Here is a 230,686-nt window from a genome sequence, read left to right as displayed (position 1 = left end):
TGAACAATCCCAGTTAAAATAATGGTGTAGGTTATAACTTTAAATATACTTATCAATTCACCAATGCTGGCATATTCCCAAGCTTTTTTATAAAGCTTATAAATTAATGAAAATAGATGATGACCAAGTAATAACGTAATAGAAATAATAAACATTGGCATTGTTAAGGTTTGAAGATTTGGATTAATTAACTTTTGGCTAAAATAAATCGTTGATAAAACAATACCTGAATCTAATAGAATTAATAACCAGATCCGACTATGATAGGACACTCGTTTTCACTCCTTTCTAGTTTTGTGACGTTTTCTTTAGCATAACCATTCGTTTTTCAATAGCGTAATCTAATACTTTTTTAAATTGCTCAAGCTGATCAATAGAGGCATCTTGTTTTATGTAACGCACGAGCTTTTTCATGACCTTTGGAAATTGGTCAAACTCCTTCATGGTTTCAGCTCCTTCTATTAAAATGATTACTTATAAATCTCACAATCGAGATATATAAGTAATTATTTTAATAATGTGGGCATTTAACCCGCCCTCACACCATACTCTTGACGACAAAGCGTCTAAGGTATCTTTCAACCCACAGCACGGCCGAGTACCTCCATTGATAAAGGCTAGGAGATATCACCTATAATGCACAAGTAATTCTTAATAAAGAACAAAATATTAAAAAATTATTCTCGTTCGTTCAAGATAACTCCCAACACTTTTGCCCTAACTAAGTGTAACAATCGATTTGCTTCAGCTGCTTTCTCTCGATCTGATTTACCACTATTCAGGACTAAAACAACTCCATCACATTGGCCAGCTAATAATTTCGTATCTGTTGTTTCAAGGACTGGCGGACAATCAAAAATAATAACATCAAATTCTTCTTTTATATCCTTTATGAAAAAGCTCATTGCCTTTGATCCAATCAACTCTGTTGGATTAGGTGGAATTATGCCACTTGTTAATACCTCTAATCTTCCAATTTGAGTTTGGAATGTTGCTTCTTCTAATGGAACGCGCCCCATTAACACATCTGTTAAACCATAGGAATCCTTTAAGTTAAACGAAGTGTGAAGGGTGGGTCTACGTAAATTTGCATCAATAAGCAATACCCTTTCACCTTGTTGAGAAATTGATATCGCCAAATTAATAGCTGATGTTGTTTTTCCTTCTCCAGATGATGGTGAAGTAATAATGAGTGTTTTATGCTTTTGATCGATTGATGAAAATTGAATATTGGTTCTTATAGTCCGAAATTGTTCAGCTATTTGCGAACTAGGATTTGTGTAAGAGACAAAATGGCGTTTTGTCATTTCCTTAACAGACTTCTTTTTATTCAGATTAAGAACCAAGTGTCTCACTCCTATATTCGAATTTAGTTTGCTTTTTTTTCTTTTTTTGCATGTTTTTCTTTTTCATTTTAGATACTGAGCCTAACACTGGGATTCCTAGCAATTCCTCAACTTCATATTCTTTTCTCACACTATTATTTAATGAATCTAGTAAAAATGCTAAACCTATACCGACGACGATTCCACCTATAAATGAGATGATAATTGTTTTGTTCTGATCTTGATTAATTGGGATTGGTTCTTCTTTTGCTTTGGAAAGGAGCTTTACTTCTTTAAAATCCATAATAATCGGAATTTCCTCTTTATACGTTTCCGCTACTGAATTGGCAAGAATCGCTGCTTGCTTTGGATTTGAATCAAAGACAGTGATTGTTACAACCTGGGAATTTTCAATACTTCCTACACTTATCTTGCTACTTAATGCTTCAGGTGGGTAGGGCAAGTCTAATTTTTTTACTACCTTATCTAAAACTGTTGTATCTTGGATAATAACCTTTAACGTTGTAATTAAACTGCTATCTGCTCCAATAATGATTCTGGATGTGGATTGATACATAGGTGTGTAGGTAGCCATTGAGTAATACGTTCCTGCAGAAGTTGTAAGGATTGTAAGAAGAACGATGATCCACACATATCGTTTTAATACTTGAAGAACCTCTTTGAGATTGATTTCCTTTGCTTGCTTGTGTTCACTTAAATGTTTATCCTCAAGCTCATGAAAGCTAGACATTTCTATTCACCTACTCATTAAGATTTTATTCTTAATTAAGAACACAATAATTAACTAATATATATGTATTAATATTCTCAATTTGTTTTTTGTTCTATAAACTAGGATAGTTCACTATAAAGAACAAGTCAATATATTTCAAGAAAGATTTACAATTTTTATATAAATCTAATAAATGCTTAATAGTACTTCTTCCATGTATCAACCTTTATTTTTTATATGCTACTTTTACTAGTTAATTAATGCTCAATTATCATATTTATTTACTATCAAGATTATTACAGTATTATCAAATAACCTGTTCTTTAAAAAGATTCTTTATTGATTGTATCCTAAATAACTACTATAAATATATGCCAATTATACTATTTTTTAAAACACTGAAATTTACCGTATTTTCGTTAAAAAGAACACTTTCCCCTGATAATCTCCTTTTTTCTCTTATTCTCATATGATCTTGACATTTTATTAAGAACAAATTGTTTCATATAATGAATGGTGCAAGACTATATTCTGGTAATTGAGGATAAGGAGAACGTCTACATGGTTGGAGAACGTTTAAAGGAGTTGAGGCAGGAAAAGGGATATTCGATTAGTGAATTAGCTGAGTTAGCAGGAGTTTCGAAATCTTACTTAAGCTACATTGAACGAGATGTGCAAAAAAATCCCTCGCTTCAATTTTTAAGAAAGATTGCTTCAACTCTTGAGATAGATGTTGAAGTATTATTAGGTCCTTCTTCTTCTGAAATTAAATCAAGGGAGTTTGTTTTTGATGACGAATGGAGTCGTTTGTTAAACAAGGCGATTGAAGAAGGCATGAGCAAGAATGATTTCAGGGAATTCCGAGATTACTTGAAGTTTAGAAAGTGGAAGGAAACCAAAAGGCAAACAACAAACCTTATCCAGGAGGACAAGCTACATGAGTAAAGTGAAGGAAACAATTCAATTTAACCAGTTAGATCAAGAATGGATTGAATTAATGATGGAAGCAAAGAAGCTTGGATTGTCCTTTGATGAAATTAAACAGTTTCTTCACCGTGGTAATGATTGGAAGTAGCAAGAAGGCCGTCATCTGACGTCCTTCTTGCAATTCTATTCCTTTGAAACAGACACTTTGTAAACAAACACATCTTGATACAAATCAATTATTTCTTGGAATCTAGGATCATCCTCTTTTAATGTTCCGTTCATCAGTTTATTTCCATTATCTTCAATTGCCAAACCAATGATAATTTCCTCATTCAGTGTAAATGTAACTTCTTCTTCAAGCTTTTTGAAAAGTGAAGAGGCATTTACTTCTTCATATACACCATTTGAAACCATTGAATTAAACCCATTTTCATAAAGTACTATGGTCTTAAAGGTAAAACTTTTGTCTGTTTTTTCTTTTGTTATAACAATTGACTCCAATTTATTTTCTTCTAGGAAAGTATCTGCCATTTCTACAACATTTTCTTGTTTTACACCATCGTGATAATGTTCGACGATGATATTTAATAAATGCTCATTTGGAATTGACTTTACATCATAACCTAATACTTCTTGACCCATTATGCCCTCAAGCAATATCGTTTCTCTCTTTGAAAAATCTGTTGGGGAAATTTTCATTTCATCTAATGAAGTAATTTCCTCAGATGAACACGCTGTTAGAAATAGAATAGATACAATGATAAGAAGCTTCCTCAATCTCCCCCACCACCGCCTCCACCATCTCCACCTGAGTCGCCACCAAAACCACCAAATGAATCATTCGAATCATGATGATCCTGATCATGCCTATGATCTGAATCACCGATCATATAAGGTGGAACGAAAGTTGAATCCTGTTTTCTTGATTTTACGTTTTTCTTTCCCTTCATACTTACTACTATGCCAATTACAATAAAAAATAGTGTAATAAAAAAGATCGTAGAAATAAATGTAGCCATACTAATTCCCCCCTTAAAAATCTCTATTGATATAATATTATGATACCATCCAAACCTTTTACATGGTTGTACTTATTGTTGAGTTTATCTTATTTCTTATCTGCATAACACCTTGCAAACATGTATAGTTTTCATGATTATGGAAATAAATACATAACGAGGATGGTGTTTTTAGGTGAAAAAATGGATATTTCTTCTTACAATACTATACGGTTTAACAGCTACGCAGGTTTCATTTTCACCTGAAGTTCATGCTGTTTCCCAAAAAACATGGGAGGATGTCGCTGTCAATGAGACGAAAAAACGATATCCATTATCACAAGTATTGTTTTCACAGAAGATTTGGGACAAAGCAAAGAAGGATATAACAGTAAAACAATATCGCTTAACATTAAGAGAAGGTATGGAGGATTTTGCGGTTTACACAACAATAACCTTTGATTCTTCTTCTGGTGAAATAAAAAAGATCCAGGTTATACCTGAGGCATAAGTGAAACGAAGGGTTGACTTTTTAGATGATACACATTACGTGTAAAATTAAAAAGTCAGCCTTTTTCTATAGCTTCTTATAAGAATTAAAATACTAAATCACTTGATTAACGGGAATAAATGAAAGAATAATTTTGGGGTAATGTAACGTAAAAAACAGTACAATTTTCATTTAAGAAATTGTACTGTTCCGAAAAACTTATTTTTTCCGCTTATTCATAATTAGCTTAAGCGAAAAGGGAAGCACTCCAAGCCATCTATTGCTATAAAATGTTGAAGACGTTTCAACATGCTTTCGTTCTTCTCGTTGCTGTTTACGTGCTTCCTTTGGTGTGTCCATATACTTTACGATTTGTTGGGTTACATATTTAACATAATCATTTGTTGACAAGGTAAAAACACCTCTAACCTTTTGTTCTCACCTCTATTTATTACCATAAGTTAGTTATTTTAATCGTGAAATAATTTCATTCACAATTTCTTCAATCTCTTTATTCGAAGTGTCCACTGTGAATGAACAATCGTGGTAAAAAGCTACACGTGAATGGTATAAAGCATGAAGTTCGTCTTTTGTTTTCTTACTTGCTAAAGGACGATTTGTATCTGAGTGTACACGGTCATATATAATGTCAATGTCTGCATGCAATAAGATGATTTGTCCATTCTCTTTCATCAAAGCACGATTCTCATCTTTTATTACGATACCACCACCTGTTGTGATGATTACATCCTCAGTTGGAAGTTCTTTGAGCATCTCTGTTTCCGCATCACGAAAAAAGGTCTCTCCGTGCTGGTCAAAAATCTCCTTTATGGTCATATTTAACTTTTTTACAATTTGTTGGTCTGAATCTAGTACAGGTAGATTTAGTTTCTCTGCTAGTAGTTCACCTACTGTTGTTTTCCCCGCTCCCATAAATCCGGTTAAATAGATAGCCTTCAAAATAAATATCCTCCACGTTTTTCTTTATACAATAACACAATTGCTAATATTCAGACCATACAATCATTTCATTTTTTTTAAGATCATATTGAAAGCTCGCCGTATATTGTTTGTTTTTAGGTGATTCACAAGATATTTGTACTTCATAAACACTAGAGGTGATTTCGCTGATAACATATGTGAAGCTACCATTTATTGTGTTTGTAACAGTAGCTTCATTTATTTTTGCTGTTCTATTTTTAATTTCAAATAATGATTGATCTACAGCCAGCTGCATTAAGTTATCGAGTAGATAATATTGTTCTGTTTCGGAATAGAATTGCTTTTCACTAATAAGTGAAGTCGAGATGTGCGCAACAATTAACAAGCAAAATAGGACAATAACCATAGTTGTTGGAAAAATAAATCCTTTTTCGTTTCTCATTAAGTTGACCTTTCCTTAAAGGTTCGGAAAGTATGACGATAGTTCTTCCCTGCTATACTTTCTACAAATAGTTGAACGCCTAGGAGATCCTGTTGGAATTCAACATTTTTCACTTTTAATAAAAAGATTTCATGTCCTGTGCCATCAACTTGTCTGCGAATTAAGTTCTTATATTGACTAATTCTGACGGATTCTCCTAGCTTATTTTTAAAGGTTATTTCTGATTTATTAGCGGTAATGTTACTTGCTTCTTTCAAATCTTTATGTAATTGAATGACAAATAGTTCCCATTCATATGGCCTTAAATCTTCTGGATGTTGGGAATGCGAAAGTAAAAAGTGGAGAATGATTGTCAAAGTAGAGATGATGATCGAGTAGATAAAGAAGGAAAGAAGCAGATTCAAAAAGGTATAACCCCGTTCGTTATGAAACAAGAAAGCAAACTGATTTCGTTTTTTTGAACGAATTCGTCCAATACAAGCAAGCTCTTTTATACTTTTCTTCCTCCTCCCATGATAGATTGTATTGTACATCTTCCTGAACAAACTCTTCATTCACCATAGGAGCATTGTTATGTGCCACCTCTTGCGTTTTTTGATGAAGAATTTTATATGCCTTTAGGGATTCTTGAGTATTTATCCTCTCTTGTGTTAAGAGGACTAGCTGTGGAATGAGGATCGTGACAATTAAACTCCACATACTAAATGCAGCAATGGTTTCTGCAAAGGAAAATCCTTTACAATTTTTCAATTTTCATCCTCCCTTTTCCTAGATAAAAAATGACTTTATAGCTACTACCATTATATGTGATGAGCATTGTTCCACTTTTTTGTATAGATCCATTGCTATTAAAGGTTACTCGATTCTTTAAAGTTACACCTTCTATTTGAATTTTATGCTGATAATTACTACTTAACAAGGTTTTAGCTGATTCACCTGTTACGATCTTATATTGGTTTCTTTCAACTGCAAATAAGATATAAACAGGTTCGTCATTAACTAAAGCATATTGCTGTGCATACATCATATCTTTTTCAAATTGCTCCAAAAAGGTTTCGATCACTTTTTCATGATAAATTGGCACAATATTTACGATAAGCACAAAGCTCATAATGGTAACGATCGAAAGTACTAGAAGTGATTCTACAAGTGTAAATCCATTTTTATGGGGCTTCTGGTGCTGTTCCACCCTCAGTTACCTCACCAGTTGCAGATATTACAACACTATTCCCATTAGGACATACTGGTGTATCCCGTAAGTAACCTTCAGCTACAAGTTCAGCAACACTTGGTGTATTTGTGTTGTCGATCTCATAAGCTGTTGCTTGTGCCTGGACCATATTAATTAAACCATCACAGCCCTTTTCTTGAATGCTTGAATTATGCTTTGTCACATTAGGGATCGTGATTAATAAGAGTACAGAAATAACCAATAAAACAATTAGCATTTCGATTAGGGTAAAACCTTTTTGATTTTTCATTTTTCCTCCTAAATATTTTCCATCATTTTGTACATTGGTAGTAGCATGGATAAATAAACAAATAAAACGACAATCCCGACAAAGGCATAAATAGTCGGTTGAATGATTGTCATAGCTTTGACGATTTTTTGTTCAAGTTTTTCTATAACAAATTGACTATACATATATAGCTCCCTTGCCAGCTGTCCATTAGCTTGTCCGTGTAAGATAACAAGGGCAAGCTCCTTCTCATAAAAGCCTCGATTTTCAATAATTTGATTAAGTTTTGCCCCTGATTTTAACCGTTCAATTAAATGGCTTGCTTCAACTCGATAAAATGGCAAAATATTTTGATTTTCGAATATTTTTAAGCTTTCAAATGTCGACATTCCTCCTCTCAAAAGATTGCTAAGCTGTAGAGCAAAGAAATAGCTATGAAACATAATAAAGGTATTTTTTACAATTGGAATTTTGATTAAAGTTTTCATTTGCTCATCAATTGGTTTCTTCTTATAGATGAGTAAATAATAGAGAAGAATTGCGATCGCCAAAGTTAATCCACCAAACCCGGTCCACTTTAATACTGAGAATACAAACAATAGAAATACCGAAAAGAAGGATGCTTCTATATTCATTGAATCGTAAAGCTGCTGAAATTGTGGCGTAATAACGGATTGAACGATTGATAGGATCATAATAACTGTTATGATAAGAAAGAGTGGATATCGAAGTATTTTAGACAGTTTTTCTAGGTGGGTCATTTTTTTATGGAGAATTTCGCTGCTTTCTCTTAAAGCAAATTCCATATCACCGTGCTGCTCGGCAAAATAAAGATAACTTATGACGTCACGATGAAAATGTAAATTGGTTAAGGCTTTTCGAAATGAATGTCCTGAAGAAAGCTGTTCTAAGCAAGTTGATAAGTCTCCTTGTTTGCTCCCTGTTTCATTTACGTACAGGAAATTCAATGCCTCATTCAAGGTATAACCCTTTTCAAGCATACTACTTAATCTTTTTAAAAGAATTGCTTGATCCTTTAAGCTCCATTTTTGGTTAATCTTCATATCGAAACACCCAGCGGTCATATGAATTAGGATATAGGTATCCAAGTGCAATGCCTTTTTTGATCACATCCTTTAACATTGGATATGAATATGCTGAAACTTCTCCCTTTGCTTCCTTTACAACGGCTGTAAGGTTTTTACCATAAAGCAATTCATATACACTTAAACGTCTTTTTTTCCTTAATTTCTTACAAAAAGGAGAACATTCACCTTCACAAAATGGGCACTTAAGTTGTACGAGGCGCTGAGCTGAAACTGCGATCAATGTTTGTTCAATTTCAGATAGACTTACATCAAATTCAAGTAGCCTGTATATCGCACCCTTTGCATCTCTTGTATGCATTGTAGAGAGAACTAAATGGCCTGTTAGACTAGCTCTAATCGCAATCTGGGCTGTTTCACGATCTCGAATTTCACCAACCATTATTATATCCGGGTCGTGTCTTAAAATTGCCTTTAAACCTGCAGCGTAGGTAATTCCAGCTTTTTCATTAACTTGAACTTGCAGTACTTCTGCACTTTTTGTTTCAACTGGGTCTTCTAGCGTAATAATATTTCGGTTAAAATGACGCTTTGCATAGTGGATAAGTGAATATAAAGTGGTTGTCTTACCTGAGCCGGTTGGACCGGTAAATACCATTAACCCGTGAGAATGGTTTAAAATTGAGAGCAATTTGTTTGTTGTAGCAGGAAATAAGGATAATTGTGTAATTGGTGGAATTTTCTCTTGAGGTAAAATTCGGATAACAAGGCTTTCCTCATGAATGGTAGGTAGTGTTGATAACCTGAGATGCACATTAATATTTGTTGTTGAGATAGATAGTGCTCCGTTTTGTGGTCGTCTCCTTTCGCCAATATCCATTGAAGCAAGAAATTTCAAATGAGAAATAATTCGCTCACATATCTCTTTTTTCATCGAGTGTTTTTCGATTAAGTCGTCATCTACCCTAAAATGAATTAACGTTTCTTGTTCTTTTGGAACAATGTGTATATCTGAAGCACGTAATGCACAGGCTTCTTCTATTAGTCGTTCACTCAGCTGTTCTATGGTTTGCATGTCTTCTACTCCCTTCCCTACTTCTTCTCATGTAAGAACATTGTATAAAATGTCCAGCAGAAAATCACATTAGGAAAATGGAATTTTGTATTTTAAGTTATTCTATTTTCATCAACACATTATTAAAAATTCACATGAAAATTAGATGAATTTTGTTTTGAAAAGGAAAAATTCGTACATAATACAAAATGTTGTTACATACCATTTGATTTGCCAGAAGCTCTTTATCTATTTTTAATTTTTTACTAAGTACGCTTATTATTAATGGGCTATAGCCAAGCGGTAAGGCAACGGACTTTGACTCCGTCATGCGTTGGTTCGAATCCAGCTAGCCCAGCTATTAAAGAGTCATCTGTCGCTTTCGCAGATGACTTTTTTCATTAGTTGTTATCCATCAAATATTGAATATTTCTTTACAAGAGGTTTTTCTTTATTACTTTGTAGAAGGTATACTGTAAACGCTATTTACAAGTATGTAAAAGGTACATTATAATAATTAGAGTGATGGACTTGTATACACGAGTATGATTTGTCAAAAGCTATCATTATGAAGATGTAATTTGTAAATCACATCATTTTGATTTTGAACCTGTATGACAGGGCATTAATACAGCTTGTGGCAAAGCCAACAAAGGAGGGATACATATGGATCGTATGTTTCGAGTATTAGGTTTCTGGACAGGAATCTTCGCTGTTATGTTTTATCTTGGTGACATGAAGACTACTTCCTTACTATTTTTCGGGCAAACTGGGTTTTTCGTCTTTTTATCTTACTTAAAATTATCCGAGCGCATGTACATTTATATCTTTGGTGCTTACTTAACGGTTTTCTTTGTCGGATTTACGTATTGGACAACATTTATGATGATTCCTGGTCAAAGCGTTGGACACTAATTACTAAAAAACAGGTAGCCCCTTCTTGGGACTACCTGTTTTTTCATGCAAAGGGTGATTGCAACTACATTTGTCAAAGAAGTATTATAAAAATACACGATTTCCTTTGTTAGATGTATTTTCTATTTAAAACCCATTCAAAAACGGATTTCTCTCCATTTCCAATTCAATAGTCGTTTCAGGACCATGACCTGATAATACGAGGGTGTCCTCAGGTAGAGTAAGTAGTTTATCATGAATGCTTTTAATTAATTGGTTTTGATTTCCTCCTGGTAAATCTGTTCTCCCTATGCTTCCTGCAAATAATGCGTCTCCAGAAAAGACTATTCCCGCTTCTGCAGCGTAAAACGAGATACTTCCTGGTGAATGACCAGGGGTTTCATATACCTGTAATGAAAAATTTCCAATTGTTAGTGTACCTTCACTTTTAATTAATTCATCAGCTGCAGATACTTTCACAGCTCCTGCCATAAAAAATTGCGAGCCATTTAATGATGGATCAGTTAGCCAATCCTTTTCATTTTTATGTACATATACAGGTACCTTCCACTTATTACGAATATCATCGACCGCTCCTATATGATCAAAGTGAGCGTGTGTTAGTAAAATAGCTACTGGCTTTAGGTGTTGCTGTTGCAAGATGTTTGTCAGCTTGTTCGCATCCCCGCCTGGGTCGATTATTAAGCACTCTTTCTCTTCATTCGAATAAATATAACAATTTGTTTGAAGAGGTCCTAATGGTAATTGTCTCCACTTCATCTATATACCTCCAAGTTTTATTCAATAACTATTATTTTACACTATTCTTTTGTAATAGGATATCTTGATATCCATGATTGAACTTTATTCAAAATGGTCATGCTAAAATCAAATTGATTAGTAAAGTACCGTGAATTTTCCATAATTAATTACATTTTGTCTTTCACTATATGGAAAATAAACTCGACAAACGTCTTGAAACCGATTAAAATATTAGAAGGACTTGTTTGTATCTTGTACATTTACTAAGCGATACAATGAAAATGATCTACATAGAGTAAGGGGGCTTTTTTAATGGGCTTAGTTATTATTTTCGGACTTGTTACCATTCTTGCAATTTTTGGCTTTATTCGTTCACTTAAAGAAAAGAACCTTCTTGGTGCTTTCTTTGCGTTTGGTACTTTAGCTGTATTCGGATGGTTTGCAGTCATGACTGTCTTACATCACGGTTTCCCAACTGCACACTAAAGTATAATGTAAACAACCCCTTAGCATAATTGCTAAGGGGTTTTAAATTATTCTTCTGTTATATGCTTCTGTACACTTTCAAGCTTACCCACCATAGTTGTTTTTTTATCGCGTCGATCGTCTATACGGATATTTGTAGCTACTCTTTGTATTCCTTTATTGAAAGGAGCTTCATGGATCGCAGTTATTACCTCAAATAGAGTAGGTAGCTCCCCTTCAATGATTGTGTTCATAGGTGTTAACTGAAATTTAATTTTACCTTCATTTTCAAATGATTTTAATATTTGCTGAATGTCTGCTACATACTCGCTAACGCTTGGATTATTTGTCCCTACTGGGATTACTGTTACATCTACTATTGCCACCTTAAATACTTCCCTTCTAATTCAATTTAACTAGTTCTTTAATTGCTTTATCTTCTATATGAATTATATGTTCATATCTAGCACCATATAATGCGTACTCCCCGTTCGGTGAAAGCTTAAACGGTAAATTTTCAATAGTTTCAATAATCGTTTGCTTTTCTTGTGTTTCAAGATTAAAAGAGATTAGAGAAAAAGATGTTTTTGCTTCATTTACTTCAAACATATAAAATATATTTTCCTTGCTATCCATATCATGATAAGGAATAGACCATTCTGAATACAACGCAACTAATCTTGTAGGCATTTCCGTTAGTTTACTTTTACTTTTCAAATCATAAAACCGTACGACAGCTGTACCATTATCATCTACTAACTCAAATGTAGACATTACCTGATTAAAATTTGAGTTTGACACTACACCATTCGCAAGCTGTGTTTCCTTTTGGTTTTCAATATTGTAAATATATAGGGGAGCAGTTATTGATGGAGTTTCTTGATCCCACTTCAAATAAGATATTTCCTTATCGTTAAGCCATTGGATAAATGGAAAATCAACCGGATTCTTTGTGATATCATTCTCATCAACATTTAGCATATATGTTTGAAATGTCCAATCTTCACTGAAACTAGAAATAAAAAGCTGATTATGGTTAATTTGGTTCCATGTGTACTGTAGCTCGTATGATTCTATCTTTGTACTGAATTTCAGCTTTCCATCAGTATCCAAAATAGTCAATTCTGCCTCATAGCTTGAGGGACTAGTATGTACAAAGAAAAGGGTATGATTAGCATTTGCTTCAAATTGTACAATCGGTGCTTGTGATTCAAAAAATAAGGAGGATTTCCCTGTAAATAAGTTATATGTATGTATTTCAGAACCATCTACATCATTAGTGATATAAAGTAGAGTTTCATTATCTTTCCAATCAGCAACAGAATGAAATAAGCTTTCGTTTATTTCTAGCGGAATTTTCGCTTCTTTTTCAAAAGATTGATTTACTGACTTTTCTTCAGGTTGAAGTTCCCGCATTGATGAAAGCTCTTTTTTTTGGTCTGGTTGATGAGATGGATTACAGCCTGCACCAAGAAGTAGGCTTAACATAAGTAATGATATAATTTTAATTAATCTCATCAACTCTCTTTTCACCCCGTCTCTTATGTAATATTTTATTTATATTAATTCTATTCGTATCATTTGAAAAAATACTCTCTATTAGTCATACGTTTTTAAAGAAGATTTTGTTTCACTTTTCAAGGGGATTTTTCATATAAAACTAATTTCAGAAAGGTATTGGTGAATGCCAACACCTTTATTTGAATTTCCCGTTACATATATAATGCTGATAAAAAAATACCTTTACTTTTCAGATAGATCTCATCAAATTGTGAAAATGGTAATGGATTTTGCCCAAATCCTAATTCAACTGTATAACCCGGCTTTCTCCAGTCATTTACATACCAATCACGGAAACCTGCATGGCTATCAATATCTCGAACAGCCTTATAACCACTTAACCTCTCGAATTCATTCACAATGCGTCCTGCCTCTTCAGGCTCCTTTCTAAGGTAGCCCCAATATATTTCCTCACCCTGTGTATGAAATGCAAGCACACGGTCAAAATCACGTCTTTTAACTAGGTCAGCAAGTGCAATGGCTTCAGGTTCTGTTAAAGGTGCATCTCCAGGATAATCACGTGGCGATGGAGATTTTGGAACTTTACGTTCTTTTTCAATTTCCCAATTAACAGGATACTGGTTATTAAGATCAATTCCCCTGATATTCGCTTTCCATTGAGAAAAATCAAGACTTTCGTCATTCATTTTATAAAGAGAAGCTTTATATTCCGAGTGATTTGGCACGCCATTTAGGACAAGATCCACACCATCAGGGTTTACCATTGGGACAAATGAAAGTGTCGTATCTTTATATAAAGATAAACAATCATGCCCTGCAAATTGTTCACCTTTGACTAACGCTCCCAAGTAGTCTGAAAGCCAGTGCATCATAATGCTAGTTGTGATCCATTCATTAGCATGAAAGGAACCATTCATATGGACTTTTTTATGTCCCTTGCCGATTGTTAATTCAATGAGTGGGCTACCTAGAACACTATGCCCAATAATCTCTTTTTTAACAAATGGATACATTTTAAGTAAGAGATCGATGTCTTTATATAAGCTCTCTGAATCATAGGGCTTCTTTGTATAAAGAATTGTATCACGTTGACTGTTTTCATGCACCCTTGGTAATGATTTGTTCATAAGTTCTACAAATTCACTGTTTTCAAGCACTAACTTACAATTATAAGGAATGTTTAACTGTGCATTCGCTTCAATAATATCTGTTTCGAACTTTTTATTTACATTGCTATCAATTATTAATTCCTTTTTAATCTCTAAATGTTTTGCAAGCAAATTCAACGAAATTTCTTTCTTTGTACGAATGATTGTCATCATATTATCCTCCTCAAGCCCATTTATTACTAGCTTATGTAGAAGGAATTAGATTGTTATTATGAAACGAAGATTCATTTAATTATCTAGAATCAAAAAAAGCTGACTCGGCAAGACATTCCCCTGAGGTGGGGAATGGTCCTTTTCTCGAGTCAGCTTTATTAGCTAATTTTTTTCAGTTGTTGTATTTTCTGATTCTGCATCAACAGCTTCGGTTTCTTTACCATAGAACCGTAGAAGGTCTCCATATATTATTTCATCTGAGTAGTTAAGCTCTTGCTTAGCTTTCTCCATATATGGTTCACATATAGCTTGATCTGCTTCTTCACCTGTAGCCTTGTCATAACAAACACCACGTGTGTAGACGTTATTTTCTGTTATAAAGCTTCCGTCCCTTAATACAGTAAATGAAAGCTTTTCATCAGAGAATACATCTGTTCCAAACTGAATTTGTTCACTAGTATCAATACCAAGTAGGCTCATAATTGTTGGTCTGATATCGATTTGGCCAGCAACTTTTGAGATAGTTTGTGGCTCTTTATCAGTGACACCAGGAATATGAACAATAAATGGTACTCGTTGTAATTGAATTGTTTCAAAAGGAGTAATTTCTTTACCCAAGAATTTTTCCATAGCTACATTATGGTTCTCGGAAATTCCATAGTGATCACCATATAAGATGATAATTGAGTTTTCGTATACGTCTGTTTCCTTTAACTTTTCAAAGAATTGTTTAATGGATTCGTCCATATAACGTACAGTTGGAATATATTGATTTAATGTTTTACTGTTTGAATCAAATTCATCAATCAATTTATCCTCTTCACCTAATTCAAATGGGAAGTGGTTTGTTAATGTAATTAGTCTTGTATAGAAAGGTTGTGGAAGATTATCAATATGCTGTACAGATTGCTCCATAAAGTCTTTATCTTTTAAACCCCAACCAATGGAGTTCTCTTCAGTTACTTCATAATCATTCACATCAAAGAAACGATCGTAACCAAGTGTATTATACATAATGTCACGGTTCCAGAAACTTTTATTATTGGCATGGAAAATTGTTGAATAGTATCCATAATCCTTTAAAAGCTCAGGAGTTGCAGTGTATTCATTGCCACTGTTTGTGAAATATACAGCTCCACGACCTAATGGATACAACGAGTTATCCACGATAAACTCTGAGTCAGATGTTTTCCCTTGACCAGTTTGATGATAAAAGTTTTCAAAATAATAACTTTCATTAATTAAGTCATTTAAAAACGGAGTGATTTCTTCCCCATTTATTTTTTCGTTAATAACAAAGCTCTGTAATGATTCTAACGATAGTAAAATGACGTTTCGTCCTTCAGCAACTCCATTTAAGTCCTTTGAAGGTTCTTTACGGTTTGCATTCACATAGTTTTCAATTTCAGTTAGGCTATTGCTGTCAGCTAAAGCACGTTGAGCAGATGTCTTCGATTGTAAAAATGCATCATAAATATGAAAGTTATATACACTAATATTTTTCACTAGCATTTCACGGTCAAATGAACGTGTTAATAATTGTGGGCGCTCTGTTTCTGCAAGCCCTAAGTTAAAGAAAAATACAGCTGCAACTAATAAGAAATATGCAGATCTTTCTTTGCGTGTTAATTGTGAAGAAGTCTTAAACGTTGGCTTTTTTAATAACCAGAATAATATTGCAATGTCAACAAACATTAATATATCTGTCGGTAAAAATAAACCACTAATACTACTTCCTAAATCTCCCATATTGCTTGTCTGAAATAAAACGGGAATTGTTAAGAAATCGTTAAAGAAACGATAGAACACCATATTCGCTAATAAAAGGACTGTTACAAATATACTTGCGCCAAATATATAGCGGTTTCTATTCTTTTCTTTCATAAATAACCCGATTCCAAAAATTAGCAGCAAGAAACTTAATGGGTTAATGAATAGGATAACTTCTTGTGTGAAGTTTTCAATTTTGATATCAAAGCTAGTTTTATAGACAATGTATGTTTTTATCCACATAAATAACGTTGCTAAAAGTAAAAATGAAATTTTAGAAAAAGATTTCTTACGCATACATTTACCTCCTCATCCCTTGGGACAATCGCGCTTTTTATATCTCTAATATTTTTCCATTTATTAGGTTGAAAATGAAACAGCTAAAACATATCTTAATACTTCTTTTACAAAAAATCAATCCTTTTTAATATTGTACTAACAATAGCCTGATAGAATTATAATGTTTAGCTTATTCTTTTTACCCTATTATTAGACGTATGAAACGTCAAAAAGTTTCGTTTATATTAAAGTTTAAATATTCCGAATAATCCTTCTCTAATTTAAGGAATGTACAAGCGTCCTGCTCAGCTCTAGGAAAAGGAAGTAGATGTTCTTTTGCAGTGAACTCATGTTTACATTCACACGTGTTCTCGGTATATCCAAAAAACTCATCCATTATCAATAAAAAAGAGCACTCCATTTTAGAGGCTCCTCCTTATTATCCCGGATTTTAAATTGTTTATTTAGACTCTTTTCTAAAAGTTTATTGTTTTTTAAACTCCTGAAGCCATTCTAGGCTAAATCTGGAAAAGACGTTATGTGAAAATTTTCTGCGAAATAGACTTTATTTATTAAGTAGCTTAGTTTTCGCTAACCATGCACCACCAATTACACCTGCATCATTCCCTAGTGTTGCCACAGTAATTGTAGCAGCAGCACCTACCCTTGGAAATGCAAAGCGTTTAAAATAGTGGTCTACTTTCTTCAATAATCGGTCTCCAGCCTTAGAAACGCCACCGCCAATTACAATCTTTTCTGGATTTAATCCATTTGATACGTTGGCAAGTGTTAAACCTAGGTGGAAAGTAATGTAATCAATGATTTCCTCAGCAATGACATCACCTTGGTCAGCTGCGTCAAAAACATCTTTTGATGTTAATTCTTTATCATTTTCTAAAAATTGATGTAGGATACTCTCCTGATTAGTTGAAGCAAGCTTTTCTTTAGCAACTCTTACAATCCCTGTAGCAGATGCGATCGTTTCAATACAGCCTGTTTTCCCACAATTACATGGAGCCCCGCCTTCTGGTACTACAGTAATATGACCAATTTCACCACCTGCTCCGTTAACACCATGAACAACCTCACCGTTTGAGATAAGTCCACCACCAACACCTGTTCCCAGCGTGACACAAATTAAGTCTTTCGCTCCATCTCCTGCGCCCTTCCACATCTCACCAATTGCAGCTATATTTGCATCATTATCAATAACAGCTGGCAAACCAGTTTCCATTTCTAGATGGTCTCTTAGTGGGTAATTTTTCCACCCTAAGTTTACAGTTTCATAAATGAGACCATTAGCTAAGTCTACTGGTCCTGGGGCACCCATTCCTATCCCTGCAAGTTTTGATTTAGGATATCCTAAATCATCAAGCTTTGCATCAATTGCTTTAGCGATATCAGTTGTAATTTGCTTTCCGGATTTGTCTGTTGGGATTTCCCATTTTTCAACAATTTCACCGTAGTAATTAATAAATGCCATTTTAATTGTAGTTCCACCTAAATCAATACCAACTAACCATTGCTCATTCATAAAAATCACCTTTTTCTACTATTATATATGTAATTAGTAATCGTTTTCATTCAGGCGTTTTTTACCTGTTTTCTCTGACCTTCGATTGAGGTAAACCCCAAACAACTTTGGCCAAATGATTACGAATTTACTGATTTTTGCCTTTTAGTCTCTGTACTTCTTGTCTTAACAGAAGAATTGCCATTTGGTAGTCTTTTGGTTCTATTAGAGTTGATTGATACAATTGTTTTATCTCTTCTTCCATTAATTCTAAATCTGCTATACGATCCCCGATATAAATGATCGTTCCATATCTTTTAAGAAGCTGTTGTACATCATAAATTGTTTTCAAATTGATCACCTACTTACGTTTGTCCATTACTTCATTCAGCTGTTATTAAGAAAATTTTTGCGAAACTACAGACCTATTTAAGATGGGTCTACTATAAAGTATAAAGGAAATGATCTTAGCGTCAAGAAAACGTTTTAACATTTTATTATTTTTATAAAGATACTTTTCTATTATTGTAAATTTCATATTTCAGAATACCAATAACGAAATGATTGGTATTCACAAACACCTCTTTTTTTCTATTATATCTAATATAAATTACAATTTAGGTAAATCACCTTTAATTTATCTGAATAATTTATTTTTTCTAAAAAATATATTGAATTTTATAATATAGAGGTTTAAAATGGTGATAATTTAATAGAGAGATTTGGAGGAGCAGGAAATGGCAACTTTTATTGTATCAGTCGTTTTATTAATTGTAGGTTATTTTGTATATTCAAGAGTAGTAGAAAGAATTTTCGGTATTAATGATCAACGTGTTACTCCTGCTTACACTAAAACTGATGGTTTGGACTTTATGCCGATGGGGTGGCTTAAGGCTACTCTCATTCAATTATTAAATATCGCTGGATTAGGTCCCATCTTCGGTGCGATTATGGGCGCACTTTATGGACCTGTAGCATTTATTTGGATTGTTATTGGATGCTTGTTCGCAGGTGCTGTTCATGATTATTTCTCTGGTATGCTTTCTCTGAAACACGGCGGAGAACAATTCCCAACACTTGTTGGGCGCTATTTAGGTAAATCAGTTAAAACGATTATAAATCTTGTTTCAATTGTTTTAATGATTCTTGTTGCTGCAGCTTTTACAGCTGGCCCAGCACAATTAGTTGAACAACTTACACCTTTAAGTTATTCAGCATCATTACTTCTAATTTTTGTTTATTTTGTTTTGGCTGCCGTTTTACCAATAAACAAACTAATAGGTAAAATCTATCCAGTATTTGGAGTTATTTTAATTATTATGGCTGTATCCATAGGATTTGCATTATTCTTTATGGATTACTCAGTACCAAATTTGACGTTTAAAAATTTACATCCAGGTGAAATTCCAGTTTGGCCATTATTAATGGTAACCATCTCATGTGGGGCCATTTCTGGGTTTCATAGTACTCAAAGCCCTATTTTATCTAGAACCTTGAAAAAAGAAAGTGATGGTCGCAGAGTATTTTTTGGCGCAATGGTTGCTGAAGGAATTATTGCATTAATATGGGCTGCTGCAGGTATGACATTCTTTGGAGGACCAGATGGTTTGCAAGGTGCATTAGCCGAAGGTGGAACTGCTGGTGTCGTGAACGAAATTAGTAAATCTACGCTAGGACAATTTGGCGGAATCTTAGCAATTCTTGGAGTGATCATCCTTCCAATAACTACTGGTGATACAGCGCTTAGATCTTCGAGGATGATGTTAGTCGAATTATTTAGCAAATTTGGAAATTTTGATTCTAAGATAAAAACCGTATTGATGACAATCCCTGTTGTAATCCCTACCTATTTATTAACGCAAATGGATTACACTTTCCTTTGGAGGTATGTTGGTTGGACTAATCAGGTTGTTGCAACAGTTATGCTTTGGACAGCAGCAATGTTTTTACTACAAAGTAAGAAATTCCATTGGATCGCAAGCATTCCTGCGTTATTTATGACAGCTGTAACTGGCTCATATATTTTCTATGCTCCAGAAGGATTTCAACTATCTTATCAAACATCAATGATTTGTGGCTCAGTTGTATTTGTATCAGTTTTCGTGTGGTTCCTAGTACAACTTAAAAAATATAAATATAAAGAAGTTGCTCTTAAGAAAGTTGCATGATGAGCAGAGGGCTGACATTGTCAGCCCTTTTTATTATAGAAGCCCCATGTACAAGAGTTTTTATCATTTTCTTCATCACTAAAAAACAGACTAATTCTAGTTCAAATTAGTCTGTTTAGAATATTAACGATCTGGATCTTGAGGATGCAGAAACGTTGGCCGTCTATTTTTCAATGGCATAGGTGCTCTAAATAATACATCTCGCATTCCTCGATAATTAAATGGAATGAATGGATATAAATATGGTACATTAAATGATTTCATACGAGCAAGCATGATAATCCAACAAGTTATTCCACCTACAAATCCGATTACACCCAGCCATGCTGTAAAGAGTAATAAGATAATACGGAAGATTCGATTCGCAAGGCCTAGCTCATAACTTGGGGTTGCAAAGGTTCCAATAGCTGCTATAGCTAAATAAAGAACCACTTCATATGTTAGAAGCCCAACCTCAACAGCTACTTGACCAATCATCAAAGCTGCAACTAATCCAAGTGCGGTAGCTAATGATGAAGGAGTATGTATCGCAGCCATCCTTAATACATCTATTCCTATCTCAATAAGCAAAAACTGAATGAGTAATGGAATATGACCTTGTTCATTAATTCCGATAAATTCTAGACCAGGAGGTAGTAGCCCCGGATTTTCAGCAAGTAAATACCAAAGAGGGAGAAGGAAAATTGATGTCCAAACCGCCATAAATCGAACAATGCGTAAATAAGCACCCACAACTGGTTTATTGCGATATTCCTCTGCATGCTGAAGGTGATGCCAAAACGTTGTTGGCGTAATAAGTGCACTCGGAGATCCATCAACGAAAACAATGACATGACCCTCATACAAATGTGCTGCAGCAGTATCTGGTCGCTCTGTGTATCTAACCATAGGATATGGGTTTAAATGTCTACCTGCAATAAACTCTTCAATAGTTTTTTCCCCCATCGGCAGACCATCTGTATCGATTGCCTCTAGTGATTTTTTTAGATCTTTTACGTGATCTAAATCGGCAATATCCTCTAAATAACAAACCACAACATCTGTTTTAGAGCGTCTTCCAACCTGTAAGTATTCCATCCGAAGCGAACGGTCTCTTATTCGCCTTCTCGTTAAAGCAGTGTTAAAGACAATTGTTTCAACATATCCATCTCTTGAGCCTCGAACAACTCGCTCCATATCTGGCTCTTGCGGACCTCTAACCGGGTATGTCCGAGCATCGATTAAGATCACTTCGTCAATGCCATCAACGACAAGCGCTGTTGGTCCTGCTAGCACAGTGTGGACTACTGAGTTTAAGTCATTTGATTTATCAATTTCAACATAAGGAATATATGTTTTTAATAGCCGCTGTAAAGTGTTTTCCTCAATCTGCTCTGGAGAAAGCTCTGATAAATATTTCATTAAATAATGAAGAATATCATCCTTAACAAATCCATCTACCATAAACAAAGCCATTTTTCGCCCAGCATATTCAAGATCTAACTGAATGACATCAAAGCTTTTTTTTACTCCTAGTCGTTCAGATAAAAAATCTATATTTTCTTGAAAATTTTTTGAAACAACTTTCTTTTCTACCTCATACGCCATAAGATTTCTCCATTTCGTATCTCAATTTGTTACTCATCTTAGACGAAATACTGGAAATACATACCTGTCATAATTTTTTTGTTATTAAATCCAATTGAATAAAAACTAACTTATTTTCTCATATTCATATTTTGTGCTATAGTGTCATACACTTAAGCAACCTGTCCTGCACGGAGTTGATGCTGATGAAAACAACTAAATGGGTAATTGTGATTTTACTGGCACTAATAACTTCCAGTTTTCTATTTTTTTATCATGGGAAAGTTGCAAGGGAAAGCATCATCTTTTTTCCAATTGACGACTCTGTAACCTTTGATAAAGCTTCTACTACTCTCCAGTTTGCTGGTAAAAAAGATGATGATGAGTATATCATTGAGTGGGATGTTACTTCACTTACAAACAAGGAAATATATCTAAGGCAAGATATATCATTGCTATTTTCAGATGGAAAATTAGTTGATACGCTTTCCGAATGGGAGGATCAAAGCCAAAAGCTTGCACAATATAAAAAAATTACTGGTGAAGATAGTAGCCATTATCAAACGATAAGTCTTCATTATGGAGAAATTCATTTGGAGAATGATCTTATCCGTAGTACACAGCGAATGTCTCGAGACCATTTATACGTAATTGACTCAGAATTTACAGATCTTTTTTCTTTTAAAAGGCCACTTACTGATGAAGAATTAGATTGGAAAGACATTTTAGATAAAGTGACAGAACAACATCTTGAATACAGCTGGAATCAATTGATTGACTATTATAAAATTGACGAAACCAAATATGAAAAAATTCCGTTCATAGAGTTAGAAAGGTACAATACCGATCCGCTTTTAGGATTATCAAAGGCTAAAACACAAGAAGTGATTGGTAGTCTATGGGAGGGTTTATATAAAAATTACTTTTTAGGTTTAAAAACAAAAGAAGGCAAGGTGATTGAACCAATTGGCAGCACCATGCCTTTGATTTTGGTTGCAAAAAATTACTCTCATATTGTGATTCTTATTCAAGCTGAGAATGGTTTACCATTTAAATTTATTCAGAACATATCGCTTAACGATTAAGTTGTTCCTTAAATGATTTATAATCCTCATTTGTAGGGTCAAATTCCAATGCATTATTTACCTCTTCCAATGCAAGAGAAATGTCACCCCTATTTGCATATAAGATCGAGAGGTTAAAATGAGCTTGATGATAGGAATTATCATCTGAAATAATTTGTTTTAAATGCCGGACTGCTTGATCATACTTTTCCAATTCAATTTCACTTACAGATAACAAAAAAAAGAGATCATTTGAGCTGTTATCCGTTTTTATTGCTTCATTTAAATAAGTGTAGGCTTCTTCATATTTTTCATCCTGTATTAACTCTTGACCTTGAAGGACTGTATACTGTGAATGCTGCTCTTCAGTTTGGCTAATTCCGTAACGATATAAAATAACTAATAAAGTAATTGTTGCAGCTAAACCTATTAGTCTCAGTAGAATATGCTTTCTTTTAGGAAGTTGAACAATTAATGCTGCAAGAAAACCACCAACTAATCCACCAATATGTCCCGCATTATCAATATTTGGAATTGCAAAGCCAAGCGCCAAGTTAATGGCTATTACTACTAATAGGTTAGAACCCATCGTTCGGAAAAAAACTTTTCTATTTTGCACCCCTATGTATAATAACGCACCGAAACAACCAAATATAGCACCAGAGGCACCCGCAGATAGAAACGGGCTAAATGCAAAGCTTACAATCGAACCAGAAACGCCAGCAACTAAATAGATAAACAAAAAGCGTAGTGAGCCATACGCTCGTTCAACTGCAGGCCCAATGTAATAGAGCGCAAAACTATTCATCAGTAAATGCAAAAAACCAATATGTAACACAATGGGAGTGAAAAATCTCCACCAATCCCCTTCATAAATGAGGGGATTATATTTTGCTCCGAAACGAACTAAAGTCTCCGAATTAGTACTGCCGCCGTATAATTCGAGAAGGAGAAACATAAAAATTTGTAATCCTAAAAAAAGATACGTTAAAAAAGGCTTACCATTTTGAAAGATTTTTCTTTCTTCTTCTTTCTGTTGGTTTTGAAAGTCGATAACTCTATTTCTTACTTTTTGAATGTCTGCAAGTTCTAGATTTTTCCTTTGTATTTCATGATCAAATTTCACTGGAACATTTAATGCTTCTTCTAATTTTTGAATCTTTTCATTTAGATTATCCTTTATTAACAAGGTAGAGGTTATATCTATTTTACCTTTCGATCTACTGTATCCTTTAACAAAGCTTTCAGGATAGTCATCTACTGGTGGTAATGAAGAAACATATATATTCATTACACGAATTGGACCTCTTACACCATTTCTTAAAAGTTGTTCAAATCTTGCACCTGCTTGTTCAATATCTAAAGCAAGTGTGTTTCCCCAATCAACATCCATTCTTCTTAACCGAACTAGCGTAAATTGTTTATTACGAAACGGCTCTAGCAGTACCTCACGACCATCCTGGGATAGAGCCAAAATTGAATATTTCTGCTCCACTACTAGTTGTTCTATTAATGACCAATATAAATAATCTTGCTCTATCACCATAATATCCGCTCCGACCTTTATTTTTCTTTATTATAACAAGTAATGAAAGTGAAAAGGAAGAATCCTGCCTTTAAGCTACCTTCTAAAAAAGCCAAGAAATTTTTAGAAGCATAAAGTAAAAAAAACTGACTTAACTACAAAGTCAGCTTTTTCAAGAATTAACTTTTTTAATGAAAAGCACGATTAACAAAACGATCTCTTAAAAAAGGAACTCTCATTGATAATTGAATAAAGTATCTACGTAGCTCAGGTTGACCTAATACAACATTCACTATTTGATATCGATAGCGATATAATGCGAATCCTCCAGCTACAAGCATAATGAGTCGTCTCATAAACATCCCTCCTACTCATATATTTAGTAGGAAAGGCTTTTTTTATCCTTTAAAAAAGGGAAACATTGTTTCTTTTAAGACATTTGCTGAATGGGCAAATTGTTTTTTCTCATGTTCATTTAGGCGAAGCTCTACCACCTTTTGTATTCCATTTCGATTCACAATCGCAGGAACTCCTATATATACATCATCCTCACCATATTCACCTGCTAAATGACAAGATACAGTTAAAATAGAGTGCTCATTATGAAGAATGGCTTTTGTTAACCTGACAAGTCCCATCGCTATCCCATAATATGTTGCGCCTTTTCGATTAATAATATGGTAGGCTGCATCCCTGACATTTACAAAAATTTCTTCAAGCTTCTCCTGCTCATCGGTCATAGTTTCAAGGATTGGGACGCCCCCAATATCAGCATGGCTCCACACTGGCAGCTCAGTGTCACCGTGTTCCCCGATAATATAAGCATGAACATTGCGTGTGTCTACTTTAAAATGTTCACCTAAAAGATAACGAAATCTTGCTGTATCAAGAATCGTTCCAGAGCCAATAACACGGCTTTGTGGCAAGCCAGAATACTTCCAAACCGCATATGTTAAAATATCCACTGGATTTGTAGCAACAATAAAGATACCATCAAACCCGCTATCCATCACATCAGTTACAATTGTTTTGAAAATTCTTACGTTTTTAGCTACTAAATCTAGTCTGGTTTCTCCAGGCTTTTGATTAGCTCCTGCGCAAATAACAACGATATCCGCATCATTGCAATCCTCATAGCCTCCATACCAGATTTTGGTAGGGCTTGGAGCAAAGGCTAAGCCATGATTAAGATCCATTGCGTCACCTTCTGATTTCTCCTTGTTCAGATCAATTAAAACTAATTCTTCCGTAACACCTTGATTTAACAAGGCAAATGCATAACTAGATCCTACAAAACCTGTACCTATAAGTGCGACACGATTTACATTACTAGCCATTTGCTTCCAACCCTTTCAAGTGTTTTATTCTTTATACTTTGTGAATTACTTCACAATTATATTTTACACTACTATTGTCTCTATGTAAGATTAATATTTGAACATTTCATGAAAGAATAAAACCTAATATAGTAGCAGACGCAATTGATAAAAGGTTCACTGCATCATTATTTAGAAAACTATACTTTGTCAGCTTCGTACCACTATTACTACAATGTATTTGTTTTTCAGTTATTTTTTCACAAACATTACACTTATATTTAACTTGAATTGTCTGCCCTAGTAATGTGTCAAGGATATTTCCGATAAAACCAAAAATTACGATACACAACATAAAGTAAAAGGAAATAGAAAACAAGATTCCTGCAATTATACTTATAAAAGTCGCTCCAGCTAATGCTGCACTCGTGCCTAGGATAGATACTGCACCAGACGTGCCTCTTTCTACTTTTTTTAAGGTTAAAAGTAATCTAGGCTTTCGCTTACTTAGCGTACCGACCTCAGATGCCCATGTATCAGCATTAGCAGCAGCGATCGATATACAAAAGCAAAGTAATACCGTAGGATCTACACTCGGTTCGATAAATTGAAATAGTCCAAGTATCGCAGGAACACTTCCATTGGCCATCACCTGAACAATGTCTCTGCGATCTCCTTTTTCTAGCATATCCTGAAGGTTTGACTTCTTTGAACTTTGATATTTACTTAATAAACTTGAACTACTGAAAAAGCAGCCTAATACGAATAGACCCTGCCAGGAAAACCCTAGATAAATGAGAAATCCTACACATACCGCTCCGATTGCACCACTGACAGTTAATGAGTTTACCTTCCAACCAGCATATGATATCAAACATATAAACAAAAAGGCCCAAACCAATTCGAGCTCTAACATATTAGTTAATTACCCCACATTCAGTAATAATTGTTGAAACAGGAAGATCATGTGGCTCAGTAGGCACTTTCTCAACAATTTGCATAGAAAAGGCTAAAGACAAGGTATCGTTTTTGTAATGTGTTAAATATCGGTCAAAATAACCGCCACCATAGCCAATACGATAGCCCCTCCTGTCATAACAGATACCTGGTATTATCATGAGATCAATTTGATTTGGACTGACTTTTTCCGTTTCCAAAACTTTCGGCTCTAAAAGACCAAAAAAGACGCGTTCAAGCTGGTCAAAGGAGGTTATTTGTCTAAACTCCATCGTATTTGTTTTAGGATCACATTTTGGGACAACGATACGTTTCTTGTCTTGCCATGCCCTTTCGATGATGTTTGTGGTATCAACTTCACGGCCATTTGATATTGTCACCGCAATTGTATGAGATTCTTTCCAAGACTGTAAAGAAAATAATTGTTGATGAATATCCTTCGAATAGTGTCTAAATGTTTCCTCAGACATTTCAGCTAATCTCTGCTTAATTAAGGTTCGTAAATGTTTCTTATCCATATGTCATTACCCTCCTTACCTTTATTATAGCTGGAAGAGAAGGTTGGAATCATTCTTTTTCATCTTATATATTGCCTTAAAAATAAAAAAAACAGTAGGAATAAACATCCCTACTGTTACTTTGTTTCGCGGTGTGTAGTCATTTTTTTATCTCTTGAACAATATTTCTTAAGCTCAAGACGATCTGGGTTATTACGTTTATTCTTTTTAGAAATATAGTTACGTTCGCCACAATCAGTGCAAGCTAATGTAATATTTACACGCATGTTTCTTTCCCTCCAAACATAAAAAACTAATAAAACAAATCAGACTTTAATATAATAGCATTTTTATTAGACAAATACCACATGAATTTCATTATATTTTAATTTTGACCTTAAATACTTCTTATTTATAGGCTGTTTTCGCAAACTTTGTTGCTATTTACCTAGTAATACGGTGTGGTTGATTACAGCGAGAGTTGCTCGCTTTCCGCGGGGCGGGCGGTGAGCCTCCTCGGCGTAAACGCCTGCATGAGTCTCACCTGTCCCGCTATTCCCGCAGGAGTCTAGCACTTCCGCTCCAACCAACCTTAAATAGTTTTCGTTCTAAAAGCAACATTCTCTTAGAAAAGAGCCTTTTTATATCATATTTTTATAAACATCAGCTGTTTCATCAATAAGTAAAGACCAATTATACTCAGAATTTACTGACTGGAAACCTTTATATGCAATCTCCCGATACTGATCAGGCTGTGATATATATTTACGAAGTATTTCTGCAAGGCTCTTACTGTTTGCTTCATTAATTAAAATTCCGCGCTTTTCTGCAAGGATTTCTCCTAAGCCACCTATATTGAAGGCAACAGTCGGTTTAGCAGCAGCCATACCCTCTAATGCAATAATGCCAAACGGCTCGTATAAACTCGGTATAACTAACATATCACAATGTTTTAATAAGGTATTCCGTTCTAAATCATGTAAAAAGCCTGTAAAAATTACTTTATTCTCTAAATTGAATTTTTTCGTTAATTGCTTTAATTCTGATTCAAATGGTCCTTTACCTGCAATTACAAGTATAAAATCTGGGAACTCTTGATGAATTTCCGAAAATGCATGGATAAATAGTTGAAAGCCCTTTTCTTTAACAAGTCTTCCCATTGCAAATAAAAATGGAGAATCTATAAAAGGAAACCTATTTCGGACATCTTCATTTAACATAATCGCTTGATAATTCTTCGGAATGACTCCATTTGGAATAACCTCAAGCTTTTCTATGGGACAGCCAAGCTCATTAATTAAGACGTTCTTCATATATAAACTACATACGATGATACGATCAGATGCCTGTACGAGCTTTGTTTCATAATCTGTTATCCTTTTGGTTATAGCAGTGACCTGATCTTGCTTTCTTCCGATTTCGGTCGCATGAAAGGTTGTGAGCAGCGGCATCTTCAAAATATCTTTTAACTGACTTCCCGCAATACCTGTTAGCCAATCATGAACATGTATTAAATCAAAGGATAGTTGTAATTCCTGTAAAACAAACTGTGAAAAACGAAAATTTATATTTCTAATGTAATCCAAGAATTCTGAGGGCTTTCTCTTCCAGGGGAGTAAGCGAAAAACGTGAACACCATCTTCAACTTTATATGATTCTTTATCTGTTTTAGAAATTGTAACAACGATATACGTAATCCCCCGCTTTATCCCTTCTGAAGTTAAATCAGTAACATGCCTGCCGAGTCCTCCAATGATATGATCTCGATATTCAGTTGTTAAGAGTAAAATAGTTAAATTTGCTTCATTATCCAAATACAGCACCTTCTTCTCATTCATAAACTGTATATCCTGAGTATGCCTGTAGCCACATTTGAGGATCATCAATAAGTTGCTCCCATTGTATTTCCTTGCATCTATGATTTTTACTTTGGAGAAAATGTATGGTATTTGATCGTTTCACAGTGATCGTTTCATTATGAGAGTTGCTTACAACTAGTTCACAATTATATATTCCTGTGGGGATTGTCGCTAAATGCAAAACACCACTTGGATCACTAATAAAAAAATCAGTCATTTGTTCCTGTTTACTTTTTTTAGAAAGAATAACTCGCATATGTAAATCATTAAACTGTTCACCAAGTATATTCTCTAGTAGAATTTTGGTGGTTGATAAAATATTCCAGGTAATAAGAAGACATGTTGGATAGGCAATTATTTTTAGAGAATCCTCATAAAATGTCGATTGTGCTCGAATGATATTAGTAGACTTACTATTGTCAATTGGTTTCATAGCTGTCCTCTTCTTTCTCATTACATACTTATGATTATCTTAACATGCATAGACTGTGAATACTTGTTTACATTCTAGAGAAAATTCGTCAAAAAACTACACTTTATGAAAAAAACCACTTCTTTACAAAGACAATTTATGATATAAAGGTAGAGGGAAATAATCAATAGAAGGTGAAAAAAATGACAATCATGATTATTATTTTGTTTATTATAAGCATTGTGCTTATCGGCATATCTTTTCTACAACGTGACAATGTAAAAGAACTAGAACAGGAGCTAGATCATTTACAATTGTCAGCGATGCAAGAGATATACAAACTAAAGAAGAAAATGAGAGTCGTCGAAGAAGAGCTCTTACAAAACGATACTCCTCTAAAGGAACAAACTAAAACGAATAGTGATGATAGCCAATCTAATCCTAATACTTCACGCATTTTAGCAAAGTATCGTCAAGGAATGTCCATTGAAGCTATCGCATTATCAGAAGGTACATCTGTTGAAGAGATCCGAGCAATTGTTGAACAGAATGAGAGGGTTTTAACATGAGTAAAACCGGATTTCAAACATTTGCAGCAGGCATGATTGTGGCTACATCATTACTTGGCGGAACATATCTTTTATCTGATAACAAATCAGCAGAAGCTAATGCAGAAAAGAAAGAAGTTACTAAAAGCGATGTTGAATCATATTTAACAAGTAACGGAAAAGTTTCGATAACAACTGACGAATATGAAGAATTATTAGCAGCAAAGGATAAAGCTGTTCAGCAACAGGATACAAAAACAGCAGAGGAAACACCTCAACAAGAAGAAAGTACAGCTGAAGAAAAGAAAGAAGAAGTAGTTAAATATAGTGTTACAATTAAATCAGGTATGACAACTAGTGAGATTTCTGATTTACTAGAGCAAAATGGAATTATTGAAGATTCCTTTGATTTTGATCAATTTTTAATCAAGGGTAACTATCATCAAAAGGTACAGCTTGGTACATTCACTGTTCAAAAAGGAATGACATATAACCAGCTTGCAGAAGTATTAACAAAATAAACATAGAAAAACAGCTATAGAGACTGATCTCAATGGCTGTTTTTTCTATGTTATTGGCTATTTGAACAACACTTGTTGTAAATAAGGGAAATCTACGACACTCCTGCGGGAGAACTGGCTGCCAATACACCACAGTGAAAACGGACGAGGAGGCTTGGCAGCCAGTCAGCGGAAAGGGAACAAGATTTCCCTAATCTAAGATAAAAAAAGCAATAAGATTTAACAGAGATATTTATTAAATTTGAAACCTATATGTACTAAACACTTTTAGCTATTCAAATCATATCGTTGGCCTTTGACAAGGTACATGATGCTTTCAGATATATTTGTTGTATGGTCTGCCGTTCTTTCAATATATCGGCATATAAACAATAGCTGGGTAAGTTGCTGAGAGTTTTCCTTTTTGGATTCCATAAGCTCTAGAATATCACGGATTGTTTCACCATATAACTCGTCTACTTGATCATCCATATCAGCGACTTTTTTTGCTAAAACGATATCCTCTTCATTAAAAGCTTTTATTGAGAGAGATAGCATTTCTAATGCAATATTATGCATTTTTTTAATACTATTGATCGGCTTAACTAGAGGTTCATCACCAATTCTAACAGTTGATTTTGCGATATTAACAGCAAAATCAGCCATCCTTTCGATGTCACTGGAAATTTTGATTGCGACAATAATTCTTCTAAGGTCAACGGCAACAGGTTGTTGCTTTGCAATTAAAATGATCGCTAAATCATTTATCTCTTCATCAAGATCATCTACTCTATTGTCGTCCTCGATTATTTCCAAAGCCTCTTCAATATTTTGGTTTTCTAATGCATGTATAGCTTTACTAAGTGCAACTTCTGTAAGGCTTCCAATTTCGATTAGTTTATCTCTTAAGTTTTTTAAGTCAAAATCAAATCTTTCTCTAACACTCATGCTTCATACCTCCTTATCCTTCTTATTCCCTAAAAAAGTAATTTCTAACATATAGTTTTCAATTAATAATAGGCTCTGTTAAACTTAGTTTTCAATTTCCACTTCAGGCATTCGCTTTCCACTGGCTGTCCGGGGCCTCCTCGGTGCTAAGTAACTGTGTGGTCTCCCTCAGACTCGCACTCCCGCAGGAGTCTAACATATCCATTTCGGTCTAAAAAATGTATCCTAATCAAATGTGAGCTTTAACAGTGCTTAAAAATAAAAAAGTCGTGCTAGATTATTATAAGCACGACTTTTCTATTTTTAATTGATTAACCAAATCGACCAGTAATGTAATCTTCTGTTCGTTTATCAGAAGGGTTAGAAAATAATCTATCAGTATCAGTAAATTCTACAACCTCTCCATTTAAGAAGAAAGCAGTACGATCTGAAATACGAGCAGCTTGTTGCATGTTATGAGTTACGATAATAATACTATAGTTCTGTTTTAATTCTTGAATTAATTCTTCAATTTTAAGTGTCGAGATCGGGTCGAGTGCTGATGTAGGTTCATCCATTAAAATAACATCTGGCTCAATTGCAAGACAACGGGCAATACATAAACGTTGCTGCTGACCACCAGATAGACCGTATGCATTTTCCTTTAAACGATCTTTTACTTCATCCCAAATAGCTGCACCACGTAAACTCTTCTCAACAACTTCATCGATAATCTTCTTATCTTTAATACCGTGAATTTTCGGACCATATGCGATGTTTTCATAGATAGATTTTGGGAATGGATTTGGTTTTTGAAACACCATCCCTACCTGTGTTCTAAGCTCTTCTACACCATAAGATTTATCAAAAATATTTTTCCCACGATATAGAATTTGCCCCGATGTGCGAACTATAGGAATTAATTCCACCATGCGATTAAGCGTTTTGATATACGTCGATTTACCACATCCAGAAGGTCCGATAATTGCTGTTACATCATTTTCATAAATATCAAGGTCAATATTTTTTAAAGCTTGGTCCTTACCATACCAAAGATTCAAATTATCTGTTTTATATACTACGTTCTTATTTATATTAACTTCATTATTTTGTGTATTTTCTCTTTTAATTTTTACACTTTCCATACGAAAACCCCTCCAATTAAAACTTATTAATAACGTTTCTGGAATTTATTACGGATTAACACAGCAATTGAGTTCATCACTATTAAGAAAATAAATAACACGATGATGCCTGCAGCTGCGACCTGTTGAAACTCTGGCTGTGGTCTTGCTGCCCAGTTGTAGATTTGAATTGGCATAACAGTAAATGTACTCAAAACGTCTTCTGGTAAGTAATTAACGAAAGCAAATGCACCGACCACTAGTAAAGGAGCTGTTTCTCCAATTGCACGTGAAAAGGCTAATATACTTCCCGTTACAATTCCAGGAATTGCTGCAGGTAAAACGACTCTTAAAATCGTTTGCCATTTAGTAGCTCCCATACCGTATGATGCTTCTCGTAGATCCTTCGGAACGGAGCGAATTGCTTCTTGTGACGCTACAACAATAACTGGTAGTACGAGAAGAGCCATCGTAAATCCACCAGCTAAAATACTTCGACCTAGATCGAAAAAACGAACAAATACAGTTAAACCTAAAAGTCCAAAAACAATAGAAGGTACACCAGCAAGGTTTGAAATATTTGTTTGAATAAAGGTGTTAATTTTACTTTTCTTCGCATATTCTTCTAAATAAATTGCCGTTCCGACAGCTAAAATCAGTGCTGTTGGAATAGTCACTCCCATTACCCATAGTGAGCCTACTATAGCAGCTTTAATACCAGATCGCTCTGGTCTTCTAGAAGCATAGTTTTGGAAAAATTCAAGTGAAAAATAACTAGATCCTTGAGTGAATATCCGATATAAAAGAATAGCCAAAACAACTAATGCCAAAAAGGTAGCAGCCATAAAAATCCATTTAAATGTTTGATTTAATGCTAATCGTCCACCCATTTTTTTTGTAACAACTTCTTGATCAATCATTTTCATATTAGTATTCCTCCCTAAAGCGTCGAGAAATATATTGTGCTAAAAGATTCAGAATAAGGGTAAACAAGAACAATGTCATACCAACTGCATAAATACTGTAATAAACAGTTGTTCCATATCCTGCATCTCCTCCACTAACCTGAACAATATATGCTGTCATCGTTTGGATCGATTCAGTTGGGTCAAATGTTAGCTTAGGAGTTGCTCCCCCAGCCAATGAAACAATCATAGTTTCACCAATAGCACGAGAAATACCTAATACGAATGATGCAACAATACCTGACATTGCAGCAGGAACAATTACCTTCATTGTTACTTCAAATCTTGTAGATCCTAATGCTAATGCTCCCTCTCTCATTGAATTTGGGACAGAGCTCATTGCATCTTCAGAAAGTGAAGCAATCATTGGGATAATCATGATTCCAACTACAATTCCAGGACTAAGTGCATTAAAAAGCGCCAAGTCAGGGACAACTTTTTGCAAAAGAGGTGTAACGAATGTTAATGCAAAGAAACCATAAACAATTGTTGGAATACCAGCTAATACCTCTAATATCGGTTTAATAATTCTTCTTGTACGATCTGATGCATATTCACTCAAGAAAATAGCTGCCGCTAATCCAATTGGAACTGCTACGATAATTGCAATAACTGTAATTAATAACGTACCAGATACCAATGCACCAATTCCGTAAGTAGCACTTTCTTCAAAGAATGGATACCATTCCTTTTCTGTCAAGAATTCTACAATTGAGACTCTACTAAAGAAAGTTACTGTTTCAAAGATTAATGTTAATACTATACCTACAGTTGTCAAAATAGATATTAGTGCTAATACAAATAATACTCCAGGAACCATTTTTTCTACTATTTGATTAGTGCTATTTTTAGACTTTTTCTCTTTTATTAAGTCTCTAACACTTACATTTTGTTTGTTTGTTAAAGCCATTTTGAAAAACCCCTTTCCAAAACATAGGAAGAAAGATGAGAAGCATATATCGAGATGCTTCTCATCCACTCAACTAATGAATTATTTTAAACCCTCAAGAGTTTCAAGTTGAGTTGTATATTCCTCTTCTGGAAGAGATACATAACCAACTTCTTCAGCTAGAGCACCAGCATTCTCAAGGTAGAATTTTACATATTCAGCAACATGTTCTTTATCTTTAATAGAAGCGTTGTTTACATAGATATATAATGGACGTGAAAGTGGGTTGTATTCACCAGATTCAACAGTTTCATTTGTAGGTTCAATTGCTTCCCCAGCTTCGTTTACAATAGGTACAACTTTTAAATTATCTTTATTTTCTAGGTAGTAAGCATATCCAAAGTAACCAATAGCATTTGTATCTCCAGTAACACCTTTAACTAAAGTGTTGTCATCTTCAGATAATGTTGCAGATTTCACAATTGCAGCATCTTCTAAGATAACTTCATTGAAGTAGTCATAAGTACCAGAATCTGCTCCAGGTGAAAAGAATTTAACTTCTTCTTCTGGCCAATCAGCATTAATATCAGACCATTTTTTCACAGAACCATCTTCAACCCAAAGCTTCTTTAAGTCTTCAACAGTTAATTTATCGATAAAATCATTTTCTTTGTTTACTACTACTGAAAGCCCATCATAAGCAACTTGGAATTCTGTGAACTCAATTCCATTATCAGCTGCTGCTGTCTTTTCTTCGTCTTTAATTGGACGAGAAGCTTCGGAAATATCAGTTTCACCTGCTGTGAACTTTTCAAATCCACCACCAGTACCAGATATACCAATTGGAGCTTGTACTTTTGGATGATCCATTGAGAACTCTTCAGATACTGCTTCACCAATTGGAGCTACAGTAGAAGAACCATCAATTCCGATTTCTCCTTCTAATTCAGCTGACTCTTCGCCAGATTCTTTAGTTTGTTCTGTATCTTCAGTACCATTTTCTCCAGTTGCTGCATCTTCTCCATTTCCACAAGCTGCTGCGAAAGCAAGTAATGAAGAAAGCATGATTGACATTGCTAGAAATTTAAAGCTTTTCATTCTTTAATTCCCCCTAGTATATTGGTTGTTTTGTCCTACGTGTATTAGAATAACGCTTGAGTATTAATCAAGTTTTAACTGAATGTAAAGGTTTTGTAAATTCGTGATGGAGTTTGTCATAATTTGTTATTTTTTAAATGATAGATCATTCTCAAATCTCAAATTAATTATCTTTTATTTATTGTTTTACTTCTGCTCCCCCCTTATTCAAAAGAAATAAAAAAGAATAGGAATTCTTTATTGAAACCCTATTCTTTTTCACTTATTATCCAATTTTTATACAATTCAAATTATCCGCCACTATCACCATCAACAAGATTAGTTTTACGGACAGGTTTCTGACCAGTTTTTTCTATTGGTATGTTACTTTCTTCAAGCTGTACATTTCTTACAAAGAAGTAAATAATTAAATGTCCTGCACCAACAATTGCTAGTAAGATTGGAATACTTTGTTTTTCATTAAATAAAGTTACGGCAACGATGAAACCTAGAATAGAGACAATACGACCCGAATTCAGAAAAATTTCCTTCACTACAATGTATTCGATTCTTGCCTTGGTTATATTCCAAGCCCTTCCGATTACATCATAGGTAATTGATGCATATGGTACAAAGAGCATCGGATAACCGAAAGCAATTAGTACAGCATATATAAGTAACCTTTGATACGATAAATCAAAAAGGATAACAAAGATCGATAAATATAGAAAGATACCTCCCATTAAAATGAACATTTTCCTTTTGGTTTTTTTTATGATCCTTGTTGCTAAAAAATAAGCAATGAATGCTGCGCTAGAGTTTACAAGCCCAAACTTCCCTAATGCTAATTCGCTTCCAGTCGCAATAAATACGAAAACACCAATAACAAATGCGAAGGTTCCTTCTCGAAGTCCTTGAAAGAAATGAGCGCTCGTAATCATTTTCCAATTTCGATCTCTTTTTCTTTCATTGAATATTCGTTTAAATAAATAATCTCCTTCTGCAGGTCTTCTTTTTAAAAAAAAGCTTAGTACCACTGCACCAGAAAATAATAATAGGGATATTGAAAATATCGTGGTATACCCTGTAAAATTTTTTAGTCTTGAAATAATAAACCCGGCAATAATTGGTCCGACCATTCCAGCTGTTGAATTCATAATCCCTAAAAAACCATTAAAAAAGTCTCTAGTCTCAGGTTCGGTTATTTCAAAAGTAAGAACATTAAAGGCTAACCAATAAAATCCATAGCCTATCCCTAAAGTTCCTCCTAGTAGGATAATGAATTTTGCTGCTGATCCTCCAATTATTAATACCGACATGAAAAAGATTGCCAAAAAAATGACTCCAAGTCGTAATACAACTACGCGGTCTATTTTTTTGGCTAGCCTTCCCGCGAAGATAAATGTAATTGGTTGCATGATTACAATTGATAAATTGTAGATTCCTAAATCAATAAATTCTCCGGATTGCTTCCATAAATAAACGTTAACAAACGTATTAGATAAAGAAATACTCAGCGAGTACAATCCACCAATCACTAACAATAAAATTAAATCCTTACTAACATGTACATCTCCAATAATTTTTTGCAGTTTTGACATAAAAATGACTCCCCTTCAACTTCTATTACATAGTCTGTCTTATCAAAGTGGAGATATGTATTTTTATTGCATTTGATGTAATTAAAAGGTGGAGGTAAATAAATAAGCAAAGATTCCACTTTTAAGGGGTTTCTTGAGGTTTTACTTGAGATAAATGGGGTTAATGCTAAAAGAGTATCTGTTAAGACCCGTACATAAAAAGAAGAGCCAACCTTAGTTAGCTCTTCAATCGTACTATTATTTCGCAGAGTTAAAACGTTGTGTTACTTCATCCCAGTTTACTACATTCCAGAATGATGCAATGTAATCTGGACGACGATTTTGATAATTTAAGTAGTATGCATGCTCCCATACATCTAATCCAAGAATTGGAGTTTTACCTTCCATTAATGGAGAATCTTGGTTTGGTGTGCTAGTTACTTCTAATTCACCATTGTTCACTACTAACCAAGCCCATCCAGAGCCAAAACGAGTTGTTGCAGCTTTTGCAAACTCTTCTTTTAAGTTTTCATAGCTACCAAATTTAGCGTTGATCGCTTCACCTAATTCACCAGTTGGCTCACCGCCACCATTTGGAGAAAGGATTGTCCAGAAAAGACTATGGTTAGCATGTCCACCACCGTTGTTGCGAACTGCTGTACGAATAGCTTCAGGAACTGCATCAATATTAGATACTAATTCTTCAACACTTTTGCCAGCCAGATCAGCATGACCTTCTAATGCTGCATTTACATTTGTAATGTAAGTGTTGTGGTGTTTTGTGTGATGAATATTCATCGTTTCTTTGTCAATATGTGGTTCTAGTGCATCGTATGCATAAGGTAATTGCGGTAATTCATATGCCATTTTTTAATTTCCTCCCTTAATATGTACAAACTAAAAGCTTTGGATTAGCTTTCCAACCTAAGGTTACCAAAATTGTCCGGTTCTTTCAATTGAAAAGCATGCAAAGTCATCTTTCATTTTATACTTTTTTTAAATAATTATGTAACAAAGGATCTTTTTTGTTATATATTTGGGTATTACAGAAATCAGTGAATAAAAAAAGCAAGGGAATCCCTTGCTTTCATCCAATATAACTAATAATGATCATTTTACTAAAATATTAGTTTCTGTAACCTAATACAGCCTCTGCGATATTTACACAATGATCTCCGATACGTTCTAAATTGCTAATAATATCTACAAATACGATACCTGCAGAACCTGAGCACTGACCTTCATTAATCCTTAATATGTGTTTTTTACGTAATGTGCGCTCCATTTTATCAATTTGTTCTTCAGATTTTAATACCGTTGTAGCTAAAGCTGTGTCTTTATCGTCTAATGATGTAATTGCATCCTTTAATGTTTGGATTGTAAGATTAAACATGTCTTCCAGATCTTGTTTTGCTGAATCTGTTAATTTCACTTTATTTGTGAGTTGGAATCCTACCAATTCAACCACATTTTCAAAATGATCACCAATTCGTTCAATATCTCGTACTGTATCCAATAACATACTATGCTCTTCCGATTCAGCAGTAGACATTTCGCTTCTTGAAATTAAGATTAAATAATCTGTAATTTTACGATCTAGATTATTAATTGCATCTTCTAATTGCATAGATGTATCTGCATGCTTTTGCGAGTATGTTCTTTGATATAAGTTTGCTTCTTCTAAACCAAGAGTCGCAAACTTACCCATGCGCAGCACTTCTTCTTTTGCTTGTCCTAAAGCAATGGAAGAAGATTGTTCGATAAAAATTGGATCCAAGTGTTTCGCTTTATATTCAATCATTGAATCTTCACCAGGAATAAGCTTTGTCACAATCCACGCTAGGACTGCAATAAAAGGAAATTGAATAATTGTATTTGTAATATTAAACGACCCATGAGCAAATGCTATTGTCATTTCTGGATTTAATCCAAAAGTCGATTGTAGGAATTGAATAAAATTAGTGAATAGCGGTAGAAAAATCATGAAAATAGCTGTTCCGATTAAATTAAAAATAACATGTGTTAATGCTGCACGTCTTGCTGCAATTGACGCCCCAATTGAAGCTAATACAGCAGTAATGGTTGTCCCAATATTATCTCCAAAAAGAACTGGTAGTGCAGCTTTAATGTCAATTAGACCCTGCCCAAATAACTCTTGCAAAATTCCAATTGTAGCACTTGAACTTTGTACAACAACAGTAAAAATTGTTCCAACTAAAACACCTAATAATGGGTTATCACTCATACTTACTGTTAAATCATGAAATGCTTGCAATGATCTTAAAGGCTTCATACCAGATCCCATTAACTCTAAGCCAAAGAACAAAGTACCAAATCCAAAGACAATTTGTCCCAAACTATGTATTTGCTTATTTTTAAAGAAAAAGAGCATGATTGCACCGACAAATATAATAGGGAGGGCATATTCTGCTACATCGATACCAATTATAAACGCAGTAACTGTTGTACCAATATTTGCACCCATAATGACACCGATTGCCTGTCTAAGTGTCATAAATCCTGCACTGACCAATCCAACCGTAATTACGGTAGTTCCACTACTTGATTGAATTAAAACTGTTACAATGATACCAGCTAAAACACCCATAAATGGATTCGTTGTAAACTTATCCAAAATGTCTCTTAGCTTATCACCGGCTGACCTTTGAAGGCCATCGCCCATGTATTTAATACCAAATAAAAATATCCCAAGACCGCCGATAAATTCAAATATCATCTTCTGGATATCAATTTCCAAAATTTTCAACCCCTCATTCATGTTCGTCTTAAGTCGACAAAAATCTACAACCATTACAATTATTAACGATTTATTGTTTTATTGTAAAGGTGTTTTAATAAATTCTTTACAAAAAAATAAAAGATAGTGAAAGATAGCGTTTTCACATACATAATCCTTCAATATAATTGTTCTTTTCTTGTATTATCCAATAGAGAGATATAAAATATAAGTCGTATAAATAAGAAGGGTGTGTCGTTTGCTCATGAATGTTTTTAAACAACTTTACACTAGTATATACTCCCCTAAAATCATCTCCACATTTCGATTTCAAGGGATAGGGAAAACAATATTATTTGTGTTTATTTTGTCTTTGATTAGTACTATACCCACTGCATTTCATTTTACTAGTGGTTTAACAGAAGGTTTAAAAGGATTTGATCAAACTCTCCGTGATGATTTACCTTCCTTTACCATTGAAGACGGACAGCTTTCAGCAGATACTGATAAAGCAATAGAAATTAGGAAAGATAATTTTATTATAATATTAGATGATACTGGTGCATTCGGTGTTGATGAAATTGAAAATAAACAAAATGCGATTGGCATTTTACAGGATCGGTTTGTTTTTGCTGCAAATGGTCAAGCGCAATCGTATGAATATAATCTTTTAAATATGACTATTTCTAAACAAGACCTAATTGATATTTCAAAACAATTTAATCAACTCCTACCTATCTTTATCTCGATTTTAGTTGTAATAGTATATTTATTCAGTTCCTTTGTTAAATTTATTGAAGTAACAGTTTTAGCTGTATTTGGGTTAGCTTTTAAAAATAGTCTTCAAAGAAGATTAAATTTCAAACAAATTTGGGTGATTTCAGCCTATTCGACAACATTAGCAACTATTTTTTTCATCATAATGGATAGTTTACAAGTAACCGTACCTAATGGATTCTTATTAAATTGGTTTGTTCATCTAATTGTTCTTTATCTAGTAATAAAAGAAGTCCCACCTTCAAAGAAGCCTTTAAAAACAGCATAAAAACTGGCATTTTAAGTTCTTACAAATAAAAACGCGGGGTTATTGAACTGCACCCCAATTGTTGGACACAATCTAACAATTGGAGGTGCAGTTCATTATTCCTGCGTTTTTATTATTGGTTATTTTCACAATGCTTGTTGTTTTTTGTACAAGGCACTAAGTGTCGTATCGTATTTAGCCTGTCTGCCGAGCTCTTATCGTTGTTATACTAAATTCTAGCAAGGAGTCAAATTACACTACTTTAAATTGCTTTGTACTTTCTGTTAATGTTTTTGATAAATCTGTAAGAATTAAACCCATTTCATGTGTGCGATTGATTTGAGTAATCTGTCCTTCTGATGATGCAAGCATTTGCTCGGCACTAGCTAAAGTTTCCTGTGAAATCGAAACAAAATTTTCTGAAGATTGTTCCATTCTTGGAAGTGATCTGTTTAGTTCCTGCAGGTAATCCTTCATACCAGACAGCTTCCCATTCACCTTCGATATTTCTGTCATTAACAGATCAAAAGCTTCCTTCGACTCTTCTGCAACAACAAGGTGTGACTGGATATTACCTAACATCGATTCAAATTCATTGTTAGCTTGATCTGAAATCTTTTCCATCATTTGAATTGATTGAGTAATTTCCTCAGTTGCTTTGGATGATTGATCAGCAAGTTTACGAACTTCATTTGCAACTACTGCAAAGCCTTTACCCGCTTCACCTGCACGTGCAGCTTCTATTGTAGCATTTAAAGCAAGAAGCTTTGTCTGTTCTGCGATTGATTGAATAATACTAACAACCTTAGTAATAACGATCGAGTTGTCTCTAACTCCTTTAATCGTGGTCGTCATTTTTGTAAATTCTTGATCAAATTCATTCATTGAATGAATCATTTGAGAAATCCTACTTTCTCCCTTTACAGCAGAATGATCCATGTCTGATGCACTATTAAATACATATTCCATGTTTTGAAGAATAAGCGTTATATCACTTTTCATTTTTTGGAATGTCACAACATTTTCATCTGAGCTGGTAGCTGTTTGTTCAGCTCCTGTTTTTACGACCTTGATCGCTTCAACAAGTTGACTGTTTTGGAGCATTACATCATCTGATGCCTCCCTCAAATGCTTACCTGTTGTAAAAAGCTCTGTCGTTGTTCCATTTATATGAGTAATCATTTCACGCATTTGTTTCATCATTTGATTAAAGCTTTTATGTAAGGAGTATATTTCAGGAATATTAGTCGATAATTTTATGTCGTTTGATAAATCTCCATTTCTAATTTCTCTCATTGCATTCTGTAGCGTGGATAAAGGCTTTGTTAAACTTCTTACAAGTATAAACAAAACGACTGTTGTAATGACAACACTTATTATAACAACAATACCAATAAAATTAGCAAGGTGATTTACTGGCTCCATATAGTTATTTGTCGGAACAAGAATTACATAATACCCTTTTAATTCCTGTATTTCCTTAAAAGATAATGTAAAATCGATTCCATCTATCTGCTTATGTAGCACACCATGATCTTTTTCCAAAATAGCTTTTACTAACTCTTCAGAAATCGTAATTCCTGGTTTTTTATTGATATCCATAGGCACAGCACCATCTTTTGACACTAAGAAGAATTTTGCTGGTAACCCATCTTGTATTAATGCAGCGGATTGTCCTGGTATAACAACATCATCCACTCTTTTTGAAAATTCCTCCTCATCACCAATATATGCAAAGGCCAAGTTTTTAACAATTTCAGAAGTTGTATTAACTTCTCTATAAAGTCGTTCTTCAATTATTTTCATCGTTGTATCCTTTGACTCACTATATGATGTAAAACCTACAACACTAATGGATGATAATAATAGGAAGAGAACTAGAATAATTAATCTCGATTGAAGAGAGATTTTAGAAAAAATTGTTTGTTTATACTCTACTTGTTGCTTTTTCTGATTTTTTTTATGAAGCTTTAGCTTTATTTCGTTTGTTTTATTAACTAAGTTTAGTAATTTTTTCATATTACACCCCTTTCTACAATTCATTAAGAATTATGACAGGGAAATATTAAGGAAGTGTAAATCTATTGTAAATTTTTGTTGTATTTAGTCAAAAAGTCGTGAATCTTTTTCACTATTAACGTTAAATTATATTTTTAATGGAATAAATTACTTGGACAAGCATATGTATGGGTTAATACGATTTTTAACTCATATTGGAGGCAGAAAGATGAAACGAATTTCGTTATTAATAATAGGTCTTTTCCTTTGTTATATTATTTATTATGACTTTCAAATCGGGACACTTCCTGCTTTTAGTATGACAAATGTCGAGGAAACTCCAACATCACCTGATAATAATAAAAAAAGTACTACAATTCCGTATTATGAAGTAAAAATTAAACAAGGTGATACAGTTTTATCCGTAATAGAACGATATCACGGTACTCTCCCTACCTCGATTGAACAAATTGTTCAAGATTTTGAAGGATTAAATACAAATGTGAAGGCAGAATCAATATTACTAGGTGAAACATACCGTTTTCCTGATTATAAACAATAGTTGATCCTTGTCATTTATTATGACTCCCTGTAAAATGAGTGTGGGAAGTACATTTACTAGAAAAAATAGACTAGGTCAAGTATCATTAATTAAGATAATGAAGAACAGAGATATAAACTTATTTTTAAGGAGCGATTTACACGTGAGTGAAATCATACATCGTACAAAAACTCGTCCTGTTAAAGTTGGAAATTTAACGATTGGTGGAAATAATGAGGTTGTTATTCAAAGCATGACAACAACAAAAACACATGATGTCGAAGCAACAGTTGCTGAAATCAATCGTTTAGAGGAAGCGGGATGTCAGATTGTGCGTGTAGCATGTCCAGATGAACGTGCTGCAAATGCAATTGCTGAAATAAAAAAGAGAATTAATATTCCTCTTGTTGTTGATATTCATTTTGACTATAAACTTGCTCTAAAAGCGATTGAAGGTGGAGCAGATAAAATAAGAATTAACCCAGGTAACATCGGGAGAAAAGAAAAAGTTGAGGCTGTTGTAAAAGCAGCAAAAGAACGTAACATCCCAATAAGAATTGGTGTAAATGCGGGATCTCTTGAAAAAAGAATCCTTGAAAAATACGGTTATCCTACAGCTGATGGGATGGTGGAAAGTGCATTACATCACATTAAAATACTTGAAGATTTAGATTTCCATGATATCATCGTTTCTATGAAAGCCTCTGATGTAAACTTAGCGATAGAAGCCTATGAAAAAGCTGCTAAGGCGTTTGATTATCCTTTACATCTAGGAATTACTGAATCAGGGACACTTTTTGCTGGAACAGTTAAAAGTGCTGCTGGTCTAGGTGTTATTTTAAACAAAGGGATTGGAAACACGCTTCGTATTTCTTTAAGTGCAGACCCCGTTGAAGAAGTAAAAGTTGCACGTGAACTTTTAAAATCCTTTGGTTTAGCTGCTAATGCCGCAACATTAATTTCTTGTCCAACATGTGGACGAATTGAGATCGACTTAATTAGTATTGCAAATGAAGTTGAAGAATATATAGCAAAAATCAAAGCACCAATAAAAGTTGCAGTATTAGGTTGTGCTGTAAATGGACCAGGTGAAGCACGTGAAGCAGATATAGGTATTGCAGGAGCACGAGGTGAAGGTCTTTTATTCCGTAAAGGTGAAATTGTCCGTAAGGTTCCTGAAGAAACAATGGTTGAGGAACTGAAAAAGGAAATCGATAAAATTGCTGAAGAGCATTTTGCAAAGCAGGAAGCTGAAAAGCTCAAAGCATAGAAACTAAAGGGTAGAAAATACTATATGTAGTATTTTCTACCCTTCCTTTTTTATAAAGTTATTTCTCTTCATCCTTCACCGGAAGCAGCACAGCTCCAATATTACTGCTCGCGGACAGAGTAGATTCAATATTATCCTCTACTTTATTCTCTTCATAAAAACGATTTTGAATTGCATAATTTGCCGTATATGTTTCATTTTCTTGGTTAACTGGATCAGTTCCATGATTACCTAGTGATTTCTGGATTTTTTCATTTGCCTCATATCTTTTCATATTTTACTCCTTTTAGTTTGCGAAAAAGCGTAAATTAGGGATTGACCATATAAGGTCAATCCCTTCTATCGTTCAGTCAGTCCATTTTAGAAAAATGGCATAATAAAGATTCCTAAAATGATGGAAATTGCACCGATTCCAATTGCCCATGCTCCTAAAGCTTTTGCTCCCCTTCTACGTGCAATGAAGCCAACAATTATACCTGCAGCCCCTAAAATAACAGGTAAAATAAACAGTGAAATAATGGAAAGAGCTAAAGCCAAATACCCCATTCCTCTGCCTTCGCCCACTACTTCATCACGATCAGCTTCTCTGTCTACTGCAGCATAGTCTCTTCTTAAGTTCACTGGTGCGGCTATTTCTGCTGCAGTCTCTTCTTGAAAGTCGTCTTCAATTTCTCGATCTAGTGGCGTGAATCCCTTGTAATCAGGGTTGTCAAAACGAGCACGTTCTTGATTTTCGAACTTATTTTCGTCTGCCATTAAGATCCCTTCCTTTCATATATAAAGGAGCATTTATAGTATGAGCTAATGATGCAGAACTATAACTGTAAAACTTTTCTGTTCGTTTAAAAATTGATTATGGTACACTACTAATAGGAAGCAACGAAGGAGAGAGCATATTATGTTACGACTAGGAATTGATATTGATGGTACAATTACAGACCCTAAGACGTTTGTACCTTATTTAAATAAATCATTTAATAAAACCCTAACATATAATGATTTAAAGCAATATGATTTAACAAAGGTATTAAATATAACCGAGGTAGAATTTTGGAAATGGATGGATGAGTTCGAACCAATTATTTATAAAGAAGCACCTCTTGCCTTACATGCTAAAGCCGTTTTGGATAATTGGAAGGAGCAACACCAGCTTTTATTTATTAGTGCAAGAAGAAAACATTTACTTGATATTACATACAATTGGTTCAATGAAAACGAGCTTTATTATCATCATATTGAATTAATTGGTAGTCACGACAAGCTTGAAGCTGTTAAAAACAATGATATTTCAATCTTTTTTGAGGACAAGCACGATAATGCTTGTATGATTAGTGAAGAGCATCAGATCCCAGTAATTCTTTTTAATACTCCTTATAACCAGGATCCCGTACCAAGCGGAGTTATCCGTGTGGACCATTGGCTAGAGGCTAAAGACTGGGTGAATCAATGGTATGAAGTGAAAGTTTTATAAGGAACAAAAGCGCTGGAGCTGGATGTCATGCGCTTATCCAACAGTTCAAGAATATTATAATTTCCTTAAACGACAAATAAGGCTCTGACACCAAATTGTCAGAGCCTTACTTTAATTGCATTGTGGGCATGTCCCATATATTTCAAACTTATGTCCACTAATATCATATCCGGCTAGGTTTTCTTCTAGGTTCCCCATTGGACACCCAGGTATTTCTTTTGTTTTTCCACATTGTAAACATATGAAATGATGATGATGATGCTTTGTATCACATGTAAATCTGAAATGCTTTTCTCCAGATAGTTCTGTCATTTCAAAAATTCCCAAATCAGCAAATAACGATAAATTTCTATAAATCGTATCGAAGCTTAAACCTGGATAATCATTCTTTAATGACTCTAATACATCTTTTGCAGTTAAGTATTTATCGTAATCAGCAAAAAGCTGGAGCATTTCTTCTCTTTTACTTGTGTATTTGTAGCCTTTTTCTTTTAATAAGTCGAGAGCTTCTTGAACATTCATGAAACTTTCCCCTTTGTAAATTTAGTCCATAAAATAGCTAAAATAAGAATAATAACAGATAAAATAACGATAGTTCCACCTGGTGCTAAATCTAAATAATAAGCTAGGATTAATCCAATAATAACAGAAAGTTCACCGAATAGTACAGAAAAGAAAATGGTTTGTTTAAAGCCTTTTGCAATTCGAATACTCGCTGCAACTGGCAATGTCATTAACGAGGAAACAAGTAAAATTCCAACAATCCTCATTGAACCAGCAATAACCAACGCGACAATTAAAATAAAAATGAAGTGAATCCACTTTGCATGGATACCAGATGCTGTTGCATGTTCTTCATCAAATGATAACAAGAATAGTTCCTTATAAAGAAGAAAGACGGTACCAATAACAAAGACTGTTATCCCTATTATTACATATAAATCTGTACGGCTAACTGCGCTAATACTACCGAATAAATAGCTAAAAAGATCTGTATTAAAACCATCTGCTAGAGAAATAAATATAACACTAATACCTACACCACTAGATAAAATGATTGGTATCGCAAGTTCTTGATAATGCTTATAAACTGTACGAAGCTTTTCAATGAAAAGAGATCCCGTTACAGAAAAGGCCATACCTAAATAAATAGGATTTAAACCAGCAAATACAGCAACCTTTTTCTCAAGCAATAAGCTTGCTGCAATTCCTGCTAATGTCACATGACTCAATGCATCAGCAATAAGAGACATTCGTCTTACAACAACAAACACGCCTAACAGCGGTGCGATTAATCCAATTAACATACCTGATAAAAATGCATTTTGTAAAAATTCATATTCGAAGAGACTGCTTACCATTTTTTATATCCTCCATTAATGGGAGTGGTCATGTGTCAACACATGTAATGAATGTCCATAAAAATCTGACATCTCATCATCCTTTAATAATTCAAACTCTCTAGAGTTACCATGAAAATGTAGATGTTTATTAATACAAGCTACATGTGTTACCTTATCTGTGATTGTTCCAACATCATGCGTAACTAAAATTAACGTAATCCCCAAATCTCTATTCAAATGCGTTAGCATTTCATAAAAACTTTGAACAGTTTGGGCATCGACACCTACTGTTGGCTCATCTAATATCAATAACTTAGGATTACTTACAATTGCACGAGCAATAAATGCACGTTGCTGTTGGCCCCCAGAAAGCTCTCCAATGTTCCTTTTAGCAAACTTGCCTAATCCTACTGCTTCAATTGCCTCATCGACATGCTTGCGGTCTTTTGGACTCATAAATTTGAATAAACCTAATTTGGATGTTAAACCGCTGGAAACAACTTCAAAAACTGATGCAGGAAAACCAGTATTAAAGCTATTTGCTTTTTGAGAAACAAACCCAACTTTATGCCAATCCTTGAATTTCTGTATCGTTTGCCCAAACAACTTTATTTCTCCCTGCTGTGGTTTTAATAACCCTAATAAGCATTTTAATAATGTTGTTTTACCTGATCCATTTGGACCTACAAGCCCAACAAAACTTCCTTGTTCAATTGTAATATTTATATTTTCTAACACTTTTTGCCGATCATATGTGAAATTCACATCATTTATTTCAATAATAGGTTGCTTCATTGACGTCATCCTTTACAAATTAAGAATCGTTCCGATTTACATCTAGTAAATATACACGATTGTTTATAACATGTAAATTATACAGAAATAAATTCTCTATGTAAAGAATAAAAATTCAACGGTAAAAATCGCACATTTTATATAAACCTCCATACATTGTTTTTAGAGGAGGTTTGAAAATGATCTTATTTCAAAAAATTATTAACCAAAAGCTTAACAACATATCGGTAGAGGAATTAATGCAGTATGCGAAACAATTTAATGTTACAATAGGTCGAGCCCAAGCGGTTGAGGTTGTAAAAGCCATGCATGGCCAAAATATTAATATTTTCAATCAAAACGAGAGAAAACAATTATTACAGAAAATTTCAAGTATAACTTCTCCACAAACTGCACAACAGGTTAATCAAATTTTTCAAAAATTCACTAATTAATAAGTACTTAGAATGGAATAAATGAAGAAAAGACAGGATCAATTTTTTTGATCTGTCTTTTCTTCATTTAAATTTTTACATGTTTTCAACACTATGAAACGTATATGTCAAAATGTTTTTATTATCTTATTGATTCATGATCTTATCTAATAGACCTTCATCAAATGATTGTTCCTTGAACATATTAATTTCAAATTTATAAGGAGGTTTTTTGTATTTTTTATCCTCACCCACAAATGGAGTTTCAAGTATTTTTGGGATAGTTGTTAAAGATGGGTGATGAATGACCTTATTTAACGCTTCAAAACCGATATGCCCGAAGCCAATATTTTCATGACGGTCTTTGCTTGCACCCATTGGATTCTTACTATCATTGATGTGCAAAACCTTTAAACGATCTAAACCAATGATTGAATCAAACTCCTCAAGTACTCCATCAAAGTTATTTACAATATCGTAACCAGCATCATGTGTGTGACATGTATCAAAACAGATAGATAAATGCTGGTTATGTGTTACACCATCAATAATCTTTGCCAATTCATCAAAAGAACGTCCACATTCAGAACCTTTTCCCGCCATTGTTTCTAATGCGATTTGAACTTCCTGATTTTGTTCTAGTACCTCATTTAAGCCTTCAATAATTTTATTAATGCCAACCTCTGGACCTGCTCCTACATGTGCCCCTGGATGAAGAACAATTTGTTTAGCTCCTAAAGCATGGGTTCTCTCTATTTCTGAACGGAGGAAATCAACACCTAACTTAAATGTAGCTGGATTTGTTGAATTGCCTATATTAATAATATAGGGTGCATGAACAACGATTTCATCAATTCCATTTTCCTTCATATGGGCTTGTCCAGCTTCAATATTCAAGTCTTCTATTTTCTTACGTCTAGTGTTCTGAGGTGCACCTGTGTAGATCATAAATGTATTTGCTCCGTATGAAACAGCTTCTTCACTTGCAGCTAAAAGCATTTTTTTACCACTCATCGAGACATGCGATCCAATTTTAAGCATGCGTTCTCCCCCTATCTGCTTTTCTTATCTAATCTTCTTTTTCTCTTTTTAATTTGGTCCATTTCACGAGTCATCTTCTTTTTATATCCTGGTTTAACCTTTTTAGGTTTTTGAACGATACTTTTTGCTAAAGCATCCGCTTCATCTGCGACTCTTTTTCGCTTTTGTCGACGTTGGCGATCATCTAAATCCTTCCATTCTCCACCGACAAAATCTCTATTAACAAATTCAATACCTAATTTCTCTAATTTGTTTAATGCATCCTCATCAGATGAATCAAAGAGTGTAACAGCAATCCCTGAACTTCCAGCACGTGCTGTTCTACCAACACGATGAATATAAAAGTCTAACTCTGTTGTTGGAATCTCATAATTAATGACATGACTAACACCTTTGATGTCAATTCCTCTTGCTGCTAAATCAGTTGCAACAACATATTGGAAGTCTAAATCATTGATTTGTTTCATCATTTTTTTACGATCACGAGGCGATAGATCACCATGAATACGGCCAACCTTTAAGCCTTTCTCAAGAAGAGCATTTGCAACTTCATCTGCATTCTTTTTTGTATTTGTAAAAACGATCGCCAAAAATGGATTAAATTTAACAAGCATATCATGTACCAATTTTATTTTGTCTCGGTGTCTTGTCGGTACTAGAACATGCTCAATTTTCGCTGCAGTAACCTGTTTAGGTGCTACATGTGTAAACTTTGGATTTTCTAAATATTTTTTTAGAAATGGTTTTAGCTTTTCTGGTATCGTTGCAGAAAAGACAAGAATTTGTAAGTTGTCAGGCATTTGACTAGCAACCATATCAACCTCTTTAATGAATCCCATGTCAAGCATTAAATCTGCTTCATCAACGACAAATGTACGGACTTTATTGACGATTAATGCTTGTTCCTTCACTAAATCGTTAATTCTACCTGGTGTTCCAACAACAATCTGTGGCTGGGTCTTCAGCTTGTCTATCGTTCGTTGTTTGTCAGTTCCGCCAATATAACATTTCGCTAAGATTTCTTCCTTTGAAAAAGCAATAACCTTTACAACCTCGTTATAGATTTGTGTCGCTAGTTCTCTAGTAGGTGCTGTAATAACAACCTGTACTTCTTTACGATCCGGATCAATCTTGTTTAGTAATGGTAATAAATAAGCATGTGTTTTTCCTGTACCCGTTTGGGATTGACCGATTGCACTTTCACCTTTTAATATTGAAGGTATTAGCCTCTCTTGAATTTCAGTTGGTTCAAAAAATTTCAACTCACTCGATAATGCTTCTATAATAAACGGTTTTAATGAAAAACGCTCAAATTTTGTTTTCTCCATCCGTGTCATCTCCTTTTAGACAAAGCTTTATCACACCTATAATGGTGTACTCTTTATCAGTCCATCATTACATTATACCAATATCCACGAAATAACTCAATGTTTGTCAGAAAGTGAACTTCATCATTGATATAATACTTCTTTTATAATACGGAAACCATTTTCTAATCATTTGCATAGTCTAAGGATAGGGCAACTTATTATGAAAGGAGGATTTATATGTTTCCACAAAGACCGATGCCTCCTATGAATTCTAGAGGTTTTTTCCCCGGGCAAGGTCAGATGCCAATGGGACGTCAGCCTTTACAAGGTCCTTTTATGGGTAGTGGACAAATAGGTCCACAAATGCCTGCAAGAGGCGGAGGATTAAAAGGATTATTATCTAAGATTATGCCTGGGAGTCAAGGTGCAACTGCTATTAATCCACAAGGGTTTATCCAAGGGGCAACAGGTGCTTCAAGAGCTACTGGAGCGCTTCAAGGAATAACAAACCCCGCTAATATTTCTAGTATGCTTGGAAATGTTCAAAAGGTCTTAGGAATGGCACAGCAAGTAACCCCAATGGTTCAGCAATATGGTCCCTTAGTGAAAAACTTACCAGCAATGATCAAAATCTACCGTGAATTAAAAAATAGTGATAGTGAAAGTGATGAAGAAGTCACTACTACTGATGAGACTCCTGAAACAAATACAGAGTTTACCTCTGAAGAAACACCAACAACTAGCAATCAAAAACCAAAAAGAAAGACATCTACAAATGAGACTACTTCTACTAAGAAAGAAACAGAATCAGTGACAACTAAAGAAAATAAAAAACGTCCATCAACACCTAGAGGCTCAAGTCCAAAAATGTATATCTAATTTTCCTCTTTGTAATCTTCCCTTATGTTCGATATAATATTAAGAGATTATGAGAGTAAAGAGCCGTTTTGCGGCTTTTTTTCAATAGAAGAAAGGGACAAAGATTAGAATGACTTTTTAGGTCTGTACCCTTTTTATCTCTTAAGGAGGCAATGAAATGGACGTTATAAAAATCGCTCCACGTGGATATTGTTATGGCGTTGTAGATGCAATGGTTATTGCTAAAAACGCTGCTCTAGATAAATCCTTACCAAGACCAATCTACATTTTAGGAATGATTGTTCATAATAAACATGTAACAGATGCATTTGAAGAGGATGGCATCATAACACTCGATGGAAATAATCGATTAGAAATTCTTGAACAGGTTGATCATGGGACGATTGTTTTTACCGCTCACGGAGTATCACCTGAGGTAAGAAGAATTGCAAAAGAAAAGGGGCTTGTCACTCTTGATGCTACATGTCCGGATGTAACTAAGACACATGATCTTATTCGGGAAAAAGAAGCTCAAGGTTTTCATATCATCTATATAGGGAAAAAGGGTCATCCAGAACCTGAAGGAGCAGTTGGTGTAGCTCCCGATATTGTTCACCTTGTCGAATCAATTGAAGATGTTAACCGATTAAAGATTGAAAATGAAAAAATAATCGTGACAAATCAAACAACAATGAGTCAATGGGATGTTGCAGACATTATGGAAATGGTAAAAGAAAAATTTCCACATGTTGAAGTACATCGCGAAATCTGCTTAGCAACACAGGTTCGTCAAGAAGCCGTTGCTGAACAAGCAAAAGAAGCAGATTTAACAATTGTTGTTGGAGATCCTAAAAGCAATAACTCAAATCGTTTAGCTCAAGTATCAGAACAGATTGCTGGAACAACTGCATACCGTGTTTCAGATTTAAGTGAGCTTAAGCTTGAATGGTTAAAAAATGTAAAAACAGTAGCTGTTACAGCAGGTGCTTCCACTCCTACACCTATTACAAAAAAAGTCATTCAGTTTCTTGAGCAATATAACCCAGAGGATGAGTCAACATGGGATCTAAACCAAAAAGTTCCATTAGCAAAGATTCTACCCAAGGTTAAAATTAAAGGCTAAATATAACAAACAAGCCCATTACTACATACTCATTGTAGGTAACGGGCTTTTTTTAGATTTAAACAAACGTAAAGGGATTTGTATCAACTGTTGAACCAAATACACTCACATCAAAGTTTCTTTCTTTACACATATCACCCAATATGGCTGATACACCTTTAATCATAACCTTCTCAACATGGTGTCCTGGATCAATCACATTTAAGTCTAGCATTAATGCATCATGTGCTACATGGAAATACAAATCACCTGTTACATATACGTCAGCACCTTTATATTTAGCTTGCTGAATATATTTGTTCCCATCTCCACCTAATACAGCAACCTTTTTTACCTTTGAGCTTGGATCTCCTACCATTCTAACCCGCTCAACATTAAGCGATTTTTTTACATGCTCAGCAAACTCTTGAAGAGTTAGCTCATCCTTTAGTTTTCCTATTCTCCCTAAACCTAAAGATGCACCTTGTTGCTCTAATCGATAAATATCATATGCTACTTCTTCATATGGATGAGCTTTAATCATAGCATTGATAATTTTTTTTTGGAGTGACTCAGGAAAAATCGTTTCAATCCTAGTTTCCTTTACTAATTCAAGCTGTCCCGTTTTACCAATAAACGGATCAGCTTCTTCAAGTGGTAAGAAGCTTCCTTCCCCGCTCGTAGAAAATGAGCAATGACTATAATTTCCGATATGGCCTGCACCAGCAGCACCTAAGGCTTCTCTAACAGCCTTTTCATGACTAGATGGGACGAACACGACTAATTTTTTTAATTTATCTTCGTATGTAGGTACTAAAACATCTAGATTTGTAAGCTCTAACGCTGCTGCAAGCAAGTCATTTACACCGCCATTTGCAATATCTAGGTTTGTATGGGCAGCATAGACAGCAATATCATGCTTAATGCATTTTTCAAAAATTCGACCGGATGTAGAATCTGTTGTAAGCTTTTTAATTGGGCGAAAAATTGGTGGATGGTGGGCAATAATTAAATCGACCTTCTTTTCAATTGCCTCATCGATGACCGCTTCTGTAACATCTAAGGTTATCATAACTTGATGAATTTGTTTATTTAAACTCCCTATTTGTAGACCTATCTTGTCCCCTTCTACTGCATAGGATTTAGGTGAAAACTGTTCAAATAATTGAATGACCTCAAAGCCGTTTGGATTTTTCTTCACGCTTGTAATACCTCCTCAACAAGCCGAATTTGGTTTGATAGCTCTTTGAACTTTTCATTATTTTCATAAGTATGTCCCGCTTGTTCAAGCTGTTTAACAATCGTTCGCCAATGATTGCATTCCTGTGTCCACTTGTTTTGAAAAACAACTGATTTCTTTTTAGCTAAAATTGGCCCTAGTAATAGGTTTGCTTCAATGGAATATGTTTGATATGGGAGCATTGAATTTCCTTTTTCAGCTACAAGGATTTCATATATTTTATTGTCTTCTTCTATGATATCTTCATCAATTAATTGCCATCCATTTTCCATCATCCATTGTCTTATGTAAATCGCGTGGATATTGGGTTGTAAAACGAGTCTTTTAACTCCAGATAATTTTGTACTACCTTCTTCCAAAATACGTTTAATTAGACCTCCACCCATTCCTGCAATAGTAATACAATCGATTGAGTCTCCTTCTTCAATAACGGATAAACCGTCCCCTTGCCTGACAGAAATAACGTCTGACAGTTCACATTTCTTTACTTGTTTCTTTGCGGATATAAAAGGTCCGTCGGTAATTTCCCCGGCAATTGCAGCTTTCGCAATTCCCTGCAAAATAGAGTAGCAGGGCAGATAGGCGTGATCAGAACCAATGTCAGCAAAAACTGCATCTTTTGGGATATAACCAGCAACTGTCGCAAGCCTCTTTGATAGCTTCATTTCATTCATATTGTCACCACTATTTCGTTTATTGTTATTTCTTTATCATTTTCCATATAAATACTTTTTAGTAAGCTGTTTTTGCAAACTTTGTTGCTATCTACCAAGTAGTGGGGTGTGGTTGATTTCCGCTCCAGATGCTCGCTTTCCGCGGGGCGAGCGGTGAGCCTCCTCGGCGTAAACGCCTGTGGGGTCTCACCTGTCCCGTTACTCCCGCAGGAGTCTCGCAATCCGTTCCAATCAACCTGAAACAGTTTTCGTTTTAAAAGCAACAATCTCTTAGAAAAGAGCCTTTTAGTAAAAGTATAAAAAAAGTCCTTCACATATGCAAAGGACTTTCTTATACTATTATTTGATTTGAGAAACCCATTCAGCCATTTCATCCAGTTTTTCTGCAGGAACTAAATTACCTGGCATACCGCCTCTACCCTCTTTTAGGGTTGTTTTGATTTCATCAACAGATAATTTCTCTCCAACACCTACAAGGCTAGGTCCTGAAACACCTTGATAGTTATCACCATGACAACCAATACAGCCCTTTTGTGTATAAAGTTCTTCAGGTGTAGCGTTTGCAACATCCTCAGTTTTTGGCTCTTCGTCACCTTTTGCTAATTCTTCATGATCGCCAATACCTTTAAATGATAAAAGGAACATAAGGCCGATTCCTAGAACAGCGATTAATAAAAATGGTATAAGTGGATTGCGATTCATCATGTAACCTCCCTTATGTAAATAAGTAAATCTCCACTAGTAAGGCTGTAATTCCTTCTAATGGTTAGTTGAATTATCTAGCTTTTACAGGCAGTTAACACATTAATAATTTACGTTTACGATTTTTTAGGTTCTTACTGCCCGTTACTGCGGGATAAATTTCATAAGTACATTTTTTTGTAAACAACCTCTATTTTACTGTAATTTTACAATAAGTAAAAGACCTATCTTATAACATCCCCATGTTTTTCACACTTTAGACAAAAAATAGAAAAGAGAATTGTTTCTTTCAAGAAAGCCATTGACAATTAATTATTTTAATATTAGAAGACCATGGTAGTCAATATAAAAATAGCCAAACCTACTATTCCACTAATTATAAGATATATCACACGATATATTCTCCCGATCAAAATCCAAAGTAAGCAATTAACAACAACTGTTCCACCAATCCACAAACGATCACCATTTGTTATTTTCTCTATTATGGATAGTGAGACAATTAATAATTGAATAAAAGTTATACTTAAAGGCACTTGAAAAAATACTCTTTTTCTTATAAAGTAAGCGGTAACATTCATTGAAGATACTAGAAAAAAACCTACAATGGTCATTTGCAAAACGAAAGACAATTCAGTAAAATAAATGACAAGGAGCATTGCTGGAAGCAACAATAGTAGCAAGCCATACAAAAAAACTTGATAGATAGTTATTGCTTTTCTCTTTTGTTCCATTTGTGATGTGATATCTATATCCATTTGATTACCTTCAGTATAAAGCGCTAACAAAAAGTCACAATATGTTTCGGGCAGAAGCTTATTATTTTTCCAATAGGAAATTTCATTAATAATGATGTTCTTTTTATTATTATTCATTCAGGTCATCCTTTTACGTCTACTCTGCCATAAGAATAACGCAAGCCCGCTGGTCAGCATCCATAGTCTTTTTAAGCACATGACTTAACTTGTACCAACTAAAAGGAAGTTGGAGCTTGACACCAAAACTTAGACTTAAACTTTCTAATCATTTAAAAAGACGGACAATGTTGTCCGCCTCATCTATTCTAGAAAGTCTTTAAGACGTTTACTACGACTTGGATGACGTAATTTACGAAGAGCTTTTGCTTCAATTTGACGGATACGCTCTCGAGTAACACCAAAGACTTTACCAACCTCTTCAAGTGTTCTTGTTCTGCCATCGTCAAGTCCAAAGCGAAGACGTAACACATTTTCTTCACGATCTGTTAAAGTATCCAAGACATCTTCTAACTGCTCTTTTAATAACTCATATGCAGCGTGCTCAGAAGGTGAAGTTGCGTCTTGATCTTCAATAAAATCGCCAAGATGAGAATCATCTTCTTCACCAATTGGTGTTTCCAGTGATACAGGCTCCTGAGCAATCTTTAAGATTTCTCTTACCTTATCTGGGGTTAATTCCATATCTTCCCCAATCTCCTCTGGAGTTGGTTCTCTTCCTAAATCCTGAAGTAATTGACGTTGTACTCTTATTAATTTGTTAATTGTTTCAACCATATGAACTGGGATACGGATGGTCCGAGCCTGGTCTGCAATCGCACGAGTAATCGCTTGGCGAATCCACCAAGTTGCATACGTACTGAATTTGTACCCTTTACGGTAATCAAACTTTTCAACTGCTTTCATTAGGCCCATATTACCTTCCTGTATTAAATCAAGGAACAACATCCCACGACCTACATAACGTTTGGCAATACTTACAACAAGTCGAAGGTTAGCTTCAGCAAGTCTACGTTTAGCTTCCTCGTCACCTTCTTCGATACGTTTAGCGAGATCAATTTCTTCATTTGCAGATAAAAGATCAACTCGCCCGATTTCCTTCAAGTACATTCTTACTGGGTCGTTTATTTTTACACCAGGAGGAACACTTAAATCATTTAGATCGAACTCTTCTTCTTTTGCAAGATCTTGAACATTTGGATCACCTTCAGTCTCACCAGCCTCACCAATTAGTTCGACACCTTGTTCACCAAGAAATTCATAATACTCATCCATTTGGTCTGATTCAATTTCAAAGTTGGACATACGTTCTGCAATTTCTTCATACGTCAAAACTCCACGTTTTTTCCCAATTTCAGTTAACTGATCTTTCACCTGTTCAAAGGTTACTTCCGTCTCATGGGTTTGTTTATCAGCCATAGGATCCCCTCCTTCCAAACTTATCACATGTTAAGATAAGCCATCGGATTACTGTTTAGCGGTATTACCTATAATATAGGAATGTGCATGATTAAAATGCATGACACATCATTTATAACTCACTTACCTTTTAATCTTCAGCTTACTTACTATGATTTGAGCGCTTGATTTAATTGAATGATTTCCATCGCAATTTGAGCTGCTTCTTTGAACTGTTTATTTCTTTCAGCTTCATTTTTTTCAGCTTCTTTTTCTTTTATCATTAACATTTTTTGATGATTCAACACCTGTTTTATATAATCTGATAGTTCTTGTTCACTCACTTCGGTGTTTAATGTGATCATCGCAATGTTGGATACAATATGTTGTAATTCAGGACTTGGCAGCCTTGAAAGGAAAGAACTTACATTCTCTTCATTTCCTTCTTCATAAAATCCATATAAATAAGTAACAATTGCTTTGTGCTCTTCAATATTAAATTGAAGTCCAAGTCGTTCAAGAACCTTTTCTGCAAAATCCTTACTTCTTAGCATATGTCCGATTAACATACGTTCAGCAGTATGAAATGCTGGTAGCAGCCTTTTCGATTGAATAGGTGCTCTTTTTCGATGTTGCTGGTCAATACTTTTTTGTGGCGAAGCTTTTTGTGGTTTTATTTGCTGTTCCTTTTGGTGAAGTTGGTCCTTTAGAACCTCCATCGAAAGGTCAAATTCTCTGGAAATTTGTTTTAAGTAGATCTCTTTTTCAACTGCACTTTCTAGCTTACTAAGTTCTAAAATAACATTTTCAATATACTGTAGCCTTTCACCTTCATTTTGAAGGTTTTTTCCTCTACGGTAATAACTCATTTTAAATGTCATTAAAGATACGCTTGCCCCTATTACATCATTTTTGAACTTTTCTGATCCGAATTTTTTGATGTAGTCATCAGGGTCTAACCCATCTGGAATCATTGCAACCTTTATTTTACAACCCGCATCTTTTAATATCTTTGATGCTCTAACGGTTGCTTCAATACCTGCCGAATCTGAGTCATAACATATAATGATCTCAGATACATTTCTACGGATAATTTTCGCCTGTTCATCAGTAAGAGACGTACCCATTGTAGCAATAGCATTTTGGACTCCAGATCTTGTTGATGAAATAACATCTGCAAATCCTTCAAAAAGAATAGCTTGTTGGTTTTTTCGAATATGTACTCTTGCACGGTGGAAATTATATAGCAATTTACTTTTGTTGAAAATTTTTGTTTCAGGGCTATTTAAATACTTGGGCTTTTCATCACCAAGTACCCTTCCAGAAAAAGCAATTGTCATTCCATGGTGGTCTGCTATTGGAAACATAATTCGATTACGAAATCGGTCAAAGTACTCGTCTGAATTGTTTTTCTTAACTAATAGACCCGCTTCCTCCATCATAGATCCATCAAAACCTCTTTTTACTAGAAACTTTGAAATGAAATCCCATGAATCAAGGGCATACCCAATCTCAAACGTATCAATGATTTCTTTTGTAAAGCCACGATTTAATAAGTAGTCTAAAGCTTGCTGACCCTCTTTTGTGTTTACTAATAAATGATGGTAAAATTTCTTTAAGAGTTCATGAGCTTCAATCATTTTTTCTGCATCTTTAGAAACAGATTGCTGCACTTGATCTACTGGAGTGAGCGACGGCATCTCAATATTCGCCTTATCTGCAAGGTGTTGTGCGGCTTCAATAAATGCATAACCCTCATGCTGCATTAAAAATGAAAAAACGTTTCCCCCTGCTCCACATCCAAAGCAATGGAAAATTTGCTTATCAGCAGAAACTGAGAACGAAGGAGACTTTTCTCCATGAAATGGACATAACCCAAAATAGTTACGACCTTGTTTCTTCAATTGAACATATTCACTTACCACATCAACAATGTCAGAAGTTCGTTGTATTTTTTCAATTAATTCTTCGGGAATTCGATTTCCCATGCTAACAACCCCGTGTTAAAGATATTCGAGATTCATTTAAGATCTCCTTCATCTTTCGACAAAATTTTTTCCATTGTTGTGATAAAATTCAAAGTGTCTTCTTCTGTGAATTTTTTTGGGCCTTTCGAATACTTACCACCACGTCTCTCCATTGCTGATAAATAACGGAATTGTAGGGCAGTATCAATATTAGCTTCTGTATATCGTTTACCCCTAGGAGTAACAACAATAACGTCTTTCCTTAATAAAAGGCCAGCTAACCCAATATCCTGTGAAATGACTAGATCACTTTTTTGCACATGGTTGACTATGTATAAATCAGCCTCTTCCTTACCGGTATCAACAAAGATCCATCTACCACCATACGTTTTGTCTGATGTATGATTATAGGATGCAACGAAGATGACTTCAATGTTGTATTTGCTTGCAATATTCATTATTTCTTGTTTTACAGGGCAAGCATCAGCATCGACATAAATTTTCATTGTTTTTTCGCCATATTTCTCTATTCTACATCACTCCGACAGAATCCTTCTAAAAACTTGCTAGAAACTTAAAATTCGTGATAACCAACCCAATTTCTTTTTGTCGAAAATTATTTCCCGATAAATCTTGACAGTTTACAATTAATAGTTTATTCCTATATGTCAAGTTCTAAACCTAAAAAAAATATTTTTATCACAATTTTTTATTATAATACAAAGTTAGTTAAATATCTATTGTTTTTTTATGTATTGAAGCATAAGTAGTTTGCATAAATAATCCGTTCGATTAATATACAATCTGACTGTTGCTAACCTATAACAAAATACAATTCAAACTCAGTATAAAAGCGAAGAGGCTGACTCATTAACAAAGTGTTTAACACTCCTAAAGTCACCCTCAACCATCTCAAAATGCCCTACCCATTATGTTTATTCATAAAATTCGCTATGATGTTTGCTGTTTCCTCTACTGCTTTATTAGAAACATCGACTACCTGGCAGCCAATCTTATCAACTACCTTATCAAAGTATTCTAATTCTTCTTTGATCCGATTAATATTAGCATAAAAAGCTTCATCATTAAGACCCAATGATTTCAAACGCTCTCTACGAATGTGGTTGAGTTTATCTGGACTAATCCTTAAACCAATACATTTTTGAGCAGAAACCTTATACAGCTCTTCAGGTGGTTCAACCTCTGGAACTATTGGGACATTAGCAACTTTGAAGCGTTTATGTGCAAGATATTGAGAGAGAGGTGTTTTGGATGTTCTAGAAACACCTATTAAAACGATATCTGCTTTTAGTATCCCCCTAGGATCTCGACCATCATCATATTTTACCGCAAACTCAATCGCTTCTACCTTCTTGAAGTAATCTTCGTCAAGCTTACGAACTCTACCTGGCTCATATTTTGCTGCAGTTCCATAAGAGTTTTCCATTTTATCAATTAAAGGGCCAATAATATCATAATATATGACACCTTGTTTATTTGCCTCTTCAATTAAAAACTCTCTTAGCTCTGGAATTACGAGAGTAAAGCAAACAATGGCTTGGTCTACCTTCGCTAAAGAAACAACCTCAAGAATTGTTCCTTTGTCTTCTACATATGGTATACGTTTAATTTTCGTATTAGCCGATGCACCATTAAATTGACTTGCAGCTGCTTTTACAACAAGCTCAGCGGTTTCACCTACAGAATCTGATACTACATAAATCATACGGTGTCTCATTTTTTTATCCCCATTTCTATTTACTTAACTAATGTCATCACTCGCAAAATCCACCAGGATTTTTGTCATGTTTGTCTTTGTTATTCTGCCTATTACTTCAAGTCCCATCTCAGTATCCTTAACTACTGGGAGAGCATCTATTTGTTTTTCGATAAGAGCATTTGCTACATCTAATATAAGATCATCCTGCCTACATACAGTAATGTTAGGCATCCTCGTCATAATTATATTAACAGGAATGGATTCAAGCTCCTGCTTGCCTATGCTAGTACGTAATAAATCTTTACGTGAGAGTACACCAACTAAATAAGATTGATTATCAACTACAAATAATGTTCCAACATCTTCTAAGAACATTGTACAAATCGCGTCATATACTGACACATTTACACTTACGACAATTGGAATTGATTGAAAATCCTTCACTTGTAGTTTTTTAAGCTCGTCTGTTAAGCGCTGTGTATCTGTTTTGCCTGTATAATAATAACCAACTCTTGGCCTCGCCTCCAGAAACCCTGCCATTGTTAAAATAGCTAAGTCCGGTCGAAGAGTTGCTCGCGTTAGATGAAGCTGGTCAGCTATTTGTTCTCCTGTAATCGGACCATTCGCCTTAACAATTTCTACAATTTTTTCTTGTCGTTTATTAAGCTCGATTTTACTCACCACCCTGCTTCATCTAGTTTTTATCTATAAAAAATTGCTACCTAACTAAATAGGTTATACTATATAAAATTATTATATACTTTAATATCCTTTTGAAAAGTAATTTGTTTTATCTATTTTGAAAACCATTATATATTGGCAAGTATAAAACGAAAAAATAAAAAGGGCTGACGATACAATTGTCAGACCCTTTTTATAATAAAACGTGGATGAAGCTAGGTATATTAGTATTTCGTCATCCTTGTTTAAAATTTAGACTAATTAAGATTAAATCTCTTTTCTCTAAAATACGCTCTAACCGAACCACACTATTGAAATAGCGTTCTGATCATTACTTTACAAGGATTACATTCATTTTCGCAAATGATTCGATAAGCTGTGCGAGTTTAACCATTTGAGCTAATCGATTTGTTTTGATGTTTTCGTCCTCAGACATTACCATCGTGTGATCAAAGTAGTCGTTTATAACCACTTTTAACCCTGCAAGAACATTATAAATTTCTTCCTCTTTACCTTCTGCTTTTAATGAATTAATTGCATTTGAAGCATGAACAAATGAATCATAAAGAGATTTTTCATATTCACTATCAAATAATTGTTCATCAATATTCTGATCTGTACCTTTTTTCGCTATGTTCATAACGCGTGCAAGCGCCTCAATCGTTTCTTTAAATTCTTCCTGCCTTGATCTTAACTCAAGAACCTTTGCTCGTTCAACTAAAGAAGTCACTTCTAAAACTGAGGATTCTAATACAGCATCAACTAAATCATAGCGAATATGATCTTCTGCTAATAAATATTTTAAGCGAAGTCTAAAAAATGATAATAACTCTTGTGCAGCAGCTTCTATAGCTTTATCACCATATAAATCAAGTGCAATTTGGAACAACTCTGGTAATTCGAGCTTCCATTTCTTTGTTAGAAGGATTTGCACGATGCCGCTTGCTTGCCTTCTTAATGCATAAGGGTCTTGTGAACCGGTTGGAATTTTCCCAATTGCAAAAAAACCTACAATTGTATCCAATTTATCCGCTAGTGCAACAACAGCTCCAACTGTTGATTCAGGTGCCGCATCCTCTGCATGGCGAGGCATATAATGTTCATTAATTGCAACAGAAATGGATTCCTTCTCACCACTAAGTCGTGCATATTTTTCACCAATTTTCCCTTGTAACTCAGGAAATTCGTAGACCATATGTGTTACTAAATCAAATTTACAAATGGAAGCAGCTCGTTTAATATCTTGCTTTTCCTCATTGCTTACAAGTAGTTTATCTGCTAATAAGCCAGAGAGTTCAACAACACGTTTAACTTTTTCACCTAATGTGCCTAATTCTTCATGGAATACGATTTTATCTAACTTTTGTACAGCATCTTCAATCTTTAGCTTTTGATCTTCCTTATAAAAGAAATTGGCATCAGAAAGTCTTGCACGAAGAACTTTTTCATTCCCTCTAGCAACATTTTCAAGGTGATTATGGTCACCGTTTCGTACTGTTACGAAAAATGGCTGAAGCTCACCTTGTTGATTTCTAACAGGAAAATAACGTTGGTGCTCTTTCATCGTAGTAACCAATACCTCGTCCGGTAAAGATAAATATTCTGTTTCAAATTTCCCAAACAATGCTGTTGGGTATTCAACAAGATTATTTACTTCCTCAAGTAGTTCTTCATCAACTGGAATCACCCAAGTTTGTTCGTTCTCTAGTTCTGAAAGCTGATTGCTGATTGCTTCTTTACGCTTTACTGGATCGACCAATACAAATTGTTCTAATAATGTCGCTTCGTATAATGATGGCGCTACAATCTCAACCTTATTTCCTAAAAACCGATGACCGTAGCTGTATGAGTTCGTTGTTACACCTGCAATTTCAAATGGTATAACATCTTTACCAAATAAAGCAACAATCCATTTTATTGGTCTAATATAGCGCATCTCCTGACTGCCCCATCGCATGTTTTTAGGGAAGGTTAAGCCCGTGATGATTTGACTTATATCTTCTAAAAGCAACTTTGTTTCCTGACCTTTTGTAAATTTTTGAACATGTACATATTCGATACCATTGATTTCTTTGAAATAAATATCGTCTACAGATGCACCTTGACCTTTTGTAAAACCAATTGCTGCTTTGGACCAATTACCATTCTCATCTAACGCAATTTTTCTCGCAGGACCTTTTGCTTCTTCTTCGATATCAGGCTGTTTAACAGCTACATCTTTAACTAATACAGCTAGTCTTCGTGGTGTTGAATAAGACTTAACAGTTCCATAAGAAAGTTTTTTATCTTCAAGCCATTTTGTTACCTTTTCAGTAAACTGATTCATTGCATCTGTTACATAATGTGCAGGTACTTCTTCTAATCCGATTTCAATTAATAGATCTTGCTTATTCATCATGTGCTCCTCCTTCCTTATTCAACATTGGGAAACCAAGTTTCTCTCTTTCATCATAAAAAGTTTTTGCCACTTTCCGCGCTAAATTACGAACACGTCCTATGTAACCTGTTCGCTCAGTAACAGATATAGCCCCTTTTGCGTCAAGTAAGTTAAACGTATGAGAGCATTTTAAAACATAATCATATGCAGGATGGACTAGCCCTTCATCCATTTGACGATTCGCTTCTTTTTCATAAGTTGAAAACAATTGGAACAACATCTCTGTGTCTGATGTTTCAAACGTATACTTCGAATGCTCATATTCGGGCATTAAGAAAATATCACGAACTGTGTATCCATCTGTCCACTCAAGATCAAAAACATTTTCCTTGTCTTGAATATAGGAAGCTAGCCTTTCAATTCCATATGTAATTTCAGCTGAAACTGGTTTACATTCTAAACCACCAACTTGTTGAAAATACGTAAATTGCGTGATTTCCATTCCATCAAGCCATACTTCCCAACCTAAACCAGCACATCCTAATGAAGGATTTTCCCAGTTATCCTCAACAAATCGGATATCATGTTTTAATGGATCAATACCTAAAGCTCGTAACGAATCTAAATATAACTCTTGAATATTATCTGGTGATGGCTTCATAATGACTTGGAACTGGTGATGTTGATATAGTCTATTTGGGTTTTCACCATATCGTCCATCAGCAGGTCGTCTTGAAGGCTCAACATATGCAACTTTCCATGGTTCTGGACCTATACTACGTAAAAACGTATAAGGGCTCATTGTACCTGCACCTTTTTCAGTATCATACGCCTGCATTAATATACAGCCCTGATCTGACCAATGCTTTTGCAGCGTTAAAATCATTTCTTGAATATTCATGTTACCTTACACCTCCATATTTGATAAGGACTATTTGCATTTAATTTCATTGTTTTAGACTGACATCCACAACGATATTTTGTTCACTTGTGAACTTGAGACCAAGTCAGAGGTAGTCTAGAAGAAATTAAGAAAAAGCCTTGTGAAAACAAACTGTAAACTAAAACCTCCATAATTTGCATATCATTCATATACTTGCAGAAATACAAAAAGCTCCCGCCACTATGCCAAATCAATGACATAGGGACGAGAGCATACCCGCGGTTCCACCCTAATTGCTTACATAGTCTACTTGCTAATGTAAGCCACTTTAAAAATCTGCTCCAGAATGCCTTTCGTTACGTACCAATCCTTAGCTTTCACCATCCTAAGGTCGCTTATATTGGTTTAACTCGTAAGTACTCTTTTCCTTCAACGCAAAAATGTTAAATTATATTTGCATATTAATCGAAAAATAGACTAATGTCAACATCAGTATACTTTATAGCTTACCTTTTAAAGAATCTAATTGATCTAAGAATCGTTTCGATTTAATCGATAAACCGGAAAACTCTTGATAATAAGCTTGGATTACATCCTTTAGCTCCTTCTTTGTTTCAGGCTTTACTGATATATTCCCTAAACGATTTAAGTCAAAATAATAAAACAGCCGTAATAATTTAACAGTTATTTGTGATATGGGTAAACGATATGGATCCTTCTCAAAGCATCTATGGCACAAAAAACCACCTTCTCTTATAGAAAAGTGGAATGTACCATCTTTGTTTCCACATAATGCACATCCGTCTAACTGTGGATGAAGACCTAAAACTGTCAACATTTTCATTTCGAAAATATTTAGTAATATATCAGGATCTACTTCATCATCTAAATATTGGAGTGTCTGTTTTAGAAGTTCAAATAAGTATGGATTTCGTTCATGATTTTCAGTGCTTTTATCTAATAGTTCTGCTATGTATGAAGCATAAGCAGTTAGGAAGATATCCTCTCGAATACCTCTTAGCGAAAGCGAAAGGTTCACCCTGCTGAAGACTTCCTAATCCGCTTGTCTTCTGAAATAAAAATGTTCCATACGTGAAAAGTTGGGTAATTGACGTGAGCCGACTATTCGGTTTCTTTGCACCTCTTGCCATAACCCCAACTTTTCCGAGTTCTCGAGTATATATTGTAATAATTTTGTTTGTTTCACCGTAATCCGTTGATCGAATCACAATTCCTTCACATTTTTGAAGCAAAATTTCCCTCACCTTCCAAAGGTTCAGGCAAGATCAGGAAATTGGAAAATCCATTTCAGCTAGTTCATCATCTTGAGAATCGGGTCCGTCATCATTCTCCTTTTCTAATTCTTTAAAAAGAAGATACGTATCAATGCTACCTGTTTGCGAAAAGACCTTCCAGGTAAAATCCAACATAAAAAACCCCACCTTTCAGTTGTTAAGACTAGCAAGCAATATGTCCAATTTCTTTACATTTATCTTGACCTTCTATTCTCCAATTCATGTCAAACAATTTTTGCTAATATTTTTGATGCATACCTCAGTACTATTAAAAAGGAATAACTAGTTTTTTAGTAAATATTCCACTTCAGTAGCTTAGATCGACATTAATACTCATCATCTCTAAAACCATAATCTCTTAATTGGGAAGCTTTATTACGCCAATCCTTTTGTACTTTAACCCATAGCTCTAAAAAGACTTTAGAACCAAGTAAGGCTTCGATATCAACTCTTGCTCTTTTCCCTACTTCCTTAAGCATGCTACCTTGTTTGCCAATTACAATTCCTTTTTGGGAATCACGTTCAACTATGATCGTTGCTCCCACAAAAATAGCTTGATTATTTTCTCTTCTTTCTAGTGTGTCCATAACAACTGCAACTGAGTGTGGAATTTCCTCCCTCGTTAAGTGTAGGACTTTTTCTCGAATCAATTCTGTTATGATAAAACGCTCAGGATGATCTGTTACTTGATCCTCTGGGTAGTATTGTGGACCTTCTGGTAATAACATTTCAATTTGTTGTAATAATGTATCGATATTATTTCCTTGTAAAGCAGAGATTGGGATAATTTCTTTAAAAGGATATAACTCTTTATATTGCTCGATTAAAGGTAAAAGCTGGTCAGGATGAATTTGGTCAATTTTGTTAATGATCAAGAAAACGGGTGTTTTCGTTTCGTTCAATCGTTCAATGATAAATTCATCGCCACGACCATAGCCTTCCTCTGCATTAATCATAAAAAGAATGAGATCGACTTCTTTTAATGTGTTCTGAGCAACTTTCATCATAAAGTCCCCAAGCTTATGTTTTGGCTTATGGATACCTGGTGTATCTATAAAAATTGTTTGTGAATTGTTCGTCGTATAAACCCCTTGAATTTTATTTCTAGTTGTTTGGGGCTTATCACTCATTATTGCGATTTTTTGACCGATTACTCGGTTAATAAATGTTGATTTACCAACATTTGGTCTTCCAATAATTGAAACAAAACCTGATTTGTATGATTGATTATTATTCATGTAAATCCTCCGCTGAAAAAGCTCCTGGTAGTAATTCTTGTACTGTTAATTCTTCTATATCACCTTGGAGGTTAGTTAAGATTACTTTCATATCCTTTGGACAAAGTTCCGCAATAACTTGACGGCATGCTCCACATGGAGGAACTGGTCGTTTTGTATCTGCAACAACTGCAATTGCAGCGTACTCTTTGTCTCCCTCAGAAAAGGCTTTAAATAATGCTGTACGCTCCGCACAATTTGTCATGCTATATGCAGCATTTTCTATATTGCAGCCTTTATATATTATACCATCTTTTGTTAACAAAGCTGCCCCAACATTAAATTTAGAATAGGGAGTATACGCCATGTCACGTGCTGCTTTCGCTTCATTGATGAGTAGTTCGATGTTCACAAAATTTCTTCCTTTCTAAAGACAGTCAATAACCATCTGCTCTTCTTTATTTTACCTAACTTTCACACAAATTTCACGCCTTCTTCGCTTTTGTAATTTAATTGTAAGAATTTTCGAAATACAATTAAAATAAAATAAAAAGTGTGTTTTATCCTTACAAGTACTTAGTTATTTATAGTTCATTTGAACAATTCAAAAGATATATGATTCGAAAGGATGATTATCCCTATTATAACCGAAAGAATCGCATAAACAAAAACAGCTCCAGCTGCCGCATCCTTTGCTGCTTTTGCTAGTGGCTTAAACTCACTTGTGGTTAGATCGACAACGTGTTCTAATGCCGTATTTATTAATTCGAGGGCTAACATTCCTCCAATTAAAAACAAAATGACGATCCACTCGAATTTTGTAAAGTGGACGAAATAACCAACAATTAATGTAACGATAGAAATAAATACATGTATTTGAAAATTTCTTTCGGTTTTAAATGTATGAATAATCCCACTCCACGCAAAGCTAAAACTCCTATAAAACCGCTTCCATTCAGAGATCTGAGGATCTTTTAAGTCCATAGCGGTCCAAAATATCCTTTTGTTTTGTAAACATCTCTTTCTCATCTTGATGATTCATATGGTCATATCCTAATAAATGTAGAAAGCCATGAACTGCTAAAAACCCTAGTTCTCTCATGAACGAATGACCATATTCAACCGCTTGTTCCTTTGCGCGAGGAATGGATATAATAATATCACCTAATATTGGGGGTTGCTCTAAACCAACAATTTCAATTTCACCTTCTCCTATTTCCTCTAGAGCAAAGGAAATCACATCTGTAGGTAGATCCTTATCTCGGTATTCGCGATTTACCTCTTGTATACGTTCATTTGTAACGTAGGTCACAGATAGCTCCGCATTCTGTGCTACTGCTTCAACTTCAGCTGCAAATTGTAATAAATCCTCGACTGTTTTTAATTGTTCATCTACTAGTTCATTTGTTTCATCTATACTATCGATGATTAATCTCATGCTTACTTCACCTTCTGCTTTTTTGTTAATTCTGGGTACTCAATTCTTGAATGAAAAATCCCTTTTAATGATTCACAAAATGACTTTGCAATAATGTCTATCTCTTTAAGAGTTAAATCACATTCATCTAATTGGTGGTCTTGTAATCTGTCTGAAATAATGGAACGAACAAGCTTTTCAATCTTATCAGGAGTTGGGTTTGACATTGACCGGACAGCAGCTTCCACACTATCTGCAATCGATATTATGGCAATTTCCTTTGTTTGTGGCTTTGGACCAGGATAACGAAACTCTTCTTCATAGATCGAATCATTTGATTGTTTTGCCTGATGATAAAAGTATTTTAATAGTGATGTACCATGATGTTGTTCAGCTATATCAACAAATTCCTTTGGCATCTTATGCTTTTTAAGCATCTCTACACCATCTGTAACATGTGAAATAATGACATTTTTACTTAGCTGAGCTGAAAGCTTATTATGTGGATTTTCTATATTCATTTGATTTTCTATAAAATACTGTGGTCGCTTCGTTTTTCCAATATCATGATAATAGGCTCCTACTCTTGCTAATAACCCATTTGCCCCAATTGCTTCACATGCAGACTCAGACAAATTTGCAACCATTACACTATGGTGATATGTACCTGGAGTTTCTGTTAAAATTTTTCTTAGTAATGGATGATTTGGATTAGATAGTTCAATTAATTTCATCGTAGACAATATTCCAAATCCGGTTTCAAAGAATGGCATAAAACCTATTGTTAATACAGAAGAAACAAGACCTGACGCACAAGCCATAATAAAATATGAACCAATTTCAACATTTGAATAGCTACCATTTCTAATTAGCATAATAGCTGTTATAACAAGGACATTCATTCCAGCTACAAACAAGCCAGCTTGTAAAATTTTAGACCTAAGATTATGTTCTCCTAAAAATAATACTGCCGCAAGGCAACCAAATAAGTAGTATACACCTACTGAAAAATTAAAGCTACCAGTAACACCTTCATTAAAAATCACACTTCCACAAATTGCAAATATCATACATGTCAAGATCGCTAGGCGCTCATTCAGTAAGAGCTTTACAAGCATAGCGCCCATCGCAACAGGCACAAGATACCCAATATGTGTATAGTCGATTTTTTGAAAGAGACTGACAATCTTCATAAGTAGAATAGTAATTGCAAATATTAAACAATATAAGAGCAGGGAATTGTATTTCTTAGAAATTGGACTATCTTTCTTTTCAAAATAATACACGACACCAATCAGAATTAGCACAATGAATAACCCTAACCCTAAGAATGGTTTAAATGATTGTTGATTATCTAGTAAACCAACTAGTCCAAGTTTTCGATAAACTTCCCGATTAATTAGCTCGTCCTCTTCGACTAGGATTTGGCCTTGTTTAATTTGTGCTACTTTCACATTATCAATTGCTTGCTGTCTTTTCTCCTCAGTTGCATCCTTGTCAAATACAACATTTGGTGTAATTGAAAAACGAGTTAGTTCTGTTGCCGCCTTAAGAACATCTGCTTTTAGGGAGGTATATCCCAATTCTTCAACAGCTTGCTTTTTTGCTTCTGTCAATTGAATGATCGGTATTTCCTTGCTCATGATATTATTTACTGCTGTAACAACCGCATCCTTTGCAAGAACTAACTCATCGTCTGTGGTACTTACTAAGGGCAAAAAGGTTTCCTCAGAGATTTTATCACTTATAGCCGGGGTTAACTTTTCTTGTAAACGTTTCACCTTTTCTTCAGGAGTTAACAAGGTGGATGTAGCGTCTTCCGACTTATTCGCTGTTTCTTCTTCTTTACGGACTTCAATAATAGCATCAAAAATCGATGATATGAGATCTACTTGTTTTTCTGTAATCTCCTTTTTTAAGACATATTGGTCTTCTACTGCATCATAAGCCTCTTGCTCTTTTCGCTGAGTCTCAACCTTGTCTTCAACGGTTGTAGGTGCATAGATTGTTTGATCAGACACAGTAAAAAGCTCAACATCTAATGTTTCAGGCTTAACATTACTATAAAGTGCTACAAACAATATTACCGCTAAAATCGCATATAAAAAAACATGTTGAAACTTATTATTTTTAAGTTTTTCAATTAATGGGTTTGGGTTTGGTTTTAGTTTATCTTTATTAATTTTTTTCTTCACAAGAGGCACCACCTTTTCAACGAATTAATTTTCATTCGTTAATTCGTTCACTTCTTCCATTATTTCCTTTTATCGAAAAATGTTCAACCATTATGACAAAATACGACAAAAAAATCAACAAAAACATTCCTACACAATAAAAGGTCTAAAAAGAAAGTGACCCGACTTCGGGTGCTCGGGTCACTTATCCTTCTTTGGAGTTTTCGTAAGCTGAAATAATTTTTGCAACAAGCGGATGTCTAACAACATCAGATTGCTCTAACTCAACAAATGAAATACCTTGTACATTTACAAGAGTATCCTTCGCTACAGTTAATCCAGATTTTACACCTTTCGGTAAGTCAACTTGTGTAATATCACCAGTAATGACCATTTTAGATCCAAAACCTAATCGAGTAAGAAACATTTTCATTTGGGCTGGAGTGGTATTTTGAGCTTCGTCCAAAATAACGAATGCATCATCTAAGGTTCTACCCCTCATATAAGCTAAAGGCGCTATTTCAATTGTTCCTCGCTCAATAAGTCTTCCAGTATGCTCCATTCCCAAAACATCATGTAATGCATCATATAAAGGTCTTAAGTATGGATCTACCTTCTCTTTTAGATCACCTGGTAAAAAACCTAAGCTTTCTCCAGCTTCAACAGCAGGTCTTGTTAATATAATCCGTTTTAAACTACCGTTTTTTAAAGCATTTACAGCCATGACAACAGCTAAATACGTCTTACCAGTACCAGCAGGACCTATTCCAAAAACTAAGTCCTTGTTTTGAATAGCTGCTATATAATGACGTTGACCTAAGGTTTTAACTCGTATTGATTTCCCTTTGGCTGTTTTAGCTATTTCCTGAACATACAGGTTCTCAAATTGATCTAATTTCTGTTCCCTTGCCATACTTATGGCATAAATCACATCTCGCTCACTAATGTTGATTCCTTTGCGGATAATAAGGAGCAGGGATTTAAGCAGTTCTTCAACAAGATTAACGTGTTCAGAGTCTCCAGATACAAAGACTGCTTCACCTCGCGTTACAATTGAAACCTTTAGTTCTTCTTCCATTCGTTTTAAATGAACATCATTGTTACCGAATAAAGCAATTGCTTCATTTGGATTTTCTAATTGTTGACTCATTGTCACTAATTCTTCTGGCATTCTTTAGTCTCCCTGAACAATTGGTGTGGTTCTCACTATATTTTCTATCACCTGGTAAAGAACGGTTAATTTTACTTTACCATTCTCATTCGTCTCGTGCAAAACTTTTTCTCCAATTACTTTTTCTTCTTCATCAAGTTTATCCTCAATATCTTTACGACCTCGATCTAAAGCAGCTTCCCTAGCTTGTTTTACCGTGTAATCCCGACTAACTTGTTCTTTTTCTCTATATGTCTCATTGACGTATGCAACCGGCAATGTGAAATTTAAAAATTTAACATATCTAACATCATCTTCTACTTCAAAATTTTTAAACTCAGGATCTTTAAATCCCCATATTGGAAGCTTAAAGGATCCGAATTGAAGATAATGCTTAACCTTATCATCTCCAGTTAAAACATGAAAAGTCGTCTTTAATGGAATTAAAATTGTTGATTTATACCAAGTTTCCCCGAAAATTTCAGCTTTAGCCGCTACTTTTTTCTGTTCATCTTCCTTCCCGATCAGCCCTGAAACTAATATTTGTCCTTTTTTTACATGCTCATGTAAAGTTGTAAGTGGTTGGCCTTGCTCTACAAACATTTTAGAAATAACTGCTTCTTTTTCAGCAATTATATGACGAGGACTTACAAGTTTTTCTTCTTCTGGTTGATTTTTTTCTACAACCTTTAAATGATAGGTTGTACCAGTTAATTCCACACCAACCCATGTAATCTGCTGAATATTATCTGTTAAGGATTTTTGAATATCATCGGGATTTTCTACAAAGAATTGGAACTTTCCAGTTTTAACCCCAATTCGAGAAAGCTCCTTTTTTATTAAATGCTCCGTTTCAGGTGAAGCACCCTCGACTTTTATTCCCCATATCATATTCGACAAAGCAAAAATCACTAATAAAAAAGCAAGTATTCCCATGACAAATCCGCTATTCCTCCATGATTTTTTTACAAAAAAGGGAAAACCTAACCTTTTCTCAAAGCGACATTTGCATTCATTTTTCCTTACTACTCTTCGCAAGGCATGTACATCTTTAAGGCGAATAAAGAAATCCATCCCATCCTTTTGGCTTCTTCTAACATTCCAAATTACAATATCTTCACGTATACAATCATTCAAAAAGCGTTCTGTACCTCGACCCACGATACTTACTTTTACAACTCCAAATAACAAACTCGTCCATTGGTTTTTCATTATTATCCTCCTAAACCCTGCAAAATAGTGGTTTGTGTAGTTACCTGCTAAACATTACTATATAACGTTTTATAAACTTGCCTGCTGTGGTGATTTATAAAAAACGGATGATTAACTCACAGCAGACTATTTGAGTTTTTTACTCACTAAGATTTCGCTGCTAGAACAATATTCTTGGATGTTCCTTTTATTAGGTTGGTTATTACCGATGAAAGTTCCAGGATCCTCCTTAAGTTGCATCCAGATATAGAACTTGATTTATTTTACCTTCGAGTAGAATTTCTTCCGGTAGAATCGTCTTTATGACAAAAGCTTCGCCTTTGATTAAAAGTTGTCCTTGCTTTAATAGAAGGCGAAGCTCTGTATCAGTAAAAGTAAGGAGCCCTCGATGATTTTCTATGTAAATATGGAGCTGGCCAACCATCGTAATTCTAGGAAGATCCATCATGACATCGGGCGGTAGTTCAATTGTATTTGTAATCCATCTAGTTAGTTGCTGTCGCCATTTTTTTGCCATAAAAAAAGACCCCCTTTCATCTCATATGTATGAGAGAAAACGGAGTCTTATAACACGATTATTGTTAGAAGTTATGAATGTCTTTTGTTTCTCGTATAATGTGGGTTTTTAGACCTCGGTGCACCTAAAATTTCGCCCCAAATTACACCTTGTACTGCTTTCTGTTGATCAATAATTAGGTTATTTTGTTTTATATTTCGATTTACTTTAGGAAATTGCTCTCTTGGTACAACTTTCCTCTTATTTGGTTGTTCTTTTACAATCCTAGTTTTTTCTGTAGCATGATTTTTCATGCTTTCATAAGCCTGTTGTACTGTTTGAAGAGCAGGTTTCGCTTCATTTCGAGGCTTTCGCTCAACAGTTGTCATCACCGGCTTAGGGTTCGTTCTAGAGTTTTGCCTTGGATTTGGTCTTGGATTTGGACGATTCTCACGCCGTTGATTATGTTGTTTTTTTGGTGTTTCTTCATCTTTTTTATTAGATGTGAAGAATCTAGAAAACAACCACACAAGAGCCCCCCAGACAAGTGGATTTGTTAATAATTCTGTAAGCTCCATAAGTCACTCCCTCCTTTAAATGAAGGAAAAGGATGGGAAGCAAGGCCTTGTGCATAGGTAGCTTAGCTTCACCATCCACCACCTTATTTAAGATGGTACAATCTACCGATCAATATTGGTCATTATCATTTTGATCTTGATTTGTTTTACCAATTGAGTCTCTCATGTCTGTATCAGCAGAGATATTTTTAATATTCATATAATCCATCACACCTATGTTACCAGAGCGAAGTGCCTCAGCCATTGCCAGTGGAACTGTTGCTTCGCTTTCTACAACTTTAGCTTTCATTTCTTGTACACGCGCAAGCATTTCTTGTTCTTGAGCAACAGCCATCGCTCTTCTTTCTTCTGCTTTGGCTTGAGCAATTTTCTTATCTGCTTCTGCTTGCTCTGTTTGTAATTCAGCTCCAATGTTTTTACCGATATCAACATCCGCGATATCAATCGAGAGAATTTCAAAGGCAGTACCGGAATCTAGGCCTTTTCCTAAAACTGTTTGAGAAATCATATCAGGATTTTCTAATACCTTTTTATGATCCTTTTGGGAACCAATTGTACTTACAATCCCTTCGCCAACACGAGCTATAATAGTATCCTCGCCTGCTCCCCCGACTAAACGATCGATGTTCGCTCGGACAGTTATTCTTGCTTTTGCTTTTACTTCAATTCCATCCATCGCTACACCTGAAATAAAAGGAGTTTCAATAACTTTTGGATTAACACTCATTTGTACAGCTTCTAGAACGTCACGACCAGCTAGATCGATTGCTGCAGCACGTTCAAAGGTTAATTCAATATTTGCACGTTCCGCTGCAATTAGCGCATTTACAACACGGTCTACATTACCACCTGCTAAATAATGACTTTCAAGCTGATTTGTTGTAATACCAAGACCAGCTTTATGTGCCTTAATTAATGGATTAACAACCCTACTTGGAATAACACGACGTAGCCTCATTCCGATTAACGTAAAGATGCTAATTTTAACCCCTGCTGCAAGAGCTGAAATCCAAAGTGCAATTGGTACAAATGTAAAAAAGATACCTAAAAAGATAAAGCCTAGTATAACGAGTCCAATTATTAATATTGCTGATGCTTCCATTGTTTTCCTCCTAATGTATAATGTATCAAAATCAAGCATTCCTAGCAGTCAGATGACTATTTCAAAGTAACTACTATTAAACGCTTAATAAAGTAACAAGCCTAGATCTTTATTAATTCAGCTCTCTAACAACAATTCTCGAGCCTTCCACCTTTACAACTTTTACCCTTTGGCCTTGAGAGATAAAGCTACCTTCTGTCACAACATCTAACCGTTCGTCTGCAATTATTGCTGTTCCTGAAGGTCGTAATGTCGTAAATGCAACTCCTTCAAGACCAAGTAATTCAGCTCTTGATTTATTTGACACGTAACCACTCTCGGTATTTGTTGAGTCACGCAATATTAGCTTTTTAAAAATATTCATACGTTTTCCAAACACCTTTACTAGTAGAATAGATACTATAATTGATGCAACCAGGGCAGTTAATAAGGAAATCGTCATATGGACAAAATCACCTGAAGCTAAGTATAAACTTGTAATCATACTTGCAAAGCCCAACGCTCCCATTATACCACCTGGTACAAAGAATTCAGCGATTACCAATATAATTCCTAAAACAAATAATATTATTGATTCCATCCCAGCTAGACCAGCAACTAAGTGACCATAAAAAAATAAAAAAAGTGAAGTTAATCCCATGAATCCCGCAACACCAAATCCTGGAGAATAAAGTTCAACAACTAAACCAATACTACCTATCGACAGAAGAATAGGAACAACAACAGGATGTGTGATAAATCTTGCCACTTTCTCTGCAAAACTTTCTTCTGCCTCGATTATGGAAGCACCTGTTAAATTTAATTGTTTTAATAAGTCTTTGCGATTTTCAGCTGTTCCTTCTGAATATCCAACTTCAAATGCTTGCTTTGTCTCAAGTGTTAATAAATCTCCTTTACCTGCTCCATATTCAGGAATATCAACATCCTTATCTGCCATTGCCAACGCATATTTTGGATCACGTCCATTCCGTTCTGCTGATTCTTTCAATTCTGACAGCCATAATGATTGCGACTTATCATCTGCAGCATTACCATCCCCTGTAATGATTGCAGCAGACCCCATCTGACTACCTGGAGCCATATATATTTGGTCCGCATTCAACGCAATATAAGCTCCTGCTGAAATAGCTCTTCTATTAATATAAGCAGTAATCGGGATTTCACTTGAACGGAGTGTATCAGCTATCTCCATAGCTCCATCAACAGCACCACCCAATGTGTCTATTTCAAGAATGATGTGGTCAGCCTCCTGAGATTTCGCTTCTGAAATTGTTCGCTTAATATATTGCGAGAGACCTTTCTCGACTGTTTCCTCAAGAGGTATGATAAATACTTTTTGATTAGAATCTGCTTTGAGCTCATTACTAAAACCATTAAACAAAGCCAAAATAAAAGCTACGACAATCATTAACTGGTAAAAACGCTTTCTCATTTGTCTAAAAACCTCCTCTCTATAACGCCCTATTCTTAATACGTTTTTAGTTAGTATTTGGTTTCATTTATTAATAAAAATTTATTACTTAAATTAGATTCTTATGTAAATAGTATTTTCTCTTTTTTATGATTAACACTTTTATCTTCTTACACACTAAAAGACACCTTGCAAGGCAAGGTGTCTTAAAATTTATGATAGCTGTTGTTGCACAAGCTTATTAACAAGACTTCCGTCTGCTTTTCCTTTAACTTTGGGCATGAGTGCTCCCATTACTTTCCCCATATCCGCTTTAGAAGATGCATTCACTTCTGAAATTGTTTGTTTAACGATTTCAGAAACCTCTTCTTCGGAAAGCTGCTCAGGCATATAATCGACTAATACATCGATTTCCGCTTGTGTTTTTTCAACTAAGTCCAAACGATCAGCATTTTTAAATTCCTGGAGGGAGTCTTTACGTTGCTTTAATTCGCGAGAAAGAACTGTCAAGTCTTCTTCTTCAGACAACTCATTTTTGCCAAGTTTAATCGCTTCATTTTGCAAAGCAGCCTTGACCATTCGAATGACAATTAACTTGTCTTTTTCTTTGTTTTTCATCGCTTGTTTCATATCTTGATTCAATTGCTCAAGAAGACTCATAAGTACACCCTCTTTTAGAATTTGCGCTTTCTAGCTGCTTCAGACTTTTTCTTACGCTTTACGCTAGGCTTTTCATAGAATTCGCGCTTTCTAGCTTCTTGTATTGTACCACTTTTAGATACAGTACGTTTGAAACGACGAAGAGCATCTTCAAGCGACTCGTTTTTACGAACGACCGTTTTTGACATTCTCTTTCCCTCCCTCCGAATACAACCAATCGACATCTTTAAATAAAACATGTCTACTAGAAAAACATGGCTTATCGCAATGTTGCGAATGCCTTAGTTATTTCCTATACTATCATCCTTAAAATGTGAATTTGGATAGTATAACAAAACATGTACTTTGCAATTATAATATAACGAATAATGCAGGTCAACTCATATAGTAAAAAGTTCCGTGTATAAATTGTTGTTTGAATTATTCGATTATTATATGCTTGCTTTTATTTGCTGATTGCACAAATGATCAATAAGTGAAAAATTGATTTAAATAACAAAATTAATAATCAGAATTTGATGACTCACCTTTAACGATTGAGACGCCAGAGCTTGCTCCAATACGAGTTGCTCCCGCCTTCACCAGCTCTTCGGCACCTTCTGTGTCTCGGACTCCACCAGATGCTTTTACACCAATCTCAGGCCCTACTGTTTTTCTCATAAGTTCTATATCCTCAACGGTTGCTCCACCGCTTGAAAAACCAGTAGATGTTTTTACATAATCAGCTCCAGCGCGCACAGCAATCTCACAAGCTCTAACCTTCTCTTCTTCTGTTAAAAGACTTGTCTCAATAATCACCTTTGATAAGGCTTTACCCTTTGCAGCGCTTGCAACAGCTCTGATGTCGCGTTCTACAAGCTCATCATTTTTGTCCTTAAGAGCTCCGATATTAATAACCATATCAACTTCAGTTGCACCTTTTTCAATGGCATCTTTTGTTTCAAATGCCTTTGTTTCTGGTGTATTTGCTCCTAATGGAAAACCAATAACGGTACAAACCTTTACATCTGATCCTTTTAACAACTGGGCTGCTGTTTCTACCCAGGTTGGGTTTACACATACAGAGGCAAACTTGTATTCACTGGCTTCTTTGCAAAGCTTTTCGATCGTATCCTTAGTTGTATCCGCCTTAAGGGCAGTATGATCAATCATTTTTGCTATATTTGACATTATGTATCGTCTCCTTCAACATATAGTTGTCCGACCTCTTACATCTTAACATTATCAAAAAATAAAAACGAGTACTAAATTAATTTGCACTTATTAATAAATTTTACACATTTCCTTATGAATATTTTTCTATAAATAGAAAAAGGATTGGTTAAATTACAACCAACCCCAATTACATTAAGAAGATAAACGAATATTTTCGTCTGTTTGCAATGGCTCATCTAATACTCGTACAAATTGACCCTCATTGTAAGGATAGCCAGCCTTTGTTATTTTCACTTTTACAATCTTACCTACCATTTCTTCATTAGCAGGAAAAACAACCTTTAAATAATTGTCTGTGTACCCAACATACAATCCTTCATTTGTCTCTTCTTTAAATGCTTCTTCAGGAATAACCTCTAACACTTCATCTTCGAATTGAGAAGCATATTCTTTGGCTAATTGATCTGATAGTTCTATTAAACGATGAACTCGGTTATTTTTAATTTCTTCATCCACTTGATCATCCATTCGAGCAGCTGGGGTACCAGTCCGTTTAGAATACGGAAAAACATGAAGCTCAGAAAACTTATGCTCTTTAATGAAGTTAAAAGTTTCCAAAAATTCTTCCTCTGTTTCACCTGGGAATCCAACAATTACATCTGATGTAATCGCCAGACCTGGCAATGCTTCTTTTAAAAGCTTAATGCGGTCTGCGAAAAATTCCATTGTATACTTTCTACGCATACGTTTTAACACTGTATCTGATCCAGATTGAATCGGAATGTGTAAGTGACGAACAACTTTGCTTGAATTTTTCAGAACTTCTATCACTTCATCTGATATTTGGCTTGCTTCGATTGATGAAATCCGGATCCGTTTTAAACCTTCAACTTGCTCATCTAAGTCACGTAATAGCATGGCTAAGTTATAATCCTTTAGATCTTCACCGTATCCTCCTGTATGAATGCCTGTTAGTACAATTTCTTTGTAACCTGCATTCACTAGCTGCTGTGCTTGTGTAACAACCTCTTTAGGATCACGTGAACGCATTAAGCCACGTGCCCAAGGAATGATACAAAATGTGCAAAAGTTATTACAACCTTCTTGTATTTTTAAAGAAGCTCTTGTTCTGTCTGTGAATGAAGGTACATCAAGCTCTTCATATACACGTGTTTTCATAATATTTCTTACACCGTTAATTGGTTGTCTTTCGTTTTTAAATTGCTCAATATATTCTAGCATCTTAACACGATCCTGTGTTCCTACAACAATATCAACACCAGGGATCGCCATAATTTCTGCAGGAGAAGTTTGGGCATAACAACCTGTAACACAGATTACACCATCCGGATTTTTACGGATTGCGCGACGAATAACTTGACGACTCTTTTTATCACCTGTATTTGTTACAGTACATGTATTAATCACATATACATCTGCGACTTTTTCATATTCTGTACGATCATAGCCAGCATCTTTGAAAAGCTGCCAAATCGCTTCTGTCTCATAATGATTTACTTTACAACCTAATGTATGAAATGCAACTGTAGGCATTATTCATCACCTCGATAATTCGAAATAATAAGAAACAGCTGATAATAAATATAATGGAGCTGTCTCTGTTCTTAATATTCTTGGACCAAAGCTACAAACGAGAAAACCTAGCTCTTCAAGCTTTGATACTTCTTGCTCTGTTAAGCCACCCTCAGGACCAAAAACAGCAAGTAAGGAGGATCCATCTGTTAGTTCATCAAATGCTTTTGCTAAATTCTTTTTCTCACCTTGCTTTGCCGATTCTTCATAAGCAACGATTTTCACATCGTAGTCATTCGCTATTTTCAATAGTTCGTTAAATTGGCATGGCTCAATGACTGTAGGGACTTTGTTACGATACGATTGTTCTGACGCTTCTTTTGCGATTTTTTGCCAGCGATCGAGCTTCTTTCCAATCTTTTTTTGTTCAAGTTTTACAATTGAACGGGCAGCATTAAAAGGGATAAATGAAGAAGCACCTAATTCGGTGCCCTTTTGAATAATCCATTCAAGTTTATCCCCTTTAGGCAACCCGCTCGCGATGGTAATAGTAACAGGAAGCTCACGGTTCACCGTCATCCATTCTAATATAAAACAATTCACTTGGTCATTGGTAATTTCAGCTATTTCACAATGTGCTTCGAATCCATCCTTTGTACAACATACAACCTTATCTCCTGACTGCATACGTAATACGCGTGATATATGATGTACATCATCACCTGTAATCTGTATATTAGATTCTAAATGAGCCTTTTCTTCATCTACAAAATAACGTTGCAAAGCAGCCACCCCTATTAATGAATACAATTTGTAAACACAGGGGTCTGCCCCCCATTAGTTAAAGAAGACTACTTCTTCTTAGCAATAAATGCAACCCAATCTTCCATGACCATTGTTTCCTCTATCACAAAACCTGCGTTTTGAAGTGCTTCTTTTACTTCATTCTTTTTATTTTGGATAATACCAGATGTGATAAAAGTTCCATTTTCTTTTAAGACTTCATAAGCCTTGTCTATAAAGCGAACAATTATTTCAGCTAATATATTTGAAACAACCAGGTCTACAGGACCTTCTATACCATCTAAAAGATTGTTTTGTGAAACATTGACAACGTTTTGTACTTTGTTTAGTTTACAATTTAAACGGGCACTTTCGACTGCAACTTGGTCTAAATCAAGTGCTTGAATTTGATTAGCTCCCAGTAATCCAGCAGCAATACTTAAGACACCTGATCCTGTACCAACATCAATTACCTTATCATCTTTCTGAACAGTACGCTCTAACGCTTGAATACATAGTACTGTTGTTGGATGTGTACCTGTTCCAAATGCCATCCCTGGATCTAGCTCAATAATCAATTCATCTGAACTTACAGGCTCATAAATTTCCCATGTTGGAACAATTGTAAACTTCTCTGAAATTTTAACAGGATGGTAATATTTCTTCCAAGCTGTTGCCCATTCTTCTTCATTTACTTCACTAATCGTTACGTGATTTTTTCCTAAATCAATATCATACAGCAAGAGGCTGTTTATCGAAGCTTTTATCCCGTCAACTGTTTCACCTAGGAAGCTGTTGACCGGTAAATATGCTTTAACAATAACCCCTTCTTCTGGATAATCGGTTGGATCTAGTTGGTAGATTTCGCCTAGTACAGTACTCCGTTCCTTAACTAAATCAGCAATATCCTCAATGACTACACCGCTAGCCCCAGCCTCGTGTAATATATTTGAAATGGGTTCTACTGCTTCTTGTGTTGTGTGAATACTAAATTCTGACCACTTCATATCTACCAACTCCAATCCTCATACATTTGTTCATCTTTAATAGATTAGTTAATCACCTTTAAATGCCCGTTTTACTTTATCAAAAAAGCTATCTTCATGTTCATCAGGCTTTGCTCCACTAATTTCAGCAAATTCACGAAGTAGTTCCTTTTGTTTTTCAGTTAAGCTCGTTGGAGTCAATACACGTAAAATTACATATTGGTCACCTTGTCCATAACCTCTAACATTAGGAACACCTTTTCCAGTTAAACGGAATTTCTTACCAGTTTGCGTACCTGCTGGCACTTTTAATTTCACTTTACCATGTAGTGTAGGTACTTCAATTTCGTCTCCTAGTGCAGCTTGAGCAAAGGTTAAAGGCATATCACAGTATACATCATCGCCTTCTCTTTCAAAGAACTCATGCTCTCTTACGTGGAATACGACATATAAATCTCCAGGAGGTCCACCATTTACACCTGGTTCACCTTGTGCAGATACTCGCAATTGTTGACCATCATCGACACCAGCAGGAATTTTCACTTGAATCTTTTTACGCTTTTTCACTTTTCCAGTTCCACGACATGTTCCACACTTGTGCTTAATCATATTACCTGTGCCTTCACAGTGATTACAAACACGGCGATTTACAATTCGGCCAAATGGGGTATTTTGTTCTACATTTAATTGACCGCTACCACCACAATGTGTACATTTTTCAGGTTTAGTTCCTTTTTGTGCACCTGATCCATCACAGGTTTCACATGTTTCTTCTCTAGGAATTTCAATCGTCGTTTCTTTTCCAAAAACAGCTTCTTCAAAGTCTAATGTCATTGTATATTGTAAGTCCGCACCCTGTCTTGGTGCATTCGGATCACGTCTTCTAGTACCTCCGCCAAAGATTGAGCTAAAAATATCTTCAAAGCCAAATCCATCTCCACCGAAGCCAGCGCCACCACCAAAGCCTTGATTTGGATCAGTATGTCCAAATTGATCATAGTGAGATTTCTTTTGATCATCACTCAATGTTTCATAGGCTTCTTTTATTTCTTTGAATTTCTCGTTAGCATCTGCTTCTTTATTAATATCTGGATGGTATTGCTTTGAAAGCTTACGGTAAGCTTTTTTAATCTCATCTTTATTCGCGTTCTTACTTAACCCGAGTACTTCATAGTAATCACGCTTGCTCATAATTTTCTCACTCCCGATTTTCTCACATAAGGTAAATTGTATCACTCAAAAGAGAGGAAAAGCAACAAATTGTTGTTTCGAATGTTTTGTCGCATCTATCACTTATCACTCTTGTTATGTTCAAGTGAAAGAATTCTATAGCTTTATCTAAAAAAAGCCAAAGTCAAGACACGCCTGACTTTGACTTTTCACCTTAATGTTCTATGTTTATTTTTTATCTTCGTCTTTTACTTCTTCAAATTCAGCATCAACTACGTCGTCGTCAGCTTTACCACTTGCTGCTTCTCCACCTTGCTGAGCTTGAGCTTGTTTAGCTGCTTCTTCGTAAAGTTTTACTGAAAGTTCTTGAACAATATTTTGTAGTTCATCTTTTTTCGCTTTGATTTCTTCTAAATCGTTTTTCTCAATCGCAGTTTTTAATGCTTCTTTTGCTTCATTTGCTTTTGTTACTTCTGCTTCGTCAACTTTTCCTTCAAGATCTTTTAATGTTTTTTCAGTTGTAAACACTAATTGATCTGCTTCATTGCGAAGTTCAACTTCTTCCTTACGTTGTTTATCAGCGTCAGCATTCTCTTCCGCTTCTCTTACCATGCGGTCGATTTCATCATCTGATAAACCTGTTGAAGATTTAATTGTGATTGTTTGCTCTTTGTTTGTACCTAAATCTTTTGCACGTACGTTTACAATACCATTTTTATCGATATCAAATGATACTTCAATTTGTGGTACACCACGTGGTGCCGGTGGAATGTCTGTTAATTGGAAACGACCTAATGTTTTATTGTCCGCTGCCATTGGACGCTCACCTTGTAAAACATGAATGTCTACTGCTGTTTGGCTATCTGCAGCTGTAGAGAATACCTGTGATTTACTTGTTGGGATTGTAGTATTTCGTTCAATCAACTTTGTGAATACACTACCCATCGTTTCAATTCCTAATGATAGTGGAGTTACATCAAGTAGCACAACGTCTTTTACATCTCCAGTAATAACTCCACCTTGAATTGATGCACCAAGCGCAACTACTTCATCAGGGTTTACACCTTTATGTGGCTCCTTACCTAATGCTTTTTTGATTGCTTCTTGAACAGCTGGTATCCGAGTTGAACCACCAACAAGAATAACTTTATCGATTTCGCTAGCTGAAAGACCTGCATCACTAAGTGATTGGCGAACTGGCCCCATCGTTCTTTCAACTAAATCAGATGAAATCTCGTCAAATTTAGCACGTGATAAGCTTATTTCCAAGTGAAGTGGACCAGCTTCTCCAGCAGTTATAAATGGTAAAGATATTTGAGTTGATGTTACTCCTGAAAGATCCTTTTTCGCTTTTTCAGCAGCATCTTTTAAACGTTGTAACGCCATTTTATCCTTTGAAAGATCAATGCCGTTTTCCTTTTTGAATTCAGCAACTAAATAGTCGATGATTACTTGGTCAAAGTCGTCTCCACCTAGGCGGTTGTCACCAGCAGTTGAACGAACTTCAAATACGCCATCTCCAAGCTCGAGAACTGACACGTCAAACGTACCGCCCCCTAAGTCATAAACAAGAATCGTTTGATCTTCATCTGTTTTATCTAATCCGTAAGCTAAAGCTGCAGCAGTAGGCTCGTTGATGATACGTTCTACTTCTAAACCAGCAATTTTACCAGCATCTTTTGTTGCTTGGCGTTCAGCATCATTGAAATATGCAGGTACTGTGATAACTGCTTTTGTTACAGGTTCTCCTAGATATTCTTCTGCATAAGATTTTAAGTGTTGAAGAATGATTGCTGACATTTCTTGAGGTGTGTAGCTTTTGCCCTCTACTTCAACTTTATAGTCAGTACCCATATGACGTTTGATAGAAATAATCGTATTTGGGTTTGTAATTGCTTGGCGTTTTGCCACTTCACCAACTTGACGTTCGCCGTTTTTAAAAGCTACAACAGAAGGAGTTGTACGGTTACCTTCTGGATTTGGGATCACTTTTGGTTCTCCGCCTTCTAAAACTGCGACACATGAGTTTGTTGTACCTAAGTCGATACCGATAATTTTACTCATAAAATAGGACCTCCTAATATGTAAGATAGAATGTTATTGATTTACTTTTACCATTGCAGGTCGAATTACTCGATCCTTAAGTTTATAACCCTTTTGAAGCTCTTCAACAACCGAATTGGATTCATAGTTCTCATCCTCGATCTGCATCACAGCTTGGTGTAAATGAGGATCAAACTGTTCACCTACCGAATTTATTGCTTCTACACCTTCATTTTTAAGAGCTTGAACTAATTGGTTATACACCATGTTCATGCCTTGTAGCAACGATTTTGTTTGATCGTTATCTGCTTCTATTTGTAATGCTCTTTCAAAGTTATCAAGAGCAGGTATGATTTCAGATACTAAACTTTGAGCACGATATTTTTGAGCTGCTTCTTGATCCAAGCGACTTCTTCTTTTAAAATTGTCAAAATCTGCTTGAGCACGAAGCATTTTGTTTTCGGTTTCGTCTAACTTCGCTTGTAATTCTGCGATTTTTTGTTCAGACTCATCACCAGCATCAGATGCATCTTCAATGATTACATCTTCAGCATTAACAACTTCAACATCTGCGTCTGACTGTTCATTTTGTGGAGTATCTACTGCTTCTTCTTGTTCTGCAACGTTTTTTTCGTTTGACACAATGTTTCACCTCCTTAAAGGGATTGATCTATAAGAATTGTTTTGCGTTGATTTTTAAAACATAGGAATCGGGTGGAATTTACTATTCCACCCATAATCAATATAACCAAGCTTAAGATTGATGATACAAATCAGTAAGCGTTTTGGACAAATCACGTGTCATTCGTGTTAATAAACTTATAACACGTGAATACTCCATTCTTGTTGGGCCTAATACTGCAATCGTACCTAATTGATTATCACCTAATGAATAAGTTGCTGTAATTAAACTGCAATTCTCCATCGCTATATTATCATTTTCTTTACCAATTTTTATCGAGATTCCTGTATGATTTGATTGTAATAAACCATACAATTCTTTCTCATGCTCAATCATTGTTAGCAATGATCTGATTCTTCCAATGTCAGCGAACTCAGGTTGACTTAACATATTGGTTTTTCCGCCGAAATAGATTTTTTCTCCTGAATTGAGTTTCAATGTACCCGCCATGACCTTTAACATCATATCATAATTTTGAATATGATCCTTTAGGACCGAAACAACTTCTTTAAAAATCTTATCCTGTAACTCTACAAGTGGTACTCCCGCTAATCTTTCATTTAAGATATTAACCATTTTTTCAATATCACTAGGATCAAGGGATCCTGGGAATGTAATGGTGCGATTTTCCACATGTCCAGTATTGGTCACGATTATTGCAACAGCAGTTTCATTGTTAATGGGGATAATTTGAATTCTCTTCAAGCGATTTTCATTCACCTTTGGACCAAGGACGATTGAAGTGTAATTAGTTAATTCTGACAAGATTTGTGCTGATTTTTGAACTACTTTTTCTAATTCAAAAATTCTTTCAGCATAAATCGATTTTATTTGACTAACCTCCGTCTTCGTTAGACGCTGTGGTGACAGAAGGTGGTCTACATAATAACGATATCCCTTTTCAGATGGGACACGTCCTGAAGAACTATGTGTTTTCTCGATAAAGCCAAGGTCCTCTAAGTCAGCCATATCGTTCCTTATTGTAGCTGAGCTAAACGTAATTTCGTCTTTTTTCGCTAATGTTCTCGAACCAACGGGCTGAGCTGAATGAATAAAATCATCAATAATTACTTGTAGAATCAACAATTGGCGATCTGTAAGCAACTATCATCACCTCTGTTAGCACTCTAAGATTGCGAGTGCTAAATATATATAAAAAGTTATCAAAACTAAAATAAATTGTCAATTGTTAAATCACTCTTAATATGCTTTTTTCTGGATGAAGAATGAAGTATTCACTTGTAATAAAACCACATTCAAGAAAGTCCAATGAATTCTTGAAATACTTCATTACCTAAAAGTTTACCTTTATGAGTAAGCCTTATTGATTGATCATCATTCACTATTAGGCCAAGCTTGGCCAGATTTTCAATTTGTTCTGGAAAGACATCAACCAATTGAACATTAAATTTTTTATTAAAAATACTTTTACTCACTCCAGCTTCTTTCCGAAGACCAAGGAACATTTCCTCTTCCATTTCTTCCTCTTTACTAACAATATTCTGACTATTGTATGCTTCACCTGTTTGTTCAATTTGCTCCATATATTTTTTTATGGGGCCGATATTTGATGTTCTTATTCCGTTCATATAACCATGTGCTCCTGCGCCAAAGCCATAATAATAATCATTGTTCCAGTAGGTAAGGTTATGATTACTTTCAAAGCCTGGAATCGCGTAATTACTTATTTCATATTGTCTAAATCCATGTTTCTCCATTTGTTCCATTGCAAGTTCATACATTTGTGCTTCTTCATCTTGTGGTGGTAATGATAATTTCCCCTTTTGCATCAAATTATAAAACACTGTTTTCGGCTCAACAATTAATGAATACGCTGAAAAATGTTTAACATTCAAGCTAAAGGCTATATTTAATGATTCATTAAAATCATTTACTGTCTGTCCAGGTAAGCCATACATTAGGTCAATGCTCATATTGTCAAATCCTACTTGCTCAGCTTGTTGTAACGTACGGAAAACATCTTCTCTTCGATGAACTCTTCCAATTCGCTCCAAAAGTTCATCATTAAAGCTTTGAACGCCAATACTCAAGCGGTTAACTCCAGCATTTTTTAACACTAACAGCTTGTCTAACGTAAGCTCCCCTGGATTTGCTTCTACTGCAAACTCAACAAGATCATTAGTTGGCAACAACTCTTTATGGATTCCTTCTAGCAATCGATCAAGCTGACTAACAGATAAAGCAGTTGGAGTCCCACCACCGATAAAAATCGTTTTAAGTGATACTTGCTTATTGTTCTGTACAGTATGGTGCATTTCTTTAACTAGCATCTCAATATATTCATCCACAGGTTGTTGCTTAAAAAACACCTTATTGAAATCACAATAATGACAGATATGGTGGCAAAACGGGATATGAATGTATGCTGATTGAATCATTATTTCACCCTCTAATTAAGAAGCCGCAGCAACGCTGCGGCATAGTTTCAAACAATTATTTTTATATCGAGCGTAAGCGCCCGTTTAGCGACGAATGAACTTAGTTCTCATCCATTCGTAATACAGCCATAAATGCTTCCTGTGGTACTTCTACAGAACCAACCATCTTCATCCGCTTTTTACCTTCTTTTTGCTTCTCTAACAATTTACGTTTACGTGAGATATCGCCACCGTAACATTTTGCAAGCACGTTTTTACGCATTGCTTTGATCGTTGATCTAGCAACAATTTTCTGTCCAATTGCTGCTTGAATCGGTACCTCAAACTGTTGGCGAGGAATCAATTCCTTCAGCTTTTCAACAATGATCTTTCCACGATCATATGCAGAATCACGATGTACGATAAACGATAATGCATCTATTTTTTCTGCATTCAATAAAATATCCATTTTCACTAAAGTAGATTGTTTGTAACCAATTAACTCATAATCAAAGGATGCATAGCCTTTTGTATTGGATTTTAATTGATCGAAGAAATCATAAACAATTTCTGATAACGGGATTTCATAATTTATGTTCACTCGTATCTCGTCCAAGTATTGCATATCAAGGAAGATACCACGTTTTTTCTGACAAAGCTCCATTACAGCACCAACATAATCATTCGGGACCATAATAGCGGCTTTAACGTAAGGCTCTTCAACGTGATCAATTTTTTGTGGATCAGGCATGTTGGATGGATTATCAACTTTTAGTGATTCACCATCTGTTAAATGAACATCGTAAATTACACTTGGAGCTGTTGTAATTAAGTCAATTTTAAATTCCCGCTCGATGCGTTCCTGAATGATTTCCATGTGTAATAATCCTAAAAATCCACAACGGAAACCAAAGCCTAATGCTTGAGACGTTTCTGGCTCAAATTGTAGAGATGCATCGTTAAGCTCCAGCTTTTCAAGTGCTTCACGTAAATCATTGTATTTAGCTGTATCAATCGGATATAGACCACAGAAAACCATTGGATTAAGTTTACGATATCCTGGTAGCGCTTCTGTTGCTCTATTTTTCGCGTCAGTAATAGTATCACCAACACGAGTATCACCTACGTTTTTAATCGCAGCTGATAAGAAACCAACATCCCCAACATTTAATTCCTTGAGCTGGACGGGCTTTGGAGTGAATACCCCTAACTCTGTAACCTCAAATTCTTTACCCGTTGCCATCATTTTGATCTTTTGACCAACCTTAACCGTTCCTTCAACTACACGGATGTAGGCTACCACACCTCTGTAAGCATCATATATTGAGTCAAAAATAAGTGCTTTTAATGGGCCATCAGGGTCACCTTCTGGAGCAGGAACTTTCTCAACAACCTGCTCGAGGATCTCTTCAATCCCAATTCCTGCTTTAGCTGATGCTAATACGGCCTCTGAAGCATCCAGCCCAATAACCTCTTCGATTTCGTTTCTTACACGCTCAGGATCAGCACTTGGCAAATCAATTTTATTAATAACCGGTAATATTTCTAAATCATTATCAAGAGCTAAGTACACATTTGCAAGTGTTTGCGCTTCAATACCTTGAGCAGCATCGACAACTAAAACAGCACCTTCACAAGCAGCAAGACTTCGAGAAACTTCATAAGTAAAGTCAACATGCCCCGGAGTATCGATTAAATGAAACGTATAATCTTCCCCATCTTTTGCTCTATATTTTAATTGAACGGCATTTAGCTTAATTGTAATACCGCGTTCTCGTTCCAAATCCATTGAATCTAATAATTGGTTTTTCATCTCACGTTGTGTTAAAGCAGATGTTTTTTCTAAAATACGGTCTGCTAGAGTAGATTTACCGTGATCAATATGGGCAATGATCGAGAAATTACGAATTCTCGATTGTCTTATCAACTTTTCTTCTCTATTCATATAATGTCTTCACTCCTACATAGCTTACAAATACACTATTTCTCATTATAGCAATTGAGATTTCAACATTCAATGGATAAAAAATTAGCCACTATCATCTAGACATTATTTTGATTGAAATATTGATTACTCAAAGCAGTGATCATTCATTATGACATGGTTTTTTAAAAAGTAGAAAAGCTGACAGAATAAGCGTTATCTTTTGCATAAGATAACGTATTCTTATCAGCTTAATTTTCACCTTAAAAATCTATTTATCCACTCTGCAAATGATTCAACAAGAGTAGATATCCCATTACTTACAATTGACGCAAATTGTTTACCCACTTGAGAGAAGAAGTTAAATGCTTCAATTTGTTCTAGTTGTTCTTGTTTTTGTTGGAGGTCCTGACTTGTTACTTTATTTCCAAGGATAGATGCTTCAACATCACCTGTTTGTTCACTTTCAACTTGAAAAGCACCTTGTAGTTCAGGATCGTTATAGCCTTTCATTTTTAACATTCCTTGGTTTGCTTGCTGCATTCCGATTAGGACCCCAAACAGAAGGACTGAGCAAAGAACAAAGCATTTAAGCATGAATTTTACCATCTTGCTTCCCTCACAATTTGTTTACTTTTTTTCACTTGCTGGATTGCCATCTACCTTTTCAGCTTGCCAGAAGTATTCGCTAAAGACATCCGATACTGCTGCTACTGTGTTTTTGAGCTCATCTAGATTATTGTCAACACCGCCAAACTCAAGAAGAAGAGCATTATTTGATAAATCCTGATTATAAACACCATTAACACCTTTACCTTTTTGTTCAAAAATCCCTCGACTTAAACCTGGATATTTTTCATCCAATAATGCATGTAATTCCTTTGCAAGTTGCTCATTTTTTTCTGCGTTCGGATTATCTCCACCAATTACAAAAGCAATCTTTGCATAGGATTTACTATTAATATTTATAGTTGTTATACCTTTTCTTTGCGAATCACGATGAATATCTATTAAATATTTAATATTTTGATTAGTAGCCATCGCACTTTCAACAATAGTTCTAGAGGCTTTATACGACTTTGCGTAATTCCAACCTTTTTGTTTAACATTCTGTTGTATATCAGTAGACTCGATTTGTGATCCAATACCTTCACTTTGTAATTCCTTACCTAAAAGTTCACTAACTATCGTGACATTAGCTTCAGAATGTATCGCACTATTTGGGTCAGTTTCTCCTTCTAAAAGAGGTAAATAAGATTCGGTATTATGTGTGTTATATATATAAACAACTTTTTTATCACCAGTCGTTAAAGTAGGAGGGGCTTTAGGCTCCTCACCACTTGGATTTACAACATCATTTTTATTAATGGATGCTTCTCTTTCTTGCTCTAATACTTCAGTCGGTGGCGGTGATTCATAGGGCATATTTGTATAGTTTGTCCCATTACCCGCAACAACAATTTCACTGTCATAAAGTGAAAATCCAGGCAATTCCCTGCCTAAAAGACTTCGTGGATCATCTGGGTTGATACTGGTAGCTACTTTGAACAAGATGGAAGATAATTTAATTGGTTCTGTTTGATCAGGAAGCGCAGAAATAAAAAAACGATTTTCGGCTCCTAATAATTGTAAAAATGCCTCACTATCAATATTTTTTGTTAGGTCATTTATTGACGAAGAGTTTAAGCGATATGCTGGTTTTAGTGATGTTAATACACCAGAAAGTAAAAACGTCATTAAAAGGACAATGAAGCCTAGAACGATCCCTTTTTTTATGCTTGTCCCATTTAAAGTGACGATCATATTACGACTAGTATTAGAACGCTTCATTTACAATAATCCTCCTTAAGCTTGTCTACTAATTTGTATGAACAAGAATAAGGAAGTAGAACCTTCTGTATGAAGGAAGAGTCGAACTCTGAAAATTCATCAGCATAATTCGACTATTCCTTTATTAAGTAATTTAGGTTGTACATTATTGCAGACATATTAGAGTGAAGATTATAAACCGTTTTACATTTTCATTTGTGGCTCAAAAGGCATATTCGTTATTTTAGTGAGTATATGCTCCTGAATTACCTTGGTCGACCTGTTGGTGAAGAGCAGTATTTAATCCACTTGCAATTACATTTGCCATATCATCAATAAACGTATCAACCTCTTTTGGTGTAACCATTAAGTTATGGCCTAACGGTGAAAGTACCTCATGGATAAATTTACGCTTTTCATCATCCTCAAGCCCACCAACAACCCCTAAAAATTGTTTACGCTGCTCTTCACTAGGCATATCCTCATCTGTCAAAACACGTTTTTCCCCAAAACTCATTCCAGCTGGAGTAAGTGACCTAGAAGGTTTATCACCTTCTTTTATTTCTCTACCAAAGTGTTTTAAAATAAAATCTATCGTGTCACTCGTGATAGATACAGCATCGACAACTGTCGGTATCCCAATCGCAATAACCGGAATCCCAAATGTTTCTTGACTTAAAGCTTTTCTCTTATTTCCGACTCCTGAACCTGGGTGGATTCCAGTGTCCGAAATTTGTATCGTAGTATTAACACGTTCGAGTGAACGTGCTGCTAATGCATCAATCGCAATTACGAAATCTGGCTTCGACTGTTCGATCACACCAGAAATAATATCGCTTGTTTCGATACCTGTAATTCCCATAACACCTGGTGCAATTGCACTGACTGGTCGGAACCCTTCTTCAACATTTTCAGGTTGCAATTTAAATAGATGCCTTGTAATTAATAAATTCTCAACTGCAAGTGGACCTAAGGCATCAGGAGTAACATTCCAGTTTCCTAATCCAACAACTAAACAACTTGCATTCTTTGGTATATTCAAATCAGTTAAAAACTGACTAAAATGTTTTGCAAAGACATCAACAACAATTTCTTGCAACTCTGAATCCTTTTGGCGAATCCCTTGAGTTTCTAAGGTAAGATATCTCCCTGGCTTTTTACCAACGATTTTTGATCCTTCATCCTTTATTTCTAAAAAAGAAATACCTATACCCTCTTCTTCCCATTCTTTCACAATCACACCAGCTATGTTACTTGAATCTTCAGTTGATTTACCCTTTGTTTCTGTTTCAATCGCCATTGCTCTTGCTTCAACAGCTAAATCCGTCCGTACGGAATATTTACTTAAGTCTAAAGACTTTCCCATAAAAATACCTCCCAATTTGTTCCTACTAAGTATGTTTGCCATTTATTCAAGGAAACATTCTTTAGAACTCTTTTTTGTAGGAAACCGAAAAACTTAAAGAGAGATTGTATGAAAATTCTAATTATAGATAGCATTTAGCGATAAAATGTATGCAAATGAAAAATATTTGAATAAATACATCGTTTCAATGGATTTTCCTTTACATTAGTATTGCAAAATGAGTGGTCGTTTGATAGAATATCTTTTGTTCATGTAAAGGAAATGGTCGAGTAAAATAGATCTCGATTTACTTCTTAGGAGGTGAAAGATATGCCAAATATTAAATCTGCTATCAAACGCGTAAAAACTAGCAATGAGCGTAATGCACATAATGCAACAATTAAATCTTCAATGCGTACTGCTATTAAAAAAGTAGATGCATTAGTTTTAAACAATGATGCTGAAAATGCTAAAGCTGCACTTGTTGAAGCAAACAAACGAATTGATAAAGCTGCACAAAGCGGTTTAGTTCACAAGAACGCTGCTGCACGATACAAATCTCGTTTAGCTAAAAGTGTTAACGGATTATCTGCATAATCATAAGAAAACTAAGGCCCAGCAAAGATAGCGAATGCCTTAGTTTTTTATTTTTTTGCATAGATTCTGTACAAAAAAACGATCCCGCTTAGGATCGTTTTTTTGTACCCATTATTTCTGAAATAACTTCAGCAAAAACAATTCTAGTAATAGTTGTTTTTCCTTTTTTCCAGTTTTCATTTCATAATCAGCCTCTGCAAGATCCATTAGAATATGTGCTAATTCCTCTGCTTTAAATAATTTTGCTTGCTGCAAGGCTAATTTAACTCGAAAAGGATGTACCTTGACAGTAGTTGCAATTTGCTGTTGACCGTAACCAGTATTCGCCAGCTCTTTCACCTGTAATATCAATCTAAATTGATTCACCAATAGGGACAGAATTTTTATTGGTTCCTCATTATTTTTTAATAAATCATAAAAAATTTGTAAAGCATCCTTACCTCTTCGATGAATGACATGGTCTATTAAATCAAAAATATTTTGTTCCAACGATCTCGCAACTAGAAGCCTCACCGTTTCAGGTGTAATCGAACCACCTTCACCTACATATGTACTAAGTTTTTTTAGTTCCTGATGCATTATCATTAAATCTCCTGCAGTTAATAACATTAGCTCTTCCATCGCTTCTTTTGAAAAATAGATTGCTTCTTGTTCAGCAATGTCGGTAATCCACTTTATTGTCTCATCATCTGAAAGTGTTTTCATCTCAAGTAAAACAGATTGCTTCTTTATAAGCTTTGTTATTTTCTTTCGTTCATCAAGCTTTTCATATGGCGCAAGAAAAATTAGGATTGTATATGGTGCTGGAGAATTCATATATTGCTCAAGTTTGTCAATTCGATGTTCAATTTTTTCCTTTTTCTTCTCACTTGTTAAAAAGACCGGGTTTTTCAATATTATAACACGTTTTTCCCCCATAAAAGGAAGGGTTTCTGCATCCTCTAAAGCTGTTTCAATCGATGTTTCTTCCATATCATAAACAGACAAATTAAAGTCTTTTTCCTCTTCCATTAGAGAAGCATTTACAATTAACTGTACTGTCTCTTGCATTAGAAATGCTTCTTTCCCAATTAATAAATAGGTAGAGTGTAATTTCTTTTTTTTAATATCGTTCCATACATTAAAAATCATTTTTTGTTCTCCAATCGTCGATTCACTTCATTTAATCCTAAAATGAAAACAAAGGTTTGGCAAGTGGAAAACGATTAGATTAATTGATAAGGGAATTGAACACGTCACTCATTCAATTCCCTCTTATCTATGTGAACGTTCCGTTTTAGGGCCTAGGTAACCTAATTCGAAACGATACCGCAATTTAATTTGGCTTTGTTAAACTTTGTTGTTGATTTCCGCTCCAGGCGTTAGCTCCAATCAACAAAGTGCCAAAATCGACAGCAGTGAGCTTTAACATAGCCTTAATTTCTAGTTTAGCCAATGTCAAGCGGATTATTTGTTGTCTTTTCTAGCAAAGATGGAAATATGATCCTGTATTGTTAAAGAACATATAATCATGATGTAGATTTTTTTATATGAATCGCTTATACTAAGTATGATATAGGAGGGGTAACAGTGAACGAATTTGAAAAGAGTGTTCAAAGCAAACGTAATGATGCTGTAGATTCCGGAGTTGGTTTCGCTGCTTCATTTGGTTTTTTCGCAGTAATTTTCATTATTGCGACTGTTATTAGCTTAATTGGTTCATAAGTTGTATTCTTACATAGAGACTGCTTTATAGAGTAGTCTCTTTTTCGTGCCTACAATTTCAACAAATTGTAAGCTAATATCCATTATTCACCCTCATGAAAGATGTAAAGCCTAAGGAGATCAAGTCGTTTTAAGCTTTGTTAATATACTTCATCGTATGGAGGATGGGTAGAAAAGGTTCCTCTATTTCCTTTAAAATGATATAAAATTGCTCCATGTAAATCTGTTCGAAACAAATCAATTTTACGTAGTGATAATTTTTCAAGAAGCTCTGTATGTGGATGCTGATAACGGTTATTATCCCCTGCTGATACGAGTGCAATTGATGGATTAATATGGTCAAGTAAAAGATCTGAGGTGGATCCTTTACTCCCATGATGCCCCACTTTTAAAATATCTGCTTTTAATGTTGGATACATTTCAATCATCTTTTTCTCTCCTTCAATTTCTGCATCCCCAGTAAATAGCCATTTTAGACCACCTAGCTCTGCCCATAGTACTAATGAATCGTCATTCTTACTCTCAGTTAAGATGCTCGGAGAAACAACATAAAAAGAAAAACCTTGAAAAGTCACTCGTTCCCCGGCTTGTACTGCTTTTATCTTCATCATTTTCTTCTTTGCTTCTTGAATGATTGTATCTTCTAACTTCCCTCTAACAAACCCCTCTGGAAAAATTAATTCTTTAATTTTAACCTCTTTCATTAATGGTAAAGCTTCGCCTATATGATCCATATCTCCATGTGTTAAAAACAGAGCATCAAGCTTCGTTATGCCAATTGATTTCAAATACGGTACAGTTACTTTCTCAGCAAGCGAATAAGGATTACTTGATTCTTCCCAATCTTCCTTCGGAAATGAAATCCTTCCACCTGTATCAATTAAATAACTACCTTTATTAAAAGGGCGTTGAATAAAAATCGAATCCCCTTGGCCTACATCAATGATTATTACCTTTCCATAAGGATTTAAATATGGTAGTACAGCTTGAATGAATAATACAAAAATGATAAAAACTGCAGGACGAATTAACAAATATATACTATGGTAACGCTCAAATTGAAAAAATAAATAAAACGTGGAGCAGATTAATCCCATCGTTACTAAGAGAGCAGGTTTCCCTGTTGTAAAGGTTGTATATGGAATTGACGAGGCAAATAGAACGATTTGATGAGTTAGCTGAAGCATTTCACTAAACAAATTTACAATAGGCTGTCCAATTGAGGATGAAATTGCAACAACTAATGTAGCTAAAATGGAAAATGGTAAAATAATGAAGGAATAAAGTGGCACAAATATCATATTCATCGGTAAGCTAATTAGGGATATCTCATAGAAATGAAAAAGTAATAATGGCATCGCACATAGTTGGGCAATAGTCGAAACAACTATTAATTTAGTTAGCCAACTACGAAACTGTTCAACAATACCAATAGAAAAAAGTAATCCAAAGCTTACAACGTAAGACAGCTGAAACCCTACTTGAAACAAATAGTACGGGTTTATAAAAAGGAGCACTAGAAATGTGAAGCTTATAACATCTATTGAAGAGACATTTTTTTTGAAAATCTTTATTAATAGGTAAAGAACCATCATAAACGATGCTCTAACGACGGATGGAGTAGCACCTGTAAGAATCATATATATTGGTAACATTACGACTAAAATAATTCTTGCCCTTTCATGTGTGATACCACAATAGATCAATATGTAATAAATACCACTTGCCAATAATCCTATATGTGATCCAGAAATTGCAAGTAAATGAACAATACCAAGCTCTTGATAAGCTGTGTCTAGGTCCTTATCAATTAATTTTCTTTCACCAAAAATTAATGCTTGCACAATTCCTACTGATGTATTTGGAAAATGCTTCTCTATAAAAGATAATCCATTTTTTCTAATTTCTAATAAAAAGAATAGCCAATCCTTTTTACCTACTTTACAATGTTCAATCTCATCAATCTCATATTGCCAATGAATATGTTGATCATATAAATACTGTTTATAATCAAATGCATTTGGCATTGTTGGTGATTTGGGCATTTCTAATTCTCCTGTAAAACGACAAATGGTTCCTGGGTTAATCTTATTAAGAGCCTGCTTCTCCTCTAAAGAATTAATCGTATAGTAAATAGGAAGCTTCTCACCATCACTAGTTTCGATATAGCCTCTAAATTGGTTTCCATCAATAATGGGAATAGATGAATAAATTCCATTTACAGTATATAAACCTTCCTTCAATGTTGATTTATTTAGTTGTTCTGTAAGGGAGTAGACAAATATAAAGAAAATGATTGTCGAAAAGGAAAGGAAAAAGAGAAGATGTTTCTTTTTGATAAGAAGGAAAATAAGGAAGATAATTGTGGTGAAAATAAAAAAGGGGTGGAAGTGAAAACGACACATCATGAGTGAAAAACAAGCAGAAATAACTAGGAATTGTAGCTTTCCTTTCAATTATTAAAACACCCGCCTTTATCGATATGTAAGGCTGACCAATGATTTTTTGAAGAGGATATAAGAAAATCAGTCAGCCTTACTCAATTATTATAAAAACAGTAAATCAGCTTTTTTATAGAGTGCTTGTAGCACCTCTTCATCGATATCTGTTTTTGCAAGCTTGTCTAATAAACTTGAAATAAAATCATGTTTTTCTTGATTTTTTTCAACGTCTAATGAATTGTCAAGTGCCACATGCTCAACCGAAACATTCGCTTGCTTAAAAAGTTCTACTGCATATGGATGATTTTTATAGTCAACTGCATAATAAACCTTTTTTATCCCACCTTGAATAAGGGCCTTACAGCATTGAAGGCACGGAAAATGTGTGACATATATTTCTGCACCTTGAGTTGGAACACCAAATTTCGCGCATTGAAGCAAAGCATTCATTTCAGCGTGAATTGTTCGAACACAATGATTATCGATGACATAACAACCTTCATCAGAACAATGAACACCACCAGCAATAGATCCATTATATCCGCCTGCAATAATTCGTTTATCACGAACTATTGTTGCCCCTACTGCTAATCTTGTACAAGTACTCCTTAAAGCTAACAAGTGACTTTGTGACATAAAATATTGATTCCAAGAAATACGACTCACTAATACTCCCCCACTCGACAATTTTCTTCCTTAAGTGTATCGAGAATACTGAATAGCCGTCAATTTATTATTTTTGGATTTTAAAGAAAACAAAATCAAAATATGCTAAAGTCTGCTAATACAATAAGATTTAAACCTACAATCACTAGAAAAATTTTATTTTATAGTAATTTCTTCTTTTATTTTTTCTAATGACTTCTCACCAATCCCGGACACTTCCAATAAACCTTCTGGGGATGTAAAAGGTCCATTCTCATCCCGAAATGTAATAATCGCTTCTGCCTTTGACGGCCCGATACCTGTTATTGTTTGAAGTTCTTCACTTGTTGCTAGATTAATGTTTATTTTGTCTTTAGCATCACTTCTATCTTGTCCTGCAGGCATCGTAAATTGATTATCGGTTACTTCACCCTTTTTAGGAATATACACAACCATGCCATCTTCCAAAGGAGCCGCTAAATTAATAGCCAACTCATCTGCATCTTTTTTTAATCCGCCTGCTATATCAATAAGCTGGTGTACTCTTGCACCAGTTTCTAATTCATAAACACCTGGCTGGTTTATTGCACCTTTTATATCAATAACTAATACAGACTTTCCTTCCGCTTCATTGTTTTTTATCTCAGTAGCTGGTTCTTCCATATCCAATAAAGTGAGGGGATCCTTTTCTTCTTGAATACTTAAGACCTCTGAAGAACCCGAATCGTTAATAAAATAATAATAAAAACCAATTGAAGCTAATAAAATGGATATAACAATTATCCATTTTTTATATTTTTGAAAGATACTCATTCACTTCACTCCTTTTTAAATAATCATAAATTGCCAGTTTGTAACATATTGTGTATGAGTGATATGCATTCTAAGGAGGGGATATACTTTGAATGTAGGTTTTGTTGGAACAGGGAATATGGGAAGAATTTTAATAGAATCTTTTATCGAGTCGGGTGCAATTAGACCCTCATTCATTTATATGACTAATCGAACAAAAGCTAAGGCAGAAGCAATACAAAATATTTATCTAGAAACAAATGTACTGGATTCGGCAGAAGAAGTGGTTAAACGCTCGGATTTAATATTTATTTGTGTGAAGCCATTAGATATACACCCCCTTTTAAAAAAACTTGACCATCTTTTAACACCAAATAAATGTTTACTATCGATTACTAGCCCAATAAGTGTAGAACAGCTTGAAACACTTGTAGATTGCCAGGTTGCACGAGCCATTCCAAGTATTACAAATCGTGCATTTTCCGGAGTGTCGTTAATTACTTATGGTCATTCATGTCATAAAGACACAAAAAGAACTCTCGAGGAACTGTTTGAACAAATTTCAAACCCAGTTCAAATAGAAGATGATATCACGAGGGTTTCATCAGATATTGTAAGTTGTGGACCGGCCTTTTTTAGCTATTTGCTTCAGAAATTTGTAGACGGCGCTGTCGCAGAAACAAGCATCACTAAAGACCAGGCTGTTCTTTTAGCGAGCGAGATGATTATTGGAATGGGTAAATTACTCGAAACAGAAATTTACACACTACCAACACTCCAGGAAAAGGTTTGCGTGAAAGGAGGAGTAACAGGAAAAGGAATTAAGGTGCTAGAAGATGAAATTGGCGATATGTTTGAAAAGGTATTTCAAGCAACACATGAAAAGTACTATGAAGATATTGAAGAAGTTTCTGTGCAATTTAATAAAATTCCTCATAAATAATTCAATGGCACTTAGTCATTTTCCTGCAAGTAGACCTAAAAATATTTTCAATTAATTTTTAAGACGGTTTATCCGTCTGTTTTTCTAAGGAAACTTAAAAAGGTGAATCCATAAGGATCCACCTTTTAAGCTTATTCTTTTTTCCTCGCAATAAAAAACAACCGTTCAGATGTCGAGGATGGTGATTCATCAAAGCGAAAATCACCGCAGACTTTTACAACTTCAAAAGAAGCTGCTTCAAGCCATGATGTATATTCTTCAATCGTATATGTTCTTTGATAATGAAGCTCATCGTAGCGCTCATAAAGGTCATCGCGCTTTACAAAAAAGGACATGTCATGTTCCACACTGTTCGATTCTTCAGCAGCATAGGAATTCCAAATTAGGCTGACATCTTCATCTTGATCTGTAAAGGTTGCACCCACAAAAATATTGTGTATTTTATGAATGGAATGAACATCAAAAATAAATAATCCTCGAGTCTTTAGCTGATTATAAACTGCATGAAATGTAGCTTGTACGTCATCATTCGTTTCTAAATAATTTAACGAATCGCAACATATTGTTACTACATCAAACTGTTCTACAAAACCATCGAGCTCTCTCATATCTTGCTGAAGAAATAAAACAGCCACTTTATTCTCGTTTAACTTTGATTGGGCAACAGTTAGCATATCCTCACTTAAATCAACACCTGTAACATCAAGCTGTTGTTTTGCCAAACGGATAGCAATTTCTCCAGTCCCACAGCCAACATCTAAGATCTTTTTTGCCTGGGGACTATATGTTGAAATGGACTCATTAATGAACGTTACCCATTCTTCATATGGTGCATCCTTCATAAGCTGATCATAAATATAGGCAAAGCCTTGGTAGATCATTGATTTAACTCACTTGTTAAATCCTCAATTGGAGCATCTCCCCATAAACGTTCTAGATTGTAATAGCTACGTTCATCTTTATGAAACACATGTGCTACGACATCACCAAGGTCAATTAACACCCAGCGAGCTTCATCAAAACCTTCTAAACGTTTTACATGAATGTCCATTTCTGCAGCTTGTTCTTTTATTTCTCTTGCAATTGCTTGAACTTGTTTGTCTGAATTACCATGACAGATAAGAAAAAAATCTGCAATTAAGGAAATCCCTTGCATATTAAGTGCAATGACATCCTCTGCACGTTTGCTATCTGCTGCTTTTGCTACTGTTGTTAAAATATCTCTTCTATCCATTAATTTATCTTCCTCCTGTTAATACTAAAGAATTGTATGTTTGAAATGTATCAGGATAAACTGCTTGATTTTTTTTCAATAAAAACATCATCGTATTTTGTAATGATTTTATTAATGCTAGGTCTAGATCTGATTGTGCAAGCTCCCTAACCTCTTCAACACCAGGAAAATGTCTACCTGGCTCAATATAGTCTGCCACATAAATAATTTTTTCTAGTAGTGTCATATTTGGTCGTCCAGAAGTATGGTACTTAATAGCACTCAAAACATCTTGATCAGTAATCCCCACTTCTTTTTCAACTAAGTATGCACCAACTGGCGCATGCCATAGTTCACTATTATGTTCTAACAATTCTTTTGACATTTGTTGTTCTTCAATGATTTGTTTCATTTCTGCTTTCGGGCGAAACTTTGCATAGTCATGAAAAATCGCAGCTAACTCAGCTTTTTTCGGATCCTGCCCATAATATCGCGCCAATTGGACCGCCGTTTCCATAACACCAATTGTATGAACATAGCGATGTTCTGTGATTTGCTCAGCCACAAGCTTTAATGCTACTTCACGTTCCATATAAGCGATTCTCCTCTATATATCTTTTCACATCTTCGGGTAGAAGATAAGCAGTATTTTTATTTACTTTTAACCGATTTCTTAGCATTGTAGAAGAAACGTCAAATTGTGGGATTTCAATCTCGGTGATTGGATATTTTGTACTGGTTTCATATCCAGGTCGTTTCACTCCGACAAACGTAACTAATTTTACGACTTCGTCAACCTTATACCATTTTGGTAAATACTCTATCATATCTGCTCCTATTATAAAGTAAAAGGAATATGTAGGAAATTGTTCGCGTAATAGACAAAGTGTGTCATATGTATAGGAAGGACCTTTTCGTTCTAATTCGATCGTTTCGATTTTAAAGTGTTCTTGTTCACTAGTAGCAAGCTTTAACATATTTAGACGATGCTTACTATCAGTAAAGTCTTCTTTCTGTTTATGAGGAGGAATTTGATTAGGCATAAACCATATTTCAGATAATTGCAATGCTTGTAAAACCTCACTAGCAATTAATAAATGGCCATAATGAGGCGGATCAAATGTCCCACCCAAAATCCCTATTTTTTTTGACATTTTTATCCCTCCTCAGGAATCAATTAATTAGGTAAACGAAGCTGCTTATTTTCTTTAGACTCTTTATATAAAACGATTGTGTTGCCAATGATCTGTACAAGTTCTGCACCTGTTCCTTTAACTAATGTTTCAGCAACTGTATCTTTGTTATCTTCACAATTTTGCAATATAGATATTTTGAAAAGCTCACGAGCTTCTAACGCCTCTGAGATTTGCTTAATCATATTTTCATTTACTCCACCTTTACCAACTTGAAAAATTGGATTCAAGTGATGTGCTTCTGATCGTAAAAAACGTTTTTGTTTTCCAGTTAACATGATGTACCTCCTAGTTTGTCATAAACAATTTCTGTCATTTTTTCGATAGATGGTTCTAAACCTGTCCATAAATTGAAGGCAAGTGCAGCCTGATGAACAAACATACCAACACCGTTATGTATCGTTAATCCGCGTTCTTCTGCTTCCTGTAATAACGCAGTTTTTATTGGATTATAAACAATATCACTTACGACTACTGACTGTTTAGCATTGTTTAGAGACAATGGTTTCTGATCTATATTCGGGTGTAAACCTACTGCTGTCGTTTGAATTATAACGTCATAGCTTTCCAGCTGCAATTCTGCCTCTTCTAATGTTAAGGCTTTACTTGTATTTTCATATGGACATTCCATTATAAGCTCTTCTGCTTTTGATATTGTTCGATTACATAGGTCAATATCCTGGCAGCCTTGATGTGCAAGAGTAAAATAAATACCTCTAGCTGCACCACCTGCACCGATAATCAATATTTTTTGCTCAATTATCGGTTTTATTAAAACATGAGTTAATGAGTCGACATAGCCATTACCATCTGTATTATGTCCGACTAGTCGTCCATTTACATTAACAACTGTATTTACTGCGCCAGCAATTTTAGCTGTTACATCAAGCTCATCCATATAGGGGATAATAGAAATTTTATGTGGGATTGTAACATTAAAACCTTTTACCCCCAATACCTTAAGGGCCTGAACTGATTCACCAAGTTGATCAGGCTCAACATGAAAAGCATGATAATAACCATCTATATTCTTATCTTTAAAAGCATCGTTATGGATGTCAGGTGACATAGAATGATTAATTGGACATCCAATTACGCCATATAAGTTCCCCATAATATGACCTCTCCCCGTTTAAATTAACGATTTTCTTAGTGTTACATTTACTCCTTGAGGAGCAAAAGCAATTACCTTTTTGCCAGGATTATTAATAGTTACCCAACCTAAACCAGAAAAAACAACATCTGTTTTCCCTTCTTTAATCGTAAATTCATGAGGTATTAATCTAGGGAATGTATCCACATCTTCTTTTCTTGGCGGGGTTAACATCTCTCCAGCATGCTTCTCATACAATGAATCAGCATTTTCTCTCTTAGTCCGATGAATCGTCAATTCATTCGGAATATAACAAACAAGTGACTCTCTCCCACCTGTTACATAATCGAGTCTGGCAAGTCCACCGAAGTATAATGTTTGGTTTTCATTTAATTGGAATATTTTTGGCTTTAGTTCCTTTTTAGGACTTAATAGCTTCAAGTCTCGCTTATCAACAAAATGCGCCATTTGGTGATGATTAATAATCCCAGGCGTATCATATAGAGATGCACCATTTTCAAGTGGAATTTCAATTAAATCCAATGTTGTACCAGGATAATGCGATGTTGTGATCACATCATTTACACCGGCTACTTCTTTAATCATTCGGTTAATGAATGTAGACTTTCCAACATTTGTACATCCAACTACATACACGTTTTGTCCATTTCGATGCAAATCGATTAGCTCAGCAGCTTCTCTTATACCATGTCCCCGGGCTGAACTAACTAAGCAGACATCAATTGGTTTTAAGCCAAATTCCTTAGCCTCTCTTTTCATCCAATTGATTAGCTTTTGATGTTTTACTGACTTTGGTAAGATATCACTTTTGTTTCCTATTAAGAGAATTGGATTACCTCCGACAAAACGCTGAATTCCTTGAAGCCAACTTCCGTTAAAATCAAAGATATCAACAATTTTTACTATTAATCCATTTGTTTCACCAATGCCATGTAAAATCTTTAAAAAGTCATCATCTGTTAATGAGACATCTTGTATTTCATTATAATTTTTCAGCCGAAAGCAGCGTTGACAAATAATATCATCTTTTTCTAACGCACTTTCAGGAGCAAAACCAAGTTTTTTCGGGTCTTCTGTTTGTATGGAAACACCGCACCCTATACATGAAAATTGTTGTTCTGACACGATTCTATTCCTCCCACTGAAGCATTCCTTTTCGTTTCAAGCTTTCCATAATTCTTCGCTCGATTTTTCTGTTAATTCTAGTGAAGAAACCGTCTGTAGAAGCGACAGGAACAACTAATATCGTTTGAAAGCCGGTACGATTACCACCTAACACATCTGTTAATAGCTGATCACCAATGACAACAACTTCAGCTTTTTTTAAGTTCATCTTTTTAGCTGCTCTTAAAAAAGCTTGACCCATTGGTTTCCTAGCCTTATGAATAAATTTGATATTAAGAGGCTCAGAAAATGCTTTTACCCTTTTTTCATTATTATTTGAAACTATGGTAATATCCATTCCTTGATCTTTAACCTCTTTAAACCACTCTAACAATTGTGGTGTTGCATTCGGTCGATCCCATTCGACTAGTGTATTATCTAAATCTGTAATGATTCCTTTAATGCCATTTTCTTTTAACTTTCGTGGTGAAATATGAAAAATACTCTTGACATATTCACTAGGTAAAAATAGTCGTAACATGAGTTTAAGCACCTCATTATTCATTTTTTTGCCATCTTACATCATAACCAATTTCGCACGTACTTTCAAAAGAAACTTATACTATATGCATAAAAGCTTGAATAAATTATAAAAACTTTTCGACAAATTCCGGGTCCCTTCAACAGTTGTGGATAATATTATACACATTATCCCCTCTGAAATACCTCACTTTTTACACCTTATAAACAATATACCCACAGTTTATCCACTAATATCTGTGGATAAGAGAACGGTTGTTCTATCAAATTATTCATGTTAGATTTAAATCAATAACAAAATATAACATATTAGGAAATTCCATAATGGAATGAAATAAATGTTAGGAGGTGTAGAGCCAATTTGTTGGCCATCAACCATGCGTAAACTTTCTGACGAATTGTTAATTGAATCTTATTTCAAAGCAACTGAAATGAAACTACATGATGATTTTATAGAGCTAATCACAATTGAAATTAAACGCCGTTCATTAGGACATGTACTTAAGGCTTCTTCTTAAAATTACACGCCGTTTAACGGCTCTTTTTTTTTTGTTTTTAACTAATCAAACTTTTATTCCTTAAGATTACAGTTTTAGTATTTCCTTTAAGACAAGTATGTATCATATAATTAGTGAATGTTATTATAACATTTGTTTACATACACCACTATATTTTTATGAATTAGCTACATTGTTCATAAAGCTTGAATGGTCCTAGACATTTTGCATAAGGACCATTCGGGACTACTAACGAATATGATTATAATAATAATATCCTCCACCAATAACGAGCAATAAGATTAACAAAACAACGATAAATGCATACCAGTAGCTATAACCTAAGCCTCCATATGTTGGATAATACGGATATGGACCTGGACCATAAGGTGTATAACCATACATAACTGATTCCTCCCTTATTTATTTGATACCATATAAATATGAACATTCCCCCATAAACGTTTAGGCTCTTGTCACATCGATGTCCAAAAATCAATAAATCTTTAAAATAGTCGCTTAGAATTTTATCTTCTTTCATTGTACATGCACGAACTACCTTCCTCACACATAAACATTACTTATAGGCATTTGCCTACATAAAGATTTAGTGGAGGTGGAGGTATGTCAGGGCTCATTACAGCACTAGGGTTTTTCGTAAAAGAATTAGTGTTCTTAGTATCTTATGTAAAAAATAATGCCTTCCCACAGCCTTTGTCTGCGACTGACGAGCAGAAATATTTGCGACTTATGTCAGAGGGTGATGAGTATGCGAGAAACCTTTTAATCGAACATAACTTGCGACTCGTTGCTCACATCGTAAAAAAATTTGAAAACACTGGGGAAGACTCCGAAGATCTTATTTCAATTGGTACAATTGGATTGATAAAAGCAATTGAAAGCTATTCACAGGGAAAGGGTACAAAACTTGCAACATATGCAGCTCGTTGTATAGAAAATGAAATCCTCATGCATTTAAGAGCTTTAAAGAAAACAAAAAAAGATGTTTCCCTACATGATCCAATTGGCCAGGATAAAGAAGGAAATGAAATTAGCTTAATTGATGTACTGAAATCAGAGAATGAAGATGTTATTGATACGATTCAGTTAAATATGGAGTTAGAAAAAGTGAAAGAATATATTGACATTTTAGATGGGAGAGAAAAAGAGGTAATTGTCGGCCGGTTTGGATTAGATTTAAAAAAGGAAAAAACTCAGCGAGAAATTGCAAAAGAGCTTGGTATTTCAAGAAGCTATGTTTCTAGAATCGAAAAGCGAGCGCTTATGAAGATGTTTCATGAATTTTACCGTGCTGAAAAGGAAAAAAGAAATCGAAAAAAGGAATAAGTGATTAAAAAGAGAAGAGTAGCCACTCTTCTCTTTTTATGTGCTTATTCTTACTATAACTGTTAACTACCCATACAAAATAAGCTAGGCAGAATCCTTCTCTACAATTAAATGTACTAAAAGTTCAATTCTCAACATAGTCATCGCCTCCAATTATTTTTTCATCCTGCTTACATGTTATGAAATTCATTAAATACTTTTTCTTTAGATTGTTCCATTCTTTTTTGTACTTCTAAATTTCTTTCAAATTCTTCTTTAGAATCTTTTCGTTTTGACACCGAAAGAGTCAATGTAATAAAAAATAGGTTGATCGTCATGTGTATCACCTCCTTACAAGCATTTCGCACCTCACTTGATGTCTAATCATAGGTTGCCAAACCTGTAGAGGATATGTACGCCTATTTACGGAGTACATATTTTTACTTAAAAATGTAACAAGAAATTTAAGTATAAAAAAACGCCACAGGGCAACCTATGGCGTTTTGATATTGCATATAAAACGCCACAAGCTGATCTAATCAACCTGTGGCGTGAGTTCACTTAAATAATTACTTTTTTCAAGTAAATAAAAAGGTGGATACACCGAAATGGTCGAATAGATGTTCAGTTTTTATGTTTCGTGCAGTTGGTTGTGTTGTCATGGATTTGATCATCTTCTTCGACCTCCTTAGTTTTAATTTCTTATTCCTTTGGTAATTATATCCACAATTTCCAAGTCTGTAAATAGTTTTTGGTATTTTTGTTAATGTTTTTATTTTCTGACAATTAAGAACAAAAGTGCTGGATGTAGAAGCGCTTATCCACAGTTCAAAAATTCTATAATTTACTTAACAATAAAAAAAGCCCCAAGTAGCTTGGAGCGTTTAACAAAACCTATTCTATTTATGCTCTTCAATTTGATCTAATTGTTTTTTATATTTCAAGGATGTTTTAAAACAAACAAAAGCACTGATTAAACATAAGATTGTCGTGATCATAAGAACGTTATCGTAAATTTCTGCTTTACCTTGATCAGGTAATGTAACTCCAATATATAAAAACACACTTACAGCTAATAAAATAAATGCATATTGCTTAAAATCAATGATAAGTGCTTGTAGTTTCTTTTTATTCATATCATACCCCACCTACCTGATGTGTTATATGTTCACCTTAACATAGTCTATGAGACTATTAACCATGTAAATTTCACCAAGTGGGTGGCTATTGGGTTGTAAAATATTTCATCCTTGACATATGTATAAATTAAGCAGTCTGACCCCTTTCGGGAGTCAGATCTAATGAGCTTGCTTCCAAACTAAATCTCTACCTTATATCGCTTCAACCATTTTCAACACTAAATCTGCTGAATGCTTAGCAGCCTGTTCTAGAAACTGATCAAATGATACATTTGATTCTTTACCAGCTATATCTGATAATGCCCTAATTACAACAAACGAAACATTAAATTGATGACAAACTTGAGCGATAGCAGCTGCCTCCATTTCCCCTGCGTGAAGATCTTTAAATTTACTTCGGATAAATTCAACTTTAACTGGATCATTTAAGAAAGAGTCTCCTGTCACAATTAAACCTTTTGCTACTTGGATGTCACTAATTTCTCCCGCCTTTTTCACGGCCACATCAACAAGCATTTCGTTAGGTATATATGCTGCTGGCAATCCAGGAACTTGTCCGTATTCATAGCCAAAAGCTGTAACATCAACATCGTTATGTCTAACCTCTGTTGAAATAACAACATCACCTACGTTTAAAGATGGATGGAATCCACCTGCAGAGCCCGTGTTGATTACATAATCTGGTTTGTATCGATCTAAAAGCAAAGTTGTGCTCATAGCTGCATTTACTTTACCAATACCAGACTTTAATAAAATAACCTCAACACCTTTATAGATCCCCTTTGTAAATTCACTACCAGCAATCACGTCTTGCTCTTGATTTTCTAACTTATCTCTAAGTATTGTTACTTCTTCTTCCATTGCTCCAATTATTGCAATTTTCATTATTTCAATTCCTTTCCATTATGTATCAACATTTCGACCAATTAGTCATCCATTTGTATATTTGCTCAGTACATTATTTTATTAATAAATTTGTAGTAAGCCTCCAAATAGAAGTGTACATATTTCATGCATCTAAATCAAGGTTCGTCTGATCTTTGGTGGAAGTATTCAATGATTTTTTTTAATCTTCACCATCTAGTATTTTTCATTCCTGTTCATCCACTTCAATATTTGTTAAAATTTATTCATAATCTATGTACGATCGAGGTGGAATAATGAATTTTCAATTAGATATTATTAAAGATAAAATTGAAATATTTGAAGCTACTACAATTAATGAGCTTGAAAAAAAAATTAATGAGCAAATTGTTCATAACCAAGCAATCTTATTGGCTGTTCATTCTGTCTCCCATCAAATGTATGTTTCAGAAGAAGGCAAAAGATTTTACAGTGCTGTTGTTCATTTTAAAGCTACATAAAACAAGCAATATGTAATTGGTGTGCTTAAACAAAAATAAAAGCAGTGGCATTGTGCCGCTGCTTTTATTTCGTTTGACTTTAGTTCTCAATTTATTTTTTCAATTTTAGTTGGTTTCCAACCTTCGTTTTCAACCCATGTAATATATACTTTGTATTTTGCTGATTTATCTTTTGGTGAGATGGTTCCAACTGCATCATTGGGTGATCCATTGTTTCCAAGAAACCAAATTATCATTTCCGATTCAGGGATTCCTGCTGCATAACTAAGTGCTTTTGTCATTTCAGCCCAGTCCTGTGATCCTTTTTCATAATTAGCTGAATGAGGCTCTGATTGAGAAGTACCAACAGGTCCCCAACCTGGGTTTTCAATTGTTTCTTCAACACCTGATCCTGGATCTCCTTCAGTAATTGTTGCTTGTTCGAATGGATCTTCAGTTACTTCTTCATCAGTTTTATCTTCAGAATCTGCTTTTCCATTACTATTTTCATCTAGCTCTTCATTTGATTTATTACTATTTTCTTCTTCTTTTTCTTTATCCTTTATTGCTTCTTCATTACTCTCTTCTTCGTTTGCGAGCTTTATATCAGGTTGTTCATTGTATTTTGCCGTTTTTTCAGAATCACTACCTCCAAAAATGAGCTGAGATCCAATAACAAGAATAAGTAATGCAACTATTCCTATTAAAGTATTTAATACTACGTTGGTTTTTCTACGCTTATCTCTTTTTTCATATCGAGAGTTTACATGATTACTCAATGCCCTACACTCCTTTTTCCCTCATACCTTCTGTCTTATTCTAGCACTAGAACGTTTTTCTATCTAGTTGTTTTATCTTTTTAACATTTGTAACATATTCATTACTGGATATTTAGAATCACAAATTGTACATGTTTTGACTTTTTTGCAAAAATGAATTAAAGGCTGTTCACCCTTTTTTATTGATTGTTCTCTAGTTATCCCTACTATTTCTTTACGTGATTACTCTTATCTTTAACATAGGTCTTATTGCTTGTTTAGCTTGGATAAATCAGCAACTATATCGTAAAATGATGCATTAGTCCCAGCTTCCGCACTAGTTGTATCCATCTCCACGACTACAAGAACATATTTTGGATTACTTGATGGAAAATAGCCTGCAAACCATTTATTGTATAACGTTTGGCCTTGTTCATTTTTTTTACCTGTTTGAGCGGTTCCTGATTTACCTGATACCTCATAAGGAGAAGTTTGAAACCTTCTTCCAGTTCCTTCAGGGTCTGTTACAACTAAACGAAGTTGTTTTTGAAGTTTTGATGCTGTTAAGGGTGATATTTTTTCCCCTTCTAATAAATTAGACGTAAAAGAAAACATATTAGTTCCATTTTTATATAATATATTTTCTACGATTTTGATCTGTTCTTTATGACCGCCTCGGGCAATTGTTGCCATCATGTTAGCAACTCCCAGTGGCGTAACCTTAACATCCTTTTGTCCAATCGCAGTTTGATCTATCGCTCTTTGGACCTTTTTATCCTTTTCATCTCCCCAAATTTTTCCTGATCTCTCATCTGGAAGTTGTTTGAAATTTTGATAATGAAAAACTTTACCACTCCAGCCAACGGGTCCTAGTAAACCTAACTTTTCAGCAGTATTCTCAATTACATTGTTATCCTTCTCAATTAACTCTTCTGCTAAAGTCGTAAAGGTGTAATTACAACTTTTTGCAAAACTCCTTGCTAGTGTAAGCATTCCATCATCCTGTCCGCCATCACTTTCTCCATAAAGGTTAAGATTGCAATTAAACTCCCTTGTTGCATCATCTAAACCATATTCAATAGCACCGGCTAAAATGACTGTTTTAAATATCGAGCCCGGAAAAAGAGGTTGAACCATATGATTTGTAAGGGTAACACCGGCAGAGCGATCTAATTCAGGCTTGCTAACCATTGCTAATATCTCATTTGTCTCAACATCTAGCAAAACAAGTCCTCCGTTATCGACCTTTTGTTTTTCTAACACCTCTTCAGCAATTCCCTGAATATCTTTATCTATTGTAGTCTTAACAGTAACAGGATAAAATGGATTAGAGTCTGCGATATATTTAACATTTACTCCAAAGAGAGGGTTCCCATCCCCATCAACATGATAAAGTAGCTTCGTTTCTTCATCAGGTAAAAGAAATTCATCAAACGCTTTCTCGAGACCTGTTAGTCCGATTTGTGTTTTATAGGATAAATCCTCTCGATCAGGATATTTTGTTCGTAATACCTCTGCATTCTCTCCTGTAATTCCAATTATATGTTCACCAATTGTTTCTTCAATAGGAGACTGTCGATAAATACCAAATACTCCGGGGATCTCAAGTTTATTAATTTTTTCAAGATCAATATTTGATAAGTTTACATTGTCTTTACTCGAAAGAACAAGCGGTTCCGTTGAATCTTGTAAACGACTTTTTAGTTCATAACTTGAAACATTTACCAAATCTGAAAGCTCTTCTACAGGCCAAGTAATATCTTTTAAAAATGGAAATAAAACGAGTGATGGCTCAACTTTATTACGAAGAGATTCACCATTCTTGTCTACAAAACGTCCACGACCATCATCAATGACAACCTCTTGTGTTCTTTGATTAACACTTTCCTGAACTAGATTTACTCCCTTTTTTGAAAACGATTCTGTATGAATCAATTGAATATCAGCTAATCGATAAAGGATAAAAAATAAAGCCATAAGAAAAAAGGTTCCGACAATAATAAATCTTTTTCTTGAAATCATTCAAACCTCCTGATAAAAAACTCTGCTCTTTGTGGGCTTAAGAAAAAATTTCATAAAAAAACACCTCGTCTTCATTTTCGACGAGGTGTTCGTTATATAAACCTTTTTTTAACTAATTTTCACAATTTTCACAAGCATTTCTCCACCAGGAGTTTGAACTGTTACTTCATCATCCACTTTTTTGCCAATTAGACTTTTAGCAATTGGTGAGTCATTTGAAATCTTGCCTTCAAAAGGATCTGCTTCCGCACTACCAACGATTGTATATGTTTCTTCATCACCATTAGGAAGCTCAGTAAACGTAACTGTTCTGCCTAGTGAAACAGAGCTAGTATCAGCTTCACCTTCGATAATTCTTGCGTTTCGAATCATATTTTCTAGTGTTGTAACACGACCTTCAACAAATGCTTGTTCCTCTTTAGCAGAATCATACTCTGAGTTCTCTGATAGATCACCAAAGCTACGTGCAATTTTAATTCTTTCGACAACCTCTTTACGTTTAACCGTTTTCAAATATTCAAGCTCTTGTTCAAGCTTACCTTTACCTTCTCTTGTCATTGGAAAAACTTTTTCTTGTGCCATGTTTGTTCCACTCCTTCTAGTAGACTGTTCCCCGTCGTTTTTGTTCTTTTTCTGTTGAAATTACTTATTTTGTGATAAGAGATCAAAAATACGTATGTATAAGCCCGAGACTATATGCCTCAAGATGAAAGATGTAAGCATTAAAAGACATACTTTCATTTTCATATGTGTGATCACTGATAAGAAAATACTTTTAGTTGAACAGGCAAGAATCAGGTGAGTATTAAAAAAGCAAGGGCAAGATTATGCCCTTTACTTTATATAAAAAACAATGCCTAAAGAAAAAATATTAATTCTTATACATAATATGATCACAGTACTCTTTATCTATGCTATGTTATTACAAAATTGCATTTAGTTCAAGAATTGTTTGAATTTTTGTTACCATCAAATCAATCGCAACGTGATTTTGTCCACCCTCAGGAATAATAATATCTGCATATCGTTTCGTCGGTTCAATAAATTGATTATGCATTGGTCTTACAACGGAAATGTACTGTTCAATAACAGAATCAATTGAACGACCACGTTCTTTTATGTCCCGCATTATTCGACGGATGATTCTAAGATCTGCATCTGTATCTACAAAAAGCTTAATATCCATTAAATCACGTAAACGCTCGTCTTCTAGGATTAATATGCCTTCTAGAATAATAACATCCTTCGGTTCAACAACTATAACATCTTCTGATCTTGTATGCAATTTGTAATCATACACAGGTTTTTCAATTGATTGATGATTTAGTAATGTTTTTAAGTGATCGATTAATAAATCATTATCAAATGCTAAAGGATGATCATAGTTTGTATTTAATCTTTGTTCAAATGGTAGATCACTTTGATCTTTATAATAATAATCTTGTTCTAGCATTAAAATCGAATGACCTTTAAACTGATCATAAATTGATTTTGTAACACTTGTTTTACCTGAACCAGAACCTCCAGCCACTCCGATTACAACGGGCTTCTTACTCATTTAATCAGAACCCCTTTCGCATCATATTGTTCCTAAAGACTGGTTTATCTACTCTAAATTTCACAATCTGTAAAGGATGGCGAGCAGCATCAAGCTCTTTTCCTTTTTCATCCCAAATTTTCTCAATCGTTTGTGTAAAGTTTTCAATATCCGGACCAAAGAATTCAACTGTATTTCCTGGTTTAAAGTGATTTCGTTGCTGTAAAGTAACCATTTGTGTTTCATGATCATAATCTAATACAAGGCCTACAAAGTCATAGGCTGTTTTCGTACTGTGATTACCAAACATTTGCTGCTTGTAACCTGGAATACCTTCAAAGAATGAAGAAGCTGTTTCACGGTTTGCACACTTATCTAATTCTTTTAACCATTCATGATCTATTTTGAAATGATCAGGATCTGCACAATAAGCATCAATCACTTTGCGATAAACACTTACAACTGTTGCAATATAGTGGATAGATTTCATTCTTCCTTCAATTTTCAAACTATCAATTCCCAGTTCTATCATTTTTGGGATTGATTCTATTAAATTTAAATCTTTAGGACTCATTGCAAATGGTGCATCATTAGCATCAAATAGAGCAAGTTCATCATCGTTTTCTAGTTTGAATAAGTCGTAATCCCAGCGACAAGATTGACAACAGCCGCCTCGATTAGAATCTCGAGCCGTCATGTGATTACTCAATGTACAGCGACCAGAATACGCAATACACATTGCACCATGGATAAAGGCTTCAATTTCAATATCAACCTTTTCCTTCATTTCTCTGATCTCTTCAGCACCAGTTTCACGAGCTAAGACGACACGCTCTAAGCCTTCTTCCTTCCAAAATTGGACTGCCTTCCAGTTTGAAAGTGATTGTTGTGTACTTAAATGTACTTCTAAACTCGGAGCAACCCGTCTACAGGTTTCAATAATTAATGGATCGGCTACAATAATACCAGTCACTCCCGCATCCTGAATTCCCATTAAATATTCATCTAGTCCGTCCATATTTTCATTATGAGCAAAAATATTTGTTGTGACATAGATTTTCGCACCATATTTATTAGCAAATTGAACACCCTCAGCCATCTCTTCAAGGGAGAAATTATCAGCATTTGAACGTAGTCCATATTCTCGTCCACCAATAAAAACAGCATCTGCGCCATAATGGATCGCTATTTTAAGTTTTTCTAAGTTACCTGCTGGTGCTAGTAACTCAGGTATTTTCGTGATTACACGCTTTCCATTTATAATGCTAGAGACTTTATCCTTTACTACAGTCATTTTTTTCACTCCCTTTTTAATGTGAGTTCAAAATCTTTTTGTAACTCTTAAGTTATTTTTAATAAACAGTCTCTTTAAAGAAAAACCCAGTATCTAATGGTCGATTTTTCGCTTGTAAATCTTCTATTTCAGCTAATAATTCATCTTTTATCTCTTCATACTCAGTATTATTAGATTCACATAGATCGATTGCTTTACGATATTTCTTTGTCACTTCAATTACATACTCAGATGTTTGAAGAACCCCATCGATTTTAAAGGAATCTATACCAGCGTCAATCATTTCACTTAGCTCATCGATAATACACATATCATTTGGACTCATAATATGTGTCCCATTTGCGTCTTCAAAGATTGGGTATTTATTATCTCTTTCAGGATCGTATAAAAACATCATTTCTTTTTCAGCACGATTTTCTATTTTTAAAGCCTTACCTTGATATTCAAAGTAGTTACCTAATAAGCTACGTTTTGATTGGAACATACATGTCATTCCGTGAACTTGTACTTCAATTTCAACTTCTGCATGTTCCTTTGTTTCGATAATCGCATCCATACTTAACTCACGAGCAAGAACTGCACGTTTGGCACCTTTTCTTCCCCAATAGTTACAAGTATGCCAGTTTGTTGCTGTTGTTTCTGTATTCCAATGCAGCTTTAAATCGGGTGCAACTTCTCTTGCAACCATAAGTACTGCTGGATCACCGAAAACAACTGCATCAGCCTTTACTTCATTTAGAAAAGTCAAATACTCTTCTAATTCATCAATCAAATCATTATGGAAAATTGCATTCATAGCCACGTACACTTTTTTATGATGCTGATGGGCAATAGCAATTGCTTCTTTTACCTGCTCCTTTGAAAAATCACCGGCTAGTCGAAGACCAAATTTTTGTTCACCAATAACAAACGAATCTGCACCTGCTTCTATTAGGGGCATTATGTCCTCTACTTTTTTGGGTGTAACTAATAATTCAGGTTTGTGCATGTCAAACACCTCTTTTAAACTTCATTTTCGTTTTGATACTGCAATCCCATCTCCGACAGGAATGATTGTTGTTTCATACTTATCTAATGTAAACAACCAATGATTAAACTCATCAAGTTTTCTGACAAGTGTTCGTTGTCTTCTTGTTTTTAATTCTGAACGATCGCGAGCAACTGTTCCTTTGAATAGAACATTATCCGTATAAATAATTCCATTTGAAGAAAGCATTGGTTCATATAACTTGAAAAACTTTGTATATTTGGCCTTTGTCGCATCAATAAATAATGCATCAAATGGACCATACTTATTTATTTCCTCTGATAATAAAAGGGCATCACCATGTAGTGCTTGAATTCTTTCTTCAAGTCCCATTTCCTTAATATTGAGGTTTGCCTGATGAAAGCGCTCTTCGTCAAGCTCTATCGTAATAATTTCAGTATTGGGCAATTTTAAAGCCATTCGAATTGCGGAGTACCCAATTGCTGTACCAATCTCAACAATTTTTTTAGGCTGCTGCATAGAGAGAAGAAGTAATAACACTTCAATACCTGTTTTCTCCATTATTGGCACATTATTTTCCTTAGCGAAAACTTCTATTTGTTTTACATAATCTTGCGGATCAGGTATAAGATTCTCTATATATGTTAGTACTTCTTCTTTTAACATGATTGCCTCCTGCATTTCGTATAACTATAAGAAAAATGTCATTATTTTTTGATTATTATCTTATATACCTAAAAATAAGAGCCTCATTAATGAGAACTCTTAGCCTATTTAATATAAAAGTTACAAAACCCCATAACAACTCGATATATTTTACCACAACAAGAAAGGGAAAGCGAATAAAAAATCACTCTCCCTATGTATCATTATTTGTTTGTAATATGTTTATCTTTTTCCTTATTGTGCTCATCGAGTGTTTTCGTGAAGATGACATCTCCTTCTTTTGTTGCTAAGAAATATAAGAAGTCTGTATCTTCAGGTGATAAAGCTGCAACGAAGGATATTTTACCCGCATTAGAGATTGGACCTGGTGGTAGACCTTTGTTTTGATAGGTATTATATGCCGAATCAACTTCAAGGTCTTTGTAAAGAACGCGGTCCTTATGTTCACCAAGAGCATATAAAACTGTTGGATCTGTCTGTAAAGGCATATCTTTTTCGATACGATTATAAAAAACACTTGAAATCTTTTCACGATCAGCCTTTTCAGTTGCTTCTTCCTCAATTAAGGAAGCCAATGTTACAAAACGATGTACACTCATCTTTTGTTCCTGTAACTGTGGAATATATGTTGCAACAACTTCACTCATTTTTTTAATCATTGGCTCCAAAATTTCTTCAAGTGTTGGATCCTTTTTATAATAAGGGTAGGTTGCTGGAAACAAATATCCTTCAAGTGCGTATTTTACATTTTCTCCAAATATATCATCTGTAAGTAAGTCTGGATATTTTGCTCTCATCGACTCAATAAATTTTTTATCAGTTAGTTTTTGGATAATTTCTTCCTCACTAAATGATGCTTTATTTGAAATAATTGAGGCGATTTCTTTTAATTGTCTTCCTTCAGGTATCGTGATTTGAAACGCTACGTCATCCATAAGCTTTCCTTGCTTTAAGATTTCAATGATTTCAGTAAATGTCATCGCTCTATTTAATTTATAATTCCCAGCTTGGAAGCCAGATTCGTTCTTGAATTTAATGTAGTATTTAAATACACGGGCATCTTTAATAATATCATTTTCTTCTAAAATTCTTGATATTGTTGATACTGATGAGCCAATTGGAACGGTAACATCAATACCTTTCTGATCACTTGGATCAACTGGTTCTAATGAAGATTTAATATATAGATAACCGCCTCCGATAAGTCCTGAAAAGGCAATAATTAATACGATAAAAACAGTTAAGACAATTTTTCTTACTACCTTTGCCTCTTTTTGTTTTTCTAATAGCTTTTTACGGAATATATCTTTTTTTGAATCAACTTCAGACATGCATATCCTCCTCTCGTCCCAATTATTATACTACAATGTTCTTTATGTTTCGGCAATTTTTTCACAAAAGGTAGAAAAGTACGAAAGAAAAAGGAGTTTAAAGGTAGAAAAAATTATAAACAATTATTTTTATTCTTTCTTTAGATGGGTTATAAAATCATACAATTGTTGGAAGCATTGCATGATATCGACATAAAATCTTATTAAAAGATGAAATTTCAGACATAAAAAAGAGGCTGACCTTTTGAGTCAACCTCTTGCAAAGCTTATTCTTCCTCTTCTTCATCAAGGAAAGTGTTTAACATTTCCTCAATTAAATCCCACTCTTCTTCTGTTTCGATTGGCTCAAGTTCTCCATCCTCACCATTAGCGTGTGGATTAAAGCTAGATGCGTGAATCTCGATTTCTTCGCTATCATCTTCCTCTGCCCCTAATGGGTAGTATAGAACGTATGATTTCTTAAATTCTTCTGATTCAAATGTAAATAATACTTCGCAAAGTTGTTCGTTTCCGTTCTCATCAATAACTGTAATTTGTTTTTCGCCATGTTCCATGTTGGTTCACCTCATTATTATAATTAAATCTTAATTTAAGCTGTCTAAATAGCCTTGTAATATCATAACTGCTGCCATTTTATCTATGACTTGTTTCCGCTTTTTTCGGCTGACATCAGCTGAAATGAGCATTCGTTCTGCCGCCATTGTTGTTAATCTTTCATCCCACAAAATAACAGGTAGTTTGAATTTTTTTGTTAGAATATCTGCAAACTTCTGACTCGCTTCTGCCCTTGGTCCAATAGAGCCATTCATATTTTTCGGCATTCCTAAAACGATTTTTTCTATTGAATACTCATTAATGATTTCAGTCAGTCTGGCAAAATTATAATCTCGATTTTCCTCATTAATTTTTATTGTTTCGATTCCTTGTGCGGTCCAGCCAAGTTCATCACTAACTGCAACGCCAAGTGTCTTCGTTCCTAAATCAAGTCCTATTATACGCATTTTAAGCCTCTCGATTTTTTGAATGAAGGTAAGGAAATGGAACCAGCTTTAATTTGTTAGCTTGTTCCATCCTTATTTGAATTTAGGCTTTAAGGTAAAGCTCCACTCACCTTCAATCTTAATTATGTTCGTTTGTGCAAGTAAGATTTGACTAGCTCCTCAATTAATTCATCACGTTCAAGCTTGCGAATTAAATTTCGAGCATCACGATGACGTGGAATATAGGCAGGATCACCAGAAAGCAAATAGCCAACGATTTGATTAATTGGATTATAGCCCTTTTCTTGCAATGCATCGTAAACAGTATAAAGGACCTCATTTACATTTGTTTCGACCGATTCATCAGAGAAATTAAATTTCATCGTTTTATCAAATGAACTCACTAATTCGCACCTCTTTCTAGAGAATCAAATAGAATCTTTTTGTCCCATCTTACTTACATTCTACACTACTTTGCCTAATTATAAAACGGATTCAACCCATTCTTCGACATATTTAAGCGCTTCTGTAAGGTTTTCAGGATTTTTAGCACCTGCTTGGGCCATCTCTGGACGACCGCCACCTTTCCCACCGCAACGTTCAGCAACTTCTTTTATTAGTTTACCTGCATGATAGCCCTGTGTAACTAAATCCTTCGTAACACCTGCTACAAGGTTAACTTTTCCATCTTCAACAGCTCCGAGAACTACAATAACTGATTCAAGTTTATTTTTCAAGTCGTCCATCATACCACGTAGGCTATTCATATCTTTTGCATTTACCTTTGTTGCAAGAACTGTTACACCATTAATCGTAATTGCCTTATCAACAATACTATTTGCTTCAAGATTACCTAGTTTAGCTGTTAATGATTCATTCTCACGTTGAATTGTACGATAATCAGTTAATAGACTATCTATTTTTGCCACAAGATCCTTAGGGTTAGCTTTTAAAAGTGATGCAGCTTCCTGGAACTTTTCAAGCTGTCCATTAATTAATTGATAAGCAGCTTTACCTGTTACTGCTTCGATACGTCTTGTCCCAGCACCGATTCCTGTCTCTGTCATGATTTTAAACAATCCAATTGATGCTGTGTTGTCAACATGGCAACCACCACAAAGTTCCAAACTATACCCACCAACTTGAACGACGCGGACAACATCTCCATATTTTTCTCCGAAGAGAGCCATGGCGCCCATTTCCTTCGCTTCTTTAAGTGATTTCAAATCAATCGTAACTGCAATACTCTTCCAAATTTGCTCATTTACAATTTGTTCAATACGAGCTAATTCATCCCCGCTTACTTGTCCAAAATGAGAGAAATCAAATCGAAGTCGATCAGCGGTTACCAATGATCCTGCTTGATTTACATGGGACCCGAGAACATCTTTTAATGCTTGATGCAATAAATGTGTGGCCGTATGATTTTTAACAATCGCACTCCGGTTGTTTTCAGTAACTTTCGCTGTAACAATGTCTCCAGCTTGGAGTGTTCCACTTTCTATGAAGACATTGTGAAGATTCTGTCCATTAGGTGCTTTTTGAACATCCTTCACCTTCACAAACACTTTATCACTTGATAGCACACCAGTGTCTGCAATCTGTCCACCGCTCTCAGCATAGAAAGGAGTTCTATCAAGAATAACTTGTATTTCTTCCCCTTCATTTGCTTCTTTTATTACTTCTCCATCTTTCACTAATACGAGAACTGAAGCATCTTCTACAGTTAATTGATTATAGCCAACAAATTCACTTGTATCTTTTATTTCGCCTAGCATTCCACCTTGAACCTGCATTGAATCTACCTTTTGAATTGCAGCACGAGCACGGTCACGTTGTCTTCCCATTTCTTGTTCAAAGCCGTTATGGTCAACCTTCATACCTTCCTCTTCCGCATATTCCTCTGTTAATTCAACAGGGAAACCATATGTATCATATAAACGGAAGACATCATTTCCTGGAATCACCTCATTGCCTTTGTCTTTTTGAACTTTAATGACTTCACTAAGTATTGCCAAGCCCTCATTTAAAGTTTCATGGAAGCGTTCTTCTTCATTTTTAATGACTTTTTGAATGAACTCTGTTTTTGTTTTTACTTCTGGATAAAAATCTACCATGATTTCCGCAACAACTGGTACAAGTTCATACATAAATGGACGATTAATGTTAATTTGCTTCGCATAGCGAACTGCCCTTCTTAACAATCTACGTAAAACATAACCACGGCCTTCATTAGATGGTAATGCCCCATCACTTATAGCAAAACTAACTGTACGAACATGATCAGCGATTACTTTAAAAGAAACATCTTTTTCATGATCCTGACGATAAACCTCATTTGAAATTTGTTCAGTCGCACGAATAATCGGTATGAACAGATCCGTATCAAAATTCGTTTTAACATTTTGAATAACGGAAACCATACGTTCAAGTCCCATACCTGTATCAATGTTTTTCTTAGGTAGTGGAGTATAAGTTCCATCTGGGTTATGGTTAAATTGAGAAAAGACTAGATTCCATACTTCTAAATATCGTTCGTTTTCACCGCCAGGATATAACTCTGGATCTTGTGGATCATTGCCATATGATTCACCTCGATCATAAAAGATCTCTGTATTAGGTCCACTTGGTCCTTCACCAATATCCCAGAAGTTTCCTTCCAACCGAATAATGCGTTCTTCTGGTACACCAATTTTATCCTTCCAAATATCAAAAGCTTCTTGATCTTCAGGATGAATCGTAACCGATAATTTTTCTGGATCAAAACCGATCCATTTCTCACTTGTTAAAAACTCCCATGCCCATTCAATTGCCTCTACTTTAAAATAGTCACCAATTGAAAAGTTACCAAGCATTTCGAAAAACGTATGATGTCTTGCTGTTTTACCAACGTTTTCAATATCATTTGTTCGAATTGATTTTTGTGCATTACAAATTCTAGGGTTCGCTGGTATCACGCGACCATCAAAATATTTTTTTAATGTCGCAACACCGCTATTGATCCAAAGCAATGTTGGGTCTTCATGTGGGACAAGTGATGCACTAGGTTCAACAGCATGTCCTTTTTCTTTAAAAAATCTAAAAACATTTGTCGTACTTCAGCTGATTGTAAATTTCTCATATGTATCCTCCTTAAAATAACTATGTTGATTACTTTTTAAAATTTAGGCTCTTTTCTAAAAGATTGTTGTTTTTGAACAAAACTGATTAGGGTGATTGGTGCGGAAGGTGCGAGACTCCTGTGGGAGTAGCGGGACAGATGAGACCCCGCAGGCGCTTCGCGCTGAGGAGGCTCATCGCCCGCCCCACGGAAAGCGAGCATCCTGGAGCGCAAATCAACCAACCCAATACTATTTTAAAAGCAACAAAGTTTGCGAAAACAGCCAAAATTTAAAACACAAAAAACTCCCGTCTCTGTGTAAAGAATCTCCTCTTTTCACAGGGACGAGAGTTAACTCGCGGTACCACCCTGATTATGGACTCGATTTGCGCAACACGCCAAACTATTGGCGACAAAGCTAAGTATAAAAACTTAAACTTTGTGGTCAATCAAAAGTCCATCACCTTTATAAACCGTAACGTGGATTAAACGGCAGTTTTTTCTGCACTTAGGACTAGCTTTCTGTTGGTATCCTTTAGAATTTCTTTCAGCCAAGGGAAATTCCTCTCTAAAAAGGTGGTCACAACATACTTTGTTCCATCATTGATTTAGCTTTATTCTATCGTGAATTATAGACAAGCAAATAATAAAAGTCAATGGTTCCTTCTAAGTTGAACAAGATGTATAATAAGTTCCCTTAGTATCACAACTATCGGAACAGCAAGCATTAAGCCTACTACGCCTCCAATTTCACCACCAGCGAGCAGTGCAAGCATGATGATGATCTCATGCATGTGAAGACTTCTCCCAACAATTAATGGCCCCAAGATGTTTCCCTCTATAAATTGTAGAATTAAAATAATCACAATGACAATTATGACACTTTTAGCTGACATTGTCGCTGCAATAATCAGTGCTGGAACCGCGCCTATTATTGGCCCAAAGTATGGAATAATATTCGTCACACCGATGAGCAACCCCAATATTAATGGATATTTCACTTTAAAAAACCATAGTGATAGAAAAGCAAGACTCCCGATTATTAAACAAACGAATAACTGCCCTCTAATGTAATTTCCTAGCGACCTGTCAAGATCTTTTAAAAACTGAATAGCTTCATTTCTCCATTTTCTTGGTGTCAAATACCATGCAGCTTTTTTAATCTGATCATAGTCTTTTAACATATAAAAAACTAAAAATGGAATGATCGCTATCAAAAGAATATAATCAAAAACACTTCTTAAACTGTTTATTAATTTCTCAATCGTTAACGCTAGCCATTCCTCTGTTTGTTGGAACATGTTATCAATACGCTCATGAATTCCATCTGGCCATTGATTGGTTTGATTTCGTATAGAATTTATCCAATTATTATATGTATCAGAAAACTGTGGGAAATTCTCCAATAGATCACGAAGTTGGTTGACCAGCACAGGCACACCGCGATAAAAGCCATATCCGATTACACCGAAAAATAGGAAATAGATAATTAGTATCGATATAGACCTTGGAACACCTGTCCGATGAAGTCTTTCAATTACAGGGTGAAGTAAATACGTAATAAATCCACTTATAATAAAAGGAATAAAGATTGCTTTAAACATTAGAAAAAAAGGATCCCAAATGTTATGAAGTTTAAAAAACACATATATCGTTAATAAACCCAACAATAAAATCGTTATTCTTAACAACCATTTTATTTGACGGTCTCTCATGACTCTCACTCCTATGCCATATATTGTGGAGTGTGAAGTCATAATTTATGCATTAGAAAAGCTCAGTGCGCCTTGATCATCGCCGTACAAACTGGAGGAGCATCGACTGAGATAAAGCGAGACTTCCATTTCTTAACATAAATAAGGAGCTGACAATTTAGTCAGCTCCATTAAATTAAAACATTTTTGATACGCGTTTACGTAATTTTCTCATTGAACGATTATTTGTCATGTTAGATGAACGTGCATAGTAATATGCTGCAGCACCAACACCTATAGATACTAATGAGGTTACAGTACGATTCAAGACCTATCTCCCCTTTACATGCTTATTGATCGTTCATCATCAGAAAACAAATCATCAAGTGAGCTTAATGTACCATCCTCTTCTACTTGATGAGTTAAAATTTTCCCTTTCGCAACAGAAAGTTCAATAAAGCAGCTCCAGCAATAATATTGATTTACACCGATCTTCCCTAGGTCTTTGCTTTTACAATTCGGACATGATAACAAACTTTAGCACACCTCTTTAATTCAAAAGTCGATGACGATCGCATCTTTGCTTATCATTAATGATTCACCCGAAGCCTTTATTACTTTTTTACCTTCAGCGATGTCTGCAAAAAATCCGTCCGTCAATTCGTATGCCTCAATTGTGCCCTCTTTTTCGGAAAAATATACGTCCTCTAATAAACCAAGTTTCTGTCCTTCTCTTGTTAAAACTGATTTATAGCGGATATCACCATAGGTGTTATATGAATAATTTGCTTTCATATTTTGGATTGAAATGAGCTTGTCCTTATCCCCAACCATCACACCATTTTCTCCAAGTGCCTGAATTGATTCAATTGGAACAAAGCGATCACGATTAAACAAGCCTTTTCCTTCCATCATTAGTCCGATTACAGAGCCATTGGAAGATAGACATAAATCAGCAATATGACCAAGGAGGTCCGCATTACTATTACTATATACTGGGAGCCCTTTTAGCTTTGAAAATGTCCGCAAAGAAATCTCCACCTTTCCGAACAATTTTAGCTTTAGCCTTCTTCCATAAAGTCATACGGTGTAACGTTTTCCATTCCAATATTTGCATCTTGGACAGGGAATGGAAGCTCTTTTTGTAATTCGTCTACTTCCTCAAAACCATTTAGCTTAATTTTAAGACTTGTCTGCCTGTCTGAACTATCGCTATTGGAAATCCCCCACTGTAAAGCATCTTTTTCCCCACATATAACCAAAGACCGCTTACTCCTTGTAATTGCAGTATAAATTAAATTTCGACGAAGCATTCGATAATATCCTTTTACAATAGGCATCACAACAATCGGAAATTCACTACCCTGTGATTTATGGATCGAGCAGCAAAACGCATGAGTAAACTGATTAAAATCTTGTTTTATATAGGTAACCTCATTGCCATCAAAGGAAACGACAATCATATCTTCTTTTTCGGTATTTTCTTTTGCATAAAAAATTGAAACTATCTCTCCAATATCACCGTTAAAGACATTACTATCAGGCTGATTGACCAATTGGAGAACTTTATCACCATTCCGGTAGATGGTATCACCAAATGTCATTTCTCTTTTTCCAGGTGTTTTAGGGTTAAAAAGCTCTTGAAGCAGTTTGTTTAATTGATCAATCCCTGCTGGACCTTTATACATTGGTGCTAAAATTTGAATATCTCTCGCTGTATAGCCTTTGTTGATAGCACTTTTAATTACCTTTCCAATTACCTCTTTCATTTGCGCCTGTGAGCATTGGATAAATGACCTGTCAGAGGTTGGAGATGTAATATTTTGCGGCAATTTACCTTGCTTTATATCGTGTGCAAGCTCAATTATTGATGACCCTTCTGCTTGACGATATATATCGGTTAGTTGGACCGTTGGGATGATTTTGGAGGCTAATAAATCACGAAGCACCTGACCAGGACCTACTGATGGGAGCTGATCCTCATCCCCAACCATTATTACTTGGATTTTTTCGGGAAGTGCTTTAAACAATTGATTCGCAATCCATAAATCAACCATTGACACCTCATCTACAATGAGCAGTTTTCCTGCAATCGGATTATCTTCATCATGCTCAAAACCATCAGCACCATTCCACTTCAAAAGACGATGAATCGTAACAGCTGGCATACCTGTTGCTTCACTCATTCGTTTTGCCGCACGTCCTGTTGGTGCAACAAGTAAAATCGGAAATGGTTCTTCTTTTTTATAATCCTTTGGTTCAAGAGAACATCCATGTAAATCTGCATATAATTCAACAATTCCCTTTATAACAGTTGTTTTACCTGTTCCAGGACCTCCTGTTAATAAAAGCATTGGAGACATTAACGCCTGTTGAATTGCATCCTTTTGAGTTGGAGCATATTGTACCTTCATTCTTTCTTCGAGGTTACCAAGCGAAAGCAAAAATTCAGACTCAGGAAATAGGTCATCATATTCCGTTTGTGCTAGTACTTTTTTTATGTTTTTTACTAATCCTTGTTCCGCGTAATAAAGAGATGGTATATATGCCCGTTCTTCTTCAACGATCACTTTTTTTTCATTGTTTAATGCGGATATTTCAGTTGCAATATCTGTTTCAGGTATATTCTCTTGTTTTGAATGATCAAGTAATTCCTTCGTTCTTACAATTAGCTGTTCTAATGTTAAATAAACATGTCCTTCTTGTAAGCTCATATGTTCAATAATATAAAGACATGCAGCTTTAATTCTTTCTGCGCTTTTTTCAGAAATACCTAAATGCTGACCAAGCTCATCTGCTCGCACAAATCCTATTCCTTCAACATCATGAACCAATTGATATGGATTCTCTTGAATTATTGTCAAGGTTTGATCTTGATAGACTTGATAAATTTTCATTGCAAGTTGAGGTCCAAAACCAAATTGATTGAGTGCTATCATTATTTGCTCTAACCCTTGATGGGATATTAATGACTCGACAAGTTGTTTCGCTTTATCTTTATTTACCTTTGGAATATCATCTAAAATCGAAGGGTTTTGCAGAATTTTTGAAATTGCTGATTCACCTAGTTTCTCAACAATAGCTTCCGCTGTCTTTTTGCCTATCCCTTTGAAAAGATCACTCGATAAATATTGAATAATCCCTTCCTTTGTTTGAGGGATTTCTTTTCGAAAATGTTCAGTTTGAAATTGAAGACCAAATTTGGGGTGGTTTTTAAATGTTCCAAAAAAGGTATAGGTGTCATCTTCATGCAGGAGTGGAAAGTAACCTGTAACGGTTATCTCTTTATCTTCAATATTTTCACTTGTTTCATGAACTCTTACTTTTAACACTGAATATAAGTTTTGCTCATTGTGAAAAATAACAACCTTTACAAGTCCTTTAACAAAACGTTCATTTTCCCCAAATAAATCAGCACTTTCCTGCATGAATCCGTTCTCCCTTCTTCCCTACGTGTCATCTTATTGCTCTTTATTTTCCTTCAAGATTTTTAAAGCATGACCTGCTAATAAATGATCGGATTGTATGTTTAATGCTTTTTCTAGCATGTCAGTTGCTTTTTTCACTTCCTCTTTAAATGCAAAAGCAACACCTAGATTATAATAAGCATCTGCATGTTCTTCATCAAGCTCAACTATTGTTTGAAATTGCTTCATCGCCTCACCAACTAAATCTAATTGTGCAAGACATAAACCATATTGGAATCTGGCATCGGTATCATCTTCATTTAATTCTGTAGCACGTTGAAAATATGGAAGTGATAAGCGATTTTGACCAATATTTTGCAAGCTCATTCCTAACATAAAATGTAAATCTCCGTGATCCAACCCCTTTTTCAACGCTTTTTCATACTTATTTTTCGCTTCATGATATTTTTCTTGATTAAAATAAACATTTCCTGCCCCATAATATGCAGTTGCAGCATCTTCATCTAACTCGATTGCTTTATCATAAAATTTTAATGCCTTGTCAAGCTCATTTACAGCTGAGAGCAAATTACCAAAATTGATGTAACTAATGGGATCATTCGGATTAGCTTCAATCGCCTCAGAAAAAATCGATGCTGCTTCCTCAAAATTCCCCTCTTGCATTGCTTCAATTCCACGTTGATTCATATCCATTTACAAAAACCCTCTTTCAACATTTAGTTCATATGTAGTTTCATTTAGAACCTCTTATCATAGTTAAAAGGGGCTGACTCAAACAAATGTGTCAACCCCCTTTCTTTAGTATCTCACGATTAGCCTACATACCACAGCTTTTTATCATTTTTGAACACATCATCGATTGTTCCACCACCAAGACAAACCTCACCATCATAAAAGACGACAGCTTGTCCTGGCGTTACTGCACGAATTGGCTTCTTAAACACAACTTTTGCAGTTGAATTATCCAACATTGTAACAGCCACGTCATTGTCTTCTTGACGATAACGGAATTTAGCTGTACAAGTCAATTCAGAAACTTGGTTTTCTGATACCCAACTAACATTTGTAGCAATAATGGAATCAGAGTATAAAAGCTCATTATGGAAACCTTGATCAACATATAATACATTTTTCTCTAAGTCTTTTCCAATTGCAAACCAAGGGTCTCCACTACCACCGATTCCAAGGCCGTGGCGTTGACCGATTGTATAGTACATAAGCCCATCATGCTTACCCATAACTTCACCATCAAGAGTTTGCATAATTCCAGGCTGTGCTGGCAAATACCCACTTAAAAACTCTTTAAAATTTCGTTCACCAATAAAACAGATGCCGGTACTATCTTTCTTTGTTGCAGTTGCTAAATTCGCTTTCTTTGCCATTTCACGAACTAATGGTTTCTCAATATCACCTAATGGGAACATGACCTTTGATAGTTGTTCCTGCCCCAACTGATTAAGGAAATATGTTTGATCCTTGTTATCATCTATGCCACGAAGCATTTTATATTCACCATCACGGTACTCCACACGTGCATAATGACCTGTTGCTAAATAATCTGCTCCCAGTGACATTGCATGTTCTAAAAAAGCTTTAAATTTAATTTCTTTATTACACATTACATCAGGATTTGGCGTTCTACCTGCTTTGTATTCATCAAGGAAGTACGTAAACACCTTGTCCCAATACTGTTTTTCAAAATTCACTGCATAATACGGAATACCAATTTGATTACACACTTCAATAACATCGTTGTAATCCTCTGTCGCGGTACAAACACCGTTTTCATCAGTGTCATCCCAGTTTTTCATAAAAATCCCAATTACCTCATAGCCCTGCTCTTTTAATCGAAGCGCCGCAACAGATGAATCAACTCCACCTGACATACCTACGACTACTCTTATATCTTTAGGATCTTTTTTCATCCCTTTCACCTCCATTGTAACTCTAAGCTGTAACTCTCTTAATAATATTTGCTATTTTCTCTGCAGCATATTGAATTTCTTCCAGACTTGTCCCATAACCAAAACTAAATCGAACTGAAGATAATACACGATCTGATTCTTTACCGAACATTGCAACTAATACATGTGATGGATCAACAGAACCAGCTGTACATGCTGATCCACTTGAAGCTGCAATGCCTGATAAATCTAAATTGACTAATAATGATTCAATATGTGTTCCTGGAAAATACACATTTAATATATGTGGCAATCCATCTAATGAATTGTTTAATTGAAATTGAAGATTTTGCTCTTCAAAGATACCAATCATTTCTTGCTTAAATGCTCTGTATTGCTCGGTTTTATGTGCACGAGTTGATAAGGCAAGATCTGCAGCATAACTAAACCCATATATCCCTGATACATTTTCTGTACCAGCTCTACGCTTCAGCTCCTGTTCTCCCCCATATAAGGATGGTTGAAGCTTCACTCCATTTTTCACGTACAAAAACCCTACACCTTTAGGTCCATTTATTTTATGTGCTGATACTGATAAAAGGTCAACACCTAAGTCTTTTACATTTATATGTTCCACTCCAAAGGCTTGTACCGCATCTGTATGAAACAAAGCTTTATGGTCCTTAAGCACTTTAGCAATCTCTTGAATAGGCTGGATTGAACCAACTTCGTTATTTCCGTACATAATTGTTACAAGTACAGTTTGATCTGTTAAATGTTCCTTAAGTTGATCAATCGAAATAACTCCTTGTTCATTAACAGGCAAATAGGTTACTTCATACCCAACATTCTCTAGATGCTTACATGCATGCAAGACAGCATGATGCTCAATTTGCGTGGTGATGATGTGCTTACCCACATGTTTATTTGCTAAAGCTGCTCCAATAACTGCAAGATTATCAGCCTCAGTACCACCACTTGTAAAAATAATTTCTCCAGGTGTTGCCCCGATATGATTAGCAAGATTTCTTCTAGATTCATCAGTAATGCGTCGGGCTTCTCTACCAAATGAATGGATGCTTGAAGGGTTACCGAAGTTTTCCAACATAATCGGCAGCATTTTTTCAAGCACCTCTGGATGCAATGGGGATGTTGCAGCATGATCTAAATAAATTCGTTTCATCAGGCAACCCCTCCTATCTTAATGTCTAGAACAGTTTTAAATATAAAACATATAAGGCTCTTGCTCTCCGTCTGTATAGCTCGCAAGATCTTCTAGTGTTGTATTATCAAGTACATCCGCTACTGCATCACGAATTTTCACCCAAAGTTGTCTCTTAGCTGGTTCTTCATCCTCTAGTACTTCAACAGGGCTTATCGGTCCTTCAAGAACACGTATAATATCACCTGATGTAATGTTCGTCGGCTCATCTCCTAAAATATAACCACCATAAGCGCCTCTTATGCTTTTTACGAGTCTTGCATTTCGTAGTGGAGCAATTAGCTGCTCTAAATAATGTTCTGACAAGTCATGGGCTTGTGCAATACTTTTTAATGATGTTGGACCTTCTCCATGCTTTCGTGCCAACTCAATCATAATTGTTAAACCATAACGTCCTTTTGTCGATATTTTCATACTAACACCCCTATATTTTACGATCTAGCAACCTATTTTCTTGAATAGTTCCCTTGTTACTAGATAGTTTGATTAACAGTCGATCCGTTGATATATGACAAAACGGTATCATCATCCCTGCTACATATCCAATCGTTACCGTTGTAATGATTGTTCCAATATATACCGGTCCACCTAAAAACCAGCCAATACCTAATACAATAATTTCAATAGCGCCTCTAATAAAAGTTATCGATTTCCCTGTTTTTTCTACTAGAGATATCATTAAACTGTCCCTAGGTCCAGCACCACATTTAGCTGATATATATAATCCCATCCCGTACCCTAATACAATAATGCCTACCATAAGCATAATCAATTGTCCGATAAATGATTCAGGTGTCTTTAAAAACGGCATCATTAAATATAAATCAATAAAAACTCCAATACTTAGCATGTTAATAAATGCACCAAGTTGTGGTAGCCTTTTTGTTAAAAGTGTTGCTACACAAAGAACGATTGCACCAGTTAATATCGTCCAAGTTCCAATCGTTAAGCCCAGTTGACGATACAGCCCAATGTGGAGAACATCCCAAGAGGAAACTCCTAAATCTGCTTTAATTGTTAACACTATTCCTAATGACATAATTAGCAAGCCTATAAAATATATCACCCATTTTACAATGGATACAAAGATATTGTTGTTATTCTTCATGCTATGATCCCCCGATATGCTTTGAAGAAACTTCTAAGGTGTAAGACAAGCATGCACATCCTTTAGACTAGAGCATTTATTTTCTAAGTTTCTTACTTTGAACATTAGCCATTATAGCATATTATTAACTTATTAGGCACTAAAACCGACTTTGCTGCTTGGACATAGTGATTTTCATTATTCACCAGTAAGGTCACAACACATACCCATCTAATCACTAATCATGACATTTTCACTAAACGTTTGGAGTGTTTAAATTGAAGCAACCACTTGCATATAGAATGCGACCAAAAAAATTAGAAGATATTATCGGTCAAACCCATTTAGTAGCAGAAGGAAAAATTATTCAGCGCATGGTTAAAGCAAAGCATTTGTCCTCAATGATATTATACGGACCCCCTGGTATTGGAAAAACATCGATTGCTACGGCGATTGCAGGTAGCACTGGTACAGCCTTTCGCAAGCTTAATGCTGTTGTTAACAATAAAAAAGATATGGAAATTGTTGTTGCAGAAGCAAAGATGTCAGGAAAAGTAATTTTAATTTTAGACGAAGTACATCGTCTTGATAAAGCAAAGCAAGACTTTTTACTACCTTATCTTGAGAATGGAATGATTATTCTAATCGGGGCGACTACAAGTAACCCTTATCATTCAATTAATCCAGCGATACGAAGCAGATGTCAGATTTTCGAACTACATTCACTAGATGAGGAGGATATAAAACAGGCTTTACTTCGGGCAATTCATGATAAAGAAGATGGATTAGGAATACAGGAGATCGAAATAAGTGAAGATGCTTTACATCATTTAGCTGGCAGCTGTGGAGGTGATGTACGGTCAGCACTAAACGCACTTGAATTAGCTGTTTTATCTACTGAGGCTAATAGAGATGGTTTAATTGAAATTACTATTGAAATAGCTGAGGAATGTCTGCAAAAGAAAAGCTTTGTTCATGATAAAGACGGTGACGCCCACTATGATGTGATTTCTGCATTTCAGAAATCTATTAGAGGTTCTGATGTAAATGCCGCTTTACATTATTTAGGTAGACTAATTGAAGCTGGTGATTTAGTAAGTATCAACAGAAGACTATTAGTCATTGCGTATGAGGATATAGGTCTTGCAAATCCACAAGCAGGAGTGCGAACATTAGCAGCAATTGAAGCAACTGAACGATTAGGATTCCCTGAAGCAAGAATTCCGCTTGCAAATGCAGTCATTGAATTATGTCTTTCACCCAAATCAAATAGTGCTTATCAAGCATTAGATAACGCGATCTCGGACATCAGAGCTGGAAAAATAGGTGACGTTCCCATTCATCTAAAGGATGCACATTATCAGGGTGCAAAAGCGTTAGGCAGAGGAATTGATTATTTATATCCACATGATTATGAAAATGGCTGGGTAAAACAACAATACCTGCCAGATCGTTTAAAAAACAAAGTGTATTATGAACCGAAAAAAACTGGAAAATTCGAATTAACCTTAAGCCAAGTGTATGACAAGCTATTGAGGCAACAAAGAAAGTGAGAACGCCTAAGCTAACAAAAAGAGGCTAGAATAGCCTCTTTTCTGTTATTTTTCATCTTTAACTCGAACAATCTTGATATCCTTAACTAAATCAGTTACAACATATCCTCCCATAATTAACCCCGCTACAGAAGGTACAAATGCATTGGATGCTGGAGGCATTTTTGCTTTACGGATTTGTGCAGCATCATTACCAACCTCTTTACGTACATCTTCACGAATGACAATCGGACTTTCATCAGAGAAAACAACCTTAATTCCTTTATGAATTCCTTCTTTACGTAAACGAATACGAATAACCTTCGCCATTGGGTCTGTATGTGTTTTCGAAATGTCGGCAACTTGAAATCTAGTAGGATCCATTTTATTTGCCGCACCCATACTGGAAATGATCGGAATCTTTCGTTTTAAACATTCCTTCATTAAATGAATTTTATAAGAAATGGTATCAGATGCATCTATTACATAATCAAGCTTTTGATCAAAAAATTGCTCGTAGGTTTCTTCCGTATAAAACATCTTGAGAGAAATAACTTCGCAGTCAGGGTTTATATCCTTTATTCGCGCTTCCATTAAGTCAACTTTCGGTTGACCAACTGTTGAGATTAGTGCGTGAATTTGACGATTTACATTTGTAATATCTACATCATCTTTATCAACTAAAACCAATCGCCCTACTCCAGATCTAGCAAGTGCTTCCGCTGAAAAAGAACCGACACCGCCAATACCTAGCACAGCAACAGTACTATTCTTTAGTATATCTAAACCTTCTTTACCAATCGCTAATTCATTACGTGAAAATTGATGTAACAACTAACTCACTCCAATTATTATCCAATTAATTTCACTGTCATTTCATATTGACAGTATTTTTACCTGAAAACGAATATAACATACATTGTAGGAAAAGCAAGAGATTTTATAGATCTACAAATAAGATCTACAAATAAGGAATTTCAAGAAACCTCGTTTCAAAACTCCCCAAGCTGAATGTATTATCATTTTATTTATTTTCAGGGTTTCAGTGCCCCTTTGTATTAACAAACAAAAAGGGTCTGTCCTCTCAATCCTTAATAATTAGTACAAACCTAGGTAATGTACTATCTATAAGTTCACATTGAGGGGTCAGACCCTTAGTCAATCATATGTAGTAGTCCCAATCGTGCCGTCGCCGTTTCCCTCGTTTTGATCCCGCCCTTAGCAGGTGGGTGCTTTATTCTTAGAGGTTGTAAGTCCTCTTTAACGAGTTAGAGAGGCATTTACTCTGTCAAGAAACACAAGCTCCCGTAGAAAAAATGTTAGGTCAAAACTAGGTGTACAACGAACACATCAGGACTTTAATTGTTATTTTTTAAAATAATATCATATTGAAAATATCATTTCAAGATCTTGACTAGATGCAAATAATGATTTAGTCACGTAATTCTAAATTCAATTCTTCTAACTGCGCTTCACTTACAGTACTTGGAGCATTTGTTAATAAATCACTCGCACTCGCTGTTTTAGGGAAAGCTATTGTATCTCTTAAATTTGTACGACCAGCTAATAGCATTACTAATCGGTCTAAACCAAGAGCGATACCACCATGTGGTGGTGTGCCATATTCAAAAGCGTCTAATAAGAAACCAAATTGTTCTTTGGCCTCTTCAGCAGAGAAGCCTAATAACTTGAACATTTTTTCTTGAACGTCTTTTTCAAAAATACGAATTGATCCGCCACCTAGCTCGTATCCATTTAATACAATATCATATGCCTGTGCTTTCATATTACCCGGATCTGTATCAAATAAACTTAAATCTTCACGAGCTGGCATTGTAAATGGATGATGTGCTGCATAATAACGTTTTGTTGCTTCGTCATACTCAAGTAATGGCCAATCAACAACCCAAAGAAAATTATATTTACTTTCATCAATTAACTGTAGGTCTTTACCAAGCTTTAATCGAAGCGCACCTAGGGAATCCGCAACAACTGATTTTTTATCAGCTACAAATACTAGCAAATCACCGACTGTTGCTTCCATTGTTCTAACTAATCCTTTTTGCTCTTCTTCAGTGAAGAATTTAATAATCGGACCTTTTAAACCATCTTCTTCAACTTTTAGCCAAGCTAACCCTTTTGCTCCGTATGGTGCAACGAATTCAGCTAGTGCATCCATATCTTTTCTAGAATATTTATCAGCAGCACCTTTAACATTGATTGATTTTACTTGACCACCATTTGCTACTACACTGCTAAATACTTTCAGGCCACTGTCTTTAACAATTTCACCTACATCAACAAGCTCTAAACCAAAGCGTGTGTCTGGCTTATCAGATCCAAAGCGCCCCATTGCCTCGTCATATGGCATTCTTTGCATTGGTAGGTCAATCTCAACACCCTTTGTTTCTTTCATAATTCTTGCCATCATTTTTTCTGTCATAGACATAATATCATCCTGACTCATAAATGAAGCTTCAATATCAATTTGTGTAAATTCAGGCTGACGGTCAGCACGTAAATCTTCGTCACGGAAACAGCGAGCTATTTGATAATATTTATCAAACCCTGACACCATTAATAGCTGTTTAAAGATTTGTGGTGATTGTGGTAATGCATAAAATTCACCTTCATGTACACGACTAGGTACTAAGTAATCACGAGCTCCTTCAGGTGTGCTCTTTGTTAAGATTGGCGTTTCAATATCTAAAAAGCCACTTTCATCTAGGAAATTACGCATTGATTTTGTTACATTGTGACGCATTTGAATCGTATTAAATAGTGCTGGTCTTCTTAAATCTAAATAACGATATTTTAGACGAACATCCTCGGATACTTCATCTGATTTATCCTCAATTAAGAATGGCGGATTTTTAGCTGCGTTTATAATCGTTACATTCTCAACAATAACCTCTATTTTCCCAGTTGGGACATTTGGGTTTACTGTTTCTGCATCACGTTCAACAACTTTCCCAGTTATATCTAACACATATTCACTTCGAACTCGCTCAGCAATTGCTAATGCTTCCTCAGAAATTTCTGGGTTAAAAACGATTTGAACAACACCTGTGCGATCGCGAAGATCAATAAAAATAACTCCTCCTAAATCACGTCGTTTTTGCACCCACCCTTTTAATACGATTTTTTCTCCAATAGCTGACTCTGGTACTTCTCCACAATAATATGTACGGCCAAACATGGTACCCTCTCCTTTGTTAATCAAATAGATGTTTGTTTTAAATAAGTAATAAGTTGATCAATAGCAATATCTTCTTGGACACCTGTCTCCATATTCTTAACAGCTATCACATTTTTTTCAAGTTCATCATCACCCAATACAGCTACAAATTTAGCCTGATGACGATCTGCAGATTTGAATTGAGCTTTCATTTTTTTATCTTCATAGTCTTTTTCTACTCTTAAGCCCGCGTTTCTCATCTCATAAAGCAATGAAACAGCACGGTCCTTTGCTTGATCCCCCATTGTAACGATATAACAATCTATGTCACTAGAAATCGGTAAAGTTACATTTTCGGCATCAAGAGCTGCTAAAAGGCGTTCAATACTTAAGGCAAAACCAATCCCTGGAGTCTCAGGTCCACCAATTTCTTGAGCAAGTCCATTATAGCGGCCACCTCCACATAAGGTTGTAATGGCTCCAAAGCCTTCAGCATTACTCATGATTTCAAAGGCAGTATGATTATAGTAATCTAAGCCCCTTACAAGCCCAGGATCTACTTCATAAGGGATCCCATTTGCAGACAAATATTGCTGAACTTTATTAAAGTAGCTTTTTGACTCATCATTTAAAAATTCAAGAATCGAAGGGGCGGTTTTCATTAATTCATGATCGCGATCCTTCTTACAATCTAAAATTCGCAAGGGGTTTTGTTCTAAACGTTTTTGACAATCTGAACAAAACTCTCCAATTCTCGGCTCAAAGTGTGAGATTAATGCCGTGCGATGTGCTGTGCGACTATCTGCATCACCTAGGCTGTTTATCACAAGCTTTAAACTCTTTAAACCAAGTGTTTGATAGAGAGACATCGCAAGTGAAATAACCTCAGCATCGATAGCAGGATCATTACTTCCAAGTGCTTCTATACCAAATTGGACAAATTGACGAAAACGGCCAGTTTGCGGACGTTCGTATCTAAACATTGGTCCAATGTAATAAAGCTTAGTTGGTTGAGATGGGTTTGCATAAAGCTTTTTTTCCACAAAAGAACGTACAGTCGAAGCGGTTCCTTCAGGTCTTAGCGTCATGCTTCTTCCCTTACGATCTTGAAATGTGTACATTTCCTTTTGAACAATATCAGTACTTTCACCAACACCTCGTGCAAATAATTCTGTATGTTCAAAGATCGGCGTACGTATTTCCTTATATTGATATCTGTTACATAATTCTCGTGCAGTATTTTCTACAAACTGCCACTTTTCTACTTCTCCAGGTAAAATATCCTGAGTTCCTCTAGGAATCTGGAATGACATCACTTTCTCCTCCTATCTAAAAGCGGAAGCGCCTTGTTCAGCCCCGACAAGCATAAGACACTTAGGAATAGAAGGTGTACTTTACCTTCAATTCATAAGGGGCTTATGACCTCGAGGGGCTAGGCGCTCTAGCTAGACACAAAAACTAAATAAAAAAACTAGACTTTTTTTCCATTTCGGAAGCGCCTTGTTCAGCCCCGATAAGCATAAGACGATTCCTACAAAAACATAAAAAACTCCCGTCTCTACAAAATGTAGGGACGAGAGTTATACCCGTGGTTCCACCCTAGTTGAAATAATAATAGTACTATTTCCACTCAATCAGTTAACGCCTGTAACGTTCTGCTCCTACTAAACAAACTGTTTTTCAGAGAGAAACCTAAGGAGTGTTTTTCAATAAGTCATCATGTAGAAATGCTTTCAGCCAAAGGCATTTCCTCTCTATTCATGTGTACTCTTATTTACTTTTCTCCCTTACCGGTTCAAAGCCTATGTAAGGTATTTTTCCAAATCGAATTACTCGAATTTTATCTTATCATACGAATGTTTGACGTACAATGTCAAGAACGATTTAAATGTTTTTTTAAATTCTTTACTTCTCTTAGTGAAATTCCAAATTCGGATGCCAATTCCAATGATGTATCATTTTGTTCTTTTACCATAAAATCATGAAAATCCATGCCAAAAACATCATGTCGCGTGTGTGTTAATTCTCCCTTTTCACTATTTCTCATCTGCATTACGTCCCTTCAGATTCAGTCTCATACAAATATCTTTACCTATTTTGGAAGAATTTATTTCAACTTTTAAAAGGAATGTCGATATAAGTAGAGAAATGTTTAGTTTAGCACCTAGAAAAGGAGGATTTTTCGTTGATTCGCAAAGGCATGACCATGTACATATGTTTTACGCTACTTTTTATTGCTTCATTTGTAAGTCCGATTAAATCGACTGCAACTAGTGAACAAGTGACAATTAATGTTGATCTGCTAAATGTTAGAAGTGGGGCAGCTCTTACTTCTTCTGTTCTTGCCAAAGTAAAAAAGGGCCAAACTTTTGATGTTGTAGAAAAGAAAAATGATTGGATTAAAATTAAACTTTCAAGCAATTCAACTGGCTGGGTTGCTGCATGGCTTGTGACAAAGAAAGCTAATAGCACGTCTTCATCTTCATCAGTTTCAAGTGGAAATGGAACAGTTGAATCCAAAGCTACTGGATTAAGATTTCGTTCAGGACCAGGAACATCATTTGGAGTTATTGGTGTGTTTGAAAAAGGAAAAACAGCTACTTACTTAGACAAAAGTGGAGAATGGATCAAGATTTCTTACTCAGGTAAGCAAGGATGGGTAGCTGCTAGCTATGTAAAAACGAATGGAAACTCGAACAAAGCAACACCGTCCAAAGTCAAAAAAACAGCAAGTATCACCGCTACCTCCCTTAATGTCAGAAAAACGCCCTCTACTAAGGGTACTCGTGTCGGGAGCCTAAAAAAGAATGCTAGTGTTACTATTATTCAAGAGCAAGGTGGCTGGGCACAAATCGAAACAAACGCCATTAAAGGCTGGGTACATAGCGATTATTTAAAACTTAGCAGTTCAGGTTCATTAACAGAAACACCTTCAACCACAAGCCCAAGCACAACGGTCAAAGCAAGTGGAACTGTTACTGCTACATCCTTAAATGTAAGGAATAATGGTTCTTTAAATGGTAAGGTTGTTGGGACTGTTACTAAAGGAATGAAGGTTTCGATTACTGAAGAAAAAAATGATTGGTACAAAATAATCTTTAGCTCAAATAAAACAGGCTGGATTGCTGGATGGTATATTTCAAAAACTATCGATAAAACAAGCTCTTCCCCTAGTACAACTAATAAGAAGCATGTAAAAATCATTTATAATGGTACAAACATTCGATCAGGTGCCTCAACTAGCAAATCAATTGTCAAACGAGCAAGTTTAGGAGAATCGTACGAGATCATCGAAACGGTTGGTGATTGGTACAAAATTAATCTTGGAAGTACAATTGGCTATATTGCAGGTTGGGTTGTTGAGACAAGCGGTGTTAGTTCTCCTGTGACAAAGCCTGGTTCTGAGCAATACGTTAAAAATAAAACAATTGTTATCGACCCAGGTCATGGCGGACAGGATAGCGGTGCTGTTGGGACAAGGGGTACACTAGAAAAAAACTTAACATTAACAACAGCTAAATTAGTTTATGACAAACTAAAATCAGCAGGCGCAAATGTTTTTTTAACTCGTTCTAATGATACATATATAAGCCTGAACTCAAGAGTTCGCACGTCACATTATCGTAATGCCAAAGCGTTTATTAGTCTTCATTATGATAGCACAACTGATAGAAGTGCTAATGGAACAACAGCTTACTATTACAGCTCATTAAAGGATGCACAACTAGCTTCGAAATTGAATTCGCAATTAGTCAAACAATCTAATCTAAGAAACCGTGGTATCAAATATGGAAACTTCCATGTACTTCGTGAAAACAATGTACCTTCAACACTTTTAGAGCTAGGTTTCTTAAGTAATCGAACAGAAGAATTAACTGTTAATACATCAAGCTATCAGGAACGTGTATCACAAGGTATTTATAATGGACTGGCACAGTATTTTAAATAACTTAAAAAAAGGTAAGCCGATTGGCTTACCTTTTTTTAGTATCAAAATTTATAACTTTACTTACTCAGTTTTGGTGTCTAGCTCCAGCGCCTAAACCCACTTAGGTCTACAGCCACTCAGGAATTGAAGACAAAGAACGTCTTCTATTCCTGAGCGACTATGCCGGCCTTAGTCTGTTCAAGGCGCCCTGAGCTTTTCTTATTTGCTCTCAACAATCAATGTCACAGGTCCTACATTTGTAAATTGAACATCCATCATCGCTCCGAATATTCCTGTCTCTACATGGAGGCCTTTTTCTCGTAATTTCGTATTAAAGATCTCATAAATTTCATTTGCATAATCTGGTTTAGCCGCATTCATATAATTAGGTCGTCTTCCTTTTCGGCAATCACCATATAAGGTGAATTGTGAAACAGATAAGACTTGTCCATTTACATCTAATAATGAATGATTCATTTTACCAGCTTCATCTTCAAAAATTCTTAAGTTTACTATTTTTTCTGCGAGGTATTCAGCGTCTGCTTCAGAATCATCATGTGTAATTCCAACTAGCACCATTACACCCTCATCTATTTGACCAACTACTTTATTATCTACAGTAACTTTTGCTTCTTTTGCACGTTGTATAACAACTTTCACAATAATACCCTACCTTAATTCATCATTCTTCGAACAGAATAAATATCCGAAATTTGCTTAATACGTTCAACTACTTTTTGTAGATGATTAATATTCGAGATTGAAATCGCCATATTAATTGTCGCGACTTTGTTTCGATCAGATTTTCCAGACACAGAAGAGATATTTGTTTTTGTTTCATTAACTGCCTGGAGAACTTCATTCAATAAACCGCGACGATCATAGCCAAGTATTTCAATTTCAACATTGTATTCTTTGCGAGTTGTTGAAGGTTGGTTTTCCCATTCAACATCGATAAGACGCTCTTTTGCATCATCCGTATGAACATTTGTACAATCAGCACGGTGAACAGAAACTCCACGACCTTTTGTGATGAAGCCTACAATGTCATCACCTGGTACAGGATTACAGCATTTTGATAAGCGAATGAGCAAATTATCAATACCCTTTACCTGTACACCAGCATCACGCTTTCTTGTCGAGGAAGCAGGGACTTGTTTCGCATCATTAATAACCTCTTGGATATTCTTTTCCTGTTCCTCTTGATCACGTATTTTTCGCCACTTTTCCGTTAAACGATTGGCAACTTGTAAAGCTGTAACACCGTTATAGCCAACAGCAGCATACATATCCTCTTCATTTGAGAAATTGAATTTTTCAGCTACCCGTTGTAAATTATCGGTGGTCATGACTTCTTTCACTTCGAAGTCTAGGTTTTTAATTTCCTTTTCAACCATTTCTCTACCTTTTTCAACGTTTTCTTCTCGACGTTGCTTTTTAAAGAATTGGCGGATCTTATTTTTTGCCTGAGAGGTTTGAGCTAGCTTCAACCAATCCTGACTTGGTCCATAAGAATGCTTCGAAGTTAAGATTTCAATTATGTCGCCCGTTTTAAGCTTATAATCTAACGTTACCATTTTCCCGTTTATTTTTGCTCCGATTGTCTTGTTACCAATTTCTGAATGAATTCGATAGGCAAAATCAATTGGAACGGAACCTGAAGGTAATTCAATAACATCCCCTTTAGGCGTAAAAATAAAGACCATGTCAGAAAACAGATCGATTTTTAGCGATTCCATGAATTCCTCAGCATTTGTTACATCATTTTGGAATTCTAAAATCTCTCTAAACCAGGAAAGTTTCTTTTCTAATGTAGTTTTTTCATCAACTTCTTTTCCCTCTTTATATGCCCAATGAGCCGCAATCCCGTATTCAGCGATCTGATGCATTTCAATTGTACGGATTTGAACCTCTAGCGGATCACCCTTTGGACCAATTACAGTCGTATGGAGGGATTGATACATATTTGGCTTAGGCATGGCAATATAATCTTTAAAACGGCCAGGCATTGGCTTCCAGCATGTATGAATGATCCCTAATACGGCATAACAATCTTTGATACTATTTACGACTATTCTGACAGCTAAAAGGTCATAAATTTCGTTAAATTGCTTATTCTGAAGAACCATTTTGCGGTAGATGCTGTAAATATGTTTTGGTCTACCAGAGAATTCTGCTTCAATATTAACCTCATCAACCCGATCGCGAACCTCATCAATCACTTGATCTAAGTATTCCAAACGTTCTTGACGCTTTTTCTTCATAAGATTAACAATTCGATAATATTGTTGTGGATTTAAATAGCGTAGTGACGTATCCTCAAGTTCCCACTTAATTTTTGATATCCCCAAACGATGTGCAAGAGGTGCAAAAATTTCTAATGTTTCATTTGAAATTCGTCTTTGCTTTTCCTGTGGTAAATGCTTTAAGGTTCTCATGTTATGAAGGCGGTCAGCAAGCTTTATTAAAATCACACGAATATCTTGAGCCATTGCAACGAACATTTTACGATGATTTTCAGCTTGCTGCTCTTCTTGAGATTTATATTTAATTTTCCCTAGCTTAGTTACCCCATCAACTAACATCGCTACTTCGTCGCTAAACGCTGTACGAATGTCGTCAAGAGTAACATCCGTATCCTCCACAACATCATGTAAAAATCCACCTGCTATTGTAGAAGGATCCATCTCCAAATCTACCAATATTCCTGCAACTTGGATTGGATGGATGATATATGGTTCACCTGATTTTCGGAATTGTTCACGATGTGCTTCTTCAGCAAAGTCGTAGGCACGTTGAATAAAAGCGGTATCGTCAGCTGACAAATAACGCTGTGCCTTTTCAATTACTTGCTCGGAAGATAGTACTTGTTCATTTGCCATGGAATCACCTTTTTATAATGAAAACTTTGATAAGCCCTCTGATAAAATCATTTCTTATATGTTTATAGTGGGCAGATATTTTTATAATAAAATTCTAGTTATAAGTGCTAATAAAAAACAACTAATAAATATGTTCTTCTCGTAATTGGAAGTTTTTCTATATTGTAACTATTATCAATAAAAAAAGTAGAGATGTAAAGAAGATTCACACTTTTTTGCCGTCCAATTACTGGTTTCTTTTCAACCTATTAATTGATATTTCTAAATAAGAATATAAAAGTAATAATAATATCATGTTATAAGCACTGGAATACTTGAAGCGAAAGATTCATGTTGGGTATAGTACAAAAGTGAATTAAGTATTTAATAAATATTCAATCAATTAGATGTAAAGCATGAGGACTAACAATTCTTTATTCTCACTAAAAAAATTTGTAAAAAAAGCACCCATCTGAGTGCTTCTTTTAATACTAAAAAAACAGGTAATAAACCCTTCTTTTAGAACTGCATTAATGTTAAAACATCGTATCCATCAAGTAATTTACGTCCATCTAAATATGATAACTCAATTAAGAAAGCAATTCCTGCAACAACTCCACCTAGCTCTTCAACAAGCTTGATCGTTGCTTCAATTGTTCCTCCTGTAGCAAGTAAGTCATCTGTAATTAAAACACGTTGACCTGGTTTAATAGCATCTTTGTGAATCGTTAATACATCTTTACCATATTCAAGACCATATTCTACACGCACAACCTCACGAGGTAATTTCCCTTCCTTACGTACAGGAGCAAAACCTACACCAAGAGAGTATGCAACTGGGCAACCTATTATAAAACCGCGAGCTTCAGGTCCAACGATAAGCTCAATTTGTCTTTCACGAGCATATTCCACGATTTTATCTGTCGCATATCTATACGCATCCCCGTTATCCATCAATGTTGTAATATCCTTAAATTGGATACCTGGTTTTGGATAATCAGGTACGACTGTTATGAATTGCTTTAAATCCATTTTTCCTTTGTCCTCCTTATACATTTACAAACGTATCAGCTGTTGATTGAAATCTTTCTTCAAACCACTGTTTTAACTGCATGTAAGATGTATATAATAACGTTTTTTCCAATTCAATTTGCATTTGCTTTTGTGCATATGTTTTCGATTCAGCTAAATCTCTTTTTCGAGACGTAGAATTTGTCGAAATAACACCATTTTCTATTGTAACAAATTCTAGCTCAAAAAACACCTTTGACATGAACTCTATTGTTTCTTTTGACCAACCTTTGTGTTTGGCAAGTTGTTCACCTTGTTCCTTTAATTTAAAGGAACCTTTTTTTAATAAAAAGCTGTAATACCATTTAAAGTGATCTCTAGTTGGTATTGTTGCAAAGAAGTGATCGGCTTCTTGTAAAAAAACAGTATAGATTCGATCTGGCTTTCCTTGAACAAAAAGGGAATCCAGCAAGTCTAGTGATGACGGTATATCCATTAATACAAGGTTTTTATTTTTGCTATTTAGGTTTTGAGCGACAGATACAGTATTAACATAGATTGTATTCGATTCAAAGCCTTTTTGTTTCAAATCCTCATATATAGCTGACTGAAATGTAATAATAGTACTATTTTTTACTAAATTAACATTTTTTAAAAGCTTGTCAACATTACGTGTGCCACGATGGTCAAACAGTTGCCATTGATCTACTTTTACATCCTGTAGCATTAATTGCGGTTTTCGAAAATTATTCCACTCATTAATAGATAGTTCCCCAATTGCAGATAATGTAACAGTAGGTGAAAGATCATCATGAATATAACCAAATCCAAATCCAACACTATCAAGTTGATGTTCTTCTTGTTCAAAAACAAGCTTTAGATGATTTTGTTCTGCACCAATTTTTCGTATGTTTGCTAACGTGACATCCTCAACCTGAATAATTGGCTTTGGATTGTGCATACCAAACGGTGCAAGAAGCTGCATCTCTTCAATTGAATTTACTGAGATATCTTCTAATTTACAGGATACATCAACCTTTGTAATTGGTGTAAAGTCTTCATCTGTTAAAATAGTTTTTGCTTTTTCAACTAATCTTTTCCTTAATAAATCGACATCTTCAAGTTCTAGTGTCATACCTGCGGCCATTGGATGACCACCAAAATGCGGTAAAATATCTCGACAGGTTGAAAGATTTTCGAATAAATCGAACCCAATAATACTTCTTGCTGAACCTTTCGCAATGCCTTTTTCTTTATCAACGCTTAGAACAATCGTTGGTCGATAATAGCGTTCAACAAGTCGTGATGCAACTATTCCTACAACCCCAGGATTCCAGCCTTCCTTCGCTATGACAAGCACAGGATTATCCGTGACCGGAAAACTTGATTCTACTTGTTCAATCGCTTCCTCTGTCATAGTGCTTACTAGCTTTTGTCGCTCTTTATTTAATAAATCTATTTCCTGTGCAATTTCAATTGCTTCTTCTGCATCTTCTGTTAAAAGTAAGTCTACAGCTGGATCTGCAGATTGTAACCGGCCAACTGCATTAATTCTAGGTGCTAACGCAAAACCAATTGTATCTTCGTTAATGTCAGAGTTTGTAACCTTAGCTACCTTTAACAATGCTTTTAGCCCCGTACGACTTGTTGATTTTAATTGTTCAATTCCGATTTTTGCAATTAATCTATTTTCCCCATGTAGAGTCACTAGATCAGCGATGGTGCCGATTGCTGCGACCTCTAATAAATCTGCTGGGAGTTCACCCAAAAGTGCGTGGCTTAATTTAAATGCAACTCCAACACCTGCCAATTCCTTAAATGGATAAGGACATTCAGGTTGCTTTGGATGGATTATCGCTAACGCATCAGGCAAAACCGGCCCTGGTTCATGGTGGTCAGTGATGATGAGGTCAATACCAAGCTCTTTTGCAACTTCAGCCTCATGAACAGCTGCAATTCCCGTGTCAACCGTGATTATCAGTGAAAATCCCTTCTCATGTACCTGTCTAAAAGCCGTTTCATTAGGGCCATATCCTTCTGTAAAACGATTCGGGATATAAAAGTCAGCTTGTGCTCCCAACTTGCGTAAAGAAGTTAACAAAACAGTTGTACTACTTACGCCATCCGCATCATAATCACCGTATACTAATATATGTTCTCTGTTTTCAATTGCTGTTTTTATTCGGTGGACAGCTTTGTCCATATCTTTTAAAAGGAAAGGATCATGAAAAGTCTGTTGCTCTGTTTGTAAAAATTCACGTGCTTTTTCAATTGTATTTATCCCACGATTAACAAGTAATGATGCAACTAGTGGTGTAATCGATAAGTTATCTATAAATGTTTTCATTAATGTATCTTCAGATGGCTGAACCATCCATCTTGTTTTTGCCTTTAACATAAATTCACCCCTCAACCATCCCATTATACTAGAGAGATCAAGGGGTTTCAATTTGATGATTATGGATATAACATCTTTTCTAAGGAGATTGGACTTATTGATCGCTATGCTCTACTTGTGTTTGAGGAAATTGTTCTTGTTGTTGCTTGTTAGCATCGAGTTCATTTTTTAACTTTGCATTTTCTTTTTCAGCTACTTTTAGTCTCCGTTGAAGCGTTAATATACGTACAACTCCTGTAGCAGCGATGATAAACCCACCCATCAGAACAGAACCTAGGATGATAAGTACCAGTGGCCATTCAGCGGTTCCAAACAAATAGTCTACCTCGACAGAATCAACGTTTATTACCGCAAAAACAGCAATAATAATCGCAAAAATGATTGCTAAAATAATGCTCCATTGACGTTTCATATTAAGTCTCCTTTCTCTTGTTGTTAGTAAATAAGGGTCAGCTCACCTCAATGTATTATTTTGTGACCTATTTCATCACATTCATAATATTATGCTCATTGAGAGGGCTGACCCTAATAACAATTATTTAAACTTGTGGTTCATCACTTACATTAGAAGGCAATTCCTTCTTCTTATTAAGCTGCTTTCCTTTCCAAATTAACCAAAGCTGTGCTGCGATGAACAGCGATGAATACGTTCCGCAAACTAATCCAACTAATAGAGCTATTGAGAAGTTTGTAATGGATGAACTACCGAATATAAGCAGAGCAACTACTGCAATAACAACAGTAAGCACCGTATTAATTGAACGAGTAAAGGTTTGTTGAAGGCTTCGATTTACTATAAACTGTAAATCCTCCACTGTTTTAACCTTTCTCTTTTTTTGTAATTCTCGTATACGATCAAATGTTACAATCGTATCATTTATCGAATATCCGACTATTGTTAAGACAGCAGCTATGAACGTTATATCTACCTCTAAACGCGTAATGCTAAAGAATGCGATAATGAAAAACGCATCATGTAATAACGCGACTACTGAGGCAAGTCCCATATAAAATTCAAAGCGAATCGCGACATATATAATGATACCAATAGCTGCGATTAAAACACCATACATCGCATTTTGAGCAAGTTCTTTCCCTACTGTAGGTGAAACAGTACTAACATTCGGTTCAGTACCATACTTCTCTTTGAAGTGATTCTTTAATTCCGCGATCTTCTGTTGATCTAAAGTCCCTGTAAAACGGGCAACTCCAATCTCATTTTCATCACCTGATAACACAACATCATCTACTTCTAGATCAAGCTTGCTCATTTCTTCAGTTATTTCTTCTGTTGTTATCGTCTTACCGGCAAGAACTTCAACTCGTGTACCACTTGCAAAATCAATCCCTAAGTTTAGCTTGAATACCAATAAGATGATAATTCCTGCAATAACAGCCACTGTTGAAAGCATAAAGAATAACTTACGATACTTTAAGAAATCTACTTGATCAAACTTAGTTGGAGCAGTTGTATCATCATCAGTTTCTTCAATACTTAAGATATCCTTTTTCTTCACACCAAAGTATCCTTTTTTCTTATCAAGCCAACGACTTTCAACCAAAAGAGCAAGTAAGATTCTCGATAAGAAAACAGCTGTTATAAAACTAACAACTATACTTAGAATTAACATTGTGGCAAAGCCTTTTACAGAGCTAGTCCCAAAGAAAAATAGGACACCACCAGCGAGTATCGTCGTAATGTTTGCATCAAAAATTGTAGCAAAGGAGCGTCTCGACCCTGCTTTAAAAGCTGAGCGAACAGTACGACCTAGCTTTAGTTCCTCTTTTATACGTTCATATGTAATGATATTGGCATCAACTGCCATCCCTACCCCAAGAATAAGAGCAGCAATTCCAGGTAATGTCAATACACCATTCATCCAGTCGAACACTTGGAGGATCACGAAAATATACGTAGATAACGTAATAACTGCGATTAACCCAGGTAAGCGATAAAAAGCAATCATAAATAAGAAAATAATCGATATACCAATTATACCCGCAAGAACTGTTTGATCTAAAGCCTGTTCACCAAACTGTGCTCCAACAGAGGTTGAATACATCTCATCTAACTTAACAGGAAGGGAACCAGCATTTAATAAATTAGCTAAATCCTTTGCTTCTTGTATCGTAAAATCCCCTGTAATCGTCACATCTGTTTGATTGAACACTTGGTCCACATTTGGAGCAGAAATGAATTTTGGTTCAGCTTTTGTAGCCTCCTCCTGATACGCATCACCTTCTGCGTAATCTAGCCAAATAACCAACTGATTATAAGGAGCATTACCAACAATCTCTTGAGTTACTTCTTTAAATTTTGAAGCGTCCTTTAGCTTGATAGCAACGTTCGGCTTCCCTTGTTCATCAAATGACTGACTTGCTCCACCTTCAACTAAATCAGCACCATTTAACATTTCTTTATCTTGATAATCACGGAATGTTAATTCAGCCTGTGTAGAAAGGATTTCTCGTGCCTTCGTTTGATCATCTACACCCGCAAGCTGAACGCGAATCCGATCATCACCTTCAATTTGTATATTCGGTTCACTAACACCAAGAACATTGGCACGTTTTTGTAGGGCATTCACTGTACTAACTAGTACATCCCTTGTTATTTTGTCACCCTCATTTGCAGGCTTTACTTCATAAAGTATTTCAAAGCCACCTTGTAAATCTAAGCCTAATATGATGTTGTTTGTCACCCTGTTTGTGTTTAAGCCAATTAAACTTCCCACAAAGAGGACAAGTAGAAAAAACGCAATAATGCGTCCACGCTTGACCATTATGTATCCTCCTTAAAATCTAAAAAACAATTTATGTATGACTGCAAATATTGTTGGTAAACTAGCTTTTTTTAAAAATCTTTACTTGCAACATTCTTCTTAAAAATTATACGCTTTTTTATGCAATTTTATCAACGTTATATAAGGTCTTTCAAGACGTCTTTTCCTTCTTCACTATCAAACCAGTTTGCTGTTTTATAAGATTCCACTGTTGCATAATTCATAAAATCACCGATTTTTAGTGCTAATACATCACGGACAACTTCATGTACTGAAAGTTCTGTTGTTTTTTTCCACTTTTTATTTTTTAAAAATCCCCATAGTTTTTCCTCAGATACATCTGTATAGCCTAATAATACAAATTCCTCAAGCTTGCTTACGATTGCAGGTTTTACATGATCTTTGAATTCATCCAAAGGCTGCCTATTCATTAACTCCACTCCTTAATTAAACTAAATAGATCTTCTTTGTTTCTCTAGTTGTTTATGTACATAGAATGCATTTCACTCTTTCATGTTAGAACTTGTCATGCTTGGCCCACAGGTCCGCATATAGTAATTGTATATGATTCCACGTTATTTGAGAAGGCAGGGAGAGAAATGTCAAAACAAACGTTTCTAAAAGGAACGCTTATTTTAATTTTAGCAGGATTTATTACGCGAGTACTAGGTTTTATTAATCGAATTGTCGTAGCACGCTTTATTGGAGAAGAAGGTGTAGGCTTATATATGATGGCTGTACCTACTCTCGTATTGGTTATTACGATTACACAGCTTGGTTTACCTGTAGCCATCTCAAAGCTTGTTGCTGAAGCTGAAGCACAAGGAGACCACCGGAAAATCAAAAAAATACTTGTTGTTTCTTTAGCTGTCACAGGAACTTTAAGTATTCTTTTCACTCCAGCAATGAGTTTCTTAGCACCTATTTTAGCTGAAGATGTGTTTACCGATGATCGTATTAAATGGCCGCTATTAGCTATTGCACCTGTTGTTCCAATAGTTGCGATCTCATCTGTAATTCGTGGTTATTTTCAAGGTAAGCAAAACATGCGTCCCGCTGCAGCTTCTCAAGTACTAGAACAGGTTGTTCGAATCTCTTTAGTTGCTCTTTTTACAAGTGCCTTTTTACCATATGGGATTGAGTATGCAGCAGCAGGCGCAATGATTTCAGCAGTTATCGGTGAGCTTGTTTCCCTCATTTATCTAGCCGCGATGTTCAAGGTAAAAAAGAAAATAAAGATACGTAGAAAGTTTTTTAAATCTGTTAAAAACGGTAAAGAGACGTTTAATCAATTAATGAGCATTGCCCTTCCAACTACAGGGAGTCGGCTAATAGGATCAATTTCATGGTTTTTTGAGCCAATTGTTGTTGCTAATAGTCTAGCTATTGCAGGCGTGTTAACCACTGTTGCTACTAAACAATATGGTGGGCTAACAGGATATGCCCTTCCATTATTAATGCTTCCATCGTTCATCACATATTCCCTATCTACTTCATTAGTTCCTGCTATAAGTGAAGCAATGGCACAAAACAATTTAAAACTTGTTGAGCATCGCCTTCAGCAGTCAATTCGTTTATCAATAGTAAGTGGTGGCTTAGCTTGTGTTGTCTTATATATCTTTGCAGAGCCGTTAATGCTTGTCATGTATGGTAGTAGTCAATCCGCCATTTTTGTTAAAGTAATGGCTCCATTTTTTATTTTTCAATATTTTCAAGGTCCACTTCAAGCAGTTTTACAAGCACTTGATTTAGCAAAAGCTGCTATGGTTAATAGTTTAATAGGAGCAGCTGTTAAAACGGCATTAATTTTTGTATTGGCTACAAGGCCATCACTTGGGATTATGGGTGCTGCTTTGGCTATTGTAATTGGGATTATGTTAGTCACTTTGTTACATTTCGCTACAGTCATGAAAGTTTCTCCATTCAATATATATATAAAAGACTATTTTAAAAGCGGTTTAACAATGGTTGCATCAGGTTTTGTAGGGTATCTTTTTTATGAGAATGTATTAGTTGATGGAGTCATTGCTTTTCGACTAATTGCCGCGATAAGTGTAACCTCGATCTTTTACTGTATCCTACTCTTGTTATTAAATTTGGTTGAAAAGGATGAAATTAATCGGATACCTTATATTGGCGGACAATTATCAAGGTTAATTCCTGTAAAAAAATAAAGCCAAACCTCTGTAAATCTAAGTTGAAACAGACAGTAATTTACTGTCTGTTTTTATTATGTCCTCTTATCTAGAACAAAAAAGATGAAGACCTAAAGATCCTCACCTTTGTATGTTTGTATTTATTTTTTTTCATCCTTTAAATCAATAAAAAAGATCCCTTTTCCAAATGAGCAAAAGGAAATGTGTTTGATGTTATCATATCCTAATTTTCGAAGCTGTTGCCTCAGCCATAAATTATTTTTGTTTATGGATTCTAGGTTTTCCTCTTGGATACGTCCATCAATAATAACTGGAATTGGAAGTTCAGGTTGATTTTTTTTGTCCTTTTGTTTCTCAATAACTGACAGTTTTCCGGAAGACTCCAATAAGGCAAATTCTACATCAGCAATACTCTTTATGTCTTTTTCACGTAAATGAGTCATTAAATCGTCAAAATTGTAACGTTGTGATCTCATTGCGTGCTCATCTACCTTCCCACGATTAATAATAATGGTCGGTTTCCCATCAAGCAAATGACGGAGTTTTTGACTTTTCAACGACAAAAACGCCAAAGAAATTTGAATTATCATTAGAAGAAACATTGGGATTATTGTATGTATTAATGAGTCTTTATGATCCTCTATTGCTGTAACAGCCATTTCAGCAATCATTAAAAAGACGACTAAATCAAAAATGCTCAATTCTCCTATTTCTCTTTTCCCCATTAGTCGAAAAATCAAAACAATTAAGAAGTAAAGAAAAATGGTTCGAGCCACAATGGTGATATACACTTCCATTTAATGGCCTCCTTTTACCGCAGTTACTTACAATTAGTTTGGACGTTAACCATTGTTTTATGTAAGAAAAAACAGTTAGCCTGTAAAGTTTAGTAAATAACGAAGATAAACATAAATCGATGATATGATTAATGAGATAAGAACAATCGGAAAGCCGACCTTTAAAAATTCACTAAATCTGATATGTTCTTTTTCCTTTGCTGCTAAACCTGCTACTACTAAATTAGAGCTTGCTCCTAATAATGTCCCATTTCCTCCTAGGCATGCACCTAATGCTAATGACCACCACAATGGATCAAGATTCGTCATCCCATAATCTTTAAACTCTAAAATGACAGGAATCATTGCTGCAACGAATGGAATATTGTCAACAAATCCAGATAAAATCCCTGTCATCCAAAGGATTAACATAGACGTTTTAGGTAAATCTCCCTCTGTATAAAGAACAACTCCTCTAGCTAATTCATCAATAATCCCAACTTCTTCCAAACCTCCGATTAACATGAATAAGCCAATAAAGAAAAACAATGTTCCCCATTCTACCTGTTTAAGAATACCTTCAGGATTATTTTCATCATGTGTAAGCAAAAGGAGAAGCAGGGCACCTGCCAGTGAGATACTTGTTAAATCGATATGGAGTATCGGGTTTAAGATAAATCCCGCTATTGTTAAAGCTAAGACAATAATTGACTTTGGCAATGCAGCGGTCAGCTTTAAGTAATTGCTTGCTTTTACAGAAGCAAGCTTTTTTCGATCAATGTGATCTACTTGTAACTTTGGCCAATAAATGATGATTAAATAAAGCAATACAACAGCATAGATAATCAGAACAATTGGACTAAGGTGGATAAGAAATGCATTAAACGATAAGTGCTCAACTGCTTGACCAATCATAATATTGGGTGGATCTCCAATCAATGTTGCAGTCCCACCAATATTAGATGCAATAATAATCGAAATCAAATAGGGTATTGCAGGAATATTAAGCATTCTAACAATAGTTAATATAATTGGTACGAGTAACAAAACCATTGTTACATTTGCCAAAAAAGCTGAACCAATAGCTGTTAGGGTTGAAATAACAATCAACAAGGGAATTGGTCTACCGCCAACAACCTTTGCCATCATAATCGCAACATATTCAAACACACCTGTTTGACTTGTTATGATGACAATAATCATCATAGCAAATAACAATGCAATCGTATTCCAATCAATATAGGTGACAAACGCTTTGTTGACATCATAGATTCCAACGATAAGCATTGCAACGCCACCGATACCAGCAGCCAACGCACGATCAATTTTTTCTGTCATAATTACGATATAGGTTAATAAAAAAATGATGACAGTCAATATTGTTAGCATCATCTAACCCCTTCCACATGAAAAGCTTAAGTGACTTGTTCGACCTCAGGAAAAAACCGAGCATGAATATAAGAAATATTTCCTTTCTATCATGAGTGCAGTAGAGCCACGGGGTTAGTCACTGTAGCTAGTCACTAAAAAGATATCTCAAGCAATATACTTCCTCATACCATCATATGATGCAAGTCCACAAAAATATTTGTATTCTATTTTTTTCTTCTATGAATATTCTGTACTAAGACGAGCAGAAACAAGCTTGAACTTAGTAGGAAAGGTGGAAGTCTAAGTGGAAACAAAAAAATGGGGAAAAGCAATTCTCTATGGTCTTATCACAATCTTTGTTATCGCATTAGCTACTAGCTTAATATTCTCTTTGCTTTTAAAATTCACAAGCCTAACGGAATCTTCCATAACATGGTTACTATTAGGTCTTTCAGTTTTAGCAATGTTTATAGGTGGATTTGTCGCTGGAGGAAATGGAAAGGAGAAGGGATGGCTAATTGGTGGAGTGACTGCTATTCTCTACTCTTTAATTATTTTTCTTTTTCAATTTTTAGGCTATGGTCATATCTTTACAATGGAACAAACAATGTATCACGGAGGTTTTTTAGTTGTAGCAATGGTCGGGGGAGTATTTGGAGTCAATATGACATCTTCTAGAGCTAGTAAATAAAAACAGGGTCCAAATGAACCCTGTTTTTTTGTCCACCTATGTACTATTTAGTCCTTAACAACTTCACGAATTGATTTACGATCAAACGTTAAACGAGTGCCGTCACCAACCTTAACAATAATCTTATTTTCGTCGATTGAGTCTAAAATACCATGAAGTCCACCAATCGTTACTATTTTATCGCCCTTTTGTAAGCTGTTTTGCATTTCACGTACCGCTTTTTGTTGCTTTTGCTGCGGACGTATCAACAAGAAATAAAAAATAGCAAACATAAGTACTAAAGGTAATACTGTTCCTAACATTTCCATTATTTTCACCCCTTTCAAGCATGTCCTAGAAGTTTTTAGCATTCGGTTTATTAAAACCGTATTTTTCAAAAAATTCATCGCGGAAATCGCCTAAACGATCTTCTCGAATAGCTTCTCTTACTTTCTCCATTAAGTTTACCAGAAAATATAGATTATGGTAAGATGTTAATCTTAATCCGAACGTTTCATCACATTTAATTAAATGGCGAATATATGCGCGTGAATAATTACGACATGTATAACAATCACAATTTTCATCAAGCGGTCCGAAATCTTTTGCAAATTTTGCATTTTTCACAACCAATCGACCTTCACTTGTCATTAATGTTCCATTTCGAGCAATACGAGTTGGTAGAACACAGTCAAACATATCGATTCCACGAATCGCTCCATCAATTAATGAATCCGGTGAGCCTACCCCCATTAAATATCGCGGCTTGTTTGCTGGCATGAGTGGAGTTGTAAAGTCAAGAACACGATTCATGACATCTTTCGGTTCCCCTACTGATAATCCACCAACTGCATAACCTGGAAAATCTAATGATACTAAATCTCTTGCACTTTGTTTACGTAATTCCTCATATTCTCCACCTTGAATAATCCCAAATAATCCTTGTTCATTTGGTCTGTTATGAGCTTCTAAACATCGTTCAGCCCAACGGCTTGTCCGTTCAACTGATTTTTTCATATACTCATATTCAGCAGGATATGGCGGGCATTCATCAAAAGCCATCATAATGTCAGAACCTAAATCATTCTGAATATGCATTGCTTTTTCTGGAGATAGGAAAAGTTTGTCTCCATTTAAATGATTTCTAAAATGAACTCCCTCTTCTTCTATTCTTCGCATATCACTTAAGCTAAAAACTTGGAATCCCCCAGAATCTGTTAAAATTGCACGGTCCCAGTTCATAAACTTATGTAATCCACCGGCTTCTTTCACAATCTCATGCCCTGGACGAAGCCATAAATGATAGGTATTGCTTAAAATAATTCCTGCTCCCATTTGTTTTAAATCTTCAGGAGACATTGTTTTTACTGTTGCAAGCGTGCCTACTGGCATAAATACAGGTGTTTCAAAGCTACCATGTGGTGTATGTACCATTCCAAGCCTCGCACCTGTTTGTTTACAAGTTTTAATTAGTTCGTAACGAATTGGTGAAGTTGACACCTTTTTTCCTCCTTATAAGAAAAGCGTATGTGCCCTAGATAATAAGCATCGCATCTCCAAAGCTAAAAAATCGATACTTTTCCTTAACAGCTGCTGTGTAGGCGTTCATCACATATTCCCTTGATGCTAGAGCACTAACAAGCATAATTAAAGAAGATTTAGGCAGATGGAAGTTTGTGATCATACCATCAATTCCCTTAAATTCATAACCAGGATAAATAAAAATATTGGTCCAGCCGCTTTCTGCTACATATTGCCCTTCATTCTTGGACGCAATCGTCTCAAGTGTTCTAGTCGAGGTTGTCCCTACTGAGATAATGCGACCACCTCTTGAACGCACTTCATTCAAAAGAGAAGCCGTCCCCTCACTTACTTGATAAAATTCTGCATGCATATCATGTTCTTCTACTGTCTCAGCACTAACTGGCCGAAATGTACCTAATCCTACATGAAGAGTAATAAAGGCGATATGAACCCCTTTTTCTTTAAGTTGATCAAGAATTTCTTCTGTAAAGTGTAATCCTGCAGTTGGGGCGGCAGCAGATCCAATTTCACGAGAAAAAACAGTTTGGTATCTTTCTCGATCATCTAATTGTTCTTTTATATATGGTGGTAATGGCATTTCTCCAAGTGAATCAAGAACTTCATAAAAGATTCCATCATAATCAAATTGTAGTAATCGACCACCATGCTCACTTGTTCCTACACAAGTAGCCTTTAGTATACCTGAACCAAATGTGATCACTGTACCTTCTTTTACCCGTTTGGCAGGTTTAACCAAAGTTTCCCATACATCAGCTTCTTGTTGTTTTAATAATAAGATCTCAATACTTGCACCAGTATCTTCCTTCATACCAAAAAGCCTCGCTGGCATAACTCTTGTATTATTTAATACGAGACAATCACCAGAGTGGAAATAATCAATAACTGACTTAAATGACTTATGCTGTAGCTCACCTGTCTCCTTGTGAAGAACCATTAGTCTAGATGCATCCCTTTCCTTTAAAGGAACTTGTGCAATCAGTTCTTCCGGAAGGTGAAAATCAAATAATTCTACCTTCAAAACGTTCACCTTTTTTCTGTAATCACTTAACTTACTTTACTTTACTTAAATCGACCAAAAAACGAAAATACTAGAGATAGAACAATACTAATGACGATACATGTAACAATGGGGAAAAATATAGTTGTATTCCCTTTTTTAAACACAATATCTCCAGGTAGTTTCCCAATAAATTGCATAAAAATCCCAATGATTAAAAGCACACCACCGATTATCATTAAAACTTTAGGAAACTCAGTCAATGTTTGGAACCTCCATTTGAAAATGTCGATATACCAGATCTGTTACAATTCTTCCTCTTGGAGTTCGTTGTAGAAATCCAATTTGCAATAGATATGGCTCATATACATCTTCAATTGTATGTGACTCTTCACCTATTGTAGCCGAAATTGTATCGATTCCAACCGGTCCTCCTCGGAATTTTTCAATAATTCCAAGGAGAAGCTTATGATCAATATGATCTAATCCTAATTTATCTACTTGAAGCCTCTCTAATGCGTCAACAGCTAATTCAGTTGTGATTGTCTCTACTCCCATTACTTGAGCAAAATCTCTTACTCTCCTTAGCAAGCGATTTGCAATTCTTGGTGTACCACGAGATCTTCTAGCCATTTCGACGGCACCATCATATTCAATACCAACTTCTAATATTTCTGCTGTACGTTCAATAATATGTGCTAGCTGTTTTTCATTATAATATTCTAATCTGCTCAAGACTCCAAAACGGTCACGAAGCGGAGCTGTTAATAATCCAACTCTTGTTGTTGCTCCGATTAGCGTGAATGGCGGGAGATCTAAACGAACGGATCTTGCTGTAGAGCCTTTACCTATGACAATATCGAGGCAAAAATCCTCCATTGCGGGATACAAAACTTCCTCTATTGAACGATGCAAACGATGTATTTCATCGATAAACAGTACATCACCAGGCTCTAGTGCTGTTAAAACTGCTGCTAGATCACCAGGTCTTTCAATGGCAGGTCCAGAAGTTGTACGAATATTCACACCCATTTCATTTGCAATAATCGTTGCTAATGTTGTTTTTCCTAGGCCTGGAGGACCATATAAAAGAACATGATCCAATGTTTCTCTTCGCATTTTTGCTGCTTCAATAAACACCTTCAAATTTTCTTTTACTTTATCCTGTCCTATGTATTGTCCTAAGTTCTGAGGTCTTAAGCTTTGCTCAATATACGATTCCTGTGAATCTGCTTCATTTGATACAAGGCGTTCATCCATGTTTATCACCTTACTTCAATAGCTTTTGCAATGCTTTTTTTACATATTGATCTGTAGTTAAACTTTCTTCTGCAAGAGAAGGAGCAACTTTTTTAATTTCACGTTCGGCATAACCTAGTACTTTCAGTGCCTCAATTGCCTCATTCAAGGCATGATTTGCTGTATGCTTTTTTGAAATTTCTTCATGTGTAAATAAATCTGGCGCATACAAAGCAGCAACATCGCCTAATTTACCTTTTAAATCTAAGATAATTTGCCGTGCTGTCTTTTTACCTACACCTGGAAACTTTACGAGGAATGTATCATTTTCATTTTCAATTGCCTCAATCACCTGTGAGGGATTACCCGAAGCAAGTATAGCTAATGCCCCCTTAGGCCCTATGCCAGTTACATTGAGCAATTTCATAAATAATGCTTTTTCTTCTCTCGATTGAAAGCCGTATAAAGCTAATATATCTTCACGTACATGCTGATATGTATAGATAATGATTTCTTCTTGTTGGCTTTTCTTATAACTAAACGGATTTGGTGTATGGATTTGATATCCTAAACCACGATGATCAATGACAATATACTCTGGCGTCACATCGTCCACATACCCTTTAATAAATTCTATCAACGATATTCACCTCTTTTACGACTGTACCCCATTGTATCAAAAAAAGCGGTTAATCAGAAGGGATTTTGACTACAATGCATCTAAATACGTACAATTGTTCTTACAACCTATTTTACCATTAAAATTTCGCCTTAGGTATTTTTCTGATAATAATAATTTCTTATTAAGAAAAGCTCAGGGTGTACTTATTCTTATCTCGTCAAAAAAGCTAACTCAAAAGATTTTCACCTTTTAAGTTAGCTTTTTATTTTTTCTCTGACTTTGGATATGTTTCAAGAGTTTTTAAAACCTCTAGATATTGGTCTCTCGATTGTATTCTAATTCCTTGAATTAATTCATCATGCTTTCTACTTTCCAACTTTTTCACATCAATTTGAAAGAAGGATTGAATTACTTCGTTCGTCTCTGGTTTTCCATTAAAGATCGATAACGTACCATCATCATCAATTCCGAAATAGCCGTTTGTTTTTAATAGAGGTGAAATATCATCTATACTTCTTTGAAAAACAACTCTCTCTTCATTTTGATCAATTAACTGCCAGCCATCATAGGCAGCCCAGAAATCTTCCATCGAAAGAATTGTTTCATTTGTTACCTCTTCACTTAACTCTCCATCAAGATATACTCTCTGTAAAACTACTTTTACAGTTAAAGGACCTTGAACAATATTTTCTTCTGCTTTAATACTATCTTGATTACCGTTTGCTATTGTAATACTTATGATTACTGCAATAAGACAACAAACGGTAACGATGCGACTTGGATGAAATTTTCTCATCGATCTCACCTCGTTTATTTAAATTCGTACAATCATCACATTGAACGTCAACTAATTTAGGATTAAAAAAATTAGTTAATAGCCTAGCTTATTTTATCTATTAGAGTTGTTTATTATTTCAACACATCTTAACAATTACTGTTTCGATAATATTGTGACCAATTATAGAAGTTTTAACCATAGAATATTCCTTCTAAAAAATATTTTTAAAACAATTATTACCTATTTGCTATTCGAGGGATACTCTGTTAATATTAAGGAGAATTATTTTTGTTCGGTCTGTAAGGAAAGAATAAGTGTTTAAACTTTTCGCCTTTGATAATTGAGCAAGGATAGTAATAAATCGTGGAATATCCACACGGGAGGCAACAAACATGCAACAAGGTACAGTAAAATGGTTTAATGCAGAAAAAGGCTTCGGATTCATCGAAATCGAAGGTGGAGACGACGTATTCGTACATTTCTCAGCTATCCAAGGCGAAGGATTTAAAACTTTAGAAGAAGGTCAAAAAGTGACTTTCGAAACTGAGCAAGGTCAACGTGGACTTCAAGCAGTTAACGTTAACAAAGCTTAATTAGCTTTTATGTACAAAAAAGGACTTCTAACGAAGTCCTTTTTTTGTGTATAAATTTTCAACAAAAATAATTAACATATTCCATATTATGCTATAATTGTCATTATTTCATATTTAATATGTTCAATAAAACGAAGTGAATAAAAACTTCTTTTAGTTGAAAATAAGATTAAGGTGTGACCAATGTGGACCTTTTTAATGCAGAATTGCGTAGAATTAGAATTACCCTCATTTTTTTAACGATTATTATCGCATTTTCTTCTGGTGATCACACTGTAACGGTGGAGGATAACTCTTATAGTAGTAGTCAAGATGTGTATCCACAATTTGATTACTCCCATATGGTAGATTTAGGTAATGGACACTTTGGTTTACTTACCGCTCATTCAGCATGGAAATCTTCACTTGAATTATTTCTTTTCTAAAATAATATTTTTTCGTTATAGGCTACTTCATTAAACTTACATTCCTTTTAGGACATATATTGTAGTAAAAGGAGGGGTTACAATGAATAGCTGGATTTTCTTATTTTTAGCTGCTATTTTATCAGGCTTTGCTTTAATTGAAGTTCCTTTAGCTGGTACATTTTTAGCAAGTTTAGCACCATTTACAACAGTGGTGGGTGTACTAACAGTTTTAGTTTTCTCATTAGTCCTCATTTATAAAGGCGTAAAATATTTATTTAATAAATAGTTTCATACTATTCAAAGTCACTCAGTTATCTTATTTCCCTTTACCTGAGTGACTTTTTTTGGTTTATTGAGTCGTTTTCAAATACTTTTCTTCATTCCACATTCACTACATTCTCTAAGAAAGATGAAATCCTTAACAGAACTCTTAAATAATGTGTTTCCGCAATTATCACATCGACCACTAATTTCGTCTGGGTATTGTTTAAAATCATAAACTACAGTGGTATCGATACCTTTTGTTTCTCGTTTCGGTTTGTTGTCTTCCATACATATCACCTACAACTACTATTTTCTTTATCATATCACATTTCTTAATTATGCTTGGTCCAAGTTTAATTTACAAAATAAAAAGCAAGGGGAACACCCCTAGCTTCTTTAGTCACGATCACCATTAAATGGACGTTGAATTGCATCTCCGAGATCATCCATCAAATTATTGATGTCGGCGTCAATTGTTTTTCGGTCAACACCATTTTGGATATCATTGTCAATGTTACGAACACGTGTAAATGTTCCTTCATCAGTTACTACTTGGACATTTCTACCATTAGACATTTTACGTACGTTATTAGAAATTTTTTCTTTTAAGGAAGCATTATTGTTGTCAGCTGTATCAACTGCAACTAAAATATTGTCCTCTGTTACCAATACACGAGCATTGTCGACGTTGTCCATTTTCTCAACTGATGTTCTAACTTTTCGAGATATCTCGTTATCATCACGGTTATTATTGTTTGTGATATTCATTTTATTATTATTATTATTATTATTATTGTTACCTACATTTTGTAAGTGTCCATGATAATTTGCATCACTACGGCTAAAGCGATTATCTCTAACTAAGCCATCATCACGATCCCCAAGTGGTACTGTAGGATTACTCATATTTTGATTATTGTTTTTATTATTAACTTTACGGAAATAATTATCTTCATTGTTCATTCCGTCCATCATTTCTGTAACAGGTCCTTCATTATCTGCGTTTGTATTTTCATTTGAATAGTAACCCATAGGTTGTGCGTTATCATTATTTCTTGTATCTAATGCACCTTCATCCCCATTACAAGCTGTCAAACCTGTTGTTAAAAGCGCAATAGCTGTAAACGCTGAAGCTTTTTTACCTTTATTCAATACAAAAACCCCCCAGTAGGTACTTTCAAAAAGAGCAATAACTTTTGCTCATTAAGTAGCTTGCACCATAGGGAGGAATAACAAACTGTTAGTTAACGGTAACACCTTTAATTTTTGGTCAATATCTTTTAAAGGTTTTTTCGTAAATTACATAAATATGAGAGCTTATAACAAAATAAAGCAGAGGGTATGTCACCTCTGCTTTGTTGTGATTATTAATCCTGGTCATCTTCTCGTTCATCATAATTAGGCATATCAAACATTTGACCACCTGGTGCCATTTGCATCTGTCCGGGTTGCATCTGTCCAGGATTGAAACCATTAGGATTATAGCCTTGCGGGGCCATAAATGGCTGTTGTGTTGGATAACCGCCAAATTGTTGTTGCATCGGATAACCACCAAATTGTTGTTGCATTGGATAGCCACCAAATTGTTGTTGCATTGGATAGCCATAATTAACACCATGTTGATATGGATAACCTTGATAAGGATTTACATAAGGTGTTGCTCCTCCACAACCACAATCATTCTGTGTATAGGCTGGTGCAACTGCCTGTGGATATGGCATATTTGGTGAATGTTCATAATCAAAATCATCATCATCATCTGGTGCTTCACCATATGCACCTAAAACTTGATTTGGATTAAATCCGTATCCAGGTAATACTGGTGACACTGGAACACCTGCATATGGATTAACTGGGAATCCTGGTCCGTAATGTGCTGGAGCAACTGCATGTGGGTACGTCATATTTGGTGAATGTGGACCTTGTTCATCATCATCATCGTCATCATATTCAGCAGGGCTTACTGCTGCAGGGTATGGCTGATGTGGCATTGCTGGCCCATGTCCATACCCATATGGCATTGCCATCGGCTGATAAGGCATCGGTGGACAGAAACCATACCCAGGTAATACAGGTGAAACAGGTACCATGTGTTGTGGAGCTAAATATTGCGGTTGATGCATCGCTGGTGATGTATATGCAGGCATTTGCATATTCGGCATATTTGGTACATTTGGCATGTTTGCCATATCTTTTGAAGCCTCCTCTTGTTGTTCTGGTAATTCGTAATGTGGCTGTTCTTTAGCAGGTACCTTATACATATCCTCTACATCTTTTGTAATGTCTGGCAATACATTTTCTGGTTTTGGCGGTAGTTGTGGGTTCGCCATTTGTGGCATCATCGCCATATTCACCGTATAATAATTATTCATATCCACCCCAGTGTATACCGGATGCTGAACATTAGGTACAGGTGGTATATAAGGTTTTGAAGGTTTTTCTGAAATTGGTTCCTTCGGTGCTGTATCTTCTACTCCTAAAACCTCTTTTGGTTTTTCTTTTGCAAATGGGTGTTCTGCTTTTGGCATTTCTTTCTTTATTGGAGCTTCTTTTTTGACCGCAACATTTCCAGAAGGTACTTTAATTTTCATTCCTGGCATAATTAAATCTGGATTGCTTAATTGTGTGTTCATCCCTTTTAATTGTTCGAAATCAACCCCATATTTCTTAGCAATCTTCCAAAGAGTATCGCCCTTTTGAACAATATGAATTTTCAATGATTTCCCTCCTAAGCTTAAAAATAGATCTACCATCAGAAAACGTTTCATAACTGATGGGTTACTGAACATAATCGATTCATCTATGTGAAAGATTATGTTTCCCCTGTTATAAACGATGAGCATGATGTCATTATTCTTCATCACAATTTATGAAGAAAAAATCAAAATTATGATTAAACTCGTATTAAAAATTGGATAAACCTAACATCTCACTTAAATACATATGTTGGCTAACTCTTATTTATGTACAATACAAAAAGGAACCAACAATAAATTGTTAGTTCCTTTTTGTTATTAGTTCAATTTTAAAATGATCAAACATTTGCCAGCATTCGATCCAATGCTAATACAGCATCCTTTGTGATATGTTCTGGTACAATAATCTGATTTGTGACTTCACCTTTTTCTATGCTTTCAAGAGCCCATAAAAGATGTGGTAAATCGATACGATTCATTGTTAAACATGGACACATATATGGGTTCAATGAAACAATTTCTTTATCCTGGTTTTGTTGAATTAATCTATTTACTAGGTTCATTTCAGTTCCGATAGCCCATTTTGTACCAGGTTCAGCTGCTTCAATCATGTCAATAATATATTTTGTGGAACCGGCAAAATCTGAGTGTTCAACCACTTCTCTGCTGCATTCTGGATGGACAATAATATTCATATCTGGCTCAGTTTTTCGTAAATGTTCAATATTTGCAACAGTGAAATTTTCATGTACGGAGCAATGTCCCTTCCAAAGGATGACAATGACATCTTCAACATTTCCATTAAACTCCAATTCATTTGTGATTGGATTCCATATTGCCATTTTATCTAGGGGGATTCCAAGATCGAAGGCCGTATTTCTGCCTAAATGCTGATCTGGTAAAAATAATATTCTTTCCTTTTGAGTAAATGCCCACTGTAACATTTTTTTAGCATTCGAGGAAGTAACAGTTGCTCCTCCATTTTTTCCAACGAACGCTTTAATTGCTGCCGTTGAATTTACATATGTTAAAGGCAGAATCGTATCACCAAATAGGTTTTGGAGTTTTCCCCAAGCACGATCAGTTTGATCAATATCAGCCATATCAGCCATCGAACAACCTGCTCTCATATCAGGAAGCAGGACCTTTTGGCTTTCAGTTGTTAACATGTCTGCTGTTTCTGCCATAAAATGGACACCGCAAAAAACGATATATTCTGCCTCTTTATTTGCTGCTGCAGCTTGTGCAAGTTGTAATGAATCACCTGTCACATCTGAGAATTGAACAACCTCATCCTTTTGGTAGTGATGTCCTGGAATATAAAGCTTCGTACCAAATTTCTCTTTTATTTCTCGTACACGCTGCTCCATTTCTTCAGTTGAAAGTGATTTATAGGATTCTGGCATCATTTCTTTTTTATCGTGCTCAAGAATATCTAATAATTCCATTTTCAAGCCCCCTATTTTACATTTAAACTTATATCCAAAGATTTGTATGAATGTGTTAACATTCCTAATGAAATATAATCAACATTGGTATTACGGTAATCTGCTAAATTATGCATACCTATACCCCCAGATGCTTCTGTTACAATATGTTTTGGTGTGAGCTCAGCGAATTTTGCAACCTCTTCTGGAGATCGGTTGTCAAACATAATCACATCAGCTCCAGCTTCAATTGCCTCTAGAAGCTGCTTTTCGTTCTCTATTTCTACTTCAATTTTGACCATATGACCTGTTTTAGCCCTAACCTCTTTAACTGCTTTTAAAATGGAACCTGCAAATGCTATATGATTGTCCTTTATCATCACACCATCATATAAGCCAAAACGATGATTAAAGCCTCCACCACAACGGACAGCGTATTTTTCAAACATTCTCAATCCTGGTGAAGTTTTCCTTGTATCGCAAATTCTCGTATGATCTGATTGTAAAAGATGTACAGTTTTATTTGTCAATGTCGCAATCCCACTCATACGCTGAAGTAAATTTAGAATGACTCGTTCCCCACTAAGAATAGTGGCAACAGGTCCCTCAAGTTCTGCAATGATATCACCCTGCTTAAGTGCGTCTCCATCTTTCCTTTTTAGGGCCACATCCACCTTTTGATCGAATAAGGAATAACCAGTAGTTATAACGTCAACACCTGCCAAAATCCCATCTTCCTTAGCAATAATAACAGCTTCTCCGCGTGCATTAGCACCAAATACCGTTTGACTTGTAACGTCTAATTCTCCTAAGTCTTCTAGAAAAAATTCTTCTAATTTCTTTTTTAATTTAATCACGTTCATTCTCTATACCCCCACATACATTTCATCTTTCATTCGTATAAGCTGCTTTTGTCGCCAGTATTTATCATTTGTTTCAGGGAAATCTAAGCGATAATGTCCCCCTCTACTTTCTGTACGATTAAATGCAGAGGTTGAAATTAGCCAGCCTATTGTTAACATATTGATGATTTCAATTTGCTCAGTTGTGAAATTCTTCACATTAAAAACCCAAAAAGTGAATTGATTTTGATAAAACTTAAACCAATTTACTGCAAAGGTTAACTCAGCTTCCGTTCTTTGAATTCCAACATAGTTAGTCATGATTTCTTGAATCTGTTTTTTTGTCGGTAATTCGATGAATTCATCTGCTGCAGTGGTATTCGTAAAAACATCAACACTTCTATCCGGTTGCTCGAATGGTAAAGACAATAGATGATTCGCTACTCTTTTCCCAAAAACAAGTCCCTCTAATAGCGAGTTACTAGCAAGTCGATTAGCACCATGCACACCTGTACATGCCGCTTCACCTACTGCAAAGAGATTGAGGATATTTGTCTCACCTTTATCATTCGTCTGAATCCCTCCCATTAAAAAGTGCATACCAGGGGCGACTGGAATCATTCCTTCGTCTAAATTAATCCTATATTGCTCACACAATTTAGAAATAGTCGGGAATCTTGTTGAAAAATTAGAAATATTAGATATATCAAGGAACACATCATTCCCTTTTTTCATTTCATAATAAATTGCTCTAGAAACTACATCTCTTGGTGCTAAATCACCTTGAGGATGAATCTTACCCATGAATGTCTCACCATTTTGATTTATTAATAAAGCACCCTCACCACGTACTGCTTCCGAAACGAGACCAACACAACGTCCATTAATATTGAGCATTGTCGGGTGGAATTGAATAAATTCCATATCAGCAATTTTTGCACCTGCTCTATAAGCCATGGCAATTCCATCACCTGTTATGATATCTGCGTTTGATGTATGGCCATACACAGCACCACACCCACCGCTAGCTATAATTATTTTACTTGCCAAATATCTTTTCATTTTTCCATTTGCACTCTTTGTAGCAACACCTAAGCAAACACTATTTTTTACAATCAAATCTGTTGCCATTTCATTCTCAATCAATGTTACCATTGGTAAAATCGTCTGATATAAAAACTGGGTTACTTCTCTTCCAGTAGCATCGCCACCAGCATGAATGATTCGGTGCTGACTATGTGCTCCTTCTTTCCCAAGAAGAAATTGTCCATTTAAATCGCAATCAAAGGTCATTCCTCTTTGACACCATTCAAGGATTTCAGTTGGACCATCTTGGACAAGATGTTCCACATTTTTTGAATCATTATGATAACAACCCGCAACTAACGTATCTTCATAATGATTTTTCCATGAATCCTTCGTGTGAACTGCAGCGGCTATTCCACCTTGTGCAAGCATTGAATTGCTTTTTTTCCACGAAGATTTCGTAATAATTGTTACTTGTTTATGTCGTAAGTGGTATGCTGCAGAAAGGGCGGCAATCCCACTACCGATTATAATGACATCTGTTTGAGGCATAGCATAGTACCCTCCTGTAAATTTACACCTGTCTTGACACCTATATTTACATAGATTTAAAATAATGACAAGAGTTTTTTACTAACATTCTCATAGAGTTTGAGAAAACTAGAGGTGAAATCAGTGATCTACCTAGATTATGCAGCAACTACACCAATGAGTGAAAATGCCCTAACTATATATATGAAGGCTGCTAAAAGTGCATTTGGAAATAGTAGTAGTTTACATGATATTGGCGGAATGGCAGCAAGAACTTTACAGGCTTCTAGGAAAATAATTACCGATATGATTTGCGGAAATGAAAAAGGTCTTTATTTTACTAGTGGTGGTAGTGAGGCAAACATATTGGCCGTTCAGTCCTTGTTAAATGGTGTTGATCTTAAAAATAACCATATTATTACAACACAAATTGAACATTCATCACTTTATACATTTTTTAAAAGTCTTCAAACTAGGGGTTATGAGGTTAGTTTTTTAGAGCCCAATAAACAAGGCTTTATTTCAACGGATGACATCACTAGCAAGTTACAATCTAATACAGGACTTGTCTCGATTCAGCACGGAAATTCCGAAATTGGAGTTGTTCAGCCAATCAAGGAAATTGGACGATTATTAAAAAAACGAGGTATTTTATTCCACAGTGACTGTGTTCAAACCTTCGGGAAGCTTCCAATAAATGTAGAGGATATTCATATTGATGCCATTTCAATATCTAGCCATAAAATTTATGGACCTAAAGGAATTGGAGCGGCCTATATCAATCCATCCGTTTTTTGGCAGCCAGTTATCCCAGGGACAACCCATGAGTCAGGTTTTCGGCCTGGTACAATTGATGTCCCTGGTGCAGCTGCATTTGCTACTGCCGCAAAAGATGTTTCAGCTAACATGTATACGAACATTGAACATTATCTAAAACTTAGAAAAGATTTTGTTGACTCACTAAAGCCTTGCAAGGATAGAATAAAGCTATTAAATGAGAATAACGAAAACACCCTCCCGAACATTCTTCCATTGCTTGTAGATGGGATTGAAGGTCAGTATATGATGTTAGAATGCAATCGATTCGGTTTTGCAATTTCAACAGGGAGTGCATGCCAAGTAGGAATGCAAGCACCTTCTCGTACAATCCTTGCTCTAGGTTATGATGAGCAAAAAGCAAAGCAATATATTAGAATATCATTAGGTGCTCAAACATCGAGTGAGGAAGTTCAGACATTTGCAAAACAACTTATTAACATCATTGAAAACTTTTAAAAACATAAATTTTGCAAAGGTAGAAAGGAATGGTATCGGTGAAGACTGAAAAAATATTAGGTGAAGAGCGACGAAATCTCTTGTTAGATATTCTATCTAAAGCAGACAAGCCGATTACAGGTGGAGAGTTAGCAAGCACAACAAATGTGAGTAGACAGGTAATCGTCCAAGACGTTTCACTGTTAAAAGCAAAAAATTATCCAATAATGGCTACAAGCCAAGGGTATGTATTTTTAAACAATCAACATGATCAAACTAAATTAGTCGAACGAATTATCGCTTGTAAACATGCACCTGAACGAACAAAAGAAGAATTATCAATACTTGTTGACCATGGTGTAGTTGTTAAGGATGTAATTGTTGAGCATCAAGTATATGGGGAATTAACCGCTTCAATCATGGTAGGAAATCGGAATGATGTGAATGAATTTGTAAAAAAAATAAATCGTTATAATGCCTCATATTTATCACAGTTAACTGGTGGTCTACATTTGCATACTTTACAAGCTGATTCTCTTGATAAAATAGATCTTGCTTGTAAAGCACTTGATGAAGAAGGATTCTTAGTAAAGGAATAAGCGATCTTAACAGGCAGTTTCCCAAATCTCAACCTTCTCCTCTTGCTTTTAGGATTACTTCCACTAAAAATGGGTAAAAGAAAACAGGTGACATACTACCCTAGTCACCTGTTTTTAAATCAAACTTCTTTTTCAATTTGCTGGCTAATTGAATATGCTTCATAAGAACCAAGTAATTTAACACTGCAACCTAAAGCCTCGAGCTCAGCTATCGCCCCTGGTATTAATATCTCGTCAACTAACATATCAATATCAATAATAAAGAAGTAGTTACCTAAACCTGTTTTCATCGGTCTTGATTCGATTTTTGAGAGATTCAGTTTTCGCCAAGTAAAAGCAGATAACACTTGATGTAAAGCCCCAGATTGATCTGATGGCAGTGTAACCATTAACGTTGTTTTTTCTTTATCAGGAGTAAGATATGGGCTAGTATATTCTGCCTTATTTGAAGGATGTAATATTGCAAATCTTGTATGATTATAATGGTAATCATGGATATTCGCTTTGACAATTTCTAACCCATATTCCTTTGCTGCAAGATTGTTCGCAATTGCTGCAACTGATTCTTCAGGATGATTACTAACATAACTTGCTGCAGCTCCAGTTGATGTTGCATAATCATACGTAATACCTTTAAACGTTTGATGCAAAAACTTATGACATTGTGCAATCGCATGTGAATGAGAATAAATGCGAGTAACATTTTCCCAATCATTTTTTCTTGAAGGGTGTACCATAAAATGCTGTTCAATCGGTGAAACAATCTCACCAACTATGTACAATGGTTGTTCATGTATTAAATAATCAAATGTTAAATTAACCGAACCTTCTAGTGCATTTTCGGTAGGTACGACAGCAAAATCAATCTCCCCATCTGCAACTGCATCAATACATTGTGGAATCGTGGTATATGGTACCTGTTCGACTTCATCCCCAAAAAAAGATTGAACAGCAAAATGGGTAAAAGTTGCTCTCGGTCCTAAAAATCCTATCCTGTTTGACAACTAACTTCAACTCCTTATGCCCCTTGACCTAATATCTCTACCTTATCGACAAATTCCAATCTACGAAGTTTGGTCATTAATCGGTTTATATCCTCTGTCATTCCATTCGTATTAAGCGATAGTGTTACATTTGCACGGCCCTGGATTGGAATGGTTTGATGGATGGTTAAAACGTTACATCCAGCAGTTGCCACTACTGATAATAATTGAGATAAAGTTCCACTACGATCTTCAAGATGGAAAAAAAGGGTGATTAATTTTTCTTTCACCATTGTATGAAACGGAAACACAGCATCACGATACTTATAAAAAGCACTCCGGCTCATATCGACACGTTGAACTGCTTCAGCCACAGAATCAGCTTTTCCTCTTTCAATTAGCTTCTTTACTTCAAGTGTTTTTTTCATTGCTTCAGGTAAAATATCTTCTCGAACTAAAAAAAATGTATCGTCTTTCATTAACTCCCTCCCATCTTTTTTCTTAATGTAGATAATTTATCACAATATTAGCTAAATTTCTTCCTTTTTCTTTATTTATTTTTATCCAAGCTTTATAACAATACAAAAACAAGGATAAGTTAACATTTGGACCTAAACGAATCCTATAAAAAAGAGAGCTCATGATCAGCTCTCACAACTTATTATTCATTAGCACCACAACTTTAGTGCTCAAATTATTCAACAAACTCAAATTCATATTCAAGTAACTTCACAATATCTCCGTCTTTTGCTCCTCTTTCTCTCAACGCTTCATCAACACCTAGGCCACGAAGTTGTCTTGCAAAGCGTCGAACAGATTCCTCACGTGAGAATTCAGTCATTTTAAAGAGTTTCTCAATCTTTTCACCTGAAAGCACATAAGATCCATCACTATCACGAGTAATGGCGAAGTTCGGTTCTTCCTTCTTAAACTCGTACACAACTCTGTTTTCAGCTGGCTCTTCTTCATATAACGGGAATTCTGGTGTACGTTCAATTGCATCGGCAATTTCAAATAACAGCTCGCGTACACCTTCTCGTGTAATGGCAGAAATCGGGAAAATTTTCAGATCATCTTTGAGCTTTTCCTTAAACCCTGCTAAGTTCTCTTCAGAATCTGGCATGTCCATTTTATTGGCAACAATTATCTGTGGTCTTTCCGTTAAACGCAGATTGTATTCCTTTAATTCTGCATTAATTGTTACATAATCCTCGTAAGGGTCTCTTCCTTCTAACCCTGACATATCAATCACATGAACGATTACCCGCGTTCTTTCTATATGTCTAAGGAATTGATGACCTAAGCCCACCCCTTGATGTGCACCTTCAATAAGCCCAGGAAGATCCGCCATTACAAAACTTCTTCCATCTTCAGTTTCAACCATTCCTAGATTAGGAACAAGTGTAGTGAAGTGATATTCTGCAATTTTCGGTTTTGCTGAAGAAATGACAGATAATAATGTTGATTTACCAACGCTTGGGAATCCAACTAAGCCTACATCAGCTAATACTTTTAATTCTAAAATAACGTTTCGCTCTATTCCTGGTTCACCATTTTCAGAAAGCTCAGGAGCAGGATTTGCCGGTGTCGCAAATCTAGAGTTACCACGACCTCCACGACCACCTTTAGCAATAACTGCTTGTTGTCCATGCTCAGTTAAATCAGCGATAATCTGGCCTGTTTCTTCATCCGATACAACGGTTCCCGGGGGAACTTTTACTATCATCGGTTGCGAATTTTTACCATGTTGGTTTTTAGACATACCATGCTCACCACGAGGAGCCTTGAAATGGCGCTTATACCGGAAATCCATTAACGTTCTTAAACCTTCTTCTACTTCGAAAATAACGTCAGCACCATTTCCACCATCACCGCCTGCTGGCCCTCCTTTTGGCACGTACTTTTCACGACGGAACGCAACCATACCGTTTCCGCCATCTCCACCTTTTACATATATCTTGACCTGATCGACAAACATTTGTCTTCCTCCGTTCTAAATCCCAAGTGAAATAACAGTTGTTAATTCATATGTATTAACATGAAATTCATTTACAATCAATTGAGAGTGATTAACAGCTTTTAACCACTCAATTAATTGTTCTGTATCCTTTATTATGCCATTAAAGTCAAAAAAGAAACGAACTCCTTCAGCTTCTAAACCTATATCAATTGTAATACTTAAATGATTTTCACTTGCAAAATCAACTGCTTTATCTAGTTGATCCAAAAAGCTCTTACTCCATTGGGTCACTGAATCATCAAATGGTTCTAAAGACAACACATTTCCTAAAATTTCGTATTCAAGTACAAAATGGTGGTTACTCCAATTAAATGTCATAAGATAACTAGCAAACGAGGGCATTTTCAAATTACAAAGTTTAGATTCCTGTTGCGCTTCTATGATTACTTCCTCAATGAAATCATGTACACGATCATATTTTTGCAACGAAAGATTACCTTTAATCAGTTGTAATTTATTCATCCAATCATGTCGTGAATGACTTAATATATCAACAGTATCCCATTTTTTCGATTTATTTTTCATACTATTTTCTCCTATTTCAACTAAAAAATAATTTTCATAAAGGAGCAATTACTTTACGCTGTAATAAGAATTATAACAAACATTGTGTTGGAACATAAGAGCTATTCATAGATTACTGTTTTAATTCGCAAAAGCGAAAGCGCCTTGAACAGCCTCGGGCAAATAAGACGCTAATGAATTGAAGGTGTTTTTCACCTTCAATTCATGGGTGGCTGTAGACTCAAGAGGGGCTAGACGTTGGATGCCTAGCGCTTTTCCACAGTACTGGAGTTTTATATTTTCCTTTACAATAAAAAAACTCTAACCTAAGTTAGGTTAGAGTTTTCACATGAACTTATGCTTCTTGTGCTACTGGATATACGCTAACTTTTTTGCGGTCGCGTCCGAAACGTTCGAACTTAACAACACCATCAACTTTTGCGTATAACGTATCATCACCGCCGCGGCCAACGTTTTCACCTGGGTAAATTTTTGTACCACGTTGACGGTAAAGAATTGAACCACCAGATACCAATTGTCCATCTGCACGCTTTGCACCAAGACGTTTAGACATAGAGTCACGACCATTTTTAGTCGACCCTACCCCCTTCTTAGATGCGAAGAACTGAAGATCTAATCTTAACATGAAGTTCACCTCCTGTTTAGTTCATTATTGTTACTGAAATATATTGTCCGTAATCTCTTTCAATTGTTTGTAATGAAACGAGCATACCCTCTAACAATAATTGAACTTTATCACTTGTTGATTTATCGAGATTTAAAGGTAATTTAACATGTAAATAACCGCCATCTCCACCTTGATCAATTTGTGGCTCAATATCTGTTAGAGTCAGCACTGCATTAACAGCACCAAAGGTAACAGCAGATGCTCCAGCACAAACAATATCCATGCCATGTTCATCGAACTCGGCATGTCCAGATAAGACGAACGAAGTTATAAGTCCCTCATTTGAACGATAAATTTTCGCATTTATCATTTCAAATAGCCTTACGCGTTGATTTTGTCAATCACAACTTTAGTGTATGGCTGACGGTGACCTTGTTTTTTACGATAGTTTTTCTTAGCTTTATATTTGAAGACAGTGATTTTCTTTTGACGACCGTGTTTTTCGATCTTACCAGTAACAGTTGCTCCGTCAACAGTTGGGCTACCAACTTTAACGTTGTCTCCACCTACAAATAAAACTTTGTCAAACGTAACAGTTTCACCTTGATCAGTACCAAGCTTCTCAACGTAGATAACTTGACCTTCTTCAACTTTAATTTGTTTTCCACCAGTTTCAATAATAGCGTACATCCTTGCACCTCCTATAAACTCAGACTCGCCAAAATAAGGTGAATGTTATCTAAACATTGCTTTAACCTCATTCTGAGCGGTTGTAGCACGGGTGCGCTACAAACCATAACATTAAACATAATATCAAATAACTATGAAATATGCAACAATTATTTTATTCATTTAAGTCTTTCCATAATCGTCTTCACATTACCAATATGCCTTATAGAGTAGCTAGGTATAGAATGAAGATATTCTGAACAGATTATTTTGTATTTTAAAGCTTCTTCAAGTTGTATAAGATGTTCGCCGTTTCCTCCGTTTAATAATTCGATTACATCAGCTGTTGCTTCAATCCAAATTGCTTCTTCATCCATAAATTGGTGCTCCCAAAGCTCTCTTTCTAGCTGATATGCAATCGACTCTTTAGACGGAATTCGCCCTGTTCCATTACAAGTAGGACAGCGATCAGTTAGACTTGCTTCAATCGGTTGACGTACCTTTTTTCTCGTAATTTGCAAAATATTTAGTTCTGTAAAACCTATAACCTTATGTTGAACACGATCTTTCCTCATCTCACGTATAACGGTTTCTTCTATCATTTTCTGATCTTCTTTATGCTTCATATCGATAAAATCAATTAAAATAATGCCACTTACATTTCTTAGGCGTATTTGCTTTGCAATTTCTATCGCTGCAACTTGATTTGTCTTTAGCACTGTATCACGCATAGATAATTTTCCAGAAAATTTTCCCGTGTTTACGTCAATAATTGTCATTGCTTCAGTTTGCTCAATAATGATATAGGAGCCATTCTTTAGCCAAACAACATTTTTTAAGAGCTTATCAATTTCTTGCTCGATTTTATATGTTGTAAAAATGGATTCCTTTTGGTCATGGTACATAATCTTTGCAGTAGGAAATTGCTGTTTCAAATCCTGAACCCGCTCTATTTGATCACAAATAATTGTGTCTTCAGGTTTAATCGCCAACTCGTTCAAAATGCGTTCAACAAAGCTTTTTGCTTCAAATACACATTCAGTTTTACGATACATTGTTTTTATGGATTGAAACTGCTTTTTTAGCTTAATATACTCATCACTAAGCTCTTCCCATGATTTATGCTTGCTAGCTGTACGAAAAAGAAGCCCCTCTTTTTCTTCTTGGAGCTCATTAGCTATATGTAACAATCTACTTCTCTCTTTTTCATCTGATAGCTTTTTCGATACAGCTATATAATTACCGTAGGGCATGTAAACGAGAAGCTTTCCTCCAAACTCGATATTAGTTGTTAGCTTTGGCCCCTTTTGATCTGTCCCCTCTTTTACTACTTGAACGAGCAATTGCTCACCCTCTCTTACATAATGGGAGATAGATGGTTTAGAGACTGTATTCTCATTCTGTTGAAACGAAATTAAATCATTACGGTGTATATAACCATTTTGATTTATTCCAATATCAACAAAAGCAGCTTGCATGCCCGGAAGAACTTTTGTTACACGACCAATATATATATTTCCGATAATTTCATTATCAAAGGAATAGGTTTGATGTAGTTCACATAACTGCTCATGTTCAAAGACTGCACAGCGAACTTCCTTCGTTTTTTCATTTATTATCAGTTTACGCACTTATTTTCTCCTCTTTCTCTGAAAAGGAACAAGGAGCTAAGCCCTAGTTCGACTTATCTATCAATTCCTAAAATATCTTTGTATACTATATCATAGAAGTGGTAGTAAACTGAAACCTTGAGGATTAAAAAACTCAATAAGCATACATTAAATCCCCTACCTTTGAGTCAGTAAGTTTGTTAGCAAAATAGGCATGAAGTAATTCATTTTCATCCATTTCCGATACTTTTGCACCATTTCGCTCGATAACGATCAAATGTTTACACCCTCTCTGAAATTGAAGTAATACATGGTAGATTAACTCTGACTCATCGACGACAATCGGCTTTAGCCGATAAATTGTATCTTGATTACCGTAATACCGCTCCATCAAAAATCGCAAGCAACCATACATTCGATTTTTATACTCATGATATAAGCTGTAAATAAGAAAGGTTGTAATAAACCACATGTTCAGATGGTTCGGTGAATAGACCAGAATAGCTAAAACATAAATAGATAAGAAAAAAATCGACGTCGCTACCATGTAAAAATGTGCTTTTTTATATGGCCAATATTGTGAAAAGAGGATAAATAAAAGCTTCCCACCGTCTAGCGGCCAGACTGGGAGCAAATTAAAAAGTAGGATAGATACATTGTATAAAGTGAACAATTGATAATCTGCCAAGCTTACGAGATTGGTTGCTTGAAGTAGATAAGCTACACCTTGAAGCCAAATATGCTGTATTGGACCTGATAACACAACAATCAATTCTTGCTTTAACGAGCGATTTCCATGTTCATCGACCTCAGCAACCCCTCCAAATGGGAGAAGCATGATTGCTTTGATTCTCCAAGAAAAAAAATGAGCACTTGTTGCATGGCCCATTTCATGTATAAATACAATCAGCATTAACAATAACAATGATTTAAAGTTAGCGGTAATGATACTTATTCCAATCATTACCCATAATAATGGATGAATGTGAATTTTTTGTAAGAGTATGAAATATCTATTCAAATTGGATCACCTGGATTGGGTCAATAAAGTCATCACCCTTTTTAATAGCGAAATAATAAGTACCTTTTTGATTTTCACTTAATTTCGTTTTCCCAAGTGCTTTCCCTTTTTCTACAAAATCATATAGGGCAACATCAATTTTATCTAAATTTCCATACCATGATTTAGTTCCATCAGCATGCTGAAGAACAATTGTCAGACCTGTATCTGGTTTTTCACCTGCTTCGATAATAATTCCTTCATTCATTGCTTCTACAGAAGGTCGATCAGTCTCAACCATAATCCCTTGTCCGTTATCTTCAAACGTTTCGAGCACTTTACCATTAGCCGGGACAGCAAATTGGACACTTTGAGTCGCATCTTCTGAATCCTTGTTGTCCTTTGCATTAGGTTCAAAAAGTGCTAGTGGTTCCCCAAATTGATCTCGATACCAGGAAGAAACAGCAGCAAATTGAAATTCTTCCTCTAGGGAATACGTAATGGCTGACTTCACATCTTGAAAGATAGGTGCACTATTTTTAAACACGATCGCTGTCACTAACACGATAACAGCTGAAAATAATACTTTGAATATGAATACTTCTGTACGAAAAAGTGGATGACCTCCGTTTCCTTTGTTCGGGCCGCCTTCATATGTTGGTGGAGAATACACACCATACCTCTCTTCATCACTTAAAAACAAAGATGTTGGCTTTGATGTTTCGTGTGTCTCTGACAATCCTTTTTCTCGCTTTCTTTTCGCAATTCTTTTCCTCACTTCATCCGCTCGATGACTCATCCCCATCAATCCTTTTGTCAGTTTGTACAAGTTTATGCCTTGTCCTTAAAGGATATGATTAAAAAATATAGAAAAGCGCAAGCGCCTTGTTCAGACTAAGGCAGGCATAAAGCGCTCAGGAATAGAAGACGTTCTTTGTCTTCAATTCCTGAGCGGCTGTAGACCTGAGAGGGTCTAGGTGCTGGAGCTAGACACCAAACAAAAAAGACTAGTGGGCTGAAAGTCGATGTTTCACGAAATACATCGATAATCAAACACTAGTCTTTTAATTTAATAATCTATTTTTACAAAGCTATACCCGTACTCCAAAAAACTTTTTCAGCTTTGTTAATACACCCTTATTTTGCTCATCTAAAGATTGTAATGGAACAGATTCCCCAAGGATACGTCGGGCAATATTACGATACGCAATCGCTGCACGATTATTAGGATCCATTGCAATAGGCTCACCATTGTTAGATGCCTTAATAACATCATCATCATCAGCAACGATTCCGATTAGGTCAATTGAAAGATGTGAAACGATTTCATCAACATCTAGCATGTCCCCATTTTTAACTAGATGATTACGAATACGATTAATCACTAATTTCGGAGGCTCAATATCTTCTTTTTCTAGTAAACCAATAATTCGATCCGCATCACGAACAGCTGAAATTTCTGGAGTTGTAACAACTACAGCCTTATCTGCACCAGCTACTGCATTTTTGTAACCTTGTTCGATTCCTGCTGGGCAATCAATGATAATATAATCATAATCTTGTTTTAGTTCATCTATTATCTTTTTGATTTGCTCTGGTTTCACTGCTGTTTTATCACTTGTTTGTGCAGCAGGTAATAAATATAATAAATCTTCAAATCGTTTATCTTTTACAAGAGCTTGGTGCATTTTACAGCGCCCTTCAACTACGTCTACTAGATCATAAATAATCCGATTTTCTAATCCCATTACAACATCTAGGTTTCGAAGACCGATGTCTGTATCTACTAAGCAAACACGTTTGCCCAATATAGCTAAAGCTGTCCCTAAATTTGCAGATGTTGTTGTTTTACCAACTCCACCTTTACCTGAGGTAATGACAATTGCTTCACCCATAGTTAGATTCCCCCTTCAAACCTTGTTAAATTAGGTCGTAAATGAGTAAGTTGCTGCAATCGCTCAATAATCATTTCATCGTCACTATTTATAAAAGCACATTCCATCTCATTACCTTCATTTGGTATATGATCAGGAGCACGATTTATGATTTCACTTATGCGAAGCTGTGCTGGTTTTAATAATGAAGCAGCAATAACAGCCTGCCCGTTACCATCTGCACCGGCATGTGCAATTCCTCTTAACGCACCTAGAACAAAGATATTGCCAGTAGCAATAACAGTTCCACCTGGATTTACATCACCTATAAGCAGTAAATCACCTTTGACCTTTAAAATTTGACCAGAACGAACAATCTTAGCAACAGAAACGACTTCTGTTTCTCTCTTAATCCTAAGCGCCTCATCCTTTGTCATCACATTGCTATCAATTGTCTCAACCATGAGATTACGATTTTGTTTGATTACTGTTTCTAGCTTTACTCGTTGATCCTTATTAAGGAAACGGTTCCCAACTTTTACATTTACACCAATTACTGGACCTGATTGTATATATTGTTTTAAAGATAGCATTTCCTCGAGTTCATGGAGCAATTGATCAAAAGAACACGAATCATCGAGATGCAACGTTAAGCCATCTTTTGTGCCTTTAATCGTAACATATTGTTGTTTTTGGACCTTCATGACGTTCACCTCAACGACTTTACTATTCGACAGAAATGCTGTAAATCCTTTTTTAAAATGATAATAAAGTATTAGTTTTTTTCATGGCTAGCATTGCCTAACTTTAAAGCACATCTCTTATTTATTCCATCTAATCATCAGATTCATCTATTTTTATTTTCGTAAGGAACTTTTTCATAGGATAGATTAACAGAATAGCAACAACCGAATTTAAAGCAAGCGTAGGTAATAACCTTAAGGTTGTAAAGTGATATAATGACATCTTTGTCGTCCCTATTAAATAATTCATTCCATACACATAAAATTCAAGTACAGCGATCGATAAAATCGTCAGAAATAGTACAATTAGAGCATTACCATGAAGAACTTTCATTGCTTTATTGATCAAATAAGCTAGGATTCCATATGAAAATAAATAAATTCCGATCACTTCAATATAAACAATATCATGGAGTAATCCGAACACAATTCCAAATAGCATTCCTTGTGTGCGTGTTAAGTATACCGTCACGAAAATACATGCGATTAACATAAATCGAGGTATATATAGTTGATCTTCTAAGGCAAATGGAATATGAACTAAGTGAGCGAAGATACTCTCACTTATAAAAATAAAGAAGAGTAAAAAAGGAAGGATGAAACGTCTCACGATTCCTCCTCCTCATTTAACACGTCTACAGGGTCCTCTGATTCAGCAACACGTTCAGCTACCCATACACGATCTATATCATAAAAATTAGCTGATGGCTTCACATATGCCATTTGTTCTAACCCATATGAATCTGGCTCAATCTCGATAATTTCACCGATAAGGATTCCTTCTGGGAAAACTTCACCTTTACCCGATGTAATGACTTTTTGTCCTTCAACAAGCTTAACATCAGATTTAATCCGACGAAGTAAAAGTGCACCTTTATCCTCGTCATAACCTTCTATTAATCCCATTACCTTTTCACCTGTTGGCGCGTTCTCTTTATCACTATTTTCACTATCATCTTTCAATTCTAACGGTTGAACCTCAGATGAAATTCTATTTTTAAGGTCTGTTGCACTCAACAGTTGAACGGTAGAAGTAAATTGTGAAGTGGATTTTACCTTTCCAACAAGACCCTGTGCCGTTACAACAGCCATATTAGGCTCTATTCCATCCTGTGCACCTTTATCAATTGATATGTAATCATACCATCTATCAGGATTACGACCAACAACAGTAGAAAAGATCGGATTGTACTCTCTTAAGTTAGCAACATTACCTAATTCGGTTAATAATTTTTCATTTTCAACTTTATACTCTTGAAGATCTGCTTCTAGTTGCATATATTCGTCAAGTCTGCTTTTTAGCAACTCATTTTCTTCATATGTATTTTTTAAGTCACTTACGTTTTCAAAAAAGCCAGAAATATATAAGGCTGGCTTATGAAATATCGATTGAAAAACACTTACTGAATCCTGTAAAAATTGCTCAGGCCAAGTCAACTTCCGATCTTCCTTTAAGGAAAAACCAATCAATGCCACTAAAAAAATAATACTAACTAGCAACAAGATAAGGCGTTTATTTAGGAAAAACTGTGGCATGATGAACACCCTCTTAACTCAAATTTCCACTTCAACATATAGCCTTTGCTTACATTAATAAGATTTAAAAGACTTCAATAAGCAAAGGCTAAAACATAAATTATCTACTATCTCTTGCTTTATTTTTAAATAAGTGTATATGCTCAAGTGCTTTACCTGTTCCGATTGCAACACAGTCTAAAGGATCCTCCGCAATTAACACTGGCATATTCGTTTCTTCTCCAATAACTTTATCAAGATTACGAAGCAATGCACCACCACCGGTTAAAACAATACCACGATCCATGATATCTGCTGCAAGCTCTGGAGGCGTTTTTTCTAACGTGTTTTTAACAGTATCAACAATCGTGTATACCGTATCTTTTAACGCCTCAGCAATTTCAGCTGCTGTAATCTCAATTGTTTTAGGTAAACCTGTTAAAAGGTCTCGACCTCTAATATCCATATTATCTACACCATCAGGAGAACCAGCTGAACCGATTTCCATTTTTATTGCTTCAGATGTACGATCACCGATCATTAAGTTATATGTTTTTCTAATGTATGTAATAATAGCCTCGTCCATTTCATCACCAGCTACGCGAATTGATTGGCTTGTAACAATACCTCCAAGAGAGATAATTGCCACCTCTGTCGTACCGCCACCAATATCAACTACCATACTTCCTGTTGGTTCCCAAACAGGTAAATTCGCACCAATCGCAGCTGCAAATGGTTCTTCAATCGTATAAGCATCTCTTGCCCCAGCCTGTCTAGTAGCATCAATAACAGCTCTTTCTTCAACTGCTGTAATCCCAGATGGGACACAAACCATAACATAAGGCTTATTTGAGAAAATACCTTTTGTTTTAGTTGCTTGTTTAATGTAGTATTTCATCATTGTCGCTGTTGTTTCATAATCAGCAATAACTCCATCTTTCATTGGACGTAGTGCAACAATATTTCCCGGCGTACGACCAATCATGTTTTTTGCATCATTACCGACAGCAACTATTTGTTTTGTATCTGTTTGTAAGGCAACAACAGAGGGTTCTCTAACAACAACTCCTCTTCCTTTAACAAATACAAGTGTGTTTGCGGTCCCTAAATCTATTCCAAGGTCTCTTGTACCAATACCGAACATAGGGTGTATCTTCCTTTCTGAAACGAAATATATACTTTTTTAATTATTTTAGGAAAATTGACAGAATACAACTTTCTTCATTTTGAGGGTTAGACTACCTTCAGTAAATGAACTGAACTGTTCTAAGGTTTACATCAATGAGGTTAGTTTTTAAGAAACTGCTTCATCATCTTTCCCGAGTTTAATACTGAGCTTTTTTAATCCGAAAAAAACTCATAAACCTTATTATATCGTAATTACACAAAAAAAAAAGTATTAGACGTAGCCTTTTTCTTTTAGACTCACATATTTTTGTTCACCAATTATAAGATGGTCCAAAAGTTCTATACCTAAAACCTTTCCACATTCTGTTAGCCGCTTAGTTACTTCAATATCCTCTCTACTTGGAGATGGGTCTCCGGAAGGATGGTTATGAATACAGATTATTGAGGCTGCAGAGCGTTTAAATGCTTCTTTAAAAACCTCGCGTGGATGGACGATCGATGCATTTAAACTGCCTATAAACACTGTTTGTTTATGGATAACCTGATTTTTCGTGTTTAAATACAAGCAGACAAAATGCTCCTGACTTAAAAACCGCATTTCCTCCATCACATAATTAGCACCATCCTGTGGGGAACGAATTACATATCGATCATCATAAGTAAGTCGATTAATTCTTCTCCCAAGTTCGAGAGCTGCTAATATTTGTACCGCCTTTGCATTACCGATACCTGATATCGCGGTAATCTCTTCTACAGATGCATCCTTTAACATTCTTATACCTTCAAAATGTTTAAGGAGATTTTGTGACAACTCCAAAACAGATTCTTTTTTTGTACCTGTTCGAAGTAGAATCGCAAAAAGTTCTTGATTTGATAACTTATCAGGTCCTTCATTTAATAAGCGTTCTCTAGGACGCTCGTCTTCAGGGAAATCTCGAATTTTAAAGGTTGATGTTGACATTTAGCCTCCTTCGTTTCCCTTTCTGCTCGTAAAGAAATGTGTATTTATATAATGAACCTACGTAGCTGTTTTATTCTACTAAAACTGATTTGCCTGATATGTCATTGGGTTACACTTTATTAATGATTTTCTGTTTTACTACGAGTGTTTAAATCCCATATTTAACAGTTCTCTGTGTGTACGCGCTATAGGTAAACCGACAACAGAAAGTAATCACCATAATGCTTCAACTAACAATGCCCCATAGCCTTGAATTCCATATGCTCCCGCTTTATCCATTGGCTCACCTGTTGATACATAATCCACAATTTCCTTATCTGAAAGTGAAAAAAACGTAACACTTGTTTTCTCAAAAAAGGAGTGAACTTGTTCACCTTTTATAATGGCTACCCCAGTAAAAACGTCATGTGTATTCCCTGAAAGCATTTGAAGCATTTCAATTGCCTCGCTTTTATTAGTTGGTTTTCCTAGCATTCGACCTCCATATACAACAAGAGTATCTGAACCAATGACAAAAGAGGTTTGATTTGTTTTTGCGACACTTAATGCTTTTTGCTGTGCTAATGATTGAACCATTTCTGCAGGATGAAGCTTTTCGTCTACTATTTCCTCAACTTCACTTACGATCACCTCAAAAGGGATTTGAAGTAGTTCAAGAAGTTCTTTTCTGCGGGGAGAAGCTGAAGCTAAAATGAGGTTTGAATTCATGATGTTTTTCATCCTTTCGTTTCAGATTAGAAGATACATGTCTATCCTACCAAACGAAATGCAATTGGACAATTTTCTAAAATTGATTTTTAAATTCAGTTGCTTGAGTGGTTTAATTCCTGATTAAAAAAAATGATAATAAGCTTCTCATCTCATATTCTACAGTAATGTATATGAGATAAGCCTATTATCATTCTCTTAATTAGCTCGTTATTTGGTTGGTTACTTCTAATATAAGTTGTTGTGCGTCCCAGCCCTGATTATTTTTAATATTATCAGCTGCTTGTAGAAGTTTTTCCACTAATGATTTTTCTGTTTCATCTGTTGCTTTAATCCCGTTAATCGTTGACTCTATTTTACTAACAGCTTCTTGATTTACACTTTCACCGTTAGTTGTTGCAGATGCCAGTGAAGACAACTCCTGGATCGCAGGAGCCCATTGATCAGCTGCACTAATTGTAGAAATTGTGAGAGAAAGTTGTTTCCCACCCCAGAACTCAATATCAGCAAAGTTTTGCTGCTTATATACCTCACTTAGTGCACTTGTTTCAGCTTTTTCCTTTCCCACTCCAGCAAACACTGTATAAGAACCATCAGTTTCCATCACAATCGATGCAAATCCTTTTTCCTTTATATTGGCTGCAACAGTTTCAGCTGATACTTTGGTCGAAAAAATACCACCTTGAACAGCATATAATTGAAGAGTTGCAGAAGTAGTAGCAGCTCCCGCTTCCTCACCTGCATTTTCTTCGGCATCACCTTTAGCTTGATCAGAAGTATCCCCGGTAGCCGGTTCTTCATTTGCACTTTCACTTGGTGTACCCGCAGTTGGCATATCTTCATTTGATAAAAAATTTAAGGCGATAAAACCAAACATTACGCCTAAACCAATGGCTAATAAAAAAATTGTCATAAACTTTTTTAATGGAAAAGCTACAATATTCTTATTGCGATTTTTCTTGTTCGAATATTGATAAGGGGTGACAGTTTGATTGGAAAATAGTTTTGTTTTCTTTGAAGATGTCACAACCTTTGGGTCATCTTTAAAAACTGAATCATCCTCATCAGGTAAAAGCCAAGGAAATTCATCCTCTTCATCCACCGTTTGCTTTGCTGAAGCAATCTCTTGTTCAGCATCGAGCTTATCCTCCCAGCTTGAAAACGGTATGACCTCAGCCGTTTCTTCAGCTTGTGACATCGGGCGATCCTTGCCATTTATTTTTATTTTGATTGTATCTGACGTCTGCTTGTCCATATGCCTACCACCCTTCTTTTGCAAAACACATGCGATCATTTTGCTTATCATGTTAACAGAAGGGTAAAAAAAAAGAACAAGACATTTGTCGTCTCATCCTTAAAAACCTTCGTCAAATAATATGATTATTCGTCATTACCATCTTTTATATAAGGTGATAAAGGGTTATGTTTCTTGCTTGACGGTGGTGCCTTATTCGAAGGTGATTCTGCTTCCAAATCAGTCAATGTCGGTATACAAAATGCAGTAAGCTGTACTTTAAATTCAAGTGGATTCATCACTTGATCACTTTGAGTGACTTCAGGTGGTCCTTGAAAGGAAATCTGATTGACCTTTGTTATTCTTGTTTGTTGTTCGATCGTTTCGACAAATTTCTTCAGATCATAAAAATTATCCGAACGTACTATGACTATGATTGTAAGCTATTCTCCCTTCTTTTGTACTGGTATTTCTCCGACTTCTTCCTGTGTCCCCTGTTCAACAACTGCTTCAAGTGCATCTTTTATAATACCTTTGCTTGCCTCTGCTTAGGTTTCAATGAGACTACCACCCTCAGTAAATTCGATTGATAGAATTGTACTATCATTTGCTCAAAATGACTGGGTAACCTTGTTTTATTTAACATATCGAATAGCATAATTCTTTATGATTATGTTTCCAATTTTACGATTAAACGATAAAACCATTTTAAAACCCCAATCACTAAAAGCCAATTAATGAAAAATACCACCAAATAATTGAATCTCCGAAAAAATAAGCAAGTAATGTACCAGCAATAATCGAAGGTCCAAACGGAACAGGTTCTCTTTTTTTATACTTACCTAACAAGATACGACGTATTCCATCAATCGTCCCGATAAGCGTAGACAAGAAAAAGGCAAGTAAAACAAGCTTTAATCCTAATGCAATCCCTAATAAGCCAAAAAGCTTAATATCCCCGCCACCCATGCCACCTTTACTCACATAGGCAATAAGTAACAGCAAACTAAACGCGACCGCTCCTCCAATAATAGAATCATACCAAGGAGCTAACGGATACAACACTCGTTCAACAATAAAAAGAACGAGAAAAAAGAGAATGACCTTATCTGGAATAATCATATAGGAAATGTCTGAAACGAGAATAATCATAAATAATGATATTAATGTGAGGGCAATCATCAGCTCATAACCCCAGCCAACAATCATTGGCGAAACCATAAATAGTAGCCCGGTCATTAGCTCCACAAACGGATAAAGAGGTGAAATCCGAATGCCACACTTTCGACACTTTCCTCTCTGTAAAAGGAAAGAAACAACAGGGATTAATTCCACTGCTGATAAAGTATGGCGACACCTCGGACAAGCTGACCGAGGTGTGACGATTGATTGATTTTTCGGGACTCTTAGGCCGACTACGTTGTAGAAGGAGCCTAGGAGGAGGCCGTAGAAGATCATTAGTACAATATTAATCTCCATCGATATGAGCAATCAATTCTTCTTCAGTTTCGGAGTCAGCCTCTTCCCCATTTACTATATTTACCGCATCTTGTCCACTAATAATGAAACCATTTTCACCATATTCAACTTCAAAACTTTCAGCTTTTACTTTATCTATATAATCTACTAAAGTACCTTCACCAAAAGTATCAGTTTCAGGATTTTCAGCTTTAGCAATTTTAGCTGCATCAATAATTTGAATAGCTTCAGAAACAGTAGCTTTATCTCTAGAATTATCAATAATATTCCCAATCCAAGGAACAGCAATCGCTGCAATAATCCCCAATATGACAATAACAGCAAGTAACTCAATCAAATTTAATCCACGCTGGTATTTCAACATTTACAACATCTCCTTTTCGGAATATGGTTTATTAGTCCTAGTTCATTAGGCTATATTAATTATAGCATGACACTTATGCTGTAAGTACCTTTTTTTGCCAGAAATTCTCATTGAACTTGATTAAAAATATCAAACATTGGAACCATGATAGAAGTAACGATTATCCCACTATACCAGCAAGGAAAACGATCAGTAGTTGGTGCAACATTATCCTCATAGAAATCGGCATTAATTGCAAAATCTTTAAAGGCATCTGGGTATGCTGGTATTGTCTATGAACACCTAGCACTCTCCTTCCTTTTTTCCCTGGCAACAGATATCGATCTGATTGTTCAACCTTGTTCGATAAAAGAGATTAATTAAGTACAATAAAAATCAGCATTGCAAAAATATATACAATGCTGATTTTTATTGTCTATCTTTGGCATTTTAAAAAAAGCAGAGTGAAAACAAATCTTTCATTATTTTATTCCATGGGAAATAATACTTATTCCCTACACCCTATGTAACTTCTTAACTCACTTATGCAGCTACCTTATTCCGTCATACTTTCTTTGCTCCAATAATACATTGCTCAATCAGCATGTCGAATGAGCGAAAATGTATCATCTGTATCGATTGTGCTGTGGACACACCGAAATTTGCCGTTAAAAAGACAGAAACACCCTCATACTTATCACCTATAACGTTTATTTATTTCTCGACAATATTCTCGAATATGTGAAATGAAATATAATGATCCAGTTGCTACTACAATATCTTCTTTTTGATCTTGATAAGCTGTTAGGAGCTCGTCCAATTTTGACTGCCATGACTCTGAGTATGTTTTTTCATTTAGCTTGCAAGCAGAATATAATTCAAATCCAGTTGCTGCTCTTGGAAAATCAAATGATGTGAAATGCATAGACGTCGCAATGCTTGATAAATGGTCAATCATTTCAGCATACTCTTTATCTTTTAATGCACTATACAAAAAGTGTATATTCCTTTTTGGATAATGCCTTGATAAAGTTTCGATTAAACTCTCAACCCCTTCTGGATTATGGGCTCCATCGATAATGACTTCTGGATTGCTATTCACAAGCTCAAATCGCCCTTTCCAAGTGGTTTTCTCCAGCCCTTTGCGGATTTGCTCCTCAGTTATTCTTACTTTGTTCATTTGGACCAAATAATCAATTGCAGAGAAGGCTAATGCAGCATTATTAATTTGATGCTGACCTTTCATTGTAATAATCAAATTTTTAACCGTATAGAATGGTGTTTGAATGGAAAACTTTTCACCTAGATTGTAAAGTTGTTTATCAATAACGTTAATTTCTTCTCCTAAAGTAAATAATTCTGCAGCATGAAGTAGTGCGGTTTCAGTAATTACTTGTAAAGCACTTTCGTTTTCTATTGCAGTAAAAATAGGTACTCCATGTTTAATAATCCCAGCTTTTTCAGCAGCAATTTCAGCAATTGTTGACCCAAGTATATTCATATGATCATAGCCGATATTTGTAATAATTGATAATAGTGGTAACACAATATTAGTTGAATCAAGTCGTCCACCGAGACCTGTTTCAAGTAATAAAAAGTCGGGTTTATTGTATTTTCCAAAGTAAACAAACATCATCGTTGTAATGATTTCAAATTCAGTTGGTCCACCAAGCTCTGTTTGCTCAATTTTTTCTACATATGGCTTTACTTCATTGACGAGTTCAAGCATCTCTTGATCAGAAATCGGGATACCATTTACACTGATTCGTTCATTAAAGGTTTCTATATATGGAGACGTAAAGCTCCCAACCTTATATCCAGCTTCTGTTAACATATGTTGCATATATGAAATGGTAGAGCCCTTTCCATTAGTTCCAGCAACATGAATGATCGGAATGTTTCTTTCAGGATGATTTAATTCTGCTAAAAGCCATTCCATTCTTTTCAAGCCAGGCTTTACTCCAAATTTCAACCGACTATGAATCCAATTTACTGCTTCGTTATAGTGCTCAAACATATATGTACCTCCTTCAGGTATACAAAAACTCGGGTGAGCTTAAAATAACCACCCGAGTCATCATACCTATCCTCTTAACTCTTTAATTCTCGCTAAAACGATGTCACGTTTTTCAAGATAATCTTTTGCCTTTGCCTTCTCTTCTTCAATCACCTTTTCAGGAGCTTTCTTTAAGAAGCCTTCATTACCTAATTTCTTCTGAACGCGTTCTACTTCTTTATCAAGCTTTTCACGTTCTTTTTCTAAACGATTAATTTCCTCTTCAATATTGATTAATCCTTCAATAGGTAAAATGATCTCTGCACCCGTGACAACAGCTGTCATTGATTTTTCAGAAGACGAAAGATCCGTAGCAATTGTTAAAGAGCTTGTGTTACAGAAGCGCTCTATATATGCACGATTGGTTTCAAGCTGATTTAACACATCTTCGTCTTTTGCTTTTATTTGCATTTCAATTTGTTTACTCATAGGTGTATTTACTTCTGAGCGAATATTACGAACCGCTCGAATTACTTCCACTAATAGCTTCATCTCAGATGCTGCATGATTGTCTGTTAGCTCCTCATTTACAGTAGGCCAAGCTGCAACAGTAATTGATTCACCATTATGTGGTAATGATTGCCATATTTCTTCTGTAATAAATGGCATAAACGGGTGTAATAATCTCATCGTATTATCGAGTACATAGCCGAGAATTGATCGTGTTGTCTTTTTCGCTGCTTCATCTTCCCCGTATAAAGGAAGCTTTGCCATTTCAATATACCAATCACAGAAATCATCCCAAATGAAGTTGTAAAGAAGTCTTCCAACTTCACCAAATTCATATTTATCAGCAAGCTTTGTAACATTTTCAATCGTTTCATTTAAGCGTGTTAAAATCCATTTATCTGCAACTGATTTTTCGCCTGTTAAATCTATTTCTTCATAAGTTAAGCCGTCCATATTCATTAACGCAAACCGGGAAGCATTCCAAATTTTGTTCGCAAAGTTCCAAGTCGATTCTACTTTTTCATAGCTGAAACGTAAATCCTGACCTGGTGAGCTTCCTGTTGATAAGAAGAAACGTAGTGAATCAGCACCATATTGATCAATAACTTCCATCGGGTCAACACCATTACCAAGTGATTTACTCATTTTACGACCTTGGTCATCACGTACTAAACCATGAATTAAGACATCCTTAAACGGACGTTTGCCAGTGAATTCTAGACCTTGGAAAATCATTCTTGATACCCAGAAGAAAATAATATCATAACCTGTTACAAGAACATCTGTTGGATAGTAACGTTTGAAATCAGCTGATTCTGTATCAGGCCAGCCCATTGTAGAGAAAGGCCATAACGCTGAACTGAACCATGTATCAAGGACATCATGATCTTGCTCCCAGTTTTCAATATCTGCTGGCGGTTCTTGATTTACATACACTTCCCCTGTTTCTTTATGGTACCAAGCTGGAATTCGATGTCCCCACCAAAGCTGACGCGAAATACACCAATCACGAATATTTTCCATCCAGCGTAAGTATGTTTTTTCGAAACGATCTGGAACAAAATTTACTTTTTCTTCATCTTCTTGTAGCTTTATTGCTTCATCGGCTAATGGCTGCATTTTAACAAACCACTGGGTTGAAAGATAAGGTTCAACAACAGCACCGCTTCTTTCACTATGTCCAACTGAATGCATATGCTCTTCAATTTTGAATAGTACTCCTTGATCTTGTAGGTCCTTAACAATGTTTTTTCTACATTCAAAACGATCTAAACCATTATAAATACCTGCTTTTGCATTCATAGTACCGTCTTCATTCATAACAAGAATTCGTTCTAAGTTATGTCGGTTACCAACTTCAAAGTCATTAGGGTCATGAGCAGGAGTTATTTTTACCGCTCCTGAACCGAAGTCCATATCAACATAATCATCACCGACAATTGGAATTTCCCGACCTACTATCGGTAATACAACTTTCTTACCAATTAAATGCTTATAGCGCTCATCTTCAGGGTGCACTGCTACAGCAGTATCACCTAGCATCGTTTCAGGACGTGTTGTTGCAACTTCAATTGATCCAGAACCATCAGCTAACGGGTAACGCAGATGATAAAAGGCACCTTGAACATCTTTATAAATAACTTCAATATCTGATAGAGCTGTTTTTGTTTGTGGGTCCCAGTTAATAATATACTCACCACGGTAAATAAGTCCCTTATTATAAAGCGTAACAAATACCTCTCGTACAGCTTTTGATAGGCCTTCATCAAGTGTAAAACGCTCGCGTGAATAATCTAAGCCTAGGCCAACCTTTGCCCACTGCTCACGAATATGACCCGCGTACTCGTCCTTCCACTTCCAAGTTTCTTCAACGAATTTTTCACGACCTAAGTCATAACGGGATTTACCCTCTTCACGAAGCTTTGCTTCAACTTTCGCTTGCGTTGCGATCCCTGCATGATCCATCCCTGGAAGCCATAGAACATCATAGCCTTGCATTCTTTTCATACGAGTAACAATATCTTGAAGTGTTGTATCCCATGCATGACCTAAATGAAGTTTACCTGTAACATTTGGTGGTGGAATAACAATTGTATAAGGCTGCTTCGTTTCATCACCAGTTGCTTCGAAATATTTTCCCTCTAGCCAAAAAGAATAGCGGTTTTTTTCGATTGTATTTGGATCATACTTTGTTGGTAATTCATGCTGTTGTTCATTGTTTCCCATTATGTTTCCTCCTTTATATAATTCCGTTTTTCATAACTTGTTGAAATGAAATCGTTATGTACAAAAGCGCAAGCGCCTTGATCAGCCTCAGGCAAATAAGATGATTTAGAATAGAAGGCGTTCTTTGCCTTCAATTCTAAATTAGCTAGACCCTAGAGGGGCTAGGCGCTGGAGCTGGATGTCGTGCGCCTAGCCACAGTTCAAGAATTTTATATTTTCCTAAACGAGTACAAATCACTTTTGGTGCCTTACCTTCATACAAAATAAAAACTCCTTCCATCCACTAAAAGGACGAAAGGAGAAAATTTTCGCGGTACCACCTTTTTTCATAGACCAGGAACAAAAGCGCAAGCGCCTTGATCAGCGACGAGAAACAAGAGCACTCCGTATGAGATAAAGGAAACACGAAGAGCGTAAGCGATTCGATGTTGACTTAGCGTATAAGGAGTGTGAAGTTCACTAGGCGCTAGGCGCTGGAGCTGGATGTCAAAACGCTAATCCATAGTACAAGAATTTTTATAATTCCCTTAACTATAAGAAATACGCAAGCATAGTCTATGCACTCAAGATTTATAACGGTCTACACCGGCTTCTCCTACTTAATTCAAAGAAGCAACTCCTGGGCGACCTTCCAATTTATCTACGTAAGAAATCTTCCAGCAAATGATTTCTCTCTCTGTAACGAGACAGCAATTGTACTCTTCCCATTCAACGTTTATCGATTTATTATATTGATCTATTCTATATTACTAAAAAAATCTTTTTTTCGTCAATATCTTCACCATTTTTATCTGCTAATATACAGGCACCTATCCCGATTGTAATGCATATTTTTATAGTACGTAGATTCCTACAAGTATCAAAACATATTTCGTTGTTAATTTTCCGATCATTTTCCATAGAGAAAGATAAGAATTTACTTATTAGCGAAGGCATAAAATGAGGAGGAGTTGTGACATGAAGAAGCGGTATAATCCTTACACGCTCCCGCCATGGGTAAGACAGGTGCGAGAAATCGGTATCCAAATTATTATTCCATTAACAATTTTTCAAGGTATTCGAACAGTTTTCTTTCCAACATCCTTTGATGTACTATTACTTGCTCTCTTAATTTTGTTAGCTGTTGCGTTTCGTTATGATTGGATCTAAAATTTTGTTCATTTCTTTAAATACATTTATACAGTTGCTATAGATAATCTCCTATTTTTCATTTTAAAAAAGAGGCTGACACAAAGTGTTAGCCTCTTTATACTACCACATCGTTCTAGCCTGAAGATTCTTCTTGCATTTTCTTTTTCTCTTCAATTTCGGATATCTTCATCACGATGTATTCAATGTTTTTAAAATGCCAATAAGCTTTTAATAATTGCTTGTTCCTTTCTAACTCAGATTGAGTATTATCATTATGGACGTAGTTTTTAATAATACGACAAATTCGGTCTGGATAGGCTAGGTAGCTAAGGAATAACAGCATTTCTCCTTTTTTATAAGGATAGCTTTTCTGATACGTATAAAACCAATTAACACAATCATTACATTGATTAGGATAAGTCTTTCCTGTATGATTCATGAACAATAGGAAATCATCAATCGGTGAAGCATATTTTGCACGTTCAAAATTCGTTAAGTACCCTGCGTTATTTTCATCATATAAAAAATGATGGGCCGAAATCTTTCCATGATTTAATACAATTCTAGTCTTCTCCTTTTCTGCCATTTCCTCAGACCATTCTTTTAATTTCTTTTTGGAGAAATCGATCGCACGACTAACCTCAATAAAATAGGTTACTGCTTGTAATTCAAATGGTGAAAGATACAATCTTTGTTCACATTGATCAACAAATGTTTCATAATATGCCTTTGTCTCTTCCCAATGCTTTGTGATCGCTTCATAATGCTTTTCTACCTCTTGACCGTTTAGTTTAATTTCTTTTTCTGTACGGCTATGAAGTTTAGCAACTTCTTTGAATAGATATTGATGTCGTGCATCTATTTCATCGTCTGTTTCATTTGGCAGCCAAGGCATAAGATAAAAATATTCATTGCTATTTTGTGAAATGAATTGCTGATGTCTATTTTTCTTAATTGGTACATAACTAGTGTATCTTTGTTGGTCTAAGTGCGATAATAAGTCAGCAAAAGTAGGATTGAATTTTCTTGAAAGCTTTTTTAACACGAATGTTCCAGTATTTGTGTAAATTTTTATTGCTTTACGACTAATTTCTTCTGTATATTCAGGCTGGATATCATAATGACTTAATAATGGCTTTATTCCATCAACTTGTATCGCCAATGTAGATGACACCTCAAATCCTTTAACGAAATACGCAAGTGCCTTGTTTAGCTCGCAAGCAAACGCCTCTTTACAAAGACAAGCTGCTAGAGCTAGAAAAAGGTTCGAATTTTATGTGCCAAAATCAACAGTAAGCTTTAACAGAGCCTTTCAAAAAAACAGCTGAGGTAAATTTCCTCTGCTGTTTTTTAAAGCACTGCAAAATGTCGATTATTTACTCGTTGAATATGCAGGGATGTAAAGAATTTGTCCTTCATAAACATCTTGATCTGCATGAAATTCATTTACGCGAAGAAGCTGTTGAACTGAAATTTCATAACGTTCACTAATAAGATCAATTGTATCTCCTTGCTGAACAATACACATTTTCAATCTAGAAAAATCCTCATCTTCATCACGAGCGAAAAGACTTGTTAAATAATGGGCATCTTTCGGATCATCTTCTTCTCTTTCATTCTCTTCTTCCGAACCCGGTTTGTTATCGTTACTCGCAAGACTTTCAGATTTAGAGAAGAAGGAATATTGTACTTCCTGTGGTTCAACAGTCTCCTCTTCCTGTTTCCTCACCTCTATAACAAATGGATCGTAAAGATCTTCTTGTTGATCTTGATGAACCTCTTGGTCTTCACTTTCCACTTCGTCAATATCCTCAAGGCTAGGTGTAGAAACAACTTCAACTTCTTTTTCGTCCTCGCTCACTTCTTCCATTACACGACTAGGAGCCTCTGTTTTAATAGATGATAATTTGTCCATGTCTTCTTCAGTTGTATCAGAATCCTGATAATAAGATGAGAAAGGATGTGCACCATTTTGTTCGAATGATGTAAAAGTATCATCCTCATTAGCAAATGGTTGTGTCTGTTGCCCTCTGTAAAGTGGTTCAAATACTTCTTCTTTAATTTCTTCCGGTCTTTCACTTACATCCGCAGCAGTAGGCTCGGTTTCATCATTTGAAATGCCACTTATCGATAAGTCAGCAACAAGTTTTAAGCATTTTAGTTCTGGGAGTTCATAATCAAATGATTCAATTGACACATAAACTTCATCTAAATCTTGGATTCGATTTCTTGGAATCGTAATATCAACTGGAAAACGATGATTGATTATACTTACACCGTCTTCTCGAGTAGAAATTTCATTTACATACCGTACATTTGCATATTCAAATTGATCCTGCACATTTGCTTCTGTATCTATTTTGTATTCACCCGTAAGTTGAAGTGCACCTCGAATTGAAATGTACTGATCATGCTCATGAATTGAGATATCAGGATCTAGAGAAATTGTTAAAAGTTCAGATACTTCCTGTCCTTTTTGAAACCAGACTGATTCTTCTACAGAAAAACGTAGTTGTTCCTGTGACAAAAATAATTCCTCCTTTCAAATAGCCTAACAAATTACTATGACATTACAGATGTATGTATGAAAGAAGGATAATATGTTTATTTTATTTATATTCTGAATATGAATTGAAATTTTCAGGGTGCAGTGCGATTGCTTTTCTATCTTCTGTTTGAACCAAAAAAAGGGTCTAACACCAAAATTCTTGTTAGACCCTTCTCGCTCTATTTCAACGCAGCAAATGCCTTTTTTGCTGCTTCAATTGTATAATCAATATCCTCATCACTATGAGCTGTTGATAAAAACAAGCCTTCAAATTGTGAAGGAGGTAGGAACACTCCTTCATTTGCCATACTTCTATAATAGCTTGCAAAATACTCAAGATTTGACGTTTTTGCTACTTCATAGTTTGTTACTTTTTCATTCGTAAAGAAGAATCCAATCATAGATCCTGCACGATTAATCGTATGAGGAATTTCATATTCATTTGCAGCCTTTGACAAACCGTCTTCAAGACGATCAGCTTTACGCTTAAACTCTATATACGACTCCTTAGTAAGTAGCTTTAATGTTTCATAGCCTGCTGTCATTGCAAGCGGGTTTCCTGACAATGTTCCTGCTTGGTAAATAGGACCACTTGGCGCAATTTGCTGCATTATGTCAAGTTTACCTCCATAAGCACCTACAGGGAGTCCGCCGCCTATTACTTTCCCTAAGCATGTTATATCAGGTGTTACGCCATAGTAGCCTTGTGCACAGCCGTAATCTACACGGAAGCCTGTCATTACTTCATCAAATATGAGAAGAGCACCATATTGCTCAGTTACATCACGCAAGCCTTCTAAAAAGCCTGGCTGTGGTGGTACAACCCCCATATTTCCAGCGACTGGCTCAACGATGACGCCTGCAATATCTTCTCCAAATTGCTCAAATGCATAACGAACGCTTTCAAGATCATTATATGGAACAGTAATTGTATTTTTAGCAACACCTTCTGGAACTCCAGGACTATCTGGTAATCCTAGTGTAGCCACTCCTGATCCTGCCTTTATTAATAATGAGTCACCATGTCCATGGTAGCAGCCCTCAAATTTTATTATCTTATTACGTCCTGTATACCCACGTGCTAAGCGTAATGCACTCATAGTAGCTTCAGTTCCAGAGCTAACCATTCTCACAATTTCAATTGATGGCACACGCTCAATCACAAGACTAGCCAATTCGTTCTCTATTAATGTTGGCGCACCAAAGCTTGTACCGGATTCAACGACCTTTTTAATTGCTTCTACAACTGTATCGTGAGCATGACCATGAATAAGTGGTCCCCATGATAATACATAATCGATGTATTCATTTCCATCGATATCAGTTATTTTAGAACCCTTCCCATGTTCCATAAAAATTGGGTTCATTCCCACTGATTTAAAAGCACGCACAGGACTATTTACTCCTCCTGGCATTAACGACTGTGCTTTTTGAAACGCTTGTTCACTTTTAACATAGCTTTTCATTTGTATTCCCCTTTCTCACTCTTGTGATGATTTAAAAGGTTATTTTCTACTCTTCTTTTAACCAGCGAGCAACATCCTTTGCAAAGTAAGTGATAATTAAATCCACACCTGCACGCTTCATCCCTAATAAAGTTTCCATAACAATCGTTTTTTCATCTACCCAGCCGTTTAGAGCTGCTGCTTTAATCATTGAATATTCCCCACTAACATTGTAAGCAACAATCGGTGCATTAAAGTTATTTTTGACATCGCGAATGATATCTAAATAAGCTAATGCGGGTTTAACAATTAAGAAATCTGCACCTTCATCAAGATCTGACCCTGCTTCCCGTATTGCTTCCTCACGATTAGCAGGATCCATTTGATAGGTTTTACGATCACCGAATTGTGGAGCACTTTGAGCTGCATCACGGAATGGACCATAGTAAGCACTTGAATATTTTACTGCATAAGACATAATTGGAATATGTTCAAAGCCGGCCTCATCTAAGCCATGGCGAATCGCTGCAACAAAACCGTCCATCATATTAGAAGGGGCAATGATATCAGCTCCAGCCTTAACTTGACTCACTGCAGTTCGCGCTAATAAATCTAGTGTGGGGTCATTAAGTACTTGACCATTTTCAACGATTCCACAATGGCCGTGGTCTGTAAATTCACAAAGACAAGTATCAGCAACAACGATAAGATCTGGGTATACTTCTTTCACTTGTCTCGTTGCTAATTGAACAATGCCATGATCATGATACGCACCAGAACCTACTTCATCCTTATGATCTGAATCTGGAACCCCAAATAATATAATTGACTTGATTCCTAAAGAAACTACTTCTTCAATTTCCTCATTTAAAAGATCCAATGAAATCTGAAAAACCCCTGGCATTGACGAGACTTCGTTTTTCTTTTTTTCTCCCTCAACAACAAAAATTGGGTAGATAAAATCCTCTACTCGAAGATGATTTTCTCTTAACATTGCTCTCATATTTGCGCTGTTACGCAAGCGACGATGTCTTGCAAATTGAATATCCATTTGTAAATCCTCCTCCTCATCTCTGTTCAAGCTCGATCATGAGCTTTATCATATCTTCAATGGTGTACGAAGCAGGTATAATGCCTTCAAACCCGTATTCCTTTAATGTATCGTTAGTTATTGGCCCAATACAAACAAAGGTCACTTTCTTTAGGTTCTCATGGAGCTCATCCTGCTTGAATACGTTCATAAAGCTATCAACTGTTGAAGAACTAGTAAAAGTAATATAGTCTAGTTTATCATTTTGAACATATTTTCTTAGTTTTTCAGCTTCATTCATATTATGTAACGTTTCATAGACAACAAGGTCTGTCACATTATAACCATTTCGTTTTAACCCAGTTACCAGTACAGGACGTGCAAGGTTACCACGGATAACCAAAACCCTAGATTGAGATTTAAGGTTTTTTGTTATACTTTCTGTCAGTTTTTCTGCGACATATTCCTCAGGGATTATCGAAACAGCTAACCCTAATTGCTCCATTTGTTTACTTGTCTTTCTACCAACAGATGCAGCAATTAAATGATCTAGCTTTGTATAAGAAATATTCCATTTATCTAAATAGCTTTGAAAAAAAGTCACTCCATTTACACTTGTAAACACAATACAGTCAAAGCTCCTGAGATTTTGAATTGTTGCCTTTATCACTTGCTCATTTACATTATTAGCTCTAATCTCCAAAAGCGGAGCAGTAATTGCTACTCCGCCTGCTGATTCAATTTTGTCAATAAACTCTTGCACTTGAGCCTGTGCCCTTGTTATTAATACTCGCTTGCCTTGTAAAGGAAGGCCTGCTGCCATTATTGATCAAGCTCCGCTTTGACTCGATCAATTAGGACTTTCGCACCTTGCTCAGTTAAAATTGTTGATACGTCTCCACCGATAACGACAGGGTCTTTACCTGTAAGTTGCTGTTTATATACTTCTTTACCATCTGGTGAAGCGATTAAACCAGTAAATGTGATCTCTTGATTTTCGTTAACTGTCGCAAATCCTGCAATTGGAACTTGACAGCCACCCTCCATTTTTGTAAGAAAGGTTCTCTCTGCATTTACGGCTAATTGTGTTGCTTTATCTGTGAATTTTGCCAATAAGTCTAGTAATTCATTATCATTTTCACGACATTCAATTGCTAAAGCACCTTGTCCTACAGCAGGTAGGCAAACTTCGGGCTCTAAAAATTCAGTAACAACTTCCTTGCTCCAGCCCATTCGTGATAACCCTGCTGCAGCTAAAATAATCGCATCATACTCTTCTGTTTTGAGTTTTTCAAGACGTGTATCTATATTTCCTCTGATCCATTTAATTTCAAGGCCTGGTCGCTCGATTAACAGCTGTGCACTTCTTCTTAAGCTACTTGTACCGATTACTGATCCCTTCGGTAGCTCTGCAAGTTTTTTATGATCCTTCGAAATTAACACATCTCGATGATCCTCTCGCTTTGGAATACAGCCAATTGTTAAACCATCTGGCAGTACTCCTGGCATATCCTTCATACTATGAACAGCCATGTCAATTTCCCCATCAATCATTGCTTGTTCAATTTCCTTAACGAAAAGTCCCTTCCCACCAACCTTTGACAAGGTAACATCTAATATCCGATCACCTTTTGTTACAATTTCCTTAATCTCGAATTCAAAAGGTAAGCCAAAGGATTTTAGTTGATTTATCACCCAGTTCGTTTGTGTTAACGCTAGTTTACTTCGTCTTGAACCTACAACAATTTTACGCATGATATCCTCCTACTACATTCTACTGATGATTTTATGAATCCCAAAAATGGAATCTAGATAAGCTGCCGAATAAGAAAAAATTAATTAATAACACAAGAAAGGAGGCAATATTCAATAATGCAACCGATTTCCCTTGCAATTCTTTCACAATTCGAATATATAAATAAACGCTATATGTGATTAACACCATAAAAGAACCAAGAACTTTTGCATCATACCAATGAAATTTTTCAACTTTAATGTAAGCCCAAATAATTCCTAATATAAGGCTTAATAACAGCATCGGTACACCAATGACATTTAATACATATGACATATAATCAAGCTTAGATAAATCTTCTAAGCGCAGAAGACGTTTTCCCCACTTCTTCTTTTTTAGCAAATTATATTGAATCGTATATAAAATTGAAAACACGAACGATAGTGAAAAGGCACCATATGAAAGTATTGCCATTGTGATATGAATCAATAACAATTCAGAAACAAGCTTACTTGAAACCGCTGCCGACTCATATTGTGCTGGTGCAAAGGTATGTAATGCCATCATGATGAAGCCTATCACGTTTGTAAAAAAGATAATAAACTCTGCTCGTAAAAATTTATTTAATGCTAGAGATAAAGTGACCAATACCCATGTGTAAAAATATAATCCTTCGAACACATTTAATACTGGAAATCTTCCCGTTTCGAACATACGAGCAAATAAAAAAATTGTTTGCAAAAGCCAAACAATAGAAAGTAACCAGAAGGCAGCTTGTTTCGCCTTCCGGTTATTATTAAGAAAATCTATAAAGTATAAAAGTACACATAATGCATAAAGAATAATGGTTACTTCATTAATTCTAGTTAAATTCATCTCCATACAAAAAACTCCTATGACGTACTGACGCCACCAACTATAATAAAGGAATAACTACATCAAACTTACGATTGCAGTGAAGCTCGAAAATCTGACATTTGTCCATTCGAAAGATTTAATTGCTTTTCAGCTCTTTCTTTTTGCACTTGCTCCTCAACAGCATCTTCAATGTTAAATATTTTCATAAATAACTCTAATGACTCCTGAGCATTTGCATCAGTTGAAAGTTCCTTCACTTTCACAATAGGATCTCTGAGTAATTGATTAATAATACTTTTCGTATGTTTGCTAAGTACCTTTCTCTCACGATCAGTTAAATCAGGCATTTTCCGCTCAATACTTTGCATTGTCTCAGCTTGAATCGTTAGCGCTTTTTGACGAAGTGCAGAGATAACAGGTACAACACCAAGTGTGTTAATCCATTGCTTAAATTGAACAATTTCAGCTTCAATCATTAGCTCAATTTTCTCTGCCGCAACTTTTCGTTCCTGTAGGTTCGCCTCAACAATTCCTTGCAAATCATCGATATCATATAAAAATACACCATCTAATTCTGCAAGCTTTGGATCTAAATCACGCGGAACTGCGATATCGACCATAAATAATGGTCGACCCTTTCTTAGCTTTTCAACTTGTGACATCATTTCCTTCGATATTACAAAATCCTTCGCTCCAGTTGAGCTAATTAGAATATCTGCTTCAACTAATCCACATTGTAGCTCATTGATCCCTTTAGCTTTCCCATTGAAACGATTAGCTAGCTCTTCAGCTTTTTGCAACGTTCTATTCATAACAGTTACTTTCCCTACGCCATTCCCGTGTAAGTTTTGCACTGCAAGCTCGCCCATTTTTCCGGCACCTAAAATAAGCACATGCTTCGTTTTTAAGTCCCCAAAGATCTTCTTCGCTAATTCTACTGCAGCATAACTTACTGATACAGCATTAGCACCTATATCTGTTTCAGAATGGGAGCGCTTTGCTAGTGTTATAACCTGTTTAAATAGTTGATTGAAGATCGTACCTATTGTGTCGTTTTCTTGTGCAAGTAAAAAGCTAGAGCGAACCTGTCCTAGAATTTGTGTTTCTCCAAGTATCATCGAGTCTAATCCACAAGCAACTTTATATAAGTGCTCTAATGCACCATCTTGTTCAAATATCGTTAAGTACGGTGTAATCTCATCTTTATCTATACCGAACCAATCCGCTAAAAACGCTTTAATATAATAACGTCCTGTGTGCAATTGGTCGACAACTGCATAAATCTCTGTTCGATTACATGTTGATACAATTACGTTTTCTAAAATGCTTTTTTGGTCTTTTAACTGTTTCATCGCATCAGAAAGCTCGTTCGGTTGGAAAGTAAGCCTTTCGCGAATTTCAACAGGGGCTGTTTTATAATTTAAGCCGACAACAAGTATATGCATTTCCCTTTACACCCCCACATGCAAAGATCTCTTTAGTTATAGTATACCACTCACATTTTTCATTCACGCAGATAAAATGTGAACAGTATTTGAATCCTATGATATGATTAGAAAAACTAGACTTATGATCATGTCTTATGACAGTCTTATGACGTAGCCTTACTTTTTATTATCTTATCATCAATATTGCTATGAATTATAATAAGAAAATTAAGATTCATTAATTGTACTGCTAAGTTAATTAAAAGTAAATTTATTAGTCAGAAAATATGACATGATATCTACACGATTTGACATGATCCCTCATGCTCTCCACTCAGTACAATAACAAATATTAAGCTGTTAATCAAGTTATCAGTTTGTTAACATAGTCAATTATATTGATAATTTATCCTCTGACTTTTAGAGGATTCACGTAATAAGTAATTCAAGCAAATTATCAAACAGATATCATTCTATTTAGAGGTGTTCCTTATGAAAAAAATATCGTTATTACCTGGCATTATCTTACTAGGGATTGGCACTTTTTATTCTATCCAAAAATTAAATATTCATTTATTTGAAAATCAAAATAGTTGGCAAGCTTTACTTATTCTCTTAGGAGCTGCTTACTTGATTAGTGGGCATTTTGAAAAAGACAATACGACTATCCTACCTGGTATCATTTTAGCTGGGCTTGGCATTCACTTTATCAATCAACCGAAGTTACCTTCTTGGCCAGACCATGCAGCTGCATTTCTTTTTATATTAGCCTTGGGAATGCTACTTACTGCCATTAAAACTAAATCTGGTTATGCTCAAGGAATAGTATTACTTTTGATTGGATTATTTCTTCATTTTTTTCAAACGATCATCCAATCTTTCTCAGTTGTTGAAAATGGTGTTCAGCTTATTGAAACCTATTGGTCATTTTTATTAATTATAATAGGCGCATTCCTAGTTTTTTTCAAAAGAAAAAAATAACAAACTTATATCCACGCAAAAAGAGGCTGAACAAAAGTCAGCCTCTTTATTTATGATGTATAACTTTCGATAATTTTCCACGCTTCATCTTTACCTTGACCTGTTTCTGATGAAAACAAAACAAATGAGTCTGACTTTTCCATGTTTAATGAATCCTTAATGATTTTCACATGCTTTTGCCATTTGCTTTTTGGAATTTTATCTGCTTTAGTAGCGACAATGATTGTCGGGATTTCATAATGCTTTAAAAATCCATACATTAATACATCATCTTTTGATGGTGGATGACGAACGTCTATTAACAGTACAACAGCCCGAAGCTGTTCACGAGTTGTTATATACGTTTCAATCATTTTCCCCCATGCTTCACGCTCTTTCTTACTTACCTTTGCATACCCATAGCCCGGTACATCAACGAAATGCAAAATTTCATTAATAATATAAAAATTTAACGTTTGTGTTTTTCCAGGTTTTGATGATGTTCTTGCAAGGCTTTTTCTCGCAAGCATTTTATTAATAAATGATGATTTCCCAACATTTGACCGTCCTGCTAATGCAATCTCAGGAAGATCAACAGCTGGATATTGGTCCGGCTTTACTGCACTTATTACGATTTCTGAACTAGTTACTTTCATTGCTTCTCCTCTGCTAATGCATGTTTTAATACTTCATCTAGATGTGACACAAGCACAAAGGTAAGCTCATTACGAACACTTTCTGGAATGTCATCTAAATCTTTTTCATTATCCCTTGGTGCGATTATTTTCGTCAAGCCGGCGCGGTGGGCACTTAGTGTTTTTTCTTTTAAACCACCAATTGGTAGAACTCTTCCTCGCAAAGTGATTTCCCCTGTCATTCCAACCTCTTTCCTAACAGGTCTTCCTGTTAATGCTGAGATTAACGCTGTTGCCATCGTTATTCCAGCTGACGGTCCATCCTTTGGAACAGCACCCTCAGGTACATGAATATGAATGTCATTTTTCTCATGAAAGTCTCGGTCAATTTCAAGCTCTTCTGCACGTGATCTTATGTAACTAAACGCAGCTTGTGCAGACTCCTTCATTACATCGCCTAGTTTACCAGTTAGAATAAGCTTACCTTTTCCTGGTGATACAGATACTTCAATTGATAAGGTATCTCCTCCAACAGTTGTATAGGCTAACCCTGTTGCAACACCAATTTGGTCTTCGAGTTCCGCTTGACCATATCTAAAACGATTTTTACCAAGATAGTCTTCAAGGTTTTTATCAGTTATGATAATCTTTTTACGCTCTTCTTTTACAATGAGCTTTGCAGCTTTACGACAAACTGTAGCTAGCTGACGTTCTAGACCACGCACACCAGCTTCTCTTGTGTAATAGCGAATAATGCTTAAGATCGCGTCATCTCGAATTTGTAAATGAGATTTTTTAAGACCGTGCTCCTTAAGCTGCTTTGGTAGTAAATGATCCTTCCCAATATGAACTTTTTCAAGCTCTGTATAGCCAGCGATATTAATAATTTCCATACGATCACGAAGCGGTCCAGGAATTGTAGCTAAGTTGTTTGCTGTCGCAATAAACATTACCTTTGATAGATCATAGGTTTCTTCAACATAATGATCACTGAAGCTATGATTTTGTTCAGGATCTAAAACTTCAAGCAATGCTGATGATGGATCCCCTCTAAAATCATTAGACATTTTATCAATTTCATCTAATAGAATAACTGGATTTATCGTTCCTGCCTTTTTCATTCCCTGAATAATTCTACCTGGCATGGCGCCTACATATGTACGGCGATGTCCACGAATTTCAGATTCGTCCCTAACACCACCAAGTGAAATACGGACAAAATGGCGATTTAACGACTTTGCGACTGAACGTGCTAACGATGTTTTTCCAACACCTGGAGGTCCAGCTAAGCAGAGAATCGGTCCTTTTAAAGAATTTGTTAGTTGTTGAACTGCCAAGTACTCTAATACACGTTCTTTCACTTTTTCAAGGCCATAATGATCCTCATTAAGGATTTCTTCTGCTATATTGATATCTAAACGATCTTCTGTTGCATTTGTCCAAGGTAATGATAGAAGCCATTCAATATAGTTTCGGATAACGGCACTTTCAGCAGAGCTTGCAGGGACTTTTTCATAACGGTCTAATTCCTTGAAAGCAACTGATTTTATATGATCAGGCATACCTGCTTGTTCGATCCGCTCAGTTAGTGATGATACTTCACCAACCTTACCTTCTTTTTCACCAAGTTCTTTTTGAATGGCTTTCATTTGCTCACGAAGATAATATTCTTTTTGTGTACGTTCCATAGAACGCTTCACACGCTGGCCGATCTTCTTCTCAAGCTGTAGAACTTCCTTCTCATTATGAATTATTGAAATTACTTTGTTTAGTCTTTCTCTTAAATCAAGTGTTTCAAGTACCTCTTGCTTTTCTTTTAACTTTAGAGGTAAATGTGAAGCAATAATATCTGCCATTCTTCCAGGCTCATTTATATCTGATACTGTAGCATATGTTTCAGCGGATACCTTTTTTGAAAGCTTTATGTATTGCTCAAAATATTCTAACATAGTTCTCATTAAGGCTTCTTCTTCAACACTCTTAACTTCTGGGTCCTGATAGATAGAAACCTCAACAGAATAATATTCATCTTCTTCAACAAAGCGTTTAATTTCGCCACGCTCTAAACCTTCAACAAGTACTCGAATGGTTCCATTCGGTAATTTTAACATTTGTTTTATTTTCGTTAATGTTCCAATTTCGTAAATATCTTCCTTTTTTGGCTCATCTATCGCAATCTCTTTTTGTGTCGTTAAAAAGATGATATGATCATCCATCATTGCTTTTTCTAACGCCTGAACAGATTTATCTCTCCCTACATCAAGGTGTAGTACCATCGTTGGATATACTAGCAAGCCTCGTAACGGTAGGAGGGGGACGATTTGTGTATTTGATTTCGCCATGCGCTTATACCTCCATGACATAATAGTTAGTTCTTTGTACAATTCTATCCTATTCTTTTACTAGTGTCTATTTGTAACCACTTTTCTCATTTAGGTAGTATACCCTATTCACTTTGAGTTGAAAAAGAAATTTTCTATAAAAGGGTCTGACTTCTATATGGCTGGTCACTAAATACTTAGTAAAAGCTTTATAAAGGGGTCAGACCCCTACAAAGTTTTTCACTAAATAATTAGCAAATAACTCTATAGGGGTCTGACCCCGGTTTTTACTAATTAATTAGCCAATTAACTCTATAGGGGTCTGACCCCGATTTTATATTAGACAGATTCCTGATGTGGGTATGCTTGTAAATTATTTTGAAGCAAAGGATTGGCCTTCTCTGTTGGTGGGTTTACAAGGGCTAAGTCAAATACTTCTTGTAAATTTGTAACAGGGACAATGTCAATTCCATCAATACCCTTTATGATCGATTCCATATTTTCCTGAGGAATGATTACCGTTTTCGCTCCAGCTTTTTTAGCAGCTTTTATCTTCGGAATGACTCCACCAATAGGCTTCACATTACCATGTATACTAATTTCACCTGTCATTGCTACCTTATTATCAATAGCAATTTTATGAATAGCAGAAAAGATTCCAGTTGCCATAGCAATACCTGCGGATGGACCATCTATCGGTGTACCACCTGGGAAGTTCACATGAATATCATAATCTCCCGCTTTAATCCCCATTGAACGAAGTACAGTTATAACATTTTCAATTGATCCTTTTGCCATACTTTTTCTTCTAATCGATTTTGAACGGTCACCAATACTTTCTTCCTCGACAATACCAGTAATATTAATGGTACCTTTATCTTTCTCAGCCGGGATTACTGTTACTTCAATTTCTAAAAGTGCACCTGTATTTGGGCCATAGACAGCTAATCCATTTACTAAACCTATCTTCGCCTTTTTATTAATCTTCTTCTCATGTCTAGGTGTTAATTGGCTTGAATGGATAACCCACTTAATGTCCTCTACAGTAATTTCATTTCGGTCCTCAGACATTGCCATACCTGTAGCAATTTGCATTAAATTAACCACTTCACGGCCATTACGGACATATGAAGTTAGCATATCTATTCCTTCATCACTTACGATCATATCAACCTTATTCGCTGCCTTTTTCGCGACAATTGAAAGCTCATCTTGCTCAAGATCTCTAAAGAATACCTCAAGACATCTTGATCGAATTGCAGGTGGAATTTCATTTGGTGTTCTAGTCGTTGCACCAATTAAACGAAAATCAGCCGGCAAACCATTTTTAAAAATGTCATGGATATGTGTTGGGATTTGTGTGTTTTCTTCATTATAATACGCACTTTCTAAAAAAACTTTTCGATCTTCCAACACTTTTAACAGCTTATTCATTTGGATTGGGTGCAATTCGCCAATTTCATCAATAAATAAGACTCCACCATGTGCATTTGTTACAGCACCTTGCTTTGGCTGCGGAATACCTGCTTGCCCCATTGCACCTGCACCTTGATAAATTGGATCATGTACGGAGCCAATTAAAGGATCAGCAATTCCTCTTTCATCAAATCTAGCTGTTGTTGCATCCAATTCAACAAAGACAGCATTTTCTTTGAAGGGTGTTCTCACATTTCTTCTCGCTTCCTCTAACACAAGCCTTGCTGCAGCCGTTTTCCCAACTCCTGGTGGTCCATAAATAATCACATGCTGTGGATTTGAACCACAAAGGGCTGCACGTAATGAACGAATTCCATCCTCTTGTCCAACTATATCCTGAAAACTTTGTGGTCTTACTTTTTCAGCTAAAGGTTCTGTTAAACGAATCGCTCTCATCTTCCGTAATTGTTCCATTTCTTTTTTAGATTCACGGTCAATCGAGATTTTTTGAGTTCTTTGGTTTTTTAATAAATTCCAGAAATACATCCCGATAATAATCCCAAAAAACAACTGAATAAACAAAGCGATACTTGTCCAACTCATTGTAGTCCCTCCTGCTAAAGTCTCTTGTTTACCGCTACAAGTTGATATATAGACGGAGTCACTTAGATCATTCTTAGAGTGTATAATCTCCGGCCTTGTAGATTATTTTTTTATCTTGTCCTATGTCTACTTAGTAGATCAGTCATTAAACAAAGTAAACCATAAAGAAAATGAAAGTGCCTATTATGTAATATGGATTCCCTTTTCACTTAAAGCTGACAAAAGACAAGCTTCAGCTTGCCTTTTAGCTTAGGCAAAATATTTGTAGGTACTTTTAGTATGAAGCGGTTATTTATAGCTAGTATCTCCGAGGTTCTACTGGAATAAACATGTTTTTCTTTTAAAACATCTATAGCATAATACAATCTCTTCTAAATTAAAGGAATAACGAACTGATGTTATCAGGCAGTCGAATATGTAGGGAAAGAGAGTCTTTTTATCAATGCTGTTTTCGCAAACTTGGTGCTATTTACCAAGAACTGCGGTGTGGTTGATTCCAGAGAGTTGCTCGCTTTCCGCGGAGCGGGAAGTGAGCTTCCTCGGCGTAAACGCCCTGCGGGGTCTCACCTGTCCCGCTGCTCCCGTAGGAGTCTCGCAATCCGTTCCAATCAACCTGAATTAGTTTTTGTTTTAGGCTGTTTTCGCAAACTTTGTTGCTTTTAAAATAGTATGGGGTTGGTTGATTGGCGCTCCAGGATGCTTGCTTTCCGCACCAATCACCCTAATCAGTTTTATTCAAAAACAACAATCTTTTAGAAAAGAGCCTTGTTTTAAAAGCAACAATCTCTTAGAAAAGAGCTTTTATCAAAGAAAGAATTACTTTTTCTATTTTTGAATACACGAAAAAGGAAGCTGATATATATCAGCTTCCTATCTAACGTTAAACAATTGCTAACTTAAGCAGATGTTTTTTTATCATCTTGTATAACTGTCCCATCATTTAGGACAAGCTTTGGCGAGATATTTCCTGTAACAGTCTCAGCAGTTATAATTGTTTTCGTAATATCGTCTCTAGAAGGTAGGTCAAACATCATATCAAGCATAATACCCTCGATAATTGAACGCAGACCGCGGGCACCAGTTTTTCTTTCAATTGCTTTTTTAGCAATCTCCATCAGTGCTCCCTCTTCAAACTCAAGTTCAACTCCATCTAGATCAAGCATTTTTTGATATTGTTTTACTAGAGCATTTTTTGGTTTCGTTAGGATTTCAACTAATGCATCTTCATCAAGTGGCTCTAAGCTCGCAATTACAGGTAAACGACCAATAAATTCAGGTATTAAACCAAATTTCAATAAATCTTCTGGCAATACTTGTGAAAGAAGAGCTTTTTTATCTAGGTCTGCATTTTTGTTGTCTGATCCAAAACCAATAACTTTTTTGCCAAGACGGCGTTTAATAATTTGTTCAATGCCATCAAACGCTCCACCACAAATGAACAGAATGTTGGTTGTATCAATTTGAATAAATTCTTGGTGTGGATGCTTTCTACCACCTTGTGGAGGAACACTAGCTACCGTACCCTCAAGAATTTTAAGCAATGCTTGCTGAACACCTTCTCCTGATACATCACGTGTAATGGAAGGATTCTCAGATTTACGAGCAACCTTATCGATTTCATCGATATAAATAATACCCTTTTCTGCTTTTTCAACATCATAGTCAGCGGCTTGAATTAGTTTTAACAAAATGTTTTCAACATCTTCACCTACATAACCTGCTTCTGTTAATGATGTTGCATCAGCGATTGCAAAAGGAACATTTAATATACGTGCTAATGTTTGAGCAAGCAATGTTTTACCACTTCCAGTAGGACCGATCATTGCAATGTTACTTTTGGAAAGCTCAACATCATCAATCTTACTATTAGAATTAATTCGTTTATAATGATTATATACGGCAACTGCTAAAGATTTCTTAGCTTGGTCTTGACCAATAACATACTCATCTAGAATTTCATCAATTTCTTTCGGTTTTGGAACATCTTTAAATTCAACTTCTTCTTCAGTGCCTAGCTCTTCTTCAACGATTTCTGTGCAAAGCTCAATACACTCATCACATATGTATACTCCAGGTCCAGCTACTAACTTACGAACCTGATCTTGGGTTTTACCACAAAATGAACATTTCAATTGTCCTTTTTCGTCGTTAAATTTAAACATTGTTTCACCCCTTGTATCTTTATCTCATTCTTTAATAATTCTACCCAACCCTAATTTAATGTCTATCTTTCCCAACCATGTCAGGGAATAGTAGGTGGATGCTTTTCTTTACATATATGTAAAGAAACTAATTTTAAAACAGGTATGTATTGCATTTTACCATAAGTAACGCGAAGACAGGTAATGATACTACTTCAACTTTGTAAAAGGTTACAAAGTTGAAAAAATAGAAAAAAGTTTTCATTGTACTTTATTTCCATTTCCCTATTTTTTAGCATGTTAAGCCTTTTCGAATTATTACTTATGTTATTACTTCATGTGTATGTATGTATTGGCTTTCTTATATCATTCCCAAAGGAATATAAATAAAACATAATTGTACAAAACAAGGCACGATCCACTCGCGCCTTGTTCTTTAATTATTATTATGCAACAACTTTACTATTTTCTACAAGAAAATCGATCGCTTTACGAACTTTTAAATCTTCTTTAAGACCTTCAGCTGATCCACCTAATGCTTGTTTGATATTTTCAATTGGCATATTGTACATTTCAGCCATTTTAGATAATTCCGCTTCAACATCCTCATCAGAAACTTCAATGTTTTCCGCTTTAACAATTGCTTCAAGTGTTAAGTTGTATTTTACACGTTTCTCTGCATCAACTTTCATTTGAGCTTTTAATGCTTCTTCATCTTGACCTGAGAATTGGAAGTATAAGTCAAGGTTCATACCTTGCATTTGAAGACGTTGCTCAAACTCTTGCATCATGCGTGAAATTTCGTTTTCAATTAATGCATCTGGAATATCAACTTCTACACTTTCAGCAGCTTTCTCAACTAGAGTATCTCTTAGTTGATTTTCAGCTTCAGTCTTTTTAGCTTCTTCAAGACGAGTTCTTGTTTGAGCTCTAAGTTCTTCAAGTGTTTCAACTTCCTCGTTAACATCTTTAGCAAATTCATCATCTAAAGCTGGAAGCTCTTTCGCTTTAATTTCATGAATCTTCACTTTGAAAACAGCTTGCTTTCCTGCAAGATTTTCAGCGTGATATTCTTCAGGGAATGTTACTTCGACATCCTTCTCAGCTCCAGCTTCTAAACCGATAAGCTGTTCTTCAAAGCCAGGGATGAATGAACCTGAACCAATTTCTAATGAGTAGTTTTCAGCTGCCCCACCTTCAAAAGCTTCTCCATCAACATAGCCATCAAAGTCAAGAACTGCAGTATCACCGTTTTCAATCGCGCCTTCTTCTTTAACAGCTAATTCTGCTTGACGTTCTTGAAGTTGTTTTAATTCATTCTCCACATCTTCATCTGTTACAGTGTCGTCTAATTTTTCAACTTCTAGACCTTTATATTCACCTAATTTCACTTCTGGTTTAACTGTAACCTTTGCAGTGAAAATTAAGCTTTTTCCTTTTTCAACTTGTTCAACATCAATTTCAGGACGATCCACTGGTTCAATTCCAGCTTCATCAACTGCATTAGGATATGCTGTCGGTAAGATAATATCTAATGCATCTTGATATAGAGATTCTACACCAAAGCGTTGTTCAAACATACCACGTGGAATTTTACCTTTACGGAATCCAGGAATAGAAACCTGCTTAACTACCTTTTTAAATGCTTCATCAAGTGCTTTTGTGAAGTCCTCTGCAGAAACTTCAACCGTAAGAACGCCATCGTTCCCCTCTAATTTTTCCCATTTTACTGACATGTGTTGTTCCCTCCAAAAATCTATAATGATTGTGCGAATAAGTGATAGGTAAATGGTGGTTGCTTGTCCAGTTTAAACAATCAAACACTATGATATACCTGTTTTATGTACGGTAAAAATAACCGAATACTAACCATGCTTAAGGATTTCGCATAATTGAAACATCCAGACGTGAGATTCTCCTCATCCCCATCGATGTTCGTTTCACTACCATAGTTCCTATTGTCAACCGCCTATACGACAGGTTGGAACGAGATAAAATAGAAGGCCCATTTTTGCCCACACTTAAAAGACCTTATATACGATGATCACTATTTTGCAACCATTTTATTATAACATAGAAAACATTCCTTTCAACATATAGCCTCATATTTGCATATAAGAAATTTCTTCTATTTGATATATTTTTTTACATACTTCTTGTAATGTCGATATAGACAGCCCGTACATTTGCTGAACTTCCTCAGGATCTAATACTATTCCATGCATCTCATATCCAACTATATGAAGAGCAGCAGCCCATAAATTACCATCTGTCGGTTGAGGAAGAAGTGGGAAAAGAACATATAAATGTCTAATCCATAGCTCTTTTACCGCCTCAAAAAGAGTGGGATTTTCTTGCCCTAACGTGTCATCTAATATATTTAGGACTTTCTTCGTAAATGGTAAATCGGCAATATCGTTGAGCTTTGCAGGGATGACCGTGACGGATTCGCCAAATTTGTACACCGTCACTTCCTTTTCAACTTCGTTCTCTATCATTAGATGTAAAATCATAGATTTAATCATCGGATGACTATTTGGATTTTCTAATAGGACCTTTAACGATGAGTAATGCTTACTTAAATTTCGATCTTGTAATGATTGGATATAAGCCATTTGCTTGTTTGTGTTTTCAAGAATGTCTTCAATATATGTCGAACCCGCATCATTATCATCTTCAAAAATATCCTCATCATTTTGAGTCATTTTCCGACTAAATTCTAATAATTTATAAAAATGCTCCGCACTTTCTGCAGGAAGATGATTCTCTTCTAACACAGCTTCGATTGTAGTTTGAACTTCGTGATATTCTCGAAGCTGAATTAAAATCGTTAAATAAATTTGTAACACCGTAAAGTAGTGACCAATATCTTCCAGGAGCATTTTCTTACAAATTTCTTTCGCTTCTTTTAATTCTCCAAGCTCCATAAAGCAAATTGCCATACCTAAATAGAGCTCCGCCTTATCTTCATTTAAATTTTTAGCTTCAGAAAACATATCAAGTGCCTCATGGTACTTTTTCTCTTTTAATAAGGCCATTCCCTTATCTATGTATCGTTCTTTCAAATTAGGGAAGGGAATGATCTTTGAACGTTTTTTCTCATTCATATGGTGGTCAACTCCAGCAGCGAATCTTTGCTTACAAGTTTATCAATCCAACTCTTGGAAAACAAGCGGTACCTAATTAAAAAGTAGCTTTGAACAAAAAAAGAGCTGGCATTATAGAAATGCAGCTCTACTTTCTTCAAATTTTTGAATTTTTTCGTTGTAGTTTAGTGTTAAGTCAATTTCGTCTTTCCCATATAACAGCATGTCTTTCCAGTATGGATCAACAGCAAATGATTCTGAAAGATTATCACTATCCGTAAGCTTTTGCTCTTCTAAGTCTATTTTTAGTTCGTATCCTTCAGCATTTGCCTTTTCTCGGATCACATCTAAAACAGATTGATCTAAAGTAATTGGCAACAAGCCATTTTTTAGACAGTTCTGATGGAAAATATCTGCATAGGAAGGTGCTAAAATAACTTGAAATCCGTAATCTGACAGAGCCCAAGGAGCATGCTCACGAGAAGATCCACAACCGAAATTTTCTCCAGCTAGTAAAATAGAGGCTCCCTTACTTTTCTCTTGATTTAATTCAAATTCTGGATTATCAGATCCATCAGGAAGGTATCTCCAATCGAAAAAGGCAAATCGACCATAGCCTGTTTTTTCGATTCTTTTAAGGAATTGCTTTGGAATAATTTGATCTGTGTCAACATTTGCTCTATTTAAAACTGCTATTTTCCCAGTATGGGTAGTAAAAGGTTTCATTTTGCCCCTCCTATTATGCGTGAATTTTCTCCTTCTGAATGTGTCGAACATCAACAAATTTACCGTGTAATGCTGCAGCTGCTGCCATAGCAGGGCTTACTAGATGTGTTCTCGCACCTTTACCCTGTCTACCTTCAAAGTTTCGATTTGAGGTCGAAGCACAACGTTCTCCTTCTGGAACAACATCATTATTCATGCTTAAACACATACTACAGCCAGACTCTCTCCATTCAAAGCCAGCTTCTTTAAAAATGACATCTAAGCCTTCCGCTTCTGCTACCTTTTTAACTGTTTGAGATCCAGGTACAACGATTGCTCTAACGGTAGGAGCAACCTTTTGCCCTTTTAGTCCTTTAATAACTTCAGCTGCTTGGCGTAAATCTGTCAAACGTGAATTTGTACAAGACCCAATAAAGACATGATCAATTGTAATATCCTCAATCTTCATATTTGGTTGTAATCCCATATAATCAAATGCACGTTTTGCTTCATCTACTTCTTCTGAATTTTGAAAACCGTTTAGATCAGGTGTCTTTTCGTCAACACCAACTGCCATTCCAGGGTTTGTTCCCCAAGTTACCATTGGAGCAATGTCTTCACCTTGTAACGTAATGACTTCATCATATTCTGCGCCTTCATCAGTTTTTAACGTTTTCCAATATTCTACTGCCTTATCGAACTCTTCACCTGTTGGTGCATATTTCCTTCCTTTAATATAAGAGAAAGTTGTTTCATCCGGTGCGATAAGACCTGCCCTTGCTCCAGCTTCAATCGACATATTACAGATTGTCATTCGCTCATCCATTGATAAGCTCTCAATAACCTCACCTGTAAACTCAATAATAAAACCTGTACCAAAACGAACTCCGTATTTTCCAATTACAGCTAAAATGACATCCTTAGCAGTAACCCCATTTTGAAGTTTTCCTGGAACATGTATGTTTAACGTTTTTGGACGTTGTCTCCATAATGTCTGTGTTGCTAAGACATGTTCTACTTCACTAGTACCAATTCCAAAGGCAATCGCTCCAAAAGCTCCATGTGTTGATGTATGACTATCACCACATACAATTGTTTTCCCTGGAAGTGTTAAGCCTAATTCAGGTCCAATAACATGGACTATTCCTTGATCTTCACTTTCAAGGTCAGCTAAACGAATTCCAAATTCTTTACAGTTACGTTCTAATGCTCCAATTTGAAGTTTTGCAACCTCATCATTAATCACAAAGCGGTTTACCGTTGGGATGTTATGATCCATCGTAGCAAATGTTCTGTCTGGTCTTCTTACTTTACGATTTTTTTCACGCAAACCTTCAAATGCCTGTGGTGATGTAACTTCATGTATTAAGTGTAAATCAATATAAATTAGATCAGGCTTACCTTGTTCTTGCTGAACAATATGCTCATCATATATCTTTTCAATTATCGTTCTAGGCTTCATGGTCATAAACCTCCTTTTATAGATGGAAAAATGAGGGGCTGACAAATGCACGTGTCAGACCCCTCAAACTCAGGTATCGTTAATTATCAAGTAGATAACATAGTATATTGGTCTATTGTTAGCACAGGCTTGAAGATCAATCTTTTAATATTACGATTTATGAATAAGCTTCCATAATATTTAAGATTGCATGGTCATCTCCAAGTGCATTTTTAATCTCTTCACCTATTTGCTTTGTGGAAACAGCCTTTCCATCTTCAGCAAGGTCAGCTGTTCTGTTACCAGCATTCAATACATTATCAACAGCCTTTTCAATTGCCTTTGCTTCTTCTTCTAAACCAAATGATTGGCGTAGCATCATTGCTGCAGAAAGAATAGTTGCAATCGGATTCGCAATGTTTTTCCCAGCAATGTCTGGAGCAGAACCGTGTACTGGCTCAAATAAATGCAATCCACTAGAAGATAAGCTTGCAGAAGACAGCAATCCTAGTGAACCAGTAATCATCGATGCTTCGTCACTTAATATGTCACCAAACATATTCTCTGTAACAATAACATCGAACTGTTTAGGTGAGCGGATAAGCTGCATTGCTGCATTATCAACAAGCATATGCTCGAGGGTAACATCTGGATATCTTGCAGCTACCTCTTCTGCCACTTCTCTCCACACTCGGCTTGATTCTAATACATTCGCTTTATCAACAGATGTGACATGTTTGCGACGCTTAGAGGCAATTTCAAATGCTGAAACAAGGATTCGTTCGATTTCATAACGCTTGTAAAGTAAAGTATCTACTACAGCATCCTCACCTTCATGAACAATTCGTTCACTTGGCTTGCCGAAATATAATCCGCCTGTTAGCTCTCGAACGATTACAAAATCTACTCCATCAACATACTCTTTCTTTAAAGGGGAAGAGTCTAACAAACTTTCAAATGTTTTAATTGGTCGTAGATTTGCAAATAAATCAAGTTCTTTCCTTAATGCTAATAGTCCACGTTCTGGTCTAAGTTCCATAGGATTCTGGTCCCATTTCGGTCCACCAACAGCACCTAAAATAATTGCATCGGAATCCTTACAGATAGCAATAGTTTCTTCTGGTAGGGGAGTGCCTTTTTGATCGATTGCGTCTCCACCGATAAGTCCATAGTTAAATTGAAATTGATGATGAAAATGTTCTGCAATAGCTTTTAAGATATCAACTGTTACATCAACAACTTCTTTACCAATTCCATCACCCGGTAATAATGCAATTGTTTTTTTCATGTTCTATCCCCCTTCTAGTGATTTAATTTAGTAGACTTGCTTCCAAGGAGCTAGCCCGATTACTGAGCTGTTTTTGACTTCTTTACGATTTCTTAAACTGCTAATAAATCACTTTTTAATGAAGCAGGAAAACCTGCTTCATTAACGACCATGCCGAGTTTTTCTAGCTATTTTTGCAATCTCACGCATTTATTTAACATTGAGTTTAAGCCTTTTTAGATTGTTCGCCATCACGGAGCGTTGTAACAAAAAGGTTAATTTTTCGCACTCACAGCTTCTTTCTTAATTTGTTTAGATTTTACGAACGGCATCATAGCACGAAGCTTTTTACCTACAACTTCAATTTGGTGTTCATTTTCGTTGTTATTGATTGCATTAAACTGTGGACGATTAGCTTGGTTTTCTAAGATCCACTCTTTTGCAAATTTACCTGTTTGGATATCTTTAAGAACTTCTTTCATCGCTTCTTTAGAACTGCTGTCTACTACGCGTGGTCCTGAAACGAAGTCACCCCATTGTGCAGTATCAGAAATTGAATATCTCATTCCAGCCATACCATCTTCATACATTAAGTCAACGATTAATTTTAATTCATGTAAACATTCAAAGTAAGCAACCTCAGGTTGGTATCCAGCTTCTACTAATGTTTCGAAACCAGCTTTTACTAATGAAGTTAAACCACCACATAGTACTGCTTGCTCTCCAAATAAATCTGTTTCAGTTTCTTCTTTAAATGTAGTTTCTAATACACCCGCACGTGCTGAGCCAACACCTTTTGCATATGCTAAAGCAGTTTCTTTTGCGTTACCAGTTACATCTTGGTAGATAGCGAATAATGCAGGTACACCAGCACCTTCTTCATATGTTCTTCTTACTAAATGTCCTGGACCTTTTGGTGCAACTAAGAATACGTCAACATCTGCAGGAGGTACGATTTGGCTGAAATGCACGTTAAATCCGTGAGCAAATACTAAAGAGTTTCCAGCTTCTAAGCCTGGTTTAATTTCTTCTTGATATACTTTCGCTTGTTGCTCATCTGGTAGTAATACCATTACTAAATCGCCTTGCTCTGCTGCCTCAGCAACCGATACTACTGTATGACCATCTTCAACAGCTTTATTGAAAGAACCACCTTGACGAACACCTACAATGACATTAACTCCACTTTCTTTTAAGTTTAATGCGTGCGCATGCCCTTGTGAACCATATCCAATGATTGCAACTGTTTTCCCTTGTAATGCTGCTTCGTTTACGTCTCCGTTATAATATACCTTTGTCATGTATAATCTCTCCCTTAAAATAGTAGTAAGAATTAAATAAGATAATTGCTTTATATATGAATCTTAAAACCTGTGTTATTCAGGTAAGATCGCTAACTTTTATACAATTGATATTGGAACTTCTTTTACAGATCTTTGAGTTCCGCGAGTGAAAGCTGTGGTTCCAGTTCGTGCAATTTCTTTGATTCCATAAGGTTTCAATAAATCTATTAAAACTTCAATTTTCTCAGGTTCGCCTGTTACTTGAACAACAACACTTTCTCGGCTAACATCAATGACTGAAGCACGGAAAGGTTGAATCAGTCCTTGAAGCTCCATTCTTGTCGCTGGAGTGGACATTACTTTAATTAACGCCAGCTCTCTTGATACAATTGAATGTGCTGTAATATCAGTAACCTTAATCACATCAATTTGCTTATTCAATTGCTTCGTGATTTGCTCGACTTCTTTTTCTTCTTGAACATTTACAACAAGTGTCATTCGTGAAACACCTTCTGTTTCAGCATGACCTACTGTTATGCTCTCAATATTGAAATGTCTTTTTGAAAATAAACCTGTGATTCTATTTAAAACTCCAGTTTGATTAAGAACTGTTAATGAGATGATTCTTTTCATAGTTTAACACCTACCATTTCATGCAACCCTTTTCCAGAGGCTACCATAGGATAGACATTTTCATTCTTACAAACATGTATATCTAAAAGTACTGGTTCATCTGAAGTGATAGCTTCTTTCAATTTCTCTTCCCAGCCTTCATCACTTTTCTCAATACGAGCACTTTTAATACCGTAAGCTTCAGATAGTTTAACGAAATCTGGTTGAGATACGAATTTCGAATGAGAGTATCTTTCTTCGTAAAATAATTCTTGCCACTGTCTCACCATACCTAAAGCTCCGTTATTTAAAATAACAACTTTAATAGGTAAGTTTAATTCATGAATGACTGAAAGCTCTTGAAGTGTCATTTGGAAACCACCATCACCTAAAACTGCAACTACAGTTGATTCTCGATCAGCTAATTGTGCTCCAATTGCTGCTGGTAGGCCAAAGCCCATTGTTCCAAGTCCTCCAGATGTTACCCATTTATTAGGATTTTTAAAGTTATAATATTGGGCTGCCCACATTTGATGCTGACCTACATCAGTTGTAACGATTGCTTCACCTTTTGTCCACTTGTGAATAAGCTCTAAGATATTTTGTGGTTTTAACTCTGTATCACTATCGTTATAAACCAATGGATATTCTTGCTTATTATTAGCAAGTTGTTCATTCCATTCCTTATTATCGCCTTGTTTTCCGTCTTGTTTTATTAATTGCTCTAAAACAAGCTTTGCATCACCAACGATAGGGATTTGAGTTGGAACATTCTTCCCAATCTCTGCAGGATCGATATCAATATGAGCAACTGTTGCTTTTTTCGCGAAATGCTCTAAGTTACCAGTAACTCGGTCATCAAACCTTGCCCCAATACTGATCAGTAAGTCACAGTCATATAGAGCCATGTTAGCTGTATAAGTACCATGCATTCCAGCCATTCCTAAAAATAAAGAATGATCTGCTGGGAATCCCCCTAAGCCTAGTAACGTGTTTGCAACAGGTATTTGCTGTTGTTCTACGTATTTTATTAGCTCTTCGGATCCATTTGCGTGTAAAACACCTGCTCCTGCTAAAATGACTGGTTTTTTCGCTCTACTTACAGCTTCCACTAATTTGCGAATTTGTAAATAATTTGGTTCACTATTTGGTTGATATCCTGGTAGATTAACAGGCATATCATAGCTAAATTCCCCTTCAAAAATCGCAATATCTTTAGGAATATCAATTAATACTGGACCAGGTCTACCTGTTGTCGCAATATGAAATGCTTCTTTAATAATTCTTGGGAGTTCACTTACTTCACGAACTTGATAGTTATGTTTTGTAATTGGAGTTGTGATCCCCAAAATATCAGCTTCTTGGAAAGCATCTGAACCGATTACACTAGAAGCAACCTGCCCTGTAAAAACTACTAATGGTAATGAGTCAATCATCGCATCTGTTAATCCAGTAACTAAATTTGTAGCACCTGGACCAGATGTAGCAATCACAACGCCAGGCTTACCAGAGATGCGTGCATAACCTTCTGCTGCGTGTATACCACCTTGTTCATGTCGAGTTAATACGTGGTTCATACCTGAATCGTATAAGCTATCATAAATAGGTAATACAGCACCACCAGGATATCCGAAAATTACTTCAACTTTTTCCTGTTTAAGTGCTTCAATCAGCATTAATGACCCTGACATTGTGTTTGTACATTTGGCAGTTGAGCTATTCAACTGTACATTTGTACTCATTTTCTTTCCTCCCTTAGCAGGCTACTAGCCTTCGTGTTATTGTATTAACAAAACAGCATATAAAAAACCTTCCCACCCCTCATAAGACTCCACATAACTTTGTGTGTCAAAGGGGCAAAAAGGTTAATAAACTTTTTCGCGGTACCACCCTTCTTCATGGTCAAAAAGCGACCACCTTACGAACAGATTTACTGTTCACTTTGATAACGAGTACCGAAGAATGGGACCCGGTTAATCTTACTAATATTCAGATTAACACTCAGAGGCGAGTTCATCATTTGGGAGTATCACCGGCTTCCAGCTACCCCGGTTCTCTGTTGAATACTTTTCCAAAGACTACTTATCCTCTTCACTGCTTTACGATATGAGAATAGAAAACTCTGAGACTTTTGATCGAATTTTCTACACTTTTTTAAATGTTCGTGTAACTTTATTTGAACTTATATTACGCTCTATAAATGCAAGTGTCAACAGTGTTTTACGAATTATTTGATAATTTAGATTTATCATTTTTGTTGTATACGCTTTCATTATTGATATAAATGGAAAGGCTAATTTTATTTTTTTTTTGCGGAAAATAAAAATTCGTATCTGAGGAGGTTATTCTAAAACCTGTAATTTTATAACATTTAAAAGATATGAGGTCCGAGAGATCATAGTGAACTTTCGTTATGTATATGTTACATGGTAAATGTTACATTGTGTACTAACATGTAAGGTAATCTTCCATATTTTTCAGATGATTGAGCCATTAAATTTCAGAAAGTAAAAAGTTCATTGTATTTAAGAAAACAAAAAACCTTTCATTTTGTAATGAAAGGTTGAGTATGTAATAAGTGGCGTCCCAGGAGAGATTCGAACTCCCGACCGTACGCTTAGAAGGCGTATGCTCTATCCAGCTGAGCTACTGGGACATTTAAGTACTTTATTCAGTTAAGCAACTGACTGTGTGTTTAATTTGTTATTTTCACAATAATCATCAGCGACATTTATTATTATATTTTCAAATGATGTAAAAGTCAACAACTTATCTTAACTTTTTTGAAATTATCTTAAAGAGGGAAATGATCCCCCTCATATTTACTATTCAAGCGTAAACTGCCGAGAAATTTCTTCAAGTTTCTGTCCATTAACTTCAAAAAATGTAACCTTTGCTAATGTATTTTCCATATCAAGTATAGCATACGTTTTCTGTCTTCGCAGTACTGGAAGCCTGATACTACCAGGATTAATAAAAAGAACACCATCAATGATCTCAGCACCTGCAATATGTGAGTGTCCATAACAAGCAACTTTCGCATTTACCTCTAATGCTCGGTATTTTAAATTCATTAATGTTGCTTTAACGTTATATAAATGCCCATGTGTCATATACAGAATATTTTCACCAAGATCTTCAATTATCTCATCAGGCAAATTTGAACCAAAATCACAATTGCCTTTAACAACTTTAAATGCCATTAACTCCGAACTCTCAGCTGATAATTCAGAGTCCCCACAATGAAGCATATAATCAACCTCATCGATATGACGGTTTTTAATGTCATCTATTTCAGTTGTTAAGCCATGGCTATCACTCATTATTAAAACTTTCATTATACACGCCGCCCCATTTTAAGAGTGTTTGATGACTTCTATTACTTTTTTTAATGCCACTGCACGATGACTAATCTGATTTTTTTCCTCTTTCGTCAAGTTTGCCATTGTTTGATTTCTATTCTTTAATATGAAGATCGGGTCATAACCAAACCCATTCTCCCCTTGTGGCTCTGTTGCGATATACCCTTCACATGTACCTACAACTGTTTTTGTTTTTTCACCTGGTATTGATATAGCTAACGCACAAATAAACCTCGCAGAACGGTCCTCTAGAGCATGTACATCTGATAAGTCTTCAAGTACTTTATTTATATTGGATTGATCATTTTTATCTGGTCCTGCGTAGCGTGCAGAAAATATCCCCGGCTTACCACCTAGATAATCGATCGCTAATCCAGAATCATCTGCAATTGTCATTCTCTGATAATGCATTGCAATTGCCTCTGCTTTTAATATTGCATTTTCTTCAAATGACTTTCCTGTCTCTTCTACATCTATTGAATCAGGATAATCTAGAAGTGATTGAACACGGAAACCAATTGGAGCTAACAATGCTTCAAATTCTTTTACTTTCCCTTGATTTTTTGTGGCAATAATTATCTCTTTCACTTTGTACCAACCTGCTTTTTCATGTTTTCCGACACAATAAGTGATAGATCCCCTAGTGCCTCTTTCTGATGCTCAACAAGTGATTGAATTCCCTGTTCAGCGAGATCAAGCATACTGTTCAATTGTTGCCTTGTGAATGTTGATTCTTCCCCTGTGCCCTGCAACTCAACAAGATTACCTTGTGAAGTCATAATGACATTCATGTCTACTTGGGCACTTGAATCCTCAATATAATTTAAATCTAAGATCTCTCCATGCTCTTTGTCAACCCCAACTGAAACGGCAGCAAGATAATCTGTAATAGGTAACACCTTAAGTTTACCGCCATTTACTAATTTTCCAAGAGCTAATGTCATTGCAATAAATGCACCTGTAATCGATGCCGTTCGTGTTCCGCCATCAGCTTGTATGACATCACAGTCGATCCAAATCGTTCTTTCACCTAATTCTTTTAGGTCTACAACAGCACGTAATGCCCTACCTATTAACCGTTGTATTTCCATTGTCCGACCACTGATCTTCCCTTTTGAGGACTCTCTTACCGTGCGTTGGTTAGTCGCTCTCGGGAGCATAGAATACTCAGCAGTAATCCAACCTTTGCCTTCACCACGCATAAAATGAGGTACTCTGTCTTCGATACTTGCGTTACATATTACCTTCGTTTCTCCGAAGGTAATTAATACTGAACCCTCTGGGTGAATGACAAAATCCTTTACTATGTCAATTTTTCTTAATTGATTTACTCTTCGACCATCATGTCTCATTCCAAATTCCCTCCAATGAAAGTCCACTTTTTTTATGTATAAACAAGAAAGAAGAGGCAGCTTTTAGAAGCATACCTCTTTTTACCCTTTTTATAGTATATCAAAAACTTATTATTAAAAACTACCTGTGTTCACTTTAGCAGGTCTTGTAACAGGTTCTGTTAGCTTTTCTCCATTTTCATTTATTAATTCTGCTTTTCCATTGACAGTTACAGCCACACTTTCAATTCCTTGTTGTTCAGTTAATGTCAATACAAGAGATTGAAGTACATTAGAAGATATTATTTTTTGTTCTTCATCAGAGCTTCCATAAATTGATTCGTTAAAATCTAATGTTACTTTTCCATCTTCATATTTTGGTGCACTTAATAATTCAACACCATTTTGGAAGTCACTTATTAGACTTGTTGAAGCAGTCGGACCCTCAACAAGTTCTTCTACAGCAGAAACAATTGAATCTGTTTCAGTATTGCTAACACGCTTTGTTACTGGTACAAAGTACTGTTGACCATCTGATTCAGCAGTGTAATAAACTGTTAACGGATGAGTATTTGTAATATCAACTACATCACTTGAATCAAGGTTGATCCCACTATCACGGGTAACACCATCTTGAATTGGTGTACCATTTACAGGCATTTCTTTCTGTTCATGGCCGTTCACCCATATTTTCACTTTTTCTACAGAGTCAAACTGAGTTAAGGTCCATGTAATTGCTTGTAAAATCTTTGCTTCATCCTCTTTTTTATAAGCATTAAATTCCTTAGAGAAGTCAGCTACTGCTACTCCATCTTTAATATCCACTCCTAAAACCTGTGTGTCCTGTGGAAGAACTGCTTTGAATCCATTAGGAAGAATATTAGAAACTGGTCCACCTTCTACTAAATATTCTAAAGCTTGTTTTGCAACACTCTTCGTTTCAGGGAGATTCATCGAATAAGGGACAACAAATCCATTTTTATCAATTAAGTATAATTGACTCGTCACCTTTTCAGCTGCTTCTTCACCTTTTACATCTACTTCTTTACCTTCCGAATCTAACTGTTCCCCCTCTTCTTTAAACGTCACATCTTGAGGTGGATCAATTTCTTTTGTAGCTTGATCTGCATTGAATAAACCACAACCAGAGAGTAGCATGGATGACGCAATGACAGTGATTGCAATCTGTTTGTTGAATTTGTAGACACTTTCTAAAATCCCTCCAAAGGCAGTTTGTATTTAGTTCATGTATACGAGCTATTATTTGTTTTAAGGCGTATATATAAATTTGTACAAACTTTCTAAAATGGGAAAAGCTTAATTTAGTTCACAATAAAAGGCGTATATATAAATTGATACAAAATAAAACACGATGTCCATAAACACCGTGTTTCTAAAGATTTTTAAGCTTTTAAATTCTCTACATTATCCAATGAAATTGTGCGAATATTATCAATAGGATGTTCAAACCATTTAGTAGCAATTTTCTCAAATAATTTTTGAGGTCCTGTTGTTAAGAACAAATGCTCACGTTTACCAGAAGATTGATTTAGAGCCTTTTTAAACGATAGAATCGTACTAACCTCTCTAGCAGTTTCATCACCAGAACAAATAATTCTTACCGCTTGTCCCATAAATTTCTCGATATGATGCTGAAGAATTGGATAATGTGTGCACCCGAGAATTAACGTGTCTATTTTAAGATCTTTAAAAGAAGCTAATGATTCTTCAACAATTAACTCTGCTTCTTTCCCTTCATATTCACCACTTTCAACTAGTGGCACAAATTTAGGGCATGCTAAGCTCTCTACAGTTAAATTATTATTTAGCGTTTTAAGGGCTGTTTCATAAGCAGCACTTTTAATAGTATTCAATGTTCCAATAACACCGATTTGTTCATTTTTCGTTACTTTTACAGCCGTTCTAGCTCCTGGAAAAATAACTCCAATAACAGGAATGTTTACTTTTTCTTGAATTTCATGTAGAGCGATAGCTGTGGCTGTATTGCAAGCAATGACTAGCATTTTTATATGATGATTTTCTAATAAGTAATTTGTTAATTCCCACGTGAAACGACGTACCTCTTCAGCAGGCCTAGGACCATAAGGACACCGAGCTGTATCCCCTAAATAGATAATTTCTTCTTTTGGTAATTGTCTCATTATTTCTTTTGCGACTGTTAAACCGCCGACGCCAGAATCAATGACACCGATTGGACTTTTCAAATAATTCGCCTCATTCTTCTCTCATTTCATGTTGTAACTTGATTAACGATTTTTCCAAAATGGATAATTCTTTTTCTTCAAATGTAACGAGCATATCTTTTAAGTAATGTTGACGTTTAGCAATTACTTCTTCAATAATACGTTCGCCCTCTTGTAATAAATGTATTCGTACAACTCTTCGATCTTTTGGGTCTTTCACTCTTAAGACTAATTGGTTTTTTTCCATACGATCTACTAAATCTGTCGTTGTACTACACGCTAAGTACATTTTATTAGAAAGCTCACCAATTGTTAAGTCCCCATTTTCCCAAAGCCATTGTAAGGCAACGAATTGAGGGGGAGTGATGGTATAATCGTTTAATATTTCCCGGCCCTTTTGCTTTATAATAGCAGATATGTGACGTAGCGCCTTTTCTAGATCAGCTACGGTTTGTTCGTTAACACTTGCATAATTTGTCATCACTTAAAATCCTCACTAATTAGTTATGATATGCTTCTTATTAAGACAAACGAGCTTATCAATACATATTTTCCATGTTTTCTTTTAAAAATGCAAGTTTCATATTTTCTCATTCAGCTAGTTTTTATGTAATACATTACTATTTTTTCTAAATAAATAATAACCGGCTTCCTTACTGAAAAGGGTAGCCGGTATTGGTTAGAGCTCTAGTTCACCCATTCTAAGGAGCTCAACAACCGCTTGAGAACGTCCCTTAACACCAAGCTTTTGCATCGCATTCGAGATATGGTTCCGAACCGTTTTTTCGCTTATGAAGAGCTCGCTAGCAATCTCCTTTGTTGTCTTATCTTGAACTAACAATTCGAATACTTCTCTCTCTCTTTTCGTGAGTAATGGCTTTGATTGAAACTCTTTCTCTTTCAAGTATTGTAACCCTCCTTGCTAAGGTGAGAGCTGATCAAACGTATGGGTATATATTTAGTCAACATATACTATGTGTTTCCAAGGGCCACTGTGACAGAAAGATGAAGGAAAATATCCTAAACAACGTCTATTTTTTACAAATTTACTAGTTCTTCTAATTCGTGCATTCTCTTTTTATCTACTTGAGACCACGGAACACTTTTGCCCGTATGCTTTGCAATCTGTACGACAGTTCCTCGCCCTACAAAAAGACTCTCCCTGTTTTGATTTATTCCTAAGTAATGCAAATCAACAGATGATGTTCCAATTCGATTTATTTTCACACATAAGGTGATTTCGTCACCAAAAAATCCTTGTTGTAAAAATCACATTGCAAGTTGGCAACAACTGGAATTTTTTCTCCATTTGAACTCATCCAGGCTTGCATATGCCAATTTTCTTAAAAAATTAGATCCTCCTTCTTCAAAGTATGTAAAAAGAGCCGTGTTGTTCATATGTCCAAACATATCTGTTTTAGAAAATCTAATTTTTATTAGATAGGAAAAAGAAAAACTATTTCTGTACGATTCGTCAAAACAGTCAATATATGAAATACTTTTCAAAATGTTCCTTTTTTTCACAACACATATTTCTAATGCCAATAAATATCATTTAACGTTTTAGCTAGCCAATAATGTAATGCCTTATCTTACAGAAAAAGAGGCTGGGACATAACTAGCTTCAGATATGAGAAAGGTGAATTTGAGGGTACTCAAATTCACCTTTCTCTATTTTTGTGTATAAATTCTTCTATTACCTTAGTTTCTGGCAGTGAATTTTCTTAAATTCACTGCCATTAACGCAAGGCCCATTTCGTTTTCTACCCTCGATTTTCCTCGGACAGAAAATCGAGTGAAACGCAAATTAGCCTTCAAGAATCCAAAAACTGGTTCCACATCGATTTTGCGTTTTCGATAGATGGCACTCGTTTCCTCTTCTGAAAGCTTCACTCTTACATATTCTTTTTGCTGTTCCCATTTTTCATTCACCATTAGTTTTCGATTATTGCCTTCTTTTGCTTTTGTACATGATGAACGGAATGGGCATCCCGAACAGTCTTCGCACTCGTAGATTTTGCAATTCCGTTGGAAACCTGTACGGTCATTACGGACAGAATGATATTGAAATTCAAGACGTTTCTGATTAGGGCATGTATATGTATCTGTTTCTTCATCATACTGCCAGTTGTCGGGATTAAATTTGTTTTGTTTGTACTTTTTCTTTTGTTCCTTCAAATACATGTTATAGGTAATAAGTGCTTCTCGTTTTCTGTTCGAAAGGATATCATTAAAGTTTTGTTCACTACCATAACCTGCATCTGCGACAAGGTGTTTCGGTAACTCGAAATAATGCTGCTCGATCTCATCTAGAAATGGAATTAACGTACGCGTATCTGTTGGGTTAGAAAATAAACTATAGGCAAGCGAGTATTGACCTTCCGTTGCGATTTGTACATTGTAACCAGCTTTCAATTGTCCATTTTGCATATGATCATCTTTCATTCGCATAAATGTTGCATCCGGATCTGTTTTAGAATAGCTATTCCGAGTGCCAAAGATTTCAAAGTCTTGTTGGTATTTCTGTTTTCGTAAGACAAAATCAATCAACTGTTTACGGACTTGTTTCGGGTATTTGCGTTCATTTCTTAAGGCTTTTCGTTCTGTCACGTCTGATGATACTTCAATTTGTTTATCATACGCGGTTACGACATTGTCCACTTTTTGAACCAATTGAGTGAGCTCTTCTAATGATAACTGCTCATCGCTTTCACGCTCAATTTCAGGTATGATTTCGTTCTCAAGTAGCTCATTGTATAGCTGGTTTGACTTTTCAATTAAACTTTGATGATATTTCTCAATTGATTTCTTCCAGACAAACGTAAATTTATTCGCATTCGCTTCAATCTTTGTACCATCAATAAAAATCGCTTCTTGATCGATAAGTTTTTCTTCGATTAATCGGCAACGGAATTGGACGAAACATTGGCGAATTATTTCTTTCACTTCAGGTTGCACACGGAATCGGTTGATTGTACGGTAGCTTGGTTCATACCCTTGAGCTAACCACATCATACGGATACTATCATTTAATAAAGCTTCAATTTTGCGCCCTGAAAAGACAGATTGTGTGTAGGCACATAAGATAATTTTAAGCATCATGCGTGGATGATAGGCAGGACAACCCTCATTTCGAAGAAATGGTTCGAACGCTTCATGAGGGATACTTTCAACTAAATGATGGACATGGAAGGCGATATCATTATTTTGTAATTTTACTTCTAAATCTAAAGGCAAAACTAATTGATTCATGGTATAATTTTTAAACATAAGGACCCTTCTTTCGGATGAAATTTTGTGTGGTAACTTTATTTAAGTGGTCCTTATTTTTTATTCAAAAAATAATCAAAGCCGGTGAAATTTTACTCGTCGTAAAATTTCACCGGCTTTTTCATCTAAGAGGTGGGTTTTGTCCCAGCCTCTTCTTCATATAAAACAATTAACCTTGGTCACTACCAAAGAAATTACGGAATGATTGTATCGTTGTATCACGATTTAATGCTGCGATTGATGTTGTCAAGGGAATCCCCTTTGGACATGACTGCACGCAGTTTTGTGAATTTCCACAGTTCGCTAAACCACCATCACCCATAATTGCTTCAAGACGCTCTGATTTATTCATCTCACCAGTTGGATGAGCATTAAACAAACGGACTTGTGATAAAGGAGCAGGACCAATGAAATTAGATTTACTATTTACATTTGGGCAAGCCTCTAAGCACACACCACATGTCATACATTTTGATAATTCATATGCCCATTGACGTTTTTTCTCAGGCATACGTGGTCCAGGACCTAAATCATACGTACCATCAACTGGAATCCAAGCTTTAACCTTCTTAAGTGAATCAAACATGCGCTTCCGATCAACTTGCAAGTCACGTACTACAGGGAATGTACGCATTGGTTCAAGGCGGATTGGCTGTTCAAGTTGATCAACTAGCGCTGAACAAGATTGACGAGGCTTTCCATTTATTACCATCGAACAAGCTCCACATACTTCCTCCAAGCAGTTCATATCCCAGTTAATAGGAGTTGTTTCTTTCCCTTCCGCATTTACAGGATTTCTACGAATTTCCATAAGCGCTGAGATAACGTTCATATTCGGGCGATATGGAATTTCAAATTTTTCCTGATAAGGCGCTGCTTCTGGTGATTCTTGACGGGTTATAATAAATTGAACTACTTTATTCTCGCTCATTTTTTATCCCCCTCTTTGCTTTTTGAATAATCACGTTTACGTGGTTTAATTAATGATACGTCAACATCATCATAGTTAAATTCAGGTGCTGTACGATCTCCCGTATGTGTAGCCATAGTTGTTTTTAAGAAGTCCTCATCATTTCTCTCAGGGAATTCTGGTTTATAATGCGCGCCACGACTTTCGTTACGATTGTAGGCACCAAGTGTTATAACACGTGATAATTGAAGCATGTTTTTCAATTGACGAGTGAATGCTGCACCCTGATTGCTCCATTTAGCTGTGTCGTTAATATTAATTTTATCGAAGCGTTCGATAAGCTCTTGTAATTTCTCATCAGTTTTAAGTAGCTTATCATTGTGTCTAACAACAGTAACATTATCTGTCATCCATTCTCCTAATTCCTTATGAAGAACGTAAGCATTTTCATTACCATCTAAGTTCATGATATTATTCCACTTTTCTTCTTCTCGCTTCACGTGTCCGTCAAATACAGATGATGAAAGATCCTCTGCACTCTTTTCAAGACCTTTGATATACTTCACTGCATTCGGACCTGCAACCATACCACCATAAACTGCTGATAGTAATGAGTTTGCACCTAAACGATTTGCTCCGTGCATAGAGTAATCACACTCACCAGCTGCAAATAATCCAGGAATATTTGTCATTTGGTCATAATCAACCCATAGTCCACCCATAGAATAGTGCACAGCAGGGAAAATTTTCATTGGAACTTTACGTGGATCTTCACCCATGAATTTTTCATAGATTTCAATAATACCACCTAATTTAATATCAAGCTCTTTTGGATCTTTATGAGATAAATCTAAATACACCATGTTTTCGCCGTTAATACCTAGCTTCTGTTCCACACAAACATCGAAGATTTCACGTGTTGCAATATCACGTGGAACTAGATTACCATATGCAGGATATTTTTCTTCAAGGAAATACCATGGTTTTCCATCTTTATACGTCCAAACTCGT

At 35.6% G+C, this 230,686-nt stretch carries 233 protein-coding genes, 2 tRNA genes, 1 other RNA gene, 3 pseudogenes and 4 other annotated features (2 of these 243 only partly in view); of the genes and pseudogenes, 34 read left to right on the top strand and 205 right to left on the bottom strand.

All coding sequences use genetic code 11. The annotated features are described in order from the left end of the window. From WCV66_RS12135 to WCV66_RS12120, 4 genes are all read right to left on the bottom strand, one after another. A protein-coding gene (locus WCV66_RS12135) for a polysaccharide biosynthesis protein (protein WP_066335063.1) crosses the window boundary here: on the bottom strand, window positions 1-272 show its 5' portion. Its footprint begins 1,552 nt before the window's first position; 272 of the gene's 1,824 nt are visible here — the first part of the coding sequence; it begins with the start codon at window positions 270-272; its stop codon lies beyond the left edge, outside the window. 16 nt (window positions 273-288) lie between these two features. Further along, on the bottom strand, window positions 289-444 hold the full coding sequence (locus tag WCV66_RS12130; RefSeq protein WP_157094428.1) for a hypothetical protein: 156 nt from the start codon (window positions 442-444) through the stop codon (window positions 289-291). Window positions 445-677: 233 nt separating this feature from the next. Further along, window positions 678-1,346, bottom strand: a complete 669-nt coding sequence (locus WCV66_RS12125; RefSeq protein WP_338789098.1) for a CpsD/CapB family tyrosine-protein kinase — start codon at window positions 1,344-1,346, stop codon at window positions 678-680. Beyond that, window positions 1,336-2,076, bottom strand: coding sequence for a YveK family protein (locus WCV66_RS12120; protein ID WP_338789097.1), 741 nt, complete (start codon window positions 2,074-2,076; stop codon window positions 1,336-1,338). The genes WCV66_RS12125 and WCV66_RS12120 overlap by 11 nt, the downstream gene beginning before the upstream one ends. 543 nt (window positions 2,077-2,619) lie before the next feature. Here WCV66_RS12120 and WCV66_RS12115 point away from each other — a divergent pair. Both WCV66_RS12115 and WCV66_RS12110 read left to right on the top strand, forming a co-directional pair. Then, window positions 2,620-3,003 carry an XRE family transcriptional regulator gene (locus WCV66_RS12115; protein WP_066335058.1) on the top strand — a complete coding sequence of 128 codons (384 nt, stop codon included), beginning with the start codon at window positions 2,620-2,622 and terminating at the stop codon, window positions 3,001-3,003. Then, window positions 2,996-3,133 carry an anti-repressor SinI family protein gene (locus WCV66_RS12110; protein ID WP_338789096.1) on the top strand — a complete coding sequence of 46 codons (138 nt, stop codon included), beginning with the start codon at window positions 2,996-2,998 and terminating at the stop codon, window positions 3,131-3,133. The genes WCV66_RS12115 and WCV66_RS12110 overlap by 8 nt, the downstream gene beginning before the upstream one ends. A 35-nt stretch (window positions 3,134-3,168) precedes the next feature. Here the strand turns inward: WCV66_RS12110 and WCV66_RS12105 are convergent, their stop codons facing one another. Together WCV66_RS12105 and WCV66_RS12100 are read right to left on the bottom strand one after the other, a co-directional pair. Continuing rightward, a complete protein-coding gene (locus tag WCV66_RS12105) occupies window positions 3,169-3,762 on the bottom strand; it encodes a hypothetical protein (protein ID WP_338789095.1) in 594 nt (197 codons plus the stop codon). Next, on the bottom strand, window positions 3,759-4,004 hold the full coding sequence (locus WCV66_RS12100) for a hypothetical protein (RefSeq protein ID WP_338789094.1): 246 nt from the start codon (window positions 4,002-4,004) through the stop codon (window positions 3,759-3,761). The genes WCV66_RS12105 and WCV66_RS12100 overlap by 4 nt, the downstream gene beginning before the upstream one ends. A gap of 175 nt (window positions 4,005-4,179) precedes the next feature. On the opposite strand from WCV66_RS12100, the gene WCV66_RS12095 reads away from it, so the two are divergent. Continuing rightward, on the top strand, window positions 4,180-4,494 hold the full coding sequence (locus tag WCV66_RS12095) for a DUF3889 domain-containing protein (RefSeq protein ID WP_066335043.1): 315 nt from the start codon (window positions 4,180-4,182) through the stop codon (window positions 4,492-4,494). A 198-nt stretch (window positions 4,495-4,692) separates the two neighbouring features. On the opposite strand, the gene WCV66_RS12090 is transcribed toward WCV66_RS12095, so the two are convergent. From WCV66_RS12090 to comGA, 9 genes are read right to left on the bottom strand one after another with little or no spacing between them, the layout of a single operon-like run. After that, a complete protein-coding gene (locus tag WCV66_RS12090) occupies window positions 4,693-4,884 on the bottom strand; it encodes a YqzE family protein (RefSeq protein ID WP_066335042.1) in 192 nt (63 codons plus the stop codon). 54 nt (window positions 4,885-4,938) lie between these two features. Beyond that, window positions 4,939-5,433, bottom strand: a complete 495-nt coding sequence (locus WCV66_RS12085) for a shikimate kinase (RefSeq protein WP_338789093.1) — start codon at window positions 5,431-5,433, stop codon at window positions 4,939-4,941. Between the two features lie 43 nt (window positions 5,434-5,476). After that, window positions 5,477-5,857: a competence type IV pilus minor pilin ComGG gene (gene comGG / locus WCV66_RS12080; RefSeq protein WP_338789092.1), complete on the bottom strand. Its 381-nt coding sequence runs from the start codon at window positions 5,855-5,857 to the stop codon at window positions 5,477-5,479. Continuing rightward, window positions 5,857-6,261 carry a competence type IV pilus minor pilin ComGF gene (gene comGF / locus WCV66_RS12075; RefSeq protein ID WP_413789645.1) on the bottom strand — a complete coding sequence of 135 codons (405 nt, stop codon included), beginning with the start codon at window positions 6,259-6,261 and terminating at the stop codon, window positions 5,857-5,859. The genes comGG and comGF overlap by 1 nt, the downstream gene beginning before the upstream one ends. Before the next feature lie 19 nt (window positions 6,262-6,280). Beyond that, window positions 6,281-6,607 carry a competence type IV pilus minor pilin ComGE gene (comGE, locus tag WCV66_RS12070; RefSeq protein ID WP_338789089.1) on the bottom strand — a complete coding sequence of 109 codons (327 nt, stop codon included), beginning with the start codon at window positions 6,605-6,607 and terminating at the stop codon, window positions 6,281-6,283. Beyond that, on the bottom strand, window positions 6,594-7,046 hold the full coding sequence (comGD, locus tag WCV66_RS12065; protein WP_185653617.1) for a competence type IV pilus minor pilin ComGD: 453 nt from the start codon (window positions 7,044-7,046) through the stop codon (window positions 6,594-6,596). The genes comGE and comGD overlap by 14 nt, the downstream gene beginning before the upstream one ends. Further along, window positions 7,021-7,338 carry a competence type IV pilus major pilin ComGC gene (gene comGC, locus WCV66_RS12060; RefSeq protein ID WP_185653618.1) on the bottom strand — a complete coding sequence of 106 codons (318 nt, stop codon included), beginning with the start codon at window positions 7,336-7,338 and terminating at the stop codon, window positions 7,021-7,023. Before comGC ends, comGD begins: the two co-directional genes overlap by 26 nt. 8 nt (window positions 7,339-7,346) lie before the next feature. Further along, window positions 7,347-8,381, bottom strand: a complete 1,035-nt coding sequence (gene comGB, locus WCV66_RS12055; RefSeq protein ID WP_338789088.1) for a competence type IV pilus assembly protein ComGB — start codon at window positions 8,379-8,381, stop codon at window positions 7,347-7,349. Continuing rightward, window positions 8,371-9,438, bottom strand: coding sequence for a competence type IV pilus ATPase ComGA (gene comGA / locus WCV66_RS12050; protein WP_185653620.1), 1,068 nt, complete (start codon window positions 9,436-9,438; stop codon window positions 8,371-8,373). Before comGA ends, comGB begins: the two co-directional genes overlap by 11 nt. A 265-nt stretch (window positions 9,439-9,703) precedes the next feature. On the opposite strand from comGA, the gene WCV66_RS12045 reads away from it, so the two are divergent. Next, a tRNA-Gln gene (locus WCV66_RS12045) sits at window positions 9,704-9,775 on the top strand. A gap of 308 nt (window positions 9,776-10,083) precedes the next feature. Next, window positions 10,084-10,332, top strand: coding sequence for a DUF2626 domain-containing protein (locus WCV66_RS12040; RefSeq protein WP_066334907.1), 249 nt, complete (start codon window positions 10,084-10,086; stop codon window positions 10,330-10,332). Between the two features lie 126 nt (window positions 10,333-10,458). Here WCV66_RS12040 and WCV66_RS12035 read toward each other — a convergent pair whose 3' ends face one another. Next, a complete protein-coding gene (locus WCV66_RS12035; protein ID WP_338789087.1) occupies window positions 10,459-11,091 on the bottom strand; it encodes an MBL fold metallo-hydrolase in 633 nt (210 codons plus the stop codon). A gap of 294 nt (window positions 11,092-11,385) precedes the next feature. Between WCV66_RS12035 and WCV66_RS12030 the strand changes: the two genes are divergently transcribed. After that, a complete protein-coding gene (locus tag WCV66_RS12030) occupies window positions 11,386-11,559 on the top strand; it encodes a DUF2759 domain-containing protein (RefSeq protein WP_066334902.1) in 174 nt (57 codons plus the stop codon). Between the two features lie 47 nt (window positions 11,560-11,606). Here WCV66_RS12030 and WCV66_RS12025 read toward each other — a convergent pair whose 3' ends face one another. From WCV66_RS12025 to WCV66_RS12000, 6 genes are all read right to left on the bottom strand, one after another. After that, window positions 11,607-11,924 carry an MTH1187 family thiamine-binding protein gene (locus WCV66_RS12025; protein ID WP_066334899.1) on the bottom strand — a complete coding sequence of 106 codons (318 nt, stop codon included), beginning with the start codon at window positions 11,922-11,924 and terminating at the stop codon, window positions 11,607-11,609. Window positions 11,925-11,940: 16 nt separating this feature from the next. Beyond that, complete coding sequence (locus tag WCV66_RS12020) at window positions 11,941-13,056, bottom strand: hypothetical protein (protein ID WP_338789086.1); 1,116 nt, start codon at window positions 13,054-13,056, stop codon at window positions 11,941-11,943. A 194-nt stretch (window positions 13,057-13,250) separates the two neighbouring features. Then, window positions 13,251-14,381: a M14 family metallocarboxypeptidase gene (locus WCV66_RS12015; RefSeq protein WP_338789085.1), complete on the bottom strand. Its 1,131-nt coding sequence runs from the start codon at window positions 14,379-14,381 to the stop codon at window positions 13,251-13,253. A gap of 162 nt (window positions 14,382-14,543) precedes the next feature. Then, on the bottom strand, window positions 14,544-16,448 hold the full coding sequence (locus WCV66_RS12010; RefSeq protein WP_338789084.1) for an LTA synthase family protein: 1,905 nt from the start codon (window positions 16,446-16,448) through the stop codon (window positions 14,544-14,546). Between the two features lie 547 nt (window positions 16,449-16,995). Beyond that, entirely contained in the window at window positions 16,996-17,964 is a 969-nt protein-coding gene (locus WCV66_RS12005) for an ROK family glucokinase (protein WP_066334880.1), read from the bottom strand. A gap of 127 nt (window positions 17,965-18,091) precedes the next feature. Then, window positions 18,092-18,295, bottom strand: a complete 204-nt coding sequence (locus tag WCV66_RS12000; protein WP_066334876.1) for a YqgQ family protein — start codon at window positions 18,293-18,295, stop codon at window positions 18,092-18,094. A gap of 385 nt (window positions 18,296-18,680) precedes the next feature. On the opposite strand from WCV66_RS12000, the gene WCV66_RS11995 reads away from it, so the two are divergent. Then, window positions 18,681-20,111 carry a carbon starvation protein A gene (locus WCV66_RS11995; protein ID WP_338789083.1) on the top strand — a complete coding sequence of 477 codons (1,431 nt, stop codon included), beginning with the start codon at window positions 18,681-18,683 and terminating at the stop codon, window positions 20,109-20,111. A 123-nt stretch (window positions 20,112-20,234) separates the two neighbouring features. Here WCV66_RS11995 and WCV66_RS11990 read toward each other — a convergent pair whose 3' ends face one another. After that, window positions 20,235-21,698 carry a spore germination protein gene (locus tag WCV66_RS11990; RefSeq protein WP_066334866.1) on the bottom strand — a complete coding sequence of 488 codons (1,464 nt, stop codon included), beginning with the start codon at window positions 21,696-21,698 and terminating at the stop codon, window positions 20,235-20,237. A gap of 185 nt (window positions 21,699-21,883) precedes the next feature. Here WCV66_RS11990 and WCV66_RS11985 point away from each other — a divergent pair, with 185 nt between their 5' ends. Beyond that, a complete protein-coding gene (locus WCV66_RS11985; protein ID WP_338789082.1) occupies window positions 21,884-22,762 on the top strand; it encodes a hypothetical protein in 879 nt (292 codons plus the stop codon). Here the strand turns inward: WCV66_RS11985 and WCV66_RS11980 are convergent. From WCV66_RS11980 to WCV66_RS11945, 8 genes are all read right to left on the bottom strand, one after another. Beyond that, window positions 22,752-24,287 carry a rhomboid family intramembrane serine protease gene (locus WCV66_RS11980; protein WP_338789081.1) on the bottom strand — a complete coding sequence of 512 codons (1,536 nt, stop codon included), beginning with the start codon at window positions 24,285-24,287 and terminating at the stop codon, window positions 22,752-22,754. The two genes, WCV66_RS11985 and WCV66_RS11980, sit on opposite strands and share 11 nt — an antisense overlap. 167 nt (window positions 24,288-24,454) lie before the next feature. Next, window positions 24,455-24,622: a hypothetical protein gene (locus WCV66_RS11975; protein WP_185654131.1), complete on the bottom strand. Its 168-nt coding sequence runs from the start codon at window positions 24,620-24,622 to the stop codon at window positions 24,455-24,457. A gap of 42 nt (window positions 24,623-24,664) precedes the next feature. Next, on the bottom strand, window positions 24,665-25,603 hold the full coding sequence (locus WCV66_RS11970) for an L-lactate dehydrogenase (RefSeq protein ID WP_338789080.1): 939 nt from the start codon (window positions 25,601-25,603) through the stop codon (window positions 24,665-24,667). A 106-nt stretch (window positions 25,604-25,709) separates the two neighbouring features. Further along, window positions 25,710-26,498: a DUF92 domain-containing protein gene (locus WCV66_RS11965; RefSeq protein ID WP_338789079.1), complete on the bottom strand. Its 789-nt coding sequence runs from the start codon at window positions 26,496-26,498 to the stop codon at window positions 25,710-25,712. Between the two features lies 1 nt (window position 26,499). Continuing rightward, on the bottom strand, window positions 26,500-27,057 hold the full coding sequence (locus WCV66_RS11960; RefSeq protein WP_338789078.1) for a 5-formyltetrahydrofolate cyclo-ligase: 558 nt from the start codon (window positions 27,055-27,057) through the stop codon (window positions 26,500-26,502). A gap of 116 nt (window positions 27,058-27,173) precedes the next feature. After that, window positions 27,174-27,323, bottom strand: coding sequence for a 50S ribosomal protein L33 (gene rpmG, locus WCV66_RS11955; RefSeq protein ID WP_066334843.1), 150 nt, complete (start codon window positions 27,321-27,323; stop codon window positions 27,174-27,176). Window positions 27,324-27,677: 354 nt separating this feature from the next. Beyond that, window positions 27,678-28,874, bottom strand: a complete 1,197-nt coding sequence (locus tag WCV66_RS11950) for a glycosyltransferase family 4 protein (RefSeq protein ID WP_338789077.1) — start codon at window positions 28,872-28,874, stop codon at window positions 27,678-27,680. Continuing rightward, entirely contained in the window at window positions 28,867-29,328 is a 462-nt protein-coding gene (locus tag WCV66_RS11945) for a hypothetical protein (protein ID WP_338789076.1), read from the bottom strand. Before WCV66_RS11945 ends, WCV66_RS11950 begins: the two co-directional genes overlap by 8 nt. 182 nt (window positions 29,329-29,510) lie before the next feature. On the opposite strand from WCV66_RS11945, the gene WCV66_RS11940 reads away from it, so the two are divergent. After that, window positions 29,511-29,876 carry a hypothetical protein gene (locus WCV66_RS11940; protein WP_338789075.1) on the top strand — a complete coding sequence of 122 codons (366 nt, stop codon included), beginning with the start codon at window positions 29,511-29,513 and terminating at the stop codon, window positions 29,874-29,876. After that, window positions 29,873-30,376 (top strand): endolytic transglycosylase MltG, encoded by a 504-nt coding sequence (locus WCV66_RS11935; RefSeq protein WP_066334833.1) that lies wholly within the window; start codon window positions 29,873-29,875, stop codon window positions 30,374-30,376. The genes WCV66_RS11940 and WCV66_RS11935 overlap by 4 nt, the downstream gene beginning before the upstream one ends. Before the next feature lie 267 nt (window positions 30,377-30,643). Here WCV66_RS11935 and phoU read toward each other — a convergent pair whose 3' ends face one another. The 8 genes from phoU to WCV66_RS11895 form a co-directional block, all read right to left on the bottom strand. Further along, complete coding sequence (phoU, locus tag WCV66_RS11930; protein ID WP_066334829.1) at window positions 30,644-31,303, bottom strand: phosphate signaling complex protein PhoU; 660 nt, start codon at window positions 31,301-31,303, stop codon at window positions 30,644-30,646. Window positions 31,304-31,614: 311 nt separating this feature from the next. After that, a complete protein-coding gene (gene pstB, locus WCV66_RS11925; protein ID WP_338789074.1) occupies window positions 31,615-32,427 on the bottom strand; it encodes a phosphate ABC transporter ATP-binding protein PstB in 813 nt (270 codons plus the stop codon). Window positions 32,428-32,453: 26 nt separating this feature from the next. Continuing rightward, entirely contained in the window at window positions 32,454-33,332 is an 879-nt protein-coding gene (pstA, locus tag WCV66_RS11920; RefSeq protein ID WP_066334826.1) for a phosphate ABC transporter permease PstA, read from the bottom strand. Between the two features lies 1 nt (window position 33,333). Further along, a complete protein-coding gene (pstC, locus tag WCV66_RS11915) occupies window positions 33,334-34,281 on the bottom strand; it encodes a phosphate ABC transporter permease subunit PstC (RefSeq protein WP_338789072.1) in 948 nt (315 codons plus the stop codon). 81 nt (window positions 34,282-34,362) lie between these two features. Continuing rightward, on the bottom strand, window positions 34,363-35,358 hold the full coding sequence (locus WCV66_RS11910; RefSeq protein ID WP_338789071.1) for a PstS family phosphate ABC transporter substrate-binding protein: 996 nt from the start codon (window positions 35,356-35,358) through the stop codon (window positions 34,363-34,365). 290 nt (window positions 35,359-35,648) lie between these two features. Beyond that, complete coding sequence (locus WCV66_RS11905) at window positions 35,649-36,938, bottom strand: MFS transporter (protein WP_066334811.1); 1,290 nt, start codon at window positions 36,936-36,938, stop codon at window positions 35,649-35,651. 237 nt (window positions 36,939-37,175) lie between these two features. Next, window positions 37,176-37,784: a superoxide dismutase gene (locus tag WCV66_RS11900; protein ID WP_066334809.1), complete on the bottom strand. Its 609-nt coding sequence runs from the start codon at window positions 37,782-37,784 to the stop codon at window positions 37,176-37,178. Window positions 37,785-38,043: 259 nt separating this feature from the next. After that, the gene (locus WCV66_RS11895; RefSeq protein WP_413789644.1) at window positions 38,044-39,696 is read right to left on the bottom strand and encodes a Na/Pi cotransporter family protein; all 1,653 of its coding nucleotides are present in this window, start codon (window positions 39,694-39,696) and stop codon (window positions 38,044-38,046) included. 223 nt (window positions 39,697-39,919) lie between these two features. Here WCV66_RS11895 and WCV66_RS11890 point away from each other — a divergent pair, with 223 nt between their 5' ends. After that, the gene (locus WCV66_RS11890) at window positions 39,920-40,699 is read left to right on the top strand and encodes a DUF1189 domain-containing protein (RefSeq protein ID WP_338789068.1); all 780 of its coding nucleotides are present in this window, start codon (window positions 39,920-39,922) and stop codon (window positions 40,697-40,699) included. A 231-nt stretch (window positions 40,700-40,930) separates the two neighbouring features. Here the strand turns inward: WCV66_RS11890 and WCV66_RS11885 are convergent, their stop codons facing one another. After that, the gene (locus WCV66_RS11885) at window positions 40,931-42,697 is read right to left on the bottom strand and encodes a methyl-accepting chemotaxis protein (protein ID WP_338789067.1); all 1,767 of its coding nucleotides are present in this window, start codon (window positions 42,695-42,697) and stop codon (window positions 40,931-40,933) included. Window positions 42,698-42,905: 208 nt separating this feature from the next. Here WCV66_RS11885 and WCV66_RS11880 point away from each other — a divergent pair, with 208 nt between their 5' ends. Together WCV66_RS11880 and ispG are read left to right on the top strand one after the other, a co-directional pair. Further along, entirely contained in the window at window positions 42,906-43,238 is a 333-nt protein-coding gene (locus WCV66_RS11880; protein WP_338789066.1) for a hypothetical protein, read from the top strand. A gap of 97 nt (window positions 43,239-43,335) precedes the next feature. Then, complete coding sequence (gene ispG / locus WCV66_RS11875) at window positions 43,336-44,487, top strand: flavodoxin-dependent (E)-4-hydroxy-3-methylbut-2-enyl-diphosphate synthase (RefSeq protein WP_157094421.1); 1,152 nt, start codon at window positions 43,336-43,338, stop codon at window positions 44,485-44,487. Between the two features lie 58 nt (window positions 44,488-44,545). On the opposite strand, the gene WCV66_RS11870 is transcribed toward ispG, so the two are convergent. Together WCV66_RS11870 and WCV66_RS11865 are read right to left on the bottom strand one after the other, a co-directional pair. Beyond that, complete coding sequence (locus WCV66_RS11870) at window positions 44,546-44,761, bottom strand: hypothetical protein (protein ID WP_338789065.1); 216 nt, start codon at window positions 44,759-44,761, stop codon at window positions 44,546-44,548. An 86-nt stretch (window positions 44,762-44,847) separates the two neighbouring features. Further along, a complete protein-coding gene (locus WCV66_RS11865; RefSeq protein WP_066334789.1) occupies window positions 44,848-45,243 on the bottom strand; it encodes a hypothetical protein in 396 nt (131 codons plus the stop codon). Between the two features lie 142 nt (window positions 45,244-45,385). Here WCV66_RS11865 and WCV66_RS11860 point away from each other — a divergent pair, with 142 nt between their 5' ends. Further along, window positions 45,386-45,958, top strand: a complete 573-nt coding sequence (locus WCV66_RS11860) for a hypothetical protein (RefSeq protein ID WP_338789064.1) — start codon at window positions 45,386-45,388, stop codon at window positions 45,956-45,958. A gap of 111 nt (window positions 45,959-46,069) precedes the next feature. Here the strand turns inward: WCV66_RS11860 and WCV66_RS11855 are convergent, their stop codons facing one another. From WCV66_RS11855 to WCV66_RS11845, 3 genes are read right to left on the bottom strand one after another with little or no spacing between them, the layout of a single operon-like run. Beyond that, window positions 46,070-46,480 carry a Fur family transcriptional regulator gene (locus WCV66_RS11855; protein WP_066334786.1) on the bottom strand — a complete coding sequence of 137 codons (411 nt, stop codon included), beginning with the start codon at window positions 46,478-46,480 and terminating at the stop codon, window positions 46,070-46,072. Continuing rightward, complete coding sequence (locus tag WCV66_RS11850; RefSeq protein WP_066334783.1) at window positions 46,477-47,319, bottom strand: metal ABC transporter permease; 843 nt, start codon at window positions 47,317-47,319, stop codon at window positions 46,477-46,479. Before WCV66_RS11850 ends, WCV66_RS11855 begins: the two co-directional genes overlap by 4 nt. 15 nt (window positions 47,320-47,334) lie before the next feature. Then, window positions 47,335-48,096 carry a metal ABC transporter ATP-binding protein gene (locus tag WCV66_RS11845; RefSeq protein WP_338789063.1) on the bottom strand — a complete coding sequence of 254 codons (762 nt, stop codon included), beginning with the start codon at window positions 48,094-48,096 and terminating at the stop codon, window positions 47,335-47,337. A gap of 179 nt (window positions 48,097-48,275) precedes the next feature. Between WCV66_RS11845 and WCV66_RS11840 the strand changes: the two genes are divergently transcribed. Further along, window positions 48,276-48,530 (top strand): DUF2624 domain-containing protein, encoded by a 255-nt coding sequence (locus WCV66_RS11840; RefSeq protein ID WP_066334767.1) that lies wholly within the window; start codon window positions 48,276-48,278, stop codon window positions 48,528-48,530. Between the two features lie 126 nt (window positions 48,531-48,656). On the opposite strand, the gene WCV66_RS11835 is transcribed toward WCV66_RS11840, so the two are convergent. Both WCV66_RS11835 and WCV66_RS11830 read right to left on the bottom strand, forming a co-directional pair. Beyond that, entirely contained in the window at window positions 48,657-49,550 is an 894-nt protein-coding gene (locus tag WCV66_RS11835) for a deoxyribonuclease IV (protein WP_338789061.1), read from the bottom strand. An 11-nt stretch (window positions 49,551-49,561) separates the two neighbouring features. Continuing rightward, window positions 49,562-50,878 (bottom strand): DEAD/DEAH box helicase, encoded by a 1,317-nt coding sequence (locus tag WCV66_RS11830; RefSeq protein WP_338789060.1) that lies wholly within the window; start codon window positions 50,876-50,878, stop codon window positions 49,562-49,564. Between the two features lie 219 nt (window positions 50,879-51,097). Between WCV66_RS11830 and WCV66_RS11825 the strand changes: the two genes are divergently transcribed. Both WCV66_RS11825 and WCV66_RS11820 read left to right on the top strand, forming a co-directional pair. After that, complete coding sequence (locus WCV66_RS11825) at window positions 51,098-51,739, top strand: YqfQ family protein (protein ID WP_338789059.1); 642 nt, start codon at window positions 51,098-51,100, stop codon at window positions 51,737-51,739. Window positions 51,740-51,896: 157 nt separating this feature from the next. Beyond that, window positions 51,897-52,841 carry a 4-hydroxy-3-methylbut-2-enyl diphosphate reductase gene (locus tag WCV66_RS11820; protein ID WP_066334757.1) on the top strand — a complete coding sequence of 315 codons (945 nt, stop codon included), beginning with the start codon at window positions 51,897-51,899 and terminating at the stop codon, window positions 52,839-52,841. A 58-nt stretch (window positions 52,842-52,899) separates the two neighbouring features. Here WCV66_RS11820 and WCV66_RS11815 read toward each other — a convergent pair whose 3' ends face one another. From WCV66_RS11815 to gpr, 39 genes and pseudogenes are all read right to left on the bottom strand, one after another. Then, window positions 52,900-54,021, bottom strand: coding sequence for a Nif3-like dinuclear metal center hexameric protein (locus tag WCV66_RS11815; protein WP_066334750.1), 1,122 nt, complete (start codon window positions 54,019-54,021; stop codon window positions 52,900-52,902). Continuing rightward, a complete protein-coding gene (locus tag WCV66_RS11810; RefSeq protein ID WP_338789058.1) occupies window positions 54,018-54,734 on the bottom strand; it encodes a tRNA (adenine(22)-N(1))-methyltransferase TrmK in 717 nt (238 codons plus the stop codon). Before WCV66_RS11810 ends, WCV66_RS11815 begins: the two co-directional genes overlap by 4 nt. Window positions 54,735-55,073: 339 nt before the next feature. Next, window positions 55,074-55,436, bottom strand: coding sequence for a cytochrome c550 (gene cccA / locus WCV66_RS11805; RefSeq protein WP_338789057.1), 363 nt, complete (start codon window positions 55,434-55,436; stop codon window positions 55,074-55,076). 323 nt (window positions 55,437-55,759) lie between these two features. Continuing rightward, window positions 55,760-56,311: a hypothetical protein gene (locus tag WCV66_RS11800; RefSeq protein ID WP_338789056.1), complete on the bottom strand. Its 552-nt coding sequence runs from the start codon at window positions 56,309-56,311 to the stop codon at window positions 55,760-55,762. A 183-nt stretch (window positions 56,312-56,494) separates the two neighbouring features. Continuing rightward, the gene (rpoD, locus tag WCV66_RS11795) at window positions 56,495-57,610 is read right to left on the bottom strand and encodes an RNA polymerase sigma factor RpoD (protein WP_066334743.1); all 1,116 of its coding nucleotides are present in this window, start codon (window positions 57,608-57,610) and stop codon (window positions 56,495-56,497) included. A 149-nt stretch (window positions 57,611-57,759) separates the two neighbouring features. Beyond that, window positions 57,760-59,577, bottom strand: a complete 1,818-nt coding sequence (dnaG, locus tag WCV66_RS11790) for a DNA primase (protein ID WP_338789055.1) — start codon at window positions 59,575-59,577, stop codon at window positions 57,760-57,762. 32 nt (window positions 59,578-59,609) lie between these two features. Next, window positions 59,610-60,062, bottom strand: a complete 453-nt coding sequence (locus WCV66_RS11785; protein WP_066334737.1) for a YaiI/YqxD family protein — start codon at window positions 60,060-60,062, stop codon at window positions 59,610-59,612. Between the two features lie 416 nt (window positions 60,063-60,478). Next, window positions 60,479-61,294 (bottom strand): pyruvate, water dikinase regulatory protein, encoded by an 816-nt coding sequence (locus tag WCV66_RS11780; RefSeq protein WP_066334734.1) that lies wholly within the window; start codon window positions 61,292-61,294, stop codon window positions 60,479-60,481. Between the two features lie 24 nt (window positions 61,295-61,318). Then, window positions 61,319-61,957, bottom strand: coding sequence for a helix-turn-helix transcriptional regulator (locus WCV66_RS11775; RefSeq protein WP_066335483.1), 639 nt, complete (start codon window positions 61,955-61,957; stop codon window positions 61,319-61,321). A 331-nt stretch (window positions 61,958-62,288) separates the two neighbouring features. Next, a complete protein-coding gene (gene glyS / locus WCV66_RS11770) occupies window positions 62,289-64,352 on the bottom strand; it encodes a glycine--tRNA ligase subunit beta (protein WP_338789441.1) in 2,064 nt (687 codons plus the stop codon). After that, entirely contained in the window at window positions 64,345-65,235 is an 891-nt protein-coding gene (gene glyQ, locus WCV66_RS11765; RefSeq protein ID WP_066334729.1) for a glycine--tRNA ligase subunit alpha, read from the bottom strand. The genes glyS and glyQ overlap by 8 nt, the downstream gene beginning before the upstream one ends. Before the next feature lie 481 nt (window positions 65,236-65,716). Next, window positions 65,717-66,470, bottom strand: a pseudogene (recO, locus tag WCV66_RS11760) (DNA repair protein RecO). Window positions 66,471-66,503: 33 nt separating this feature from the next. Beyond that, window positions 66,504-66,647: a YqzL family protein gene (locus WCV66_RS11755; RefSeq protein ID WP_066334717.1), complete on the bottom strand. Its 144-nt coding sequence runs from the start codon at window positions 66,645-66,647 to the stop codon at window positions 66,504-66,506. A 191-nt stretch (window positions 66,648-66,838) separates the two neighbouring features. Then, window positions 66,839-67,750, bottom strand: coding sequence for a GTPase Era (era, locus tag WCV66_RS11750; RefSeq protein ID WP_066334715.1), 912 nt, complete (start codon window positions 67,748-67,750; stop codon window positions 66,839-66,841). Next, on the bottom strand, window positions 67,743-68,141 hold the full coding sequence (locus WCV66_RS11745) for a cytidine deaminase (RefSeq protein ID WP_066334712.1): 399 nt from the start codon (window positions 68,139-68,141) through the stop codon (window positions 67,743-67,745). The genes era and WCV66_RS11745 overlap by 8 nt, the downstream gene beginning before the upstream one ends. A 179-nt stretch (window positions 68,142-68,320) precedes the next feature. After that, on the bottom strand, window positions 68,321-68,713 hold the full coding sequence (locus tag WCV66_RS11740; protein WP_338789052.1) for a diacylglycerol kinase family protein: 393 nt from the start codon (window positions 68,711-68,713) through the stop codon (window positions 68,321-68,323). Next, window positions 68,685-69,167 carry an rRNA maturation RNase YbeY gene (ybeY, locus tag WCV66_RS11735; protein ID WP_066334705.1) on the bottom strand — a complete coding sequence of 161 codons (483 nt, stop codon included), beginning with the start codon at window positions 69,165-69,167 and terminating at the stop codon, window positions 68,685-68,687. Before ybeY ends, WCV66_RS11740 begins: the two co-directional genes overlap by 29 nt. A 2-nt stretch (window positions 69,168-69,169) precedes the next feature. Next, entirely contained in the window at window positions 69,170-71,329 is a 2,160-nt protein-coding gene (locus WCV66_RS11730) for an HD family phosphohydrolase (protein ID WP_413789666.1), read from the bottom strand. A gap of 196 nt (window positions 71,330-71,525) precedes the next feature. Continuing rightward, window positions 71,526-72,491 carry a PhoH family protein gene (locus tag WCV66_RS11725; protein ID WP_066334699.1) on the bottom strand — a complete coding sequence of 322 codons (966 nt, stop codon included), beginning with the start codon at window positions 72,489-72,491 and terminating at the stop codon, window positions 71,526-71,528. 3 nt (window positions 72,492-72,494) lie between these two features. Continuing rightward, entirely contained in the window at window positions 72,495-73,682 is a 1,188-nt protein-coding gene (yqfD, locus tag WCV66_RS11720) for a sporulation protein YqfD (protein ID WP_066334697.1), read from the bottom strand. 229 nt (window positions 73,683-73,911) lie between these two features. Then, window positions 73,912-74,199, bottom strand: a complete 288-nt coding sequence (gene yqfC / locus WCV66_RS11715) for a sporulation protein YqfC (protein WP_066334695.1) — start codon at window positions 74,197-74,199, stop codon at window positions 73,912-73,914. A 71-nt stretch (window positions 74,200-74,270) separates the two neighbouring features. Next, window positions 74,271-74,756 carry a hypothetical protein gene (locus WCV66_RS11710; protein WP_338789050.1) on the bottom strand — a complete coding sequence of 162 codons (486 nt, stop codon included), beginning with the start codon at window positions 74,754-74,756 and terminating at the stop codon, window positions 74,271-74,273. Between the two features lie 109 nt (window positions 74,757-74,865). Next, the gene (floA, locus tag WCV66_RS11705; protein ID WP_066334674.1) at window positions 74,866-75,858 is read right to left on the bottom strand and encodes a flotillin-like protein FloA; all 993 of its coding nucleotides are present in this window, start codon (window positions 75,856-75,858) and stop codon (window positions 74,866-74,868) included. 112 nt (window positions 75,859-75,970) lie between these two features. After that, on the bottom strand, window positions 75,971-77,290 hold the full coding sequence (locus WCV66_RS11700; RefSeq protein WP_066334671.1) for an NfeD family protein: 1,320 nt from the start codon (window positions 77,288-77,290) through the stop codon (window positions 75,971-75,973). A gap of 192 nt (window positions 77,291-77,482) precedes the next feature. After that, on the bottom strand, window positions 77,483-77,929 hold the full coding sequence (locus WCV66_RS11695; protein WP_066334668.1) for a GatB/YqeY domain-containing protein: 447 nt from the start codon (window positions 77,927-77,929) through the stop codon (window positions 77,483-77,485). 14 nt (window positions 77,930-77,943) lie between these two features. Continuing rightward, window positions 77,944-78,117 (bottom strand): 30S ribosomal protein S21, encoded by a 174-nt coding sequence (gene rpsU / locus WCV66_RS11690; protein ID WP_015595024.1) that lies wholly within the window; start codon window positions 78,115-78,117, stop codon window positions 77,944-77,946. A 313-nt stretch (window positions 78,118-78,430) separates the two neighbouring features. Continuing rightward, window positions 78,431-79,099, bottom strand: a complete 669-nt coding sequence (gene deoC, locus WCV66_RS11685) for a deoxyribose-phosphate aldolase (RefSeq protein WP_185653636.1) — start codon at window positions 79,097-79,099, stop codon at window positions 78,431-78,433. Between the two features lie 177 nt (window positions 79,100-79,276). Beyond that, a complete protein-coding gene (mtaB, locus tag WCV66_RS11680) occupies window positions 79,277-80,638 on the bottom strand; it encodes a tRNA (N(6)-L-threonylcarbamoyladenosine(37)-C(2))-methylthiotransferase MtaB (protein ID WP_338789049.1) in 1,362 nt (453 codons plus the stop codon). A 6-nt stretch (window positions 80,639-80,644) separates the two neighbouring features. Beyond that, on the bottom strand, window positions 80,645-81,400 hold the full coding sequence (locus tag WCV66_RS11675) for a 16S rRNA (uracil(1498)-N(3))-methyltransferase (protein ID WP_338789047.1): 756 nt from the start codon (window positions 81,398-81,400) through the stop codon (window positions 80,645-80,647). A 68-nt stretch (window positions 81,401-81,468) separates the two neighbouring features. After that, window positions 81,469-82,407 carry a 50S ribosomal protein L11 methyltransferase gene (gene prmA / locus WCV66_RS11670; protein ID WP_066334647.1) on the bottom strand — a complete coding sequence of 313 codons (939 nt, stop codon included), beginning with the start codon at window positions 82,405-82,407 and terminating at the stop codon, window positions 81,469-81,471. A 48-nt stretch (window positions 82,408-82,455) separates the two neighbouring features. Further along, on the bottom strand, window positions 82,456-83,577 hold the full coding sequence (gene dnaJ, locus WCV66_RS11665; RefSeq protein WP_338789045.1) for a molecular chaperone DnaJ: 1,122 nt from the start codon (window positions 83,575-83,577) through the stop codon (window positions 82,456-82,458). Window positions 83,578-83,784: 207 nt separating this feature from the next. Continuing rightward, window positions 83,785-85,620, bottom strand: a complete 1,836-nt coding sequence (dnaK, locus tag WCV66_RS11660; protein ID WP_066334642.1) for a molecular chaperone DnaK — start codon at window positions 85,618-85,620, stop codon at window positions 83,785-83,787. 33 nt (window positions 85,621-85,653) lie between these two features. Continuing rightward, window positions 85,654-86,241 carry a nucleotide exchange factor GrpE gene (gene grpE / locus WCV66_RS11655; RefSeq protein ID WP_338789044.1) on the bottom strand — a complete coding sequence of 196 codons (588 nt, stop codon included), beginning with the start codon at window positions 86,239-86,241 and terminating at the stop codon, window positions 85,654-85,656. A gap of 112 nt (window positions 86,242-86,353) precedes the next feature. Then, a complete protein-coding gene (hrcA, locus tag WCV66_RS11650; RefSeq protein WP_066334638.1) occupies window positions 86,354-87,385 on the bottom strand; it encodes a heat-inducible transcriptional repressor HrcA in 1,032 nt (343 codons plus the stop codon). Between the two features lie 152 nt (window positions 87,386-87,537). Beyond that, window positions 87,538-88,677 (bottom strand): radical SAM family heme chaperone HemW, encoded by a 1,140-nt coding sequence (gene hemW / locus WCV66_RS11645; protein ID WP_338789439.1) that lies wholly within the window; start codon window positions 88,675-88,677, stop codon window positions 87,538-87,540. A gap of 103 nt (window positions 88,678-88,780) precedes the next feature. Beyond that, a complete protein-coding gene (gene lepA, locus WCV66_RS11640; RefSeq protein ID WP_066334636.1) occupies window positions 88,781-90,604 on the bottom strand; it encodes a translation elongation factor 4 in 1,824 nt (607 codons plus the stop codon). A 237-nt stretch (window positions 90,605-90,841) separates the two neighbouring features. Continuing rightward, on the bottom strand, window positions 90,842-91,192 hold the full coding sequence (locus tag WCV66_RS11635; RefSeq protein WP_066334633.1) for a YqxA family protein: 351 nt from the start codon (window positions 91,190-91,192) through the stop codon (window positions 90,842-90,844). A gap of 21 nt (window positions 91,193-91,213) precedes the next feature. After that, entirely contained in the window at window positions 91,214-92,413 is a 1,200-nt protein-coding gene (gene spoIIP, locus WCV66_RS11630) for a stage II sporulation protein P (RefSeq protein WP_338789043.1), read from the bottom strand. Window positions 92,414-92,636: 223 nt separating this feature from the next. Beyond that, window positions 92,637-93,758, bottom strand: coding sequence for a GPR endopeptidase (gpr, locus tag WCV66_RS11625; RefSeq protein ID WP_338789042.1), 1,122 nt, complete (start codon window positions 93,756-93,758; stop codon window positions 92,637-92,639). 309 nt (window positions 93,759-94,067) lie between these two features. On the opposite strand from gpr, the gene rpsT reads away from it, so the two are divergent. Next, window positions 94,068-94,334, top strand: coding sequence for a 30S ribosomal protein S20 (gene rpsT / locus WCV66_RS11620; protein ID WP_066334621.1), 267 nt, complete (start codon window positions 94,068-94,070; stop codon window positions 94,332-94,334). Between the two features lie 111 nt (window positions 94,335-94,445). On the opposite strand, the gene holA is transcribed toward rpsT, so the two are convergent. Further along, window positions 94,446-95,465: a DNA polymerase III subunit delta gene (holA, locus tag WCV66_RS11615; protein WP_338789040.1), complete on the bottom strand. Its 1,020-nt coding sequence runs from the start codon at window positions 95,463-95,465 to the stop codon at window positions 94,446-94,448. Between the two features lie 438 nt (window positions 95,466-95,903). On the opposite strand from holA, the gene WCV66_RS11610 reads away from it, so the two are divergent. Then, window positions 95,904-96,038, top strand: coding sequence for a YqzM family protein (locus tag WCV66_RS11610; protein ID WP_066334616.1), 135 nt, complete (start codon window positions 95,904-95,906; stop codon window positions 96,036-96,038). Window positions 96,039-96,178: 140 nt separating this feature from the next. Here WCV66_RS11610 and WCV66_RS11605 read toward each other — a convergent pair whose 3' ends face one another. The 3 genes from WCV66_RS11605 to WCV66_RS11595 form a co-directional block, all read right to left on the bottom strand. Continuing rightward, window positions 96,179-98,494, bottom strand: coding sequence for a DNA internalization-related competence protein ComEC/Rec2 (locus tag WCV66_RS11605; protein ID WP_338789039.1), 2,316 nt, complete (start codon window positions 98,492-98,494; stop codon window positions 96,179-96,181). A 90-nt stretch (window positions 98,495-98,584) separates the two neighbouring features. Then, window positions 98,585-99,145 carry a ComE operon protein 2 gene (locus tag WCV66_RS11600; protein ID WP_338789038.1) on the bottom strand — a complete coding sequence of 187 codons (561 nt, stop codon included), beginning with the start codon at window positions 99,143-99,145 and terminating at the stop codon, window positions 98,585-98,587. 156 nt (window positions 99,146-99,301) lie between these two features. Continuing rightward, window positions 99,302-99,937 (bottom strand): helix-hairpin-helix domain-containing protein, encoded by a 636-nt coding sequence (locus WCV66_RS11595; RefSeq protein ID WP_338789037.1) that lies wholly within the window; start codon window positions 99,935-99,937, stop codon window positions 99,302-99,304. An 88-nt stretch (window positions 99,938-100,025) separates the two neighbouring features. Between WCV66_RS11595 and comER the strand changes: the two genes are divergently transcribed. After that, on the top strand, window positions 100,026-100,859 hold the full coding sequence (gene comER, locus WCV66_RS11590; protein WP_338789036.1) for a late competence protein ComER: 834 nt from the start codon (window positions 100,026-100,028) through the stop codon (window positions 100,857-100,859). 131 nt (window positions 100,860-100,990) lie between these two features. On the opposite strand, the gene WCV66_RS11585 is transcribed toward comER, so the two are convergent. Genes WCV66_RS11585 through WCV66_RS11550 form a run of 8 tightly spaced genes read right to left on the bottom strand, consistent with a single transcriptional unit; the run spans window position 100,991 to window position 106,024 of the window. Beyond that, the gene (locus WCV66_RS11585; RefSeq protein ID WP_338789035.1) at window positions 100,991-101,740 is read right to left on the bottom strand and encodes a class I SAM-dependent methyltransferase; all 750 of its coding nucleotides are present in this window, start codon (window positions 101,738-101,740) and stop codon (window positions 100,991-100,993) included. Then, on the bottom strand, window positions 101,737-102,093 hold the full coding sequence (gene rsfS / locus WCV66_RS11580) for a ribosome silencing factor (RefSeq protein ID WP_066334600.1): 357 nt from the start codon (window positions 102,091-102,093) through the stop codon (window positions 101,737-101,739). Before rsfS ends, WCV66_RS11585 begins: the two co-directional genes overlap by 4 nt. 4 nt (window positions 102,094-102,097) lie before the next feature. Beyond that, entirely contained in the window at window positions 102,098-102,664 is a 567-nt protein-coding gene (gene yqeK / locus WCV66_RS11575; RefSeq protein ID WP_066334597.1) for a bis(5'-nucleosyl)-tetraphosphatase (symmetrical) YqeK, read from the bottom strand. Beyond that, the gene (locus WCV66_RS11570) at window positions 102,654-103,226 is read right to left on the bottom strand and encodes a nicotinate-nucleotide adenylyltransferase (RefSeq protein WP_066334594.1); all 573 of its coding nucleotides are present in this window, start codon (window positions 103,224-103,226) and stop codon (window positions 102,654-102,656) included. The genes yqeK and WCV66_RS11570 overlap by 11 nt, the downstream gene beginning before the upstream one ends. A 23-nt stretch (window positions 103,227-103,249) precedes the next feature. Continuing rightward, complete coding sequence (gene yhbY, locus WCV66_RS11565; RefSeq protein WP_066334591.1) at window positions 103,250-103,543, bottom strand: ribosome assembly RNA-binding protein YhbY; 294 nt, start codon at window positions 103,541-103,543, stop codon at window positions 103,250-103,252. Beyond that, window positions 103,537-104,379, bottom strand: a complete 843-nt coding sequence (gene aroE, locus WCV66_RS11560) for a shikimate dehydrogenase (RefSeq protein WP_066334590.1) — start codon at window positions 104,377-104,379, stop codon at window positions 103,537-103,539. The genes yhbY and aroE overlap by 7 nt, the downstream gene beginning before the upstream one ends. An 18-nt stretch (window positions 104,380-104,397) precedes the next feature. Beyond that, window positions 104,398-105,504 carry a ribosome biogenesis GTPase YqeH gene (gene yqeH / locus WCV66_RS11555; protein ID WP_338789034.1) on the bottom strand — a complete coding sequence of 369 codons (1,107 nt, stop codon included), beginning with the start codon at window positions 105,502-105,504 and terminating at the stop codon, window positions 104,398-104,400. 4 nt (window positions 105,505-105,508) lie between these two features. Further along, window positions 105,509-106,024 (bottom strand): YqeG family HAD IIIA-type phosphatase, encoded by a 516-nt coding sequence (locus WCV66_RS11550; protein ID WP_396652573.1) that lies wholly within the window; start codon window positions 106,022-106,024, stop codon window positions 105,509-105,511. 376 nt (window positions 106,025-106,400) lie between these two features. Between WCV66_RS11550 and WCV66_RS11545 the strand changes: the two genes are divergently transcribed. Continuing rightward, window positions 106,401-106,541 (top strand): sporulation histidine kinase inhibitor Sda, encoded by a 141-nt coding sequence (locus WCV66_RS11545; RefSeq protein ID WP_066334579.1) that lies wholly within the window; start codon window positions 106,401-106,403, stop codon window positions 106,539-106,541. Between the two features lie 228 nt (window positions 106,542-106,769). Here the strand turns inward: WCV66_RS11545 and WCV66_RS11540 are convergent, their stop codons facing one another. Further along, window positions 106,770-106,925 (bottom strand): hypothetical protein, encoded by a 156-nt coding sequence (locus WCV66_RS11540; RefSeq protein ID WP_185653641.1) that lies wholly within the window; start codon window positions 106,923-106,925, stop codon window positions 106,770-106,772. 219 nt (window positions 106,926-107,144) lie between these two features. On the opposite strand from WCV66_RS11540, the gene sigK reads away from it, so the two are divergent. Next, window positions 107,145-107,867 carry an RNA polymerase sporulation sigma factor SigK gene (sigK, locus tag WCV66_RS11535; RefSeq protein WP_066334573.1) on the top strand — a complete coding sequence of 241 codons (723 nt, stop codon included), beginning with the start codon at window positions 107,145-107,147 and terminating at the stop codon, window positions 107,865-107,867. Window positions 107,868-108,037: 170 nt separating this feature from the next. Here the strand turns inward: sigK and WCV66_RS11530 are convergent, their stop codons facing one another. The 3 genes from WCV66_RS11530 to mtnN all read right to left on the bottom strand — a co-directional run bounded on the left by WCV66_RS11530 (window position 108,038) and on the right by mtnN (window position 109,870). Then, on the bottom strand, window positions 108,038-108,184 hold the full coding sequence (locus WCV66_RS11530) for a YrzI family small protein (RefSeq protein WP_083964666.1): 147 nt from the start codon (window positions 108,182-108,184) through the stop codon (window positions 108,038-108,040). 561 nt (window positions 108,185-108,745) lie between these two features. Beyond that, the gene (locus WCV66_RS11525; protein WP_185653642.1) at window positions 108,746-108,982 is read right to left on the bottom strand and encodes a YrhC family protein; all 237 of its coding nucleotides are present in this window, start codon (window positions 108,980-108,982) and stop codon (window positions 108,746-108,748) included. Window positions 108,983-109,177: 195 nt separating this feature from the next. Continuing rightward, window positions 109,178-109,870 (bottom strand): 5'-methylthioadenosine/S-adenosylhomocysteine nucleosidase, encoded by a 693-nt coding sequence (mtnN, locus tag WCV66_RS11520; protein WP_338789033.1) that lies wholly within the window; start codon window positions 109,868-109,870, stop codon window positions 109,178-109,180. A gap of 275 nt (window positions 109,871-110,145) precedes the next feature. Between mtnN and WCV66_RS11515 the strand changes: the two genes are divergently transcribed. Further along, a complete protein-coding gene (locus WCV66_RS11515; RefSeq protein WP_207978074.1) occupies window positions 110,146-110,349 on the top strand; it encodes a DUF2536 family protein in 204 nt (67 codons plus the stop codon). 86 nt (window positions 110,350-110,435) lie between these two features. Here WCV66_RS11515 and WCV66_RS11510 read toward each other — a convergent pair whose 3' ends face one another. The 22 genes and pseudogenes from WCV66_RS11510 to WCV66_RS11405 all read right to left on the bottom strand — a co-directional run bounded on the left by WCV66_RS11510 (window position 110,436) and on the right by WCV66_RS11405 (window position 132,360). Then, window positions 110,436-111,107 (bottom strand): YrrS family protein, encoded by a 672-nt coding sequence (locus WCV66_RS11510; protein ID WP_338789031.1) that lies wholly within the window; start codon window positions 111,105-111,107, stop codon window positions 110,436-110,438. Window positions 111,108-111,353: 246 nt separating this feature from the next. Further along, entirely contained in the window at window positions 111,354-113,108 is a 1,755-nt protein-coding gene (locus WCV66_RS11505; RefSeq protein ID WP_338789030.1) for a penicillin-binding protein 2, read from the bottom strand. Between the two features lie 108 nt (window positions 113,109-113,216). Next, window positions 113,217-113,690 (bottom strand): transcription elongation factor GreA, encoded by a 474-nt coding sequence (greA, locus tag WCV66_RS11500; protein ID WP_338789029.1) that lies wholly within the window; start codon window positions 113,688-113,690, stop codon window positions 113,217-113,219. 340 nt (window positions 113,691-114,030) lie between these two features. After that, on the bottom strand, window positions 114,031-114,666 hold the full coding sequence (gene udk / locus WCV66_RS11495) for a uridine kinase (RefSeq protein ID WP_066334556.1): 636 nt from the start codon (window positions 114,664-114,666) through the stop codon (window positions 114,031-114,033). Between the two features lie 4 nt (window positions 114,667-114,670). Beyond that, window positions 114,671-115,939: a U32 family peptidase gene (locus tag WCV66_RS11490; RefSeq protein WP_338789028.1), complete on the bottom strand. Its 1,269-nt coding sequence runs from the start codon at window positions 115,937-115,939 to the stop codon at window positions 114,671-114,673. 58 nt (window positions 115,940-115,997) lie between these two features. Continuing rightward, complete coding sequence (locus WCV66_RS11485; RefSeq protein ID WP_066334540.1) at window positions 115,998-116,927, bottom strand: peptidase U32 family protein; 930 nt, start codon at window positions 116,925-116,927, stop codon at window positions 115,998-116,000. 21 nt (window positions 116,928-116,948) lie between these two features. Continuing rightward, on the bottom strand, window positions 116,949-117,593 hold the full coding sequence (locus WCV66_RS11480) for an O-methyltransferase (protein WP_066334537.1): 645 nt from the start codon (window positions 117,591-117,593) through the stop codon (window positions 116,949-116,951). 203 nt (window positions 117,594-117,796) lie between these two features. Then, the gene (gene mltG, locus WCV66_RS11475; protein ID WP_338789026.1) at window positions 117,797-118,924 is read right to left on the bottom strand and encodes an endolytic transglycosylase MltG; all 1,128 of its coding nucleotides are present in this window, start codon (window positions 118,922-118,924) and stop codon (window positions 117,797-117,799) included. 266 nt (window positions 118,925-119,190) lie between these two features. Further along, on the bottom strand, window positions 119,191-119,478 hold the full coding sequence (locus tag WCV66_RS11470) for a DUF1292 domain-containing protein (RefSeq protein WP_066334525.1): 288 nt from the start codon (window positions 119,476-119,478) through the stop codon (window positions 119,191-119,193). Window positions 119,479-119,508: 30 nt separating this feature from the next. After that, window positions 119,509-119,925, bottom strand: coding sequence for a Holliday junction resolvase RuvX (ruvX, locus tag WCV66_RS11465; RefSeq protein WP_066334515.1), 417 nt, complete (start codon window positions 119,923-119,925; stop codon window positions 119,509-119,511). Between the two features lie 122 nt (window positions 119,926-120,047). Then, the gene (locus WCV66_RS11460; protein WP_066334513.1) at window positions 120,048-120,308 is read right to left on the bottom strand and encodes an IreB family regulatory phosphoprotein; all 261 of its coding nucleotides are present in this window, start codon (window positions 120,306-120,308) and stop codon (window positions 120,048-120,050) included. Between the two features lie 78 nt (window positions 120,309-120,386). Next, a pseudogene (gene alaS, locus WCV66_RS11455) lies at window positions 120,387-123,025 on the bottom strand (alanine--tRNA ligase). A gap of 632 nt (window positions 123,026-123,657) precedes the next feature. Beyond that, the gene (locus WCV66_RS11450; RefSeq protein ID WP_066334509.1) at window positions 123,658-124,719 is read right to left on the bottom strand and encodes an AI-2E family transporter; all 1,062 of its coding nucleotides are present in this window, start codon (window positions 124,717-124,719) and stop codon (window positions 123,658-123,660) included. 175 nt (window positions 124,720-124,894) lie between these two features. Continuing rightward, a complete protein-coding gene (locus tag WCV66_RS11445; protein ID WP_066334504.1) occupies window positions 124,895-125,026 on the bottom strand; it encodes a YrzQ family protein in 132 nt (43 codons plus the stop codon). A gap of 14 nt (window positions 125,027-125,040) precedes the next feature. Then, window positions 125,041-125,232, bottom strand: a complete 192-nt coding sequence (locus WCV66_RS11440; protein ID WP_066334501.1) for a hypothetical protein — start codon at window positions 125,230-125,232, stop codon at window positions 125,041-125,043. Between the two features lie 21 nt (window positions 125,233-125,253). Next, window positions 125,254-125,727, bottom strand: a complete 474-nt coding sequence (locus WCV66_RS11435) for a PRC-barrel domain-containing protein (RefSeq protein ID WP_338789025.1) — start codon at window positions 125,725-125,727, stop codon at window positions 125,254-125,256. A gap of 32 nt (window positions 125,728-125,759) precedes the next feature. Continuing rightward, the gene (locus WCV66_RS11430; protein WP_338789024.1) at window positions 125,760-128,126 is read right to left on the bottom strand and encodes an ATP-dependent RecD-like DNA helicase; all 2,367 of its coding nucleotides are present in this window, start codon (window positions 128,124-128,126) and stop codon (window positions 125,760-125,762) included. Window positions 128,127-128,159: 33 nt separating this feature from the next. After that, a complete protein-coding gene (locus WCV66_RS11425; RefSeq protein WP_338789023.1) occupies window positions 128,160-128,819 on the bottom strand; it encodes a tetratricopeptide repeat protein in 660 nt (219 codons plus the stop codon). 119 nt (window positions 128,820-128,938) lie between these two features. Then, window positions 128,939-130,051, bottom strand: a complete 1,113-nt coding sequence (gene mnmA / locus WCV66_RS11420; protein WP_338789022.1) for a tRNA 2-thiouridine(34) synthase MnmA — start codon at window positions 130,049-130,051, stop codon at window positions 128,939-128,941. A gap of 22 nt (window positions 130,052-130,073) precedes the next feature. After that, a complete protein-coding gene (locus WCV66_RS11415; protein WP_338789021.1) occupies window positions 130,074-131,213 on the bottom strand; it encodes a cysteine desulfurase family protein in 1,140 nt (379 codons plus the stop codon). 36 nt (window positions 131,214-131,249) lie between these two features. Beyond that, window positions 131,250-131,666, bottom strand: coding sequence for a cysteine metabolism transcriptional regulator CymR (cymR, locus tag WCV66_RS11410; RefSeq protein ID WP_066334484.1), 417 nt, complete (start codon window positions 131,664-131,666; stop codon window positions 131,250-131,252). A 10-nt stretch (window positions 131,667-131,676) separates the two neighbouring features. Next, on the bottom strand, window positions 131,677-132,360 hold the full coding sequence (locus WCV66_RS11405; protein WP_066334482.1) for a YczE/YyaS/YitT family protein: 684 nt from the start codon (window positions 132,358-132,360) through the stop codon (window positions 131,677-131,679). 281 nt (window positions 132,361-132,641) lie between these two features. Between WCV66_RS11405 and WCV66_RS11400 the strand changes: the two genes are divergently transcribed. Beyond that, window positions 132,642-133,892: a replication-associated recombination protein A gene (locus WCV66_RS11400; protein ID WP_338789438.1), complete on the top strand. Its 1,251-nt coding sequence runs from the start codon at window positions 132,642-132,644 to the stop codon at window positions 133,890-133,892. A 45-nt stretch (window positions 133,893-133,937) separates the two neighbouring features. Here the strand turns inward: WCV66_RS11400 and WCV66_RS11395 are convergent, their stop codons facing one another. The 5 genes from WCV66_RS11395 to WCV66_RS11375 all read right to left on the bottom strand — a co-directional run bounded on the left by WCV66_RS11395 (window position 133,938) and on the right by WCV66_RS11375 (window position 139,102). After that, a complete protein-coding gene (locus WCV66_RS11395) occupies window positions 133,938-134,705 on the bottom strand; it encodes a ThiF family adenylyltransferase (protein ID WP_066334480.1) in 768 nt (255 codons plus the stop codon). Window positions 134,706-135,041: 336 nt separating this feature from the next. Continuing rightward, window positions 135,042-135,231: non-coding RNA, 6S RNA (gene ssrS, locus WCV66_RS11390), on the bottom strand. 72 nt (window positions 135,232-135,303) lie between these two features. After that, window positions 135,304-137,070, bottom strand: a complete 1,767-nt coding sequence (aspS, locus tag WCV66_RS11385) for an aspartate--tRNA ligase (protein WP_338789020.1) — start codon at window positions 137,068-137,070, stop codon at window positions 135,304-135,306. A 20-nt stretch (window positions 137,071-137,090) separates the two neighbouring features. Then, entirely contained in the window at window positions 137,091-138,362 is a 1,272-nt protein-coding gene (gene hisS, locus WCV66_RS11380; RefSeq protein WP_338789019.1) for a histidine--tRNA ligase, read from the bottom strand. 253 nt (window positions 138,363-138,615) lie between these two features. Then, window positions 138,616-138,849: a binding site (T-box leader), on the bottom strand. A 73-nt stretch (window positions 138,850-138,922) separates the two neighbouring features. Further along, a complete protein-coding gene (locus WCV66_RS11375; RefSeq protein WP_157094419.1) occupies window positions 138,923-139,102 on the bottom strand; it encodes an RNA polymerase subunit sigma-70 in 180 nt (59 codons plus the stop codon). 132 nt (window positions 139,103-139,234) lie between these two features. Here WCV66_RS11375 and WCV66_RS11370 point away from each other — a divergent pair, with 132 nt between their 5' ends. Beyond that, window positions 139,235-140,998, top strand: a complete 1,764-nt coding sequence (locus tag WCV66_RS11370; RefSeq protein WP_338789018.1) for an SH3 domain-containing protein — start codon at window positions 139,235-139,237, stop codon at window positions 140,996-140,998. Between the two features lie 198 nt (window positions 140,999-141,196). Here WCV66_RS11370 and dtd read toward each other — a convergent pair whose 3' ends face one another. The 7 genes from dtd to WCV66_RS11335 form a co-directional block, all read right to left on the bottom strand. After that, window positions 141,197-141,637 (bottom strand): D-aminoacyl-tRNA deacylase, encoded by a 441-nt coding sequence (gene dtd / locus WCV66_RS11365; protein WP_066334467.1) that lies wholly within the window; start codon window positions 141,635-141,637, stop codon window positions 141,197-141,199. 14 nt (window positions 141,638-141,651) lie between these two features. After that, window positions 141,652-143,859, bottom strand: coding sequence for a RelA/SpoT family protein (locus WCV66_RS11360; protein ID WP_066334461.1), 2,208 nt, complete (start codon window positions 143,857-143,859; stop codon window positions 141,652-141,654). Between the two features lie 498 nt (window positions 143,860-144,357). Beyond that, window positions 144,358-144,870: an adenine phosphoribosyltransferase gene (locus WCV66_RS11355; protein ID WP_066334459.1), complete on the bottom strand. Its 513-nt coding sequence runs from the start codon at window positions 144,868-144,870 to the stop codon at window positions 144,358-144,360. Window positions 144,871-144,886: 16 nt separating this feature from the next. After that, window positions 144,887-147,247, bottom strand: a complete 2,361-nt coding sequence (gene recJ, locus WCV66_RS11350) for a single-stranded-DNA-specific exonuclease RecJ (RefSeq protein WP_338789017.1) — start codon at window positions 147,245-147,247, stop codon at window positions 144,887-144,889. A 94-nt stretch (window positions 147,248-147,341) separates the two neighbouring features. After that, window positions 147,342-147,659: a lipopolysaccharide assembly LapA domain-containing protein gene (locus WCV66_RS11345; RefSeq protein WP_338789016.1), complete on the bottom strand. Its 318-nt coding sequence runs from the start codon at window positions 147,657-147,659 to the stop codon at window positions 147,342-147,344. Between the two features lie 127 nt (window positions 147,660-147,786). Further along, window positions 147,787-150,030 (bottom strand): protein translocase subunit SecDF, encoded by a 2,244-nt coding sequence (gene secDF, locus WCV66_RS11340; RefSeq protein ID WP_338789015.1) that lies wholly within the window; start codon window positions 150,028-150,030, stop codon window positions 147,787-147,789. Window positions 150,031-150,167: 137 nt separating this feature from the next. Continuing rightward, window positions 150,168-150,461 (bottom strand): post-transcriptional regulator, encoded by a 294-nt coding sequence (locus WCV66_RS11335; protein WP_338789014.1) that lies wholly within the window; start codon window positions 150,459-150,461, stop codon window positions 150,168-150,170. A 168-nt stretch (window positions 150,462-150,629) separates the two neighbouring features. Between WCV66_RS11335 and spoVB the strand changes: the two genes are divergently transcribed. Next, window positions 150,630-152,204, top strand: a complete 1,575-nt coding sequence (gene spoVB / locus WCV66_RS11330) for a stage V sporulation protein B (protein WP_338789013.1) — start codon at window positions 150,630-150,632, stop codon at window positions 152,202-152,204. Window positions 152,205-152,326: 122 nt separating this feature from the next. Here the strand turns inward: spoVB and WCV66_RS11325 are convergent, their stop codons facing one another. Further along, window positions 152,327-152,983, bottom strand: coding sequence for a DUF421 domain-containing protein (locus tag WCV66_RS11325; protein ID WP_338789012.1), 657 nt, complete (start codon window positions 152,981-152,983; stop codon window positions 152,327-152,329). A 75-nt stretch (window positions 152,984-153,058) separates the two neighbouring features. Then, window positions 153,059-154,351 carry an ArsB/NhaD family transporter gene (locus WCV66_RS11320; RefSeq protein WP_066334434.1) on the bottom strand — a complete coding sequence of 431 codons (1,293 nt, stop codon included), beginning with the start codon at window positions 154,349-154,351 and terminating at the stop codon, window positions 153,059-153,061. A 286-nt stretch (window positions 154,352-154,637) separates the two neighbouring features. Here WCV66_RS11320 and WCV66_RS11315 point away from each other — a divergent pair, with 286 nt between their 5' ends. After that, window positions 154,638-155,024, top strand: a complete 387-nt coding sequence (locus WCV66_RS11315) for a TIGR04086 family membrane protein (RefSeq protein WP_066334428.1) — start codon at window positions 154,638-154,640, stop codon at window positions 155,022-155,024. A gap of 47 nt (window positions 155,025-155,071) precedes the next feature. On the opposite strand, the gene yajC is transcribed toward WCV66_RS11315, so the two are convergent. The 7 genes from yajC to WCV66_RS11280 all read right to left on the bottom strand — a co-directional run bounded on the left by yajC (window position 155,072) and on the right by WCV66_RS11280 (window position 160,202). Beyond that, window positions 155,072-155,332, bottom strand: coding sequence for a preprotein translocase subunit YajC (yajC, locus tag WCV66_RS11310; RefSeq protein WP_066334425.1), 261 nt, complete (start codon window positions 155,330-155,332; stop codon window positions 155,072-155,074). 25 nt (window positions 155,333-155,357) lie between these two features. Then, window positions 155,358-156,437: a tRNA guanosine(34) transglycosylase Tgt gene (gene tgt / locus WCV66_RS11305; protein WP_066335473.1), complete on the bottom strand. Its 1,080-nt coding sequence runs from the start codon at window positions 156,435-156,437 to the stop codon at window positions 155,358-155,360. 100 nt (window positions 156,438-156,537) lie between these two features. Further along, window positions 156,538-157,566: a tRNA preQ1(34) S-adenosylmethionine ribosyltransferase-isomerase QueA gene (gene queA, locus WCV66_RS11300; RefSeq protein WP_338789011.1), complete on the bottom strand. Its 1,029-nt coding sequence runs from the start codon at window positions 157,564-157,566 to the stop codon at window positions 156,538-156,540. Window positions 157,567-157,607: 41 nt separating this feature from the next. Continuing rightward, entirely contained in the window at window positions 157,608-157,808 is a 201-nt protein-coding gene (locus WCV66_RS11295; protein ID WP_066334405.1) for a DUF2905 domain-containing protein, read from the bottom strand. Further along, window positions 157,801-158,805 carry a Holliday junction branch migration DNA helicase RuvB gene (gene ruvB, locus WCV66_RS11290; RefSeq protein ID WP_338789010.1) on the bottom strand — a complete coding sequence of 335 codons (1,005 nt, stop codon included), beginning with the start codon at window positions 158,803-158,805 and terminating at the stop codon, window positions 157,801-157,803. Before ruvB ends, WCV66_RS11295 begins: the two co-directional genes overlap by 8 nt. A 10-nt stretch (window positions 158,806-158,815) precedes the next feature. Further along, window positions 158,816-159,424, bottom strand: a complete 609-nt coding sequence (gene ruvA / locus WCV66_RS11285) for a Holliday junction branch migration protein RuvA (protein ID WP_338789009.1) — start codon at window positions 159,422-159,424, stop codon at window positions 158,816-158,818. Window positions 159,425-159,668: 244 nt separating this feature from the next. Further along, window positions 159,669-160,202 carry an intercompartmental signaling factor BofC gene (locus WCV66_RS11280; RefSeq protein WP_338789008.1) on the bottom strand — a complete coding sequence of 178 codons (534 nt, stop codon included), beginning with the start codon at window positions 160,200-160,202 and terminating at the stop codon, window positions 159,669-159,671. Window positions 160,203-160,576: 374 nt separating this feature from the next. Here WCV66_RS11280 and WCV66_RS11275 point away from each other — a divergent pair, with 374 nt between their 5' ends. From WCV66_RS11275 to WCV66_RS11265, 3 genes are all read left to right on the top strand, one after another. After that, the gene (locus WCV66_RS11275; protein WP_066334390.1) at window positions 160,577-160,777 is read left to right on the top strand and encodes a cold-shock protein; all 201 of its coding nucleotides are present in this window, start codon (window positions 160,577-160,579) and stop codon (window positions 160,775-160,777) included. A 185-nt stretch (window positions 160,778-160,962) separates the two neighbouring features. Further along, complete coding sequence (locus WCV66_RS11270; protein ID WP_338789007.1) at window positions 160,963-161,202, top strand: hypothetical protein; 240 nt, start codon at window positions 160,963-160,965, stop codon at window positions 161,200-161,202. 82 nt (window positions 161,203-161,284) lie between these two features. Continuing rightward, the gene (locus tag WCV66_RS11265) at window positions 161,285-161,470 is read left to right on the top strand and encodes a hypothetical protein (protein WP_066334381.1); all 186 of its coding nucleotides are present in this window, start codon (window positions 161,285-161,287) and stop codon (window positions 161,468-161,470) included. Window positions 161,471-161,547: 77 nt separating this feature from the next. On the opposite strand, the gene WCV66_RS11260 is transcribed toward WCV66_RS11265, so the two are convergent. The 6 genes from WCV66_RS11260 to nadB all read right to left on the bottom strand — a co-directional run bounded on the left by WCV66_RS11260 (window position 161,548) and on the right by nadB (window position 167,991). After that, on the bottom strand, window positions 161,548-161,736 hold the full coding sequence (locus tag WCV66_RS11260; protein ID WP_066334378.1) for a hypothetical protein: 189 nt from the start codon (window positions 161,734-161,736) through the stop codon (window positions 161,548-161,550). Between the two features lie 108 nt (window positions 161,737-161,844). After that, window positions 161,845-162,600, bottom strand: coding sequence for a YhcN/YlaJ family sporulation lipoprotein (locus WCV66_RS11255; RefSeq protein WP_338789005.1), 756 nt, complete (start codon window positions 162,598-162,600; stop codon window positions 161,845-161,847). Between the two features lie 215 nt (window positions 162,601-162,815). Further along, on the bottom strand, window positions 162,816-164,165 hold the full coding sequence (gene safA / locus WCV66_RS11250; RefSeq protein WP_338789004.1) for a SafA/ExsA family spore coat assembly protein: 1,350 nt from the start codon (window positions 164,163-164,165) through the stop codon (window positions 162,816-162,818). Between the two features lie 317 nt (window positions 164,166-164,482). Beyond that, entirely contained in the window at window positions 164,483-165,592 is a 1,110-nt protein-coding gene (gene nadA / locus WCV66_RS11245) for a quinolinate synthase NadA (RefSeq protein ID WP_338789003.1), read from the bottom strand. A gap of 11 nt (window positions 165,593-165,603) precedes the next feature. Continuing rightward, the gene (gene nadC, locus WCV66_RS11240) at window positions 165,604-166,434 is read right to left on the bottom strand and encodes a carboxylating nicotinate-nucleotide diphosphorylase (RefSeq protein WP_338789002.1); all 831 of its coding nucleotides are present in this window, start codon (window positions 166,432-166,434) and stop codon (window positions 165,604-165,606) included. A 3-nt stretch (window positions 166,435-166,437) separates the two neighbouring features. Then, a complete protein-coding gene (nadB, locus tag WCV66_RS11235; protein WP_338789001.1) occupies window positions 166,438-167,991 on the bottom strand; it encodes an L-aspartate oxidase in 1,554 nt (517 codons plus the stop codon). A gap of 156 nt (window positions 167,992-168,147) precedes the next feature. Between nadB and WCV66_RS11230 the strand changes: the two genes are divergently transcribed. Further along, complete coding sequence (locus WCV66_RS11230) at window positions 168,148-169,245, top strand: IscS subfamily cysteine desulfurase (RefSeq protein ID WP_413789665.1); 1,098 nt, start codon at window positions 168,148-168,150, stop codon at window positions 169,243-169,245. Between the two features lie 38 nt (window positions 169,246-169,283). After that, window positions 169,284-169,823 carry a transcription repressor NadR gene (locus WCV66_RS11225; RefSeq protein ID WP_413789643.1) on the top strand — a complete coding sequence of 180 codons (540 nt, stop codon included), beginning with the start codon at window positions 169,284-169,286 and terminating at the stop codon, window positions 169,821-169,823. A 119-nt stretch (window positions 169,824-169,942) separates the two neighbouring features. Here the strand turns inward: WCV66_RS11225 and pheA are convergent, their stop codons facing one another. From pheA to WCV66_RS11110, 23 genes and pseudogenes are all read right to left on the bottom strand, one after another. Next, on the bottom strand, window positions 169,943-170,827 hold the full coding sequence (gene pheA / locus WCV66_RS11220) for a prephenate dehydratase (protein WP_066334343.1): 885 nt from the start codon (window positions 170,825-170,827) through the stop codon (window positions 169,943-169,945). A 14-nt stretch (window positions 170,828-170,841) separates the two neighbouring features. Beyond that, window positions 170,842-171,285, bottom strand: a complete 444-nt coding sequence (locus tag WCV66_RS11215; RefSeq protein ID WP_066334341.1) for an ACT domain-containing protein — start codon at window positions 171,283-171,285, stop codon at window positions 170,842-170,844. A 215-nt stretch (window positions 171,286-171,500) separates the two neighbouring features. Continuing rightward, a complete protein-coding gene (gene obgE, locus WCV66_RS11210; RefSeq protein ID WP_338788998.1) occupies window positions 171,501-172,784 on the bottom strand; it encodes a GTPase ObgE in 1,284 nt (427 codons plus the stop codon). Window positions 172,785-172,799: 15 nt separating this feature from the next. Beyond that, the gene (locus WCV66_RS11205; RefSeq protein WP_338788997.1) at window positions 172,800-173,351 is read right to left on the bottom strand and encodes a sporulation initiation phosphotransferase B; all 552 of its coding nucleotides are present in this window, start codon (window positions 173,349-173,351) and stop codon (window positions 172,800-172,802) included. A 334-nt stretch (window positions 173,352-173,685) separates the two neighbouring features. After that, window positions 173,686-173,976 carry a 50S ribosomal protein L27 gene (rpmA, locus tag WCV66_RS11200; RefSeq protein ID WP_066334328.1) on the bottom strand — a complete coding sequence of 97 codons (291 nt, stop codon included), beginning with the start codon at window positions 173,974-173,976 and terminating at the stop codon, window positions 173,686-173,688. A 16-nt stretch (window positions 173,977-173,992) separates the two neighbouring features. Beyond that, a complete protein-coding gene (locus WCV66_RS11195; protein WP_338788996.1) occupies window positions 173,993-174,328 on the bottom strand; it encodes a ribosomal-processing cysteine protease Prp in 336 nt (111 codons plus the stop codon). Window positions 174,329-174,339: 11 nt separating this feature from the next. Next, window positions 174,340-174,648, bottom strand: a complete 309-nt coding sequence (gene rplU, locus WCV66_RS11190; RefSeq protein ID WP_066334322.1) for a 50S ribosomal protein L21 — start codon at window positions 174,646-174,648, stop codon at window positions 174,340-174,342. Window positions 174,649-174,659: 11 nt separating this feature from the next. Further along, window positions 174,660-174,740: a sequence feature (ribosomal protein L21 leader region), on the bottom strand. 66 nt (window positions 174,741-174,806) lie between these two features. Then, on the bottom strand, window positions 174,807-176,258 hold the full coding sequence (locus WCV66_RS11185) for an Rne/Rng family ribonuclease (protein ID WP_338788995.1): 1,452 nt from the start codon (window positions 176,256-176,258) through the stop codon (window positions 174,807-174,809). 133 nt (window positions 176,259-176,391) lie between these two features. After that, window positions 176,392-177,258 (bottom strand): M50 family metallopeptidase, encoded by an 867-nt coding sequence (locus tag WCV66_RS11180; protein ID WP_338788994.1) that lies wholly within the window; start codon window positions 177,256-177,258, stop codon window positions 176,392-176,394. Beyond that, window positions 177,251-178,036, bottom strand: coding sequence for a M23 family metallopeptidase (locus WCV66_RS11175; protein ID WP_338788993.1), 786 nt, complete (start codon window positions 178,034-178,036; stop codon window positions 177,251-177,253). Before WCV66_RS11175 ends, WCV66_RS11180 begins: the two co-directional genes overlap by 8 nt. 292 nt (window positions 178,037-178,328) lie before the next feature. Then, window positions 178,329-179,132: a septum site-determining protein MinD gene (gene minD, locus WCV66_RS11170; RefSeq protein WP_066334311.1), complete on the bottom strand. Its 804-nt coding sequence runs from the start codon at window positions 179,130-179,132 to the stop codon at window positions 178,329-178,331. A gap of 2 nt (window positions 179,133-179,134) precedes the next feature. Then, window positions 179,135-179,815, bottom strand: coding sequence for a septum site-determining protein MinC (minC, locus tag WCV66_RS11165; RefSeq protein WP_066334308.1), 681 nt, complete (start codon window positions 179,813-179,815; stop codon window positions 179,135-179,137). 130 nt (window positions 179,816-179,945) lie between these two features. Next, the gene (gene mreD / locus WCV66_RS11160) at window positions 179,946-180,464 is read right to left on the bottom strand and encodes a rod shape-determining protein MreD (RefSeq protein ID WP_066334305.1); all 519 of its coding nucleotides are present in this window, start codon (window positions 180,462-180,464) and stop codon (window positions 179,946-179,948) included. Continuing rightward, window positions 180,461-181,390: a rod shape-determining protein MreC gene (gene mreC, locus WCV66_RS11155; protein ID WP_338788992.1), complete on the bottom strand. Its 930-nt coding sequence runs from the start codon at window positions 181,388-181,390 to the stop codon at window positions 180,461-180,463. Before mreC ends, mreD begins: the two co-directional genes overlap by 4 nt. 100 nt (window positions 181,391-181,490) lie before the next feature. Continuing rightward, window positions 181,491-182,513 carry a rod shape-determining protein gene (locus WCV66_RS11150; RefSeq protein WP_066334300.1) on the bottom strand — a complete coding sequence of 341 codons (1,023 nt, stop codon included), beginning with the start codon at window positions 182,511-182,513 and terminating at the stop codon, window positions 181,491-181,493. A 255-nt stretch (window positions 182,514-182,768) separates the two neighbouring features. Next, a complete protein-coding gene (gene radC, locus WCV66_RS11145; RefSeq protein ID WP_066334298.1) occupies window positions 182,769-183,458 on the bottom strand; it encodes a RadC family protein in 690 nt (229 codons plus the stop codon). 138 nt (window positions 183,459-183,596) lie between these two features. Then, window positions 183,597-184,166, bottom strand: a pseudogene (locus WCV66_RS11140) (Maf family protein). A 202-nt stretch (window positions 184,167-184,368) separates the two neighbouring features. After that, window positions 184,369-185,421: an SPOR domain-containing protein gene (locus WCV66_RS11135; protein WP_338788991.1), complete on the bottom strand. Its 1,053-nt coding sequence runs from the start codon at window positions 185,419-185,421 to the stop codon at window positions 184,369-184,371. A gap of 125 nt (window positions 185,422-185,546) precedes the next feature. Further along, a complete protein-coding gene (locus tag WCV66_RS11130; protein WP_338788990.1) occupies window positions 185,547-185,699 on the bottom strand; it encodes a hypothetical protein in 153 nt (50 codons plus the stop codon). Window positions 185,700-186,123: 424 nt separating this feature from the next. Then, window positions 186,124-186,879, bottom strand: coding sequence for a prepilin peptidase (locus WCV66_RS11125; RefSeq protein ID WP_338788988.1), 756 nt, complete (start codon window positions 186,877-186,879; stop codon window positions 186,124-186,126). Next, complete coding sequence (locus WCV66_RS11120; RefSeq protein WP_338788987.1) at window positions 186,869-187,243, bottom strand: type II secretion system protein; 375 nt, start codon at window positions 187,241-187,243, stop codon at window positions 186,869-186,871. Before WCV66_RS11120 ends, WCV66_RS11125 begins: the two co-directional genes overlap by 11 nt. Before the next feature lie 676 nt (window positions 187,244-187,919). After that, window positions 187,920-189,239 carry a folylpolyglutamate synthase/dihydrofolate synthase family protein gene (locus WCV66_RS11115; protein WP_338788986.1) on the bottom strand — a complete coding sequence of 440 codons (1,320 nt, stop codon included), beginning with the start codon at window positions 189,237-189,239 and terminating at the stop codon, window positions 187,920-187,922. Between the two features lie 66 nt (window positions 189,240-189,305). Next, window positions 189,306-191,954, bottom strand: coding sequence for a valine--tRNA ligase (locus WCV66_RS11110; protein ID WP_066334258.1), 2,649 nt, complete (start codon window positions 191,952-191,954; stop codon window positions 189,306-189,308). Window positions 191,955-192,238: 284 nt separating this feature from the next. After that, window positions 192,239-192,675: a binding site (T-box leader), on the bottom strand. A gap of 236 nt (window positions 192,676-192,911) precedes the next feature. On the opposite strand from WCV66_RS11110, the gene WCV66_RS11105 reads away from it, so the two are divergent. Then, the gene (locus WCV66_RS11105) at window positions 192,912-193,103 is read left to right on the top strand and encodes a hypothetical protein (RefSeq protein ID WP_066334256.1); all 192 of its coding nucleotides are present in this window, start codon (window positions 192,912-192,914) and stop codon (window positions 193,101-193,103) included. Window positions 193,104-193,218: 115 nt separating this feature from the next. On the opposite strand, the gene ysxE is transcribed toward WCV66_RS11105, so the two are convergent. From ysxE to hemA, 8 genes are all read right to left on the bottom strand, one after another. After that, window positions 193,219-194,247 (bottom strand): spore coat protein YsxE, encoded by a 1,029-nt coding sequence (gene ysxE / locus WCV66_RS11100; RefSeq protein WP_338788985.1) that lies wholly within the window; start codon window positions 194,245-194,247, stop codon window positions 193,219-193,221. A 210-nt stretch (window positions 194,248-194,457) separates the two neighbouring features. Continuing rightward, the gene (gene spoVID / locus WCV66_RS11095) at window positions 194,458-195,612 is read right to left on the bottom strand and encodes a stage VI sporulation protein D (protein ID WP_338788984.1); all 1,155 of its coding nucleotides are present in this window, start codon (window positions 195,610-195,612) and stop codon (window positions 194,458-194,460) included. A 200-nt stretch (window positions 195,613-195,812) separates the two neighbouring features. Next, window positions 195,813-197,099: a glutamate-1-semialdehyde 2,1-aminomutase gene (gene hemL, locus WCV66_RS11090; RefSeq protein ID WP_338788983.1), complete on the bottom strand. Its 1,287-nt coding sequence runs from the start codon at window positions 197,097-197,099 to the stop codon at window positions 195,813-195,815. Window positions 197,100-197,145: 46 nt separating this feature from the next. Beyond that, a complete protein-coding gene (hemB, locus tag WCV66_RS11085; protein WP_338788982.1) occupies window positions 197,146-198,129 on the bottom strand; it encodes a porphobilinogen synthase in 984 nt (327 codons plus the stop codon). 16 nt (window positions 198,130-198,145) lie between these two features. Further along, window positions 198,146-198,931 (bottom strand): uroporphyrinogen-III synthase, encoded by a 786-nt coding sequence (locus WCV66_RS11080; protein WP_338788981.1) that lies wholly within the window; start codon window positions 198,929-198,931, stop codon window positions 198,146-198,148. Beyond that, a complete protein-coding gene (gene hemC, locus WCV66_RS11075; protein WP_338788980.1) occupies window positions 198,931-199,863 on the bottom strand; it encodes a hydroxymethylbilane synthase in 933 nt (310 codons plus the stop codon). The genes WCV66_RS11080 and hemC overlap by 1 nt, the downstream gene beginning before the upstream one ends. A 31-nt stretch (window positions 199,864-199,894) precedes the next feature. Beyond that, on the bottom strand, window positions 199,895-200,725 hold the full coding sequence (locus WCV66_RS11070; RefSeq protein ID WP_066334238.1) for an inner membrane protein YpjD: 831 nt from the start codon (window positions 200,723-200,725) through the stop codon (window positions 199,895-199,897). A 62-nt stretch (window positions 200,726-200,787) separates the two neighbouring features. After that, window positions 200,788-202,146: a glutamyl-tRNA reductase gene (gene hemA / locus WCV66_RS11065; RefSeq protein ID WP_066334234.1), complete on the bottom strand. Its 1,359-nt coding sequence runs from the start codon at window positions 202,144-202,146 to the stop codon at window positions 200,788-200,790. A gap of 474 nt (window positions 202,147-202,620) precedes the next feature. Between hemA and WCV66_RS11060 the strand changes: the two genes are divergently transcribed. Next, window positions 202,621-203,109, top strand: a complete 489-nt coding sequence (locus WCV66_RS11060; RefSeq protein WP_066334232.1) for a LiaI-LiaF-like domain-containing protein — start codon at window positions 202,621-202,623, stop codon at window positions 203,107-203,109. A 50-nt stretch (window positions 203,110-203,159) separates the two neighbouring features. Here the strand turns inward: WCV66_RS11060 and yihA are convergent, their stop codons facing one another. The 23 genes from yihA to sdhA all read right to left on the bottom strand — a co-directional run. Beyond that, a complete protein-coding gene (gene yihA / locus WCV66_RS11055) occupies window positions 203,160-203,744 on the bottom strand; it encodes a ribosome biogenesis GTP-binding protein YihA/YsxC (RefSeq protein ID WP_066334228.1) in 585 nt (194 codons plus the stop codon). After that, on the bottom strand, window positions 203,741-206,065 hold the full coding sequence (gene lon, locus WCV66_RS11050) for an endopeptidase La (RefSeq protein WP_066334225.1): 2,325 nt from the start codon (window positions 206,063-206,065) through the stop codon (window positions 203,741-203,743). The genes yihA and lon overlap by 4 nt, the downstream gene beginning before the upstream one ends. A gap of 318 nt (window positions 206,066-206,383) precedes the next feature. Further along, window positions 206,384-208,063, bottom strand: a complete 1,680-nt coding sequence (gene lonB / locus WCV66_RS11045; RefSeq protein ID WP_338788976.1) for an ATP-dependent protease LonB — start codon at window positions 208,061-208,063, stop codon at window positions 206,384-206,386. Window positions 208,064-208,959: 896 nt separating this feature from the next. Then, window positions 208,960-210,225 carry an ATP-dependent protease ATP-binding subunit ClpX gene (clpX, locus tag WCV66_RS11040; protein WP_066334217.1) on the bottom strand — a complete coding sequence of 422 codons (1,266 nt, stop codon included), beginning with the start codon at window positions 210,223-210,225 and terminating at the stop codon, window positions 208,960-208,962. A gap of 425 nt (window positions 210,226-210,650) precedes the next feature. Continuing rightward, window positions 210,651-211,940: a trigger factor gene (gene tig, locus WCV66_RS11035; RefSeq protein WP_338788975.1), complete on the bottom strand. Its 1,290-nt coding sequence runs from the start codon at window positions 211,938-211,940 to the stop codon at window positions 210,651-210,653. Between the two features lie 366 nt (window positions 211,941-212,306). Further along, window positions 212,307-213,311, bottom strand: a complete 1,005-nt coding sequence (locus WCV66_RS11030; RefSeq protein WP_066334213.1) for a tetratricopeptide repeat protein — start codon at window positions 213,309-213,311, stop codon at window positions 212,307-212,309. A gap of 111 nt (window positions 213,312-213,422) precedes the next feature. Beyond that, window positions 213,423-214,016: a 3-isopropylmalate dehydratase small subunit gene (gene leuD, locus WCV66_RS11025; RefSeq protein WP_066334212.1), complete on the bottom strand. Its 594-nt coding sequence runs from the start codon at window positions 214,014-214,016 to the stop codon at window positions 213,423-213,425. A 13-nt stretch (window positions 214,017-214,029) separates the two neighbouring features. Beyond that, window positions 214,030-215,457 (bottom strand): 3-isopropylmalate dehydratase large subunit, encoded by a 1,428-nt coding sequence (gene leuC, locus WCV66_RS11020; protein ID WP_066334209.1) that lies wholly within the window; start codon window positions 215,455-215,457, stop codon window positions 214,030-214,032. Window positions 215,458-215,614: 157 nt separating this feature from the next. After that, on the bottom strand, window positions 215,615-216,724 hold the full coding sequence (gene leuB / locus WCV66_RS11015; protein WP_185653648.1) for a 3-isopropylmalate dehydrogenase: 1,110 nt from the start codon (window positions 216,722-216,724) through the stop codon (window positions 215,615-215,617). A 254-nt stretch (window positions 216,725-216,978) separates the two neighbouring features. Further along, complete coding sequence (gene ilvC, locus WCV66_RS11010; RefSeq protein ID WP_338788973.1) at window positions 216,979-218,004, bottom strand: ketol-acid reductoisomerase; 1,026 nt, start codon at window positions 218,002-218,004, stop codon at window positions 216,979-216,981. Window positions 218,005-218,103: 99 nt separating this feature from the next. Then, complete coding sequence (ilvN, locus tag WCV66_RS11005; RefSeq protein WP_066334201.1) at window positions 218,104-218,619, bottom strand: acetolactate synthase small subunit; 516 nt, start codon at window positions 218,617-218,619, stop codon at window positions 218,104-218,106. Further along, the gene (ilvB, locus tag WCV66_RS11000; RefSeq protein WP_066334198.1) at window positions 218,616-220,340 is read right to left on the bottom strand and encodes an acetolactate synthase large subunit; all 1,725 of its coding nucleotides are present in this window, start codon (window positions 220,338-220,340) and stop codon (window positions 218,616-218,618) included. The genes ilvN and ilvB overlap by 4 nt, the downstream gene beginning before the upstream one ends. Before the next feature lie 107 nt (window positions 220,341-220,447). Then, window positions 220,448-220,702, bottom strand: a binding site (T-box leader). A 475-nt stretch (window positions 220,703-221,177) separates the two neighbouring features. Further along, a tRNA-Arg gene (locus WCV66_RS10995) sits at window positions 221,178-221,254 on the bottom strand. A 169-nt stretch (window positions 221,255-221,423) separates the two neighbouring features. Then, the gene (locus WCV66_RS10990; protein WP_066334196.1) at window positions 221,424-221,936 is read right to left on the bottom strand and encodes a metallophosphoesterase family protein; all 513 of its coding nucleotides are present in this window, start codon (window positions 221,934-221,936) and stop codon (window positions 221,424-221,426) included. Window positions 221,937-221,954: 18 nt separating this feature from the next. After that, window positions 221,955-222,548 carry an XTP/dITP diphosphatase gene (locus tag WCV66_RS10985; RefSeq protein WP_066334194.1) on the bottom strand — a complete coding sequence of 198 codons (594 nt, stop codon included), beginning with the start codon at window positions 222,546-222,548 and terminating at the stop codon, window positions 221,955-221,957. Beyond that, the gene (gene rph / locus WCV66_RS10980) at window positions 222,545-223,312 is read right to left on the bottom strand and encodes a ribonuclease PH (protein ID WP_066334191.1); all 768 of its coding nucleotides are present in this window, start codon (window positions 223,310-223,312) and stop codon (window positions 222,545-222,547) included. The genes WCV66_RS10985 and rph overlap by 4 nt, the downstream gene beginning before the upstream one ends. Before the next feature lie 114 nt (window positions 223,313-223,426). After that, window positions 223,427-224,449: a GerMN domain-containing protein gene (locus WCV66_RS10975; RefSeq protein WP_338788971.1), complete on the bottom strand. Its 1,023-nt coding sequence runs from the start codon at window positions 224,447-224,449 to the stop codon at window positions 223,427-223,429. A gap of 245 nt (window positions 224,450-224,694) precedes the next feature. Then, on the bottom strand, window positions 224,695-225,516 hold the full coding sequence (gene racE / locus WCV66_RS10970) for a glutamate racemase (protein ID WP_338788970.1): 822 nt from the start codon (window positions 225,514-225,516) through the stop codon (window positions 224,695-224,697). 10 nt (window positions 225,517-225,526) lie between these two features. Next, entirely contained in the window at window positions 225,527-225,976 is a 450-nt protein-coding gene (locus WCV66_RS10965) for a MarR family winged helix-turn-helix transcriptional regulator (RefSeq protein WP_066334180.1), read from the bottom strand. A gap of 198 nt (window positions 225,977-226,174) precedes the next feature. Further along, a complete protein-coding gene (gene gerE / locus WCV66_RS10960) occupies window positions 226,175-226,399 on the bottom strand; it encodes a spore germination transcription factor GerE (protein WP_003184172.1) in 225 nt (74 codons plus the stop codon). A gap of 797 nt (window positions 226,400-227,196) precedes the next feature. Then, window positions 227,197-228,765 (bottom strand): IS1182 family transposase, encoded by a 1,569-nt coding sequence (locus WCV66_RS10955; RefSeq protein WP_338787021.1) that lies wholly within the window; start codon window positions 228,763-228,765, stop codon window positions 227,197-227,199. 169 nt (window positions 228,766-228,934) lie between these two features. Then, complete coding sequence (gene sdhB / locus WCV66_RS10950) at window positions 228,935-229,696, bottom strand: succinate dehydrogenase iron-sulfur subunit (RefSeq protein WP_066334177.1); 762 nt, start codon at window positions 229,694-229,696, stop codon at window positions 228,935-228,937. Then, window positions 229,693-230,686, bottom strand: the 3' portion of a protein-coding gene (gene sdhA / locus WCV66_RS10945; protein WP_066334174.1) for a succinate dehydrogenase flavoprotein subunit. It continues 773 nt past the right edge of the window; 994 of the gene's 1,767 nt are visible here — the last part of the coding sequence; the start codon falls outside the window, past its right edge; the stop codon is at window positions 229,693-229,695. The genes sdhB and sdhA overlap by 4 nt, the downstream gene beginning before the upstream one ends.

The organism is Metabacillus rhizosphaerae (genome assembly GCF_037201795.1).
Classification (GTDB): Bacteria; Bacillota; Bacilli; order Bacillales; family Bacillaceae; genus Metabacillus; species Metabacillus rhizosphaerae.
The sequence above is the reverse complement of the archived record's forward strand: the minus strand, read 5'-3'. Positions and strand labels throughout refer to the sequence as shown.

Coding starts and splice junctions, on each gene's coding strand:
- WCV66_RS12130 (WP_157094428.1), bottom strand. CDS start 444: ATGAAGGAGTTTGACCAATTTCCAAAGGTCATGAAAAAGCTCGTGCGT.
- WCV66_RS12120 (WP_338789097.1), bottom strand. CDS start 2,076: ATGTCTAGCTTTCATGAGCTTGAGGATAAACATTTAAGTGAACACAAG.
- WCV66_RS12115 (WP_066335058.1), top strand. CDS start 2,620: ATGGTTGGAGAACGTTTAAAGGAGTTGAGGCAGGAAAAGGGATATTCG.
- WCV66_RS12110 (WP_338789096.1), top strand. CDS start 2,996: ATGAGTAAAGTGAAGGAAACAATTCAATTTAACCAGTTAGATCAAGAA.
- WCV66_RS12100 (WP_338789094.1), bottom strand. CDS start 4,004: ATGGCTACATTTATTTCTACGATCTTTTTTATTACACTATTTTTTATT.
- comGG (WP_338789092.1), bottom strand. CDS start 5,857: ATGAGAAACGAAAAAGGATTTATTTTTCCAACAACTATGGTTATTGTC.
- comGC (WP_185653618.1), bottom strand. CDS start 7,338: ATGAAAAATCAAAAAGGTTTTACCCTAATCGAAATGCTAATTGTTTTA.
- comGB (WP_338789088.1), bottom strand. CDS start 8,381: ATGAAGATTAACCAAAAATGGAGCTTAAAGGATCAAGCAATTCTTTTA.
- comGA (WP_185653620.1), bottom strand. CDS start 9,438: ATGCAAACCATAGAACAGCTGAGTGAACGACTAATAGAAGAAGCCTGT.
- WCV66_RS12040 (WP_066334907.1), top strand. CDS start 10,084: ATGGATCGTATGTTTCGAGTATTAGGTTTCTGGACAGGAATCTTCGCT.
- WCV66_RS12035 (WP_338789087.1), bottom strand. CDS start 11,091: ATGAAGTGGAGACAATTACCATTAGGACCTCTTCAAACAAATTGTTAT.
- WCV66_RS12030 (WP_066334902.1), top strand. CDS start 11,386: ATGGGCTTAGTTATTATTTTCGGACTTGTTACCATTCTTGCAATTTTT.
- WCV66_RS12020 (WP_338789086.1), bottom strand. CDS start 13,056: ATGAGATTAATTAAAATTATATCATTACTTATGTTAAGCCTACTTCTT.
- WCV66_RS12015 (WP_338789085.1), bottom strand. CDS start 14,381: ATGATGACAATCATTCGTACAAAGAAAGAAATTTCGTTGAATTTGCTT.
- WCV66_RS12010 (WP_338789084.1), bottom strand. CDS start 16,448: ATGCGTAAGAAATCTTTTTCTAAAATTTCATTTTTACTTTTAGCAACG.
- WCV66_RS12005 (WP_066334880.1), bottom strand. CDS start 17,964: ATGAATGAGCAATGGTTAGTTGGTATTGATTTAGGTGGAACTACAATT.
- WCV66_RS11995 (WP_338789083.1), top strand. CDS start 18,681: ATGGCAACTTTTATTGTATCAGTCGTTTTATTAATTGTAGGTTATTTT.
- WCV66_RS11990 (WP_066334866.1), bottom strand. CDS start 21,698: ATGGCGTATGAGGTAGAAAAGAAAGTTGTTTCAAAAAATTTTCAAGAA.
- WCV66_RS11985 (WP_338789082.1), top strand. CDS start 21,884: ATGAAAACAACTAAATGGGTAATTGTGATTTTACTGGCACTAATAACT.
- WCV66_RS11980 (WP_338789081.1), bottom strand. CDS start 24,287: ATGGTGATAGAGCAAGATTATTTATATTGGTCATTAATAGAACAACTA.
- WCV66_RS11975 (WP_185654131.1), bottom strand. CDS start 24,622: ATGAGACGACTCATTATGCTTGTAGCTGGAGGATTCGCATTATATCGC.
- WCV66_RS11970 (WP_338789080.1), bottom strand. CDS start 25,603: ATGGCTAGTAATGTAAATCGTGTCGCACTTATAGGTACAGGTTTTGTA.
- WCV66_RS11965 (WP_338789079.1), bottom strand. CDS start 26,498: ATGTTAGAGCTCGAATTGGTTTGGGCCTTTTTGTTTATATGTTTGATA.
- WCV66_RS11960 (WP_338789078.1), bottom strand. CDS start 27,057: ATGGATAAGAAACATTTACGAACCTTAATTAAGCAGAGATTAGCTGAA.
- rpmG (WP_066334843.1), bottom strand. CDS start 27,323: ATGCGTGTAAATATTACATTAGCTTGCACTGATTGTGGCGAACGTAAC.
- WCV66_RS11950 (WP_338789077.1), bottom strand. CDS start 28,874: ATGAATGAGAAGAAGGTGCTGTATTTGGATAATGAAGCAAATTTAACT.
- WCV66_RS11945 (WP_338789076.1), bottom strand. CDS start 29,328: ATGAAACCAATTGACAATAGTAAGTCTACTAATATCATTCGAGCACAA.
- WCV66_RS11940 (WP_338789075.1), top strand. CDS start 29,511: ATGACAATCATGATTATTATTTTGTTTATTATAAGCATTGTGCTTATC.
- WCV66_RS11935 (WP_066334833.1), top strand. CDS start 29,873: ATGAGTAAAACCGGATTTCAAACATTTGCAGCAGGCATGATTGTGGCT.
- phoU (WP_066334829.1), bottom strand. CDS start 31,303: ATGAGTGTTAGAGAAAGATTTGATTTTGACTTAAAAAACTTAAGAGAT.
- pstB (WP_338789074.1), bottom strand. CDS start 32,427: ATGGAAAGTGTAAAAATTAAAAGAGAAAATACACAAAATAATGAAGTT.
- pstA (WP_066334826.1), bottom strand. CDS start 33,332: ATGAAAATGATTGATCAAGAAGTTGTTACAAAAAAAATGGGTGGACGA.
- pstC (WP_338789072.1), bottom strand. CDS start 34,281: ATGGCTTTAACAAACAAACAAAATGTAAGTGTTAGAGACTTAATAAAA.
- WCV66_RS11910 (WP_338789071.1), bottom strand. CDS start 35,358: ATGAAAAGCTTTAAATTTCTAGCAATGTCAATCATGCTTTCTTCATTA.
- WCV66_RS11905 (WP_066334811.1), bottom strand. CDS start 36,938: ATGTCAAAACTGCAAAAAATTATTGGAGATGTACATGTTAGTAAGGAT.
- WCV66_RS11900 (WP_066334809.1), bottom strand. CDS start 37,784: ATGGCATATGAATTACCGCAATTACCTTATGCATACGATGCACTAGAA.
- WCV66_RS11895 (WP_413789644.1), bottom strand. CDS start 39,696: ATGAATGAGGGGTTGAAAATTTTGGAAATTGATATCCAGAAGATGATA.
- WCV66_RS11890 (WP_338789068.1), top strand. CDS start 39,920: ATGAATGTTTTTAAACAACTTTACACTAGTATATACTCCCCTAAAATC.
- WCV66_RS11885 (WP_338789067.1), bottom strand. CDS start 42,697: ATGAAAAAATTACTAAACTTAGTTAATAAAACAAACGAAATAAAGCTA.
- WCV66_RS11880 (WP_338789066.1), top strand. CDS start 42,906: ATGAAACGAATTTCGTTATTAATAATAGGTCTTTTCCTTTGTTATATT.
- ispG (WP_157094421.1), top strand. CDS start 43,336: ATGAAGAACAGAGATATAAACTTATTTTTAAGGAGCGATTTACACGTG.
- WCV66_RS11870 (WP_338789065.1), bottom strand. CDS start 44,761: ATGAAAAGATATGAGGCAAATGAAAAAATCCAGAAATCACTAGGTAAT.
- WCV66_RS11865 (WP_066334789.1), bottom strand. CDS start 45,243: ATGGCAGACGAAAATAAGTTCGAAAATCAAGAACGTGCTCGTTTTGAC.
- WCV66_RS11860 (WP_338789064.1), top strand. CDS start 45,386: ATGTTACGACTAGGAATTGATATTGATGGTACAATTACAGACCCTAAG.
- WCV66_RS11855 (WP_066334786.1), bottom strand. CDS start 46,480: ATGAATGTTCAAGAAGCTCTCGACTTATTAAAAGAAAAAGGCTACAAA.
- WCV66_RS11850 (WP_066334783.1), bottom strand. CDS start 47,319: ATGGTAAGCAGTCTCTTCGAATATGAATTTTTACAAAATGCATTTTTA.
- WCV66_RS11845 (WP_338789063.1), bottom strand. CDS start 48,096: ATGAAGCAACCTATTATTGAAATAAATGATGTGAATTTCACATATGAT.
- WCV66_RS11840 (WP_066334767.1), top strand. CDS start 48,276: ATGATCTTATTTCAAAAAATTATTAACCAAAAGCTTAACAACATATCG.
- WCV66_RS11835 (WP_338789061.1), bottom strand. CDS start 49,550: ATGCTTAAAATTGGATCGCATGTCTCGATGAGTGGTAAAAAAATGCTT.
- WCV66_RS11830 (WP_338789060.1), bottom strand. CDS start 50,878: ATGGAGAAAACAAAATTTGAGCGTTTTTCATTAAAACCGTTTATTATA.
- WCV66_RS11825 (WP_338789059.1), top strand. CDS start 51,098: ATGTTTCCACAAAGACCGATGCCTCCTATGAATTCTAGAGGTTTTTTC.
- WCV66_RS11820 (WP_066334757.1), top strand. CDS start 51,897: ATGGACGTTATAAAAATCGCTCCACGTGGATATTGTTATGGCGTTGTA.
- WCV66_RS11810 (WP_338789058.1), bottom strand. CDS start 54,734: ATGAATGAAATGAAGCTATCAAAGAGGCTTGCGACAGTTGCTGGTTAT.
- cccA (WP_338789057.1), bottom strand. CDS start 55,436: ATGAATCGCAATCCACTTATACCATTTTTATTAATCGCTGTTCTAGGA.
- WCV66_RS11800 (WP_338789056.1), bottom strand. CDS start 56,311: ATGAATAATAATAAAAAGAACATCATTATTAATGAAATTTCCTATTGG.
- rpoD (WP_066334743.1), bottom strand. CDS start 57,610: ATGGCTGATAAACAAACCCATGAGACGGAAGTAACCTTTGAACAGGTG.
- dnaG (WP_338789055.1), bottom strand. CDS start 59,577: ATGGGAAATCGAATTCCCGAAGAATTAATTGAAAAAATACAACGAACT.
- WCV66_RS11785 (WP_066334737.1), bottom strand. CDS start 60,062: ATGAAAATTTATGTCGATGCTGATGCTTGCCCTGTAAAACAAGAAATA.
- WCV66_RS11780 (WP_066334734.1), bottom strand. CDS start 61,294: ATGAGACACCGTATGATTTATGTAGTATCAGATTCTGTAGGTGAAACC.
- glyS (WP_338789441.1), bottom strand. CDS start 64,352: ATGAATAAGCAAGATCTATTAATTGAAATCGGATTAGAAGAAGTACCT.
- glyQ (WP_066334729.1), bottom strand. CDS start 65,235: ATGAATATTCAAGAAATGATTTTAACGCTGCAAAAGCATTGGTCAGAT.
- WCV66_RS11755 (WP_066334717.1), bottom strand. CDS start 66,647: ATGTTGGATTTTACCTGGAAGGTCTTTTCGCAAACAGGTAGCATTGAT.
- era (WP_066334715.1), bottom strand. CDS start 67,750: ATGAATAATAATCAATCATACAAATCAGGTTTTGTTTCAATTATTGGA.
- WCV66_RS11740 (WP_338789052.1), bottom strand. CDS start 68,713: ATGGACTTAAAAGATCCTCAGATCTCTGAATGGAAGCGGTTTTATAGG.
- ybeY (WP_066334705.1), bottom strand. CDS start 69,167: ATGAGATTAATCATCGATAGTATAGATGAAACAAATGAACTAGTAGAT.
- WCV66_RS11725 (WP_066334699.1), bottom strand. CDS start 72,491: ATGCCAGAAGAATTAGTGACAATGAGTCAACAATTAGAAAATCCAAAT.
- yqfD (WP_066334697.1), bottom strand. CDS start 73,682: ATGAAAAACCAATGGACGAGTTTGTTATTTGGAGTTGTAAAAGTAAGT.
- yqfC (WP_066334695.1), bottom strand. CDS start 74,199: ATGGCAAAAAAATGGCGACAGCAACTAACTAGATGGATTACAAATACA.
- WCV66_RS11710 (WP_338789050.1), bottom strand. CDS start 74,756: ATGGAGCTTACAGAATTATTAACAAATCCACTTGTCTGGGGGGCTCTT.
- floA (WP_066334674.1), bottom strand. CDS start 75,858: ATGGAAGCATCAGCAATATTAATAATTGGACTCGTTATACTAGGCTTT.
- WCV66_RS11700 (WP_066334671.1), bottom strand. CDS start 77,290: ATGAGAAAGCGTTTTTACCAGTTAATGATTGTCGTAGCTTTTATTTTG.
- WCV66_RS11695 (WP_066334668.1), bottom strand. CDS start 77,929: ATGAGTCTTCTTGAGCAATTGAATCAAGATATGAAACAAGCGATGAAA.
- rpsU (WP_015595024.1), bottom strand. CDS start 78,117: ATGTCAAAAACGGTCGTTCGTAAAAACGAGTCGCTTGAAGATGCTCTT.
- deoC (WP_185653636.1), bottom strand. CDS start 79,099: ATGTCAAATATAGCAAAAATGATTGATCATACTGCCCTTAAGGCGGAT.
- mtaB (WP_338789049.1), bottom strand. CDS start 80,638: ATGCCTACAGTTGCATTTCATACATTAGGTTGTAAAGTAAATCATTAT.
- prmA (WP_066334647.1), bottom strand. CDS start 82,407: ATGAAGTGGTCAGAATTTAGTATTCACACAACACAAGAAGCAGTAGAA.
- dnaJ (WP_338789045.1), bottom strand. CDS start 83,577: ATGAGCAAGCGTGATTACTATGAAGTACTCGGGTTAAGTAAGAACGCG.
- dnaK (WP_066334642.1), bottom strand. CDS start 85,620: ATGAGTAAAATTATCGGTATCGACTTAGGTACAACAAACTCATGTGTC.
- lepA (WP_066334636.1), bottom strand. CDS start 90,604: ATGAATAGAGAAGAAAAGTTGATAAGACAATCGAGAATTCGTAATTTC.
- WCV66_RS11635 (WP_066334633.1), bottom strand. CDS start 91,192: ATGGTAAAATTCATGCTTAAATGCTTTGTTCTTTGCTCAGTCCTTCTG.
- spoIIP (WP_338789043.1), bottom strand. CDS start 92,413: ATGAAGCGTTCTAATACTAGTCGTAATATGATCGTCACTTTAAATGGG.
- gpr (WP_338789042.1), bottom strand. CDS start 93,758: ATGGGAAAGTCTTTAGACTTAAGTAAATATTCCGTACGGACGGATTTA.
- rpsT (WP_066334621.1), top strand. CDS start 94,068: ATGCCAAATATTAAATCTGCTATCAAACGCGTAAAAACTAGCAATGAG.
- holA (WP_338789040.1), bottom strand. CDS start 95,465: ATGATTTTTAATGTATGGAACGATATTAAAAAAAAGAAATTACACTCT.
- WCV66_RS11595 (WP_338789037.1), bottom strand. CDS start 99,937: ATGAGTATCTTTCAAAAATATAAAAAATGGATAATTGTTATATCCATT.
- WCV66_RS11585 (WP_338789035.1), bottom strand. CDS start 101,740: ATGATCTACCAAGGCTTTGCCTATATTTATGATCAGCTTATGAAGGAT.
- rsfS (WP_066334600.1), bottom strand. CDS start 102,093: ATGGATAGAAGAGATATTTTAACAACAGTAGCAAAAGCAGCAGATAGC.
- yqeK (WP_066334597.1), bottom strand. CDS start 102,664: ATGGAACGTGAAGTAGCATTAAAGCTTGTGGCTGAGCAAATCACAGAA.
- WCV66_RS11570 (WP_066334594.1), bottom strand. CDS start 103,226: ATGTCAAAAAAAATAGGGATTTTGGGTGGGACATTTGATCCGCCTCAT.
- yhbY (WP_066334591.1), bottom strand. CDS start 103,543: ATGTTAACTGGAAAACAAAAACGTTTTTTACGATCAGAAGCACATCAC.
- aroE (WP_066334590.1), bottom strand. CDS start 104,379: ATGGGGAACTTATATGGCGTAATTGGATGTCCAATTAATCATTCTATG.
- WCV66_RS11550 (WP_396652573.1), bottom strand. CDS start 106,024: ATGTTACGACTATTTTTACCTAGTGAATATGTCAAGAGTATTTTTCAT.
- WCV66_RS11545 (WP_066334579.1), top strand. CDS start 106,401: ATGCGTAAACTTTCTGACGAATTGTTAATTGAATCTTATTTCAAAGCA.
- WCV66_RS11540 (WP_185653641.1), bottom strand. CDS start 106,925: ATGTATGGTTATACACCTTATGGTCCAGGTCCATATCCGTATTATCCA.
- sigK (WP_066334573.1), top strand. CDS start 107,145: ATGTCAGGGCTCATTACAGCACTAGGGTTTTTCGTAAAAGAATTAGTG.
- WCV66_RS11530 (WP_083964666.1), bottom strand. CDS start 108,184: ATGACGATCAACCTATTTTTTATTACATTGACTCTTTCGGTGTCAAAA.
- WCV66_RS11525 (WP_185653642.1), bottom strand. CDS start 108,982: ATGAATAAAAAGAAACTACAAGCACTTATCATTGATTTTAAGCAATAT.
- mtnN (WP_338789033.1), bottom strand. CDS start 109,870: ATGAAAATTGCAATAATTGGAGCAATGGAAGAAGAAGTAACAATACTT.
- WCV66_RS11515 (WP_207978074.1), top strand. CDS start 110,146: ATGAATTTTCAATTAGATATTATTAAAGATAAAATTGAAATATTTGAA.
- WCV66_RS11505 (WP_338789030.1), bottom strand. CDS start 113,108: ATGATTTCAAGAAAAAGATTTATTATTGTCGGAACCTTTTTTCTTATG.
- greA (WP_338789029.1), bottom strand. CDS start 113,690: ATGGCACAAGAAAAAGTTTTTCCAATGACAAGAGAAGGTAAAGGTAAG.
- udk (WP_066334556.1), bottom strand. CDS start 114,666: ATGAGTAAGAAGCCCGTTGTAATCGGAGTGGCTGGAGGTTCTGGTTCA.
- WCV66_RS11490 (WP_338789028.1), bottom strand. CDS start 115,939: ATGACTGTAGTAAAGGATAAAGTCTCTAGCATTATAAATGGAAAGCGT.
- WCV66_RS11485 (WP_066334540.1), bottom strand. CDS start 116,927: ATGCACAAACCTGAATTATTAGTTACACCCAAAAAAGTAGAGGACATA.
- WCV66_RS11480 (WP_066334537.1), bottom strand. CDS start 117,593: ATGTTAAAAGAAGAAGTACTAACATATATAGAGAATCTTATACCTGAT.
- mltG (WP_338789026.1), bottom strand. CDS start 118,924: ATGTCTGAAGTTGATTCAAAAAAAGATATATTCCGTAAAAAGCTATTA.
- WCV66_RS11470 (WP_066334525.1), bottom strand. CDS start 119,478: ATGGAACATGGCGAAAAACAAATTACAGTTATTGATGAGAACGGAAAC.
- ruvX (WP_066334515.1), bottom strand. CDS start 119,925: ATGCGTATAATAGGACTTGATTTAGGAACGAAGACACTTGGCGTTGCA.
- WCV66_RS11450 (WP_066334509.1), bottom strand. CDS start 124,719: ATGAGAGACCGTCAAATAAAATGGTTGTTAAGAATAACGATTTTATTG.
- WCV66_RS11430 (WP_338789024.1), bottom strand. CDS start 128,126: ATGCAGGAAAGTGCTGATTTATTTGGGGAAAATGAACGTTTTGTTAAA.
- WCV66_RS11425 (WP_338789023.1), bottom strand. CDS start 128,819: ATGGATATGAATCAACGTGGAATTGAAGCAATGCAAGAGGGGAATTTT.
- mnmA (WP_338789022.1), bottom strand. CDS start 130,051: ATGAAAAAAGATCCTAAAGATATAAGAGTAGTCGTAGGTATGTCAGGT.
- WCV66_RS11415 (WP_338789021.1), bottom strand. CDS start 131,213: ATGAAACGAATTTATTTAGATCATGCTGCAACATCCCCATTGCATCCA.
- cymR (WP_066334484.1), bottom strand. CDS start 131,666: ATGAAAATATCGACAAAAGGACGTTATGGTTTAACAATTATGATTGAG.
- WCV66_RS11405 (WP_066334482.1), bottom strand. CDS start 132,360: ATGAAGAATAACAACAATATCTTTGTATCCATTGTAAAATGGGTGATA.
- WCV66_RS11400 (WP_338789438.1), top strand. CDS start 132,642: ATGCGACCAAAAAAATTAGAAGATATTATCGGTCAAACCCATTTAGTA.
- aspS (WP_338789020.1), bottom strand. CDS start 137,070: ATGTTTGGCCGTACATATTATTGTGGAGAAGTACCAGAGTCAGCTATT.
- hisS (WP_338789019.1), bottom strand. CDS start 138,362: ATGTCATTCCAGATTCCTAGAGGAACTCAGGATATTTTACCTGGAGAA.
- WCV66_RS11375 (WP_157094419.1), bottom strand. CDS start 139,102: ATGCAGATGAGAAATAGTGAAAAGGGAGAATTAACACACACGCGACAT.
- WCV66_RS11360 (WP_066334461.1), bottom strand. CDS start 143,859: ATGGCAAATGAACAAGTACTATCTTCCGAGCAAGTAATTGAAAAGGCA.
- WCV66_RS11355 (WP_066334459.1), bottom strand. CDS start 144,870: ATGGATTTAAAGCAATTCATAACAGTCGTACCTGATTATCCAAAACCA.
- recJ (WP_338789017.1), bottom strand. CDS start 147,247: ATGTTAAAGGCAAAAACAAGATGGATGGTTCAGCCATCTGAAGATACA.
- WCV66_RS11345 (WP_338789016.1), bottom strand. CDS start 147,659: ATGAAACGTCAATGGAGCATTATTTTAGCAATCATTTTTGCGATTATT.
- secDF (WP_338789015.1), bottom strand. CDS start 150,030: ATGGTCAAGCGTGGACGCATTATTGCGTTTTTTCTACTTGTCCTCTTT.
- WCV66_RS11335 (WP_338789014.1), bottom strand. CDS start 150,461: ATGAATAGGCAGCCTTTGGATGAATTCAAAGATCATGTAAAACCTGCA.
- spoVB (WP_338789013.1), top strand. CDS start 150,630: ATGTCAAAACAAACGTTTCTAAAAGGAACGCTTATTTTAATTTTAGCA.
- WCV66_RS11325 (WP_338789012.1), bottom strand. CDS start 152,983: ATGGAAGTGTATATCACCATTGTGGCTCGAACCATTTTTCTTTACTTC.
- WCV66_RS11320 (WP_066334434.1), bottom strand. CDS start 154,351: ATGCTAACAATATTGACTGTCATCATTTTTTTATTAACCTATATCGTA.
- yajC (WP_066334425.1), bottom strand. CDS start 155,332: ATGGAAATGTTAGGAACAGTATTACCTTTAGTACTTATGTTTGCTATT.
- tgt (WP_066335473.1), bottom strand. CDS start 156,437: ATGGTACATACACCACATGGTAGCTTTGAAACACCTGTATTTATGCCA.
- ruvB (WP_338789010.1), bottom strand. CDS start 158,805: ATGGATGAACGCCTTGTATCAAATGAAGCAGATTCACAGGAATCGTAT.
- WCV66_RS11280 (WP_338789008.1), bottom strand. CDS start 160,202: ATGAGAAAATTTCATCCAAGTCGCATCGTTACCGTTTGTTGTCTTATT.
- WCV66_RS11275 (WP_066334390.1), top strand. CDS start 160,577: ATGCAACAAGGTACAGTAAAATGGTTTAATGCAGAAAAAGGCTTCGGA.
- WCV66_RS11265 (WP_066334381.1), top strand. CDS start 161,285: ATGAATAGCTGGATTTTCTTATTTTTAGCTGCTATTTTATCAGGCTTT.
- WCV66_RS11260 (WP_066334378.1), bottom strand. CDS start 161,736: ATGGAAGACAACAAACCGAAACGAGAAACAAAAGGTATCGATACCACT.
- nadA (WP_338789003.1), bottom strand. CDS start 165,592: ATGGAATTATTAGATATTCTTGAGCACGATAAAAAAGAAATGATGCCA.
- nadC (WP_338789002.1), bottom strand. CDS start 166,434: ATGAACGTGATTAAATTAAAAAAGAAATTAGAAGAATTTTTTCTAGAA.
- nadB (WP_338789001.1), bottom strand. CDS start 167,991: ATGCCTCAAACAGATGTCATTATAATCGGTAGTGGGATTGCCGCCCTT.
- WCV66_RS11230 (WP_413789665.1), top strand. CDS start 168,148: ATGAGTGAAAATGCCCTAACTATATATATGAAGGCTGCTAAAAGTGCA.
- WCV66_RS11215 (WP_066334341.1), bottom strand. CDS start 171,285: ATGAAAGACGATACATTTTTTTTAGTTCGAGAAGATATTTTACCTGAA.
- obgE (WP_338788998.1), bottom strand. CDS start 172,784: ATGTTTGTCGATCAGGTCAAGATATATGTAAAAGGTGGAGATGGCGGA.
- WCV66_RS11205 (WP_338788997.1), bottom strand. CDS start 173,351: ATGAAAAATAAATCGAAAAAATGGGATACTGTTGATATATTAAGTCAT.
- rpmA (WP_066334328.1), bottom strand. CDS start 173,976: ATGTTAAGATTAGATCTTCAGTTCTTCGCATCTAAGAAGGGGGTAGGG.
- WCV66_RS11195 (WP_338788996.1), bottom strand. CDS start 174,328: ATGATAAATGCGAAAATTTATCGTTCAAATGAGGGACTTATAACTTCG.
- rplU (WP_066334322.1), bottom strand. CDS start 174,648: ATGTACGCTATTATTGAAACTGGTGGAAAACAAATTAAAGTTGAAGAA.
- WCV66_RS11175 (WP_338788993.1), bottom strand. CDS start 178,036: ATGAGTCATCGAGCGGATGAAGTGAGGAAAAGAATTGCGAAAAGAAAG.
- minD (WP_066334311.1), bottom strand. CDS start 179,132: ATGGGTGAAGCAATTGTCATTACCTCAGGTAAAGGTGGAGTTGGTAAA.
- minC (WP_066334308.1), bottom strand. CDS start 179,815: ATGAAGGTCCAAAAACAACAATATGTTACGATTAAAGGCACAAAAGAT.
- mreC (WP_338788992.1), bottom strand. CDS start 181,390: ATGCCACAGTTTTTCCTAAATAAACGCCTTATCTTGTTGCTAGTTAGT.
- WCV66_RS11150 (WP_066334300.1), bottom strand. CDS start 182,513: ATGTTCGGTATTGGTACAAGAGACCTTGGAATAGATTTAGGGACCGCA.
- radC (WP_066334298.1), bottom strand. CDS start 183,458: ATGTCAACATCAACCTTTAAAATTCGAGATTTCCCTGAAGACGAGCGT.
- WCV66_RS11135 (WP_338788991.1), bottom strand. CDS start 185,421: ATGGACAAGCAGACGTCAGATACAATCAAAATAAAAATAAATGGCAAG.
- WCV66_RS11130 (WP_338788990.1), bottom strand. CDS start 185,699: ATGAATCCACTTGAATTTAAAGTACAGCTTACTGCATTTTGTATACCG.
- WCV66_RS11125 (WP_338788988.1), bottom strand. CDS start 186,879: ATGGAGATTAATATTGTACTAATGATCTTCTACGGCCTCCTCCTAGGC.
- WCV66_RS11120 (WP_338788987.1), bottom strand. CDS start 187,243: ATGTTGAAATACCAGCGTGGATTAAATTTGATTGAGTTACTTGCTGTT.
- WCV66_RS11115 (WP_338788986.1), bottom strand. CDS start 189,239: ATGTTTGAGCACTATAACGAAGCAGTAAATTGGATTCATAGTCGGTTG.
- WCV66_RS11110 (WP_066334258.1), bottom strand. CDS start 191,954: ATGGGAAACAATGAACAACAGCATGAATTACCAACAAAGTATGATCCA.
- WCV66_RS11105 (WP_066334256.1), top strand. CDS start 192,912: ATGAAGAAGCGGTATAATCCTTACACGCTCCCGCCATGGGTAAGACAG.
- hemL (WP_338788983.1), bottom strand. CDS start 197,099: ATGAAAAGCTATGTTAAAAGTGAACAAGCGTTTCAAAAAGCACAGTCG.
- hemB (WP_338788982.1), bottom strand. CDS start 198,129: ATGGATATTCAATTTGCAAGACATCGTCGCTTGCGTAACAGCGCAAAT.
- WCV66_RS11080 (WP_338788981.1), bottom strand. CDS start 198,931: ATGGCAGCAGGCCTTCCTTTACAAGGCAAGCGAGTATTAATAACAAGG.
- hemC (WP_338788980.1), bottom strand. CDS start 199,863: ATGCGTAAAATTGTTGTAGGTTCAAGACGAAGTAAACTAGCGTTAACA.
- WCV66_RS11070 (WP_066334238.1), bottom strand. CDS start 200,725: ATGGAGATGAATTTAACTAGAATTAATGAAGTAACCATTATTCTTTAT.
- hemA (WP_066334234.1), bottom strand. CDS start 202,146: ATGCATATACTTGTTGTCGGCTTAAATTATAAAACAGCCCCTGTTGAA.
- WCV66_RS11060 (WP_066334232.1), top strand. CDS start 202,621: ATGAAAAAAATATCGTTATTACCTGGCATTATCTTACTAGGGATTGGC.
- yihA (WP_066334228.1), bottom strand. CDS start 203,744: ATGAAAGTAACTAGTTCAGAAATCGTAATAAGTGCAGTAAAGCCGGAC.
- lon (WP_066334225.1), bottom strand. CDS start 206,065: ATGGCGAAATCAAATACACAAATCGTCCCCCTCCTACCGTTACGAGGC.
- lonB (WP_338788976.1), bottom strand. CDS start 208,063: ATGAGTTGGACAAGTATCGCTTTGTTTATTCAGTTGTTTTTTGGGATT.
- clpX (WP_066334217.1), bottom strand. CDS start 210,225: ATGTTTAAATTTAACGACGAAAAAGGACAATTGAAATGTTCATTTTGT.
- tig (WP_338788975.1), bottom strand. CDS start 211,940: ATGTCAGTAAAATGGGAAAAATTAGAGGGGAACGATGGCGTTCTTACG.
- WCV66_RS11030 (WP_066334213.1), bottom strand. CDS start 213,311: ATGAATGAGAAAAAACGTTCAAAGATCATTCCCTTCCCTAATTTGAAA.
- leuD (WP_066334212.1), bottom strand. CDS start 214,016: ATGAAACCTTTTACTACCCATACTGGGAAAATAGCAGTTTTAAATAGA.
- leuC (WP_066334209.1), bottom strand. CDS start 215,457: ATGAAGCCTAGAACGATAATTGAAAAGATATATGATGAGCATATTGTT.
- leuB (WP_185653648.1), bottom strand. CDS start 216,724: ATGAAAAAAACAATTGCATTATTACCGGGTGATGGAATTGGTAAAGAA.
- ilvC (WP_338788973.1), bottom strand. CDS start 218,004: ATGACAAAGGTATATTATAACGGAGACGTAAACGAAGCAGCATTACAA.
- ilvN (WP_066334201.1), bottom strand. CDS start 218,619: ATGAAAAGAATCATCTCATTAACAGTTCTTAATCAAACTGGAGTTTTA.
- ilvB (WP_066334198.1), bottom strand. CDS start 220,340: ATGAGTACAAATGTACAGTTGAATAGCTCAACTGCCAAATGTACAAAC.
- WCV66_RS10990 (WP_066334196.1), bottom strand. CDS start 221,936: ATGAAAGTTTTAATAATGAGTGATAGCCATGGCTTAACAACTGAAATA.
- rph (WP_066334191.1), bottom strand. CDS start 223,312: ATGAGACATGATGGTCGAAGAGTAAATCAATTAAGAAAAATTGACATA.
- WCV66_RS10975 (WP_338788971.1), bottom strand. CDS start 224,449: ATGCTACTCTCTGGTTGTGGTTTATTCAATGCAGATCAAGCTACAAAA.
- WCV66_RS10965 (WP_066334180.1), bottom strand. CDS start 225,976: ATGACAAATTATGCAAGTGTTAACGAACAAACCGTAGCTGATCTAGAA.
- WCV66_RS10955 (WP_338787021.1), bottom strand. CDS start 228,765: ATGTTTAAAAATTATACCATGAATCAATTAGTTTTGCCTTTAGATTTA.
- sdhB (WP_066334177.1), bottom strand. CDS start 229,696: ATGAGCGAGAATAAAGTAGTTCAATTTATTATAACCCGTCAAGAATCA.